We start from the raw sequence: 227,465 nt of genomic DNA, 5'->3' as shown, positions 1-227,465 counted from the left end.
CCGCCGGGGCCGGGCCGCCGGACGGCCGGGGGCGCAGGGCGCGATGGGCGCGGACGGCCTCGGCGGGCAGCCGGGTGAGGGGCATCCGGGCGGTCAGCTCGCGGGTGGCGGACAGCAGCCGGGGCCGGGAGCGCCGGGCGGTGCGCAGCACCCGGACGGGCGCGCGGGCTCCGGAGCGCTGCGGGAAGAGGTCGGGGAAGCGCAGGATGCCGTTCACGTCCGCGCCGCGGAAGGCGTAGATCGACTGGTCGGGGTCGCCGAACGCCACCAGGGTGCGGGCCCCGCCGCCCGCCAGGGCCTGCAACAGCCGCACCTGGGAGGGGTCGGTGTCCTGGAACTCGTCGACGTAGATCGCGTCGTACGCGTCGTGCAGCCGGGCGGCCACCTCCGGGCGCTCGGTGAGCAGGACGGCGCGGTGCACGAGCTCGGCGTAGTCGAGCACGCCCTGCATGTCCAGTACGTCCAGATACTCGGCGAAGAACCCGGCCGCGGCGCTCCAGTCGGGGCGCCGGGCGCGGCGCGCGAAGGCGTCGAGCGCGGCCGGGCCCAGTCCCAGCTCGCGTCCGCGCGCCAGCACGGCCCGGACCTCGTCGGCGAAGCCCCGGGTCGTCAGGCAGGCGCGCAGTTCGTCGGGCCAGCGCACCGTCGCACGCCCGCGCGCCGCCAGCGCGAGCTGGCCCTCCAGCAGTTCGCGGATGTGCAGATCCTGCTCCGGACCGGTCAGCAGGCGCAGCGGCTCCGCGAACAGGTCGGCGTCCTGATGCGCGCGCACCAGCGCGTAGCAGTACGAGTGGAACGTCGTCGCGGCGGGAGCGCGCAGGGCGCCCCTCGGGGAGTCCCCGCCGCCCTGCGGCGCCGGCCCGCTCGGCGCGCCCGGCGCCGTGGGCTGCCGGGGCAGCCGGGCGGAAGCCGATCCCGCATCCGCGGCGAGCCGGTCCGCCATCCGGTCGCGCAGGTCGACGGCGGCCCGGCGGCTGAAGGTCAGCACCAGGACGCGCTCCGGATCCACGCCCTCCCGCACCCGGGCCGCGACCGCCTCGACCAGGGTGGTCGTCTTGCCCGTGCCCGGTCCGGCCAGGACGAGCAGCGGGCCGCCGCGGTGGTCAACCACAGCACGCTGGGCCGCGTCAGAGGCAGGGAGATCGACTGGTCCCGCGGCGGTGCGCACCAGTCGGTACGCACCGGGCTCACGGGACCGCTGACGCGTGTCGGCAGCAAGGGAGGTACTCACGTGGATCGCCTAGGGAGAAGTCTGTGCGGAGCGGTACAGACGCTACGCCTGCGGACACACGTGGCGCAGCGCCTCGCTCCCGTGCCCCGTACGGCTGCTGTACCCCGTACGGACTGCCCAGCGCATCGGGCCGGGCGGCATGGCGGAAGCTGGGAACTGTGAGGAGCCGCAGCGCGGGGTCACCCGGCCATCCCGTCCCAGCGGGCCCGGCGCATGTCGAGACGCGGGACCTCGCCCCGGCGGCGGGACGCGGCGGCCGGCTCGCGCAGCGGAGTGCCCTCCGCGTGGTAGTGCGCCAGGGCCCGCTGCTCCTGGCCCGGCAGCGGGAGCCCGTCCGCGCGCACCACGCGCCACCAGGGGACGGCACCTCCGTAGAGCGCCATGGCTCTGCCCACCTGGCGGGGGCCGCCCTCCTCCAGCCACTCGGCGATGTCCCCGTACGTCAGCACCCGGCCGGCCGGGATCAGCTCGGCGACCTCGAGTACGCGCTCCGCGTACTCGGGCAGCGCGGGCACGTCGGTGTCCCGGGGTGCGGCAGCGGCGGCCTCGTCCGGTTCCGCCTCTCGGGGATTTCCAGCCATGCGGGCCATGGTGCCGCATGCCACCGACAGCGGCGCCGCCCCGGCCGGGGGCGGCCCGGCCCGGATGCCGATTCGTCCCCCGCGCCACCGGAATGCACCCTCGTGCTCCCGGCGGCCCGCCCCTCGTGCCACCATCTTCCGGGCGGTGACGAGTGATACGGGACCACGACGAGACGGCAGCGGCAGGACAGCGGCACGGTGACGGACCCTCCGAGGAGGGCGCACCCGCCGCCGGAAGTGCTGCCCGGCCCGGCGCGGGTACCGGTCGGGAGACCCCCCGGCAGGGTCCCCCCGAGCCCGAGTCGAAGCCCGGGACCGACCCCGAGAACGAGCCGGAGCCGGCGCCCCGGCCCGGGCGGGAGCCGGGGTCGGGGGCAGGCGGCTCGCCGGCTCCGGCGGAACCGCCGGAGAAGCCGGCGGTCGTCGCGGAGGGGGACCGGGTCGAGATCGAGAGCGACGAACCGCTGCTCTCGGCGCGGGTGCACCGCCCCTCCGATCTGCTGCGGATGGTGCTCGGGCTGCTGGGCATCGCGCTGGTGCTGGTCATCGCGAACTTCGCACACGGCACCACTGCGGGACTCGAACAGGACATCGACAAGGGCACCGCGGAAGCTCCCGATCTGCTCATCAGTCTGACCGGCCTGGCGTCCAGCATCGCCGTACTGCTGGTGCCCGTCGCGTTCGCGATCGAACGGCTGATCAAGCGGGACGGGCTGCGGATCGCGGACGGCGTGCTGGCCGCCGTCCTGGCGCACGGCGCCTCGCTCGCCGTGGACCTGTGGGTCGCCCAGGCGGCGCCCGACTCGATCCGGGACGCGCTGACCAAGGCGATCACCCCGCAGGACGCCACCACCCCGGTGCACAGCTATCTCGCGCCGGTCATCGCGTACATGACCGCGGTCGGGATGGCGCGCCGTCCACGCTGGCGGGTGGTGCTGTGGGGCGTGCTGCTGCTGAACGCGACCGCGGTGCTGGTGCCCGGGTACACAACGGCCTTCTCCATCGTGGTGACGGTGCTGATCGGCTGGACCACGGCCTACGGCACGCTGTACGCCGTCGGCACCCCGAACGTCCGGCCCACCGGCCAGACGCTGCTGGCGGGACTGCGCCGGGTGGGCTTCACCCCGGTCAGCGCGGTGCGGGTGGAGGACGCCGGGGAGGCCGACCGGCGCGACCACAACGACCGGGGGCGCCGCTACCGGGTGACGCTGGAGGACGGGCCGCCGCTCGACGTCACCGTCGTCGACCGCGAGCAGCAGGCCCAGGGCTTCTTCTACCGCGTCTGGCGGCGGCTGGCACTGCGCGGCATCACCCAGCGCCGCAGTCTCCAGTCGCTGCGGCAGGCCCTGGAGCAGGAGGCGCTGCTCGCCTACGCGGCCATCTCCGCGGGCGCCAACGCGCCCCGGCTGATCGCCACCTCGGAACTCGGCCCGGACGCGGTGATGCTGGTCTACGAGCACATCGGGGGCCGCAGCCTGGACGCGCTGCCGGACGAGGAGGTCACCGACGAGCTGATGCGCACGACCTGGCGCCAGGTCCAGGCACTGCAGTCGCGGCGCATCGCCCACCGCAGGCTGGTGGGCGACGCGCTGCTGGTGGACCACTCCGGCGCCGTCTACCTGACGGACCTGCGCGGCGGGGAGATCGCGGCCGGGGACCTGATCCTGCGGATGGACATCGCCCAGTTGCTGACCGTGCTGGGGCTGCGGGTGGGCGCCGAGCGCGCCGCCTCGACCGCGGTGGACGTGCTGGGGCCCGACGCCGTCGCGGACAGCCTGCCGCTGCTGCAGCCCATCGCGCTCAGCCGCAGCACCCGCACGACGCTGCGGCGGCTGGCCAAGGAGCGTGCCGAACGCGAGCGCGAGGCCGTCATCGAGGCGTCCCGCAGCGGCAGGGCTGCCAGGGCCCGGGACGGGGCCGAACCGCCCGCGACGAGCCGCGCGCACCGCAAGTCGCTGCGCGCGGAGAAGAACGCCGAGAAGAAGGCCATAGACGAGGCGCTGGAGGAGGCCCGCGAGGAGGACCTGCTGGCGCAGATCCGGCAGCAGGTGCTGCGGATCAGACCGCAGGCGCCCATAGAGCCCGCGCGGCTGGAGCGGATCCGGCCGCGCACCCTGGTCAGCTTCATCGCCGGCACCCTGGCCGCCTACTTCCTGCTGACCCAGCTCTCCCAGGTTCCGCTGGACAAGGTGCTCAGCGCGAACTGGGCCTGGGTCGGCGGCGCGGTGGCCTTCTCCGCGGTGACCTATCTGTTCGCCGCCATGTCGCTGCTGGGCTTCGTCCCGGAGAAGGTCTCCTGGTGGCGGACGGTGCAGGCGCAGGTGGCCGGCTCCTTCGTGAAGCTCGTGGCCCCCGCGGCGGTCGGCGGGGTGGCGCTGAACGCCCGGTTCCTCCAGCGCTCCGGGGTGCGCCCGGGGCACGCGGTGGCGAGCGTGGGCGCCTCCCAGCTCTTCGGGCTCGGCAGCCACATCACGCTGCTGATGCTGTTCGGCTACATCACCGGGACCGAACACACCCCCACCCTCTCGCCGTCCCGGGCGGTCATCGCCGGGCTGCTGACCGCGGCCGTGCTGGTGCTGATCGTCACGGCGGTGCCCGCGCTGCGCCGGTTCGTCTCGAACCGGGTGCGCTCGCTGTTCGCGGGCGTGGTGCCGCGGATGCTGGACGTGGCGCAGCGGCCGCAGAAGCTGCTCACCGGTGTGCTGGGGATGCTGCTGCTGACGCTGGCGTTCGTGATGTGCCTGGACGCGTGCGTGCGCGCGTTCGGGCACGAGACGAGCTACGCGAACCTCGCCGTCGTCTTCCTGACCGCGAACGCGCTCGGTTCGGCCGCGCCCACTCCGGGCGGGCTGGGTGCCGTCGAGGCGGCCCTGATCGCCGCGCTCATCGCGTTCGGGGTGCCCAAGGAGGTGGCGACCCCGGCGGTGCTGCTGTTCCGGCTGCTGACGCTGTGGATGCCGGTGCTGCCCGGCTGGCTTTCCTTCACCCATCTGACCCGCAGGGGCGCGCTCTGAGGAAGACCACCCGTCCGCCTCACACAGCGCGCCGCCGCGCGGGATCCGTCCGCACGATGAACGTCCCACCCCCTGTCGGGAGGACGTCCCCATGCGCCATGCCCGCTCCCCGCGGCGGCCCGTCGCCGCGCTCGCGGCAGCGCTGCTGGTGACCGCCGTCGTGACCAGCGGCTGCGGCAGCGAGGAACCGGACCGTGCCCGGAAGACCGAGGCCAGGCCGAGCGGCCGGAGTTCGGCCGCCGACGAGGCTGCCTTGGACTCCCCCGCGCCCTCCGGGAGCACCTCGGCGGGGCAGCCGCTCCCCGACGCGCTCACCCGGCAGCAGCCGCGCTGGTCGCCGTGTCCGGCGCCGAACGCCGCGCAGGGCACCGACACCGGCTCGCCTGCGCCGTTGCCGGGAGGCGACCGGTGGGAGTGCGCGAAGCTGAAGGTGCCCCTGGACTACAGCGAGCCCGCGGGCAGGACGCTGGGCATCGAGATGATCCGCGCCGCGGAGCGCCCGGGCGGCGGCAGGCGGATCGGCTCGCTGGTGTTCAACTTCGGCGGCCCGGGCGGCTCCGGGGTCGCCGCGCTGCCCGCCTTCGCGGACGAGTACGAGACCCTGCGCGGCCGCTACGACCTGGTCAGCTTCGACCCGCGCGGGGTGGGCCGCAGCGAGGGGGTGCGCTGTCTGAGCGACGAGCGGCTGGACTCCTACTTCGCCGCCGACTGGACGCCCGACACCGACGCGGAGGAGCGCAGCCTCTTCGCCCGGCAGGAGTCCTTCGCCGACGGCTGCGAGAAGCGGGCCGGGGACCTGCTGCCGCATCTGACGACCGAGAACACGGCCCGCGACATGGACCTGATGCGGCAGGTCCTCGGCGACCGGAAGCTGCACTACTTCGGCATCTCCTACGGCACCGAACTGGGCGGCGTCTACGCGCACCTGTATCCGGAGCGGGTGGGCCGCGCCGTCTTCGACGCGGTGGTCGATCCCGCCTCGAACCCGGCGCAGGGCTCGCTGAGCCAGGCCGGCGGCTTCCAGCAGGCGCTCGACAACTACCTGGACCGCTGCACGTCGGGCGAGGAGGAATGCCCGGTCGGCAACGACCCCGCGGAGGGGAGGGAGCGGATCACCGAGCTGCTGGCCGACCTGGACGCCGAGCCGATGCCCACCGACAGCGGCCGCAAGCTGACCGAGTCGCTGGCCGAGGGCGGGATCGCGCAGGCGCTGTACTCCGAGGAGACCTGGGATCTGCTCACCCAGGGGCTGGAGGAGGCGGTGGCGGACAGCAACGGCTCCACGCTGCTGCTGTTGGCGGACGCGCTCAACGGACGCAACCAGGACGGCACCTACAGCACGCTGCAGTCGTCGCTGACGGCGATCAGCTGCGCGGACAACGAGCAGCGATACGGGACAGGAGCGATCAGGAACAGGCTGCCGGACTTCGCCGAGGCGTCCCCGGTCTTCGGGCCGATGTCCGCGTGGGGGCTGGCCTCCTGCCACGACTGGCCGGTGCACGGCAGGTGGCGGACGCCTCCGGTGAGCGCCGCCGGGTCGGACCCGATCCTCCTGGTCGGCACGACCGGGGACCCCGCCACCCCGTACGGGGGGACGCGGGCGATGCAGCGGGAGCTGGGCGACGGCGTCGGGGTGGAGGTCACCTACCGCGGTGAGGGGCACGGCGCGTACGACAGCCGGAACTCCTGCGTGCGCAAGGCGGTCGACGGCTATCTGCTGCGCGGCCGGGTGCCGCGGAACGGCACCGACTGCACCTGACGTGGGCACGATCAGGGGCACACGGTGGGTGTCCGCCGTGCGCCCCTGGTGTGTCCCGACAGTTCTAGTAGACGGGCTTGTCCGGTTCGATCTGGTTGACCCAGCCGATGACGCCGCCGCCGACGTGCACGGCATCGGAGAATCCCGCGTTCTTGAGCACCGCCAGGACTTCCGCGGAGCGGACACCCGTCTTGCAATGCAGGACGATCTTCTTGTCCTGCGGCAGGTCCTGCAGCGCGGTGCCCATCAGGAACTCGTTCTTGGGGATCAGCCGGGCGCCGGGGATCGAGACGATCTCGTACTCGTTCGGCTCCCGCACGTCGATGACGTCGACGCTCTCACCCTCGTCCAGCCACTCCTTGAGCTGCTTGGGGGTGATGGTGGAGCCCGCGGCCGCCTCCTGCGCCTCGTCGGAGACGACACCGCAGAACGCCTCGTAGTCGATCAGTTCGGTGACCGTGGCGTTCGGTCCGCAGACCGCGCAGTCGGGGTCCTTGCGGACCTTGACCTGGCGGTAGCTCATCTCCAGTGCGTCGTAGATCATCAGGCGGCCGACCAGCGGGTCACCGATGCCCGCCAGCACCTTGATGGCCTCGGTCACCTGGATCGACCCGACGGAGGCGCACAGCACCCCCAGCACGCCGCCCTCGGCGCAGCTCGGCACCATGCCGGGCGGCGGGGGCTCCGGGTACAGGCAGCGGTAGCAGGGGCCGTGCTCGCTCCAGAACACACTGGCCTGGCCGTCGAAGCGGTAGATCGAGCCCCACACGTACGGCTTGTTCAGCAGCACGCAGGCGTCGTTGACCAGGTAGCGGGTGGCGAAGTTGTCCGTGCCGTCCACGATCAGGTCGTACTGCGCGAACAGCTCCATCACGTTCGACGAGTCGAGCCGCTCCACGTGCAGGTTGACCTGCGCGTGCGGGTTGATCCCGAGCACCGTGTCCTTGGCCGACTCCGCCTTGGGCCGGCCGATGTCCGCCTGGCTGTGGATGATCTGCCGCTGCAGGTTGGACTCGTCGACCTCGTCGAACTCGACGATGCCGAGGGTGCCGACACCGGCGGCCGCGAGATACATCAGGGCCGGCGAACCGAGGCCGCCCGCGCCCACACAGAGGACCTTCGCGTTCTTGAGCCGCTTCTGCCCTTCCATCCCGACATCCGGGATGATCAGGTGACGTGAGTACCTGCGGACCTCGTCGACGGTGAGCTCGTCGGCTGGCTCGACCAGGGGTGGCAGTGACACGGAGACTCCGATGGTCGGTGGAACGTGCGGGAAGTCACCCGCCCGAGGGGCGAGCTTTTCCTTCCGTAACACTGCCACGCCCTATCTCATTCCGAGACACCTGGTCCAAGACACGAGACGATCTCGTCCCAGTAGCCGGGCAGCCCCGCCCACGGGTCCTGCCCCCGGTCGCGGGTGCGGTCCGTGAAGCAGACGGTGCCCGCGCCCTGCCAGCGGGCGATCCGCAGCGCCTCCTCCAGGTGCGTACGCGGCAGTGCGTGCACCAGATGGCAGAACCGTTCGGCCGGATAGGTCGCCGTCCACTCCGCCGCCTGCGACCAGCGGTAGTCTCCCCAGCTTCCGGCATAGGTGACCAGCTGGTCGGCGCACCCCAGATGGTCGGGGTGCGGATGGCCGCCCGTCTCCAGCACCAGGAATCCGCCGGGCCCGGTGGCGTTCTCGGCATGCGCGCCGGCCGCGCCGCACAGCGCGCGCAGGGTGGCGCTGAGCCGCTGGACGTGCCCCAGCAGGGCCGGAGCGTCCGGGCAGTGCGCGAGATAGAAGCCGTCGACCCGGTACCAGTCCAGGAACCGGTGGGCTTCGGAGACCAGTTCCCCGAATGTCCGCGTACCCTCCCGCATGTCGAGACGGCCGAGCACGGCGACGCCCGCCGAGCCCAGCGCGGCGGCCGCGGGGGCGCAGAACGGGTCGGGCCGCGCGCCCGGGCCGTCGGCGACGTCCAACACCGCCCAGTGCAGCGGACCCGCGGCCCGGTCCGGGCCGGGGCAGGCGCCGAGCCCCGGCCGGGCGAGCTCCGCCCACTCCATGGGCGCCAGCATCGGGTGCGCACACCCCGGTACGCCGAGCCCCGGCCGCCTGCTGGCCGCGCCGCTGCCGCCGCCGGTCGCCCGGAGCCGGCCCGGAGGTGTGGTCAGATACGGCACGCCGCCTCCATCCAGATGTCGGCCAACGACTCCTCCAGACCGATCCGGGGCCGCCAGCCGAGCCGGTCGCGCGCCGTGCGGACGTCGGCCTGCTGCCAGCCTCCGCAGCCGTCCGGGTACGGGTAGGCGGCGGGCGGTGCCGGCTGCGCACCGTGCTGCTGCGCGGGGATGGCGGGGACGCCGCCGACCTGCCCGCCCGGCGCTCCGGGTCCGGCACCGGCCGGATGGCCCTCGCCCGGCCCCTGCCCGGCCGGGCCGCCGCCCTGGTCGTGCACCGCGCCCGCGTACCCGGCGACGCGGGCCAGCAGCGAGGCGGCGTCCCGCAGCCGCACCGCCCTGCCGGTCCCGATGTTGACGATGCCCTGCGCCGCGGACAGGGACGCGGCGTGCACGGCCCGCGCGATGTCGCGGACGTCCACGAAGTCGCGCTGCACGCTCAGCCCGGCCAGCTTCAGTTCACTGTCGCCCTGCTGCATCGCACGCCGCATCGCCTCCGCGATCCGCCCGAGCGGCGAACCGGCCGGGGTGCCGGGCCCGATGGGTGAGAAGACCCGGAGCACGACGGCGTCCAGCCCGGAGGCCAGCACCAGTTCGGTGCCCGCCAGCTTGCTCACCCCGTACGGCCCCCCGGGACGCGGAACGGCGTCCTCACCGGTGGAGGAACCGGCCTGCGCCGACCCGTACTCGGCGGCGCACCCCACGTGCACCAGCCGGGCGCCGCAGCCGCTGCGGCGCAGCGACTCGCAGACAGCGGCCGTGGCGACCACGTTGTGCCGGATCAGCTCGCGCCCGTTGCCCCGGGTGGTACCGGCGCAGTTGACGACGACGCCCGGGTGGACCGCGTCCAGGAAGCGGGTGAGGGCACCGGGGCTTCCGGTGGACAGGTCGAAGCGGACGTCGGCCTCGTCGCTCCTGCCGAGCGCGGTCAGTTGCACCGCGGGGTCGGCCAGCAGGCGGTCGGCGACGAAGCGGCCCAGGTATCCGCTGGCGCCCAGCAGCAGCACCCTCATTGTGCGGCCCCCTCGCACGAGTGCGGGGCCCGGCACTGCCGCACGCCCGGGTGCGGTCGCCTCCCAGGGGTGCCGGGATGTGCCAACTGCGCGTGGATCATCGGGTCTTGCTCCTTGTCGGTGTCGCACGGGCGGGTCCGTAAGCCCGTGCCGGAGAGAGGGATCGGGGGCGGCCCGGCGGTCATACCGGCGCCGCCCCCCGGTGGTGCGCCGAGGCGTTGGCCAGCGCCACCGCCGCGTACGCCAGCAGGACGAGTGCCGCGCAGCCGCAGGCGGCGACCGGCACAGCCGCCGTCCCCAGGTGCGCGACCAGCGCCTCCGGAGGACGGCCCAGTGCCCCGAGGCCGGGCAGCCGCGCCACGGGGACGGCGAGCAGCGCCGCGGCCTCCACGGCGCAGGCGGCGGCGAGTCCGGCCGAGGCCGCCCGCAGGAAGCCGTGCGCGGCCAGCAGCAGCGCGGCGAAGAACAGCAGTCCGAGGGCTCCGGTGGACGCGGCGGTGGCGGGCCAGGGGGTCCGTAGGCCGGGAGCGGGGCCGGGTGCCGCGACGGCCAGCGGGCCCTCGGTGAGCGCGCGGGCCGCCAGGTGGAGCACCGGCAGCCCCACCGCGACGGTGCAGACGGCCGCCACCAGCAGCGGGCGCACCGCGGCGGTGAAGTCCTCCAGGCTGCGGCTGCCAGCCAGTTTGCGCCGGGCGGCCGAGGCGAACCCGCGCGCGCCCCATACGACGGGCGCGACAGCCAGCGCGAGGGCCAGCGGGAGAGCGGGCGACGGCGTCCGGGGTGCGCCGCTGGAGGCGTCGGGCCCGCCGCCGAGCAATTGGGCCAGCAGCCAGTCGCCGTACAGCGCGTAGCCCACCAGCCAGCAGACGCACAGCGCGGCGAACGCCGGAGACGCCGGGAACACAGCGGCGCCGGCCGCACGCGGGACGCGGGGGACGGCCCGCAGCGCCGCGACCGCGCTGCCCGGCACGGCGAGGGCGCCCAGGACGCACAGGGCGGCCCGTACCGCGGCGGGGCCGCCCCGCAGCAGCACCCACCAGGCGAGGGTGCCCGCGCACAGCAGGCCGGGCAGCAGCGGCAGCGCCAGCAGCGCGCACCCTGCGAGCAGTCGCCGGCGCGCGGCGCCCGGCGGGCGCGGGGGCCCGGTGCCGACCGAGGGCGCACGGCGCGTGCGCGCCCCGCGGGCGCCCTCCCCCGTGTGCGGGGAGCGCGCGCCAGGGTACGGAGTGCGCGCGTACAGCTCCTCGGCCAGCGAGAAGATGTCGCGGTGGCGGCATCGGGCGACCGTCTCGTCGGTGATCCCGTCGGCTTCCAGTCCGGCGGCGATCTCCAGCGGGTCGACGGCGCGCTCGCACAGGGTGCGGTGCTGGTACAGCAGGACGCGTACCGGGTCGCCGGGTGCGGAACGGGTCGTCACGGGGTCCTCCCCTCCCCCGGCTCGGCACCGACCGCGGCCCGCTCGACGGGGTGCGGCCCGCCGCCGCTCTCCCGCGGGCCGCGGTCCGGCCGGGCCCAGCTCGGCACGTGGGGGGAGTTGCCACCGGTGGGCCGCACCCCGGCCGCGCGCCGGCCGGAGCGGCCGACCGGACGGCGCCCGTCGGCACCGGGGACCGCCGGGCCGCCGGCCGCGGTGTCCGCCGCCGTGTCGCCGGGCACCCGGGTAACGGTCGCCGCGCGGCCCCTCAGTCGGCGGCTTTCGGGAGTGCGGGCGGACGGGACCGCGTCCTCGGAGGTGTCCTCGGCGTCCCCGGCCGCGGGCTGCCGGAGGCCGTCCCCGGGCTGCTGGGCGAGCTCGCGGTAGATACCGCGGAACGCCTCGACGTTCTGCCGCACCGTGAACAGCTCCAGCGCCCGCGCCCGCGCGGCGGCGCCCAGCCGTGCCGCGCGCGCCGGGTCGCGCAGCAGCGCGACGCAGGTGTCCGCCAGCGCCCGTGGGTCGCGCGCGGGGACGAGGCAGCCGGTGCCGCCGATCACCTCCGGGGCGGCCCCCACGTCGGTGGAGACGGGGACTCTGCCGCAGAACATCGCCTCCACCAGCGGAACCGGGAAGCCCTCGACCGTGCTGGAGAGCACGGCGACGCCACCCAGCGCGTAGGCGTCCGCCAGGGTGGGTGCGGCGGAACCGCCCAGTTCCTCGAAGGCGACCGCGCTCTCGACACCCGGGGGTGCCCCGGGGAAGAGCCGCCCGGCGAGCGCCCGGCAGTGCGCCCGGTAGCCCCCGGCGCCCTCCCGGGGCCCGCCGGGCCGGTCCGCGCCGCACTCCGCGGGGGCGCTGCCGCCGTCCGCCGAAGCGCCGGGGGTGCGGTCCGCCGTCCGGGCGCCGCGCGGATCAGCCCGCTCGACGATGCGCAGTCGGGCGGTCGGCACCGTCTCGCGCACCCGGGCGAAGGCGTACAGCAGGGTGTCCAGGTCCTTGGCCGGGCCGGGGGTGCCCACCCATACCAGCGTGGGTGCGCCGGTGGAGCGGGGGCCGCCGGGCGGCGGCAGATGCGCGGCCTGTTCCCCGACGGCGTCGAAGGGTGCCGGGTCCATACCGGGATAGACCGTGCGCAGCCGCGCGCCGTCGGCACCGCAGCGCTCCTGCCAGCGGCGCGCGTGCGTGTTCCCGGGGGTGATCAGGTGGGCCTGCGCGTACGCCTCGCGCGCCAGGCGCCGCTGGAAGGAGGCGAGCAGGGCGCGTACGGGGGCGCCCACGACTCCGCGGGCGACGGCGCCGGCGGCGCTCGCCAGGTAGTGCTCACGCAGCCGCACGCCGTACTCGGTGATCAGCAGCGGCACCCCGAACGTCCGCTTGGCCCACAGGCCGGGCAGGGCCGCGGGCCCGGCGCCGACCGCGTGGCACAGGTCGGCCTCCGACAGCCCCGCCTCCCCTCCCCGCTGCCCGTACCAGTCCAAAGAGAGCGGACGCAGCGCGCGCTCCAGCTTGTCGGTGACGGCAAGCAGGTCACAGACCTGGGCGGCATGCGCGGCGGGCATCGCGCCGGGCGCACGGCAGGCCGATTCCAGGATGCGCACAGCGCTCTCGGAGCGCAGCGCGGCGGCCAGCCCGCCGCGCTCGGCCGCCAGTTCGGCGAGCCCGTAGAGCCCGGCGGCGAAACGGTCCGCCTGAGCGGCGGCCGGGGGGCGTGCGGAGCTGATCCCGCCCCCGGGGGCACCGGCCGTCGCGGTCCATCCGGCAGCGGACCGGTCGGGGCCGGGCCGGTCGGGATCCGTGCCGCAGACGGCCTCGGCGAGGACCTCGAAGCACTCGCGGAAGCGCTGCTTCTCACGCCGCCCGTAGGAGCCCCACGTCAGCCCGCGTACGCCCGCGTACGCCGCGGCGGGTTCGGGGCCCCACAGCGGTGCGGTGCGCACCCGCACGACGTTGGGCGGCACCTCACGGCAGCCGGTCAGCTCCTGCCGGGCGCTGCGGCTGAGGGCGTACACCGCGAACTCGTGGCCGTCCAAGCCGCGCACCAGGCGGTCGCACCACAGCGCGGACTCACCCCGCACATAGGGGTAACCACCCTCCGTAAGCAGCGCGATGCGCACGTGCGCACCCCCGATCCCTCTCGTGGCGTGCCGCGCGCCCGGGCGGCTCGGCACGGGCGCGGCGGCGGAATGTCGAAGACGCAGCAGACGCTATGCGGGCGTCCCCGGCACGCGGCGGACGGTTGTCCGCGACGCCACCAGAAGGGGTGAAGACCCGTGACTTTCGGGAGACTCGTGCGTTAACCAGCGCTCAACGTCAGCCGGTCGGCGGCCCGGGCGGGCTCACCGCACACTGCTCAACCGCGCGGATGCGGCCAGGCGTTGATGCGGCAGGTCTTGCCCTGCGTGGTGAGGTACTTGGTCTGCTGCATCATCACCGGCGCCGGCTTGCCGTCTCCGGGACAGCCCACATGTCCGTGGCCCAACCGGTGGCCCACCTCGTGGTTGATGAGCATCTCCCGGTAGGCGCGCATGTGGTCGGGACCGAACGTCTCGGCGCCGCGTGCCCACCGCCATGCGTTGATCATGACGCGGTCGGTGGCGGCCGAGTCGCAGGAGACCTTCTCCTGGCTGGTGTCCAGCCCGGACTTGGCACACCACACATCGGTGGTGCGCGGACTGGCCAGCGTGATCACGAACCGCGCCTTGCCGGAGGAGACCCGCTCGAAGCTGCGCTTGCCGTCGTGCGCCCAGCTCCGCTCGTCGTTGAGGGTCTTGTGCACCGCCCGCGCGAACAGCTCGCCGTCCAGCGGCACCCCGCCCTCCACCTCGACGCGGTAGCGCACCACCTCGCCCTTGCCCGGTCCCTTCTGGTGGCCGGGCACGGCACTGAACTTGCCCGAACCCTCCAGGTCGTCGGCCAGCGGGTACTGCCGGGCCATCTTCTCGCCGTAGGAGGCGGGTGAGCTGCCGGGGGTGGGACGCGCGCCGCGGTCGGCACGCTCGGGACCGGAGGCGCCGTCCGGATCGTCGGGCGCCCGCTCCCCCGTCTTCAGCCCGCGCCCGGAGTCCCCGCTGCTGTGCTCGCCGCCGGCCACCTGCGCGGCCACGATGAAGGCCAGCACCGTCGTGACGGCCGCGGCGACGATCCCGGTGGCCGTACGGGCGCGGCTGGTCGGCTTCCTGGTCAGCGGCGCGGGCTCCGGCTCGGGCTCGGGCTCCGGCGGCTCCGGACGCGCACCGCTCCCGGCACGACCGGCCGCGGCGTCGGGCGACTGCGCCCCGCCGGGCGCAGCGGCGGCGTCCGGCCGGCGTCCGCCGGTCCGGGCCGCGCCGGGCGCTTCCGAGGCGAAGGCGCCCTTGTCGAAAGCGTCCAGATACTCCTGCCGCGGCCCGCCGGACCGCTGGCCGCCGGGCGCCGCACGGCCCGCGCTCCCGACGGGAGCGGCGCCCCGGCCGCCCCTGCGCGGCGGCGCCGGCGCGCTCTCCGGGTGCTGCGGATGGCCGCCGCGGGCGGCCTGCCCCTCCGCGTACGCGGGCACGCCGTGCGCGGGGGTGCCCTGCGGACCGGGGCCTGCCGGTCGGCCACCGCCCCCCGGCGGTACGGAAGGTGACGGCCTGCCAGCTGCGCCGGGGACGCGGACGCCGGGTTCGGGCACGCCGGAGCCGCCGGTCCCGCCCGGGGCGTCACCGGGGCGGGGCCGGGCTGCGGCGTCGGGGCCCGGGCCGGGGCGCTCGGATATCCGGGCGCGCTCCTCTCTGCGCCCGAAACCGGCCTTGCCCTTGCGGCTATGGCGTCCCACTAGTCACCTTCCGGGGTTGCCGGGGCCTGGGTGAGGGCACCGGCGGAGAAGTTGTTCAGCCGCTGTGTCGCCCCGCCCGCCTCCTGGAGCAGGTCGCGGACCGCGCCCGCGACGATCTCGGGGTACTCCATCATGGCGACGTGGCCCGCTTCCGGGAGGGCGAGCAGCCGGGAGTCGCGGAAAGCGGCCGAGGCACGCCGCGCCACCCGGAAGGCGACCAGTTGGTCGCGCCCACCGTAGACCAGAAGCGTGGGTGCCAGCACCCGCTCGGCCTGCCGCCACAGCGCGTGCTGCCCGCCCAGCGTGTACGCGTCGACGATGCCCCTGGTCGAGCGGACCATGGCGTCCCAGAAGTAGGGCAGTTGCAGTCTGCGCGCGTACTCCTGGGAGGCCGCGGCGAATTCCTCGGCCGAGACCCGTGCCGGATCGCCGTAGCAGAGCCCGAGCACACCGCCGGTGCGGCGCTCGGCTGACCAGTCCCTGGTCAGCCGGTCGAACAGGGTGGCGATCCCGGGCACCGCCAGCAGCGCCGTCGGCCAGGCGGTGCGCTGCGGAGGGATCTCCGGCAGCGCGGGCGAGACGAGCGTCAGCGTCCGCACCAGATCGGGGCGCACGGCGGCCACCCGGATCGCCACTGCGCCGCCGAGCGAGTTGCCCAGCAGATGCACGGGGGCACGCGCGCCGGCGTCCAGGTACCGGATGACGGCACGCGCGTGCCCGGAGACCGAGTAGTCGCCGCTGTCCGGCGGCGGGGAGTCGCCGAAGCCGGGCAGGTCGAGGGCCTCGCCGCGCACGTCGGGCGCGAGCTCGGCCATCAGCGCGGACCAGTTGAGCGAGGAGCCGCCCAGTCCGTGCACGTACAGCGCGGTCGGCCGGGTGTCCGCGGCGGCGTCCGCCGCGTCCTCGTGCCGTCCCCGTACGGCCAGCGTCAGCCCGGGCAGGGAGAGGGTCCGCAGCGTCTCCCGCTCCCCGACGCGGGACCGCGAGGGGTTCGGGGCAGCACTGCGGGCCGTGGAGGCGGGGGCTCCCGGCTGCTCGGTCGAGGACATGGAGCAATGTTACGAGACGATCACACTCCCCCTCACGTGTTCACCGTCACAAGAAGAAGCACACTGGTTGTACGGGGGAGCACGGGCTTCCGCCGACCGCGGCAGCGCCCGGAACGGATCCGGGAGCACCCGCGGGAATGCGGGAGGCATGCACCGTGCGCCCCCGGTGACCCGCTCCTAGTCTCGTAAGAAGGGCCCGCCCCGTCGGGCCCCGCCTGGAAAGGAAGGCCGGCATGGCAGTCGATCCGACCGACCCGGAGACCTTCGACGTCCACGAGGACCGCGACGACTACGAGGAGGAGCCGGAGGAAGCGGAAAGCCCGGAGGCCCCCGAGGCCGACACCGCGGAGCAGCGCACCGCTCTGCTGGCGGACCGCGACGACCCGCTGACCGGCCGCGGCTCCGACGAGGTGAACGCGGCGGACGCGGCGGAGCAGGCCCGCGTGGTGGAGCTGAACGAGGACGAGTACCGGTAGCGGAGCACCGGTGCGACGGACGAGTACCGGTCCAGGCCACCGGAAGCGCAGACTGACAAGTGGAAGATGACGAGAGCCGCCGGAGCGCCGTCGGCGGGTGGCGCCGGAGGGAAGGTCCGGAACACCGGAGCGAAAATTCGTGGGCCGGGAACCTTTCACCCCCGTTACCGAAAAGTACGATGGCGGCGCAGCGCAGCTCGCGCTCAGGAACTTCAGGGAGGCGGCGTGACAGCCATCGAGCAGACCGAGGCGCGCCCGCGCGGTACGCGTCTGCCGCGCCGGGCGCGACGTAACCAGCTACTGGGCGCAGCTCAGGAGGTCTTCGTCGCGCAGGGCTACCACGCGGCAGCGATGGACGACATCGCCGACCGTGCCGGGGTCAGCAAACCGGTGCTCTACCAGCATTTCCCGGGAAAGCTCGACCTGTACCTCGCGCTCCTGGACCAGCACTGCGAGGCGCTGCTCCAGGCGGTGCGCGCGGCACTGGAGTCCACCACGGACAACAAGCAGCGGGTCGCGGCGACGATGGACGCCTACTTCGCCTTCGTGGAGAACGAGGGCGGTGCCTTCCGGCTGGTCTTCGAGTCCGACCTGACCAACGAGCCCGCGGTCCGCGAGCGCGTGGACAAGGTGAGCCTGGACTGCGCCGAGGCGGTCAGCGAGGTCATCTCCGAGGACACCAAGCTGCCCTCGGAGCAGGCGATGCTGCTGGCCGTGGGACTGTGCGGGATGGCCCAGATCACCGCGCGCTACTGGCTGAGCGCGGGGCAGCAGATCCCGCGGGACGCCGCGGCGAAGCTGATCTCCTCGCTTTCCTGGCGGGGCATCGCGGGCTTCCCGATGCAGTGAGGGGGCGCGGCGGAGGGCGGTTGTTCGCTGCCGGCGTGCGACCGCGCGCCCTCCGCTTCCCTGCTGAGAGCTAGGGTTGCTCCGTACGGCGCGGTTCGCCGCGCATCGCATCCCGGGCGAGGCCACGGGATACCAGGACCGTCGGAGGGACATAGCCGTGGAGGTCAAGATCGGCGTGCAGTACGCGCCTCGCGAGATCGTCATGGAGAGCAAGCAGACTCCTGACGAGGTCGAGAGCGCGGTGGCGGCGGCACTGGAGAAGGGCTCCGGGCTGCTCGGCCTGGAGGACGAGCACGGCCGGAAGATCCTCGTCCCGGCGGAGCGCATCGCCTACGTCGAGATCGGTGAGGCGTCGGGCCGCAAGGTGGGCTTCGGCGCGATCTGACCGGGCGGCGCCCCCGGGCGCACGGTAGGACGCGCACGCGGCAAAGACGCACAGATGTACGCAGCTGACGGCGGTCGCGGGATTCCTCCCGCGACCGCCGTTTCAGCGTCCGTGCCCCGGGGGAGGACCGGAGCGACCGCGGTCGGCCACGGCGCGGTCCCCTGACCGGCCCCACCCGAGGAGGTCCTCATGATCTGGGAGGCTCTCGGCTCCGCAGCCCTGGGAGGCGCCCTCGCGCTCGCCGCGACCAGGCGGTTCCCCCAGCGGCTTCCCGACCGGCGGCTGGTGCTCGCGACGGGCCCCGTCGCCGCTCTGGCCGGCGGTCTCATCAGCCGCACCGTGCTCGGCTCCGGCCATCTGGCGGTGGTGTGGTGCCTCGCACTGGGCTTCAGCGCGGCCCTGCTGTCCCTGCTGCTGCGGGACGAGTCGCCCGGGCGCCGGCAGTGGCGCCAGGACGCGCTGCGCACCGCCCCGGCACCCGCGGGCGCGAGCGCCGGGTTCGGGCAGTCGGCCGACTTCAGGCAGCAAGCCCCAGCGCTGCCATCCGCTTCGTATGGGCCTCGGTGATCCGGGAGAACATCTTGCCGACCTCCGCGAGGTCGAAGCCGTCGGCGAGGCCGCCGACCAGCATGGTGGAGAGCGCGTCCCGGTCGGCGACCACCCGCTGCGCCTGGGAGAGCGCCTCCCCCATCAGCCGCCGCGCCCACAGCGCGAGCCGGCCGCCCACCCGGGGTTCGGCCTCGATGGCGGCACGGACCTTCTCCACGGCGAAGCTGGAGTGCCCCGTGTCGTCCAGCACGCTCAGTACCAGGGCGCGGGTGTCGGCGTCGAGCCGGGTGGCGACCTCGCGGTAGAAGTCGGAGGCGATGGAATCGCCGACGTACGCCTTGATCAGCCCCTCCAGCCAGTCGGAGGGCGCGGTGAGCCGGTGGAACTCGTCCAGCGCGGCGGCGAACGGCTCCATGGCGGCGGTGGGGTCCTCGTCGATGCGGGCCAGCCGCTCGCGCAGTTTCCCGAAGTGGTGGAACTCGGCCGACGCCATCGAGGCCAGCTCGGCCTTGTCCGCGAGCGACGGCGCCAGCTTGGCGTCCTCGGCGAGCCGCTCGAAGGCCGCCAGCTCCCCGTAGGCCAGCGCTCCCAGCAGATCGACGACCGCGGCGCGATAGGTCGGGTCCGCCGACGCCTGCTCCCAGCTCTGGGTGGCGATGGTGGCGGCGGGGGCGGGCTCGGTTCCGGCGGCTTCGGGCTCGGCGGCCCCGGCTTCGGCGGCGGTCTTGTCAGGCGTCTCCATACCTCGCACGATAGCCCGCGACGACAGGCCGGGACGGACCCGTCCGGCCCCCCATCGGCCCCACGAGAGCCCAGGTGAACTCGTACACAACGATTGCCCCGGTACAGATGCGCGGATCCGGGGTACAGTGATATTGGGTCCACCGGATGGCGTGGACTCGCTGCATGCATGAAATGCGGATGCCCGGTCGGTGGCCCGATCGGCTCCGACCCGACAGCCTTCCGTCGGTCCGCTCCTGTGGGCCGCACTGAGAGGGACCGCTCGCGCGAGTGAGGCGCTTGAGCGGGAGACAGTGGTCCCGCACCGCTCGGCGGGCCGCAACGACGGCCGCCGAGTCGCGGTAGATCCTCTCCTCGCTCCGTCGGCACACCCAGAGGACTGGGTCGGCCGGACGCCGCAGCCGTACTCGCGCGTCACACAGAAGAGGCAAGCATCCTGTCCACGACGTTCAGAGATCTCGGGATCCTCCCCGAGACCGCCGAGGCCCTCGAAGCCGTCGGCATCACATCCCCCTTCCCGATCCAGGAGATGACGCTCCCGGTGGCCCTCGCCGGCACCGACGTCATCGGCCAGGCCAAGACCGGTACCGGCAAGACGCTCGGCTTCGGGCTGCCGCTGCTGGAGTCGGTCACCGTTCCCGCCGATGTCGAGCTGGGCCGCGCCCGGCCCGAGGAGCTCTCCGAGGCCCCGCAGGCGCTCGTCGTCGTGCCCACCCGCGAGCTGTGCCAGCAGGTGACCAACGACCTGCTCACCGCCGGCAAGGTGCGCAACGTCCGGGTCCTGTCGATCTACGGCGGGCGCGCCTACGAACCCCAGGTCGAGGCCCTGAAGAAGGGTGTCGACGTGGTCGTCGGCACCCCCGGGCGGCTGCTGGACCTGGCCGGCCAGAAGAAGCTCCGGCTCTCGGAGATCCGGGCCCTCGTCCTGGACGAGGCCGACGAGATGCTCGACCTGGGCTTCCTCCCCGACGTCGAGAAGATCATCGAGATGCTGCCGGCCCGGCGCCAGACGATGCTCTTCTCGGCGACCATGCCCGGCCAGGTCATCTCGCTCGCCCGGCGCTACATGAGCCAGCCCACGCACATCCGCGCCACCGCGCCGGACGACGAGGGCCAGACGGTGGCGAACACCACACAGCACATCTTCCGCGCCCACTCCATGGACAAGCAGGAGATGGTCGCCCGGATCCTGCAGGCCGAGGGCCGCGAGCTGGCGATGGTCTTCTGCCGCACGAAGCGCACGGCGGCCGACGTCGCCGAGCAGCTCTCGCGGCGCGGCTTCGCGGCCGGCGCGGTCCACGGCGACCTGGGGCAGGGCGCCCGCGAGCAGGCACTGCGCGCGTTCCGCAACGGCAAGGTCGATGTGCTGGTGTGCACGGATGTCGCCGCCCGCGGTATCGACGTCGACAACGTCACCCACGTGATCAACTACCAGACGCCCGAGGACGAGAAGACCTATCTGCACCGCATCGGCCGCACCGGCCGCGCGGGCGCGTACGGCACCGCGGTCACGCTGTGCGACTGGGACGACATCCCGCGCTGGCAGCTGATCAACAAGGCGCTGGACCTGGACTTCAACGACCCGGAGGAGACCTACTCCACCTCGCCGCACCTGTACGAGGCGCTGAAGATCCCCGCCGGGGCCAAGGGCATCCTGCCGCGTGGCGAGCGCACCCGGGCGGGGCTCGCCGCCGAGGAGATCGAGGACCTGGGCGAGCCCGGCGGGCGTGCACAGGGCCGCTCCGGCCGGTCCGGCGGCAGCACCGAGCGCACGCGTCCGGAGCGCAAGCCGCGCCAGCGCAGGCGCACCCGCGGCGCGCTGCGGACCGGTGAGTCCGGCTCCGGCCAGGACGCCGCTCCCGCCGGGTCGGAGCCCGCGGCGGACGGCGCCGCAGCCTCCGCCGAGGGCGGGGCGGCACATAAGCCGCGCCGCCGCCGGCGTACCCGCTCGACCGCCGGGGAGGCGGGAGCGCAGGCTTCCGCCGCCAAGGAGGGCGGCGAGGCGGGCCGGACCGCGGCCGGCACGGAGGAGACCCCCCGCAAGCCGCGCCGTCGTCGGACCCGCTCCGGCTCCGCGAGCCGCTCCGGCTCCGCGGCGCAGCAGTCCGCGGAGGGCTGACGCCCTCGGCGAGGAGTGCACGGCCCGGCGTCCCGCTGCGGGACACCGGGCCGCTTGCTGTCCCGGGCACTCCCGCGGGTAGCGTCCTGGCATGAGCAAGCCCCCCTTCCTCGCGCTCCCGTCCGGTGTGCGGGCGTACCGGATGGCCACCGCACGCGGGGAGTTCGCGGTGCACGACACCGCGGATGCGAGCCGTCCGGGTCCCGCCGTGCTGTTGCTGCCGGGGTTCACGGGCAGCAAGGAGGACTTCATCGGGCTGCTGGAGCCGCTGGCGCGGGCGGGGTTCCGGGCCGTCGCGGTCGACGGCCGGGGGCAGTACGAGACGGGCGGCCCCCGGGAGGCGGCCGCCTACGCGCAGTCCGAGCTGGCCCGGGACGTGCACGCGGTCGCGGCGGTGCTCGGCCGCGGGGGGCCCGGGGCCGTGCATCTGCTCGGGCATTCCCTGGGCGGTCTGATCGCGCGCGCCGCTGTGCTGCGGGATGCGGCTCCCTTCGCCTCGCTGACGCTGCTGAGCAGCGGCCCGGGCGCCGTCGCGGCCGCGCAGCAGGAGCGGGTGCGGATGCTGCTGAGCGCGCTGGGGACGATGAGCATGGCGGCGATCTGGGAGGTCATGCGAGAGCTCGACCAGTCGGTCGGCTCCGCCGGTGAGGCGCCGTACTCGCAGCGGGAGGTGGCGGAGACCTCGGTGGCGCTGGAGGAGTTCCTGCGGCGCCGCTGGCTGGCCCACGTGCCCGCGCAGCTCGCGGCCACCGGGGAGCAGTTGCTCACCGAGCCGGACCGGGTGGGCGAACTGGCGGCGCTGAGGCTGCCGTTCCATGTCGTCTCCGGCGCGGTGGACGACGCCTGGCCGGTGCCGCTGCTGGACGGGATGGCCGAGCGGCTGGGAGCCCGCCGCTCGGTGATCGCGGGTACCGGCCACTCCCCCAACGCGGAGCGGCCCACGGAGACCGCGCGGGCCCTCGCCGGTTTCTGGCTCAGCCCTTCCCCTCGATGAACTGGGTGATGCCGCCGGCGATCTGCTGGACGGCGATGGCAGAGAGCAGCATGCCGGACAGCCGGGTGACGAGGACGACTCCGCCGTCCTTGATGACCCGGATGATCAGCAGCGAATAGCGCATCGCGAGTCCCAGCACCAGGTGCATGGCCACGATCGCCGCCCAGACGGAGAGCTGTCCGCCCCAGCCGTCCGCGTGCTGCACCGCCAGGATGACGGAGACGATCGCGCCCGGTCCCGCCAGCAGCGGCATGCCGAGCGGGACGAGCGCCACGTTGACGTCCTTGGTCTGGGTGGGCTCGTCGGACTTGCCGGTCAGCAGGTCGAGGGCGACGAGGAGCAGCAGCAGCCCGCCCGCGACCATCAGCGCCGGGATGGAGACGTGCACGTAGTCGAGGATCTGCTTGCCGCAGATCCCGAACAGGGTGATCACTCCGAAGGCGACGGAGGCCGCCTGCCAGGCCATCCGGCGCTGGACCTTCGCCGGCCGGCCGGAGGTCAGCCCGAGGAAGATGGGGGTGATGCCGGGCGGGTCCATGATGACGAAGAGGGTGAGGAAGACGGAGCCGAAGAGAGCGAAATCGAACACGGTGGTGCCTGCGCCTTGCTGAGGAGAGCGGGTGAAAGAACGGGGGAAGAAGGGGGTACAGGGACGGAGAAGCGGGCGCGCGGCGGTGCGGCGTGCCCCGGAGGAGCCGCGCTGGGCGCGATGGGCGCGCGCAGCGGCCCGGAACCCTCTCGCGAGGGCGGGCCGGGCGGGCAGGGCGTTCCGGTGCTCCTCAGCCCGTGACGGGCGTCGCGCCTGAGCCGCGGGCGGCGATCTCGGCGTAGACGTCGGGCTCGGTGGTGAACTCTCCGAGCCGGAGGGGTTTGCGGGTGCCGTGGTAGTCACTGGAGCCGGTGGCCAGCAGCCCGAGATCGGCGGCGAGGGCGTGCACCCGCTTGCGGGTGTCGGGGTCGTGGTCCGCGTGGTCGGCTTCGAGTCCGTCGAGTCCGGCCTCCGCCAGGTCGGCGAGCGCGCTCTCCGGGACGCAGCGGCCCCGCTTCCCGGCCAGCGGGTGGGCGAGCACGGCGACCCCTCCGGCGGCCTTGATGAGCCGCAGCGCCTCGAACGGGTCCAGTTCGTGCTTGCTCGCGTAGGCCCGCCCGTCGTCGGCGAGCCACTCCGCGGTGAAGGCGTCGGAGACGGTCTCGACGACGCCCTGCTCCACCATGGCGGCGGCGATGTGCGGGCGGCCGACCGAGCCGTCCCCCGCGATCCGGCTCACCTGCTCCCAGGTGACGGGCACGCCCAGCTCGCGCAGCTTGGCCACCATGGCCCGGGCCCGCGGCACCCGGTCGTCGCGGACGAGTTCGCGCTCGCGGGCGAGTGCGGGCTCGGCCGGATCGAAGAGGTAGCCGAGCATGTGGATACCGACGCCGTCGAGCCGGCAGGAGAGTTCGGCGCCGGTCACGAGGGTGAGCCCGGCGGGCAGCGCGGCGGCGGCCTCGTCGTGCCCGGCGACCGTGTCGTGGTCGGTGAGCGCCACCACGTCCAGCCCGGCGGCCGCGGCGTTGCGCACCAGCTCGGCGGGGGTGTCGGTGCCGTCCGAAGCGGTGGAGTGGGCGTGCAGGTCGATGCGCACTTCGACGGGCTCCGATGGCTGGACGGCGGGGTGTGACGGGCTCATGGCGAGCAGCACCCAGGATAGCCGTACCGGCCGGCTCCGCTTCCGGCTCCTGGTACGGGGCCGCCCGGACGGGTCCGCGGGGCCACCCGGCCCGACGGCGGAGGACTCGTGCTCCGCGGGCCGTCCCGGCCGCCGCGGGGCGCGCAGGCCCGGGGCCGTCAGCGCTGCGCGGCGGGCCGGGAGATCAGCCGAGGGGAGAGCGCTCCGCAGGGCACCAGTTCCACCTCGGCGCCCGCGTCTCGCAGGTCGGTCAGCACCAGTTCGTCGTAGAGCAGCAGTCCGGACTCCTGCGGCCAGACGATGGCCCACAGCCAGAGCCCGCACGCCTCTCCGGCGAAGACGGCACGGTCCGCCGGCGCTCCGCCGACCTGCCACAGCGGAGCGGGGTGTCCCGCGGCGTGCACCTTGGCCTGGGGCGGCTTGCCCGCGCAGATGGCCGGGCCGGGGTCGGGCCCGTCGATCCCGGCGTAGCGGGCGCCGAGGCCGACGCCGAGCTCCTCGGCGATCAGCAGCAGTTCGCCGGGGCCGCCGAGCGGCGCGGGCCCCGAGCAGGCGACGGCGGTGGCCCGGCCCCCGCTCCGGTCGTCGCCCGCGCAGGCGACGCCGGTGAACAGCCAGCCCACGGGGAGCGGCCAGGGCATCCAGACGGGCACCCGGGTGCGGCCCACCACGACGGCGAGTGCGTCGACGCTGGGCGGTAGGACCGGCTGGAGCGGGTGCACGGCACCGTGCACGCCGCACTGCCAGGTGTCGGCGAAGAGTCCGGGCGCCCTGATGCGGCCACCGCACTTCGGGCAACTGGGTTCGCCCCTCATGGGCCCTTACGGTCCTACCGGGCCGCCGTCCCGTCAAGGACGATCACCCACCCGGACTCCACCCCTGAACAGCACGGCGTGTAACCACCCCTGCCGAGACAGCCGATGACCTGCCGATCACATAGATGCCATTTGCATTAATTAGACTCGCTAATTTATTGTGTGTACACACCAACCACATCGTCGCGCGGGAGATCCTCGACCACCGGCCCGCGGGAGCACTCGCGGCGGCAGAACCCGAGGAGGAGCGGCAAGCATGAGTGGTGATCCGTTCGACAAGGGCGGAGGGAACCTCCTCCGCCAGCCGAAGGCCGTTTGGGCCACGGCGGGCGCGTCCGTCGTGGCCTTCATGGGCATCGGACTGGTCGACCCGATCCTGCCTTCGATCGCGAAGGGCCTGGAGGCCACCCCGAGCCAGGTCTCCCTGCTGTTCACCTCCTACTTCCTGATCACCGCCGTGGCGATGCTGGTCACCGGCTTCGTCTCCAGCCGGATCGGCGGCCGCAGGACCCTGCTGCTGGGACTGGCCCTGGTGGTGGTCTTCGCCGGACTCTCCGGCACCTCGCACTCCGTCGGCGAACTCGTCGGCTTCCGCGCCGGCTGGGGCCTGGGCAACGCCCTCTTCGTCTCGACGGCACTCGCGGTGATCGTCGGCGCCGCGGCGGGCGGCAGCGCCGCGGCCATCCTGCTGTACGAGTCGGCCCTGGGCCTGGGCATGGCCTGCGGCCCGCTGCTGGGTGCCGTGCTGGGCGACGCGAGCTGGCGTTTCCCGTTCTTCGGCACGGCCGTGCTGATGGCGATCGGCTTCCTCGCCATCACCGCGTTCCTCAAGGACCAGCCCAGGCCCGCACGCAAGACGTCCCTGCTCGACCCGGTCAAGGCGCTCGGCCACGGCGGACTCGCCTCGGTGGCCGCCTCGGCGTTCTTCTACAACTACGCCTTCTTCACCGTGCTGGCGTTCACCCCGTTCGTCCTGGACATGTCCCCCTACCGCTCGGGCGCGGTGTTCTTCGCCTGGGGCGTGCTGCTGGCGGTCTTCTCGGTGCTGGTCGCGCCCCGCCTCCAGGAGCGTTTCGGCTCGCTGCGGGTGCTGGGCGCCTCGCTGGTCCTGATGGCCGCCGACCTGCTGGTGCTGGGCTACGGCAACCACACCGCGGCCATCGCCGGCACCGTGGTCTCCGGTGCCTTCATCGGCCTCAACAACACCGTCTACACCGAACTCGCGCTCGGGGTCTCGGACGCGCCCCGGCCGGTGGCCAGCGCCGGCTACAACTTCGTCCGCTGGTTCGCGGCCGCCGCGGCGCCCTTCCTGGCGCCGAAGATCGAGGAGTGGGCGGACATCCACCTGCCCTTCGTGGTCGCGGCACTCGCCGCGCTCGTCGGCGCCGCCGTGGTGGCCGTCCGGCGCAAGGCCCTCACCACCGAGGCCGAGGAACTGCTCCCGGCCACCGCCGATCCCGAACCGGTCGGCGCCTGACGTCCGCGGCGCGCGGCCCGCAGCCCCGCGCCGGTCGCCGCGCGGTCACTCCCCCAGCGGGACGGCCGCGCGGAACGGATCGCGCAGGTCCGTGCCGTGCCGCAGCCAGCGCTCCTGGAGCGCCTCGGCGCCGTGCACCCGCTTCCAGGCGGCCTCAGCGGGGGTCATGGGCAGCAGCGGCAGGAACCGGACCGGCTCGCGCGGCGGTTCGAGGGCCACGTCCTCGACCAGTCCGCCGGGTTCGGCCACCAGCACGGAGGTGAAGGGCGCCCCCGGCCACAGCGGCCCGCCGGTGTCCAAGGAGGCGCCCGGGGCCACGACGACGCCCTCCACCTGGGGCGAGGCGGCCAGCACGGCCAACGGGCGCAGGACCTTGTCGGTCTCAGCGCCCGTCTCCCCGCTCCCGGGCCCCACGGTCAGCAGCAGTTCGGCGCGCGGCCCCACTTCGGGGTCGGCCAGCGCCTGCGCCGGGTCGGTCATGGGTCCGGCCGACATGCCGAGGGTGGCGTATCGCACGGTGCCCGCCGCGGCGTCCAGGAACCGCAGCACCTCGATGCGCTCGGCCCCCAGGAAGGTGACCGAGGCGCGGGCGTCGGGCTCGCCGAGGGCCTCGCGCAGCCGGGCGTCGACCAGAGTCAGCACGTCGTCCATCCGGCGAGCATAGAGCGGACGGCGAGCGCCCCGCGGAGCGGCACCGGGGTGAGCGCGCGGGTGCGGGGCGGGGGGAATCCGGGGGCCGGCGAGGAGCCCGGCCGACGGCGGGTAAGGAACGGGCAAAGGCCGCCGGGAGCGGTCACGCCGGGCACGCGGAGGGTTCGCGCAGTGCTACCGTTGGCTGCCGGTCAAGGTGTGTACAGATCGTCCCCCACAGGGGACCGGCCGGAGGAGGTGGGACTGACATGGATCCGAGTCGACCGTGCAGTACCGGCCGTTCTTCCTGTCCGGCAGTGACCGCACCACCAGGGACCTAGTCCCCCGCGGCCACAGCGCGCACACCTTTCCCCGAGGACCGATGGGGTTCCTCCCGGGGTGCGCACGGCGGAAGAGCGTCCGCGTCTCGCAGTTTCGCATTGTTCCGTCAGTCAGCGATCGCCGTCTCCCACGGCCTGCGTGTGGTGCCCGCTTTGCGGACCTCCGGGTGGTGGCCCGTAGGCCCCCGTTCCGGGCAGCACGACGCCTCGGCCCGGTTCGCGACGGCATGGCACGGCACCGTGGAGGGCCCACATGTCGATGATCCGAGAGCTGCGCGCCGTCGTGCGCCCGGCGCTGCGCAAGGACAACCGGCCGGGATACGGCTTCGGATACGAGCGCGTCGGCGCGGCCACCAGCAGCGCCGTCGTGGACTGCGGCGTCTACCTGGACGGCCGCCGCGACACCGAGCAGCTCACCCCGGCCCAGGCACTGCGCAAGGTGCGGTCCCCCGAGGGGCAGGGCCGCCGCGGCTTCGTGTGGATCGGTCTGCACGAGCCGACCGAGGAGGAGTTCTCCGGTATCGCCCAGGAGTACGGCCTGCACCCGCTGGCCGTCGAGGACGCGGTGCACGCGCACCAGCGGCCGAAGCTGGAGCGGTACGACGAGAGCCTGTTCACCGTCTTCAAGACGGTGCACTACGTGGAGCACGCCGAACTGACCGCCAGCAGCGAGGTGGTGGAGACCGGCGAGGTGATGTGCTTCACCGGCCGGGACTACATCATCACCGTCCGGCACGGCGGCCAGGGCTCGCTGCGCGCCCTGCGGCACCGGCTGGAGGACGACCCGGAGCTGCTGGGCAAGGGCCCCTCCGCGGTGCTGCACGCCATCGCCGACCAGACCGTGGACGGGTATCTGGCGGTCGCGGACGCGGTGCAGGACGACATCGACGAGGTGGAGATCGACGTCTTCTCCGACCGCTCCGGCAACGGCAAGCGGGGCGGCGACGCGGGCCGGATCTACCAGCTCAAGCGCGAGGTGCTGGAGTTCAAGCGCGCCGTCTCACCGCTGATGCGGCCGCTGCAGACGCTCAGCGAGCGGCCGGTTCGGCTGGTCGACCCGGACATCCAGAAGTATTTCCGCGACGTGGCCGACCACCTGACCCGGGTCAACGAGCAGGTGCTGGGCTTCGACGACCTGCTCAACTCGATCCTCCAGGCGAACCTCGCCCAGGCGACGGTCGCGCAGAACGAGGACATGCGGAAGATCACCGCGTGGGCCGCCATCTTCGCGGTGCCGACGATGATCGCCGGGATCTACGGCATGAACTTCGACTACATGCCCGAGACGGACTGGAAGTACGGCTACCCGGCGGTGCTGCTGCTGATCGTCGCCATCTGCTACGGCATCCACCGGGGCTTCAAGCGCAACGGGTGGCTGTAGCCTGCGGGCTATGAGCCTGACGCCGCAGCAGCCCGACAGCCGCCCGGAGAGCCGTGCGGACCGCGCGCTGATCGAGGAGACGGCCAAGAAGTCGGGGCTGGTCTGGGTCCGCGGCCCCGAGGGCCCGGCGCGCGGGCTGTGGCATGTGTGGCACGAGGGAGCCGTCTGCCTGGTCGGGGACGGCCCGCTCGAACAGCCGCTCGACGACCTCGGGCTGACGGACGGCGGCAGCGCCACCGTCACGGTACGCGGCAAGGACAAGGGCGCGCGGCTGGTCGTGTGGCCGGCCCGGGTACGTGAACTCGCCCCGCACGGCCCGGAGTGGGAGGCGGCGGTCGGCGAACTGAAGGGCAAACGGCTCAACGCGCCGGACGCCGAGACCATGCCCGAACGCTGGGCCGGACACAGCCGGGTGCTGCGGCTGGAGCCGGCCGGGGATTCGCTGGAGCGCCCCGGCGCGATGCCACGCGGCTCCCAGGCGGCGCCGCCGCTGACCACCTCCGCCACCACGCGCCGCTCCCGGCCCGCCGGGCTGCCGCGGCTGCTCTTCCGCCGCCGGAGCCGCTCCCGCGGCTGAACCGGTGCGGAGCCCCGGCGGCGGCGCGGCAGCCGGCAGCGGGTCAGCTTCCGTGCTGCCCGGAGGAGATCTTCTTGCCGTAGTCGACGGTCTCGTCCTTCTCCGGGGCGTGCAGCGGGAAGCCGTCGTTCCAGTCGCTCAGCCGCACGGTCCCGGCGCCCCCCGCGCGGCGCAGCCGCAGCGGGTAGGGCATGCCCTCCAGTGAGACGTCCACCGTGCCGCCGCTGCCCTTGCCCGCCGTGACGCGGATCGTCCTGGTGTCGTCCACCGTGCCACGCTCGCCCGTCTCGCGCTTGCCGTCCATGGCCAGCAGCCCCTCCAGGAGCGTCTCCATGTCGGTGAAGACACTCAACTGCTTGTAGGCCGGGTCCTGTTCGGGGACCTTCACATACTTGCCCTTGAGCTTGCCCGCGGCCGCGACATCGCTCTTGCTGGGCTCCTTGCCGCCCTCCTGGCGGGCCCAGAAGTCGGTGCCCGCCTTGAGGTAGAGGTCGCGGCCGGTGCGCAGCAGCTGGAAGGTGGTGCCTCCCTCGGCGGAGACCTCGCCGACGCCGCCGCTCTCCTTCAGCCGCATCTTGAGGCGGTAGGTGCGGCCTTTGCTGACGACCTTGCCGGAGACCCGCACGGCCTCGGCACCCTTGGCCGCCGCCTTCGCCTTCCGCTCGATCTTCGCCGCCGAGAGCTTGCCGACGCCATTGGTGCCCGCGTCCGGATCCTCACTCCCGCAGCCGCTCAGTGCCGTACTCGCTCCGACGCAGAAGAGAGCGAGCAGCGCTGCACTCCGGGGTGCGCGGGCGCGTCCAGTCACGAGGGGTTCCTCCTGTGGTCGGCGGCGGCAAGAGGGCACCCTACCCGGACGGAGGCGGCTCCCCGGAAGGGAGCCGTCCGGACCACTCGGCTGCGGCGGCTGTGGCGCCCGTCACGCTAGCCTGAATCTGTCATATACCTGTATGAGTGAGGTAAAGGTACAAAGCGCACGAAAGGTCTGATACCTCGGCGAGCGGTCCGCGGGACCGAGAAGGGAGGCGGCTCATGGCGGCGAGCGCCCCCCGGGTCTTCGTCTCGCACCTGGCCGGTACCGCGGTCTTCGACCCGAACGGCGACCAGGTCGGCAGGGTCCGCGACGTGGTGGCGCTGCTCGGTGGCCGGCGCAGGCTGCCCAGCGTCCTCGGGCTGGTGGTGGAGGTCGTCAGCAGGCGCCGGGTCTTCCTGCCCATGACCCGGGTGACGGGTGTGGAATCCGGCCAGGTCATCACCACGGGCGTGCTCAACATCCGGCGCTTCGAGCGGCGGCCCAACGAGCGGCTGGTCCTCGGCGAGCTGCTGGACCGCCAGGTGACGCTGGTGGAGACCGGCGAGGAGGTCACCGTCCTGGACGTCGGCCTCCAGCGGCTGCCCGCACGCCGCGACTGGGAGATCGACCGGCTCTTCGTCCGCAAGGGCCGCAAGGGCGGCGGGCTGCGGGCCCGGCGCGGCGAGGCACTCACCGTCGAGTGGGACGCGGTGACCGGCTTCAATCTGGAGGAGCCCGAGCAGGGCACCGCCAACCTGCTGGCCACCTTCGAGCAGCTGCGCCCGGCGGACCTGGCCAACGTCCTGCACCACCTCTCCGAGAAGCGCCGGGCCGAGGTGGCCGCGGCGCTCCACGACGACCGCCTCGCCGACGTGCTGGAGGAGCTGCCGGACGACGACCAGGTGGAGATCATCAACAAGCTCGCCGACGAGCGGGCGGCGCTCGTGCTGGAGGCGATGGACCCCGACGACGCGGCCGACCTGCTCGGCGAGCTCCCGGAGGAGGACAAGGAGCGCCTGCTGGACCTGATGCAGCCCCAGGAGGCGGCACCGGTGCGGCGACTGCTGTCCTACGAGGAGGGCACGGCGGGCAGCCTGATGACAACCGAGCCGATCGTGCTGCGCCCGGACGCGAGCGTCGCCGAGGCGCTGGCCCGGGTGCGCGTCGAGGACCTCCCGGCGCCGCTGGCCTCCCAGGTCTACGTCTGCCGGCCGCCGGACGAGACCCCCACCGGCAAGTATCTGGGCGTCGTGCACTTCCAACGGCTGCTGCGCGAACCGCCGTTCGCCCTGGTCGGCGCACTCGTCGACGCCGACCTGCGACCGCTGCCGCCGACCGCCTCGGTGCCCGCGCTGACGAGCTATCTGGCGGCGTACAACATCGTCTCGGCGCCCGTGGTGGACGAGGGCGGCCATCTGCTGGGCGCCGTCACGGTCGACGACGTGCTGGACGACCTGCTGCCGGAGGGCTGGCGCGAGGCGGCGGCCGAGGGCGGGCTGCCCGGCTTCGCGCCGGGACCCCACGAGCGGCCCGAGGCGCCCGCCGCACCGGCCGGCGCGGCGCGCGGACCCGACGGGAGGGAGCCGGAGGATGGCTGAGCGGGAGGGACCACGGCTGGACGTACCGCGTGCGCCCCGGCGCACGCTGCTGCCGGCCTACGATCCGGACACCTTCGGACGGGCCTCGGAGCGGATCGCGCGGTTCCTGGGCACCGGCCGCTTCCTGGTGTGGATGACGGTCGTGATCATCGTCTGGATGGGCTGGAACATCGTCGCCCCGGACGGTCTGAAGTTCGACGAGTACCCGTTCATCTTCCTGACGCTGGCCCTGTCCCTCCAGGCGTCCTACGCGGCCCCGCTCATCCTGCTCGCGCAGAACCGCCAGGACGACCGGGACCGGGTCAACCTGGAGCAGGACCGCAAGCGCAACGAGCGCAGCATCGCCGACACCGAGTTCCTGGCGCGCGAGATCGCCGCGTTGCGGATGGGCCTGGGCGAGGTGGCCACCCGGGACTGGATCCGCTCGGAACTGGCGGAGCTGGTCAAGGACCTGGAACAGCAGGACCGGCCGGGAGCAGCCGCCGGCCGCGGACCGGCCGGGTCCGGCGAGCGTGACCAAGACCGCTGACCGGTCGCTTAGCTCACGCACCCTACCCGGCCGTACCATGCATGCATGGCTACCGAGACCCAGGAATCCACCCCCACCGAAGACGCGGTGCGCGCTGCGCTCGCGACGGTGAACGACCCGGAGATCCACCGGCCGATCACCGACCTGGGGATGGTCAAATCCATCGGCATCGCGCCCGGTGGCGCGGTCGACGTCGGGGTCTATCTGACGGTCTCCGGCTGTCCGCTGCGCGAGACCATCACCGCGAACGTGACCGAGGCCGTGCAGCGGGTGCCGGGGGTCACCTCCGTCAGCGTCGAACTGGACGTGATGAGCGACGAGCAGCGCCGCGAGCTGGCGGCCTCCCTGCGGGGCGGCACCGCCGAGCGGGAGGTCCCCTTCGCCCAGCCCGGCTCACTGACCCGGGTGTACTGCGTGGCCTCCGGCAAGGGCGGGGTCGGCAAGTCCTCGGTGACGGTGAACCTGGCCGCGGCGCTGGCCGCCGACGGGATGAAGGTCGGCGTGGTGGACGCCGACATCTACGGCCACTCGGTCCCCCGGATGCTGGGCGCGGACGGGCGTCCGACCCAGGTCGAGGACATGATCATGCCGCCGTCCGCACACGGCGTGAAGGTGATCTCGATCGGGATGTTCACCCCGGGCAACGCGCCGGTTGTGTGGCGCGGACCGATGCTGCACCGCGCGCTCCAGCAGTTCCTGGCCGATGTCTACTGGGGCGATCTGGACGTGCTGCTGCTGGACCTGCCGCCCGGCACCGGGGACATCGCGATCTCGGTGGCCCAGCTCGTGCCGAACGCGGAGATCCTGGTGGTGACGACCCCGCAGCAGGCGGCGGCCGAGGTCGCCGAGCGCGCCGGATCCATCGCCGTGCAGACCCACCAGAAGATCGTCGGCGTGATCGAGAACATGTCCGGCATGCCGTGCCCGCACTGCGACGAGATGGTCGACGTCTTCGGCACCGGCGGCGGCCAGAAGGTGGCCGAGGGGCTGACCCGCACCACCGGCGCCGAGGTGCCGGTGCTCGGCGGCATCCCGATCGACCTGCGGCTGCGCGAGGGCGGGGACGAGGGCAAGCCGGTGGTCCTCAGCGACCCGGACTCCCCTGCCGGGAAGGCGCTGCGCACCGTCGCCGACAAGCTCAGCTCGCGCCAGCGCGGCCTGTCGGGCATGTCCCTGGGCCTCACCCCGAGCAACAAGTTCTGAGGCCGCGAGGCGCCCGTACGGCGCCGCGCGACCCCCGTGCGGTGAGCACCGGGCGGGGGTCGGCGCGCCGGCCCGCCCTGCCGGGCGGTCAGCCCCGCTCGTATTCCGTGATGTCCTTCACCACGGCGAAGCCGAGTCCGTAGGCGCTCATCCCGCGCCCGTAGGCACCCAGGTGGACGCCTTCCTGGGCCGAGCCGGCGAGCACCCAGCCGTACGCGGACTCGCGGTAGTGGAAGTCGGTGGGGATGCCGTCCACCGGCAGCGAGAGGCTGCTCCAGCCGGAGCCGTCCAGGTCGTCTGCGAGTTCCCAGGCGACGCCGGTCTGCTGGTCGAGCCAGTCCTGCCGCAGGCTGCGGTCCATCTCCATCGGGAAGCTGCACGAGAGCAGCCCCGAGCCCGCCAGCCAGGCGGCGGTGGAGACGGAGGTGGCCTCCAGTGTGCCGGTGCCGTCACCGCTGCGCCGCACGGGGCGGCTGGCGAGGGTGACGACGACGGCGAAGCTCTCGTCCTCGGGGGTGGTCTCGACACGGAGGGAGGGCTCTTCGCCGTGGCCGGTGGAACCGTGCTCGACCGTGCCGTCGGCCGCCGTGCCGACCTGCATCAGCCAGCGCGGTCCGGTGAAGGCGGCATCCAGGCCGTACCACGGAAAGGCAGCCATCAGGTAGTCGTCCACAGCCCGCCGCGCGCCGGGTACCCCCTGTGCGGCGGGCCCGGATTCACCGGCCGGCCGACTCGTCGTCTCCATCTGTGCGACGCCTCCTCATTGCCCTGTTGCCCGGGCAGCCGAGCTCCTCGGACGGCGACCCCCGACACTGGGAGGATAGCCACACCGGTCCGCCGTGTCGGTCATGCCCGGTGGATCAGGACGTGGTGCGGGTGGCGAGATGGACGGCAAACGCCGTAGATGTCCCGGTGGTGTGAATGCCGAGGTGACGGGATCGTTGCCTGATGAGGCGTCAGATGAGGGTCAGGTGGCGTCCGCGTCGAACGGCGGCGGGTCGCCCTTGCGGAGCACGTCTCCTTGCACCGGTCGGCCGTTCACCCCGTCGGAGGTGCGCTTGGTCAGATCCGGTGCCTGCTGTCCGCCGCCCCGGAGGCTCTTGCCGGACCGCTCGGACCCGCCGGAACCGCCACCGCGGGAGGAGCCGGCGCCCCCGCTGTCGGTGCCGTTGACCGCGTCCGTGACTTCGGCCAGATCCTTGCGCAGGTCGAAGCTGTTGCTGATCTCCTTGATACCCAGGTCGTCGTTGTCCAGCAGGTGCTTGCGCGCGAAGTTCTTCGGATTCAGGTCCTCGAATTCGAAGTCCTTGAATTCCGGTCCCAGCTCGCTCCTGATGTCCTCCTTCGCGCTGTCGGAGAACTGGCGCACCTTGCGGATGAAGGCGGAGACGTCCTGGATCACCTTGGGGAGTTTCTCGGGGCCGAACACGAGCACCGCCAGCACGATGAGCGCGACCAGCTCCAGTGGTCCTATATCGAAGAACACCGCGCAGCTCCCTCACTCCGTCCACGGCTCCTGCAGCCAGATGTCACGGTACCCGCCCGCGGCCCGCGAACGGGAGCCCGCCCTGGCACCCGGCGTCAGCCGGCGGCGGAACCGAGCGTCAGCCGCACCGTCCGCCGCGCGCCCGCCACGCCCCCGTCCAGGACGGTCAGTCCCAGCTCATCACCCGGACGGTGGCTGCGGATCCGGACGATCAGCTCCTCGCCCCCGGCCACGGGCTTACCGCCGACCTCGGTGATCACATCACCCGCCGCCAGCCCGGCCCGGTCGGCCGGACCGCCCGGCACGACCGCGCCGCGGCCGCCGGCACCGCCGATCCGCGCGCCCTCGCCCTCGTACCGCATGTCGAGCGAGACCCCGATGACCGGATGGGTGGCGCGGCCCTCGTTGATGAGCTCCTCGGCGACCCGGCGGGCCTGGTTGACCGGGATGGCGAAGCCCAGCCCGACGCTGCCGCCGCCCTCGCCGCCGGGCAGGCCCGGAGCTCCCCCCGCACCTCTGATCGCGCTGTTCACCCCCACGACCCGGCCCCCGGCGTCCACCAGCGGGCCGCCGGAGTTGCCGGGGTTCATGGGCGCGTCCGTCTGCAGCGCGTTCACATAGCTCAGCTCGCCGCCCGGCTCCCCGCCCCCTGCCGTGATGGGCCGCTCGGTCGCGCTGACGATGCCGGTGGTGACCGTGCCGTCCAGGTCGAAGGGGGCACCGAAGGCGATGACGGGGTCGCCGACCCGGACGCCGTCGGAGTCGCCGAGCGGCAGCGGCGTGAGCCCGGAGACGTGCGAGACCTGGACGACGGCCAGGTCGTACCCGGCGTCGCCGCCGACCACCTCGCCGGTCACGGTCCGGCCGCTGTCGAAGGTGACCCGGACCCCGTCGGCGGACTCGGCGCCCTCGACCACATGCTGGTTGGTGAGGATGTGGCCGCGCCGGTCCAGCACGAAACCGGTGCCCGTGGCCTCGGCGCCGCCGCCGCGCGCGTGCAGCGTGACGACGCCGGGCAGCGTCTGCCGCGCGATCCCCGCGATGCTGCCCTCCGGCCGCGCACCCCCCTCCGCCGCCGCGGTACGGGGCAGCTCGACGTCGCTCACGGAGCCGTTCCGCTCGACATAGGCGCCGATGAGCCCGCCCGCGCCACCGGCCACCAGCGCCAGCGCCAGGGCGCCGAGCGCGATCCGGCGCCCGCGGCGCGGGGGCCGCACGGGGGGCCGCGGCGGGAGCGGCGGCACGGCGGGCGGCGGAACCGGCAGCGGCTCGGGCTCCCCGGCCGGCCGGCCGGGGTCCTGCGCTCCGGCGCTCCGGTGGTCCGCCGGGGGCACCTCCCCGCCGGATCCCTCGACCGGCACCCCGTGGGGCGGCGTCGTGCTGCCGGGCGGCAGGGCGACACCGTGCGGCGGGGTGGCCGCGGGACGCTGGACGGGCGGTGCGGGGGCCCAGGGGCCGGGTCCGCCGTAGGGAGGGGTGGAGTACGGATCCACGCCGTGCAGCGGCTCGGGGCACGCGGCGGGCTCCGGAGCCGGCTCCCCGGCCTCGGCCGCCCCCGGCTCCTCGGGACCGGCGGTGCCCGGCGCGGCCGGCTCCCCGGCGGGTGCCTGGGCGGTCCGCTCGGTCCGCTCCCGCGCGGGCCCGGTCACCGCCGGATCGGTCACCGCCGGCCGGAGCCGACTGTCCGGGATCCGGCGTGGGCGGCTCCACCACTTCGGCTGCTGCCTGGTGGCGTTCGGCTCGTCCATGCACTCTCCAGCTGGTCACCCGCGACTCACGCCCTCCCCGGACCGCGGCCGGGGGCAGGGCGTCGGAAGGATTCAACCAGGAACGCGGCGCGCCGCCCAGCGCGCGTCAACCCGGCGCCGTGTCAGCGCCCGGCCGGGCCCCGCGCGGTGGCCGGGAGCGAACTCGTCACCGCCGGAGCGCGGCCGGGGAACGAGCGCAGCACGGAGGGGTCGTGCCGGACGGCCGGCCGCCGGGCCAGCCGCATCTCGGTGGCGGGCTCCTGCTTCGGCCCGCCGGACAGCAGCGCGGCAGAACCGCGCAGCGCGCTCAGGGTGCCGGCCGTGCCGCTCCCCCCGTACCAGCCGGAGGCGTTGGTGGCGGGCGAGAGCCGGGCGGGTGCCGAGCGCCGCAGCATGCTCACGGGAGCGTTCGGCTGCGCGGTGGGGGCCGCCGCACCATAGGAGGCCACCGGCGCGAAGGTGGGGCCGGAGTCCGCACCGCGGGTGCTCTGCGTACCCCCGCGCTGGTCGCCGCCGCGCCGTCTGCCGTCCCGGGAGGCCCCGGAGCCGGAGGCCGGGCTGCGTACCGCGTTGGCGGAGGGGTTGTCGCCGCCCGTCCCACCGGACGTGCTCGCCGCGCCGGAGGCCAGAGTGCCGCCGAAGGCGAGGGCCGCCAGCGAGAAGGCACCCGCCGCGGCGAACGCGAACCGGCGTCCGCGGGAGGCCGAGCGCTCCCGCTCGGCGCGTTCGGACCGCTCGACGCTGTCGGGCGGCGGAACCTCATGTATCCGGAAGCCGCGGGGCGGGGTGAGTGGGCTGCGCCCGCCGGTCCGGCCGCCGGGAAAGTGGTCGAACGCCCAGGACGAGCGGCCGGAGCCGCCCGGCAGCACGTGCGCGGCGAACGCGCCGCCGCCCGGCCCGCCCGGACCGGGGGCTGCACCGCCCCCGGGGCGCAGGCCGCCGTCCGCGGGCAGGCCCTGCAGCCGGGCGAGGAGCCCGTCCGAGGGCGGTGGCGGCGCGGCGTCCGCGAAGACGTTCTTGAGCCGGCGCTGCGCATCGGCCTCCGCCTTGCACCCCGGGCAGGTGGCCAGATGCGCGAGCACCCGCTCGCGGGCGTCGTGCCCCAGCTCCCCGTCGACCAGTGCGGCGAGGCGGTCTCCGAGATGGTGTTCGGCGGAGGTCACCCGGCGCTCACCTCGCCCGCCCGGGCCGACGGCACCACCGCGCTCAGGGTGCGCCGCTGCTCGGTGCGAGCGGCGGGCGAGCGGTGCTGGAGCGCCTTGCGCAGGTGGGAGCGGCCGCGGTGGATACGGCTGCGGACGGTGCCGAGCTTGACACCGAGCGTCGCGGCGATCTCCTCGTAGGAGAGCCCCTCGATGTCGCAGAGCACCACGGCGGCACGGAACTCGGGGGCGAGGGTGTCCAGGGCCTGCTGGACGTCCGCGTCGAAGTGGGTGTCGTTGAAGTGCTGCTGCGGGGTGGGCTCGCGACTGGGCAGCCGCTCCGCGGCGTCGTCGGCGAGCGCGTCGAAGCGGATGCGCTGCTTGCGCCGGACCATGTCCAGGAAGAGGTTCGTGGTGATCCGGTGCAGCCAGCCCTCGAAGGTACCGGGGGTGTAGGTCGACAGCGACCGGAAGACCCGGACGAAGACCTCCTGGGTGAGGTCCTCCGCGTCGTGCTGGTTACCGGTCAGGCGGTAGGCGAGGCGGTAGACCCGGGCACTGTGGTTGCTGACGATCTCCTCCCAGGAAGGAGGGGTCCACGCCTGCGCGTCCGCATCGGTCGCGAAAGTCGCCGTGGTCGCGGAATCGGCGGTGCGGGACTGGTCAGCGGTGTCGGTCACGGATTTCGGCTGTCCCGTCGACCTGCGGAATCTGGAGAAGACGCCGCGGTCCCGGCTTGCAGCCGCACCTCCCCTGTCGGCTCTGGTGGTGTCCACTGGAGCCCCTACCATAGCCACATCTCCCGTTAGCTCCGGATAAGAAACTTTGCCCGGCTTTGCCGACCGCTCCCCGGCGGTCCCTGCTTCCTCAACGCCCGGCCCCAACTGCGGGTTCCCGGGGCAACGGATACAGTCACGATTGCGTGGAGGACGGGGACAGGAGAGGGCCATTACCGGCAACCGGCAGACGAGCTGGGAGTTCGCCGACGCGTACGGCGCCGAGCTCGTCGAGAACGCCGAGAGCGAAGCACTGCGCTGGGCCCGCGACCGGGCCCAGGAGGCTGGGCTGCGCACGGTCTCCCCCGCCACCGGAGCGGCACTGCGGCTGCTGGCGGCGGCCGCCGAGGCCAAGGCGGTCGCGGAGATCGGTACGGGCACCGGTGTCTCCGGACTGCACCTGTTGCACGGGATGCGATCCGACGGGGTGCTCACCACGGTCGACACCGAACCGGAGCGGCAGCAGTTCGCCCGCGAGGCGTTCCGCGCCGCCGGGTTCGTCGGCAGCGGGGGCAACAGGGTGCGGTTCATCCCCGGCCGGGCCCTGGACGTGCTGCCGCGGCTGGCGGACGGCGGATACGACCTCGTCTTCTGCGACGGCGACCGGACGGAGTGCCTGGACTACCTCGCCGAATCGTTGCGGCTGCTGCGGGACGGCGGGCTGATCTGCTTCGCCGGGGTCTTCGCCGACGGGCGGACGGGCGAGGCCACGGACCAGTCCCAGGAAGTGCTGCGGCTGCGGGAGCTGTTGCGCACAGTCCGGGAGAGCACACTGCTGGTGCCTTCGCTGCTGCCGGTGGGCGACGGACTGCTGTGCGCGGTCAAACGCGGGGAGTGACGGAGTCGTTGCGCGACGCGTTCGCTCTGCCGCCGGGCCTCCGGGACCGGCGCGGCCCGGGTTCGGGACCCGGCCGGCACGGGGCCGTCCGCGCGGCCGCGCCGGAGGCTGCACCCGGAGAGACGGAACCGCCCCGGTGCACGCGTGGCGTGCCTCCCGGGGCGGCGGTCCGCGGAGCGCTCAGCCGCAGACCTTCTTCAGCTCCTCGCCGAGCGCTGTCGCCTCATCCGGTGTCAGCTCGACGACGAGTCGCCCACCGCCTTCGAGCGGAACGCGCATGACGATGCCCCGCCCCTCTTTGGTCACCTCGAGCGGGCCGTCACCCGTCCGCGGCTTCATGGCCGCCATGCTCGTTCCCCTTCCTGAAACCAGCCGATCGCGCCGGGGGTCCCGTAAGCGGGCACAGTTTCACCGGCATCGAACACATTGCTTCTTCGCCATTATCCCGCATGGCAGGACCCGATGACCAACATCGGTCGACATCTCTTCTTCCTCGACCACGCACAAACCCACCCAATGCGGCGGCCGCCCCGCGGTACGGCCCGGAATTCCCCTCCGTCACCGGTGTCCCTCGGTTTGACGCAGGTCACATCCGCCGGGGCCGCGGAGCGTGCGCGGTGCTCTGTCAGCGCCCGATGATCCGGGTCATGCTGAAGGCATGTCCGACACCGTGCGCTACGAAGTGACCGAGGGGCTCGCGAAGGTCGTGCTCGACCGCCCCGACGCGATGAACGCCCTCGACAACGAGACCAAGACCGCCCTGCGCGACACCCTGCGGCGGGCCGCCGACGACGACGGGGTACGCGCGGTGCTGCTCACCGGCAGCGGCCGCGCCTTCTGCGTGGGCCAGGACCTCAAGGAGCACACCAGCTCGCTCGAACAGAGCGGCGGAAGCGCCCTGAACACCGTCGAGGAGCACTACAACCCGATCACCCTGGCCCTCGCCGGGATGCCGAAGCCGGTGGTGGCGGGCGTCAACGGGGTGGCCGCCGGGGCCGGCGCGGGCTTCGCCCTCGCCTGCGACTACCGGATCCTGGCGGACACCGCGGCGTTCAACACCTCCTTCGCGGGAGTGGCACTGACCGCGGACTCCGGCGTCTCCTGGACGCTGCCGCGCCTGGTGGGCCCGGGCCGGGCCGCCGACCTGCTGCTCTTCCCGCGCAGCGTCAAGGCCGACGAGGCGCTGGAGCTGGGGCTGGCCAACCGGGTGGTACCCGCAGCCGAGCTCGCCGCGGAGGCCGAGGCCGTCGCCCGGCAGCTCGCGCAGGGGCCGACCGCAGCCTATGCGGCGCTCAAGGAGTCCCTGGCCTACGGCGCCTCGCACTCGCTGGCCGAGACGCTCGGCAAGGAGTCCGAGCTCCAACTGCGGCTGGGCGGCTCCGCCGACCACCGGATCGCCGTGGAGGCCTTCGTGCACAAGCAGCAGCCCCGCTTCACCGGGCGCTGACCGCGGCCGCGCCGCTGCCGCCCGCCGGCCGCCGCACCGGGTGCGCCCCGCGATGTGTCAGCCGACGGCGGAGCCGCGGCACCAGCACTCCGCCAGGTGGTCGTCGACCAGCCCGCACGCCTGCATCAGCGCGTAGACGGTGGTGGGGCCCACGAAGCGGAAGCCGCGCCGCTTGAGCTCCTTGGCCAGGGCCGCGGACTCGGGGGTGCTGCCGGGCACCTCCGCCGTGGTGCGGGGCACGGGCCGGGCGGCCGGATCGGGGGCGTAGGACCACACCAGCCGGTCCAGCTCACCCGGCTCCCAGGCGGCCGCGACCCGCGCGTTGCCGAGGGCCGCGCCGATCTTGGCCCGGTTGCGCACGATGCCGCTGTCGGCGAGCAGCCGCCGCTCGTCGTCCTCGGTGAACCGGGCGACGGCGGCGATGCGGAAGTCCGCGAACGCGGCGCGGAACGCCTCGCGCTTGCGCAGGATCGTCAGCCACGAGAGACCGGACTGGAAGCCCTCCAGGCACAGCCGCTCGTAGAGCGCGTCGTCGCCGTGCACCGGTCGGCCCCACTCGGTGTCGTGGTAGGCCGCATAGTCCTCCGCGGTCGTGCCCCAGGGGCAGCGGGCGCGACCGTCGGGGCCGGGCACCGCGGCGCCGACCGGGGGCTCGGGGGCGGCGGCTTCGGGTCCGGTTGTCATCGTCCCTCCTCCTCGGGGTGCGTCCGGGAACCGCTCCGGGGGCCGGCCTGCTCCCCCCGCGCCTCCGGGCCCACGTCCTGCGCCGGGTCCGGAACCGGGCCCGGCTCCGGACGCCCCTCCCCGGCCCGGCCCATCGCGACGGCCTGGGCACCGGCCAGCGCGGACTCCAGCTCGGCGATCCGGGCGTCACGCTCCGCGAGCTCCGCCCCGAGCCGGTCGAGGACGTCGTCGACCTGCTCCATCCGGTATCCGCGCACACCGACGGCCAGCCGCAGCCCCGCCACGTCCCCGTGGGAGACGGGGCGCTCCGGTGGCAGCGGCTCGTCCAGCAGGTCGGGCGGCGCGTCGGCGAGCCCGCCCACCGCGCCGCGGGCCTCCTCGCCGGGCCGGGCGCCGCTGCCGACCACGGCGAGCGTCACCGCGGCGACCACCACGACCAGCGAGAGCAGCAGGAACACGAACACGGATGGACTCCCCGATTGGTTGCCGATTGCGGGCAGACCCTGATCGTGCCATGGCCCGGTGACAGCTATGGTCGGCGGCGGAGACCGGTGCACGGGCCACGCGGGTGCGGGCAGCAGGCGGGCACCGTCGAGAGGAAGAGGATGGCTGATGCTGCGCCTGGGCACGCGCGAGTTCGGTGAACACGAGCCGGTGATCATGGCGATCGTGAACCGGACGCCGGATTCCTTCTACGACCGCGGCGCCACCTTCCGGGACGAACCCGCGCTCGACCGGGTCGAGCAGTCCGTCGCCGAGGGCGCCGCCGTCATCGACATAGGAGGGGTGAAGGCGGGGCCCGGCGACGAGGTCACGGCCGAGGAGGAGGCCCGGCGCACGGTGGGCTTCGTCGCGGAGGTACGGCGGCGCTGGCCCGACGTGGTGATCAGCGTCGACACCTGGCGGCACGAGGTGGGCGAGGCCGTGTGCGAGGCCGGGGCCGACCTGCTCAACGACGCATGGGGCGGGGTCGACCCCCGGCTGGCGGAGGTCGCGGCGCGGTACGGCGCCGGCCTGGTGTGCACCCACGCGGGCGGTGCCCGCCCGCGGACCCGCCCGCACCGCGCCGCCTACGAGCCGGACCCGGCGGGTGCGGGGGCCGGCAGCGGGGTCGTCGACGACATCCTGCGGGTGACGCTCGGGCTGGCCGAACGCGCGGCGCAGCTGGGAGTGCGCCGGGACGGGATCCTCATCGACCCCGGGCACGACTTCGGCAAGTCCACCCGGCACTCGCTGGAGGCGACCCGGGAGCTGGGCCGGATGACCGCGACGGGCTGGCCGGTGCTGGTCTCGCTGTCCAACAAGGACTTCGTGGGCGAGACCCTGGACCGCCCCGTCAAGGAGCGGCTGACCGGCACCCTGGCCACCACCGCGGTCTCCGCCTGGCTGGGCGCGCGGGTCTACCGGGTGCACGAGGTGGCCGAGACCAAGCAGGTCCTCGACATGGTGTCCGCGATCGCGGGCCACCGTCAGCCCGCGGTGGCCCGCCGGGGGCTGGCCTAGGGGAGTGTCTCCGAAGGAGCGTCGTCCGCCCGGCGGGCAGCCGGAGCTCCGGGAGGGCGAGCTACCGGCGGCCGGGCGGTCCGGGGCGCTGGGCGGCCGGGACCTGGCCACCTACCTCCTTGGTGACCAGCGCGACCGCCTCGTCGATGTCGTCGGTGACGTGGAAGAGCTCCAGGTCCCGCTCGGACGCCTTGCCGCCGCCGACGACGGAGTGCCGCAGCCAGTCGGCCAGCCCCTGCCAGTAGTCCGTGCCGAAGAGCACGATCGGGAAGCGCGTGACCTTCCCGGTCTGCACCAGGGTCAGCGCCTCGAACAGTTCGTCCAGCGTGCCGAGCCCGCCGGGCAGCACGACGAACCCGCTCGCGTACTTCACGAACATCGTCTTGCGGACGAAGAAATAGCGGAAGTTCACGCCGATGTCGACGTACTTGTTCATGCCCTGCTCGAAGGGGAGCTCGATACCGAGCCCGACCGAGGTGCCGTCCGCCTCCAGCGCCCCCTTGTTGGCCGCCTCCATCGCCCCGGGTCCGCCGCCGGTGATGACGGCGAAGCCGGCCTCGGCCAGCGCCCGGCCGATCCGCACGCCCTGGTCGTATTCGGGTGCCTCCGCGGGGGTACGCGCCGAGCCGAAGACGCTGATGGCGGGGCCCAGTTCGGCCAGGGCTCCGAAGCCCTCGACGAACTCGGACTGGATGCGCATCACCCGCCAGGGGTCCTGGTGGATGAAATCGGAGGGGCCCGCGGTGTCCAGCAGGCGCTGGTCGGTGGTCCCCGACTGCACCTGGTCGCGGCGGCGCACGACAGGCCCCAGTCGCTGCTCCTTGGGCCCTCCGCCGGTCTCGTCGGTCATCTACGGCACTCCTTCCGCCTGCGATCTTTCCGCTTCAGGGTATGCGGACGCCGACGGGTGCCGTCGGGAATCCGGGCGGCCGGCAGCCGTCGATCGGCTTACCGGCAGGTGGCCCGGGAGCGCCGGCGGACCCGGCTCAGGCCGTCAGCCAGCGCCGCAGCCGCTCCTCGCACCGGGTGATGAGCGCGGTCTCGACCCGCTCGTCCCGCTTGTGGGCGAGGTTGGGATCGCCGGGACCGTAGTTGACGGCCGGCACCCCCAGGGCGCTGAACCGGGAGACGTCCGTCCAGCCGTACTTGGGCCGCGGCTCGCCGCCCACCGCGGCGAGGAAGGCGCGGGCCGCCGGATGCGAGAGGCCGGGCAGCGCGCCGGGGGAGCTGTCGTCCACTTCGAACTCCTCGACCCCGCATCCGGCGAACACCTCGCGCACATGGTCCAGCGCGTCCTGCTCGCCGCGGTCGGGCGCGTAGCGGAAGTTGACCGTGACGGTGCACAGGTCCGGGATGACGTTGCCGGCGACGCCGCCCTCGATGCCGACGGCGTTCAGGCCCTCCCGGTACTCCAGCCCGTCGATCACCGGCCACCGCGGCCGGTATCCGGCCAGCCGGTCGAGCACCGGCCCGGCCGCGTGGATCGCGTTGGCGCCCATCCAGCCGCGGGCCGAATGCGCCCGGGTGCCGCGCAGGTGCAGCCGCACCCGCAGGGTGCCCTGGCAGCCGCCCTCGACCTGCCCCTCGGAGGGTTCGAGCAGCACGGCGAAGTCGCCGGCCAGCCACTCGGGACGGGCCTCGGCGACCTTGCCGAGGCCGTTGAGGTGGGCGGCGACCTCCTCGTTGTCGTAGAAGACGAACGTCAGGTCGCGGTTGGGCTCGGGGACCGTGGCGGCGATCCGCAGCTGCACGGCGACCCCTGCCTTCATGTCGCTGGTGCCGCAGCCCCACAGCAGCCCGTCCTCGTCGAGCCGGGAGGGCAGGTTCCCGGCGATCGGCACGGTGTCGAGATGCCCCGCGAGGACGACCCGCTCGGCCCGGCCCAGCCGGGTGCGGGCCACCACGTTGTTGCCGTACCGGTCGACGCCCAGGTGGGGCAGCGCGCGCAGCGCCTCCTCGACGGCGTCGGCGAGCGCCGCCTCGTCCCCGCTCTCCGAGGGGAGGTCCACCAGTTGCGCGGTGAGCCGGGCGGCGTCCTGCTGCAGGTCGAGTGCGCTGTGAGGCATGGCCACAGCCTACGGCGGGTGCCCCCCGCGGCCCGGCGCGCCCCGGGGCTCGGGCGCTGTCGCCCCCAGCGGCTACCTTGGTGCGCGTGCGCCTCTCACGACCGGCCCGCTCGCCCCACGGGCCCGAGCGTCCGTCCCGGACCGAGGGCCGCGGCAGACCCTTCAGGATCGCCGTGGCCTGCGCCGTGCTGCTCGCCGTCGCCGCGTATGTCGCGGTGCGCGGGCTGTCGGGCCAGGACGGCGCGATGTGCACCGTCCGCGCGGCGGACGGCGCGGACGGCAAGAACGCGTCCGCGGCGGCGGACGGCTCCGGCACTCCGCACGACTACGAACTCACCCCCGTGCAGGCCCGGAACGCGGCGACCATCGCCGCGGTCGCCGCGCGCCGCGGACTGCCCGAGCGGGCGGTGACGATAGCCCTGGCCACCGCCATGCAGGAGTCGCAGCTGCGCAACATCGGGCACGGGGACCGGGATTCGGTCGGCCTCTTCCAGCAGCGCCCCTCGCAGGGCTGGGGGACGTTCGAGCAGATCCAGGACCCGGTCTACTCGGCGGGCCGGTTCTACGACCATCTCGCCGAGGTGCCCGGCTACTCCCGGCTCCCGCTGACCGTGGCCGCCCAGCGCGTGCAGCGCAGCGGCTATCCGCAGGCGTACGCCAAGCACGAGACCGACGCGACGCTGCTGACCGGCGCGCTCACCGGCCGCCGGCCCGCCGCGCTGAGCTGCACGACAGGCGGCCGGGCCCCCGGCGGGCCGGGCGATCCCGCGCAGGTGCGCAAGCACCTGGTGCGGGAGTTCGGCCGGGACGTGCTGGCCGACGGCACCGGCACCCTCGCGGCCCCGGTACCGCGGACGGCCGGGTACCCGGAGGCGCGCCCGGCGGCGCGGCCCGGGGCCGCGCCCGTCGTCCCGGTGCCCGCACACGGCCGCCGCCAGGGCTGGGAGCTGGCCCACTGGGCGGTCGCGAACGCGGAGCGGCTGCGCATCGAGCGGATCTCCTACGGCGGCTTCCGGTGGTCGGCGGAGCGCTCGGCGGACGGCTGGCGCAGGACGGAGGACGCCGCGGCGGAGGACGACGGCGGGCCCCGGGACGGCAGCGCGAAGGACGGTGGCGGCGCGAAGGACGGTGGCGAGGGTGCGGCGGGCGGCACGGTGGAGCTCCGGCTGGCCTCCGGTCACTAGTCCGCCTGCTCACCCGGTGGAGCGAACCCGGTCCACCGGGGTGGACGTTTCTTCCCTCGCTCGACGGTCGCCGCCAGGAGTGAACCCGCTCGGCCGGTCGTGCCTGGCCGCAGCCGGTTCGGCTCCTCCGGTACAGGTCAATCGACTGCGAGGAATGCCCAGTTTGAGGGCTCACGCGGCAAACCTGGATTGCCAATCCTTTACCCGGCTTCCCCGCAACCTCCGTGCCGTTCGGGGCGATAGGCACTGCGTCCGACCGGGGGATCCCGGCTGACAGACCAAGAACCCCTTCTCCGTCAAAGGAGCACCATGTCCAACCCCCTCACGCGCCGGATCGCCCGCACCGCGCTGCTGACGGCGGCCGGCGCCGCGACCGTCGTCGGCGCCGCCGGAGCCGCGAGCGCCGTGGAACTGCCCGCGAGCCCGGTGGGCGGGGTCAGCAACCTGGACGGCGAGGGCCTCGGCAACACGCTGGACAGGACCGCCCAGGACACCACCGCCGTCGCCGGGGAGACCGGCGGCAGCGCCGTCAAGAAGGCCGTGCCGACCGCCGGCAAGGCCGTGGGCAAGGCCGGCCGGACCGCGGCGCCCGCCGCACAGAACCTCGCCGGGAACGCGGCGGGCGAGGCCGGCGGCCTGCTGGGCGACACCGCCTCCTCCGCGGCGGACACCGGCCTTCCCTCCGTCGGCAACCTCGGTGGCCTTCCCCTCGGTTGAGGGCTCCCCGGTCACCGCTGCGGGGCGCCCCCACTGTCCGGCCCCGCCTCCCGGAGGCACGCTCCCCGGCCGGACAGCGCTCGGGTACTCCGTTCCTGAGCGCCCGCAGCCGGTGACCCGATCGGGCCGCCCGGACCACACGGTCCGGGCGGCCCTTCGCCGTGTGCGCGCTCGCGGCCCGTCCCCGGGCGCGCGCTCCGAAGGCGGCCAGGCCCGCGCGAGCGGCCCGGCACCCATGGGCCGCTACGCGGACAGTCTGCGCACCGCGGCGGCGATCCGCTCGTCCGTGGCCGTGAGCGCGACCCGGACGTACCGCTCCCCCGCGGGCCCGTAGAACTCGCCGGGCGCCACCAGGACGCCCCGCGCGGCCAGCTCGGCGACGGTGTCCCAGCAGGACTCGTCCCGGGTCGCCCACAGGTACAGCGACGCCTCGCTGTGCTCGATCCGGAAGCCCGCGGCCTCCAGGGCGCCGCGCAGCGCGGTGCGCCGTGCCCGATAGCGCTCCCGCTGCTCGGCCACGTGGGTGTCGTCGGCGAGCGCCGCGACCGTCGCCGCCTGCACCGGCGCGGGCGTCATCATCCCGCCGTGCTTGCGGATCTGCAGCAGTTCGCCCAGCACCTCGCTGTCCCCCGCGATGAACGCGGCCCGGTATCCGGCGAGATTGGAGCGCTTGGAGAGCGAGTGGACGGCCACCAGGCCCGCGGTGGAGCCGCCGCACACGTCCGGGTGCAGCACGGAGACCGGGTCGGCCTCCCAGCCGAGTTCCAGGTAGCACTCGTCGCTGAGGACGAGTACACCGTGCTCGCGCGCCCAGTCGACGACGGCGCGGAGCCGCTCGGCGGGCAGCACCTGACCGGTGGGGTTGGAGGGCGAGTTGAGCCACAGCAGCTTGAGCCCGGCCGGGTCGAGCTCCAGCGGGTCGTCGTAGGCGACGTGGTCGGCACCGGCGAGCCGGGCGCCGACCTCGTAGGTGGGGTAGGCGAGCCGGGGGAAGGCCACCCGGTCGCCCGGGCCGAGGCCGAGCTGGGTCGGCAGCCAGGCCACCAGTTCCTTGGAGCCGACGACGGGCAGCACGTGGTGCTCCGTGATGCCGCGCGCGCCCAGCCGGCGCTCGCACCATCCGGTGAGCGCGTCGCGCAGCTCCCGGGTCCCCCACACGGTGGGGTAGCCGGGGCTGTCGGCCGCCTCGGCGAGCGCCTGCCGCACCTGCGCGGGGACCGGGTCGACGGGGGTGCCGACCGACAGGTCGACGAGGCCGTCGGGGTGCCCGGCGGCGGTGGTCTTGTACGGCTCGAGCCGGTCCCAGGGGAAGGTGGGGAGGCGGTCGGAGACGGAGGGCATGGTGCTCACTTTCTTCGGCTGTCCCGGCGGCCGGCGCGGGCCGCGCGGTCCGCCGCGCCCGGCCGGGGCGGTCGGACGGTCGGACGGTCGGGAAGGGGCGGGAAGAGGGCGCGCCGCGAAGGGGCGGGCTGTACGGCGCGGAAACACCGCAGTCCCGTACGGCAGGACGCTGGGACCGCCGTACGGGACTGTTGCGCAAGCCGCACGGGGCGGCTCACTGCTGGGGTGTCACCCCTGGGTCACTCGTCGTGCTCCTGCGGCGGGAGCGCGGAGATGAGCGGGTGGTCCTTCTCGATCAGACCGAGCTTGCTGGCGCCACCGGGCGAGCCGAGGTCGTCGAAGAACTCGACGTTGGCCTTGTAGTAGTCCTTCCACTCCTCGGGGGTGTCATCCTCGTAGAAGATGGCCTCGACCGGGCAGACGGGCTCGCAGGCACCGCAGTCGACGCACTCGTCCGGGTGGATGTACAAGGACCGCTGGCCCTCGTAGATGCAGTCGACCGGGCACTCCTCGATGCAAGCCTTGTCCTTCAGGTCGACACAAGGCTCCGCGATGACGTAAGTCACGCTGTCGTTCCTCCTCGTTAGGGCTGGCGGGCCGGTGTCCGGCTCCGCCGCGGGCGCGCGGGAGCGCTCTTTCGCTTCGGACGGCGGCGATGCCCACACCTAGTATCTCCGTTCCCGGACACAACACGAACAGGAGGGGCGGTTAGGACTGTGGAATTCACCACGGGCGGACGCTTGGAGGTCCGCATCACCCCTTCCGACGTGGGCAGACGTGTCTCGGTGCGGTCGCTGACGACTGCCGGAGAGCGGCATGGGCGGTTCACGGACACGCTTGGCATTCTCACATCGTGGACCAAGGGCGTGCTCACAGTCACCCGACGCGATGGTGAGCAGGTCGAGATCGAGGAGACGTCGATGGTGGCTGGAAAGACCGTGCCGGCCACGCCCGCGCGCCGCCGAGGGCTGCCGTCCGCCGACGCGGCCGAGCTCGTCGCGGTGGCCGCCAGGGGCTGGCCCCCGGCCGAGTCGCAGGCGCTCGGCGGCTGGAACCTGCGGGCTGCCGGCGGGTTCACCGCCCGCGCGAACTCCGTACTCCCGCAGGGCGACCCCGGGTTGCCGCTGCCCGAGGCGCTGGCGCGGGTCACCGGCTGGTACGCCGAGCGGGACCTCCCCGCGCGGATACAGATCTGCGTGGCCCAGGACGCCATGCTCGACGCGCGGCTGCGGGAGCTGGGCTGGACGACCGAGCGGCACGGGCTGATACAGGTGGGCGCGCTCGCCCCACTGGCCGACCGGGAGCCCGATGCGCGGGTGCTGCTGCACCGCACACCGGACGACCGGTGGGCCTCGCTCTACAACAGGGCGGGCGACGCGGGCCTGTCCGACGCGGCGCGGCAGGTGCTGGCGGGCGGGCCTTCGGTGTGGTTCGCGACGGTGGCGGATCCGGACGGCGCGGCCGTGGCGATCGGGCGGTGTGCGGTGGACGGCCGCTGGGCCGGGTTCGCGGCCATAGAGGTCGCGCCCGAGTGCCGCCGGCGGGGGCTGGCCCGGGCGGTCACGGGCGAACTGGCCAGAGCCGCACTGGCCGAGGGCGCCTCGGCCGCCTACCTCCAGGTGGAGCGGGGCAACACGGCGGCCCGCGCGCTCTACGAGCGGCTCGGCTTCGCCGACCACCACGCGTACCACTACCTGCGCGCCCCGCAGGACTGACATGGGCGGCGGAGACGGTACGGACGAGGAGCGCACCGGCACGGCCCGGCGGCGGTTCGCCGAGGCGGCCCGCGAGGACCGGCCCGATCTGGCGCTGCTGTGCCTGCTGATCGGCGCCGAGGCGGCGACCCGCGGCAGCCTGCGGCGCGAACGGGACACCGGGGGCACCAGCGGCACCGGAATCGCAGCAGGCGCGGCTCTCGGCGCAGGGGCGGACCCGGTGGACGAGGAGGCCGCCGTGGACCGACTGGTGGACGAGGGCCAGGCCGAACTCGACCGGCTGGCGAGGCTGTTGCCGTTCCGGCGCGGACGCGCGCCCGCGGAGTGGGCCGCGGCGCTGGAGCGGACGCTGGGCCGGGAGCTGGGATTCGGCGGCTCGGCGCCGGACTACCGCAGGCTGGAGTCCTCGCTGCTGCCCGAGGTGCTGCGCCGACGGCGGGGACTGCCCATCCTGCTGTCGGTGGTCTGGACGGAGGTGGCCCGCCGGGCGGGCGCGCCGGTCTACGGGGTGGCGCTGCCGGGGCATTTCGTCGTCGGCTTCGGCGACCCGGCGGGCGGGCATGTGCTGGCCGATCCGTTCGGCGGCGGCACCCAGCTGGGCGAGGACGAGCTGGCCGTCATGGTGGCCGGGGCCACCGGGGGTTCCCCGCTGTCAGCCGCCGCGCTGCGGCCCGCCGGTCCGCTGGAGACGGTGCTGCGGATCCTCAACAACATCCGGGCCTGGGCCGCGCCCCGGCCCGAGCGGTCCGGAGTGCGGCTGTGGGCGGTCGAGCTGTCGCTGCTGCTGCCGCACCATCCGGGCAGGCTCCGGTTCGAGCGGGCGCAACTGCTGGTGGAGCGGGGTCATTTCCTGCGGGGCGCGCGGGAGATGGAGGAGTACGCGGATGTCGTCGCGGCGATGGAGCCGAACGCCGCGGAGAACGTACGCAGAGCCGCCCGGGCCGCCCGGGCCCGGCTGAACTGAGCCCCGCCCCGCGTCCGCTCCCGGCCGCGCCGCGGCGGGGCCGGGAGTCGGCGGCCGCCCCCGCGGCACCGGGCCGGGCCGGCGCCGGGCTGGTGCCGGAGCCGGTGCGGCCGGGGAGCCGCGGGCCTACAGCCAGCCCTTGTCCCGGGCGATCCGGACCGCCTCGGCGCGGTTGCGGGCCCCGGTCTTCTGGATGGCGGTCGACAGATAGTTGCGGACCGTGCCGTGCGACAGGTGCAGCGCCCCGGCGATCTCGGCGTTGCCCGCACCCTCGCGGGCCGCGGCGAGAACGTCGCGCTCCCGGTCGGTGAGCGGACTGGCGCCCTCGGCGAGCGCGGCGGCGGCCAGCCCCGGGTCGATGACCCGCTCGCCGGCCCGCACCCGGCGAACCGCGTCCGCGAGCTGGGCCGCCGGTGCGTCCTTGACCAGGAAGGCGTCGGCGCCCGACTCCATGGCCCGGCGCAGATAGCCGGGGCGGCCGAAGGTGGTGAGGATGACGACCTTCAGCGCCGGATGCCGGGCACGCAGCCCCTCCAGGGCGTCGAGGCCGGTCAGCCCGGGCATCTCGATGTCCAGCAGTGCCACGTCCGGCTGGTGCGCGGCGACCGCGTCCAGTACCTCGTCGCCTCTGCCGACCTGGACGGCGATCTCGATGTCCGGTTCCAGCCCCAGCAGCGCGGCGAGCGCCTCGCGGACCATCGCCTGGTCCTCGGCGAGCAGCAGTCTGATCACCGCCTCAGAGTACTGAGGGCACCGTCGCGCACAGCGTGAAGCCCCCGCTCGCCCCCGCCGAGGTCGACAGCGCTCCGCCGACGAGTTCCAGCCGCTCCCGCAGCCCGCTCAGTCCGTTGCCCTCGGCCCCGCCGGAGGGTCCCTTGCCGTCGTCGGCGACGGTGAGCCGCAGCGGCTCACCGCCCGCGTCCGGAGCCTGGAAGCTCACCGTGCAGCGGGCCGCGCCGCTGTGCCGTACGACGTTGGTGACCGCTTCCCGCAGCGCCCACGCCAGGGCGGCCCCCTGCTCGGGTGCCAGCGGCACGGACGGCGGCCGGGGCGGCAACTCGGCCTCGATGCCAGCGGTGTCCAGCGCGGTGCGGGCACCCGCCAGCTCGACGGCGAGGGTGGGGCGGCGGTATCCGCCGATCGCCTCCCGGACGTCGACCAGGGCCTGCCTGCTGACCTGTTCGATGTCGGCGACCTGCGCGGCCGCCTCCTCCGGCCGCGCGGGCAGCATCCGTCCGGCCAGCTCGCTCTTGAGGGTGATGAGGGAGAGCGAGTGCCCCAGCAGGTCGTGCAGATCGCGGGCGAGCCGCAACCGCTCCTCGTTGGCCGCCAGCTGCGCGACCACCGCGCGGGCCTCCCGCAGCTCCCGCAGGGTGCGGATGGTCTTCCGTGCGGATATCAGCGCGAAACCGCCGAGCAGGCAGGGGATGACGAACGAGGTCCACACACCCCACCAGGGCCGCGTGCCGAATCCCGTACCGACCAGTGCGAGTGCGAGGACGCACAGCACCACGCCGGGGACCGCATACCGGGCCGGCAGCACGGCACCGTTGGCCACGGCGACATAGACGAACAGCACCAGCCACTCCGGGCCCATCGTCAGGGAGAGGACGAGGGCCAGGGCGAAGAGGAGCCCGAGACAGGAACGCACCGTCCGGCCGGGGAGCGGCGTCCTGGTGTGGCGGTAGACCAGCGTGACGTAAGCGCCCAGGAAGGCGGCGAGCCCGGCCGCCGCCAGGGCGACGGTGCGGGAGCTGTGGTCGCCGGACCAGAGGTCCCGCACGGCGCCGCCGAGGAAGATCAGCCAGACGGCGACCATGGCCCCCTTGGACCACTTCTGCCACGGAGTCTCGGTACTGTCCCCGACGATCGGGGTCCTCATCTCACGCACCGCAGCATCATGCCGTGCGGGTGTCCTTGCGGTAGAGCCAGGCCGCCGCTCCGGCGAAGAGGACGAGGTAGGCCAGCAGCAGCGCGGCGTCCTCCGGGTGCGGGGCCTCGCCGACCTCCACGGCCCGGCCCAGCGCGGTGTAGGCATGGGTGGGCAGCCACGCACCGATGTCCTGCGCCCAGCCGGGCAGGCTCGACATCGGCAGCCACAGCCCGCCCATGAAGGCCAGCCCGAAATAGCAGAGCATGGTGATCGGCCGCACCGCGTCGCCCGTCGCCAGGTAGCCGATGGCCACACCCAGCGCCGCGAAGACGAAACTGCCCGCCCACGAGCACAGCGCGACAGCGGCCCACTGCCATGCCTGCAACCGTACGCCCATGGCGAGCGCGCCGGTGAGCAGGACCAGCAGGACGGACGGCAGGCTGACGGTGGCGGCCGAGGCGATCTTGGCGGTGACGTAGCCGCGGCCCGGCAGAGCGGTCAGCCGCAACTGCCGCACCCAGCCGGCCTCGCGTTCCTTGGCGATGCGTTCGCTGTTGCCCATCAGCACGGCCGTCATGGCGCCGAACGCGGCCATCGCGACCATGTAGTAGAGCTTCATGTCGACGCGGAGGCCCGGCATGTTCCCCGGGACGTCCCGGCCCGCGATGATCACGTAGAGCACCGGAGGGTAGATCACCGAGAAGAACATGAACTTCTTGTTGCGCAGTGAGCGGGTGATCTCCAGCCTGACGAGGGTCTTCACCGTGCTGCCGCCTTCCGGCCGTGGTTCTGGGAGGTGGAGGCGCGGGCCTGTTCCGCGCGGGAGGTGAGGGTGACGAACGCCTCCTCCAGTCCGAGGCCGGTGACCTCCAGGCCGTGCGGATAGATCCCCAGCGCGTAGAGCGCGTGCACGGTGGCGTCCGCGTCGGTCGAGCGCAGCCGGACGGCGGCCCCGGCCAGCCGGAGTTCGGCGACCCCCGGGAGGGCGCGCAACTGCGCCTCCAGCACCCCGTCGGGCACCGTCTCCAGCGTGAAGCCGACCCGCCGCACGCCGGCCATCGCCTTGATCTCGGCCGCGCTGCCGTCGGCGAGCAGCCGTCCCCGGTGCAGCACCAGCACCCGGTCGGCCACCTCGTCGGCCTCCTCCAGGTAGTGCGTGGCGAACAGCACCGTGCGGCCCCCGGCGGCCCGGTCCCGCATCGCGGACCAGAAGGAGCGGCGCGCGGTGACGTCCATGCCCGTGGTGGGCTCGTCCAGCACGACCAGATCGCTGTCTCCCGCGATCGCCAGTGCGAACCGCACGCGCTGCTCCTGGCCGCCGGAGAGCTTGCCCACCATCCGGTCGGCCAGCTCGGTGATGCCGGCGTCCAGCAGCACCCGCTCGACCGGGTGACCACGCGGATGCAGGTCGCAGGCGAGTGCCACGAGTTCCCTGACCCGTACGCCGTCCATCAGGCCGCCGGACTGGAGCATGGCGCCCACCCGGCCGTCGGTGACCGCCTGCCGGGGTGTCCTCCCGAACAGCCGGACGCGGCCGCCCGGATCCGGGGTGCGCAGCCCCAGGAGCAGATCGAGGGTGGTGGACTTGCCCGCTCCGTTGGGGCCGAGGAGGGCGACGGTCTCGCCGGGGTGCAGGGTCACCTCCAGCCCGTCCAGTGCCCGGACCGAACCGTAGGTCTTGCCTGCGGAGAGGAACTCCACGGCCGGTGCCGTGGCGTGCGTCGATGTCATGCCCCCAGGTTCACCCGGCGCAAGGTACCGCCGGCAGTGTCGACGATCGTGACCTGGGGCTGACAGATGTCATGCCCGCGGGATGATCCCGGTGCCCGGAAGCGGCACCGGCCTCGCGCGGCCCGGACACGGCACGAGGGGTGCCCCGCCGCTGCGGGGCACCCCTCGGGAACGTCCGTGCGCCGCCCGGACGGCGCCGTGCGGAACGCGGACCGGCCGGCCGGACGCGGCTCAGCGCGAGCGGGAGTCGGGGACCGTGGCATAGCGCCGCCCCGGCTCCGGCGGCGCCTTCTTGCGCAGGGCCTCCACCATGGCGACGGCCGCGTGCTTCGGGGTCATCCGCACCGTTCCGGCGCCGCCGTCGATCACCACGTCGTCGAACGCCGACCCGTAGGTCTTCTTGAGCTTCGCCGGGTCGATGGCCGGCTGGAGCTTGCCGCTGCCGCCCGCCCGCATCGTGAGGAACGTGCCCATGGTCTCCTGGCTGAACGGCACCTCGACGTCGCCCGCCCGGAGCCACACCCAGCCGGACATCGCGGTGCGGCCGAAGCCCTTGACCGCCTTGTTCAGCTCGGCCTCGGTCACCTTGGGCCTGCGCACCGTGCCGGGGAGCGCCACCGGCTCGTTCTTGCCGGAGACGGCACGCTCCCGGAACGCCTTCTCCAGCGCGGCCGGGGCCTTGTCGACATCGATGACCTTGTGCGGACTGCCCTTGACGGCCACCGCCTTGCCGCCGGTGAACTTGACCATGCCCTCGGACGGGGACTCCGCCTCCGCCTCGGCCATGACGGGCTTGAGCGCGGCCCGCACCTTGGCCTCGTCCACCTCGATGGCCGGGTCCGCCTGGCGGGTGCCGCCCATGAGGGAGCCGATGACGGAGACCGGGTTGTAGTCGCGCCCGGCCGCGGCGCGCACGGTGGCCTCGGTGTCCAGGGTGACCCCGGCGACGCCGGGCTTCAGCTCGGTCCGGCCGCCGCTCGTCTCGATCTTGAACGGTTCCTTCGTCCGGTCACCCAGCTCGGCGTCCAGCTTGTTGACCGCCTCGTGCTTGCTCAGGCCGCCGATCTGCACGCCGAGCACGGTGGTGCCCTTGGGGACGTCCGCGTGGTCGAGCAGCAGCCCGGTGCCGTAGGCGACCCCGACGATGCCCACCACGGCCGCGCCCGCCAGCACCAGCTTGGAACGGCCGCGCTTCTTGGCCGGTTCGCGGGTTGCTCCACCGCTCTGCGGCCGCGGTGGAGCGGGGGCGTCGTCATCCGGCCCGGGGTAGCCGGCGCCGGGCGCCGGGCCCGCGCCGTCGGACTCATCGCCGGCTGCCCGCGGTGGGCCGCTGACCATGGTGTCGCTCGACAGCCGCGCGTCGCCGCCGCGCGCCCCGGGAGCCGCCGCGCCCGGTCCCGCTCCCGGCGCACCGGCGCGGTCCGCCTCGGCGTCGCCGGGGAACCGGGGCGTGCCCGCGGCGGGTGTGCCTCCGGGGCCGTCGGCGAGGCCCGCGGGGCCGCGGCCGAACGGGTCGGGTCCGGAGCCGGTGTACCCGGGACCACCGGGCACGCCGGGGCCCGCGGGCCGGCCCGCGTCGAAGCCGGGCCCGTCCTCCGGGCCCTGGCCCGCACCCGGCGCGGCCAACGGGCCGGGTCCCGGGCCGGGAACACCGCGGGCGGGCGGCACGGGCATGTCACCGCTGGCGGGCCCGGTGGTGGGCCCGGCCGGCCAGCCCAGGGGGTCCGTACCGAGATGCGGCACCCCGTCGGGAGGCGTGTCCGCCGGACCGGCTCCGCCGGGGAACGGCGACCCCGCACCGGGCGTTCCGGGAACCCAGTGCGAACCCGTCGACTCCGGGATCCCATGCGAACCCGTCGACTCCGGGTCCGGGCCGCCGGTGGGGTAGGGCGACTCGCCGCGGTCCGGGCCACCGGCACCGCCGGGCACACCGACGCCCGGCCCGCCACCGGCCGCCGGGTCGGGCGGCGGGGCGGAGTTCCTGGGCGACTTGCGGGGCGCGAACCAGTCGCTGGTCTCCTGGGTGAACTGCTCCTCGGCGCCCGGCCCGGCCTCGGCACGGCTCCCGGGGCCACCGGGCGTGCCGGAGCTGCCGGGCGGCGACGCCTCCGGCGCGGGCGGAGGAACAGCGGCTCCGGAGCCACCGCCGGTGGCGCGCTGGCCCGCCCCGAGGTCCGGGGCGCCCTTGGCGTCCCGGCCGCCGGCGGCGGGGTCCGCTCTCCCGGCCGTGTCGTCCGCGTTCTCGTCCGTCACCGGGGTCCGCATCACCACGGGCGGAATGGGCCGCGAACCGGGGATGTTGATGCGGATGCGGGTGGTGAGCGTCGTCTCGGTCCGGGGCTCGTCCGGCTTGGACCCGGCCGCAGGTTCGGCACCCCGGTCGTCTTGGTCCGCGCCGGAACCCGAGGTGCCGTACGGCTCGGTCCCCGAGGGGTACGACGAACCGCCGCGCCCCGTGGGCCCGGAGGACGAACTGTCAGTTTCACGACTCAAAGCAGGTACTCCCGGATGGATTCGCCGTCTTCCTGTCGGCCCGAAGGCGGCTCGCCGGCGCGCACCACTGTACTTGGGGCACGGGGCACCGGCCCCGCGACCACCTGATCGCCCCGATGACGGCCCTCTCAGCGGTTCTTGTCGAGCGATACCGGTGGCGCGGGCAGCGCGATGGTGGTACACATCACAGCCACCAGCATGCCGCCGAACAGATAGACATAGCTGCCGACTCCGGCGGCGTACAGGAAATCACCCTCCGGCCGGGAGGACGTCGTCAGGAGTACCGCGAGCACCCACCCGGCCGCCGGAGCCGCGGCTCCGACCTTCGTGCGGCACAGCGTGGCACCGCCCCAGAAGAGCCCGGCCGCCGCGGCGAGCGCGAGCAGCAGCCCCAGCGGGAACCAGCCGCCCTGGACGAGGGTGCCGGCCACTCCGGTCAGCAGGCCGAGGAGCACCAGTGCCGCATAGACCGCGATCCGGGGCCCGTACGCGTGCGGGTACACGCTCCGCTCACCGGGCACGCGCGCGCTCACGCCCGCACCTCGGCGAACAGGTCGTCCGCACCGACCGGGGCCGCGTCGCCGCGGTGGGCGCGCTGGAAGAACTCGGTCCCGGTCAGCGGCTGGGCCAGTCCGTTGGAGAGGGCGAAGAAGGCCCCGCGGGAGGTACGGCGCACCGACACCTGGGTCTCGTGTGCCGCCATCGCCGCCGCCTTCGCCTCCGTGTACGCGCCGGCGTACACGGTGACATCGACCTCGGCCGCGCTCTCCACCACCCCTGGCACGTCGTCCGGCTGCGCGAAGCCCGTTCTGCCCTGGAAGCCGGGGAAGGGGAAGACCTCACCGTCCGCGTCGGCCGCGTGCAGCAGCGCGAAGCCCTCCTCCAGGACCGGCCGGGGCACCACGTTCCAGTAGACGCGCTGCACCTGGTGCGGTTCGCCACCCGTGCGCCCGGCTTCCCGCGCCGCGATTTCGACCGCGCGCATGGCGACGCGGTGGGCCTTGATGTGGTCGGGGTGGCCGTAGCCCCCGTCGGGCCCGTAGGTGACGAGCACCTGGGGGCGCACCTCGCGCAGCACGGCCGCGAGCAGCCGCGCGGCCTCGTCCAGGTCGGCCTGCCAGAAGCAGCCGGGGCGGTCGTTGGTGGCCGCTCCCATCATCCCGGAGTCCCGGTAGCGCCCCGGCCCGCCGAGGAACCGGTGGTCGGTGACGCCCAACGCGCGCATGGCGGCGCCGAGTTCCCCGACGCGGTGCGGGCCGAGGGTGTCCTCCTGGTCCGGCGCGAGGTGGGCCAGCCCGTCCGGGACGACCTCGCCCTCCTCGCCCAGGGTGCAGGTGACGAGGGTGACGTGGGCGCCCTCCGCCGCGTACTTGGCCATGGTGGCGCCCGTGGTGATCGACTCGTCGTCGGGGTGGGCGTGCACCAGCAGCAGCCGGCGCTCGGAGGCGGCCGGAGTGCCGGGGGCCGCCCCCGGGGGAAACGCAGCGGTCATGCCCCGAGCCTACGACGGGCACCGCACCCGGAGCGGGTGCGGGCACCGTCCCGGCCCGGCGGCGTCACAGCACCGGCACCGCAGAGGCCGTTCAGGGCGCGTCACTGCCCGGGGTGCTCCCGCGGGGCAGGCGGCCGGGGTGCCGAGGAGGGTCCGGTCAGAATTTCAGCTCCCCGATCATGCCGGCGACGTTGGAGGTCAGATCGTTGATGGTGGGCGCCATCGAGGAACTTGCCAGATAGAAGCCCAACAGCACGCAGATCACCGCGTGTCCGGCTTTGAGCCCGGATTTCCTGACGAGCAGGATGACGATGATCGCCAGCAGCACCACCGCCGAAATCGAGAGTGCCACGGCGGTTCACCTCCAAGTCGCACGGTCGGTTCGGGGGATCTCGGTACGGGTCGCACGGACACGGCAGCACGCCTCCGGCATGGAGGAGCCACCGGCTTCATACCCAGCCCTCACCATGCGCAACGGATCATAATTATCCGGGTGACCGCACGGCTCGGTGCACAGGTGCAGACGAGGGGCGCATATTCAGTTCCAGCCAACTGCACACCACCGGACGATCGTTCCGGGCCGTACCTCCGGAGCGGACCGCGGCCCGGCGCGTGCGCAGTACGGTCGGCCGCATGGCTACGACTTTCCCGCGGCAGCACGCCCGTACCCACAGGTTCACACTCGGGGCTCCGAGGTCCTTCACTGTCGCCCCGGACGGCTCACGAGTCGTCTTCCTTCGCTCCCGTAACGGCTCTGACCTGGCTCACCTGCTCTGGGTGCGGGATGTGGCGAGCGGCGCCGAGCGGATCGCGGCCGACCCCGAAGCACTGCTCGGCGGCGCGGCCGAAGAACTGTCGGCGGAGGAGCGGGCCCGGCGCGAGCGGAGCCGCGAGGGCACCGCGGGCGTCGTGGGATATGCCACCGACACGTCCGTGAACAGCGCCGCTTTCGCTCTTTCGGGTCGGCTCTTCACCGTGGATCTGCTCTCCGGGCAGGCGCGGGAGCTGCCGGTGCCGACGCCGGTGGTCGACCCGCGCCCCTCCCCCGACGGCCGGCACGTGGCCTATGCCACCGGCGGGGCGCTGCGGGTGGTGACGGCGGCGGGCGCGGACGACCGGGCACTGGCCGAGCCCGAGGGCCCGACCGTCACCTGGGGCCTGGCCGAATTCGTCGCCGCCGAGGAGATGTCGCGGACACGCGGCCACTGGTGGGCGCCGGACTCGGACCGGCTGCTGGTCGCGCGGGCCGACGACGCGCCCGTGCGCCGCTGGACCGTCGCCGACCCGGCGAACCCGCACGAGGAGCCGACGCGAATCGCCTACCCCGCGGCCGGGACCGAGAACGCCGAGGTCACGCTGTATCTGGTGGATCTGGACGGGGCCCGGTGCGAGGTGGTCTGGGACCGCGAGCGCCATCCCTACCTGGCCCGGGTGCACTGGTCGTCCGGCGGGCCGCCGCTGCTGCTCGTGCAGAGCAGGGACCAGCGCGAGGCGGCGTGTCTGAGCGTGGACACCGCGACGGGTGCGACGTCCGTCACACTCACCGAGAATGATCCAATCTGGCTGGAACTCTTCGGCGGGGTCCCGGCCTGGGCGCCGGACGGCAGCCTGGTACGGATCACCGACGACACCGGTCGGCCGGACGGAGCGGCCGGCACCTCGTCGGGCGCACGGGTACTCATGGCGGGCGCACGGCGGCTGACCCCTGCCACCCTGCATGTCCGGGCCGTGCTCGACATCGGCGACGAGGACATCCTCTTCTCCGCCTCCGAGGGCGACGGCGCGCCCCGGTCCCGCCCCGGCGACATCGGGGTCTACCGGGTGCCGCTGGCCGGGGGCGAGCCGGTGCGGATCACCGACGGGGACGAGCCGCACGTGGCGTCCGCGGTGCGCGGCGGCGGGACACTGGTGCTCTCGACCGCGAACCTGTCCCGGCCGGGCTCCCGTGCCGTCCTGCTGCGCGGGGACGGCACCGCGCCCGCGGGCGGCGAGCCCGCCGCCGTCGCGTCGTTCGCCGAGGAGCCGGTGCTCACCACCGCGCCGCGTCTGGTGCACACCGGGCAGCGGCGCATCCCGGCCGCCGTCGTCCTGCCCACCGGATACCGGGCGGCGGACGGACCGCTGCCGGTGCTGATGGACCCTTACGGCGGGCCGCACGGGCAGCGGGTGGTGGCCGCGCACAACGCGCATCTGACGGCCCAGTGGTTCGCCGACCAGGGGTTCGCGGTGGTCACGGCCGACGGCCGCGGCACCCCCGGGCACAGCCCCGGCTGGGAGAAGGCCGTCTCGCGCCGGCTGGCCGCCGTCACGCTGGACGACCAGGTGGCGGCGCTGGAGTCGCTGGCCGAGGAGTATCCGCTGGACACCTCCAGGGTCGGCATCCGCGGCTGGTCCTACGGCGGATATCTCGCGGCGCTCGCGGTGCTGCGGCGGCCCGACGTGTTCCACGCCGCGGTCGCCGGTGCCCCGGTGACCGACTGGCGGCTGTACGACACCCACTACACGGAGCGGTACTGCGGCACCCCGCAGGAGGACCCCGAGGTCTACGCCGAGTCGTCGCTGATCACCGACGCGGGACTGGCCGGGGTGGACCGGGACGCCCCGCACCGGCCGATGATGATCATCCACGGGCTGGCCGACGACAACGTCGTGGTCGCGCACGCGCTGCGGCTCTCCTCCGCCCTGCTGGCCGCCGGGCGAGCGCACGAGGTGCTGCCGCTGTCGGGCGTCACGCACATGGCCGGTGGCGCCGAGGTGGCGGAGAACCTGCTGCTGCTCCAGGTGGACTTCCTGAAGCGGTCGCTGGGGACGGGCGGCTGACCCCCGCCGCCCGGCTGCCGCGGGCGGCTCGGGCCGACCGCGGCGGCCCGCTGCGAGGGCCGCGGACCGGGTGGGAAAGCCACGCGGAGGGTTCCGGGGCCCGCCCGGAACCCTCCCTGCCACCGGGCCTGCCGGACTACCGGCCGGCTTCCACAGCGGCGTCCTGCGCACGGGATGCGGTCGTCGGCTCCTCGGGGAAGTGGCAGGCGGTCAGGTGGCCGCCGGTGTTCCCGGGGATCTGGACCAGCGGCGGCTCGTCCGTGGCGCACTTGTCCTGGGCCTTCCAGCAGCGGGTGCGGAAGCGGCAGCCGGAGGGCGGGTTGACGGGCGACGGCACGTCCCCCACCAGCCGGATGCGCTCCCTGGCCTCGCCTCCTGCCGTGTCCCCGTCGTCCCCGCCGTCCTCGTCGTGCAGCACGGCCTCCGGCACCGCCGAGAGCAGCGCGTGTGTGTAGGGGTGGCGGGGCCGGTTGTAGATGGCCTCGCGCTCGCCCACCTCGACGATCTTGCCGAGGTACATCACCGCGACCCGCTCCGAGAAGTGCCGCACGATCGCCAGGTCGTGGGCGATGAAGACGAAGGCGATCCCCAGGTCCCGCTGGACCTGCTGGAGCAGGTTGACGACCTGAGCCTGGATGGAGACGTCCAGCGCCGAGACCGGCTCGTCGGCCACGATCAGCTTCGGCTCCAGGGCCAGGGCGCGGGCGACGCCGATCCGCTGGCGCTGGCCGCCGGAGAACTCGTGCGGGAACCGGTTGTAGTGCTCGGGGTTGAGGCCGACGGTCTCCAGCAGCTCGCGGATGCGCTTCTCCCGGCCGCCGGGCGGGTTGATGCCGTTGACCTCCATGGGCCCGCCGATGATGGAGCCCACGGTGTGCCGCGGGTTCAGCGACGAGTACGGGTCCTGGAAGATCATCTGGATCTCGGAGCGGACCGGTGCCAGCTGCTTGCGCGTCGCGTGGGTGATGTCCTGCCCGGCGTAGCTGAGGGAACCCGCGGTGGGCTCCAGCAGCCGGGTCAGCAGCCGTCCCGTCGTGGACTTGCCGCAGCCCGACTCGCCGACGAGTCCGAAGCTCTCGCCCGCGTGCACGGCGAGGTCGACCCCGGAGACGGCCTGGACCTCGCCCACTTTCCGCTTGAAGGGGAAGCCGCCCATGATCGGGAAGTGCTTGGCCAGGTTCTCGGCCTTCAGCAGCGGCTCGCCCGTGCGCGCGGGCCGCTGCTCCCGCGGTTCGCCCCCGCCCGGCTCGGTCAGGGTGCCGTCATCGCTCATTGGTCTGGGTCTCCCTCTGCCCGGCCTAGCTCAGCCTGGGCTTGATCTGCTCGACGAAGAACGTCCGCTTCTGCTCCGCCGTCAGGTGGCAGGCGGCGCCCCGGCCGTCCGGAAGCTGCGGCCGGTCGGCGGTGCAGGAGGCACCGGCGACCTCGTCCACGAAGTCGCAGCGGGGGTGGAAGGGACAGCCGGGCGGGGGTGCGAGCAGGCTGGGCGGGGTGCCGAGGATCGGTGAGAGCTCCTCGTTCACATCCCCGGTCAGCCGGGGCATCGAGGTGAGCAGGCCCCAGGTGTAGGGGTGCTGCGGCGCCCGCAGCACCTCCGCGACGGAGCCCCGCTCGACGGCCCGGCCGCCGTACATCACCAGGATGTCGTCCGCGACGTTGGCGATGACGCCGAGGTCGTGGGTGATGAAGATGATCGCGGAGCCGAACTCCTGCTGGAGGTCCTTGAGCAGGTCGAGGATCTGCGCCTGCACGGTGACGTCGAGCGCGGTGGTGGGCTCGTCGGCGATCAGCAGGTCCGGGTTGCACACCAGCGCCATGGCGATCATCGCGCGCTGCCGCATACCGCCGGAGAACTGGTGCGGGTAGTCGTTGACCCGCAGCTTCGCGTTCGGGATGCCGACCTTGTCCAGCATCTCGACGGCGCGCAGCTGGGCCTCCCGCTTGGAGCAGCCCGTGTGCTTGCGGTAGGGCTCGGCGATCTGCCGGCCGATCGTGTAGTAGGGCGAGAGGGCGGTGAGCGCGTCCTGGAAGATCATCGCCATCTTGTTGCCGCGCAGCGACTCCAGGGTCTTCTCCCGCGCGCCCGTCAGCTCCTGGCCGTCCAGCATGATCTCGCCGGAGACCGCGGTGGTGCGGGGGTTGTGCAGTCCGAGGATGGACAGGTTGGTGACCGACTTGCCGGAGCCGGACTCACCCACGATGCCGAGGGTGCGACCGCGTTCCACGGCGAAGGAGAGCCCGTCGACTGCCTTGACGGTGCCGTCCTCGGTGTCGAAGTGCACGTACAGATCGCGCACCGAGAGGAAGGCGTCCCCGTCGCCGGCGCCGCGCGGGCCCGGTACGTCGGCTTCCTTGGTCAGGGTGGTCATGTGCCGGTTCTCCTAGGACAGCCGCACGCGCGGGTCGATGAACGCGTAGGCGGCGTCCACGATGATGTTGAAGAGGATGATGAAGGTGGCCGCGAAGAGCATCACGCCCATCACCATGGGCAGGTCGGTGTTCTGCACCGAGTTCACCGCGAGGGTGCCGAGCCCGGGCAGCGAGAACGTCCACTCCGTGATCATCGCGCCGCCGAACAGCGAGCCCATGTCGACGCCGAAGATGGTGACGATGGGGATGAGCGAGCCGCGCCAGGCGTAGCGGAAGAAGACGTACTTCCCCGACATGCCCTTGGCCCGCGCGGCTTTGACGTGGTCCTCCTGCAGCTGCTCGATCATCGAGGAGCGGGACAGACGGGTGTAGTTCGCGGTGAAGATGATCTGGATGACCAGCCAGGGGAGCAGCAGTCCCAGGAACCAGTCGACCGGATCCTGCGTCAGCGGCACGTACTTGGGCTGGTCGAGCAGCTCCAGGTTGTAGACCACCAGCGCGAGCACGAGCGGACCGATGAAGTAGATCTGCATCGAGGAGAGCAGCAGCGACATCGAGCTGAACGCCTTGTCGATGAGCGTGCCCTTCTGCCAGGCGGCGATCATGCCCGCGCCCAGCCCGATGATCAGGAAGACCACGGCCCCGCCGAGGGTCAGGGAGACGGTGGTGGGGAAGCGGTCCAGGAGGGTCTGCCAGACCGGGTCCTGGTTGGCGAAGGAGTAGCCGAAGCACGGTGCCGGGCAGTCCCCGACGTTGAACTGACGGCCGGCGACGATGCCGACCATGAAGTGCCAGTACTGCATGGGGATCGGTTCGTCGATGCCCATGTTCTTGCGGATGACCTCCAGCGCGTCCGGCGTGCAGTTCTTGCCGCAGGCCAGCATCGCCGGGTCCCGTGGGACGGCGTAGAAGAGGAAGAAGGTGACGGCGCTGATGATCAGCAGGATCACCACGGCGCCGAGCGACCGGCGGATGAGGAATCGCAGCATGACGGAACGCAGCTCTCGTGCGACAGCGGAATCGAGACGTGCGGGACAGCGGAGTCCGGGCGAGCGGACTCCGGGCTCCGCCGCCCGGCCCTGCGGGCCGGGCGGCGGACGTGGCGCCCAGCGGGCGCCGGGCGAGTGCTACTTCTTCACGTACAGCGACGTGGGCTGGATGTCGTGCAGCTGCTCGTCGTAGTACATGCCGCCGATGTTGGACCCGGAGAGCTGGACGGCCTTGTAGTAGTGCATCGGCACGGCGGGCACGTCCTCGGTGAGGATCTTGTCCGCGAGCTTCTGCCACTCCTCGGCCGCCTTGTCCGCGTCGGACAGGGACCGGATGCGGTCCATCTCCTTCTCGAACTTCGGGTTCTTGTGGTGCGAGTAGTTGGCGGAGCCGTCCTGCACCTGGCGCCCGTCGAACAGGTTCGGGATGACGGTCGAGGAGCTCGGCCAGTCGGCACCCCACGAGTTGTGGTAGATGTCGTAGCCGTTCTTGACCTTGCCGATCTGGTCGTAGTACGTGTCCTGGATGATGTCCTTCTTCTGGACGTCGAAGCCGGCCTTCTCCAGGTTCTGCGTCGCGGCGACGGCGAAGTCCTGCCACTCGGGGGAGTTCTGGTAGGCGAAGGTGAGCTTCATGCCCTTCTTGCCGGACTCCTTGAGCAGCTTGGCCGCCTTCTTGACGTCGCCCTGCGGGTTCTTGAGCTTGTCGAAGGGGTCGGTCTTCTTGTGGCCCACCAGGGTCGGGCTGATGTAGTTGCCCGCCATCTCGCCGCCGCCGGCGCCGCCGAAGGCCGAGACGATCGACTGGTTGGGGATCGCGTAGGCGATGGCCTGCCGGACCTTCTTGTTCTTGATCCGGTCCATGTTGATGTTCAGGTAGCTCACGTAGGACTGGTAGCCGGAGACCGAGCGCTTCTTGATCTCCGGGTCGGTGCGCACCTTCTGCAGGCTGGAGGCGTCGACCTGGTTGGTGAAGCTGGTGGCGGTCCGGTTCTCACCGGCGTCCGACATCAGCCGCTTGGTGGAGTCCTCGAAGGAGACACCGAACTGGATGTTGAACGCGTCCGGGTACTGGTGCCGCGCGGGGTCCGTCTTGGGGTCCCACTCCTTGTTGCGGACCAGCTTCATGCTCTTGCCGGACTTGAACGACGCGATCTTGTACGGGCCGCTGCACAGCGGCTTCTTGTCGTACTTCTCCTTGGTGTCCTTCTCCTCGGACACCGCCGCGTAGCCCGCCATGGCCAGCGCGTAGGGCAGCTCGGCCTGCGGCTTCTTGAAGTGGAAGATGATCGTCTTGTCGTCCGGGGTCTCCAGGACGTCATCGGGCAGGTGCTTGCCCTTGTAGGGGCCGTCCTTGAGCATGTCGCGGTACTTAGCGCCGCCGGTGTCGGCCAGCCACTGCTGGATGAAGGTCGGCCCCTCGCTGATGAAGGGGGCGAACGTCCGCTCGATGGTGTGCCGGATGTCCTTCGAGGTGATGGCCGAGCCGTCCTCGAACTTGACCCCGTCCTTGAGCTTGTAGGTCCAGGTCTTGCCGCCGTCGGACTTCTGGCCGCTGTCGGTGGCCAGGTCGCCCACGACCGCGTACTCGTCGCCGCTGACCCGCTTGTAGGTGGTCAGACCGCGGTGGATCAGCGTGGCGAGGGCGCCCTCGTCGCTGACGTAGATCTGCGCGGGGTCGAGGTGGGCGTAGCTGTCGCGCTGCAGCACCTTGATGGTGCCGCCCTTTCGGCCGCCGTCGACCTCCTTCGCCGGGCCCTTGGAACCGGCCGCGTCCGCGAAGGTGTAGGAGACGTCCGAGCCCTGCTGCTTGGCCTTCTCGTCCTTGTCCTTGCTGTCGCCCCCGCCGCCGCTGCTGCAGCCGGTGAGGAACAGCGCCCCGGCGGCGAGCGCCGCGAGGGAGGCACGCGCCGTGCGTATGCTCACTCTGCTCATGGTGGTGTCTGCACCTGCCTGTCGGTTGTCCGTCGCTGCCTGACTGATGCCGTACGGGGTGGCAGCACCCCCCACCACTCGGTCGCGCCTGGCCCTCATCGGCCGGACTTCGGGTCGAACGCGTCCCTGACCGAGTCTCCGAGCAGGTTGAATGCGAGGATGAAGATCACCATCGCGCCGCCCGGGAAGAACATGTAGGTGATGTCGCTCTGGTAGATCTCGGCGCCCGTCGCGAACATCCGGCCCCAGTCCGGGGTGGGTTCCTGCAGGCCGACGCCGAGGAAGGAGAGTCCCGCGATGGCGGTCACGCTGTTCGGCAGCATGTAGGTGGCCTGCACCAGGATCGGCGTGACGAGGTTCGGCAGCAGCTCCTTGCGGACGATGCGGCCGGGCGGGGTCCCGGCGACCCTCGCGGCCTCGATGAACTCCCGCTCCCGCAGGGACAGCGTCTGACCGCGCAGCAGCCGCGCCAGTGTCATCCAGCCCAGCAGCCACATCACGTAGATCAGCACGCAGGCGCGCAGCCAGGTGGGCATCTCGTCCCGGGGGTCCACCAGCAGCGCCGCCACGACCGGGGTGAAGGCCACGAAGAAGAGCTGGTTGGGGAAGGACATCATCAGGTCGGTGAACCGGCCGAGGAAGTAGTCGACCTTGCCGCCGAAGTAGCCGCCCACGACCCCGATCACGATGGCGGTGACCACCGACAGCAGGGTGATGATGACCGCGAGCGAGAGCGAGGTGCGGATCCCGTAGAGGAGCTGGGTGAAGACGTCCCGGCCCAGCCCCGGCTCCAGGCCGAACCAGAACTCGCCGTCCATGCCGCCGTTGGGCTTGACCGGGTAGAAGTTCTCGTTCAGCAGATCGGGCCGCAACTGCCCGTAGCGGGTGTAGGGATTCTTGCCGTACAGCTTGGCGATCACCGGTGCCAGAGCCGCGATCAGGAAGAAGGCGAGCACGATGCACGCCGAGATCACGCCCGTGCGGTCGCGCTTGAAGCGCGTCCACATGAGCCGGCCGGGGGACCGGCCCGCGAGTTCGTCCTTCTTGGCAACTCGCGTAGAACTCAGACCGGCGTCCTCGGGGCCAGGGGTGTCGGCCCCGGCTGCCGCAGCCTGGGAAGTACTCGTCATCGCGTGTGTGCTCCCGCGCTCAAATCTCGCCGAAACCCGAATCGTTGGGCGTGATGCGGGTGGGTTGAGCCGGACTTTGGCAAGTCGGTTACGTGCCAGTCAAGGGGTGTTGGGCAGGCTCGATGCTGTCCACCGCTTTCTTGAGCGAACGTTGCGCAGATCGAGGTGGCAACGTGCTTGACATCACATCGCGCCACCGGGCAAAGCAGTCCAGGCCGCCAGGAATCGCCTTAACGGTTCCGCAACACGGCCGTCTTCTCACCGATATCCGAAGCAGCCGCCCTGAAGTGCGTACGGAATCCAACTCCCCCGAATGGATGATCACTTGGAGTTCCCGCGCGCGAGCGGTGCACATCGTGCGAAGATGGAGAGGCGGTCGGAGTGCCGTGCGGCGCGGCGCCAGGGGGAGCTTGTAGCCGGACGGCGATCACGGGTAGACACGGACGGATCCGGGGACATCGCGACACCGCACACACGGGGGGCCGAGCCATGGGCCAGGACAGGACACTCTCGCGCGGGGCGCGCGCCTTCGGGGCCCTGCTGACGGCCGCGCTCGCGCTGATCAGTCTCGGCTGGATCGCCCGGGACTTCACCGAGGCCCACCAGGTCGTCGACGTCTGGTGGAACTGGGCCGGGCTCCCCGCCCGTGCCGAGGACGGCGTGTGGGTCACCTCGTTCCTCGAACCGACGCTCGTGCTGCTGTACTCCGTCGCCGCCGTGACCGCGTTCCGGTCCTCCTCGTCCGCGGCGATACTCACCTGCACCGGACTGCTGACCGTGGCCGTGCGGGTGCCGGGCCTGTGGTACCTCAACGCCGACTGGATGCAGGGCGTCCCGGACCGGCTGCTGAGCAAGGTGCTCTTCAGCACCATCGCCGCGGTCGTCATCGGGGCCGTCCTGGTCGTCACGGCGACAGCGGGCCGCCGCCCCGCCCACGGCGGCTTCGACGGGTACGGCCCCGGAACGTACGGCCTCGACGGGCGGGACGAACCCGATCCCGCCGACGGTCCCCCGGCGGGGCCCACCCGGAGCGGAGCCGTCGCCGCCTTCCTGCTGCTGGGCACCTGCGGTGTGGTGCTCGCCGCGTGGGAGATACGCACCTGGCAGCAGTACGGCTGGGAGCGCTACGCGCACACGCTCACCGGCGAGCGCGGGATCGTCCGGCTGCTGGACGCACCGACCGGCTGGACGCTGTGGGCCGTCGTCGTGCTCAGCCTGGTGACGGCGACGGCGGCCCTCGGCGGTGCGCCCTTCTCCCGCCCGCTCGGCCTGATCTCCGCCGCCCCGCTGCTCGCCCTCGGGGTCTTCGGGACGGCCTTCAGCCTCAAGCTGGACTTCTTCCGGCACCTCGACGACCTCGGTATCGAGAGTCGGCTCCACGTGCTGACGAACGTGTTCGAGACGGCCGCCGGGCTCGCCGTGCTGCTGGCCCTCACCAAGGGCACGGTCCGCGACTCCCCCGCAGCCGCCGCCACCCCGGACCGGCACCTGACCACTTCCTGACCGGACCGGGAACCGCCCCCTCCGCGCGGCGGCGACGGCACCGCCGCCCGGCCGGCCGCGCACCGGAAGCGGCCGTCCGGAGCGCGCGTGCGCTCAGCGGTTCGACGGCGGGATCACCGCGGTGCGCTCGGCCGCGAAGTGGCACGCGGACGGGTGGTGCACGGGCTGGCCGGGCAGGGTGTCGGCGAAGTTCTCCGGCAGTGCCAGCGCCGGTTCCTCGACGGCGCAGCGCTCCTGGGCCTTCCAGCAGCGGGTGCGGAAGTGGCATCCGGAGGGCGGGTTGGCCGGTGAGGGCACGTCGCCCTCCAGCACGATCCGCTCGCGGGCGTCCTCCGTCTCCGGGTCGGGCACCGGCACGGCCGACAGCAGTGCCTGGGTGTAGGGGTGGGTGGGGTGCTCGTAGATCTCGGTCTCGGTGCCGATCTCCACGATCTTGCCGAGGTACATCACGCCGACGCGGTCGGAGATGTGCCGGACGATGGACAGGTCGTGCGCGATGAACATGTAGGAGAGCCCGAACTCCTGCTGGAGCTGCTCCATCAGGTTGACCACCTGCGCCTGCACCGACACATCCAGCGCCGAGACCGGCTCGTCGGCAACGATGATCTCCGGACGCAGCGCCAGCCCCCGCGCGATCCCGATCCGCTGCCGCTGACCACCACTGAACTGATGCGGATACCGGTTGATGTACTCGGGATTCAACCCGACCACATCCAACAGCTCCTGCACCCGCCGCCCCCGGTCCCCCTTCGGCGCCACCTCGGGATGGATGTCGAACGGCTCCCCGACGATGTCCCCCACCGTCATCCGCGGATTCAACGACGTGTACGGATCCTGGAACACCATCTGAATGTTCCGCCGCACCGCCTTCAAAGCCCGCCCCGACAGCTTCGAGATGTCCTCACCCTTGTACCGGATCGTCCCCGAGGTGGGCTGTTCGAGATGGGTGATCAGCTTCGCCACCGTGGACTTGCCGCAGCCCGACTCCCCCACGATGCCCAGCGTCTCGCCCTTGTGCAGATCGAAGGAGACGCCGTCGACGGCCTTGACCGCACCGATCTGCCGCTTGAAGAGGATGCCCTGCGTCAGCGGGAAGTGCTTGGCCAGATCCCGCACCTCCAGGATCGGCTCGCCCGCCGGGTCTCCGGTGCCCTGGTGGGGTCCCGTCGCCGGATTCCGCGCCTCCCGGGACGAGCCGTGCCCCGAGCGGTCAGCGTCCATCGAACATCTCCCTCCAGAAGTGGCAGGCGCTGTGCCGCTGTGCCGACACCTCGTACAGCGGGGGCTCGTCCGTGCGGCAGACCGCGCGTGCCATCGGGCAGCGCGGGTTGTAGGCGCAGCCGGGCGGGATGTCCAGCAGGCTGGGCGGCATCCCGCGGATGACGTTGAGCTGCTGCCCCTTCTGGTCCAGGCGCGGGATGGAGTCGAGCAGGCCCTTGGTGTAGGGGTGCGCGGGCGCCTGGTAGAGCTCCTTGACCGGCGCCGTCTCCACGATCCGGCCGGCGTACATCACCGCGATCTTGTCGGCCACGTCCGCCACCACGCCCAGGTCGTGGGTGATCAGGATGAGTCCCATCGTGAACTCCCGCTGGAGTTCCGCCAGCAGCTCCATCACCTGGGCCTGCACCGTGACGTCCAGCGCCGTCGTCGGCTCGTCCGCGATGATCAGATCCGGCTCCAGCGCCAGCGCCATCGCGATCATGATCCGCTGCCGCATACCCCCGCTGAACTGATGCGGGAAGTCCCCGACCCGCTGCCGCGCCGCCGGGATGCGGACCCGCTCCATCAGCTCGACGGCCCGCGCTCTGGACTCCTTGCGGCCCAGGCCCTGGTGGACGCGGAACATCTCGGCCAGTTGGAAACCCACGGTCAGCACCGGGTTCAGCGACGAGAGCGCGTCCTGGAAGATCATCGCCATCTTCGAGCCGCGGATCCGCCGCCGCTCCTCCTCGGGCAGGCTCAGCAGGTCCCGCCCCTGGAAGCGGATCTCGCCCCCGGTGATCCGGCCCGGCGGCATGTCGAGGATGCCCATGACCGCCTGCGCGGTCACCGACTTGCCCGAACCGGACTCGCCCAGCACCGCCAGCGTCTCACCGGCCTCGACGGTGTAGCTCACGCCGTTGACGGCCCGCGCCACCCCGTCCCGGGTGCGGAACTCGACGAACAGGTCGCGGACTTCGAGCAGACTCACCGCACTCACCTCAGCTTCGGGTCGAGGGCGTCGCGGACGGCGTCGCCGAGCATGATGAAGGCCAGCACGGTGAGGCTGAGCGCGGCGGCCGGGTACAGCAGGATGTGCGGCGCGTTGCGGAACTGCATGCCCTGGGAGGCCGCGGAGATGTCCGCCCCCCAGGAGACCGTGGGCGGCTGGAGCCCGACGCCGAGGTAGCTGAGCGTGGCCTCCAGCGAGATGTAGGTGCCCAGCGCGATGGTCGCGGTCACGATGACCGGCGCGACGGCGTTGGGCAGGATGTGCCGCACCATCATCCGGGCGTTGCTCGCGCCCAGCGCCCGGGCGGCCTGTACGTAGTCGTTCTGCTTGACGGTGATGACCGAGCCGCGCGCGATCCGGGCGACCTGCGGCCAGCCGAGCAGCACGATGAAGGTGACCACCGTCCACACGGACCGGCTGCCGGTCATCGAGAGGAAGACCAGGCCGCCCAGGACGATGGGGATACCGAAGAAGATGTCGGTGAGGCGGGAGAGCAGCGCGTCCCACACCCCGCCGAAGAACCCGGCGAGTCCGCCCAGCAGGCTGCCCAGCACCGCCACTCCGGCGGTGGCGCAGACACCGACCGTCACGGAGGTGCGGGCGCCGTAGACGACCCTGGTGTAGACGTCGCAGCCCTGGGTGTCGAACCCGAACCAGTGCCCGGCCGAGGACGGGTCCAGCGAGCGGCCGAGCCGGCAGGAGAGCGGATCCCGGGTGGCGATCAGCCCCGGCCACAGCGAGATCAGCACGAGAAAGGCGATGATCAGTCCGGCGATCACGAACACCGGGTTGCGCCGCAGCTCGTGCCAGGCGTCGGACCACATGCTCCGCCCCCGCGCGGGCCGTCCGCGCCCGGACGGGGGCTTGCCCCGGAGTCCGCCTCCCCCTTCCTCGGCCAGCTCCTCCATGGCCCCGCCGGGCCCCTCGATGGCCGGCGTCCCGGTCATGCGCTCCCCTCTCTTCCCGCGGCCGTACCGTCGACTGCCGCGGGTGCCATGGCGCGGGCCGGGCCGTCCCCGGCGGTGTCGGAGGCGTCTGCCCTGCCAAGGCGGGGCGGGTCAGGCATAGCGGATCCTCGGGTCAAGCACCGCGTACAGGAGGTCGACGAGCAGGTTCGCGAGGAGGAAGACGATGACGAGGACGGTCACGAAGCCGACGACGGTGGGCGAGTTCTGCCGGACGATGCCCTGCCACAGCTGGAAGCCGACTCCGTGGATGTTGAAGATCCGCTCGGTGACCAGCGCCCCGGCCATCAGGTTGCCGACGTCCGTACCGAGGAAGGTGACGACGGGGATCAGCGAGTTGCGCAGCAGATGCCGCACGGTCACCCGGCGCCGGGAGAGCCCCTTGGCCACGGCGGTGCGCACATAGTCGGCGCGGGCGTTCTCCGCGATCGAGGTCCGGGTGAGCCGGGTGACGTAGGCCAGTGAGACGAGAGCGAGGACCAGCGCGGGCAGCAGCAGTTCGCGGGCCGGCGCCGCGGGCGAGACGGCCGGGGAGATCCAGCCCCACTTCACGCCGAGCAGGTACTGCGCGAGGCTGCCGGTCACGAACGTGGGGACGGAGATGACGACGAGGGTCAGCATCAGCACCCCGCTGTCGATGGGCCGCCCGCGGCGGAGCCCGGTCAGCACTCCCAGGGTGATGCCGACGAGGATCTCGAAGACGATCGCGAGCACCGCGAGCCGGATCGTGATGGGGAAGGCCGTCGCCATCAGTTCGGTCACCGGCTGGCCGTTGAAGGCGTTTCCGAAGTCACCGGTGAAGATGTTGCCCATGTAGAGCACGTACTGCTGCCAGATGGGCTTGTCGAGGTTGAACTCCTCGCGCAGTTGCTCGGCCGTGGCCGGGTCGGGGGCCCGTTCCCCGAACATCGCGTTGACCGGGTCCCCGACGGCGTACACCATCACGAAGATGAGAAAGGTCGTCCCGATGAACACCGGGATCATCTGGAGCAGTCGTCTGACGACGTAGCGCCCCACGGCGGCTCACTTGACCTTGATGTCGGTGAAGACCGGGACGGAGAACGGGTTGAGTTTGACGTCGCTGACCCGGCTGGAATAGCCGGCGTTCCCGTTCTGGTACCACAGCGGGATCGCGGGGAGGGTGTCCAGGATGCGCTTCTCGGCCTGCTGGAACAGACCGATGGCGGCCTTCTCGTCGGTGGCGGAGTTCGCCTTGTCCATCAGCTTGTCGACCTGGGGGTCGGAGAAGCCCGAGTCGTTGGAGGAGGCGTCGGTGTAGAAGATGGGCTGGAGGAAGTTCTGGATGAGCGGGTAGTCCATCTGCCAGCCGGTCCGGAACATCCCCGTCATCTTCCGGTCGGTGATGTCGGAGCGGAACTCGCTGAAGGTGGGCACCGGGTTGACGGTGCAGGCGCTGTTCCGGCCCAGCGTGCGGTTGATGCTGTTGCAGACGGCTTCCATCCACTGCCGGTGCGAGCCGGTGTCGACGTTGGAGGTCAGGGTGATCTTCCCGCCGGGCAGCCCGCCGCCCTCCTCGATGAGCTTCTTGGCCTGCTTCGGGTCGTACTCGCACACGTTGCCGCAGAGGCCCGGCTTGTAGCCGCCGCCGGCCTTGAGCACGGGCGAGGTGAGGTCAGTCGCCGGCTCCCGGGTGCCGTGGTAGATCTTCTCGGTCACCTGCTTGCGGTTGATCGCCATGGAGAGTCCGCGGCGCACCTTGGCGGCCTTCGCACTCTGCCACGCCTTGTCGTACATGGGGAAGGAGATGGTCTGGATGATGCCCGCGGGCTGGTTGATGTAGCGCCCGTCCAGATCCCGCTTCGCGTTCTTGAGCTGCCCGGCCGGGAGTTCGTCGACGACGTCCAGGTTTCCCGCCTGGAGGTCGGTGTAGCCGGTGTTCTGGTCGGTGTAGACCTTCAGCTCGACGCCCTTGTTGCGGGGTTTGTCGTCCCCGGCATAGTGGGTGTTCCGGGACAGCTTCATCGACTGGCCCTTGGTGTAGGAGTCCACCTTGTACGGACCGTTTCCGACGGGCTTCTCCAGCCAGCCGCTGTGGTCGGTGAAGAAGGACTTCGGCAGCGGCGCGTAGGCGCTGTACCCGAGGGTCTGCGGCCAGAGGGAGAACTTCTGGTTGAGCTTCACGGTGAAGGTGCGGGCGTCCTTCACGTCGAGCCCGGAGAGGGTCTTCGCCGTCGGCTTGCCCTTTTCCGGGTGGACGTCCTGATAGCCCTCGATGTACTGGAAGAAGTACGAGTTGATCTGCTTGTTGGTGACGAGCGCGCCGTAGTTCCAGGCGTCCACGAAGGACTTGGCCGTCACGGCGGTGCCGTCGGAGAACTTCCAGCCCTTCTTCAGCTTGACGGTGAAGTTCTGCTGGTCGTCGCTCTCGATGGACTCGGCCACGGCGTTCTCGGCCGCGCCCGTGGTCGGGTTGTACTTCTTCAGACCCCGGGAAATCATGTCCAGGACCTTGCCGCCCTGCACCTCGTTGGTGTTGGCGGGCTCCACGGGGTGCTGCGGATCGGTCCAGAACGCGCGTACGACCCCGTCCGCAGAACCGCCTCCGCCGCCGTCCGAGCTGCTGGCACACGCTGTCGCCGTCAGAGCGACGGCCCCTGCGGCGGCGAGCGCCCGCCGGATCACGGTGGTGCGGGTGGCTGCACGCATGGTGCCTCCTGGTGCGCTGGGGTCCGAGTACGCCTCAGATCCACATAACACCTTTTGACACCATATGCCTGGCTGCCCTGCCCACGGCGGAACGGGCTGGAACCCGTTCGGAGGACACCGCCGGCCGGTGCCGGCGGTGTCCTCTCCCCTCCGAGCGTGGGGAGAGCGCGGTGTCAGGCGGCGACCACCGCGGCGTCCTCCTTCGCGAAGTGGCAGGCCGAAGGGTGCTCCGCACCGGACCCGGTCCCGTCGAACACCGAGGGCACCGCCAGCAGCGGCACCTCCTCCGCACACCTGTCCGTGGCCTTCCAGCAGCGGGTGCGGAACCGGCATCCGGAGGGCGGGTTGGCCGGTGAGGGCACGTCGCCCTCCAGCACGATCCGCTCGCGCTTCCCCTCCGCCTCCGGGTCGGGCACCGGCACGGCCGACAGCAGTGCCTGGGTGTAGGGGTGGGTGGGGTGCTCGTAGATCTGCTCGTCCGTCCCGATCTCGGCCATCCTGCCGAGGTACATCACGCCGACGCGGTCGGAGATGTGCCGGACGATGGACAGGTCGTGCGCGATGAACATGTAGGAGAGCCCGAACTCCTGCTGGAGCTGCTCCATCAGGTTGACCACCTGCGCCTGCACCGACACATCCAGCGCCGAGACCGGCTCGTCGGCAACGATGATCTCCGGACGCAGCGCCAGCCCCCGCGCGATCCCGATCCGCTGCCGCTGACCACCACTGAACTGATGCGGATACCGGTTGATGTACTCGGGATTCAACCCGACCACATCCAACAGCTCCTGCACCCGCCGCCGCCGGTCCCCCTTCGGGGCCACCTCGGGATGGATGTCGAACGGCTCCCCGACGATGTCCCCCACCGTCATCCGCGGATTCAACGACGTGTACGGATCCTGGAACACCATCTGAATGTTCCGCCGCACCGCCTTCAAAGCCCGCCCCGACAGCTTCGAGATGTCCTCGCCCTTGTACCGGATGCTCCCGGAGGTCGGCCGCTCCAGGTTCATCAGCAGCTTGGCCACTGTCGACTTGCCGCAGCCCGACTCCCCCACGATGCCCAGCGTCTCGCCCGGGTACAGGTCGAAGGAGATACCGTCGACGGCCTTGACCGCGCCGATCTGCCGCTTGAAGAGGATGCCCTGCGTCAGCGGGAAGTGCTTGGCCAGATCCCGCACCTCCAGGATCGGCTCGGAATGCTCGCGCCGCTCAGGCATCGATCGTCTCCTTCCAGAAGTGGCACGCGCTGCCGCGGGCGTCGTCGACCTCGGCGAGCGGGGGGAGCTCGGTGCGGCAGATGTCCCGCGCCGCCGGGCAGCGCGGATGGAAGGCGCAGCCCTCCGGCACCTTGGCCATGTTGGGCGGCAGCCCCTGGATGGCGTACAGCTCCTGGCCCTTGCGGTCGAGCCGCGGGATGGATTCGAGCAGGCCCTTGGTGTAGGGGTGCGCCGGGGCCCGGTAGAGCTCCTTGACCGGCGCCGTCTCCACGATCCGGCCGGCGTACATCACCGCGATCTTGTCGGCCACGTCCGCCACCACGCCCAAGTCGTGCGTGATCAGGATGAGCCCCATGTTGTACTCGCGCTGCAGGTCGGCGAGCAGGGCCATCACCTGGGCCTGCACCGTGACGTCCAGCGCCGTCGTCGGCTCGTCCGCGATGATCAGGTCCGGCTCCAGCGCCAGCGCCATCGCGATCATGATCCGCTGCCGCATACCCCCGGAGAACTGATGCGGATAGTCGTTCACCCGGGCCTTGGCCGCGGGGATCTTCACCCGCTCCATCAGCTCGATCGACCGGGCCTTGGCCTCCTTGCGGCCCAGGCCCTGGTGGACGCGGAACATCTCGGCCAACTGGTAGCCCACGGTCAGCACCGGGTTCAGCGACGAGAGCGCGTCCTGGAAGATCATCGCGATCCGGGCGCCGCGGATCTTGCGCCGCTCCTCCTTGGACATGGTGAGCATGTCCTCGCCGTGGAAGAGGATCTCGCCCTTGGGTATGCGCCCCGGCGGCATGTCGAGGATGCCCATGACCGCCTGCGCGGTCACCGACTTGCCCGAACCGGACTCGCCCAGCACCGCCAGCGTCTCACCGGCCTCGACGCTGTAGTCGACGCCGTTGACGGCCTTGACGACACCGTCCCGGGTCTGGAAATCGACGTGCAGGTCGCGCACTTCGAGGAGGGTCATGTCTTCTCCCGCCTCCCTCAACGGCTCTTCGGATCGAGGGCGTTGCGGACCGCATCGCCGAGCATGATGAACGCCAGCACGGTGAGGGACACCATGACGGCGGGGGAAATCAGAATGTGCGGCGCGGTACGCAGCGCGTCCTTGCCGTTGGAGACGTCCACACCCCAGGAGACCGCGGGTGCGGCCAAGCCGATGCCCAGGTAGGAGAGTGTCGCCTCGGCCGCGATGTAGCCGCCGAGCGCCGTCGTCGCGACGACCACCACAGGAGCGAGCGCGTTGGGAACGATGTGCCGGAACATGATCCGTACCGTGCTCGCGCCCAGTGACTTCGCCGCATGCACGTAGTCGCTCTGCTTGACCGTGATCACCGAACCCCGGGCCACCCTGGCGATCTGCGTCCAGCCCAGGAAGAGCAAGGCGGCGATGACGACCCACAGATTGCTCTTGGTGAAGGTGGTGAGCACGACCATGGCACCGAGCAGGAAGGGAATGCCCTGGAAGATGTCGGTGATCCGGGAGAGCACGCTGTCCAGCCAGCCGCCGAAGTAGCCGGCGACCAGGCCGACGATGCCACCGACCAGCGTCACCGACAGCGTCACCAGCACACCGACGAGCACGGAGGCCCGGGCGCCGTGGACCATGCGAGCCCACACGGAACGACCCTGGGTGTCGTACCCGAACCAGTCCTCGCCGAAGAAGTGGGTGTAGCGGGGCTCGCCCTGGTAGTGGTGCGTCAGGTCGCCCACCGTCGGAGAGGCGGAGGTGAACCAGCCGGGAAAGGCGACCATCGTGAGCAGCAGCACGATCAGCACGGCCGAGATGACGAACATCGGGCTGCGCCGCAGGTCCTGCCAGGCATCTGTCCACAGACTGCGGCCCTTGGCCGGCTTGGCGTCCGCGCCCGAGGGGTCGGGCTGCGGATCCGTGGACGCCGATGCGGGCACGTTCAGGGTCTCAGTCATAACGGATCCTCGGGTCCAGGACCGCGTAAAGCAGGTCGACGAGCAGGCTGGCGACGAGATAGACGATGACGATCAGCGTGGCGATGCCGACGACCGTGGAGCCCTCGCGCCGGTTGAGCGCTTCGAAGATGGTGTTGCCGACGCCGTGCACGTTGAAGATGCCCTCGGTGACGACCGCACCGGCCATCAGCGCGCCGATGTCGGTACCGAGGAAGGTGACCACCGGGATGAGCGAGTTGCGCAGCAGGTGGATTCCGACCACCCGGCGGCGCGGCAGCCCCTTGGCGATGGCGGTGCGTATGTAGTCGGCCCGCAGGTTCTCCGCCACCGAGGTGCGGGTGAGCCGGGTGACATACGCCAGCGAGAGCGCAGCCAGCACGATGGCCGGCAGCAGCAACTGCCCGATGTCCCGGGAGTCCTGCACGGTCGGTGTGAGCCAGTCGAGCTGGAAGGCGAAGAGGTACTGGAAGAGGTATCCGAGCACGAAGCTGGGGATCGAGATCAGCAGCAGCGTGAAGATCAGGACGATCCGGTCGAAGGCCTTGTCGGCGAACAGGCCGGAGACCATGCCGAGCAGCACACCCACCACGACGGTGAAGACGAACGCGAAGAGCGTGAGCCGGATCGTCACCGGGAACGCCTGCTCGATCACCTCGGCCACCGGCCGCTGGGTGGCTATCTGGGTACCGAAGTCCCCCTGGAACAGACCGGTGAGGTAGTTCCAGTACTGGTGCCACAGGGGCAGGTCCATCCCGAGCTGATGCTTGATGGCCGCGATCTGTGCGGGGTCCGGCCGCTTTTCACCGTAGAGCGCCGCCACGGGGTCGCCGGGCAGCGCGTACATCATGCTGAAGATCAGCAGAGTCGACCCGATGAAGACCGGGATCATCTGGAGCAGTCGCCGCGCGACATAGCGCCCCATAGTGCCTCCGTAACGGAAAGAGGATTCAGGCGACGGCCGGGACCGCCCGCGTCCGTGCGGGCAGCCCCGGCGTCAGCGACGTGCTGCTACTTGACGGTGATGTCGGTGATGAGGACGTTGCCGTCGAAGCCGACCTTGACGCCGTCGATGTCCTCGCCGTGCACGATGTTGGCCGCGTAGTCCCACAGCGGGATGGCCGGCATCTTCTTCAGCAGTTCCTTCTCCGCCGCCTGGTAGTCCTTGACGGAGGCGTCGAGGGAGTCGGCGTGGTCGCCCTTGGTGAAGAGCTCGTCGACCTTCTTGTCGGAGAACCGGCCGTAGTTGGTGGAGGCGCCGGTCTTGTACAGGTCCTGCATGAAGTTGATGTTCAGCGGGTAGTCCGCGAGCCAGCCGCCGCGGTAGGTGCCCTTGACCTTGTTGGCCTGGCGCGCCTCGAGGTCGGTCTGGAAGTCCGGCTTGGAGTCACCGACGCACTTGACCCCGGTGGCCTTGGTGATGCTGTTGCAGACCGCGGTCACCCATTCCTTGTGGCCGCCGTCGGCGTTGTACTGGATCCAGATCTTGTTGCCCGGGACGCCGCCGCCGTCCTCGACGTACTGCTTGGCCTTCTTCGGGTTGTAGGACAGCACATCGGTGTCGAGCTTCTGGTAGCCCTTGACCTGGGGCGGGGTGAAGCTCTTGGAGGGTATGCGGGTGCCCTGGAGCACCGTCTTGGTGATCGTCTTGCGGTCGATGGCCATCGACAGGCCCTGGATCACCTTGGGGTCGATGTCCTTGAACGGCTTGGAGTAGAGGGCCGGGACGATGCTCTGGGTGCCGGCGTAGGGCACGTCCAGGGCGCGGTCGCCGAAGTCGGCCTTGCGCTTGGGCAGGTCCTTGGGACCGACGCCGTCGACCAGGTCCAGGTTGCCGGAGAGGGCGTCCTGGTAGGCGGACTCCAGCTTGGAGTAGTTCTTGAACTGGATGCCCTTGTTCTTGGCCTTGTTGGACCCCTTGTAGCTGTCCACGGCCTTGACCTGGATCAGCTTGTTGTGGGTCCACTTCTGGAACTCGTAGGGGCCGTTGCCCACCGGCTTCTGGCCGAAGCCCTTGGGGTCCTTGTAGAACGACTCGGGCAGCGGGGTGAAGGTCTTGTAGCCCAGCTTGTACTCGAAGTACGGGACCGGCTCGGACAGCTCGATGGTGAAGGTCTGGTCGTCGACGACCTTCAGCCCCGACATCTCGTCCTTCTTCGGGTCGCCCTTCTCCGGGTGGACGTCCTCGTAGCCCTTGATGTCGCCGAACCAGTAGCTGTTGGCCTGCTTGTTCTTGACGTTGGCCATCCAGTTCCACGCCTTGACGTAGGACTCGGCGGTCACGTCCGTGCCGTCGTGGAACTTCCAGCCCTTCTTGAGCTTGACGGTCCAGGTCTTGTTGTCCTTGGTGTCGACCGACTCGGCGTTCATGTCGATCAGGCCGCCCTTGGCGTCGTACCCGACCAGCCCGGTGAACAGCGCGTCGATGACGTAGCCGCCGAACTTCTCGTTCGTGTTGGACGGCATCAGCGGGTGCTGGGGCTCGCCGTTGAACATAGAGACGTACCCGGCGGGCTTCCCGGCGGCCGAGCCGCCGCCGTCCGAACCGCCGCAGGCCGTGGCCGCCAGGGCCACCGCCGCCGCGAGAGCGGACCACTGCATCGTCTTCGCGCCGCGCATGGGGCGTCCTCCTCAGAGTTTTCACCAAGAAAAGAGGGGCGGTGCCCGGATCCGACAGTTCTGCCGGATCAACACAACACGCCCCCACGCTCGCGGAGTCGGCGCCCACATGACGGTGCGTGACTCTCTAACCCGAGCTCGATGACTTCACTATCCGCCTTCACCCCCCTGTTGAACCAGAGTCAACGAGTCTCATTTTGGTTACACATGCAACTTCTTATCCGTTATCCGGAGAGTGGTGGCGCATCAATGCGGATCAAACGGACAATCCCCTGTGAGGATTCTCTGCTCAACGGACACGAGTGAAGCGCGGCGCGAAGTCCAGGATGCACGAAGGGGCCCCACCAGAGAGGTGGGGCCCCTGTCCGTGCGATCGGACCGCTACGCAGCGCGACCGGACGCCGAAGCCGAGCGGCGCCGTCGCCGCACCGGAGACGCTCCCGCGGTCAGCGCTTGGCGCGGGCCGCAGCCCGCGCACGCTCCTTCATGTCGAGGTTCACCTTCCGGATCCGCACCGTCTCCGGCGTCACCTCGATGCACTCGTCCTCACGGCAGAACTCCAGCGCCTGCTCCAGCGAGAGCCGCCGCGGGGGCACCAGGTTCTCCGTCGTGTCCGCGGAGGCCGCCCGCATGTTGGTGAGCTTCTTCTCCTTGGTGATGTTGACGTCCATGTCGTCGGACCGGGAGTTCTCCCCGACGAGCATGCCCTCGTACACCTCGGTGCCGGGCTCGATGAAGATCGTGCCGCGCTCCTGCAGGTTCATCATGGCGAACGGCGTCGCCGTCCCGGAGCGGTCGGCGACCAGCGACCCGCTGCGCCGCGTGCGCAGCTCGCCGAACCACGGCTCGTGCCCCTCGAAGATCGAGTGCGCGATACCGGTGCCGCGGGTCTCGGTCAGGAACTCCGTACGGAAACCGATCAGCCCGCGCGAGGGGACCAGCCACTCCATGCGCACCCAGCCGGAGCCGTGGTTGGTCATGGTCTCCATCCGGCCCTTGCGGGTCGCCATGAGCTGGGTGATGGCGCCCAGGTGCTCCTCGGGGGCGTCGATGGTCATCCGCTCGACCGGCTCGTGCAGCTTGCCCTCGATCTCGCGGGTGACGACCTCCGGCTTGCCCACGGTCAGCTCGAAGCCCTCCCGCCGCATCGTCTCCACCAGGATGGCCAGCGCCAGCTCACCGCGGCCCTGCACCTCCCAGGTGTCGGGGCGCTCGGTGGGCAGCACCCGCAGCGAGACATTGCCGATCAGCTCGCGGTCCAGCCGGTCCTTGACCAGCCGCGCCGTGACCTTGTGGCCCTTGCCGCCCTTGCCGACCAGCGGGGAGTTGTTGGTGCCGATCGTCATCGAGATGGCGGGCTCGTCGACGGTGATCAGCGGCAGCGCCACCGGGTTCTCGGCGTCCGCCAGCGTCTCGCCGATCATGATGTCGGGGATGCCGGCGACGGCGCAGATGTCCCCCGGCCCCGCCTCGCTGGCGGGCTTGCGGGTCAGCGCCTCGGTCATCAGCAGCTCGGTGATCCGCACGTTGTGCACCGTGCCGTCCCGCTTCATCCAGGCCACCGTCTGGCCCTTCTTCAGCGACCCCTCCTTGACCCGCAGCAGCGCGATCCGGCCCAGGAAGTTGTCCGCGTCCAGGTTGGTGACGTGCGCCTGCAGCGGCGCGCCCGCCTCGTACACGGGCGCGGGCACCGTCTCCAGCAGGGTGGTGAAGAACGGCTCCAGGTTGCTGCTGTCCTCGGGCACCGCGCCGTCGGCCGGCTGGGTCAGCGAGGCGACACCGTCGCGGGCGCAGGCGTAGACGATGGGGAACTCGATCTGCTCCTCGTCCGCGTCCAGATCCAGGAAGAGGTCGTAGGTCTCGTCCACGATCTCGGAGATCCGGGCGTCGGGGCGGTCCGTCTTGTTCACGCAGAGGATCACGGGGAGCCGCGCCTGGAGCGCCTTGCGAAGCACGAAGCGGGTCTGCGGCAGCGGGCCCTCGGAGGCGTCGACCAGCAGGACGACCGCGTCCACCATCGACAGCCCGCGCTCGACCTCGCCACCGAAGTCGGCGTGACCGGGAGTGTCGATGATGTTGATGGTGACCGGGTCACCGCCGTCCTTGGGGTGGTAGCGGACCGCGGTGTTCTTGGCGAGAATGGTGATCCCCTTCTCGCGCTCCAGGTCGTTCGAGTCCATCACCCGGTCGTCGACGGATTCGAGCTGGTGGGCCGCGAAGGCTCCGGCCTGCTTGAGCATGGCGTCGACCAGGGTTGTCTTGCCGTGGTCGACGTGGGCGACGATAGCGACGTTGCGGATGTCGTGGCGCGTGGGCACTGGGGGGTGTCTCCCGGGTTGACGGATCGGGGCCGCGCTTCCCCGGCCTCCCGGCCGGTGGTGCCCGGCCCTGTGCGGCCGGCCGCGGTCCCTGACGCCGGGCACGGCTCGCCGCGGCCTCGTCAACCATGGTACGGCCCCGTCCGCGGAGTGCCGGACGGGGCCGTGGTAGCGGGCCTCCGGGCCCCTCGCTCAGCTCTTCCGACGACCCATGGCCTGGTACGCGGGAGAGGCGAAACCGGAGGCGCCGACGTTGGCCAGGTCCCGCTTGACCGCCACGAGCTGCGGGCGCTGGTAGAGCGGCAGCGAACCGGCCACCGCCCAGATCCGCCGGTCGGCCTTCTCCATCAGCTCCTTGCGGCGCCCGTCGTCGAGCTCACCCGCCGCCTGCTCGAAGAGCTGGTCGATCCGGTCGGTGCCGACGCGCGCGTAGTTCTGCTCCACCACCAGCGAGCCGTCGGACGCCGCGCGCGGCTTGGCGAAGATCGGCCGCGCCTCGGTGGCGGGGAAGGCCGTCGCGGGCCAGGAGAACAGCGCCAGGTCGTAGTCGCCCGCCGCGATGTGGTCCTTGAAATAGCTGTCGCCGGGCACTTCCTTGATCTGGGTGCGGATGCCGACCTCGTTCAGCATCCGGGCGATGCGCTTGCCGGTGGCCCGCAGCTGCGCCGAGCCCTTGCCGCTCGGCAGCACGAACCGCAGCGCGAGCGGCTTGCCGTCCTTGCTGCGCACCGCGCTGGCCGGGTCGCCCGCCAGCAGCCGCATCTCCCGGGCCGTGGCCTGCACCTTCTCGGCCGTGGCGAGCGCGGCCCTGGCCCGGCTGAGCTTGCGCTCCGAGCCGGCCCGCTCGGCGGAGGCCAGGCTGGAGTGCGCGGCCTGGGCCAGGACGGCGCCGCGCTGGGCGGTGGCCGAGGCCGTCAGACCCAGCGGCCGGTCCACGACCCGGGCGATCTGCGCGGCGGTCAGCCGCACGACGGAGGCCTCGGCCGCGGCGCGGTGCGGCGCGCGACCGCCCGCGTCGGGGGAGCCGGCCGCCGCGGGCGGCTCGGCGGGCCCGCCGTCGGTGCGGTCCTCCTTCTCTCCGCGCTTCTCGCCCTTCTCGCCCTTCTGCTGTTCGCCGTCCGCCTCACCGGCGCTCCCGTCGGCCTTCGGCCCGGCGAGGCCGCCGGTCTTCCAGCCCGCGTCGGCCAGCAGGGACTGCGCGGAGTCGAGATCCGCGCTGCCGAAGGCCCCGCTGTTGTCCCGGTAGCCGTCCTGGTCGGCCATCCGCAGATGGCTGCCGAGCGGATCGTCCGGCAGCCCGGTGCCCGCGAGCGCCTTCTCCGCCAGCTCGTCCCGGTCGATGGCCTGCGCCACCGCGCGGCGCACCCGCTCGTCGGCGAGCGGGCCGCCGGAGGCGTTCAGGGTGAGCTGGGTGTACGCCGGGTCGAGGGCCCGGCGCACCTCGTAGTCGCCCAGGGCCCGCGCGGTGGCGGCGCCCAGCCGCTCTCGGGCCTTGCGCTTGCGTGCCTCGCGCCGCTTCGCCTCCTGCTTGCGGGCCTCCGCCGCGTTCTTGGCCCCCTCGGCCGCGTCGGGGCGCTGCGGGCCGCCCAGCCCGTTCGAGGCGCCGATCCGCTCGGCCGTCGAGGCGCCGATGTCGGCGACGTCCACCTTGCCCTTGGCCAGGGCCGCGGTCCGCTCGTCGCGGGGTACGGCGGTCAGCACGATGCGGTCCAGCTTCGCGCGGTCGCCCCACCAGCGGGGGTTGCGCTTGAGCAGGGTGCGGGAGCGGTCCTTGCCCGCCTTCGCCACCCGGAACGGGCCCGCGGCGGCGGGCAGCGAGGTGCGGAGGCCGTCGTTGAAGACCTTCGGGCTGCGCATGGCCTGCTTCGGGTACAGCGGCGTGAACAGCGACCGCCAGTCCGCGTAGGGCTTGCCGAAGACGACCTTCACCTCGTCGTCCCCGGCACCCTTGGTGATCTTCCGGATCCGGTCGTATCCGGCGTTCCGCGCGGTCCAGTAGGCGTTGTTCTTGCCGCGCAGCGCCTTCCACTGGGCGCGGAAGTCCGCCGCGCCCAGCCGCCGCCCGTCGCTCCAGCGGGCCTTGGGGTTGAGCTTGTAGACGACGGTCTGCCGCGGGTCGGTGTCGGTGACCTCGGCGCTGCGCAGGAAGTCCGGGTCGGCCTGCGGGCGGCCGCGCTTGTCCAGGTCGAACAGCGAGGGCAGGGTGGCCCCGGCCACCCGCTGGGTCGCCTCGGTCGAGTCGGGCTGGAAGACGTTGAACGTGCTGGGCGGCGCGTCCACCGCCCAGCGCAGGGTGCCGCCGGAGGCGATCTGCTGCCGCGCGGCGGCCCGTACATCGCCGCCGGCCCGGGCCGAGCCGACGTTCCCGGCCTCGGCGTCCTGCGAGTCCGACCCCCCGCACGCGGCGAGTGGCAGCGGCAGCAGCACCCCGGCGGCCAGTGCGGCGATCCAGCGCCGGGTGCGGCGCCGGTTCCTGCTCGGCGGAACGGTGGCGTACCGGCCGGGGTTCCTCTCCGACCGGGGCGGCCTCGAGGGCCTTGGTGATTCGGCTGGGACGGCTCGCATGCTGAAACCTCCGGGGCTGACCGCGCCCGCGTACGTCCACTTTCGGCGGCTTTGGCGGTTCATCACATCTTTTCGCCCCGCCGAGGGCGCCCGCACACCCGGGAGGCGGGCAACACGACGTACGGAGTACACACGCCACCCGTGCGGAGCACTCCGGCGCGGCAGGCGGGGAGCGCGCAGCCCGGCCCCCGCGCCCCCACCGGCCACCCGAACGGACTGACCCGCGCGCTGATCCCGTGCGGACATTCGAGCGAGCCCGGGCCGGCGCGCCCCTCGGACACCGTCCCGGAACCAGCGGCCCGGCCGGAGCCACTGGACCGGCGGCCCGACCGGCGCCCGTCGGACACCGCCCCGCAACAGGCGGCCACCGGCCCCGGGAGCCGCCCGGGTGGCCCGTACGGCGGAAAGGCGTACCGCACCCTTCACAAGCGGGAGTGTGACGCGCAACACTCGCCACGCGCATGGACCGCGCCAGCCGCCACCACCGCGGAGGTGGGCAAGTCATGTCTCTGCACGACGAACTGACAGCCGCTCAGCGCTGCCTGGACGATCTCGCGCGCTGCGTGGGCCGACTGGAGAAACACGTCGGCACCGGCCTGGAGATCAGGCGGGTACGCAGCGACGCCGAACACCTCAAGGAGTCGCTCTCCCTGCTGAGAGCCACCGCTCCGCCACCGAGGGCCGAGCCGCCCGCCGAGATGGTGACCATCCCCGACCAGCCCTACGACCCGGGCCTGTGGACGGATGTCGACGACGAGGGGCTCGGAGCGCGCGACCGGCACGCACCGTGACTCGTTGGACAGCGAGTCGTTGAAGGCACGCCCAGCTGCCCGGGCCTGCCCTGACCCCAGCCGTCTCATCCGGAGAAACCGTTGGCCACTGGCACCGAACCCCGACCGAACACCGGGTCCCGCCCTCCCGCGGACCCGGGATCCACCGGCGTGCGCGCCGGCTCCCGCGCCGCCATCGCCGCGCCGCATCTGCGCACGGACCGGTGGTGGCTCGCCCCCGCCGCGACCGCGCTCGGACTGTTCGCGTTCGTCGTCTACTCGACGTGGCGCGCGTTCGCGAACGCCGACTACTACCACGCGCCGTATGTCTCGCCGTTCTACTCACCCTGTCTGGCGGACAACTGCTCGACGATGAAGGGCGGGCCCAACTGGGGCCTGTTCGGCGAGTGGTGGGGGCTCTCCCCCGCACTGCTCATCCTGATCTTCCCGCTGGGCTTCCGGCTGACCTGCTACTACTACCGCAAGGCGTACTACCGCGGCTTCTGGGCCTCTCCTCCGGCCTGCGCCGTCGCCGAACCGCACAAGAAGTACACCGGCGAGACCCGCTTCCCGCTGATCCTGCAGAACGTCCACCGCTACTTCTTCTACGCGGCGCTGCTGGTCGCGGGGATCCTCACCTGGGACACCGTGCTCGGCTTCCGCAACGAGCAGTACGAGTGGGGCCACATGGGCCTGGGCACACTGGTCTTCCTCGTCAACATCCTGCTGATCTGGGCGTACACCCTCTCCTGCCACTCCTGCCGGCACATCATCGGCGGCAGGCTGCGGCACTTCTCCAAGCATCCGGTGCGCTACCGGATGTGGGGCTGGGTCGGAAAGCTCAACGAGCGGCACATGCTGCTCGCCTGGGCCTCGTTGCTCAGCGTGGCGCTGGCGGACTTCTACGTCTACCTGCTCGCCACCGGCACCATCACCGACCCGCGGCTCTTCTGAGGGGGACACCAGCGACATGGCACACGTCGAACGTCAGCAATGGGACGTCGTCATCGTCGGCGCGGGAGGCGCCGGACTGCGGGCCGCGATCGAGGCCCGGGAGCAGGGGCTGCGCACCGCGGTGATCTGCAAATCGCTCTTCGGCAAGGCCCACACCGTGATGGCCGAGGGCGGCATCGCCGCCAGCATGGGCAACGTCAACGAGGGCGACAACTGGCAGGTGCACTTCCGCGACACCATGCGCGGCGGCAAGTTCCTCAACCAGTGGCGGATGGCCGAACTGCACGCCCGCGAGGCACCCGAGAGGGTGTGGGAGCTGGAGACGTGGGGCGCGCTGTTCGACCGCACGCCGGACGGCCGGATCTCGCAGCGCAACTTCGGCGGGCACGAGTACCCGCGGCTGGCCCACGTCGGCGACCGCACGGGCCTGGAGCTGATCCGCACGCTCCAGCAGAAGGTCGTCTCGCTCCAGCAGGAGGACTTCAAGGAGAGCGGCGACTACGAGGCCCGGATCAAGGTCTTCCAGGAGTGCACCGTCACCCAGGTGCTCAAAGAGGACGACCGGGTCTCCGGGGTCTTCTGCTACGAGCGGGAGAGCGGCCGGTTCTTCGTGCTCGAGGCGCCCGCCGTGGTGCTGGCGACCGGGGGAATCGGCAAGTCGTTCAAGGTGACCTCCAACTCCTGGGAGTACACCGGGGACGGGCACGCGCTGGCGCTGCTGGCCGGCGCCTCGCTGATCAACATGGAGTTCGTGCAGTTCCACCCCACGGGGATGGTCTGGCCGCCGTCGGTGAAGGGCATCCTGGTCACCGAGTCGGTGCGCGGCGACGGCGGAGTGCTGCGCAATTCCGAGGGCAAGCGGTTCATGTTCGACTACGTCCCGGACGTCTTCAAGGAGAAGTACGCCGAGTCCGAACAGGAGGCCGACGGCTGGTACGAGGACCCGGACAGCAACCGCCGCCCGCCCGAGCTGCTGCCCCGCGACGAGGTGGCACGGGCCATCAACGCAGAGGTGAAGGCGGGACGCGGTTCGCCGCACGGCGGGGTCTTCCTGGACGTCTCCACCCGGATGCCCGCCGAGACGATCAAGCGACGGCTGCCCTCCATGCACCACCAGTTCCGCGAGCTGGCCGACGTCGACATCACGGCCGAGCCGATGGAGGTCGGCCCGACCTGCCACTACGTGATGGGCGGCGTGGACGTCGACTCGGACACCGCGGCGGCCCGGGGCGTGCCGGGGCTGTTCGCGGCCGGTGAGGTGGCCGGCGGGATGCACGGCTCCAACCGGCTGGGCGGCAACTCCCTCTCCGACCTGCTGGTCTTCGGCCGCCGGGCCGGGCTGCACGCCGCGGAGTACGCGCGCGGCCGCGCCGATGAGCGCCCGCGGGTCGGCGACGCGCAGATCGACGCGGCCGCGGCCGAGGCGCTGCGGCCCTTCGGCGTCGGCTCGGCGTCGGAGGAGGAGCACGCGCAGGAGCCGGCGGCGGCCGAGAACCCGTACACGGTCCACCAGGACCTGCAGCGGTCCATGAACGAGCTGGTCGGCATCATCCGCCGCGAGGAGGAGATGTCCGAGGCGCTGGAGCGGCTGGCCGAACTGCGCGAGCGGGCCCGCCGCGCGAAGGTGGAGGGGCACCGGCAGTTCAACCCGGGCTGGCACCTCGCGCTCGACCTGCGCAACATGCTGCTGGTGAGCGAGTGCGTGGCCCGCGCCGCGCTGAACCGCACCGAGTCGCGCGGCGGGCACACCCGCGACGACCATCCCGAGATGGACCGCGAGTGGCGCCGCGCCAACCTGGTCTGCACCCTCGCCGCCACCGCCCCGGAACCGGCCGGTGCCGAAGCGGGTGCCGAGCCCACCGCCGAGGCGGGGGCGGGCCGCGCGGGCCGGATCGCGCTGCGGCGCCGCGAGATGCCGCCGATCCGCAAGGACCTCCTTGAGCTGTTCGAGAAGGAGGAGTTGATCAAGTACCTGACCGACGAGGAGCTGACGAGCGAGTGACTACCGCACCGGACACGACGAGTTACGACGCGCACTTCAAGGTCTGGCGCGGCGATGTGGACGGCGGCGGCCTGGAGGACTTCACCGTCGAGGTGAACGAGGGCGAGGTCGTCCTCGACATCATCCACCGCCTCCAGGCGACCCAGGCCCCGGATCTCGCGGTCCGCTGGAACTGCAAGGCGGGCAAGTGCGGTTCGTGCAGCGCGGAGATCAACGGGCGGCCCCGGCTGCTGTGCATGACCCGCATGTCGGTCTTCGACCGCGCCGAGACCATCACGGTGACCCCGCTGCGGGCCTTCCCGGTGGTGCGGGACCTGGTGACGGACGTCGGCTTCAACTACGAGAAGGCGCGGCAGGTGCCTTCCTTCGTGCCGCCGCAGGACCTGGGTCCGGGCGAGTACCGGATGCAGCAGGAGGACGTCGGGCGCTCGCAGGAGTTCCGCAAGTGCATCGAGTGCTTCCTGTGCCAGGACACCTGCCATGTGGTGCGCGACCATGAGGAGAACAAGCCGGCCTTCGCCGGGCCGCGGTTCCTGATGCGGGTCGCCGAGCTGGACATGCACCCGCTGGACGCCGCCGAGGAGACCGGCCTGGACCGCAAGTCCACCGCGCAGGAGGACCACGGGCTCGGCTACTGCAACATCACCAAGTGCTGCACCGAGGTCTGCCCCGAGCACATCAAGATCACGGACAATGCGCTGATCCCGCTCAAGGAGCGCGCCGCCGACCGCAAGTACGACCCGCTGGTCTGGCTGGGCAACAAGATCCGCCGCCGGACGAACTGACGGGCCGGGCGCTTCGAGACGTCCGGTGCGCGGCGGGATCCCGCCGCGCACCGGACGTCTCGCGCGTTCGGGCTCCAGCCGTCCGCAGACGGTTCGGGCCCCGCCGTCCGAAGGCGGACGCCGCCCCGCTCGCGGGTGGCGGGCGGGGGTCGGAGGGGCTCAGAACAGGTTCAGCAGCGCCTCGGTCGGGTCCGGTACCGCCGCCCCTTCCTCCGGGCGGGGCAACTGGAACCAGACGGCCTTGCCCGAGGGCACCCGGCGGCTTCCCCAGCCGGTGGAGAGCAGGTCGACCAGTTGCAGTCCCCTGCCGCCCTCGTCGGTGTCCCGGGCCCGGCGCCTGCGCGGCTGGACCTGTCCCGCGTCCCACACCTCGCACACCAGTGTCCGCTCCAGCAGCAGCCGGAGCCGGATATTCCCCTCGCCGTACCGCAGCGCGTTGGTGACCAGTTCGCTGACCAGCAGCTCGGCGGTGTCGCTCAGCGCCTCCAGGTCCCAGGCGGCGAGCTGCTCGCACATCAGCTCGCGGGCCCGCGCGACCGACCGCGGCTCGGGCGGCAGCGTCCAGTCGCCGACGTGGCCGGGATCCAGCCCCTGCACCCGGGCGACGAGGAGCGCGATGTCGTCCTCGCCGTGGTGCACGTTGAGGGTGCGCAGCACCCGGTCCGCGGTGTCCTCCAGCGGCTCGGCGGCGTCGGTGAGCGCCGAGCGGAACCGGTCCAGCCCCTCGTCCAGCGGGTGGTCCCGGGACTCGACCAGGCCGTCGGTGTAGAGGGAGAGCATCGCCCCCTCCGGCAGTTCGATCTCGATCTCCTCGAAGGGCTCGCCGCCCACCCCGAGCGGCACGCCCTTGGGCACCTCCAGCAGCAGCGCGGGCTCGCCGGGCTCGACCATGATGGGAGGCAGATGCCCCGCGTTGGCGAAGGTGCAGCGCCGGGAGACCGGGTCGTAGACGGCGTAGATGCAGGTGGCCAGGTAGACCTCGGACAGGTCGGTGTCGCTGCCCCGCTGGCCGCGCTGGGACTGCTGCTTGCGCGGATCGCCCAGACCGCGCGCGATCTCGTCCAGCGCGCCGAGCACCTCGGCGGGTTCCATGTCGGTGAGGGCGAGGGTGCGTACGGCGGTGCGGAGTTCGCCCATGGCCACCGCGGCCCGCAGCCCGCGCCCCATCACGTCGCCGACGACGATGGCGGTGCGGTGGCCGGGCAGTTCGATGACGTCGAACCAGTCGCCGCCGACCTCGGTGGCCGGATTGCCCGGCAGATAGCGGCAGGCGATCTCCAGTCCGGCGGCCTCCGGGTCGCCCGGCGGCAGCAGGCTGCGCTGCAGGATGAGGGCGCGCTCGTGCTCCCGGCGGTAGAGGCGGGCGTTGTCGATGCAGACGGCGGCGCGGGCCGCCAACTCGGCCGCGAGGGCGCCGTCGCGCTCGCCGAACGGCTCGCTGCCCTTGGCCCGGGAGAACTGCGCGAGGCCGAGCACCCGGTCCCGGGCGACCATGGGCACGGCGAGCGTCGACTGCACGACGGCGCCGAACTGCGCCGGTACGGTGCCGTCCTGGCCGGGGATGTTCTGCACCCGGCCGGTGCGCAGCGCGGTGGCGAACGGGGAGTGCTCGGCGTAGCAGTGCGTGGAGCCCACCTCCGCGGGCTGCCCCGGCTGCGCGGCTGCCTGTGCCGTGCCGTTGGCCCGGACGCGGGCCGCATCCTCCGCCGGCTCCGCGCCGTCCGGTGCGGTGCCGCGCTGGCGGACCACGGCTTCGCCGGACCGCGCCTCCTCGTCGGGAAGCACGTATCCGTAGGGGGTGTGGGCGACGGCGCTGGCGAAGGCGACCCGGCGCAGCTCTGCGCGCGGTGAGCCGACCGGCCCCCGGCGGCGCCGGGGCAGCCCTCCTGCGAAGGGGCCCTGGGCCGCCTCGCACCGGCCGGACTCCGGTCCGCCGAAGCCTTCGGCACCGTCGGCGACCTCGGGAGGCGTCGGTCCGACGGGGCGGGGTTCGTCCCCGGCCAGCACGCTCTCGTAGAGGTCGACGGAGGCCAGATCGCAGAACTGGGGCACCGCCACGTCCAGCAGTTCGCGGGCGGTGGTCTCCAGGTCCAGCGAGTTGCCGATCCGCGCGCCCGCGGCGTTCAGCAGGGCCAGGGCACGACGTACGTCGTCCTGCTTACCGGCCGCCTCCACCGGGATATCGCTCAATGCCGCCCCTTCCACTGCCGGTGCTCGCCTCCGGTCCGAGAAGTGTGGCAGGCCGGAGAGCCATCCGGAGCCCGCTCTTCCCGATCGCCACAAGTCTTCCTTGTCACGACGAGGCAATACGCGCACACCCCCGCTGTTCACGGGAGTCACCCCTGACTCCTAACCAGGGAATGCCGGGTCGAACCCCAGGAGTGCGCACCGGCCACGGACCAAGCCGGGCCGGGGTTTCGCGCCACCCCGCGCCACCCGAGCCGCATCCGGTGCTGCTGTTGCGGACGGGGCGACCGCCACCGTCCCGGTCCGCTCAGGGCAGCGCCAGTTCGAACCACACCGTCTTGCCTTCGGGGCCGTGCCGGGTGCCCCAGCGGCGGGCCTCGCTGGCCACCATCTGGATCCCCCGGCCGCCCTCCTGCTCCTCGGTGACGACACGCTCGCGGGGCGGTTCGGGGAGCAGGTCGGAAACTTCCACGATCAGCACTCCGGCCGGTCCGGCCGGATCGCGGCCGGTGTCGCGTACCACCCGTACTCCGACGGGACCGTGCGCGTACCGCAAGGCGTTGGTGACCAGTTCGCTCACCAACAGCACACAGGTGTCCTCCAGATCGCTGAGCCGCCACTCGCGCAGTGTCTTCCGTACGGCTTCGCGCGCCCTGCGCACGGCGTAGCTGCCGGGGGTGAAGGACCAGGAGGCGGCGGTGTGCCCGGGCAGTCCGCCGAGCCTGGCCATCAGCAGCGCGACGTCGTCCCCCGTGCCGGGCCGGCGCGGGGTCCCGGGGCGCTGCCCGCGCAGCGAGTCGATGAGCAGGTCGCAGGAGTTCTCCAGTCCACCGCAGCCGGTGGCACCGACGGGTCCTGTCGAGACGTGGGCGGCGGCACCGTTCCAGGTGCACCCGTCCTCGGGAGCCGACCTGCGGGAGCCGGGACCGGCGAGCAGCGCGCAGACCCGGTCGATGCCCTCGGTGATGTCCTCACCTCTGCTCTCGACCAGGCCGTCGGTGTACAGCACCAGGATGCTCCCCTCCTCGACCTCGGTCTCGGTCAGCGGGTACTCCTGGTCCGGTTCGGGTCCGACGACGCCGAGCGGGACGCCCGAGGGCACATCGACGGGCCGGACCCGGCACCCGCTCTCACCCTCGCGGGTGACCAGCAGCGGCGGCACATGACCCGCGCTCGCCATGGTCAGCACCCCGCAGCGGGAGCCCGCCGCGGTGGGAGCCGGTTCGTAGACGGCGTACAGACAGGTGGCCATCAGGGGGTCGTCAGGCCCGTGGGAGAGGTCGTCCCCCACCGTGCTGACCCGGGCGAGCAGTTCGTCCGGCGGCAGATCGAGGCCCGCCAGCGTGCGGACGGCGGTACGCAGCCGTCCCATCGTGACCGCGGCGTGCAGTCCGTGCCCCATCACGTCACCGACGACGAAGGCGACCCGGCCGCCCGGCAGCGGGATGACGTCGAACCAGTCGCCGCCCACCTCCGTACCGCTGCTGCCCGGGACGTAGCGGTAGGCGAGGTCGACTCCCGGCGGCTCGGGGATGCGCTGCGGCAGCAGGCTGCGCTGGAGCATCAGCGCGCCCTCCCGCTCGCGCGCGTACAGCCGGGCGTTGTCCAGGAAGGTGCCGGAGCGGTCGGCCACCTCCGTGGCGAGCGCGCGGTCGTCGTCCCCGTACGGCTCGTCCCCCTGCCCCCGGCTCACCAGCAGCAGTCCGAGCACGGTGCCGCGCGCTCGCAGCGGCACCGCCATCAGCGAGTGCACCCCCAGCTCGAAGGTGGCCTCGACCCGGGGGTCGCCGGACCGGGTGGCGCGCAGGATCTCCTCGGGCGTACCGGCGAGTTGGGGCATGCCGCTGTCCAGCGCCCGGCCGAGCAGCGACTCCCGTTCGTAGCGGATCTCGCTGCCCAGCCGCAGCAGCCGCTCCACGCGCTCACCGCTCTCCCGGGCGGCGAACCCGAAGAGGCGCAGCGGCGTGCCGAAGGGAATCACCGGTTCGGGCAGCTCTCCCCCGACGGCTACCTCGTCGCGCAGCATGATCCCGGCGTAGCCGGCGAACCGCGGCACCAGCACCTCGGCGAGCGCCTGCGCGATGGCGTGGACGTCCAGCAGGTTGCCGAGCGCCACGCCGACCTCGTCGAGCAGGGCGAGCCGCTGCCGGGCCGCTTCCGCCTTGTTGAGCGCTTCCAGCCGCTCGGTGATGTCCATGACCGTGCAGCTCACCCCGCGCACCGTGCCGCTGCGGTCGGTGATCCGGGCGTAGGAGACGGAGCGGGCTCCGTTGCCGTCGGGGGCGGTGGTCACCAGGTCCACGACCGAGCGCCCCGTCTCCAGCACCTTGGACTGGATCTGCAGCACCTCCTCGGCCATGGCGGCCGGGAGGAGGTCGGTGACGGTGTGGCCGACGAGCTCGGCACGGGTGGCGTTGTTCAGCCGTACGAGGGCGTCGTTGAAGCGGACGAAGCGCCGCTCGGTGTCGAAGACCGCGATGCCCAGCGGCGAGGAGGCGAACAGGGCGTCAAGCACGGCCAGATCGTGCTCGACGGCGCGCAGCCGGCTGGTCTCCATGATGCTGGCCAGGACGAACGGGTGCTGCTCGGTGTCCCGCAGCAGTGAGCCGCGGCCCTCGACCTCGACCACGTTCCCCGCTCGGTGGCGGATGTGCAGGATGCCCTGCCAGCTTCCGGTGCGCCCGAGGCTGTTGCGGCGGGTGCGGCGCTCGGCCTCGTCGCTCTCGACGAAGTCCTCGATCGAGCGGCCGACGGTGTCCTCGGCCGACCAGCCCAGGATCTCCTGGGTGGTCGGGCTCCAGACCAGGACGGTGCCGTGCCCGTCCAGCATGACGACCCCGACGCGGAGGGTGTCCAGGAGCGAGGTCGCCTCGTCGGCGGGTTCGGTGCTCACACGGCCCACGCCCCTGGTCGGGAACTGGATACCTACGACGTGGGCTCATTATCCATATATCGGACACAGGGGGCGAAGGGGCGCACGCGGAGCGCCGCACCGACGCCAGGGCGGAGCGGCGGAGGGGCGGAGGGGAAGTGGCGCGGGGGTGCGCGTGCGGCGTCAGCCGCGACCGCCGTCCGCGGGTTCCGGGTGGGCAGTCAGCCGGTCCCGGTGCTCCACCAGGTACCCCTCGGCCTGTTCGCTCAGTCGTTCGGCGAGATGCTGCGCCTCGGCCCGGGTGGCATAGCTGCCGACGCGGTAGCGGTTGCCGTGGCAGTCCTGGCGGATGAGCTGCCAGGGCAGCACCGCGTCACTGTCGCCGCTCGCACTTCGCATATGCCGGAGCTTACGCCCGGCCCTCACTCACCGCATTCGGCTTTGCACATTGCGGTCAACATTTCGGCCAGGCGTTCGCCCGCCCGGCGGCGGCACCCTGGCGCACCTCGGAAGCAGAACCGCACCGCAGGCGCCGGGTCGGTCACTTCACCGGCAGGTGGTACGCCAGCTTGAATCGGTCGGCGGGCACCACCACGTCCGCCGTCTCCACCGGGCGCTTCCCCGCGTAATAGGTCCGCGCGATCACCAGCACCGCGTGCCCCGGGACGCCGCCCAGTGCCGTCATCTCCCCCGCCCGCCCGGGGCGGCTCGCGACCTCCTCGGTGACGTTGTCCACCACCAGGTCGATGGCGGCCATCCGCTCCACCACGCCCCGGCCGCCCAGCGGCCCCTCCTCGGGCAGCATCACCGGCGTCCGGCCCGTCACCGCCAGCGGCTCCCAGGAGACGGAGAGCATCACCGGGTCGCCGCCGACACGGAAGACGTAGCGGGTGCGCATCACCCGTTCACCGCGCTCGATGAACAGCCGCTCGGCGATGTCGGCCGAGGCGTCCTCCTGCTCGCTCTGCGACTCCCAGGTGCCCCGCACCCGCTCGTCGGACTGCTCCTGGCGGAAGGGCGTGCACTCCCCCAGGGAGCGGTAACCGGTACGGGAGACCCGGCGGGCGGCCGGCAGCTCCCGCACATAGGTTCCGGAGCCGGAACGGCCCTCGACCAGCCCCTCCGCCATCAGCACCTTGCGCGCCTCCAGCGCGACCGTGTCCGAGACGCCGTACTCCTCGCGGATGCGGGCCTGCGAGGGGAGGCGGGTGTGCGGCGGAAGGGATCCATCCGCGATCTTGCTGCGCAGATCCGAGGCCACGCGCAGATACGCGGGTTGCTCACCGAATGGCACGTGTGCCCTCCCCGTTTCGGCCAGATGCTGAGTGAAGCTGACTGGTGCCGGGCGATACTGACGGTCAGCAACAGCTTGGCAACAGAGTGTTGTTGGCCGCAACGGTCGGCCAAAGTTTCACCCGATGTGATGAGCGCCTGCTCAGGCCCGCCCGACCCGCCCTCGACAGCGTTCCGCGGGCGGGCCGTCCGCGGGCACCGAGAACGGGAACAGCGCCGGGGCGGGGGGACGGCACGGTACGCGGAGCCGATAATCTGCCGCACCACCGGCCACTCGGGCCGCGCTCCCAGGCCGAGGCCGCCCGTGCCGCCCGAGTCGCTCCGCAGCGACGACGACTCACCCCACCCCGGCACCGGAGAGCACCCGATGACGTTCCGGCAGCACATGAGGCAGCAGACGGTCAGCACCCTGGGGCAGCTGACCGACGGGCCCGCCTCCGCCGTCTACGCCGTCACGTTCCGCGTCGACAGCGTCGACCAGGACCCGCGCTTCCCCTACCTGGCGGTCGGCTGCCCCACGGAGGACGAGCCGGCCCGACTGCTCGCACGGCCGGACGCACCGGACCCCTGGGAAGCCCGCTGGCACTACGCCTGCTTTCCCCCGTCGGGCCTGGAAGGCATCCGCATCCTCGGGAACGACGCGGAACACGACCCGCACGGCGCCGCGCTGCACCGCCGGGAGGCCGAAGCGGACGGCCTCTGGTACGAGGACGACGCCCCCCCCGACCAGGTGCAGGACGAGCGCGGAGCGCTCCTCGACACCCGGTTCCGCGAACTCTGCGTCGAGCCGGCCCGGCTGCTCCACACCGAAGGCGACCTGGTGCGCGCGCTCGGACGGCCGGTACCCGTCCTCCTCTACGACATGTTCGCCCCCGAGGCGATGTTCACCCTCGCCCGCGCCGCCAACCCACCCGGACCGGTGGCGGACTTCCTGGCCGGGGACTAGCCACCGCCTGGGCCCGAAGGGTCGTTCACGGCGGTGCGATCCGGCAGGGCCGCGTGCACGACGGGCTGCGGTACAGAGCGCGGGGCTCCGCCACCCGCCGGCGGAGCCCCGACCCCGGAAAGGTCCGGGCATGTCACATGACCGCCTCCGCGGACTCGTCTCCTCGACATGCCGCGCACAGCGCCTCGGCAATGAAGTGCCCATGCAGACCTGGCAAATCGGGCTTGTCCGGGGCATGATCTTCTCCGGACGACCCGACGGGCTCGCCACTCGGGAAACCTGTGAACGAGGAGAGTGGGGGGCGTATGTCCCGTATGAAGCGTGCTCTGAGCGTGGCTGTCGGCGCCGCCGCCTGTGTCGCCCTGGCGCAGGCCCCGGCGAACGCCGTCGGGTCCTGGCACATCGCGGACGCGTCGAACGGCCGCGGCACCGGGGCGTTCAACAGCGGCGACAACAACAAGTACCGGATCGCGGACACCAAGGCGGACGGCTACAGCATGGTGCTCCGCATCAAGCTCCCCGGCCGCTCCGAGATCACGTCGTGCGACGACCGGAACGGCGCGAACAACGGGTATGAGTACTGCCGGATCAGCAACATCCCGCACAACACCGAGGTCCGGATCAAGGCCTGTGCCAAGGACTTCACCGGCGGCCTTCCGGGGTGGATCGACTGCTCCTACTGGATCAAGGACTACACCAGCTGAGAGGCGGGGCGGGTGGCGGTACCGAACGCGAGGATCCCCGCCACCCGCCCGCGGAACGCCCGCGTCCGCGCGCCGCAGCCTCGTCCGCGGCGGCCGCACATGACCGGCCCGACGAGACCTAGCCGGCCGGCTCGGCGGGCGGGGCGCTCTCCGCCGCTCGCATGGCGAACAGGACCATCGTCGCGCTCACCCGTACCGCACCGTCCGTCCCGGGCGGGAGCGCGCAGCGGTGCAGTTCGTCCCCCACCTCCCTGGCACGCTCGCGCACCCCGGCCCACACCTCCGGCTCCAGCCAGACCTCCGCGTCGGTCATCTCTCCCCGCACCCCGGTGTCCCGCTGGGCCGTACGCCGCCGCAGCTCCTCGCCCAGTGCGCCGGCCAGGGCAAGGTACGCGTCGACGCCCTGCGGCACGCCGCGGCCGAGGCGGTCGCCGCTGTCCGGATCGTGGCGGTAGCGCTTGGCCGTGCCGCCGCGTACGGACACCTCACCCACCGCCTCCACGAGCCCGGCCTTGTGCAGCCTGCGCAGGTGGTAACTGACGTTCGCCTGCGACTGGTCCAGGATCCGGGCCGCCTCCGCCGCGCTGTAGGCCTCGCCGGTCAGCAGGGAGAGCAGCCGCAGCCGCAGCGGATGGGCCAGCACCCGCAGATCCGCCACGGAGGCTTCCGGGGTCGCGGAACCGGCGGCAGCGTACGGCGCGGCAGGGGCACCGGAGGTGCCGGGGTCGGTCGGGCCGGGCGAGTCGGTCGGGCCGGAGCGGGAGTGCGGCATCCGGCCAGTCTCCCTCACACCGCCGCGCGCTCCGGAGCGCCCTCGTCCGGCACCGGTCCGCCCGCCGTCAGCCCCCGCACCTGGCTGCTGCCCAGTGCGCCCGCCGTCACCAGCAGGACGAGTCCGACCCCGCACAGCAGCGTCGGACGCACGCCGAAGCGTTCCGCCAGCGGACCGGCGGCCATTTCGCCCAGCGGGAGCGCGAGGGTGGACCCCAGGGCGTCGTAGGAGTAGACGCGGGCCAACGTGTCCTGCGGGACGTTCTCCTGGAGCGAGAGGTCCCAGGCCACGCTGAACTGCTCCAGCGCGATGCCGTTCACGAACATCGCCATCAGCAGCAGGGCCAGATCGGCCGACTCCGCGAGGGCGACGAGCGGCAGCGCGTCCAGGGCCACCACGGCCACCCCGATCCGCAACGCGTGCCGCGAGCGGGACCGCGCCACGAGCAGCCCGCCGACCAGCGCCCCGGCCATCTGGGTGGCCAGGACGAAGCCCCACGCGGTCCGGCCGAAGGTCGTGTCGGCGACGGCCGGCCCCAGCACCTGGATCCCGCCCGCCGAGACCGCGTTCACCACGAAGAACTGCAGCACCACCACCCACACCCAGGTGCGGGAGGCGAACTCGTGCCAGCCCTGCCGCAGGTCCTGCCAGGGCCGCGCCCGCTCGGCGGGCTCGGCGGGCTCGGCGGGCTCGGCCGACTCGGCGGGCTCGGCCGACTCGGCGGCCGTAGCGGGAAGGAGCACCTCGGCGGGCGACGCGGGCGGCGTGGCCGCACCGCGCCCGGCGAGCACGCGCCCGGCGAGGCGGTAGGCGGCCGCGGCGCCCAGGAAGGCCGCGCCGTCGAGCACCATGCCCCAGCCCGGGCCCGCGACGGCTGCCAGCATGCCGCCGAACGAGGTCCCCGCGATCATGCCCATGTTGATCCCCATCCGGGAGAGCGCGTTGGCGGGCCGCAGCTCGCGCGGCGGCACGGTGCGGGGCAGCAGCGCGGCGGACGCCGGTATGGAGACGGCCGCCACGGCGCCCTGCACCACGCTGAGGACCAGCAGTGCTCCGATCGGCGCCCGGTCGGCCAGTACGGCGAGCCCCACCCCGGTCTGCACCAGCGCGGCGGACGCGGCAGCACCCTGGAGCACCAGCGCCCGGGGCAGCCGGTCGGCCAGCAGCCCGCCGAAGAGCAGCAGCACGCTGCTGACGGACCGGGCGCCGACGACGAATCCCACGTCGACCGCGGAACCGCCGAGGTCCAGCACCGCGAAGGCGAGGACGACGGGCGCCATGGAGTTGCCGAAGAAGGTCAGGGACCGGCCCAGCGTGAGCGCGCGGAAGGCGCGGTGACGCAGGACTCCGCGGAGCACGTCGCGGTCGGGGCGGGAGGAGGAGAGGGCCACGCGGTGAGTCTGCGGCACGCGGAGCCAACCGTCAAATACTTCTTTGGGGGTAGTCGGCGCAGCGGCGCCCGCGCACGGACGGGAGCGCATGGCCCGTCGAGAGTGCCGGACACCCAGGCATCCGGGGCCGAGGAAGGGACGCGGCCGCGGAAGCCGGGCCACGCACGGCAACCGGGGGGCGAGAACACCGCACCGGGACCGAAGCCGGTCGGCTCCGGTCCCGGTGTCCGTCCTGCGTCACTTCAGCAGCAGCGGCACTCCGGCAGCCGAGGGGGTGAACTGGCGGGAGCGGGTGGGAGCGAAGCCCTTGTCGGAGCCGGCGATCTGCAGGATCGCGCCCTTGCGCTTGTTGAACAGGGGAGCGAGGACGACAGCTTCGTCGTGCCCGTCGCCGTCCGTGTCCAGCAACGGAGGCTGGAAGTTGAAGAGGTTCCAGGGGGCGCGGTTGGGGGCGCCCGGCAGCCCCTCGGTCCTGGCGTGGACCTCCTGCGAACCTTCGGCCGACGGACCGTCGGCGCCTCCCGGGAGCAGCGTGACCAGCCCGTCGTTGCCCCGGAAGTCGGGCGTGTTGACGACGAGGTCCGGGTGGTCGTCGCCGTTGACCTCGCCGACCGCCGGAGATGCCCCGAAACTCTCATTCCGTCCCGCGAAGATCCGGCGGGCGGGCTTTCCGGCGCCCAGGCCGGAGCGTGCACCGTGCAGCACGCCGACCCCGCCGCCCTTGCCCTCCCGCGGTTCCGTGTCCGATGCCGAACGGCGGAGCGGCAGCAGCAGGTCGTCGGTCCCGTCCGCGTCCACGTCGCCGACGGACAAGCCGTCGTGACGGCCGCCCATCGCCTTCAACACCTTCTGTTCGGTGTCGCGGTCGCGGGTCAGGCCGTGCTCGGCACCTCGGTAGTGGGCGAGCGGGGTGAGATCGTCGGGGGCGCCGTCGTCCTGCTCGGCGTCGTAGCCGTAGGTGAGGAAGAGGTCCGTGCGGCCGTCGGCGTCGAAGTCGCCCGCCACGGCGCCGTTCGGGGACGAGTAGCCGTGCTGGCCGACATCGACCGTGACCGGCTCGCGCGGACTCTTGCCGGACGGGGCACCGTCGCCGCCGAACGGACCGTAGAGGATACGCGCGGGCACATCGCCCCGGGGCCCGTCGGGATTGCGCGAGGGGTCGCCCTTGCCGCCGCCGCCGGGGTCGAACAGGTCGGCGCGTCCGTCCCCGTCGAAGTCGCCGACCGCCATCGGGCCGAAGTTACGCGGAGCCTCGACTTTCCGCGCCTTCCCGAGCCCGCGGGGGCCTCCGAAGAGTACGTACGGCTGGACCTTGTCGTCGTGCGTCCGCGCGGCCACCAGGTCGGTGAAGCCGTCCGAGTCGAGATCCGTACGCAGCAAGGAGGAACCGAAGCGCCCATCGAGCCGCCTCGTCCACGAGGGGTTCAGCCCCTTCTCGGAGCCGTAGACCACCAGCAGCGTGTCCTTCGTGCGCTTCCGGTCCTCGCTCGCGGAGTGGACGGGCGTGACGTAGTCGTCGTAGCCGTCGCCGTTGAAGTCCCCCCGGTCCGGGCCGCCTTCGGAGTCGTCGGCCTTGCCCGCGGGCGGGCGCGCCTTCTTCGCGGTACCGGACCCGTCGTCCGATGATCCGCCGCACCCGGCCAGCACCAGCAACAGCGCGCAGGACGCGGAAGCCGCCGCGACAGCAGCCGTCCGCGCCCGGCGCCGCGGCCGCTCGCCTCTGCCCCGCCGCCTCATGACATCGGTCATCACCACAGGGCCCCCTTCCCTTTCGAAGGGAGAGAGAGTAACCCAAGTCCGTTCGAATACAGCGACGTTGGGTACCGCGAGGCGCGGTTCAGCCGCGTGCCGCACACCTTTGCGACCGACGGCTCCGAGGGCACCGCGGCACCTTCCGCACCGGAGGTCTCCGCCCCGATGTGCGACGCCTCGTCCCCGCACACCACCGGTGCGCGGGGACGAGGACGAGCCGTCGGCTACTCTCCGCCGCCGTCCGAGTCGCTTCCGCTGGAGGAGCCGCCGTCGTCACCGGACTGTGAACGCCTGTTCCTGTCATCTCCTGTCATGGGCCAAGCATTCCTGCCGGAACGCCCGGACAACCGCGGCCCCGGGCACGGCTTGCGGAACGAGACGCACCGGCCGCCAGGGCGCAGCGCCTCGGGACGACCGGCCGGTACGCGCCCTCGGTCCGTGCCGTCTGCCGAAGCCGCACGGAAACACCCGGAACACGCCCGTGCCGCCGGTCCGCCCGCGCACGGACTCCCCGTGCGGAAGTGAACCGGACGGCCACCGCGCCCGATTCCGGAACCGGTGCCGGCAGAACCGGCATCGAGCCGCGACAACGACGGTCCGGTGCGGCTCCCACATCTCCTGGGTGAACGCATCGCACCTTCCGGCCCGGCATCATCGATCGCGACGAGTGCCGGCATCCCCCCGGGCTCCCTCGCGGAAGGACACCCACGATGACGGCAGCGATTCCCCCGTCCCCGGCCCGCCTCGCGCTGGTGGTCGTCTACACCGGTCGCCTCGAAGAGTGCCGCGCGTTCTACGCCGGGCTGGGGCTCACCTTCGTGCGGGAGCAGCACGGCACCGGGCCGGTGCACCACGCGGCTGCGCTGCCCGACGGCAGCGTGCTGGAGTTGTATCCCGCGACCGCCCGGCGCCCGGCCTCCAGTGTGCGGCTGGGCTTCCGGGTGAGGGGAGGAGAGCTGACACCGCCGCTGCCTCCGGGCCGGCACACCGTCACGGACCCCGATGGCCGAGCAGTCGAACTGTACGCGGAGTGACCCCGGGCTGCCGTCCCGGGCGCGGGCGCCCTGGTCGATGCCCCGGACCACGCCGCGGTACCGCAGCCCCGCCCCGGCGGCTCACCCCGCGGTGTGGGCCGCGCGGTCGAGGAGGCGGCGCCAGACGCCGTAGGAGAGGGCCTCGTCGGAGGGACGCAGGCCCATCCGGTTGCAGTGCATGTGCAGCAGGGACAGCACGATGTCGCCGCGGTCCGCCTGGAGTCCGCCGGCGCGCTCCAGCTCGGTCATCCGCCGGGTGAACCGCTCCGCGGCCGGGCGCCACACGGTGTCGGCCGCGTCGAGCAGTTCGCGGGTCGGGCCCTCGCCCGCGCGGGCGTTCCACAGGCCGCGGCCGGCCGTGCGGTAGAGGTCGCCGCCGGCGTTGCGCCGCGCCGCGAGGCGGGCGAGGGCGTGCCGCTCCTCGGGGTCGGGGACGAGGGAGCCGCACAGCCGGTCGAGGGTGAGGGCGGCCAGCGCGGCGCGTTCCTGGGACGTTTCCAGGCCCCGGGGCGGCAGCCCCGGCAGACCGGTTCCGGCGGCGCGCAGCTTTCGGAGGAGCTGGACGACGGCCGCGCTGTCCTGCCGGAACCATTCCTCGGCGTCGGCGATCAGTTCGGGGCCGCCGTAGCGCTCGACCTCCCGCCGGTAGCTGACGAACGTGTGGTCGGCGAGGTGTCCGCCCCGGGCGAGTTCGTAGGCCCAGGCGGTCACCTCGCGCAGCACGTCCGCGCGCGCGGATTCGTCGGGTACGTGGAATCGCACCCGCAGGTGGGGCGCCGGGTCGCCGTAGCGCAGGAAGAACGGGGAGGGCACGCCGTACTGTTCGGCCAGCCTCGCGGTGAGGCCGGCCAGGCCCACGCCCAGCAGGGTGTCGTGCGCGTCCGGTTCGGCGTAGAGCTTCACGGCCAGCCAGTCGCTGCCGATCCGCTTGCTGCGTGCCCCGGGGTCCTCGGCGGCCTCGGGGACGGTCCGGGGCCGGATGTGCCGGGCCACGGGGCCCGGGTCCTTGCCGGCCCGGACGAGGGGCACGACGATCTCGGAGGCGTACGGTTCGCCGGCGGTGTCCCGCAGGAAGCCCTCATCCGGAGCGGGCAGGACCTCCTCCAGGGTGATTCCGTCCTCGGTGGCCCGGTCCAGGCTGTCGCGCAACTCGCGCAGCGAGGCGACGCTGGTGAGGTCGAGCAGCAGGGCGTTGTCGTTGTCGGTGAGGTTGACCAGGCGGGGCACCATCCACGTCTCCGCCCAGGCTCGGACGGCTTCGGCGAACGCGGCCGGCGCGGCCCCCTCCCCGCCGTCGCGACCGCCGGCGGAGGCCGGTGCGAGGTCGCCGGGGCGCAGCCGCCACCGTGCCCGGCGCAGCACCAGGTCGCCCCGTTCGACGCGGGGCAGGAACGGCATGGTCCAGGTCAGGCTCTCCCAGCTGAACCACGAGACCGTGCCGGAGAGGCCCTGGGAGACCTCCAGCATGAACCGGCAGGGGTCGGGCGCGCCCGCCCAGTTGAGCATCGCGCGGTCGGTGACGTGCAGTCGGCGGCCCAGCGAGCGGCTGCGCAGATAGAGCTTCCCGTCGGCCACCCCGACCAGGACGTCGTCCAGCCGGATCACCCGGTCCTCGTCCCGGCCGGGTGTGACGTTGACCGGCAGCTCCCAGGTGTGGACGGTGGGCCGGATCGTGACGTTGACGGAACGGGCGTGCTGGGGCAGCGATGACAGTTCGGCGCAGACGGCGTCGCCCTGGCGCTGTTCCTCGGCGGCGGCCAGCTCCCGCAGCGACTCCCGGGTCTCCTCGTCGAAGAGGTCGTGGAAGCGGGAGAACGTCCTCCCGCCCATCACCACTCCGGCCGTGCCGCAGACGGCGCGCCAGCGTTCACGGTCCGGCCCCGGGGGCAGCAGGCCGAGGTACATGTCGAGGACCGGCATCGGCGGCCGGTGCTCGTCCTCGGCTGCCGAGACCTCGGTGAGTTCGTCGAGCAGCCGGTCGTCGAGCTGGACGCTCAGCTCCCGGCGGGCCAGGGCCCCGGTGACCATCCGGTTCAGCACGGCCTCCCGGGGCCGCTCGTCCGGCCGGTCCGCTCCGTCGACGGCCCGCTGGACGACGCCCGGCAGCGGGTACGCCTGTCCCGGGGAGCGGTAGCGGCGCGGCGGGCCGAGGCCGGTCTCCGGGGTCAGCGCCTCCAGCAGGGGGATCTCGGAGCGGTGGCCGTAGCGTTCGGAGAACGCGTCGGCGTACTCCGAGAGGTGCGGCGGGTAGCGGTCCTCGGCGCCGACGCGCCGGAAGACGTGGGCGGCCTCTTCCGCCAGGCCGGCGACGGCCCGGGGGAGGACGAGAGGCCCGTCGAGGTTCAGCGTCGAGTCGATCTGGAGCGTCGGGCCCGAGTGGCCCCCGACGGCCTCGGGCAGCGGCGCGCTCGCCGCCTCCAGCAGTTCGGACACCGGGATCTCACCCTGGTTGAACGCGCCGATCGCGGCCTCCACCCCGTCGATCGCCCCGGCGACGGCCGGGTCGGTGACGGGGGGCAGCATCGAGCGCAGCAGCGAGGCGTCGCGGCCCGTGCGGCCGGTCGGGGGGACCAGCAGCCGGGGGCGCTCGGCGGTGATGAGGATGTCGCTGTCGAGGAGACCGTCCAGCAGGGTCGCGATCCGCTCGGCGCCCGCCGTCGGGAAGTCCTCGGCGAGCCGGGCGGTGAGGTCGCCGAGTGTCATGGGCGTGCGGGTGTGGTCGAGCACGGACCGGATCGGCGCGGTGAGTCGTACGCTGACGGAGCGTCGGCCCCTGGGCGCGCTCCGGCCTCCGTCGCCGGGTGCGCCGGTGCGGGCGGGCTCGGCTCCGGCGTCGAGCCCATAGCCCTCGGCGGTGGACAGCCACACCCGGCCGCGGGACACGTGGACCAGGTCGTTGCGCCGCACCCGCAGTTCGCCGGGCGGCTGCGCACCGAAGGCGAGCCGCTTGACCAGGTGCATGACCCATCCGGAGTCCGCGCGTGCGCGGGCCGCTCCGATGGCGGTGTCGCCGAGCCGGGTGCGCTGCTCCTCGCCGAACACGCCGGTGGTGACGCCCGCGAAGAGGCCGAACGGCGTCGCGCGGAAGCTCATCCGGTTCAGATAGCGGCCCAGGCCGCGGACGGCCTTGCGCCGGTCCTTTCCGCCGAGGCTGTCCAACCGCTCGACGGCGTCGGCCAGATGGGGCGAGGCGGCCCGCACGGCCTCCGGTACACCCGGGGTGGACCACAGCTTGCGGAGCTGGTTCGCGTAGGCGTCGTGGCTGTCGGGGTCGTCCCGTCCGGCGTCGGAGCGCGCGGCCTCGCCGGCCGCGGCGGGCAGCGACCCGAGCAGTTCGAGCATCGGGCGTGCGGGCAGAGCCGGCGCCCTGAGCATGAAGAACCCGCAGGCCCGGTAGGTGTCGGCACGCTCTTCGGTCACGTCTCCCCCATGCCTCGGTCCGGTCCTTGCTCGTCCCCGCTCCCGCCCGGCCGGCGCGCGGGGCCGGGTCCCGGGGTCAGGAACAGCAGCTCGTCCCACTGGGCCGCCGTGTCGGAGACGGCACCGAGGAGGGCGAGCATGACGCCGGCCGCACCGGTGAGCAGGCCGGGGTTGTGTTCGTGCCCGCCCCACGGGTCGTAGTCGGGGAAGAGGTAGGGGTGGTCCGGGTCCGCGTACGAGCACATCCGGGACAGGAACGCATCGTGCATGCGCCGCAGGTCCGGCAGGCCGGTCTGGGCGGCGGCCCGGCCGTAGACGGTCACCAGCCCCGCCAGCCCGTGGCAGAGCGTGGGCGAGTTGATGCGCTGCTGCTCGGCCGGGGTGCGTTCGACGCCGAGGAGCGTGGCCACCGCGAGGTCGGTGGGCTCCGGCTCGCCGCAGGCCGCCGAGGCCGGCAGCAGGGACGCGGCGACCCCGGGCGGCCCGTAGCACCAGGCGCTCCTGGCCGGTATCTGCTCGGCGCCGGTGTCGGGTCGTCCGGAGTCCGGGTGGGGCAGCAGGAGGTTGGCCCAGGCCGGATGGTCGAGACCGTCGATGCGCAGCGCTTCGAGTGTCCGGGCGAGCTCGCGGACGCCCTGGCGCACCCGGTGCGAGCGGGCCTCCTGGTCCGCGGTGCCGGTCGCGTGGGCGGCGTCGGGGCGGCAGAGGGCCGCGAGGATGCCGGGCGGCCCGTGGGCGAATCCCAGGTTGTACACGCCGTCGGGAAACTGCTTCACATATCCCGGCAGGGGCGTCGGCTCTCCGTCGGGGCCCAGGATGGTGGGGAAGTGCGAGGGCGCGCAGAACCATCTGAGCGGGCCGCCGTCGTCCCGGGTCAGCTCCACCAGATAGTCGACGAGGCGGTCCGCGGCCTGCCGGGTGGCGTCCGTCGCCCGCCCGCCGAGCACGTCCGCGGCCTTGAGCAGCGCGGCGAGCCAGCCGGCCGCGCCGCCGATGACGTCGTAGTCGTGCGAGGCGACGCTTCCCGCGGCGGGGTTCAGCGTGATCGCCTGGGTCTGCCGGGCGAGTTGGTCTGTCATCGTGGCCAGCGTGGGGAGGTAGCGCGGCTCCAGCCGCGCGTACTCGGTCACCGCCCAGACGACACCCGCGGTGCCGAGGTACAGACCGGGCGCCTGCAAGGGTGTGGCGGCACTCACCTCGGCTGTGTGCCGTAGATGGAGCTGTCCGGCTTTGAAGTAGCGGTCCTCGTCGAAGACTTCGGCCGCGTACCGGAGTGCGAGCGCGATGCCGGGGGCGCCGTCGGCGAGGTCCGCCTTCTCCGCGGCGCCGCCGGCCGATTCCATGAGCCGGTCGGCCACCTCGCGGGCCAGCCGCAGGGCCTCGTCGTCGGTCGCTCTCCCCGCCGGCCCGGACTCCATGGCGCCCTCCCTCAGCCTCTTCGGTGCATCTCGGCCTTCGTGGCGAACAACCAGACGGAGGGCTCTGAGACCCCCTGTGCACGGACCGCGGGGCCCTCCGCGTGGCTCACCGTGGATGTGCGTCACCCCGGTTGCGGCGGGTCAGCACATCGGATGTGGCGGCTCAGCAGCAGGTGCTGAGCGTGTCGGTGCAGAGCGAGGTGCGCGAGGTCTCGCAACCGCCGTTGTTCGTCGCGGCGGCGGAGCTGGTGGAGACCGCGGTGTGCCCCACACGCAGGTCGAGGGCGAACTCGTCGTCGAGCAGTTCTTCGTTCATTTCGTTCCCTCCGGACAGAGGTCGGCAATGATTTCTCCGCGAGATCGACGCTCGTACACGCCGGGCCTCCCGGAGCCTCGTGGAACGTAATGGAGCAACATCAGCAGCGTCAACACACCAGCCACATCCGCCACTTGAGAATTCCACGGTGCGGCTGCGGGCTCCGGTGGCGTTCGGTCGGGAGACATCAGACCGGCGCAACCGCCAGTTCGGCGACCTCTGGCGACTGGCGACAGCACCGGCAACGGAAATCCACGATTCCGCTTGTCGGCGTTGTGTGAATCCCCATGTGAAGTGCGCGGAATTCCGGCCGGGCCACCTTCAGTCGGCTGCCCCCGCGCCCTGTTGCGGCCGGGCAGTCGTACCGCCGGAGGGAGCAGCCGTGCCGCTGCGGGGCGCGGGGACGGTCGCCTCCGGGAGCGAGGTGAGCCCGTATTGCGCGGCCTGCGCTTCGAACATGCCCCGGTACAGCCCGTCCTCCCGGCCCATCAGCCCCTCGTGGGTGCCGTGTTCGGCGACGTGCCCGCGGTCCAGGACATAGATGTGGTCCGCGGAGGAGGTCGCGGCGAGCCGGTGGGTGACCAGTACGACCGCGACACCGCTGTCGGCCAGGGTCCGCAGCCGGTCGAACGCCTCGATCTCGGCATGCGGATCGAGCGCCGAGGTCGGCTCGTCGACCAGCAGGAAAGGCGCGTCCCGGTAGAGGCTGCGGGCCGTACCCAGCTTCTGCCACTGGCCGCCCGAGAGCTGCACGCCGCGTTCGTACCCCTTGAGGACGATGGAGTCCCAGCCGTACGGCAGCCCCTCGATAAGGCCGGCCACATCGGCGCCGCGCGCCGCCTCCCGGACCCGGGCCATGTCGCGCGGACGGTCCCCGGCTCCGACGGCGATGTTCGCTGCGGCCGTCATCTGCCAGTTGGGGAAGTCCTGGGTCAGCATCCCCACCGACCGGAAGACGTCGGCGCGGGCCGCCTCGCGCACCTCCACCCGCTCCCCCTCCGGGCCCACCCACCACACGTCACCGCTGTCCGGCAGCAGCAGTCCGCCGAGGATCTTGGCCAGCGTGGACTTGCCGGAACCGTTCGCGCCCACCAGCGCGGTCACCGCACCCCGCCGCACGGACACGTCCACCCGGTGCAGCGCGGAAACCGTGGCCCCGGGATAGGTGAAGGAGACGTCCCGCACCCGGATCTCCCGCACCGGCGAGGGCAGCGGCCTCCCGGTGGCGGGGATGGCGTGTCCGGCAGCCAGCCGGATGGCCTCCTCGGTGTCGCCGAGCCGGAGCATCTCCTCGTACATGCGGTTCACCTGCTGCACCAGCGACGTGAGCCGCGCGGTGGAGGTGCGGATGGCGACCACCGCGGTACCGCCCACCGCGATCGGGAGACCGCCGCTGGTCAGCAGCCACCACAGCACGCCGTAGCAGCCCAGGGACGCCAGTCCGGAGAACGCCGCGGCGACCAGGTCGGTCCGGGCCTGGGCGCGGGCCAGGCGCCGCTGCTCGGTCTCCATCAGCCCGGACATCTCCTCGTACCCGCGCAGCAGCAGCGAGCCCGCCGCGTGTGCCCGGATCTCCCCGGCGGCGTGCGGCATCGTCAGGTACTGGAGCAGGGTGGCGACCGCCCGGCGGTGGTCCACCCAGTGCCGCCGCGAGGTGTACTCCCGGCGTGCCGAGCGCACCGCCCCCCAGGCCTTGGGCAGCGCGATGGCCAGCAGCATCGGCAGCAGCGCCCAGTGCAGCGAGGCCAGCACGACGGCGGCGGCCACCATGCCGATCACGACGTTGGAGGCCCCCACGGACAGGCTGAGCATGCGCCGGGCCGACTCCGTGCCGAACTTGCCCGCCTCCAGGTGACGTTGGACCTCGGGCTGCTCCGTCGCCGCGACCTCCACCCGGGTGACCGCCCGGTAGTAGCGGAGTGAGACGGCCCGCTCGACCTGCGGCTCCAGCCGGCCGGACAGCGCCGTCGACCAGGCCGCCATCAGTGCCATGCCCACGGAGACGAGGGCCAGCAGCACCAGCGCCGGAACCGACTCCCGCAGCTTGTCGTCCGTCGGCCCGTTCGCGAACAGACTGCCGAGCACGCCGTTGATCGCCACCAGCCCGAACGCGGTGGTCAGGCCCTGGCCGGCCTGCGCCACCACCACCCCGGCCAGCGCGCGCGGGTCGGTCTCCCAGCCGGCCCGCAGGACCACACCCATCATGCGCGGCAGCGCGGCCGCCATCTGCCCGAAGCGCAGCCGTGACACCGAGCCCTCGTGCTCGACGAACGCGTCGTCCCAGCGCAGCCGCCCTCCGAACAGCTCGCGCTCCGCCGCCGAGACGCCGTTCTCGGCCGCGGCTCCCGAGGGCTCGGGGCCGCCCCCGCCGGCCGTCCCGCTCACTTCGCCCTCCCGGGCTCCGGCGCGCGGCGTGCGGAGCTGTCCGCCCGGAGTCGTCGGCGTACGGCCAGGCCGTTCTCGGGGGTGCGGCTCGGGGTCACGTGGCCTCCAGTTCGGGCGCGTCGGGGGACGAGGGCGGCATTCCCCGCGTGAAGCGGGCCCGGCGGACACGTGAAGCAGTGCCGGCCCCCGAGCCCGCGCTCCGGCCGCTCTCAGCAACCCGGGGCTCAGGCAGGTGACTGCCGCCAGCGGGGACCTTCCGGCCGGTGGACCGCAGGGGATCACCGTACTGTCGCACAGGCGCAAATCCGAGAGAGAGGCGCGCAGTTCGACCGCACAACCCGTCCGGAGACGCCTGTGGACGACCTGTTGCCGCGGCCGGTGACTCGCGGTGCGGCTCCGGAATTCAACCCCGGTGCCGGCTCCCGCGCCGCACCGGCCCGCGAGTCCGCTTTCGAGCCGCTGCTCGAACCGTCCGCCGCCTCGCAGAGCCGCACCGACAGCCGGCCCTGACACCGCGTGCGGACCGGCCGCGGCCTCCGGGAAGGCCGGAAGAGGGCTGGGAACGCTGCGGCTCGGGCACTGCACTGCTGCGCTACGAGCTGCGCGGGCTGAGGCGTACGAAGGGCAGTTTCCGCCCGACGGCCCGGTAGTCCTCCTGGGTGCCGTCGACGGAGAAGCCCATGAAGCGCACGAGCTTGCGGGCGGTCCGCGGGTGGCGGGGTGCGTAGCGCGCCATGAACTCGCCGCCTTCCTCGGTGTCGAGCGGGTGCGCGGTGACGGGGCGGGTCCGCACCCCCACCTGGATGCTCGCCGCGGGTGTGGCGAGGAGGTTCCGGTACCAGGCGGCCTCGGGCCCGAACCCGGAACAGACCACGTAACTGCCGTCCGCCCGGTCGTGTTCGACGACCTCGATGACGACTTGGCGGGGTTTGCCCGAGACACGTCCCGTGTGGTTCAGCAGCAGCAACCGGCCGCCGAAGACCCAGCCCAGGCGCAGCCGGTAGAAGTGGATGGGTGCGCGGAAGAGCAGCCGGCGGATGCCGGTGGGCGGGGCCGGACGCTTGACGATCTCCATGACGGTGTCCTTCAGATGCGGTGTGTGCGGTCGAGAATGCTGGTGGTGTCGCCGTAGCCGCGGCGCAGCAGCCCGGTGAACAGGTCGCGCAGGACGAGCCGGCTGATGAGGTGCTGGGCGGCGATGCCTGTGCGGGTCGCGGGCACGAGAGAACGGGCGAGGGCCCGGGCGCGCTGCTGACGCTGCTGGACGGCGGGGCGCAGCCGGTTCTGGTAGGCGAGGAAGGCGGCTCGGTGATCGTCGTGCCGGTGCAGGGCCCGGGCCAGCAGGTAGCCGCCGGCCATCGCCATGGAAGCCCCCTGCGCGGAGGTCAAGGTCATGGCCGAGCAGGCGTCGCCGGTCAGTGCGACGCGGCCGGTGTGCCAGGACGGCATGGTGATCTGCGTGAGCGTGTCCATGAACAGGCCCTCTTCGGGTGCCGCGTCGAGCAGTCGTGCGGTGAGCGGGCCCGCGTCGGCGAAGGCGCTGCGCAGCGCCGTTCGCCGTTGTGCGCGCGGCGGGGACCGGCGCTCCTGCGTGCGACAGAGGAAGAGCGCGATCGACTGCCCCGGCACGTCACTGGGGTAAAGGATGGTCTGTCTGCCGGGCTCGCTGTAGTGGATGCGATGCGGTCCGAGCCCGTGGGTGTCGGGTACCGGGTAGCAGGCCATGGTGTAGCCGAGGTGGTGGGCGAAGTCGGCTTCGGGCCCGAAGACGAGCTCTCGGGTCTGGGAGTGCACGCCGTCCGCGCCCAGGACCAGGTCGAAGTCCTCGCACTCACCGTCGGCGAAGGTGACGCCGACGCCGCCGGGTGACTGCTCGATGGCTGCGATGCTGCGGCCGTACCGAATGTCGGCCTTGCCGCGCACGGCATCGCCCAGCGCCTCTTCGAGGGTGGTGTGCATCAGGGCGAGATACGGCCCGCGGATCACCTGCTCCAGCAGTCGTCGCTCCAGGCGCGCCCTGACACTTCCCGCCCCGTCGACGTAGCAGATGCTTTCGGTGGGGAGTTGCTGGGCCGCCAGCCGGTCGGTGATGCCCATGCGGGCGGCGACGTCGTATCCGGTACCGAAGAAATCGATGCCGTAGCCGCCGAGTCGGCCGTGTGGTGCGCGCTCGACCACGACGGGAGTGTGCCCGTAGCGGTGCAGCCAGTAGGCGAGTGTCAGACCCGCGATCCCGCCGCCGGATATCAGGATCCTCATGACGAGGCCCCGATCAGCTCGCCGAGCGCGGTGAGCGCGGCTTCCACGGGCACGTCCTCGTCCAGCAGCCGGTGCAGCATCATCCCGTCGATCAACGCCGTGACGAGTGCGGCCGCCCCCAGCCTCTGCTCGGCCGACAGCCGCGGGTCGAGGGTGGCGAGCCAGTCGGCGATCCGGACCCGCGCCTCGCGCAGCCCCTGTCGCAGGGCCGCACCGATCTCCGGGTTGCGCAGCGCCCCGGCGGTCAGTTCCACGGCCAGCCGGAGGGTCCGCTCGTCCGCTGTGATGCGGGGGACGGCATCGCGCAGGACGTCGAGGGCGGAGTGGGCGTCGGGCGAGGAGAGCAGTTCCCCGACCAGGGGCATCATCACGTCGTCGCCCGCCTGTCGGGCGATCGCCAGGTGCAGGGCGGGCAGGCCGCCGAAGTGGTAATGGATCAGCCCCACATTGGCGTCACCCCGCGCGGCCACGGCGCGGGTGGTGACGGCGGGCCAGCCGCCCTCGACGAGCAGCGCGAGCCCTGCCTCGACGAGCTCTTCGCGGCGGCGGCGCCCACGAGGGGAATTTGGTCGACCGACCAAGTTAGTCATATGTGCAACTTAACGCCGCGGCGCGACGCCCGCAAGGCGCACCTCCAGCACCGGCACGGCGTCGCACCGGGAGGCACCCCGAGCCCGGCGGACCCGCGCCCGCCCTCGACAGCACCGCACCCGTGGACCGGCGCACCGGGTCCGCCGCACGCACACCTCCCCCGGCTCTTGACTTTCCTACTGGGAAAGTGGTGTGCTCACTTTCCCGCCAGGAAAGTGAGCACACCATGGAGAACACCACCGCAGAGCAGGCCGGCGAGGCGATCGCCGCCGTGGACAGAGCGCAGCGCCAGGTGGCCGCCGAAGTCGGCCTGCCCCGGATCTACTGGTGGGGCATGGCGGCCGGCTGGCTCGCCCTGGGGCTGATCGACCAGTTCGGACCCGCCTGGCTGACCGTGGTGGGGACCCTGGGCTTCGGCATGGGGCACTCCGCGTTCGCCGCACGCCTGCTCGGCGGACGCCGACGCACGGACCGGCTGCAGGTCAGCGCGGCGGTCGCCGGCCGCCGGGTCCCGTTCGTCGTCGTCGGCATGCTCCTCGGGCTCGTCGGGGTCACGATCCTCGCGGCGATGACGCTCAAGGCGGACGGCGCCGGCCATCCGACCCTCTGGGCGGCGGCGCTGACAGCTGCCGTCACCGGGTTCGGCGGCCCCGAGATCCTGCGGGCACTGCTCCGATGGTCGCGCGCATGACAGAAGCGCACTTCGACGAACTGATCCACCCCAGCACCCGGCTGTCGCTGGTCGCGACACTGGCCGCTGCCGACTGGGCAGAGTTCGCCTTCCTCAAGGAACGGCTCGGACTGTCCGACTCGGCCCTCTCGAAACAGCTCGCCACACTCGAAGAAGCCGGGTACATCGTCACCGAACGCCGCCTCGAGGGCAGACGGCGCAGGGTGTACGCGCGGCTGACATCCACGGGCCGGGACGCCTTCAACGGCCACGTCGCGGCGCTGAGAACGATCGTCGCGGGGGCCGCCGAGCCGGCCGACAGCCCGGCGAAGCCATGACGCGGCCGCACCGGACCCGTCGGCCGGCAGCCTGACCGGATTCCGTCGCCGCGGCGGAACCGCTCCAGGCGGCAGCAGCGGCCAAGGGCACCTCGGAACCGGGTTCCGGAGCCTCCCACGGAGGCGTAGCCGACCGGGAGCGCGGGCCCGGGAGTCCCGGCACGGCCGGACCGCCGGCCTCCGGCGCCGCGGCGCCACGGGGGCGGGCCCACACCCGGGCTCCGGCCCACACCCGGGCGCGGGCCCTACCCGAGCACGGAGCCGGGGTGCGAGCCGGGGCCCGCGGCGGCCCACCCGGAAGATCCGGAGGCGGCCGACCCCTGATACCCGAACGGAGAGAGGTGTTCATGTCCGACGCGGTCGTCGTGGAAGGACTGCGCAAGAGCTACAGCGCTGTGGAGGCCGTGGCGGGGCTGAGCTTCACCGTCGGGCGCGGGCAGATCTTCGCGCTGCTCGGGCCGAACGGCGCCGGCAAGTCCACCACCCTGGAAATCCTGGAGGGGTTCCGCACCCGGGACGACGGGCACGCGGAAGTGCTCGGCATCGACCCCGGTGACCGGTCCCGCGCCAGGGAACTGCGCGAATGGATCGGCCTGGTGCTGCAGGACATCGCGGTCGAGCCGTATCTGACGGTCCGCGAGACGCTCGCCCGCAGCGCCGGCTACTACCGGAACCCGCGCGACATCGGCGAACTGATCGCACTCGTCGACCTCTCCGGGCTGGAGCGGCGCAAAGTGCGCTCACTCTCCGGCGGCCAGAAACGCCGGCTGGACCTGGCCCTCGGCATGATCGGCAACCCCGGCCTGCTCTTTCTCGACGAGCCGACCACCGGATTCGACCCGAGCGCACGCCGCAGCGCGTGGCAGGTCGTCCGCAACCTCCGCGAGGCCGGCACCACCGTCCTGCTCACCACGCACCACATGGAGGAGGCGCAGGAGTTGGCCGACCGCGTGGCGATCCTCTCCGCCGGCCGGATCGTGTGCGAGGGAACGCCGGAAAGCCTCGGCGGACGCGACACGGCACGGGTGCGCATCGGCTTCGCCCTGCCCGCCGGATGCACCGCGGCCGACCTTCCGGTGCGCACGGTGCCGGACGGCGCGGGACGGGTCACCGCCGAGACCGACGAACCGACCGCGACCCTGCACCAGCTCACCGACTGGGCGCTGCGCCGGCGCACGGTCCTGGAGCAGCTCTCGATCGACCGGCCGAGCCTGGAGGACATCTACCTCGGCCTGACCGACCGCGGCACCCCGCAACCCGCGATGAGGAGACCTTCACCGTGAGCACTCTCGCCGTCCAGCACGGACCCCGCCGCGACCTCACAGTGGTCCTGCACCAGATCCGCTACGAGCAACTGTCCTTCTGGCGCAACCCGCAGAGCGCGTTCTTCACCTTCGTCCTGCCGGTGGTGGTCATCGCGGTCTTCGGCATGATGTTCGACGATGTCGCCGCCAGCCCGTACTTCGGCGGCCTCTCGGCCCTCCAGTACTACGTGACGACCCTCGCCGCCATGTCCGTGCTGGGCTCCTGCTACAGCCAGTTGGCCATCGTCCTGTCGACGCGGCGCCAGAACGGGGTACTCAAAAGAGTCCGGGCCACCCCGCTGCCCCCGTGGATGTACTTCGTCGGCCTGCTGGCCCACTGCGTGATGGTGAGCATCGTCGATGTCCTGCTCATCGTCGGCGTCGGCCGCCTCTACAGCGTGCCGATACCGGACGCCACAGCCTGGCTGCCCCTCGTCATCGCTCTCGTGCTCGGCGCCGCGAGCTTCTGCGCGCTGGGCGTCGCGGTCGCCTCACTGGTCAGGAACGCGGAGGCCGCTCCCGCTGTCGTGCAGTTCATCCTCTTCCCGCTCGTGTTCCTGTCCGGCACCTACATGCCCATCCACAACGAGATCGTGGAGAACGTCACCGCGCTGCTGCCGGTCCGGCCGTTCAACCAGGCCCTGCTCCGCGCGGTGCAGGACGGCGGCTTCGCTTGGCAGCACCTCCTCACCCTGCTGATCTGGGGTGCTGCAGGAGCGGTCGTGGCCGTCCGCCGCTTCCGCTGGGACCCGCGGCCCGAATGACCGGGCGAACGGCCCGTTCGCCCGCCGAAGACGCAACAGCGAAACCGCAGCGACCTGGAAGAGAAACGAGGTGATCGACATGGCAGGCCGAGGACGCCGCTACAAGGGGCCGTGGCTGGCGCAGGTCGGACCGCACGACCTGTCCTGCGCACTGTGCCGGGGCACACTGTTCTGGAACCGGGAGGTTCAGCTCAACACCGCCGGCATGAGCCTGCTGAACCTGGACTGGGCCAACGCCTCGGCCCTGGGCCTCCAGTGCGCCGACTGCTCACGTCTGGAACTGTTCGCCGACAGCAACCAGGTCCGGCTCAGCGCCCCGGAGGAACAGCCCTGAGCATCCCTGCCGGACCTGCGGACGCATACCGTCAGAGGGTCTGATGATTCAGCTTTGGAGCAGGCAGGTTGTGGGTGGAGCCCGCGCTCTTGGTCACTCACCTCCACCTTCCTGCGCAGTGCGCTTTCCGGTAGCGGGTGGCGGTGCGGCGCAATCCAAACGTGAGCATGACGGGGCCGATCGGAGTGACGTATAACGGCGTGGGCGTCTTCGGTCGTAGGGCGCTGTGCATGACGGTTCGGCAGCGGTCCCAGGAGCCGGGGATGAGGTGACCGTAGACGTCGACGGTGGTTTTGACGGATCTGTGGCCGAGCCACCGTGAGACCTCGTGGTTGGGGATGCCGACGGCCATGGCGGTGGAGGCGAAGAAGGGCTCCAATCACCGCACCACGCAGCGGCTGAGATTCGGTCGTGACAGACGGCCCCAAGAAGCCCACCCCGCCATCACCGCCGCACGCGGCGCCGGGGTGGGCAGCAACCATGCCCACCGGACGTGGCACCTACCACGAACAAGGTCAGTCCCCATCGCGCGCTCCCGGCGCCGTCACCGAGGACTACCTCAGCGATCAGTTCAGCAACCACGTCAGCCGACAGGCTCCTGATCCTCCGGCCCTTGGCGCTCGCCGCACGGGACACGTCCCCACCACACGGTCAGGATCGACGATCTGAGAACTCGCAGCCTCTCTGCCTACTGTGCACGAGCTGGTGAGTCCCAATCCACTCCATCGATCTCCGGCATATCATAATTCTCGCAGAGGGCGCTGATCGCCTCGACCGTGCCCTTTCCTACGTGCAGGAGTGTTGCGTCGAAAGCAGCGTATACGGCTCCTGTTGCGGAGATCATGAGAGTCATCGTTTCGCCGAATGCGAAACCAATAGGGGTGAGGCGCCCCCTGATTGCTGCTTCGTACCGCTGGATGTTGTGCGCCGGCAGAGAGGAAGCGCCGATGGCGTCGAAATCGAAGGAGCCGACGATGGCGCCGGACACGAGGGCTCTGGTCCTCATTCGCAGGCCTGCGTACTGCGCGAGAAAGTCTTCTGCTGCTGGCGTGAGGGTATGTCCTTCCAGCTTCAGCTCCCGGCGGATGTCGGCAAGGGGAACCCTTCGGCCGGGGTGCCAGCCGGAGCGGATGAGTTCCTCACGCACCGGCTGAGGGAGTTGGGTCACCTTCCGAGCACCTCCTGCACATACGCCTCGCCCGCAGGCATCCGGGCCAGGGAGATGAGGTCCAGCCGGGCGAGCCGGGGGCCCAGGGACAGCGGTCGTGCGCGGTGCGAGAGCGTAGCGGAGCCCACCGGAATCTGCACGGAGAAGCGGGAGACCAGTGAGGTTTTGCCACCCGTAATCAAACGAGTATTCATTTAGGCCAGGTCTAGTCGCACACCGGACTCTGCCGCCCCGCAAGCAAACGGCAACATGCCACGGAAGAGGAGCCGCACTCTTCCCTGCGGCTTTCCCTTTCTATCCGCTGAGTACCATCCATGTCACACCTACACCCGACGTCACAATGCAGAGCGCAAGGGAGACATCAGCAACCTTACACTTCGCCCAATAGACCTGCGATGACTCTTTATCATCCGATACGGTGACGCCTGATCGAAGCCAATGGTTGACTCTTCGCCCAGCCTCACGACTTGACCCTACAAAATGATCTACGAGGGAGCCCCCGAATGCAAAAACAGAAATGATGTCGCCTGAGTGCATTCCCACTTCTAGCGACCCATCCTCGCCAACCGATACGGTGTTGACGGCCGACCTCGGAACAACGTAGGCACGCAGAGGGTTGATTACCACGAGTGTATGCTCACGCAGAATAATTTTACAATGTGCGATCCTCCCCCAAACCCCCACAAATGCGAGGTACACCGGTATTCCCTGCCAGCCGACCTGGAACCCGTTTACCGATGTGACTCTGCACACCGCCGCAATCATTCCGATACCGATACCCAGGGTGGCCATCCAGCTGAGCACGAGCCAAGAATTACGCCTCAATACAACAACCTTCAACGTAGCCAACTCCCGGTCTCCATTGACAATCTCTCCGCACGCGCGCATCCAAGATGACCTACGAGTTCTTCAATACACCCCTACTTCACTTCCTGAATTTCTGGAACCTGCTCGAATACATTCAATAGACCCGCATTGGTTTTCAGGTTTCCCTAAACGAAAACCACACCTCCCGCAAAGCGCATACCGCGCGGCCCTGTGCCGCCAAACATCCTACTCAGCAGCTCCTCGGAACGAATGTACAGCGAATCCGTGATCCCGCGAATACAGAAGGCAACTAAAAATCCGGCTACCGCCAGAAAGAACGGGAACCCAAACATGCAAAGCGAGTCGGATGATTGCATTTACCCCACTTCGGTGTAAACCACCGGACAGGTCGGAGAAGATGGACGGGCTATTGCCCCCGTACTGGTCAGGGTTGTCACGGTGATCGTCGGCGGCCAAGAAAGGGGCAACGGACAGCACGGTCACGGAGGTTATTGGTGCCTCTGGGCCCTTTGCGCAATCGACGAAGCCGCGAGTGCCCGGCCGGGCGGTGCCGCCGGATGCGACTCCGTTGCGGGGGTTATCGAAGGGGACCTGGTGCGGCAGGTAAAATCCTGATTGGGGTCGAAACCAACCGCAATCAAGCAGGTGCCCTGCTGGTCGGCGAACAGGTGGTGGATTCCCTGCCCGGTGACGCAGATGGCGTCAGCTACGGGACAGCACCTACATAACGACGGTAACTCGAGTGCGAACGATCCAGTCCAGAAGGAATGAAATTCGCATACTCTTCTCCATCCCTACTCGCTGAGCGCCATCCAGATCGCACTGACACCTGACGTCACAGTGCAGAGGGCAAACGACAAGTCCGCAAGCGCGCATCGCGTCCAGCAGACCCGTTGGGTAGCCTTGTCGACACTTACCGCAGGACTTGAACGCAGCCATTCACTAATCTTCCGCTCCGCCTTACTGCTTGTCCTTCTAAAGTGGTCTATGAGGGATCCACCGAAGGCATAAGCCGAAAAATTGCGGCCCTCTCCAAGATGCACCATCAGCGTACCGTCGTCGGCGGTCGAGACGCCGTGAATCGCACGCTTCGGCAATATGTGCGTTCTTAGCGGGTTGATCACAAGAAGAGCGTCACCACGCAGTACTATTTTGCAGTTAGCGATTCTTCCGATTACTCCGGCAAAGAATAGATAGATTGGTATAGCCTGCCAAATCGTTCTGAAGCCATCCGTCGAAGCAAGCTTGCACACCACCACAACTACGCTGATTCCGGAGCCTAGAAGAACGGCTCCGAAAAGCACCGGCCAAGAGGTTCGCCTCAGCACGACTAGTTCCGCTGCCACTTGCTCACCGTCTTCGTCACTCACCAAACCTCATTCGCTTCTCTCGCAAAGCTTGTCCACGCCTATCGATCATACAGGCCACTATGGGAAAAGACCTATGAGAGGAACGCAAAACTGAAATAGTGCGACCTGAGCCTGTGAACACAAGGATATCCGTGACCACGAGGAAATCGAGGGCTGTAAACACCCCGTCTTCCGCCGTCACGCTCGGGGAGACCGAGCCGGCGCTGACACGCTGTCGACGGCGTGCAAGGGCGTGGCTCGAGCTGAGGGGCTGCGCGGTGGAGCGGGCGAAATTCTCGACGGTGCAGCAGACACCGGGGTCACTCTCCTGGCGGATGTGTACCGCCTCGAATCTCTGATGGCCCGTCAGGTCGAGTCAGTCCAATCCAGCAACCGTCGACGGTCAACACGCATTTGAACCTCGAACTGAGGGCCTGCACGGCGGGCCGGACGAAGATCTCGGCTTGTGCAGCAGGCACCGGAGCCGGCTCCCTGGTGGCCGAGTACCACCACATCCCCTGACTGGACGTCAGGTCGAGTCAGCGCAAATCCAGCAACCGGAAACCCCGACCAGCTTCAACTACCCCGACGCATGGCGTTGACCTGCACAAACACAAGTCTCGCAACCCTGACCATCCCCGCTTGACGTTCCGGCAGAACTCCACCACATCCACCCGCGAGAAGCCCCTGACCTGCATCAACGCAAGTGAGAGGGGTCCGCTCGAAAGACGCACACGTTGAAGCGGAACGTCGACGACATCGCGGTCACCTGCGGAAACGCGTCGCTACGGGACAGCGACCAGCGCACAACCAGCAACCGTCGACGGTTGTTCCCGCATCCCCACGGTCCACCCAGCACTGCACTCGGAGCCATCTGACCATTCGACGACAACGGATCGGCGCAAATGGGGCAAGCAACCGTCGAGCCGTTCCCTCACGGAGTTGAGTGCCGACCCAAAGCTCGGCCTTCGGATCGAAACTCTCCGGACAGCCGATTCCCTCGATCGCGGCCTCGGATCACCCTGCCCGGCATTCGATACGGCGGATCACATCATGGCGGCATCACGCTTTGAAAATCAAAAAACACAAAGAAGGCCCGGACGAGGCCGCCGGTCCCGGCGGTCGGGCTTACAACAGTGCTCATCAAATCGAACCCGCCGTACCGGCGCATCTTGCGCTGGAACACTCGGCCACGATTAAACGAGAGAAGTTATCTCCACAATGCGTGCGGTCAGACAAGCGCCTGAGGCTGTTCGGGCTGCGCCGATGGCAACTTTTAGTATTCGTTTTCACCGGCGACACGGCCTCATCTTCCGAGGTGGCCGAGGTGCCGGAGGTGGCGCTTCATCTCCTGTCCCCTTCCGCAACTCCCAGGCAGGCTGACCTCAAAACGTCGGCGATTTCATCTGCTCGCGTTTGACGACCCAACCAGCTTGAGATATTAGATTTCTGCGAAGCCAACGCGATCCAGGTTCTACCGGGTGAGTAGAATATCATGGTCCCATAGTAACCAGGACGCACCGAAGTGACGCGTTCCAGCGGGATGCGCCGCCAGCCGATAAGATTCCGGACAAGAATCGCGTCAACCGTAAGAGCAATTGCGGCTCTGACTGTGAAACACAGAAATACTACTCCGCCGATGAAGGTGCAGCAAGGAATCGCAATCGCGAGATAATCCGCATCAACCGAGTGAGTGAGGAGCGCCATGAAGCCAGTCAAAGACAGAGCGAATGATATAGCCGCAGTTCCACCATAGGCAACGCGGTCCCATGCTCCGAGCTTCCACTCTCGAAGGACTCCTACTCCTGCCCCATTTTTCATCAGGTCTACCACGCATTCAGAATATCGGGCATGCTTCGCCACCCGTCTTCTCCTGGATCAACAGTAACTCGGAGCGTGAAATGTGGTACCGCAGCCCATTTGCCCGAGAGCTACATTGCCACCGGTAACCAAACGAGTACTCATCGCATCAGGTCTGACTGCATGCCGGGCTCTGCCACCCCTCACGTAGCTGGCTGCATGCCGAGCAAGGGGAGCTGCACCCTTACCCGTGGCCCTGTAATAGCCCTTCCATGCCATTTTCATGCCAGCACCGCCAGCGCCACCCATCGCAATCCCAATCACCGCTCCCTTTGCATTTACAGAGAACCGGTCATTAGCGCGCTCCCATCCTCCGCTGTACGCATCGGCGCCATATTTAGCCGCGACCAGCGCTGCACTGGCAACTACACACCCTCCCAGTGAGGCTACGCACACCAGAAATACACCGGTCTCGGCGAGGCCCCTCCAGTGATCTTTCAGGAAGCGTCCCGTCGCTCTCCCTGCGGACGCCAGGCCGGATACGGTCTTGTTCCAGCCCTTCTTGATGCCTCCGAATATTTTGCCCAAAGTATTCTGGTGATGCTGGCGTTTCTTGGCATCCTTGCGTTCAGCCGCATGGCTCGGCACGTGATGGCCAACCGCCTTTCGATAGGCGGATGAGTTACGGTACCTGTTCCAGGTGCGCCGGTTCTCTGCCTGCAGTGCGCGGTATTTCTTGGTGGCGCGGCCTCGTTTGTTGAGGTAGCCGAGGTGCTGGAGGTGGTGCTTCATGACCTTGGCGTTGCCGTAGCCCTTCTTGGTGGCATCGTCCCAGAGCATCTCACCGGACGGGTCGGAGAAGGTGGACGGGTTGTTGCCGCCGTACTGGTAGGGATTGTGCTGGCGCTGGTCGTCTGCGGCCAGCATGGGGTCGACCGAGAGGAAGCGGCCCAGTGCGGGGTCGTATTCGCGGGCGCCGAGGTGGGTGGTGCCGGTCGGGTCCTGGGTGCCGTCGACGAAGCCGCGGGTGCCGGGCCAGGCGGTTCCGCCGGACGCGGCGCCGTTGCGGGCGCCGCCGAAGGGGAGCTGTTTGCGGCGGGTGACGATCTGGCTGGAGCCGAAGGCGACGGCGATCAGGGCTGTGCCCTGCTGGTCGGGGAAAAGGTAGTGGATTCCCTGGCCGGTTGCCCGGGTGGCGACCGTGCGGCCGTTGAAGGCGTAGTAGCGGGTGCCTGTCACCTCGCCGTCGGAGGTGGTGGTCAGTTCGTTGCCCTCGGGCAGGTAGAGGGTGGCGGATCCGTCGGGGTTGTGCGCCAGGAGGCGGTCTCCGTCGGGTGTGTAGAGGTACCGGGTGGTGGTGTCGTCTTCCTTGACCGATGCGAGGTGGCCTTCGCTGTCCCAGGTGAGGTTCTGGGCGTGGGTTCCACCGCTGCGGGAGGTGGTGTTGCCGGCCGCGTCGAAGTCGAAGGCTTCGGTGCCGTCACCGTCCGCTGCGCTGGAACCGGTGGTGGTCACCGAGTGCAGGGTGTTGGCGCCGGTTTCGCCAGGGGTGCCGTAGGTGTAGGAGCGGACCTGGTCGGTGTCCGAGTCGTTCCCGCCCGCTTGCGTGCCCAGGCTGTGGCGGACCTCGCGAGTGCGGTTGCCGGCCTTGTCGTAGCCGAAGGTCTGCCAGTAGGGGTCGGAGCCGCCGATGTTCTGCTTGTCCGGTGGTGTGGTGCAGGACTGGTCGGGGTCGGCGGTGGTCCAGGCGGCGGTGAGGCGTTGCAGCGGGTCGGTGGTGAAGCACTGGACATCGCGGGTGGCGGCTTCGTCCTGGCTCGCGGTGGCGGCGATGCGCGTGGTGTTGCCGGCCTTGTCGTAGCTGTAGCGGGTGTCCTCGATACGGAGGGCGACCTGCCCGTCGACGGTGTCGCGGGTGAGTCGGCCGGTGTGCTCGTCCCAGTCCCGGGTTTCGTACAGCTTCCGTCCCCGCAGTCCGTGCTCCGTGCGGACCGGATGTGCCAGGGGGTCGTAGGCGGTGTCGTTGACGAGGGGGACACCACCGGCGGACAGGGACGTGGGCAGGCCGTCGGCGGTGAAGCCGGTGGCCATCCGCTCGGACGGCAGACCGCCGGCCGAGGGCTGGTCGAAGCCGGTGCGAGCGCCGGTCTCGGCGTTGTAGAAGTACCGCCAGGAGTAGCTGCCCGCCAGAGATCCTTCGGCGCCGGGAATGGTGACGGTGGTACCGCTGGGCTGATAGCGGTCGGTGTATCCGGTGACGGTGGAGGTGTAGGCGTCGCCGTCGACGTGGCGGACCGTGGAGTCCAACTGGCCCTTGGCTTCCTTGTCGTAGCTCCAGGCCGCCCGGACGGTGTCGCCTTCCTTGCGGGCGGTCTTGCGGCCGAGGGCATCGTAGGTGGTCGTCAGGGTGATGCCGCGGGCGTCGGTGGTCTTGACCGGCTGGTCGAGCGTGTCGTAGTCGATGGTGCCTTTGCCCTTGTCGGGGTCATCGGCACCGGTCTGCCGGCCGCGAGCGTCGTAGGTCCACTTCCAGGTGTTGCCTGCCGCGTCCGTGAAGCGGGTGGGCTTTCCGTGGATGCCGTAGTGGGTGGTCGCCTTCACCGATTCGGTACGGTCGGTGTCGGTGTAGGAGAGGCGCTCGGTCACGCGGTCCTGGATGTCGGTGACCTCGGTGGTGGCGGTGCCGCCCTTGGGCGGGACGACAGTGGTGCGCTCGCCATCGTGCTCGGTGGTGGTGCGGCGGGTCTCGTCCCCGTATTTCTGGTGGATCTCGGCCGTGGTGCGGCCGGCTCCGTCGCGGCGGGTGAGGACGGAGGCAGGGATCTTGGCGTCGTCGCCGGTGACCAGAGTGGTATCCGGCTTGCCCTCCGCGTAGTAGGGGCTGTAGGTCTTCCACTCCTGGCCGAGTGTGTCGTACATCGTCTCGGTCACCACCCGCCCCGTGACGCTGCCGGCAGCCGGCTTCTGGGTTTCCCGCTCACGCAGCAGGCCGTCGTAGAAGGTGTACGACGTGCCGTAGGTGCCGTCACGGCGTAGTTGTTCGGTGGTGACGACGACGGGCTCGTCCTTGCTGACGCGGTAGGCGAACTCGGCCGAGGGCTTGCTGGCGTGCTCGGCCTTGGGCCAGCCCGGATCCCATGCACGGATCGTGCGGCCCAGCGCGTCGTACTCGATATCGGTGCGCTTGCCGTTGGCGTCGACGACGGCGGTGGTGTTGCCTCGCTGCTGGTCCAGGTAGGTGGTCTCGCTGTGTCCCAGGGGGTTGGTGGTGACCGTCTTGCGCGGGGCCTCACCGGCCGTCGGTGTGTAGGCCGTGGTCGACTTGTTGTCCTGGGCGTCGGTGGTGGAGAGTTCACGGCCGTACTGGTCGTGGGTGGCGGTCTTCGTGGTGATGTATCCGGTGCCCTCGCCGTCGTTCTCGTCGGTGCGGGTGACATCCCCCTTGGTCGGTGCGGCATCCAGCGTGTCAGCACCGTCGTAGTAGCTGCGCTCGGTCGATATCAGATCGGCCGGAAGGTCGGCTTCGGTGTCGCACGCGGCGGCTACGGTCTTCTCTTGTGCCACCAGGCCGAGGATGTTCTTGTCCGTGTTGCGTACGTATGTGGTCGTGGTGCACTTCTCGTCGCCGTCCACCGCTGTGTCGCCGGTCTCCGACTCGCTGGTGACCATCCCGTACGAGTCGAAGCTGCGCGAGGTCTCACTCCGGCGGCTCTCACCGCTGCTCAGCAGCTGCCGGGTGGTTTCCTTCCGTACGCCCGTGTGCCGAGCCTCCAATGCCGGCAGTCCGGAACGGTCCTCGCTGGCCGTGGGAGCCGAGCGCCAGGGGATGTAGGAGGTGGCCTCCAGGAGCTTGCCGCCCACGCCGTCGAAGGTGGCCTCCTCCCGGGGCATCCCCGCGAACTCACGCCGGTCGGTGACCTTCGTGCCTTCCGAGTCGGCGACCTCGGCACCGTCGACGCCCCGGAAGTAGCGGGCCTCGGTCCGGGTGGGGACATCGTCGGTGGTGCCGGTGACCGTGCGGACACGTGCGTAGCCGCGCCGGTCACTGTAGGTGCGGTACTTGGCCTTGGTGAACTCGTCCTCGTCCTTCGCCCAGGCCATACCGCCCAGATAGGTGTAGGTCGTCTGTTCGGCAGGGGCGTCGGCGGTGTTGTCCGTCTCGATCACCTGCTCGGCCACATAGGCGTGGAACCAGTCCTGGTAGGGCTCCCAGTCCGCCGCCGGCGCATCGGGCGGTGACCAGATGACCGGGTAGCAGCGCTTGGTGTTCGACGCCGGTTCGGGGAGGGAGCCCGCCTTGCACTCGGGATCGGAGTAGGTGACTCCGACGGTGCCGCCGGTCTCGGTGTCGATGGCGTGCACGCGGTAGCGGTTGTAGGGCGGGATCGGGTCTACGGCACCCTCGACACGGTTGGGCAATTGCTGTCCGCGGAAGGTGACCGCAGGCAGGGTGACCGGTTCGCTGCCGGTGTGCCCGGTACGGGTGATCGACTTCAGCCACAGTGGCGGCGCCGTGCCGTCCCCGGTGGAGGGGAAGGACTGGGCCAGCTTCCAGCTGTCGACCTTCTCGTAGGCGCCGTCCACCAGTGTGGAGGCCGTGATCCCGGTCAGCCGCTTCCGGGACCAGAAGGACGGGGTGGCCTTCCCCGCGCAGTCATCCCCCTTCTTGCAGTACCGGTCGAAGGGCACGTCCGGCCACTTGTCGGCGTTGGACTTGGTGAACTTGCCCGCCGCGCAGTCGAAGGAGTCGGTCTTCAGACAGCGCTCGGAGACGGTGAAGTCCACCTTCGCCGCGGCCTTGGTGCCATAGACGGAGCCGGAGCGCAGGCCGTACTCGACACGCTTGAGGTGGCCGCCGCGTATGTAGCTGGTCGGGGTGCCCTTGCCCGTCGAGTCGTCGACGTTGCGGGCGTAGTAGTTGCTCTCCTTGGCCCAGTAGTAGGCCATCGCGTTCGCGTGCGGGTCGACGACGTAGTCCAGGTTCCACCGCCAGCCCTGCTGGCACCAGGAGTCTTTGAAACCGGAGGCATGGCACGGCTCGCCGGAGTGATTGCCGAACACCGGGGCGGTGAAGACGGAGTCGGTCTCCTGCTTGCCAGTGGACCAGCCCGGAAGGCGGTTGTAGCCGAAGTAGTAGCGCACCCCGTCCGGCGTCGTCACACGCCAGTACTCGCCGTTGTTGTCGCCGTTGTGCCGCTCGGAGGACGCCAACTGTGCGATCCGGGTGCCGTCGTCGTCCTTCTTGCGCCACTCACTTCCGGGCCCGTCTCCCTTGAGTTTGACCAGTTCGGTGGACGAGCCGCCCAGTGACAGGGTGGCGTTGTCCTTCTTCCAGCACCGGTCGCCCACCTTCGAGGAGGGGTTGTTGCCGTCCTTCTTGTCCTCCTCGCACGCGACGTAGCGCCGCTCGACGTATCCGGGGGACAGGCTCCAGCCGTCTCCTGCCCAGTTGGCCTGGTTGTTGGTGGCCGCGGTACGGCCGTCGACAGACTGCGAGGAGTACTCCATCGCAAGGCCAGGCTCCAGACCACCGGGCACCTCAGGGGTTTCCAGGTCGTAGCTCCAGCCGAAGCCGCCGCCCGACTCCCCCGCGGTCCACTTGCCCGAGGGCGACAGCTTCGTCGCCGAGAAGTCGCCGGCCGAACCGGAGGTGTCGGCGGAGACGGCCAGCAGCACCGCACCGCTCTGCGGCATCATGCGTGGCGACGACTTGCCGGACACGCTCTTGGGAGCGGTGGACGCCACCACCGGGTCCGGGGATCTCTCCTCAGCAGCAGTCGCTTCTCCCGCGGCAGCCGCAGGCACCTGCAGCGTCGCGGACAGCGTGGAGTCGTCAGGGTTGTTCACAGCCTTGAGGACCTGGCCGGGTGCGCAACCGTCCGCCCTGGGGGTGGTCAACGCACAGGCCGGCACCCGGCGCAGGTCCAGTCGGGACGCCCAGCCACCGCCGTAGAGATCGCGGAAGCCGGAGTAGTCCAGTTCCAGGCCGATGGTGCGCTTCCCGTGGCTGCCTACACCGGACTTGGGTTCCGCCGTCTTGGGGCTGTCCTTGTGGTCAGGCTCGGTGACGAGGCCACGCACGGCCAGCAGCGGGCCGTCGATGTCGGCGGCCTGGGCCGTCGAACGCGGCAGCACCTGCACCTGCACGCGATCAGGTGCCTTCTCGCTGCGCTTGCCGTCCTTTGACGGACGGGTGAGTGTGACGGGTACCGAACCGGCTTTCAGCCGACGGGGCTTCGAGCTGGTGGAAGGAGTGTCTCCTTCCGTCGTACCCGGGCGGGGCCACGTGCTGTGGTGCGGCTTCCAGGCGTGCTTGGCGGTCTCGTCGGGTTTCGCGGGCTCCTTGCCGTTCACCTGCCGGGTCGGCACCGGATCCACCTCCTGGGGCTTGCGCAGCTCCAGCGACGCGGCGGCCGCGACCGGTCCCCCCAGCAGCCCGGCGCCGAGAGCTGCGGCAAGACCCACGCACACGCTGCGGATTCTGCGTCTGCCACGACCGTGCCTCATCCCGCCCCACCCCTTCACAGGTCCCCCGCATGCCTTCACAAGCACAAAACAGAGGAGACCGTAGCCATGGAGAATTCTTTGTCCAGGGGCAGGGACCGCACTTTATTCATTCGTTATCCGATGGAATCGGAAGGCAACATTCCGCAAGGCTAAATGTCGACGGCATATCCCATATGCCCGCTTGTTCGGTTCGTCGACCTACTCCGACGGTGTTTGAAGTGCACAAACGCAGGGCAGCGCCCTGCGGGGGCTCCTCGCGCTTCGGGGGTCGGGGGGATCAGCGACTCTTGTTTTCATGTCGAATCTCTTGGTGTGGCCGGTTCTCCACGGCCCGACGGGCACATCTGATTTGCGTGAAGACAAGGAAAAGGAAAAGTGATGAGAGAAAGTCACAGACGCCGCCGCAGACCACGCTCCAGACACTCCGGCGGCCTGGGCGCGGTACTCACCGTCACCCTGTTGGCAGCACTGATGGGCACCTCACCACCAGGCGCCTCATCCGCATCCGCCTCGGATGTATCGGACAGGAAGGCGCCGGCCTCCCGGCATACGCCTGAGGAGACGCGGGCACTGACCCAGGCGGCCGACAGCGGTGAGCCGGTCGAGCTGCGCTCGAAGCGCACCGAGTACACCAAGCTCTTCGCCAACCCTGAGGGCGACTTCACCCAGGACACCTACGCCCTCCCCCAAGCAGTCCAGCGTGGCGGTGCCCTGGTCGATATCGACACCGGCCTGAAGAAGAACGAGGACGGCACCTACTCCCCCTCAGCCACCGAGACAAGCATGAAGTTCTCCGGCGGTGGAGACGCCCCGCTGGCAACCGTGACCCGGGACGGCCGCTCCCTGTCGCTGACCTGGCCCTCAGGCAAGCTGCCCACCCCCCAGGTACGCGGCGATTCAGTGACTTATCCAGAGGTCCTCGAGGGCGTCGATCTCACACTCCGGGCCCACAGCACCGGCTTCGGTCAACTGCTGAAGGTCAAGAACAAAGAGGCCGCCCAGAGCACCGAGCTGCAACAGCTCGACTTCAAGCTGTCGACCCAGGGGCTGAAAGTCGACGCAGACGAACACGGCAACCTGCGCGCCCGCAACCCGGTCGGTCAGGAGATCTTCACCGCCCCCACGCCGCGCATGTGGGACAGCAGTACCGACGAAACCGAGGCAACCCCGAAGGTCGCCCGCAGTGCGGGACCGACGACCGAGAGCACCACCGGCGACAGCAGCGGCCTCTCAGGCGACGGCATCGAGCCCAAACCCGGGGCACGCGACGCCACGATGGACGTAGCCCTCAAAGGGGACATTCTCTCCCTGACCCGGACAGCGACGTCCTGACCGGCAAGGAGACGACGTATCCCGTCTACCTCGATCCCAGCGTCTCGGGATCGCGATACTCCTGGACCATCGCCTACAAGAAGTACCCCAACTCCTCCTACTACAACGGCTCCGGCTTCAACGGCGGCACCACCACCGCCCGCGCCGGATACGAGAACTACACCAACGGACTCGGGCGCTCCTACTTCCGCATGAACACCAAGAACCTGTGGAGCACAGACAAGATCGTCTCCAAGTCCACCTTCCGTATCAAGAACACCTGGTCCTGGTCCTGCTCGAAACGGAAGATCGAACTGTGGCGTACCGCCCCCATCGGGCCGGGCACCACCTGGAACAAGCAGCCGACCAAACGCGAGACTCTCGACAGCGTCACCGACGCCAAGGGCTGGGGCAGCGACTGCCCCGCCGGGAACCTCGCCTTCGACACGACCAAAGCCGCCAAGGACGCCGCGGCCAACCACTGGAAGACGGTCACCCTCGGTCTCAAGGCCACCAACGAGTCATCTGTCTACGGATGGAAGAAGTTCGCCGCCAAGTCCGCCGTGCTCTCCACCACCTACAACACCCGTCCCAACACCCCCTCCGGGCTGGACACCTCCCCCGTGAGTACCCGCAACAGCGACGGGTGCGGCGACACTGCTCCCCACGGCGCCATCGGCAACACCGACTTCTTCCTGGGCGCCAAGGTCAAGGACCGCGACGGCGGAACGGTCAAAGCCATCTTCCATCTGTGGCCCACCGGTCACCGCTATGAGGACGACGGCGGCCTGATCATCGACAAGACCGTCTCCATACCATCCGGAACCGTCGCCCGCGCCAAAGTCACCCGCGCCGATCTGAAGCCCTACCTCGATGTCGCGAACGGCAACTTCTCCTGGAAGGTCCGCGCCTACGACGGCAGAGCCTACTCCGGCTGGAACACGCCCAAGGGCGATCCGGGCTGCCGATTCGTCCTCGACCCCGACCGTCCCAGCACCCCGCCCGGGGTGAGCTCATCGACGTTCCCGGACGGCTCAGACGGATGGCCGGCCACGACGGGCGAAGTGCGAACCGAAGGCCCCTTCACCCTCTCGGCAGGCGGCGTCGATGACGTAACCGCCTACGAGCACTGGACCGACTCCAAACCCGACCCCGTCAAGGTGGACGCCCCCTCTGCCGGAGCCGACGCCACCGTCGAACTCACCCCCACCTGGGCCGGGCCCCAGCACCTGTACGTCCGCAGCATCGACAAGGCAGGCAACCGCTCCGACACCCGCACCTACCTCTACTACGCCAACGGCCTGGCCGAACCCGACAAACCCGGCGACATCAACGGCGACGGCAACGCAGACCTGTGGGGCATCGACAAGGACGGCACCCTCCACCGCTGGCAGGGCCAAGGCGACGGCACCCTCAAAGACCACGCACGCGCCGCCTCCGACACCACCTGGAACGACGCCCGGATCACCCACCGCGGCGACTGGACAGGCGACGGCTACGAAGACCTCATCGCCCTCCGTCCCGACGGCCCCGACGGCGAACACCGGCTGTGGCTCCACCCCAACAACGGATTCGGCTTCGCCTGCACCGCCTGCCGCACCGGCGACTACCAGCGCAGCGAGATGACCGTCCAGGACCCCGCCAACAACCACTGGGAGGAAGGCGCCAAACAGATCCTCGCCATCGGCGACATGGACGGTGCCCTCGACCTGGACGGCGACGGCGAACCCGACACCGACAGCAATCCCGATCTGATCGTCAACGACGGAACCAACATCTGGCTCTACTACGGCAGCAGCGACGGCTACCTCGACACCGTGCGAGAGCCCGTGCTCATCGGAGACACCGGAGCCGACAACGTCACCCTCGCCGCCCCCGGCGACTTCAACGACGACGGCCGCGTCGACCTCCTGGCCAGATTCGAGAACTCAGGCGGCAACCTCTACATCTACGACGGCGGCCAACCCGACGGCATCGGCATCGGAAACCCCGACCACCGCACCCGCATCGGATGGAACTGGGGCACCGACACCGTCCCCAAATTCACCGCCGCACCCGACGCCGACAACAACGGCAAACTCGACCTCTGGACCACCACACCCGGCAACGGCCAACTGCGCCTCTTCGCCAACCACACCGCAGACGGCCCCGAGAACATCACCACCATCTCCGACGCCTTCGCCGGATACCGCTCACTGGGCTGACCAGCTCGGCAGAGGCCCCCGAGACCGGAGGCAGGTACGGCCCTCCGGCTTCCGGAAAGCGCCGCTGTCCTGAAGGGGGCGGCCCGAGAAGGGCCGCCCCTGCGAACCAGGCAGCTTGCGCCGGGGCACCAAACGTGCCACCTACAGCAATTCCGACGGCACGTTGCAAGAAATGCTGTGGAATCACACCGTCAACGTGCCTGTGAGCACCTGGACATGCGTGATCACGAGGGGACCGAAAGCCGTGCCGACTCCCCGTCTTCCACAGTCACGCTCGGGAAAGCCGAAGCGGCTCCGAAACGGTACCGCCGGCGACCACAGGCACGGCTCGAACTGAGGGCCTGCACGACGGGACGGGCAAAAATCTCGACCTGTGCAGCAGGCACCGGAGCCGGCTCCCTGGTGGCCGAGTACCACCACATTCCCTGACTGGACGTCAGGTCGAGTCAGCGCAAATCCAGCAACCGGAAACCCTGACCAGCTTCAACTACCCCGACACATGGCGTTGACCTGCACAAACACAAGTCTCGCAACCCTGACCATCCCCGCTTGACGTTCCGGCAGAACTCCACCACATCCACCCGCGAGAAGCCCCTGACCTGCATCAACGCAAGTGAGAGGGGTCCGCTCGAAAGACTCACACGTTGAAGCGGAACTCCACCACGTCGCCGTCGCGCATGATGTAGTCCTTGCCCTCCATGCGGGCCTTACCGGCGGAGCGGGCTTCGGCGACGGAGCCGGTCTCCAGGAGGTCCTCGTAGGAGATGACCTCGGCCTTGATGAAGCCCTTCTGGAAGTCGGTGTGGATCACGCCGGCGGCCTCGGGGGCGGTGGCGTTCTGCTTGATGGTCCAGGCGCGGGCTTCCTTCGGGCCGGCCGTGAGGTAGGTCTGCAGGCCGAGGGTGCGGAAGCCGACGTGGGCGAGGGTGGCGAGGCCGGGCTCTTCCTGACCGACGGTCTGGAGCAGCTCCAGTGCCTCCTCCTCGTCCAGCTCGGCGAGGTCGGCCTCCAGCTTGGCGTTCAGGAAGACGGCCTCGGCGGGGGCGATGAGGGCGCGCTGCTCGTCCTTGAAGGACTCGTCGGTCAGTTCGTCCTCGTCGACGTTGAAGACGTAGATGAACGGCTTGGTGGTGAGCAGGTGCAGCTCGTGCAGCGGCTCGGCGCGCTCGGTGCCCTGGGCGATGCCCGCGGAGAAGAGGGTGCGGCCCTCCTCCAGGATGGCCTGCGCCTCCTGGACGGCCTTGACCTGCGGCTGCTTGTCCTTCTTGACCCGGGCTTCCTTCTCCAGGCGGGGCAGCACCTTCTCGATCGTCTGGAGGTCGGCCAGGATCAGCTCGGTGTTGATCGTCTCGATGTCGTTCTTGGGCGAGATCTTGCCGTCGACGTGGACGACGTTGTCGTCCTTGAACACGCGGATGACCTGGCAGATCGCGTCGGACTCACGGATGTTGGCGAGGAACTTGTTCCCCAGCCCCTCCCCCTCGCTCGCGCCCCGCACGATGCCCGCGATGTCGACGAAGTCGACGGTGGCGGGCAGGACGCGCTGGGAGTTGAAGATCTCCGCGAGCTTGCCGAGCCGGGGATCGGGGACGCCCACGACGCCGACGTTCGGCTCGATGGTGGCGAACGGGTAGTTGGCCGCCAGCACCTCGTTCTTGGTCAGAGCGTTGAAAAGGGTCGACTTGCCGACGTTCGGCAGGCCGACGATTCCGATCGTGAGCGACACGTGGCGACTACTTCCCGTTGCCCCTGGCGGGGGTTCTCCATAGAGGGGTCTCTTGGCGGACAGGCGGCCCGGAGGCCGACCACCCAGTCTACGGGCGCCCCGGACCGCGCTTTCCCGGTGGCGGCCGTACGGGACCGGAGCGGAACCCGGGCGGGATCGGGGCCGGGCCGGTGCGGGGCGCGGCCGAGGGGTTCTGGTGTGGCGGCGGCTGGGGTGCTGTCCGGCGCCGACCGACCGGACCGCGGGGTCGCGCCCCGCGCGGGGTGGGCGATCCGGCGCCGGTACGGCCATCAGGCTGCCGGGCCGCAGGACCCGCCGGGCGGCGCCCCGAACAGCGCGTACGTCGGCACCTGTGGTCGCTTCCGGCGGACCGGGTGGTCATGGTGTGCCGGACCGGCGCCTTTGGCGGAATCCGCGTGTTCATGACGGCCACCGCGGGGCCGGACCGCCTACCGTGGCCCGGTGGAGCAACGCAGCGCGCGCACGACCCAGCACGATCCGTACGGGGCCCCTCCCCCGGGCAGCCGTGCCGAAGGCGGCGGTGCCGCCACCCGGCAGAGCCCGCGGCTTCCGCATCCGGCGGCGCCCGCCCCCGCACCCGCGTCTCCGGGCCGCCGGAAGCGGGCGCAGGCACGGCCCTCCGCTCCGCCGAGAGGCACCTCCCGGCGGGGTGCGGGCAAGCAGGCGGGCGGGCGGCAGCGGGCGGCTCGCAGCGGGGCGGCCCGGCGTGGTGCGGCCCCCTCGGCGCCGCGCCTGACCGGGCTCGGCGTCGGGGTCTTCGCCACGCTGCTGATGGTGCTGATCGGGGGCCTGGTGGCCCTGCTGCCCGGCGGGGCGCCCGCCTTCTACGGCATCGGGTTCGTCCTCGTCTCGATGGCCGCCGCCGTGTGGGTACGGCCGACGGAGCTGTTCACCGCTCCGGTCGCGGTGCCGCTCGCCTACACCGCGGGGCTCTTCTTCGCCGGGGGCGCCGGGGACGGCGTGACGGGAGTGCTCCAGAACGTCTTCACCGGGCTGGCCGTGCATGCGGGGTGGCTGTACGCGGGCACCCTGGCGGCGGCACTGATCGCGCTCGTCCGGAGGACGGCTCTCGCGCTGGAGCAGCGCCGCACCCGGCGGCGTGCCACGGCGGGGTGAGGGCCGCCGGTCGGTGAGTGGGCGGGGGGCCGGGGCCGTACTGCGCCGGCGATGACTCCCCGGTGGGGCCGGTCTGTGCCGTCTCGGCCGACGCGGCGGTACGGCGCACCGCCCGTCTCCCGGCCCGGTCGGCCCGCGGGCCGGATCCGGGCCGGGCGGATCCGGCCCGGGTCTGCGTCGGCTCGGCCCCGCCTCGCCCCGCTTCCGGTCGGCCCGAGGGTCCGGCCGGGCCCGCGGGCGGAGGCCCGTGTCAGGCCCGGGCGCGGTCCGCGGCCTCGGAGCGCAGATCGCGGCGGAGTTCCTTCGGGAGCGAGAACTGCATGTGCTCGTCCACGGGCTTGACGATCTCGACCTCGTCCCAGCCGCGCTGCGCCAGCCACTCCAGGACGCCGTCGACCAGGACCTCGGGGACCGAGGCGCCGGAGGAGAGGCCGATCGTCTCGACGCCTTCCAGCCACGCTTCGTCGAGTTCTTCCGCGTTGTCGACCAGGTGGCCGTCCTCGGCGCCGTGCGTCAGGGCCGTCTCCACCAGGCGTACCGAGTTGGAGGAGTTCTTGGAGCCGACCACGAGGACCAGGTCGGCCTCCGCGGCGACCTGCTTGATCGCGGTCTGGCGGTTCTGGGTGGCGTAGCAGATGTCGTCGCTGGGCGGCGAGAGCAGATTGGGGTAGCGGCCCTTGAGCGCGTCGACCGTCTCCATGGTCTCGTCCACCGAAAGGGTGGTCTGGGAGAGCCACACCACCTTCTCCGGGTCGCGGACCTCGACGTTCCCCACGTCCTCCGGGCCGTCGACGAGCGTGATGTGGTCCGGCGCCTCGCCGCTGGTGCCGATGACCTCTTCGTGGCCCTCGTGTCCGATCAGGAGGATGTCGTAGTCCTCCTTGGCGTACCGCACGGCCTCCTTGTGCACCTTGGTGACCAGGGGGCAGGTGGCGTCGATGGTGGCGAGCTTGCCGCGCTCGGCCTCCTCGTGGACGGTGGGCGCGACACCGTGCGCGGAGAAGATGACGATCTCGCCCTCGGGCACCTCGTCCGTCTCCTCGACGAACACGGCGCCCTTCTTCTCCAGGGTCTGGACCACGTACTTGTTGTGCACGATCTCGTGCCGCACGTAGATCGGAGCGCCGTACTGCTCCAGCGCCTTCTCCACGGCGATCACCGCGCGGTCCACGCCAGCGCAGTAGCCGCGGGGCGCGGCCAGCAGGACGCGGCGGCGGCCCGGAGCGGCGGATTGCGGTGCGGTGGTTTCCGGTGCGTCGTCGGGCCTGCGGGCGGGCGTACCAGTCATGGCTCCATCGTAAAGGCCGTGCTCGCGTCGTTCCGGGGGCCGCCCGCGGTGGCGCGGGCGGCGGAGGCACCCGGCGGGCGTGGGAGTGTCCGAAGGCGGCGCCGGTGTGCGCCGGGGGTGCGGGGGTGCGGGGGTGCGTATGGACGACGGGGGGCGCGACGCGGCCGGGGCGCGTTTGTCCGCTGCCGACGGGGGCGTTCTGCGGCAAGCTGGGCCCATGCCTGGAGCCCGCTCGCGAACGGCCGACATCCTGGGGGACAGCCCGGACGGGGCGCTGCGGCGCAGTCTGACGCTGCGCGATCTGATCGTCTACGGTCTGCTGTTCATCGCGCCGATGGCGCCCGTGGGCATCTACGGTGCGCTGGACGCGCGCAGCCATGGTGTGGTGCCGCTGGTGTACGTGGTCGCGACGGTGGCGATGTCGTTCACGGCCTTCTCCTACGCCCGGATGATCCATACGGTGCCGCAGGCGGGCTCCGTGTACGCGTACGCGCGCGCCGGCCTCGGGTCCGGCGCCGGCTTCGTGGCCGGCTGGATGATGATGCTGGACTACCTGCTCATCCCGGCCGTCGCCTATCTGTTCTCCGGCATCGCCATGGCACAACTGGTGCCCGAGGTGGACCAGTGGATCTGGACTGCCCTCGCGGTGGTGGTGACGACAGCGCTCAATCTCTCGGGGGTGCGCCGCGCGGCAGTGGTCGGATTCCTGGTGCTGGCCATGGAGATCCTGGTGCTGCTGGTGTTCGTGGCGGCCGCGCTGGTGGTGCTGGTGCAGGACGGTCCCGCGCGGGGCTGGCTCTCGCCGGTCACCGGGGACCGCGTCTTCTCGCTGACGGCCCTGCTGAGCGCGGTCTCCGTGGCGGTGCTCTCCTTCCTCGGCTTCGACGCCATCGCGAACTTCGCCGAGGAGGCACGGGCCGGCAAGGGCGACCGCGGCACCCCGGTGGCCCGTGCCCTGGTGTGGTGCCTGCTGGTGACCGGGGTGCTCTTCGTCGTCCAGACCTATCTGGCCGCGCTGCTCTCGCAGGACTCCTCGCAGCGGCTCGCCGACGATCCGGCCTCCCAGGGTGCTGCCTTCTACACCGCGACGAAGGCGGCGGTGGGCGGCTGGCTGGAGACGACGGTGGCGGTGAGCAAGGCGATCGGTGCGGCGTTCGCGGCACTGGCCGGGCAGGCGGCGGCCGCGCGGCTGCTGTACGCCATGGCGCGCGACCGGCGGCTGCCGCGGGTGCTGGCCGAGGTCGGCAACCGCACCGGGGTTCCGGGGCGGGCGCTGCTGCTGAGCGCGGTGCTGACACTGTGCGCGGCGGTGTGGGCCGCGCGGGCCGCCGACGGTCTGGACCGCCTCGTCTCCGTCGTGGACATCGGAGCCCTCTTCGGTTTCGGCATGCTGCACCTGTCGGTCATGGGCTACTACGGGCTCGGCCGACGGGAGGGGCGGCGCCCGGTGGGCGGGACCGCGGCGCCGGGGGGCTCGTCCCCCGGGGGTCCGGCGCCGGAGGGCGGCGCACCCGGCGGCGCGGGGCGGCGGGCGCACCTGCTGTGGAACTGGGTGGTGCCGCTGGTCGGGCTCGGGATCATCGTCGCGGTGGTCGTCACCGCCAACCGCGAGGCGCACTGGGTGGGCCTGGTGTGGCTGGCGCTCGCCCTGCTGGCGCTGGCGGTGCTGCGGCGGCGGGACCGGCGGGAAGCCGCAGCCGCGCGGGATTCCGCGGCCGACTGACCGTCCCGGGCCGTCCCGGGGCGGGCAAACGGTCGGACGAACGGGCGGACAGGCGGAAGCGCGGAACGGCAGGGAGAAAGGGGCCGGGCTGTCGGTGGCAGGGCCTAGCCTTCTGGCATGGCTCTCACCACGTCCGCCGAATCCCCGATCCCCGTCAGCGAGGTCTCGCGGCTGATCCGTGGCTGGATCGACCGGCTGGGCGCGGTCTGGGTGGAGGGGCAGATCGTGCAGCTCTCGCCGCGGCCGGGTGCCGGCATCGTCTTCATGACGCTCCGCGACCCCTCCCGCGAGGTCTCACTCAGCGTCACCTGCTTCCGTCAGGTGTACGAGCAGGTCAAGGACGTCATCGGCGAGGGCGCCCGGGTGGTCGTGCACGCGAAGCCGGAGTGGTACGAGAAGACGGGCCGTCTCTCGCTGCGCGCCGCGGAGATCCGGCCGGTGGGGATGGGCGAGCTGCTGGCGCGGCTGGAGCGGCTGCGGAAGACGCTGGCGGCCGAGGGGTTGTTCGCGGCGGAGCGCAAGCGGCCGCTGCCGTTCCTGCCGCAGCGGATAGGACTGATCACGGGCCGGGCCTCGGACGCCGAGCGGGATGTACTGCACACCGCGCGGGAGCGCTGGCCGGCGGTGCGCTTCGAGGTGCGGAACACGGCGGTCCAGGGGGTCTACGCGGTTCCACAGATCATCGAGGCGCTGAACGAGCTGGACGCCCGGGCGGACGTGGACGTGATCATCGTGACGCGGGGCGGCGGCGGTATGGAGGATCTGCTGCCGTTCTCCGACGAGCGTCTGGTGCGTGCCGTCGCGGCGGTGCGGACTCCGGTGGTGTCGGCGATCGGGCACGAGGCGGACGCGCCGCTGCTGGACCTGGTCGCCGACCTGCGCTCGCGCACGCCCACGCACGCGGCGAAGGACACCGTGCCGGATGTCGGCGAGGAGCACGAGCGGGTGCGGGCGCTGCGGGAGCGAGCCTGGCGGGTGATCAACGGGCAGCTGGAGCGCGAGGAGCGCGGCCTCGCGGAGGTGATGAGCCGCCCCGCCATGGCCGATCCGCACGCCATGGTGGCGGACCGCGAGGAGGGGATCACGGCGTTGCTGGACCGCTCCCGGCGGGTGCTCGACCACCGGCTGGCCCGCGCCGAGGACGCCCTGGAACACACCCTCGCCCGCGTCGTCGCGCTCTCCCCGGCCGCCACGCTGGAGCGGGGCTACGCGGTGCTGCAACGGGAGGACGGCGCCGTGGTCCGGGACGCCGCGGAGGTCGCGGAGGGCGACCGGCTGCGGGCCCGGGTGGCCGGCGGGGAGTTCGGCGTCGCTGTCGGACCGCACGCATAGGCTGGCCGTATGACGACGGATACGGAAGGTCAGGCCGCAGCGAGCGGCCCGGCGGGTGCCGCGGCGGACGCTGCGGCAGGCGCGTCCCAGGTGGAGCTGGCCTCGGCCGATGCGCTCAGCTACGAGCAGGCGCGGGCCGAGCTGGTCGAGGTCGTGCAGCGGCTGGAATCCGGCGGCTCGACCCTGGAGGAGTCGCTGGCGCTGTGGGAGCGCGGCGAGGAGCTCGCGGGTATCTGCCGCGCCTGGCTGGAAGGGGCGCGGGCCCGGCTGGACGCGGTGCTGGAAGAAGAAGAGGAGGAAGAGGAAGAAGACGGGGACGCGGAGGAGGACGAGCGGTGAGCCCCCGGCGGTGAAAGGGGCCACAGAGCGCTCGGCAGGGGCGCGGCCCGGAAGCAGAACCGACGCCGAGGGCCGGACCTGACCGGCACCCGAGGCGGCCCCGCACCCGCCGACGGCCCACCGACAGGAGCCCATCGGCGGCAGCCCACCGGCAGTATTGTTCAAGCTTTAACTAGTGTTGGTTACACTTGTCTCTGCACCCCGAACGTCGTACGCAAAGGCAAGGCACCACCCCATGGCACTCGCCCTCGACCCCGCAGCCCAGGACCTCCTCTTCCGTGAGGCCCGCACCGCCAACACCTTCACGGACGAACCGGTCACCGAGGAGGAGGTCCAGGCGATCTACGACCTGGTGAAGTACGGCCCCACGGCCTTCAACCAGTCGCCGCTGCGCCTCACCCTGCTGCGCTCCTCCGAGTCCCGCGAGCGGCTGCTGGCGCACATGGCCGAGGGCAACGTGCCCAAGACCCGCAAGGCGCCGCTGACCGTTGTCCTCTCCTACGACCTGGACTTCCACGAGCGGCTGCCCGAGCTCTTCCCGCACGCCCCGCACATCAAGGACGCGGTGTTCGCGGAGGAGAGCACGCGGGAGAGCGCGGGTGCCCTCAATGCCGCGCTCCAGGCCGGATACTTCATCCTCGGCGTGCGTTCCGCGGGGCTGGCCGTCGGCCCGATGACCGGCTTCGACCACGACGGCGTCGAGAAGGAGTTCTTCGGCGACGGCCGGCAGCGCGTCCTGCTGGTCGCCAACATCGGGAAGCCGGGCCCCGACGCGTTCGCGCCGCGCTCGCCCCGGCTCTCCTACGACGACGTGGTGACCTCTCTTTGAGCCACCGTCCCGTGCGGCGCCGCCCTGTGCGGCACCGCGTCCGGCGCTGAGCACCGCTCCGTGCTCGGCGTCCCCTGAACCGCCCCCCGCGCATACCCCCCCTCGCGCGGGGGGCTTCCCTTTCCCGCCGCGCCGGGGCGACGCCGGCGGTCCGCCGGGCAGCCGGACGACGCGGGCCCACCAGGCGCACCGCGCCTGGTGCTATCCGGCCTGCTCGGCGGAGGACGCCGGGGACGGGCTGTCGGCGGGTCTGTGCGACTCGGCGCGGAGCGCCCCGGCCAGCTCGCCCAGCTGCTGGAAGCTCGCCGTACCCGTGACCACCGTCACCGACGTGCCGTCCTCGGCGGTACGCACCAGCGCGTCGTACTTGGGGCCGCGGTAGCGGGTCCACTCCGCGCCCGCGACGCGCTGCTTCTTCGCCGTCTTCTCCGCGCCCTGGGTGACGTCCTCGACGAACCGCGCGGACCGCTCCTCGTCGCTCTGCTCGACGGCGGCGTACTCGTTGTCCGGCGTCATGAAGCCCAGGTGCCAGGCCGACCCCAGCGGGCTGTCCGCCTTGTAGCGGACAGAGGTGGCGCGCCACTGGTCGGACAGTCCGTGCGGCGCGGCGACCGGGTACGGCGCCGCGCGCCGTGCGGACGCCAGCTCGACCCGGTAGCCGATGGCCTTGACCGGGTCCTTCTTGTCGTCGTGCGGAACGAACAGGTAGACGACCCCGGCGGCGAGAATGATCACAACCAGCGAGATGACCATGTCGCGCACGGCCTGTGCGCCGCGTTTCTTGTCTGCTGCCACGCCCCCATCGTCCCTTATGCCGGTCGGCGGCCCGCGCGAGGGTGCACGCAGCGAACGCACCGGGCGGAGCACCCGGCCGACGGCCGCGAGCACACCCCATCCCGGCCGCTCATCCGTGGGCGCCCCTGCTCAGTCTGTGGCGTACGGGTAAAATCCTGCCCACCCTCGCCGAATCGGCACAGCTCACGTCGCCGCAGTGGCCGTCCAGAGTCGCCGTACAGAAAGGTGTGTTCCGATGACCGAACACCACCACCTGCCCTCCCCGCTCGAAGTCAGCCCGGAGGCACCTGACCGCAACCTGGCACTGGAGTTGGTGCGGGTCACCGAGGCGGGGGCGATGGCGTCGGGTCGCTGGGTCGGCAAGGGCGACAAGAACGGTGCGGACGGTGCGGCCGTCAAGGCGATGCGCACGCTCGTCTCCACGGTCTCCATGAACGGCGTGGTGGTGATCGGTGAGGGCGAGAAGGACGAGGCCCCGATGCTCTACAACGGGGAGCGCGTCGGCGACGGCACCGGCGCCGAGTGCGATGTGGCCGTCGACCCGGTCGACGGCACGACGCTCACCGCCAAGGGCATGGGCAACGCGGTCTCGGTGCTGGCCGTGGCCGAGCGGGGCTCGATGTTCGACCCGAGCGCGGTCTTCTACATGGACAAGCTGGTCACCGGGCCCGAGGCGGCGGAGTTCGTGGACATCACCGCGCCGCCCGCGGTGAACATCCGCCGGATCGCCAAGGCCAAGGGCTGCGGCGTGGAGGACGTGACCGTCGTCGTGCTCGACCGGCCGCGGCACGAGGGCCTGGTCAAGGAGATCCGCGAGGCGGGCGCCCGGATCAAGTTCATCTCGGACGGCGACGTGGCGGGTGCCGTGATGACGGTGCGCGAGGAGACCGGCGTCGACCTGCTGCTCGGGGTCGGCGGCACCCCGGAGGGCATCATCGCGGCCTGCGCGATCAAGTGCCTCGGCGGGACGATACAGGGCAAACTGTGGCCCAAGGACGACGAGGAGCGGCAGCGCGCTCTCGACGCGGGGCACGATCTGGACCAGGTGCTGCTCACCGACGACCTGGTCAGCGGTGAGAACGTGTTCTTCGTCGCCACCGGTATCACCGACGGCGACCTGCTGCGGGGTGTGCACTACCGGGGCGAGCGCGCCTACACCCAGTCGCTGGTGATGCGGTCGAAGTCGGGCACCATCCGCCAGATCGACTCCGTGCACCGGCTCTCGAAGCTGCGCGCCTACAGCGCCGTCGACTTCGACCGCGCCCGCTGAGGACTGCCCCGGGCCCGGACCGCCGACGTGGCGCGGCGCGGGGAACACGGGTCACCGGGTGACGCGCCCGCGCCTGTGCCCGCTCGCAGGAAGCCGGGAGCGGGCGCCCGGGGAACCGCACCCGCGGACGACCGGACGGCGGCCGGCCCTCCACCCGGCGCCGGACAGCGGCAGGCACCTGCCGCGGCACCCGGAACCGGCAGCCCCGCCCAGGGTCAGCCTCCGGAAGGAACCCCTCTCCAGCAGCGGAGAGGGGCAACGGGGCGAGACTCGGGGTCGGCGTCGGGGTCGGTCGGGGTCGTGGCCGGATCGGTGCAGCTAGGCGATGCGGGACGCCGGCTGCCCCGTGGCGGCGGGCTTCGTCGCGCGGCGGCGGCGGGAGAGGACGACGCGGCGCTCCGCGGCGGTGAGGCCGCCCCAGACGCCGTACGGCTCGGGCATCACCAGGGCGTGCTCGCGGCACTCGACCAGGACGGGGCAGCCCGAGCAGACGCGCTTGGCGGCCTGTTCACGCGAGAGCCGGGCGGCGGTGGGCTCCTTGGAGGGGGCGAAGAAGAGACCCGCCTCGTCCCGGCGGCAGACGGCGTCAGCGTGCCAGGGGCCCGCTTGGTCGTCTCGCTCAGGCGTTCGCTGTGCGGGGACGGTGGCGGCGGCCTGCAGGGACTGATGCGGCGTGTGCAGCACGGTCTGCTCCTGACGCGACGACGGAGGTTTGTTTCCCCTTCACCCGTCTTGCGGCGTACGGCAGTCCGCGGCTCCCCCGCGGGCCCCTCGGGACCGGCTCGCAAACTCTCGCCGTACGCAAGACGATGCCCGAGCCCTACCCGCTGTACGTGCCGGTATGCATTGCGTGTCGTCTGATACGCGCCCCAGCGTGCGCTCCCCGGCGCACGTTGGCCGCCCCATGCGCCCCGTCCGTTCAGAGCTCCTTGCGCAGCCGGTCGCGCAGGTTCTGGATGAGGCGGCCGCGCTTCGGCTTGGCGTCCACGCCGCCGAAAATCGCCACTCCCTCGACCAGTACGGTCGGCGCGTCCGGATCCGCGGAGTCGTTGACGCGGACGTCGAAACCGCCGAAGATCCCGGCCCCCTTCTGCTGAAGGGTGACGTTCTCCGGGACCCGGATCTCGATTCCCCCGAAGATCGCAGTGGCGTTGATCTGCACGTGCGGGTGCTCGAACAGCGCCTCGGTGAGGTCGATCTCGATCCCGCCGAAGCAGGCGAAGGCGTTGATCTTCCGCGGGACCCGCCAGCGCCCCTTGCGCCCGGCGCCGCTGAAGACGGCGACCAGGTTCTCCTTGGAGCAGTTGCCGGGCGCGGACGGGATGGAGGTGTGGGAGGCCGAGAAGTTCGCGAACGCGGTGCCGTAGGACCGCTGGCCGCCCCCGTGCGTCCCCGCGCCGCCGGGCTCCCCACCGGAGGCGCCCGAGTGGCCCGCGGGGAGATCGCGCACGAGAGGCTCCAGTTCGCCCATCGTCTTGGCCCCGTAGACCGCCTCGATCCGCTCGCCGTGCTCCTCCGCGTCCAGCCGGCCCTCCGCGAGGGCCTCGCGGAGGATGTCCGCGACCCGGTCCCGGTCGGCGTCCGAGGCGCGCACCCCGCCGGGCTCCACAGCGGGGGCCGGCGCCGGGGCCGCCGCCGCGGCGGGCTCCGGGGAGCGCGCGGCCGACTGCTGCTTCTGGAGCGAGGTGCGGGAAGAGTCTTCAGTCACAGGGGCAGCGTACCCAGACGCGATAGATCGCGACTACCCCCGCAGCGACTCCTTGCACCCGGGTTCTACGCTGTGAGACGCGCTCCCATCGTCGAGAGCCGTAAGTGTGAGAGGAAGAGTCCCCGTATGTCTGCCAGCTCCCGACCGGCCAGCCCGGAGTTCTCCTACACGGATCTGCTCCCCGCCGGCGCGGACCCCACGCCGTACCGCCTGATCACCAGCGAGGGCGTGAGCACTTTCGAAGCGGACGGGCGGACCTTCCTCAAGGTGGAGCCGGAGGCGCTGCGCGAGCTGGCGGCCGAGGCCGTCCACGACATCCAGCACTACCTGCGCCCCGAGCACCTCGCGCAGCTCCGCCGCATCCTGGACGACCCCGAGGCCAGCGCCAACGACCGGTTCGTCGCGCTGGACCTGCTCAAGAACGCCAACATCGCGGCGGCCGGGGTGCTGCCCATGTGCCAGGACACCGGCACGGCGATCGTGATGGGCAAGCGCGGCCAGCAGGTGCTGACGGCGGGCGGCGACGAGGAGGCCCTCTCGCGCGGCATCCACGACGCCTACACCCGGCTCAACCTGCGCTACTCGCAGATGGCTCCGCTCACCATGTGGGAGGAGAAGAACACCGGCACCAACCTCCCGGCCCAGATCGAGCTGTACGCGACGGACGGCGACGCCTACAAGTTCCTGTTCATGGCCAAGGGCGGCGGCAGCGCCAACAAGTCCTTCCTCTACCAGGAGACGAAGGCCGTGCTCAACGAGGCGAGCATGATGAAGTTCCTGGAGGAGAAGATCCGTTCGCTGGGCACGGCCGCCTGCCCGCCGTACCATCTGGCGATCGTCGTCGGCGGCACCAGCGCCGAGTACGCGCTCAAGACCGCCAAGTACGCCTCCGCGCACTACCTGGACGAGCTTCCGGACGCCGGTTCGCCCGCCGGGCACGGCTTCCGGGACAAGGAGCTGGAGGAGAAGGTCTTCGAGCTCACGCAGCAGATCGGCATCGGCGCGCAGTTCGGCGGCAAGTACTTCTGCCACGACGTGCGCGTGGTGCGGCTGCCCCGGCACGGCGCCTCCTGCCCGGTCGCCATCGCGGTCTCCTGCTCGGCCGACCGCCAGGCCAAGGCGAAGATCACCCCCGAGGGCGTGTTCCTGGAGCAGCTGGAGACCGACCCGGCGCGCTTCCTGCCGGAGACGACGGACTCCGAGCTGACCGAGGGCGCGGGCGCCGACCTCGACGCGGTGCGGATCGACCTGGCGCGCCCCATGGACGAGATCCTGGCCGAGCTGACCAAGCACCCGGTCCGCACCCGGCTGTCGCTGACCGGCACGCTGGTCGTCGCCCGCGACATCGCGCACGCGAAGATCAAGGAGCGGCTGGACGCGGGCGAGGAGATGCCGCAGTACCTCAAGGACCACCCCGTCTACTACGCGGGCCCGGCCAAGACCCCCGAGGGCTACGCCTCCGGTTCCTTCGGCCCCACCACGGCCGGACGGATGGACGCCTACGTCGAGCAGTTCCAGGCCGCGGGCGGCTCGAGGGTGATGCTGGCCAAGGGCAACCGCAGCAAGCAGGTCACCGACGCGTGCGCGGAGCACGGCGGCTTCTACCTCGGCTCCATCGGCGGTCCGGCCGCCCGGCTCGCCCAGGACTGCATCAAGAAGGTCGAGGTCCTGGAGTACGAGGAGCTGGGCATGGAGGCGGTCTGGCGGATCGAGGTGGAGAACTTCCCGGCGTTCATCGTCGTCGACGACAAGGGGAACGACTTCTTCGCCGATCCCGCACCCGAGCAGCCGTTCGTCACCTCCATCCCGGTGCGCTCCGGGTCCTGAGACCTCGTCCGGGGCGCGGCGACACCCGGCCGCGCCCCGGGCCCGGCACCCGGCAGGGCCCGGGGTCAGCGCCTCACAGCTCCTGGACCGTCCGCCCCAGCAGGCAGAACTCGTTGCCCTCCGGGTCGGCGAGCACCGTCCAGGTGACGTCCGGTGACTGGCCGACGTCCACCCGGGTGGCGCCCAGCTCCAGCAGGCGCCCCAGCTCCTCCTCGGTGGTGCTGCCGTCGGCCCGCAGGTCCAGGTGGAGGCGGTTCTTGAGCGTCTTGCGCTCCGGGACGGGGAAGATGTCGATGCCCGGCGCAGCCGGGTCCGCCGGGCCGATGGTAATACCGCCCTCGGCCTCCTCCCTGATCCGCCAGTCCAGCACCCGGCACCAGAAGTCGGCCACGACCCGGGGTTCCAGAGCGTCGATGCACAGCACCGAGATACGACTCGTCATGCCCGGACCCTAGCCAGGAATGCGGCCGGGATGCGAGATGCTGAGGAGTGCTGAGGACCAGGGAGGTGTGCACACGATGACCGACAGCACAGACAGCGCCGAGTACCGCGTCGAGCACGACTCGATGGGAGAGGTGCGGGTCCCCGCGGACGCCAAGTGGCGTGCGCAGACGCAGCGCGCCGTGGAGAACTTCCCCGTCAGCGGGCAGCGGCTGGAGCGGGCTCACATCCAGGCCCTGGCCCGCGTCAAGGCGGCGGCCGCGGTGGTCAACGCCCGGCTCGGGGTGCTGGACGAGGAGCGGGCCGAGGCGGTACGGGCCGCGGCCGAGGAGGTCGCCGGGGGCCGCTGGGACGACCACTTCCCGGTCGACGTGTTCCAGACCGGTTCGGGCACCTCCTCGAACATGAACATGAACGAGGTACTGGCGACCCTGGCGACCGAGCGGCTGGCCGCCGCGGGTTCCCAGGCCGCCTCCGTGCATCCGAACGACCATGTCAACGCCAGCCAGTCGTCGAACGACGTGTTCCCCTCGTCCATCCACATCGCCGCGACCGCGGCGGTGACGGCCGATCTGGTCCCGGCGCTGGAGCATCTGGCAGGCTCGCTGGAGGGGAAGGCAGGGGAGTTCGCCGACGTGGTCAAGTCGGGGCGCACCCACCTGATGGACGCCACCCCGGTGACGCTGGGCCAGGAGTTCGGCGGCTACGCGGCACAGCTGCGGTACGGCGTCGAACGGTTGCGGGCCGCACTCCCCCGACTGGCCGAACTCCCGCTCGGCGGCACGGCCGTGGGGACCGGGATCAACACCCCGCCGGGCTTCGCGGCCGCCGTCATCGAGGAGGTGGCCGGGGCCACCGGGCTGCCGCTGACCGAGGCACGGAACCACTTCGAGGCGCAGGGCGCGCGGGACGCGCTGGTGGAGACCTCCGGGCAGCTACGGACGGTCGCCGTGGGGCTGACCAAGATCTGCAACGATCTGCGCTGGATGGCCTCGGGACCGCGCACCGGCCTGGCCGAGATCGCGCTGCCCGACCTGCAGCCCGGCTCGTCGATCATGCCGGGCAAGGTCAACCCGGTCGTGCCGGAGGCGGTGCTGATGGTGGCGGCTCAGGTCACGGGGAACGACGCGACGGTGGCGACGGCCGGGGCCGCGGGCAATTTCGAGCTGAACGTGATGCTGCCCGTGATGGCCAAGAACCTGCTGGAGTCGATCCGGCTGCTGTCCAACGCCGCACGGCTGCTGGCCGACCGCACGGTGGACGGCATCACCGCGAACACCCGCCGTGCGCGGGAGTTCGCCGAGTCCTCGCCCTCGGTCGTCACCCCGCTGAACCGGTACATCGGCTACGAGAACGCGGCGGCGGTGGCCAAGCGGGCCCTGGCCGAGGAGTGCACCATCCGCGAGGCGGTGCTGGCCGCCGGCCATGTGGAGCGCGGGGAGCTGACGCTGGAGCAACTGGACGCCGCGCTGGACGTGCTGGAGATGACGCACCCCTGAGCCGGGGCGGGCCGGCCCGGAACAGCGCCCGGCGCGCTGCGGCACAGCTCACGGCGGTCCGACGGGCCGCACATCTAAGATCCCGTCATGACAGCGGAACAGACGGCGCACCGGCAGCGGTGGCCCACGGGCACTCGGATCCTGTGGCGGTACCGCGCCAACGGCGCCACGCACCCCCACATCTGCCGTCCTGTCACCGTCGTCCGGGACACGGCGGAGCTGCTGGCGGTCTGGCTGGCACCCGGCACGCGGTGCGTACGGCCCGAGATGGCGGACGGCACGCCCGTGCACCACGAGCCGCTGGCCACTCGCTACACCAAGCCGCGCAGGGCCGCCTTCACCCCCTGGTTCGGTACGGGGGTGCTGAAGCTGGCGCGTCCGGGTGAGCCGTGGTCGGTGTGGCTCTTCTGGGCGGACGGCTGGCGGTTCAAGAACTTCTACGTCAACCTCGAGGAGCCGCTGCTGCGCTGGCCGGGCGGGGTGGACTCCGAGGACCACTTCCTGGACCTGGAGGTGAGCCCGGACGGCAGCTGGGAGTGGCGGGACGAGGACGAGTTCGCCGAGGCGCAGCGCGCCGGGCTGCTGGACGCGGCGCAGGCCGGGCGGATCCGCGCGGCGGGGCGGCGCGCGGTCGAGGCGGTGCGATCCTGGGGCTCGCCGTTCGCGGACGGCTGGGAGCACTGGCGGCCCGATCCGGCCTGGCCGGTGCCGCAGCTGCCGGAGGACTGGGACCGGCCGCCGCGGGGCGCGTCCGGGTACCGGGCTCCCGGTGCCCCTTGATGCGCCCCCATACTGCAAACGTAGGATCAACGTCCGTAAACAGTACCGCTGCACAACAACTCCTCTCACCCCCCGGGGACTTGACCGGCAGCCAGGAAGGAGCCCAGCCGTGAGCAGCTCTGCGGGTTTCGGGGCCGGCGGGACCTCCGGGGAAGACTTCGGGGCATATGACGGATTCGCCCGGATGAGCATCGACAGATCCGGGCAGCCCGAGGCGTTCGACGCCATAGGGGACCGCTACGACGAGGCCTTTCCGCACAAGGACGGCCAGCTCGACAGCGGGGCCTGGCTGGCGGACCAGTTGCCGCCCGCCTCCCGGGTGCTGGACGTGGGCTGCGGCACCGGTCTGCCGACGGCACGCCAGCTCACCGACGCGGGACACTCGGTCGTCGGGATCGATCTGTCGTCCTCGATGCTGAAGCTGTGCCGGGACAACGTGCCCGAGAGCGAGTGCCACAAGCTGGACGTGGCAGCGCTGGAGTCCTCGGGCCTGGGCCCGTTCGACGGCGTCGCCGCCTTCTTCTCGCTGCTGATGCTGCCCCGCGAGGAGATCCCGTTCGCGCTGCGCGCCCTGCACCGGCAACTGCGCGGCGAGGGCCCGCTGGTGCTGGGGATGGTGGAGGCGGACGTGAACGATTTCGCCATCCCGTTCCTGGGCAACTCGATCCGGGTATCCGGCTATCTGCGGGACGAACTGCGCCGGGTGGTCCAGGACGCGGGATTCGATGTCGTGGGAGAGGACGCACGCGCGTACGCTCCTGCGAGCACGGACGTACCTCCCGAGATTCAGCTTTTCTTGCAGTGCCGACGACGCCCATAGACCGCGAGCACCCAGCGCAGGGCGTGCGCCGACGCGCAGCCCCGGATGGATGGAAACCGAACGCGTGACGGAGCACGAGAAACCTGCGGTGAACAGCACCACCGATCCGACGCACCCCGCACCGTCGGGGGACGCCCCCACCGGCGGGGGAAAGCCGGCGCGGCGGGAGCGCGAGGGCGCCCCGCCGGGACCGCGACCGCACCCGCCGCAGCCCGGCGACGCCGCCGAACGGGCCGTCACCGAGCCTGCTGCGGAGGACGACGCGCTCAGCGAACGGTCCGAGCGGGAGCGCCGCGGCGGCGACCGGCTGCGGTTCGTCGGCGCGGCGACGCGGCGCATCGCGCGCGGGGTGGACCTGGACGAGACGGTGCTGGGCCTGTGCCGCGCCAGTGTGCCGGCGTACTCGGACGCGATCCTCGTCTATCTGCGCGATCCGCTGCCGGTCGGCGACGAGCGGCCCACCGGCCCGTTCGTGCTGCGGCTGCGGCGCAGCGACCGGATCCCGGAGGACCCGCTGTCGGCGCAGGCGCTGCAGGCCGCACAGGTGTCGGCGGGCCTGACGGCACCCGAGGCCGCCGGGCATCCGGCCGACGTCGGATACCAGGGCCGGGCCGCGGCGGAGGCGTCCGGCCTGTCCCTGGGCATGGCGGCGGGCATGGCGGCGGGCGCGGCGGGCACCGCGGCGGCGCAGCTCGCCGAGGTCCGTGCGGGCGGCCCGCTGGCCGAGGTGCTGCGCGGGGTGCGGCCGGTCTTCGCCGACTCCCCCGCGGCGAGCGCCGCGCTGCCCGAACTGCTCGGCCCGGAGCGCGAGGTGCCCGGCGGGCACCGGGCGATCCTGGCACCGCTGCGGGGCCGCCGCCGGGTGATCGGCGCCGCGGTCTTCCTGCGCCGCCCGGACCGGCCCGCCTTCGAGCCGGACGATCTGCTGATCGCCGCGCAGCTGGCCACCCATACGGCGCTCGGCGTGGACAAGGCGGTGCTCTACGGGCGGGAGGCGTACATCGCCGACGAGCTCCAGCGCACCATGCTGCCGGACGAGCTCCCGCAGCCGACCGGGGTGACCCTGGCCAGCCGTTATCTGCCCGCCGCGGAGACGGCGCGGGTGGGCGGCGACTGGTACGACGCCATTCCGCTTCCCGGCTCGCGGGTGGCGCTGGTGGTCGGTGACGTGATGGGCCACTCGATGACCTCCGCGGCGATCATGGGCCAGTTGCGGACGACGGCGCAGACCCTGGCCGGGCTCGACCTGCCGCCCCAGGAGGTGCTGCACCATCTGGACGAGCAGGCCCAGCGGCTCGGCAGCGACCGCATGGCGACCTGCCTGTACGCCGTCTACGACCCGGTCGCGCACCGCATCGTGGTCGCCAACGCGGGCCATCCGCCGCCGGTGCTGCTGCACCGCAGCGGACGGGCCGAGGTGCTGCGGATACCGGCGGGCGCGCCGATCGGCGTGGGCGGCGTCGACTTCGAGGCCGTGGAGCTGGACGCGCCGGCGGGCGCCACGCTGCTCTTCTACACCGACGGGCTCGTCGAGTCGCGGCAGCGCGACGTGTGGACCGGCATCGAGCACCTGCGCGAGAAGCTGGCCGCGACCGCCCGGCTGACCCGGCCCGGCGCCTCGGCCCCGCTGGAGCCGCTGTGCGACGAGGTGCTGGACATCGTCGGCCCGGGCGACCGGGACGACGACATCGCCCTGCTGGCCGCCCGGTTCGACGGCATCGCGCCGAGCGACGTGGCGTACTGGTTCCTCGACCCGCGCGCCCAGACCGCGCGGCAGGCCCGACGGCTGGCCCGCAGGGCGCTGACCCGCTGGGGCCTGGAGGAGCTGTCGGACTCGGTCGAGCTGCTGGTGAGCGAGATCGTCACGAACGCGGTGCGCTACGCCGAACGCCCCATCACGCTGCGGCTGCTGCGCACCGACGTACTGCGCTGCGAGGTGGGCGACGACGTACCGCAGTTGCCCCGGCTGCGGCAGGCCCGCGCCACCGACGAGGGCGGACGCGGCCTGTATCTGGTCAACCGGCTGGCCCGGCGGTGGGGCGCCACCCGGCTGTCCACCGGCAAGGTGGTCTGGTTCGAACTCCCGGTCCCGGACGCCGGACCGGACCCTGAACCGGAGCTGTGAGGTACGGCGGCCGGGTCCTCGGAGTGCCGGTGGCCCTGACATGGCGCGGCCCCGGGTGCGCCGCCGGGCGGGCGGGCGCATCCGGGGCCGGACGCGGGTGTCACCGCGAGAGCGCGGGGCTCAGCCCGCGAGCTGCTCCTCGGCGTCCAGGGTGGCGCCGACCGCCTGGAGGACGGCCGCGATCTTGAAGGCTTCCTGGATCGTCTCGCGGTCCACGCCGGCCTTGCGCAGCACCTGCTCGTGCGAGTCGAGGCACTGGCCGCAGCCGTTGATCGCGGAGACGGCGAGCGACCACAGCTCGAAGTCCGCCTTCTCGACACCGGGGTTGCCGATGACGTTCATCCGCAGCCCGGCACGGAGCGTGCCGTACTCCGGGTCCGACAGCAGGTGCCGGGTGCGGTAGAAGACGTTGTTCATCGCCATGACGGCGGCGGCCGACTTGGCGGCGGTGTACGCCTCCTCGCTCAGGTTCTCCCTGGCCTCCGGCTCCAGCGCGCGCAGCACGATCCCGGAGCGGGACGCGATGGCGCAGGAGAGGACGGTGCCCCAGAGCTGCTGCTTGGGCAGCTCCGAGTTGCCTATGACGGAGCCGAGGTTGAGCTTGAGGTCCTTCGCGTAACCGGGAAGGGCCGACTTCAGGTCGTCGAGAGCCATGGCTTGTCACTCACCGGCCAGCAGCGCGACCGGGTCGAGGGTGTCCTCGCCCTGGGTCCAGTTGCAGGGGCACAGCTCGTCGGTCTGCAGCGCGTCGAGGACCCGCAGGACCTCCTTGGGGTTGCGGCCGACGGAGCCCGCGGTCACCATCGTGAACTGGATCTCGTTGTTCTGGTCCACGATGAAGACGGCGCGCTGCGCGAAGCCGTCCTCGCCCTCGATGCCGAGCGCGCGCATCAGCTCGTGCTTGGAGTCGGCCATCATCGGGAACGGCAGGTCGGTCAGGTCCGGGTGGTCCTTGCGCCAGGCGTGGTGGACGAACTCCGAGTCACCGGAGAAGCCGAGGACCTGCGCGTCCCGGTCGGCGAACTCCTCGTTCAGCTTGCCGAAGGCGGCGATCTCCGTCGGGCAGACGAAGGTGAAGTCCTTCGGCCAAGCGAAGACGACCTTCCACTTGCCCTCGTAGGTCTTGTGGTTGATGTCCTCGAACTCCTTGCCCTTCTCCAGGGAGACGCAGGCAGTCAGCTCGAACTCAGGAAACTTGTCACCGACGGTGAGCACGTACACACTCCTTGTACTTGCGACCAGGATGCCCGGATTACGAGCATTCCTGGAGGTTGGTCGCAACCACCTAACCACACCCGCCATTGATCGCGGAAATCGGCATGTGCGTGCCCGTTGATCGCCTCTGCCTATCAGAGTCCGGCTGCCCCGAGAGCCGGCCGCCCGCACGACGGCGGCGCACCGAGCGAGTGCCCTGGAGGCGGTGCCCGGGAGGCGGTCCCCGCCCGTCGGGTGTCCGGCCGGACGGGGGCGCGCACCACGCGTGCGGCGTCAGCGCTCGGCGTGCTTGAGCTCACTGACGAACGCGGACCAGGCGGCGGTCGGGAAGCTCAACGGCGCCCGGCTGGTGTCCTTGCTGTCCCGGACGGGAACGTTCCCGGCGGTGGCGAGCTGCGGCGCCCACTCGACGCACTGCCCGCCGTTCCCGCTGCTGTAGGTGCTCTTGACCCACTGAATGTCAGCCATTTCGATGGTCCTCGCTGATCTCTTGGATGAATGAGACCGACTCGTCCGGCCCCAACGCACGTGCCCGGATGAGGTCGAACAGATCCATGCACTCCGTTACGAAGTCCTGAGCATCGTACGACCGGCCACCGACCGGGAACTCTGAGTAGGCGGACCAACCGCCGCTGCGGAGCAGCGTGAACGGTGTGGTGCACGGATACGCGCCTGCCCTGTACGGAAGCGCTTGAAGTGTGACGCGAGGGTGCTCTGCCAACCGTGCCAGGTACCCGAGCTGCTCCTGCATGAGAGCCGGCCCTCCCACCGGCGTCCGGAGACAGCTCTCGGTCAGGACCACCCACAGCAGCGGAGGCGTCGGACGATCGAGGAGCGCCTTGCGGTCCAGCCTGGCCGCCAGGGACGGAGTGGTGTCCTCGCCCTTCGCCGCCAGTGGTCCGGCGCGGAAGACGGCTCGGGCATACGCCTCGGTCTGGAGGATGCCCATCGGGAAGACGGGGCTGTAGTCCAGGATCCTGTCGGCCTTCGCCTCCAGTTCCACGTACGGCGCGAACCACTCGGGCACGCGCTCGCCGTACAGGATGCGGCGAAGCTGTTCGGAGAACAGATCACCGGTACCGAACGCGAGATCGCATCCGGCGGCGAATTTCTCCGAAGGTGACTTCTTACCGGCCTCCACTCTGCTCACATAGCCCTCGCTGTAGCCAGTGGCGTTGCCCAGTTGTTTCTGCGTCAGTCTGCGCGCGAGCCGGACTCTCTTCACGTCTGCGCCGAATCCCTGAGTGGCGATGGCGGCAGGCAAGTCCTCCGCGCGACAATTCTGCTGCCCCACGTCTGATCAGCCCCTTTGTGCGGCGTAACGCCCGTGATACCCACACCCCCGTCTTGCCCTGCGTGGGGCAAGTCGTGCCAGATTAACGCGAGTTGTGTTGTCCTCACCACAGAGTCCGAAGAAAGGACGCAGGTGATGGAGCTACAAGTCGGGATCACCGTCCGGGTCCTCGGCGTGGAGGACGACCGGTTGATGAAACTCATGGCCGTGGAAGACGTGCCGGACTCCGCGGACGGCCCGTATCGGCGGAGATTCGAGCGGACGGCGTTCGTACGCCCGTTGACCGGCGGTGCCGAGCGCGGCTTCCCGGTGGAGGCCGTGGAGGCCGTCTGCGCTCACCCCCGGCTGGACCGGCGCGGGGACGGCACCTACTGCACGGGCTGCGAGGCGCTCATCTACGCCTCCGGCGCTTCGTAGTGGTGTTCGACGTGGGCGACGTTCCGGGAGAGGCGTTTTCTCCCCCTCCGCTCGTCAACGGATGCATGTGGTGCGAGAACGCCTCGTCCACCTACGCGGGGTATGCGCGCATGCCGAACTGCTCCCGACGGGACGAACTGTTGTTCTGGGCGATGCGGCAGTGGCGCTCCCATTTCGAGTACGCACACCCGGATGTGGCCGAATGAAGGAAGGTGACTGGAATTGAAGCGCATTCTTCGGATTCTGATGGCGTATGCCGGACCGATCATGATCGTGACCGTGAGTGGGGCGTGCGGCTTCGTACTGGGGCTGTGTCCGGGACGGATGTGAGCCCCTTGTGACACCACCCCGCGGGAAGCGGGCTCCGGGCCGGATTCCGGGCCGGGGACCGGGGTGCGGAATTGATTACGGGGGTGGATACAGTTGGTCCGGTTGATTGGAGTGAGTTATCAGTGACCGGTCCCAGCGTCCCCGCGCAGCAGCCCCGCATCCCGGCCCGGACCACGGCCCCGAAGCCGGACCGGAGCCCGGCGGCGGCCACGCGCGCGGCGCGCGCCCGCCAGCCCAGCCTGGCGCAGCTTCGGGCCTTCGCCGCCGTCGCGGAGCATCTGCACTTCCGGGAGGCGGCCGCCGCGCTCGGGATGAGCCAGCCGGCACTGTCCGGGGCGGTCGCGGCGCTGGAGGAGACGCTCGGGGTGCAGCTGCTGGAGCGGACCACCCGGAAGGTGCTGCTCTCGCCCGCGGGTGAGCGGATGGCCGCCCGGACCCGGTCGGTGCTGCACGCGGTGGGGGAGCTGATGGAGGAGGCCGAGGCCGCGCAGGCGCCCTTCACCGGGGTGCTGCGGCTGGGGGTGATCCCGACGGTGGCTCCTTACCTGCTGCCCACGGTGCTGGGGCTGGTGCACCGGCGCTATCCGGATCTGGACCTCCAGGTCCACGAGGAGCAGACCGCCTCGCTGCTGGAGGGGCTCGGGCAGGGGCGGCTGGACCTGCTGCTGTGCGCGGTGCCGCTCGGGGCGTCGTGGGTGCGCGAGATACCGCTCTTCGACGAGGACTTCGTACTGGTCACCCCGGACGGGCACCCGGTTGCAGGGCGGACCGATCTGCCGCGCTCGATGCTGCGCGAACTGGATCTGCTGCTGCTCGACGAGGGCCACTGCCTACGGGACCAGGCTCTCGACATCTGCCGTGAGGCGGGCCGCACGGAGGGGGCGAGTGTGACCACCAGCGCGGCGGGGCTCTCCACGCTGGTGCAGCTGGTGGCGGGCGGCATGGGCGTGACGCTGCTGCCGCACACGGCGGTGCGGGTGGAGGCCGGACGGAACCCGTCCCTGGCCACGGCGCACTTCGCCGACCCCGCGCCGGCCCGGCGGATCGCGCTGGCGATGCGGGAGGGCGCCGCCCGCGAGGAGGAGTTCCGCGCGTTCGGCGACGCCCTGCGCGCGGCCCTGCGCTCCCTGCCGGTACGGCTCGCGCTGCCGTAGCGCCCGGGCGCGGCGCCTGCCGGGGCCCCTGCCGTTCGGCCACGGTCGACGCACCGCGGTCAGGACGGCCGGCGCAGCCCGGCGACGAGAATCTCGACCAGTCGGCGGGCGTCGTAGCGGGGGTCGCTCTCGGCGCCGATGCAGAGGTTCCCGATGCCGCGCATCAGGTGGTACGCGTCGAGGTCGGAGCGGATCTCGCCGGACGCGGCGGCGGCGTCGAGGAGTTCGGTGCACACCGGCAGGAGGCGTTCGAGGAAGTAGGCGTGCAGCGTCTCGAAGCCGGCACTGTCCCCCTGCATCGCGGCGGCCAGGCCGTGTTTGGTGACCAGGAAGTCGACGAAGAGGCCGACCCACCGCTCCAGCGCCGCACGGGGTGTCGGGCTGTCGGCCAGCAGCGCCGGTCCGGCCTCGGCGCAGGCGTCGACCTGGTGCCGGTAGACGGCGATGACCAGGTCCGCGCGGGTGGGGAAGTGGCGGTAGACGGTGCCCACCCCGACTCCGGCCTCGGCGGCGATGTCGCGGACCGGTGCATCCACGCCCGAGGCGACGAAGACCGCCGCGGCCGCGTCCAGCAGGGCCCGCTGGTTGCGCCGGACGTCCTTGCGCCTGGCCCCGGCCCCTTCGGCGTCGGTCGGTCCCTGACTGGCGTCGCTCACCGCGCGCTCCTCCCACAACCGGTCTTGCAAAACGGAACAGCGTTCCGTATCGTGTTTCGCGGAACAAAGTTCCGTTTCATTCATCATCGCAGAACCCGGCACCCGCCGACCAGGCCGCCTTCGCGCGCACGCCACCTCCCGGAAGCACCGGGAGCAGGAGCGCACGACCACCGGCCCCCGGAACCGGCACGGCCGCAGCCGAGAACCGCCCCCGCTCCCCCACCGGCACACGCCGCGACGCCACCGTCGCAGGCCCCGCCGGTCCCGAGCGATGCCCCTGAACGGAAGGCACCCCATGTCCGACTCGAACACCCCGACCGACCCGGCGAACACGACACCGCCGACGACGGTGGTCTCCGCCAAGCCGGTGGTCCTGGCAGCGCACGGTGGGCGGGGCGTGGACCTCCAGGTCCGCGTGTCCGCCCCCGCGACCGGCACCGACCTACCCGTCGTCGTCTTCTCGCACGGTTTCGGCTGGTCGATGAACGGCTACGCACCGCTGGCGGACCACTGGGCCGCCCAGGGCTTCGTGGTCGTCCAGCCCACCCACCTGGACTCCCGGACGCTCGGCATCCCCGCCGAGGACCCCCGTACGCCGCGGATCTGGCGGCTGCGCATCGAGGACGTCACCCGGGTGCTGGACGCGCTCGACGTCGTGGCAGCCGCCGTACCGGGCCTCGCCGGACGCGTGGACCGCGAACGGATCGCCGTGGCGGGCCACTCCTGGGGAGCCCAGACGGTCAGCACACTGCTGGGCGCGCGCGTCCTCGACGCGGACGGCGTGCCCGGCGAGGACCTGTCCGACCCCCGGGTCACGGCGGGGGTGCTGCTCGCCCTGACCGGCCTGGGCGACGACCTGACCCCCTTCGCCGTCGAGCACCTGCCCTTCATGAGGCCGTCCTTCGACACCATGACCGCACCGGCCCTGATCGTCGCCGGGGACCGGGACCAGTCCCACCTGTCCACGCGCGGGCCGGACTGGTTCACCGACCCCTACACCTACAGCCCGAGCCCCAAGCACCTGCTCACGCTGTTCGGCGCGGAGCACTCGCTCGGCGGGATCCCCGGGTACGAGGTCGCCGAGACGACCGACGAGAGCCCCGCACGTGTCGCTCTGATCCAGCAGCTCAGCACCGCCTTCCTGCACGACGCCCTCTCCCCCGGCGGCGCCGGTGCCGCGGACTGGAAGAAGGCCGTCGCCGCGCTCGACGGAGCCGCCGAGCCGCTCGGGACGCTGCGAAGCAAGTGAAACCCCGAAACCGTCCGTATCACTCCAGAAGGGACGCGTGATGATTCTCGTCACCGGCGGCCTGGGCTTCATCGGATCGCACACCGTGCGCGCACTGCTCGACCAGGGCGAGGACTGCGTCGTGGTCCGGCGCGGCGCCCGCCCACTCCCGCCCGTACTCGACGCGGCACAGGTGACGGTCGAGCAGGCGGACGTCACCGATCTCGACGCGCTCCTCGCGCTCGGCCGCCGCCACCACATCACCGGCATCGTGCACCTGGCCGGGTCCTACCCCTGGCCGCCCGTCCCCGGAGCGCCCGTCGCAGCGGCCCGCAGCGCGCTCGGCGGGCTGCTGAACGTCTTCCACGCGGCGCACGAGTGGGAGGTGCGGCGGCTGGGCATCGCCAGCACGATCGGCGTCTACTCCGGCCTCGACACCGACGGGCCGCTGCACGAGGACGCGCCGCTGCCGATGAGCGCCGGCGCCGTCCCGATCCCGGCGTTCAAGAAGATCGGCGAACTGCTGGGCGGACACTTCGCCGAGACCACCGGACTCGACGTCGTCGACTACCGCATCTCCGGCACCTGGGGCCCGTTGGGCCACGCCGATCCGTTCTTCGCCGCGCCGGCCCTGGTGCACGCCGCCGCGCGCGGCACAGCACCGGACCTCTCCCACCAACTGGGTCCGGCCTTCGCCGAGCACGGGCTCGACCTCACCTATGTGAAGGACACCGGCCGGGCGATCGCCCTGCTCCAGACCGCGGAGCGGCTCGACCACCGCACGTACAACGTCGGATCGGGCCGGGCCACGACCAACGCGCAGGTGGCCGAAGCGCTCCGGAAAGCCGTCCCCGATGCCCGCCTCGACCTGCCCACCGGCGGCGACCCGCGGCACATGGTCCTCGACATCGGCCGGCTCCGGGCGGACACCGGCTACACGCCCGAGTACGACACCGAACGGGCCGCCGCGGACTATCTCGCGTGGCTGCGCGCGGGCAACCCGCGCTGAGCCCGGGGCACGGCCACACGGGGGGCCGGCCGGACGGTGGCGGGCGGAGCGCCCGACGCGCCGAGTGCTGCTCGCGACGGGCTTCCGGGCCGGCCGGGGCGTTCCTCGGCTCATCCCGAGTTGGGCGGGCGGCCTCGGCGCGGATGGGGGCGGGCCTCCTTGGGCAGGCGGCCCGCCTCCTTGAGGGCGCGGCGCAGCAGATAGTCGATCTGCGCATTGGTGGAGCGCAGTTCGTCGGCCGCCCAGCGGGCGAGCGCGTCGTGCATCACGGGGTCCAGCCGCAGCAGCACCTGCTTGCGCCGCTGCGGCCCGGACCTGCCCTTGGTCCCTTCCGGCGCGGGCGGCTGCTCGGCAGCCGCCCGCTCGGACTCCGGACCGGTGCCCGTGTCCGCCTCGGGGGCGCCGTCGCCGGGGCCCCCGCCGTCGGCCGTCACTGGTAGAGCGAGCCCGCGTTCAGCACCGGCTGCGGGGACCGGTCGCCGCACAGCACCACCAGCAGGTTGCTGACCATGCTGGCCCGGCGCTCCTCGTCCAGTTCGACGAAGTCCTGCGCCGTGATCCGGGCGAGCGCGTCCTCGACCATGCCGCAGGCGCCCTCCACGATCTGCTTGCGGGCCGCGACGACGGCACCCGCCTGCTGCCGCTGGAGCATGGCGGAGGCGATCTCGGGCGCGTAGGCGAGGTGGGTGAAGCGGGACTCGACGACGGACACCCCGGCCGCCCGCACCCGGGCGGTCAGCTCCGCGGCCAGCTTCTCCGTGATCTCCTCGGCGTTGCCGCGCAGGGAGAGGCCGCCCTCCTCCAGGGCGTCGTACGGGTACTCGATGGCGATGTGGCGGACGGCCGCCTCGGTCTGGGTGGAGACGAACTCCGCGTAGTCGTCCACCGAGAGGGTGGCCTGCGCGGTGTCCCGGACCTGCCAGACGACGACCGCGGCGAGTTCGATCGGGTTGCCGTAGGCGTCGTTGACCTTGAGGACCGCCGTCTCGTGGTTGCGGACCCGGGTGGAGATCTTGGTGCGGGTGGTCAGCGGGTTGACCCAGCGCAGTCCGTCGGCGCGGACGGTGCCGGTGTAGCGGCCGAAGAGCTGGACGACGCGGGCCTCGCCGGGCGCCACCATGTTCAGTCCCGCCATGCCGAAGACCGAGCCGATCGTCAGCACCACGCCGAGCACGATCAGCACCCCGCCGCCCGCGGCGCTGTTCCCGGCGGCGAGGCCGCTTCCGACGACGAGTGCGCCGACGCCGAGCAGGAAGCCGATCAGGCCGAGCAGCAGCGCGAGGCCGCCGGACAGGCTGGCCGCCGCCGTCTCCTTCACCTCGGGTGCGGGCATCTCCGGTGTGTCGGCCGGCTGGTCACTGGTCATCGTGCTCCCCCGTTAGGTCGTGCGGGCGGGTGCCGCCATCCACCGCGGCACCCCTATCAAAGTGATAACACATTAACCCCCGGGAGCCAGGGCCGCCAGCCCGGGTCGGCGGCCGAGCGGACCCGGGCACCGACTGCGGGTCAGTCGCACACCTGCGAACGCAGGGCGTCGAGCCGGGCGGCGGCCGTCTCCAGCCAGCGCAGATCGGCCTCCAGATGGAAGAGCGCGTGGTCGCAGATCAGCTGGTCGGCGAGGTCGCCGCCGGTCTTGCGGCGGGTCAGTTCGCGCATCAGCCGCAGATGTTCGGCGCGCTGGGTGTCCAGCAGCGCGGCGCCGTCCCGGCCCGTCAGCAGCGCGAGCACGAGCTTGGTGTAGAGCGTGCTGTGCAGATAGGGCTCCGGCTTCTCCGGCGTGGCCAGCCACTCCTGCACATCGGTGACCCCGGCGTCCGTGATCGCGTAGCGCTTGCGCTCGGGGCCCTCGCCGGGCTCCCTGCCCTCGACCTCCACCAGCCCGTTCTTCAGCAGCCGCGACATGGTCGAGTAGACCTGCCCGTAGTGCAGGGGCTTGTCCTGCCCGAACCTCTCGTCGAAGGCCCGCTTGAGGTCGTATCCGTGGCGGGGTCCGGTTTCCAGCAAGCCGAGCAGCGTGTGACCGATGGACATGGCGGAACTCTACACCACGTGTATACACATCGTGTATACACGCTCCCGCGGCTTTCCGCAGCGCGCCTCCCCGGATCTCCACATTGCGTCCCCCGCCTCTCCCCCGAACCCTCCCGGACTCTCCCCCGGACCCGCCCGACCGCGGGCCGCGCGCGCCCGAGCAACCCGGCGCCCGCCCTTTGCGTCAGCGCATCGGGGCCCCGAAGCCGGGGTCGGGACCGTGGGCGGACAGCGAGCGGGAAGCAGGCGATGGGACAGGCAGCGGACGACCGGATCGCGGAACCACCGCATGCGGACCGGCACACGGCCGACCCGCCCGCCGCGTCCGACACTCCGTCCGGCACCTCGTCCGACGTTCCGTCCGACACCGCCGACGAACGCGCCTCCCGTGCAGGAACCGCCGAGCCGTCGGCGCCGCACCCCGGCACCACCGGGCGGCCCGGCCGCATCCCGCCACCCCGTACCGTGCGCCTGCCACGGCCCCGCTTCGGGCCACCGCGCGGACTCCGGCCCTCCGACGAGGCCACCGAATCGGCCGACGGCGACCGGCCCCCGGAAGCGGACCCACCGCGGCAGCGGGGCGCGCTCCTGCTGCGCACCCTGCGCGGCCCGGCACTCGCCTTCCTCCGGCATCCCTACTGGGAACCCGCCGACCCGGCCTACGTCCTGCGGCGCTGGCCCGGACTGACCGCGCTGTGCTGCGCGACGCTGTTCTTCTGGCTGTCGCTGACGCCCTCCCTGGTACCCCGGCCCTGGCTCTTGCAGGGGGTGATCGGCGGGATCACGGCCGCCATCGGCTACGCGATCGGCGGCCTGCTGGAGTGGCTGCTGCGGCTCGCGCTGGGGCCGCTGTACCGCCGCCACCGCAGCCGGCTGCACCGCCTGCTGCCGGGGCAACCGGGGCCGCACTGGCGGGCCCGGGCCTGGCTCGGCTACTACCTGCTCAGCACCGGCCTCACCGTCGCGGCGCTCTCCCTCAGCGCCGACGCACAGCGGGAGCTGCGTCGGCTCCAGGAGATGCCCGCGACACTGACCTGGCACTCCCTGATGATCGCCCTGCTGGCCATGGCGATCTGCGGCACCCTGGTGGCGCTCGGCCGGGCCGTGCGGCTGGGCACCCGCATCCTGATCCGGCTGCTGGGCCGGTTCGTGCCGCGCCCGCTGGCCATCGGCGTGGGACTGCTGGTCAGCGCCACCGTCGTGGTTTTCGGAACCCGCGACGTCGTCTTCGACCGCGGCATCATCGACGTCGCGGCGCGGCTGGCCGAGAAGACCGACAGCAGCACGAAGGACGGCATCGTGCAGCCGGCCGCACCGCAGGTCTCCGGCAGCCCCGGTTCGCTGGTGCGCTGGGACGAGCTGGGCTACGAGGGGCGCAACTTCACCGGCTCCTCGCTCTCGCCGCATCGGATCACGACCGTCACCGGCAAGCCCGCCGTGCAGCCGATCCGGGTCTACATCGGCCAGGAGTCGGCACCGACCTTCACGTCCCGCGCGAAGCTGGCGGTACGGGAGCTGGAGCGCACCGGCGCCTTCGACCGGGAGGTGCTGGCCATCGCCGGCACCACCGGCCGGGGCTGGGTCAACTCCACGGACGCCGAACCGCTGGAGTACATGCACGGCGGGAACACCGCGATCGTCGCCGTGCAGTACTCCTACCTGCCCAGCTGGGCGTCGTTCCTGGTGGACAAAGAGCAGGCGGGACGGGCCACCCGGGCCCTGGTCGAGGCGGTCCGCGCCCGCTGGCTGCGGATACCGGCCCAGGAGCGCCCGAAACTCGTCGTCTTCGGCGAGTCCCTCGGCGCCTACGGCATCGAGGCCTCGTTCGACGGCCCCGACGACATGCTGTCCAAGGTGGACGGCGCGCTGCTGGCCGGTTCCCCCAACTTCTCCCCCATCCGCCGCGAGCTGACCGCGCACCGCGACCCGGGCAGCCCGATCTGGCGGCCCGAGTACGAGCAGGGGCGGCACTTCCGCTTCGCGCAGTGGCCGCGCAAGGACCTCGCACGGCCGGGCCCGGAATCGGAGTGGCAGGGCCCGCGCGTCGTCTATCTGCAGAACGCCTCGGACGCGATCGTGTGGTGGTCGCCCGGTCTCGCGCTCGAACCGCCCCGGTGGCTGCGCGCCCCACTGGGCCCGGACATCACCGACGAGGTCACCTGGTTCCCGCTGGTCACCTTCTGGCAGACGACGGTGGACATGGCCGTCTCCTACGGCGTCGGCGCCCCGCACGGGCACCGCTACGGCAACGGCTCGGTGGAGGGCTGGGCGGCGGTCGCACCCGCCGCGGGCTGGACGGAGCAGGACACCGCGCAACTGCGCCGGTTCATGGACCAGCGGGAAGCCCCCTACTGACCCGGCACCCCGGCACCCCGGCACCCCGGCCACGGGGGCCACGGGCTTCCCGGGCGCACGGCGCCGCCGGCCGCCGGTGAGCACCCGCGGCCGCGGACCGGATGCTCCTCGTCACTCCTGGGTGCCGCCGTTGCCGGACGGCGGCGGCTGCTCCGGGCCGGGAGCGGTGGACCCGCTCCCGGCGGCCTGCGCGGGTTGCGGGGCGGCCTCGCGCAGCCGGCCGAGGGTCTGCTCCTGCGCGTAGCCCTTGAGGTAGCCGACGACGGTGTTGATGACGGCGACCAGCGGAACCGCCACGACGGCGCCGGGGATACCGGCGATCAGGCTGCCGCCGGTCACGCCGAGGACCACCGCCAGCGGGTGGACGCGCACCAGCCGGCCGAGGATGAAGGGCTGCAGGATGTGGCTCTCGATCTGCTGCACGGCCAGCACGACGGCCAGCGCCAGCAGCGCCGTGACGATGCCGTCGGTCACCAGCGCGACGACCACGGCGAGCGCGCCGGAGACCACCGCACCGATGATCGGGATGAAGGCGAAGAGGAAGATGAAGACGGCGAGCGGCACCGCCATCGGGACGTTGAGCAGATACAGCCCGATCCCGATGAAGATCGCGTCGATCAGCGCGACTATCACCGTCCCGCGGACATAGCCGGTGAGCGTGGCCCAGGCGCGCGGACCGGCTCCCGCCACCCCCTCGCGGGCGGCCGCGGGGACGAACTTGAGCGACCACTCCCAGATACGGCGGCCGTCGTAGAGCAGGAAGAGGGTCACGAACATCGCCAGCAGGGCACCGGAGAGGAACTCCAGGATGACGGTGACGCCCTCGATGCCCGCGGAGGTCAGCTCCTTGCTGTTGTCGCCGATCCAGTCGCTGAGGTTCTGCGCGATCTCGTTGATCTGGTCCTCGGAGACATGGAACGGGCCGTTCAGCGCCCAGTTCTTCAGCTCCTGGATACCGTCCTGCACCTTGTCGGTGAGGGTGTCCAGGTTCTCCATCACCTGCCACACCACGAACCAGCCGACCAGGCCCATGACGACGAAGCCGCCGATGAAGGTGATGGCGGTGGCCAGCCCGCGGCCCAGCCCGATCCGCCGCAGCCGGGCGACGGTGGGCTGCAGCAGCGCGGTGATCAGCAGACCGGCGGAGAAGGCGATGATCACCAGGCTTATCGTGCTGACGACCTTCATCAGCACCCAGATGACCCCGGCCAGCACCAGCAGCCGCCAGCCCGCCTCGGCGGCGACCCGCACCCCCCACGGCACGGCGGCGGACGGCTCCGGCTTGGCCGCTATGGCGGGCGCGTACTGCGGGGGCGGCGGCACATAGGCGCTCTCGTTCCCCGCGTCGTCGGCCTCCGCCTCGGCCTGGGCCCGGCCCGCCTCGGTGTTGGAGAGCTCCGGGTCGACGCCGTCGGGCCGGTGCGCGGTACCCGAGCCGCGCTCCGCTTCGGCACGCCGCTCGGCGGCCTTCGCGGCCCAGCGGCCCACGGCCACCCTGAGCCTGTCCATCCTGCTGGTCATTCCGCTTCCTCCGCCCCCGGGGCCAGTGGCTTCGCCGTGTGAGGGACGACGTTACCCGTGCCGATGGTTGCTTCGGGAACCAGATCCCGCCCGGCCGACGGCCCGCCGCGGGGCCACGCGGTGCCGGCGCCCGGTCCCGGCCCCGTCCGGGCCGACCCGCGAAAAAGGGGATGCCCCCCGGGTCGATCTTCACAGATCGCCACGAGGGGCATCCCGTTCCGGACCTCCAGGGGTCCGGTGAGCTGCGCTGGACCGGTTCGGCTCAGTAGTAGTGGTTGGCCTGCCAGAAGTCCCACGCACCACAGGGGCTTCCGTACCGGTCGTTCATGTAGTTCAGGCCCCACTTGATCTGGGTGGCCGGGTTCGTCCGCCAGTCGGCACCCGCCGAGGCCATCTTGGAGCCCGGCAGCGCCTGGACGAGTCCGTAGGCACCCGAGGAGGCGTTGGTCGCGCGGTAGTTCCAGCCGGACTCGCGCGAGACGATCGACGAGAAGCACTGGTACTGGCCGCCGCCGACGATCTGCTTGGCCATCGACTGCACCTCTGCGGTGGAGTACGACGACTTCTGGGCGAAGTTCGCGCGCTCGTTGGACCGGCTCGCGGCCGACTTGACCTCGTCGCGCTCCTCGGCCTTCTTGGCGGCCTTCTCCGCTGCCGCTTCCTTCTCGGCCTTCGCCTTCTTGGCGGCGGCGTCCTCGGCGGCCTGCTTGCGGGCGGCCTCCTCGGCGGACTTCCGCGCCTCGGCATCTGCCGCGGACGAGGCGGCGTCGACCTGCTGGGTCAGGGAGGCACTCTGCGCCCGGGCCTGCGACCCGGCTGGTATGTCCTCCAGGAGCGTCGCCTGGGCGGCGGTGGCCTCGGCGTCACCGGGCGCCGAGCCCTGGTCGGCGCCTGCGGCAACCCCGACGACGGCGCCGACGGTGGTGACCGCGGTGGCGGACGCCACGGCGAATCCCCGGACCGAAATCCGAGCAGTCACACGGTTTCCTTCCAACATGCCCGCTGGGGTGACCTCGCGGACGCAATCGTGCCCCTGACACTGGCCTCCCTCATTCTGGCCACGGGAGACACGGGCCCGGTGGGTCTCCCCCGACGGGAGAGCCCGCGTGGTGCTTCGGGCGGCATACGGCGACTGCTGTTCAGTTCTGTACTGCGTTGCGTTGTCGCACCGTTGGTGGTGCGGATGTGCCGTATGCGGGGCCTGACAGAAACCACACCCTGCCGGAACGGGACGCGCCGAAGCAATTCCGTGCCGAGTGGGAAAGCTCACACGGCGTTTGGGGGACAGGAATCTCGGAAACAGGAGCGCGAGCAGGCCCCGTGCGGCTAAGGTACTGCGCCCTTGCGCACGGGGCCCGGTTCCCGCAGCGGCGGTCAGTGGGCTCCGTCCGGCCCACCGCCGAGATCAGTGCAGGTCAGACGCGACCCTCTTCCAGCATTTCGGTCACCAGTGCGGCAATCGGGGAACGCTCCGAACGCGTCAGGGTGATGTGTGAGAAGAGCGGATGACCCTTCAACCGCTCGACCACGGCGACGACTCCGTCGTACCGCCCCACCCGCAGGTTGTCCCGCTGCGCCACGTCGTGGGTGAGGACCACCCGCGAGTCGGTGCCGATCCTGGAGAGCACCGTCAGCAGCACATTGCGCTCCAGCGACTGGGCCTCGTCGACGATGACGAACGCGTCGTGCAGCGAACGGCCCCGGATGTGGGTGAGCGGCAGCACCTCCAGCATGCCGCGGCCCACCACCTCCTCGATGACCTCCCGGCTGGTGACCGCCGAGAGCGTGTCGAAGACGGCCTGCGCCCAGGGGTTCATCTTCTCCGCCTCGGAGCCCGGCAGATAGCCCAGATCCTGCCCGCCGACCGCGTACAGCGGCCGGAAGACCATCACCTTGCTGTGCTGCCTGCGCTCCAGCACCGCCTCCAGTCCGGCGCACAGCGCCAGCGCGCTCTTGCCGGTGCCCGCACGCCCGCCCATCGACATGATGCCGACCTCCGGGTCGAGCAGCAGATCCAACGCGATCCGCTGCTCGGCGCTGCGGCCCTTGATGCCGAACGCCTCACGATCGCCGCGCACCAGCCGGATCCGGCCGTCCGCCGTCACCCGGCCGAGCGCCTTCCCCTTCTCCGACTGCAGCACCAGTCCGGTGTGCACGGGCAGTTCCGGGGCGTCGTGCGGCAGGGCCGTGCTCTCCTCGGCGAAGAGTTCGTCCACGTCCTCGCCCGGGAGGGTGAGTTCGGCCATCCCCGTCCAGCCGGAATCGGTGACGGCCAGCTCGGCCCGGTACTCCTCGGCCAGCAGCCCGACGGACGACGCCTTGATCCGCAGCGGCAGATCCTTGGAGACGACCGTGACGTCGTACCCCTCCGCCTGCAGATTGCGGGCCACGGCGAGGATCCGCCCGTCGTTGTCCTCCAGCCGGCCGTGCGGATTGAGGAACGCGGCCGGCAGCACCGCCGGATCCGAGTGGTTCAGCTCGACCCGGAGCGTGCCGCCCGTGTCGCCGATCGGGATCGGCGCGTCGAGCCGGCCGTGGCGGATGCGGTACTCGTCGAGCCTGCGGAGGGCCTGCCGGGCGAAGTAGCCCAGCTCTGGGTGGTTGCGCTTGGCCTCCAACTCGGTGACGACGACCACGGGGAGCACGATCTCGTGCTCGTCGAACCGGTCCATGGCTGCCGGATCCGCCAGCAGGACGCTCGTGTCGATGACATACGTGCGTCGGCCGGAATCGCTGCGCTTCTTGCTGATCACCACGGTGGGACGAACCCCCTCGGATGAGGTCGGGAGCGACGGCGTCGCGGGGGAAGAGACCGGAGTCGGCCCGCACCACGCGGGCCGGGCTCCGGCCCTCCGCGTCCTGCGCCCGTGCCGCGCGCGTTGCTGCTCCGCGCGGTCCGGGGGCGTCCGTGGTGTCCAAAGGGCCTCCCGGCGACCACACCCCCTGGGAGGGGCACGGTCGTGAGGGATATTCCCTGCCGAGTGGTCAGCCATGCAATCAACCGCCACCTGCGTCGCAGCACGCCCGTGCGGGGCGGCCGGGAGGCCGCGGGAGTGCAGGGGGCCGACGAAGGTGCCGGGGACCGGGCCGGGTCGGCCGTACGGAGTAGCGGAGCCGGGCCGGGCGGCGCCCCGGGGTCCGGGCTCCGGAGGCGGGAGCGGCGTCGGTCGCGGTCCCGGACGCGGGGCGGTGGGGGCGCGGGCGGTGGCGTGGGGGCGTGGGCGTGAGCCGCGGCGGCCGTCAGCCGCCGTACCGGCGGTGGCGCGCGGCGTAGTCGCGCAGGGCGCGCAGGAAATCGACCTTGCGGAAGCCGGGCCAGAGCACCTCGCAGAAGTAGTACTCCGAATGGGCGCTCTGCCAGAGCATGAAGCCGGACAGCCGGGTCTCCCCGCTGGTGCGGATGATCAGGTCGGGGTCGGGCTGCCCCCTGGTGTAGAGGTGCTCCGAGATGTCCTCGACGGTGAGGCTCTCCGCGCACGCGTCGAGGCTTATCCCCCGCGCGGCGCGGTCGCTCAGCAGCGAGCGGACGGCATCGGTGATCTCCTGCCGGCCGCCGTACCCGACGGCGACGTTCACCAGTATCCCGTCGATGTGCCCCGCCTTCTGCTCGGCCTCCTTGAGCACCTTCTGGGTGCCGGCCGGCAGCAGGTCGAGCTGCCCGACGTGGTGCACCCGCCAGCGCCCGTCGGCGGCCAGGTCGCGCACGGTGTCCTCGATGATGCCGACCAGCGGGAGCAGTTCGCTCTCCGGGCGGTTCAGGTTGTCCGTCGACAGCAGCCAGAGCGTGACGACCTCGACGTCCGTCTCGGCGCACCAGCCGAGCAGCTCCTCGATCTTGGAGGCACCCGCCTTGTGCCCCTGCTCGGTCGTCCCGCCGGCGGCGCGTGCCCAGCGCCGGTTGCCGTCCAGGATGACGCCGATGTGCTTGGGGGCCTGATCGTGGTCGAGACGGTCCTCCACCCGGCGCGCGTAGAGCTTGTACACCAGGTCGCGCAGCTTCATGGGAACGGCCAGCCTCTCCGTGCCGAGTCGGGATTCCAGCACCTTACTGCCGTTCGCCCGAGCGTACGAACCGAGCCGGTCACGGTCGCGGCGCCTCCCCCGCGACCTGGAGCGGGTCCGGCACCGGCACGGTGATAGGAAAAGGCGTATGACGCACGGCACGCACCTCACCACATCCCCCGTCCCTGTCCCCACGGCCGTACCGTCCGACACGCTGCACCGTGCGGACCCGGCGCGCTACGACGCCATGGAGTACCGCCGCACCGGCCGCTCCGGGCTGAAGCTGCCCGCGATCTCGCTGGGGCTGTGGCACAACTTCGGCGACGACCGTCCGCTGGCCACCCAGCGGGACATCCTGCGCCGCGCCTTCGACCTGGGGGTGACCCACTTCGACCTGGCCAACAACTACGGTCCCCCGGCCGGGTCCGCCGAGCTGAACTTCGGCCGCCTCTTCGCGCAGGACTTCCGGCCCTACCGCGACGAGCTGGTCGTCTCGACCAAGGCCGGCTATCCGATGCACCCGGGGCCCTACGGGGACTGGGGCTCGCGCAAGTACCTGCTCTCCTCGCTCGACGCGTCGCTGAGCCGGATGGGCCTGGAGTACGTGGACATCTTCTACTCGCACCGCCACGACCCCGAGACCCCGCTCGAGGAGACCATGGGCGCGCTCGCGAGCGCCGTCCGGCAGGGCAAGGCGCTGTACGCGGGCATCTCCTCCTACAGCGCGGCGCGCACTCGCGAGGCCGCCCGGCTGCTGCGCGAGATGGGGGTGCCGGCGCTCATCCACCAGCCCTCCTACTCGATGATCAACCGCTGGACCGAGGACGACGGGCTGCTGGACACGCTGGAGGACGAGGGCATGGGCTGCATCGCCTTCGCGCCGCTCGCCCAGGGGCTGCTCACCGACAAGTACCTCGGCGGTGTCCCCGAGGGGTCCCGGGCCGCCCAGGGCAAGTCCCTGGACCCGGCGCTGCTGACGGACGAGGTCGTGCGGCGGCTGCGCGGCCTGAACGACATCGCCGAGCGGCGCGGGCAGTCCCTCGCCCAGTTGGCGCTCCGCTGGGTGCTGCGCGACCCGCGGATGACCTCGGCGCTGATCGGCGCCAGCTCCGTGGCGCAGCTCGAGGCCAATGTGGCGGCGCTGCGTGCCGGGAGCCTCACCGAAGGTGAGCTGGCCGAGATCGACGAACTCGCCGTCTCGGAGCCCGGCGCCAACATCTGGGCCGCCAGCAGCAACTCCTGACCGCTGCGGCGGAGCCCGAAGGGGCCCGGGGAACATAAAGCGGGCCGGTCCGTGGGGGGATACGGACCGGCCCGAGGGGGGGGTTCCCACCATAGCCCCTCGGGTGCGATCTTCCGCACAGCAACGACCGTGTCGCACAAGCGGATCCGGTCCTTCAGGCCGCCAGCGCGCCCAGCGCGACACCGGCCATCGCCCCGAGCACCATGAAGGGACCGAAGGCCAGGGCGCTGTCCCGGCGGGCGCGGCCGGTCGCCACGAGGGTCAGCCCGTAGCCCGCGGCGGCCAGGAAGCCGAGGAACGCACCGGCGAACAGCACTCCCCAGCCGTACCACCCAAGAGCAACCCCCACCGACAACGCGAGCTTGACGTCGCCGAAGGCCACCGCGCGCGGACTGATCAGGAACAGCACGAAGAAGGCCGCTGCCAGCGCGGGCCCGCCCAGCAGAGCCCGGCTCCAGCTGCCGCCCGCGTCGGGCAGCAGCGCCGCGCCGCCCAGCAGTACGGCGGTGCCGCCCGCCAGCGGCAGGGTCAGCAGGTCCGGCAGCCGCATCACCGCGTGGTCGACCGCCGCCAGCAGCAGGGCCACCGGCACGGCCAGCAGCCACACCGCCAGCTCCGGACGCAGCCCGGCGGCCGCGGCCAGCCCGGCACAGGCGAGCGCGCCGAGCAGCGCGAGAGCGCCCCTTCCACGCCCGTACGCCCACTCGGGCTCCTGGCTCCCGGCGCACGCGGCGCACGCGGCGGGGCCGAGCAGACCCCGCACTCCCCCGCCCAGCGGATGCCCGCGGGGGCAGCTCGCGCGCCACGGCTCCCCGGGTTCCACCGACAGCCGGTAGACGGCCCGGGGCAGCAGGGAGCACGCCGCGGCGCCGTAGACGGCGGCGGCCGGTATCGCGATCCACTCCAGCGGCGGCACACCGCGAGCCTACGCGGGGCCTGCGGCCGAAAGCCCCTACTCGCCCGTACGGAGGGCTTCGGGAGCGATTCATCTCACACCGGCGCGGAGCATCCCGGAGCGGGACAGCGCCGACACCTGCGACGCAGCACCAACCAGCCGTCCTCGGCGCCTCGTTATCCAACTGCCGTTGTCAGTGGGGGGCCGTACTGTAGTGCGTATGACATCGACTTCCACCGGGCCCGGAGAGCCCGGACGGCACCAGGAGACCGCTGCGGGCACTGCGCCCGCCTCGGAGACCTCCGTCACCGCGGCCAACGACGCGATCAGGAACTTCGTCGCGGGCCGCACCCTCTGGTCGAAGGAAGCTCTGGCCGAGCTTGACCGGCTGCGCGGGCAGTGGCAGCGCGCCGTTCGTGCCGAGATGGTCGAGGCGGCGTGAGGGCCGCCGCCTCGACCATCTCCTCCCTCCGGTGAGCCCCGACTCACCCTCCTCTCCGCGCCACTTCGGCGCACTCGCACCGCACCTCCCGCCGAACGGGGTCTCGTCACCCGCCCGTTGATCCGCGACCATGTGGCGGGTCAGCGGCACCCGCGGCACGCGGGCCCCACCGGCGGACGGAGGCGCGGTGCACAAGCGCGGACTGCGGCAGCGGATTCGGCCGCGGGCGGCGGGCGGTCCCGCCGCACCCGAGCACGACACTCCACCCGGGCACGGCGGGCCCGGCCCCGAACACGACCGTCCCGGACCGGGTGACGGCGAGGCCGCCGAGCAGGCGACGTACGAGGCCGCGGAGCGGGCCCGGCGCGGGCGGCGGCGGCTGCTGGTCGCCGGCGCCCTGTTCGCGACACTGATCCTCCCCCGGGTCGTCAGCCCGCCCGGCTCCGCGGGCGGCACCGAAACCGCACCGGCCGTCTCCGACCCCGGCAGCACCACCGCCCCGGCGACCCCGCACCCCGGCACGGGCCGCACCTCCTCCCCCACACCGGCGCCCACCCGCACCGGGCCGGGGCGCAGCGGCGTACCGCTCCCGCCCGGGAGCCCCGCACCCGGCGGCACCGGCCCCGCTGCGGGACCGGGATCCGGCGGCGACGAGGCCGCGTTCCGCTCGGTACGCGCGGGGCAGTGCCTGACCGTGCACGGCAACGGCACGGGCTGGAACCGTCCGGCACCGACCGAGGCCACCCGGATCGGCTGCGGGGACGATCGCGCCTTCACCCGGGTGACGGCCGTGCGCCATACGCCGGCCGACGGCGCCGGCGACCCCGCATGCCCCACCGGGAACGGCCGGGCCACCTGGACGCACGGCACCACGACGCTGTGCCTCACCCGACAGTTCCGGACCGGCCAGTGCCTGCTGGCCGAGGCGGACGACGGCCGGATGCGTGCCGCACTGATGTCCGCACCCGCCTGCTCCACCGTCCCGCCCTCCGGCCAGGGCCGGTACGACCGGCTGCTGCGGGTCACCGGCGTCCGCGAGGACACCGCACCCTGCCGGGAGAACGACCCCGCAGCACACTCCCGCTACTGGCGGTGGCGGATCGACGGCGGCGGCCGGACCCTGTGCACGGCCGACGCGACGGAGTGAGGCACCCGGCCCCGCTCACCCCGCCCGGCTCCGCACCCGCGGAGCGGCGGTGGCCAGCACGACCGCGAGCCCGCCGGCGAGCAGCGCGAACGGCAGCGCCGCACCCGCCAGAGCCAGATACGGCAGCGCGGAGAGCCCGGCGACGAGGCAGTAGCAGGCCCCCGTGAGGGAGAGGAAGCACTGGGTGCGGGGCGGTCCGTCCACGTTGAGGCGGACCACCAGCGCGGCGCACACGGCGGCCCACAGCGCCGCCCGGGGCTCACCGAAACCGAACGCGTCCCGGGCCGCCTCCGCCGCGCGGAACCACCACTGCGCGTCCAGGGCGTCCGCCATGCGCGGGAAGTCGGCCGCATAGCCGGGCAGCCGGGCGCCGTCCGGCACCCGGGCCACGCCGAAGGGTGCCACGTCCTGCCGGACGCACTCGGTGACCAACAGCACGGCCGCGCCGAGCGCCTGGGCCAGGCCGGAGCTCCACCCGACCGTCCAGGCGCGCAGCCGGACCGCGCCGGGAACGCCGGGCGGACCGGCGCCGGGTGCTGCTCCGCTCGGCGTCGTCCTCGCCGCCGCCACACCGCCGGGTCCCGCGCGGTCCACCACGGCCGATGCCCCGCCGGGTTCCCGCCGGGTCTTCGCCACCGGCCCGCCGGGTTCCGGTCCGGCGTCCGCCGCTGCGCCGCCGCCCCGTTCCGCCGCCTGCTGTGCCACGCCCGCACGCCCCCTCGGCCCGTCGTCCGTCCGCGGTCGGCCCGGGCCGTCCGGACCGGCCCCGCCATGATCGGGCGCACCGTCCCGGCCCGCAAGGGGCCGCCGAGGCCGCGGAGCCGGGCGGCGCAGGGTGCGGTCAGCCCTCCTTGGGGAAGGACACCTCCACGCGGCGGTTCTTCGCCCGGCCCTCCTCGGTCCCGTTGTCGGCGACCGGGTAGTCCTCGCTGTAGCCCCGCACGTTGAAGCTGACCTCGGAGCCCAGCTTCCGGGCCAGCGCCGTCTGCACAGCTGCCGCCCGCTTCTTGGAGAGCGTCTTGCCGTGCGCGTAGGAGCCGAGGTCGTCGGTGAAGCCGAAGACGTTGACCTCGGTGCTGCCCTGCTTCTCGATCTCGTCCGCGATGGACTCGATCCGTTCCTTCGCGCCGCTGCCGAGCTTTGCGCTGTTCTTGGCGAACAGCACCTCGGCCTGGAGGGTGAACTTCGTCTTCGCCGAACTGTCCTCGCGGCGCTCCTCGCCCCCGAGGTCCTCGGTCACGAACTTGATGTCCAGCACCTTGGGCTCGGCGAGCTTCGCGCCCGCGGCCAGGCGCAGTCCGTCGGCCTTCGCGTCCACCTGTACGGGCTTCCCGGAGTCCTTGAAGTCGTCCGGCGGCGCGCTGTACCCGGGGTCCCCGGGGCCCTTCTCGCCGGGCAGCGAGGGCGCCTGCCCGGTGGGGATGCCGGTGGGGTCGTCGGTGGGGTAGCGGGTCGCGATGTCCGGGACGGACGGAGTCGGCCCCGGGGCGGGGTCGTCCGCCCGCGCGGCGGGGGCTGCGATCCCCAGCACGAGGGCGGCGGAGGCGGACGAGGCCGCCGCGGCTCTGGCGGCCAACTGCCACCGGGTGAAGGCCATCCCTCACTCCCCTTCGGAGATCGTCACACCGGCCGGCGGCATGTCCGCGATCTGGAACTCGACCTCGTCATTGCCTTCCGGCGGGGCGGGGAACTGCGCGTACCAGGTCTTCGACTTCCCGGCGAGCACCGGCTGGCCGAACGAGGTGCACAGGCACTTGCCCTCGGTGTCCCTGAGGACGAGATAGCGCTTCTTGCCCTTCTTGTCGACGAGTTTGGCACCGGCGACCGACAGCTTGTTGCGCAGCGCCACTTCGGACTCGTCGCCCTCCCAACCGGGTGCCACCCACGCCTTGCCGCCTCCGTTGGTCACCTTGCCGCTGACCGTCACGAAGCCGCCCGACTCACGGCGGGCCGAGGTGATGGTGAGGGTGATGTCCTCGCCGCCCCGCACCTCCGCCAGCGGCTCGCCGTCCGCGGGGGCGCCGGAGCGTCCGCCGTCCGAGCCGCCGCCGCTCCCGTCGGCCTGCTCGGAGGACCGGGGCTGCTTGCCGTCGCCGCCGCCGTCGTCGCCCCCGCCGCACCCGGCGGTGAAGGCCAGTCCGGCCGCAAGGGCCACCGCGGTCATGGTCCTGCGGACCCGCAGGACGCGCCGATGATTCATGGACCACTCGACTCTCGTTCGTCGTTCGCTCGTCATTCGACCAGCACCACCGAGAACAGGTCGGACGGCTTCAGGTCGCGCCCCGCGTGCTCGGGGTCGATCGTCAGGTCCTCGCCGTCGCAGCGCAGCCGGATCTCCTCGGCGCTGTCCCCGTCGGTGTCGTCGCTGCCGTCACTGTCGTCCCCGGTACCGCCGTCGCTGTCGCCGCCACCGGTGCCTGTGCCGTTGTCCTCGCTCTCGCCGCCGTCGGTGCCGCCGTCGGTGCCGTCGTCGCCCGTGCCGTCGTCGTCGGGGCCGTCCGCGACGCAGCGCGGTCGGAGCACCGCGGTGGCGGTGGCCTTGGCCGTCCTGTTGTCCGCGCCGGGCACGATGGTGCGCCCGGTGTCGAACCGCGTCTCGATCCCGACCCGGTAGCCGAGGTCGCCGTCGCGCGTGACCGGATCGCAGGTGAGCAGGTCGGAACGGTTGCGGTCGGCGAAGTGCGCCGCCGCACCGCAGCCGTCGCCGGTCAGCGGGGCCCCGGCGGCCAACCAGTCCTGCCAGCCCCGCGCGGCCTCGACCGCGTCCAGGAATCCGTCGAAGAACTGCCGACGATCGTCCTCGGCGGCACCCAGCGCCGCCGCGTCAGCGGCCGTCTGGCCGCCGTTGCGCACGGTCGCCGCCTGGGCCACGGCGAAGAAGGCGAAGGCGAGGAACAGCAGCCCGGCGATCACCGCTCCGTAGAGCAGGACCGTCTGGCCGCCGTCGCCGCACGGACGGCGCGCGCTCAGCCGCCCAGCACGGCGGTCACCGCGTTGATGATGGCGCCCGAGATCAGCGAGTCCAGCCCCAGCGCCCGGATGGCCAGGATGATGCCCGCGACGAGGATGACGATCCCGGCGTATTCGATCGAGTTGGCGCCCCGGTCCCCGCCCCTGCCCCGCATCAGGGCGAGGCGGGTGCGGATGCGTCCGCGCGTGCCGTTCGGCATCGGGCTCTCCTCCGTAGCTGGCTGACTCGGTACCCCTGGAGGGATACGCCCCCGTGTCGTTCCGGACCTTCGGGCCCACCCGCCCCGCACGGCGGCCGGCGCCGGGGCGGCAGCGGCGTGGTGTCACCTCGGCCCCCTCCTGCCGGTACCCCGCGGTGTAGCTAACAGTCGCTGTCCGAGTGCAGACTGTGCCACAACTCATTGCGACGGCGAAGGGGCGGACGGCAACAGGTGCCGTGACCGCGGCCGCACCGGGCGCGGACGGGCACGTTCCGGCACGCCGGGCGGCGGGGAGGGCGGGGAGTAAACCGGACATGGACCGACGCCGCCTCCTCTCGACGGACCGTGGCGACAGGGCGAGCCGTGCGACACGGGGAACCCCCGTGCTGAGTGCGCGCGTTGAGCAGATGCGGGCTGTGGACGCACCGACCCTCACCATAGCGAGCGAGATGCCCCGCGCACCCCCTTCGCAACCCCGCTTCCCCGCACGACATAAGCCCCGTACGTAACGCAACGGACATACAGCCGACTGCCCCCCACCGCACAGCCAACCCTCCCCCGGGTTCACATACGGAAAGCGGGTGGGCGGTCCGCAGCGCCGTGAGTCGGCTCACGACGGCTCCGGCAACAAGAGTCCTCCTGTTTCCTTCCCGTCGCACAGCACTGTTCCCGACAGCCCGGGTATGCGATCAGGAAATACATTCCTGGCGTGAAACCCGCTGAATCGGGGCTGAGATGGCCCGGCGGTCGTCTTCTTGTGCCCGGAAATGTGCGTGCTTAAGATGCCCGAGCTGTCGCGCCCGGTGTGCGGCAGTTCGTGCCGGACGCCGAATCCCGCCGCTGTCCTGCGAGAAACCACCGTCGACAGGAGCGGGGAATCCAGGTGGGCGCCCTGCGGGACCGATACCCCGAGGGTTTGGGGTGAAGTCGTGACGGTGCCGCCGGAGAGGCGGACGTCGCGGCCGGACTACTGCTCCGGCCCGAATCGGACAGCTCACCTCGCAGGCGCAGGAGAGGGACTCCCCATGTCCGGAAGCATGCCCGGAACCGCCTCCGGCACAGTGCCGTCCTGGCGCTGACCGCAGGAGGCGCCGGTGTCGTGCTGCCGCTGTTCGCGACCGGCAACGCCGACGCCCCTTCCGTCGAGACCTGAGGCAAGGTGGCCCAGTGCGAGTCGAGCGGCAACTGGCAGGCCTACACCGGCAACTGCTACTACGGCGGCCCACAGTCATCCCGGTCGACCGGACCGGGAATCGACCGGACCGACGCTGACCGGCCCGGTCCCTGACCGGCCCGGGAGCTGCCGGACCAAGCACGTCCCGGGCCCGGGGGCCGGTGCGCTCCCCGGCCGTCCGCGCCGGCCGGGCTCAGCCGCCCAGCACCGCGCCGAAGTCCGTGTCGGAGCCCAGGACGAAGGTGGCGACGATGAGGATGAGGGTGCCGGGGAGCAGGAAGGCGATGGTGGTCATGGTGGCCTTGGGCACGGTCTTGGCCGCCTTGCGGCGCGCGTTCTGGGCGTCGGTGCGGCGCATGTCGGTGGCGATCTGGATGAGCGTCTCGGCGATCGGGGCGCCGAGCTCCTCGCCCTGCTGAAGCGCGGTGACGAACTGGTCGACCTCGTCGCTGGCGTTGCGTGCGCGCAGCTCGTCGAAGGCCTGGCGGCGGCTGACGCCCATGTCCATCTGCCGGAGTGTGATGCGCAGTTCGTCGGCCCACGGCCCCCGGTAGCGGTCGGCGACCCGCTCCAGCGCCTGCCGGAAGCCGAGCCCGGCGGAGACCACGACGGCCAGCACGTCCAGGAAGTCGGGCAGGGTGCGCTCGATGACGCGTCGCCGCTCCTTGATCGCCTGCCGGATGGCGAGGTCGGCCGCGAACCAGCCGAAGGCCAGCACGAGCGCGGTGAAGAAGAGGCTGCCCGCCCACAGTCCCACCAGCCCCATGCCGAGGCCGAACGCGCCGTAGACGGCGCGGCGGGCGGCGTACCGCTGGAGCGTGAGACCGCCGGGGTTGCCGGCCTGGTCGATCCGGCGGCGCTTGGCCGCGACCTGCTCGGGGCCCATCAGCCGCAGCACCAGCGGCGCCAGCCGCATGCCGAGCCGGTCGACGGCGGCCTCTCCCGTGGAGGTGCGGGTGGCGCCGACTTCCAGCGCGACGGCCAGGTCGGGCGGGAGCCTGGCCTCCGCGCGGTACATCCGCAGGCCGAGGAAGGCGCCGAGGACGGCGAGCGCGCAGAGCGCGGCGAGTCCGAGAGCGAGCACGCGCTCACACCTCTATCCGGCCGAGGCGGCGGATGACGAGGAACCCGGCGGCGAAGAGCCCGACGGCCACCACCATGGCGACCTGGCCGACCGGGCTGCCGGTCACCCGGGCGAGGGCGCCGGGCATCATCGAGTTCATCATCAGCATGGCGCCCAGGCCCAGCAGCGGGATGGTGAAGGCCGTCGCGTTCACCTCGGCGAGCATGGTGCGCACCTCGCGCCGGGTCTCCTTGCGCTCCTCCAGGGTGGTGGTGAGGTTGCGCAGCGAGGCGACGATGGTGCCTCCGGCCCGGTTGGCGAGGACGAGTGTGGTGACCAGGACGACGAGTTCGCGTGAGGGCAGCCGCTCGGCGAGTTCGTTGAGCGCGTCGTCGATGGAGCGGCCGACGGAGAGCTGGTCGGTGACCAGCCGCAGCTCGTCGCCCGCGGGGGCCTCCAGTTCCTCGGCTGCCATGCCCAGTGCCGTGCGCAGGGCGAGTCCGGCAGAGGTGGCGTTCGCGAGGATGCGGGCGAGTTCGGGGAGCTGGCCGATGAACTGCTCGGTGCGGCGCTGCCGCTGGTGCGCCAGGAAGGCGTTGGCGGCCAGCACCCCGACGAGCCCGGCGATCGGTCCGAAGAACGGCGCGAGCACGGAGGACGCCAGCAGCCACAGCACCACGACCAGTCCGGTCAGGTACACGACGTACTCGCCGGGTGTGAGGTCGAGTCCGGTCGCGGCGAGCTTCGCCTGAAGGCGGCGGCCCGCACCGGTGGCGCGCACCCGCCGGTCCACTCCGGCGAACCGGCGCCGCCCGCCGCCGGTGCCGGGCGGCAGCACCGGTGCGATGCCGCCGTCCCGGTCGAGCCGGGCGAGGAGGGCCCGGCGGCGGGCCCTCCCGGACGCGTAGAGCAGCGCACCGGCGGCGGCCAGCACACAGGCGGCGAGCGCGGCGCCGAGGGCGGTCGCGGCGGCGGCGTCCAGCGCGAGCGCCGTGCCGTGCGGGCGCGAGTCGGGGGTCACTCCGCCTCCCGGGTGGCGAGCTGGTCCTCGGAGTGGGCGACGCCGAAGGCGGCGGGCACCGGTTCCCCGGCCAGATAGAGCCGGTCGGCGACGCGGCGGGGCAGCGGCAGATGGGTGAACGTGCCGTGCACCCGGCCGTCGGGGCCGGTGGGCCGCGCCGCGAACCGGGAGACGGTCGCGATCTGGAAGGCCTCGCGGCCGTGCGAGGCCAGCAGGGCGATCTCCACGATCCGGCGGGAGCCGTCCGGGAGCCGGGCGAGCTGGACGAGCACGTCGACGGCGGAGTTGATCTGGTCCTGGAGGGCGGCGAAGGGGACGTCGACCTCGGACATGGAGGCGAGCGTCTGGAGCCGCATCAGGGCGTCCTCGGCGCTGTTGGCGTGCACGGTGGCCAGGGAGCCGTCGTGGCCGGTGGACATGGCCTGGAGCATGTCGAGGGTCTCGCCGCCGCGCACCTCGCCGACGATGATGCGGTCCGGTCGCATCCGCAGCGAGTTGCGCACCAGGTCGCGTACCGTCACCTGGCCCTTGCCCTCCACGTTGGGCGGCCGGGTCTCCAGCCGGATGACGTGCTGCTGCTGGAGTTGCAGTTCGGCGGCGTCCTCGACGGTGATGATGCGCTCGTGTTCGGGGATGAGCGCGGACTGCGCGTTGAGCAGGGTCGTCTTGCCGCTGCCGGTGCCGCCGGAGACGATCACGTTGAAGCGGGCCCGGATGAAGGCGGACAGCAGCGCGAGCATGTGCTCGTCCAGCGTGCCGAGCCCGATCAGTTCGCCGAGCGAGTAGGCGCGGGGGAAGCGGCGGATGGTGAGGGTGGCGCCGGTCAGCGAGAGCGGCGGGATGATGACGTTCACCCGCTCCCCGGACGGCAGCCGCGCGTCCACCATGGGGTTGGACTCGTCCACCCGGCGGTTGACGGTGGAGACGATGCGCTCGATGGTCTGCAGCAGTTGCTCCTCGGAGGCGAACCGTACGGGCACCTGTTCGACGCGCCCGCCGCGCTCGACGAAAACGTGGTCCGGCCCGTTGACCATGATCTCGGTGATCGAGCCGTCCTCCAGCAGCGGTTCGAGCACCCCCAGGCCGAGGGCCTCGTCCACCACGCGCCGGATCAGCAGCGTGCGGTCGCCGGTCGCCAGGACCGGACCGTCCCGGCTGATGAGGTGGCCGAGCACCCGCTCCAGGCGGGCGCGGCGCTCGGCGGGGCTGAGCGCCGACATCTCGGCGAGGTCGATCTCCTCCAGCAGCTTGGCGCGGTAGGCAGGCACCAGGTGGCCGGTGCTGTCGGCGGCGGAACCCGGCGCTCCGGCGGCGCCGGCCGCCGCGGGGTTCTGGTGCCCGGTGATGCGGGAGCGCAGACTCATGGACCGACCTCGCTCATTCCTGTCCTTCCGTCGCGGCGGTCATCCGGCTCATCAGCGGCGGTCGCTCGGCATGGTCGCGGAGCGGGAAGCGGAGCCCAGGCTGTCCATCCCGGGGAGCAGGGAAGGGATGGACACGGTCGTGGTGACCCGCACCTCGCCCGCGCCGTCCGCGCGCGTGAAGCTGCTGCGGGCCGCCGTCCAGTCGGACATGGCGGCCCGGCCGCCCGCCGCGTACCGGTCGGCCGTCTCCTCGCGGGAGGCCACCCGCGCCGCCGCCCGGGCGCCGGTGCCCGCCTGCTGGACGGTGTAGCCGACGATGCCGAGCTGGATGGCCGCCAGCGCCACGAGCAGCAGCAGCGGCAGCATCCCGGCGAACTCCAGCGCGCTGGAGCCGCGGTCGGCCGCCCGACCTCGAACACCCCGGCACTCCCGCAGACCTCGAAGGCCCCGAAGGCCCTCGCGGCTGAGCAGTTCCCGGCGGGCGCTCCCCGGCATGCCCCCTCACCCCTCCTCCGCCGCGCCCGCCGCACCGCTCACCGTGAACGGCAGACCCGCGCCGCCCGGGAACAGCAGCGGTGTGCGCAGATCGACGTCGGCCTGCCAGACGGTGCCGCCGCGGGTGCAGCTGACCGCCGCGTCGGTACGCCACTTGGCGGGCAGGTGTGCGCGGGCCGCGTCCTCGCAGGCGCTCCGCGGATCCCCGTAGGCAGCGGCCGCGGTGGCGGCGCGGGCTGCCTCGTCGGCGGAGTTGCCCGCGAGCGTGAAGGTGTAGCCGATCAGGACGCACTGCCACAGCAGCACCAGGGTCAGCAGCACGACCGGCGCCATCCCGGCGAACTCCACGGTCAGCGAGCCGCGGTCGCCGCCCCACCGACCGGCGGCTCCCTCCGGTGGCACCCGGCGGCGGGGGATGCCCAGGGCTCCCCGGTCGGAGCCGGGCGAGGGCACGGTGCCGGAGGCCGGCCCGGGCGGCAGCGCCTGCCGCGCCCGCGGGGCGAGCGCGGGTCTGTGTCCGGCTTCCCCGCCCCCGCCCGGGCCGCCGCCGCGGGTCCGGCGCCGGGCCGCGGGGCCGCGCGGCGGCTCCCCGCCCGGCCCCGCGGCCAGTCCGAGCTCGCCCGCCAGTGCCCACAGCGCCTGCCGCACGCTGCCTTTGGGGTCCAGGTCCTGCATCCGCCCGGCGTCCAGCGCGGACTGGAGCTCCTTGAAGTGGGCCGGCACGGTCGTGCGGGCCACCGGGCTGCCGGTGATGCGGGCGACGAGCTGCGGCTGGATCTCGGCCTGCCGCGAGGCCCGGTTGACGACGACGACCGTCTCCTCCACCGTGCGGATCCGCAGCCGGTCCCACATCCGTACCATCCGCTTGGCGCCCCGGACGGCCAGCACGTCGGGGGTGGTCAGCAGCAGGGCGACGTCGGCCGCCTCGACGGCCGCGGCGTTCCCGGCGTGCATCTGGCTGCCGCAGTCCAGCACCACGGTCTCGTAGTGGGACCGCAGCGCGGCGACCAGTTGGCGGGCGGTCCGCTCGTCCACGTCCTCGCCCCGCTCGCCCTCGTCCGGGGCGAGCAGCAGGCCGAGACCGGTCTCGTGCGGATAGACGGCGTCCTGGAGGACGCGCGGGGTCAGATCCTCGATCCCGGCCAGGTCGGCGACGGACCGGCGGAAGCGCACGTCCAGGAAGGAGGCGACGTCCCCGGACTGGAGGTCGAGGTCGGCCAGCACCGTGCTGCGGCCCGCGGCGCGGGCGGCGAGGGCCAGTTGGACGGCCGTCAGGGTGGTGCCGACGCCGCCCTTGGCACCGGAGACGGTGACGACCGTGCCGCCGCCCGGTCCCGCGGCGCCGGGCGGCGCGGCGGCGCCGCCCTCGGGACCGCCCAGGTGGCGGCGGACGCCGGTGGCCCAGGCCGCGGCGGCGCCGACCCGGGCCGCCAGTTCGTCGTGGTTCAGGGGCAGTCCGGCCACGCCGCGGGCCCCGGCGTCCATGGCGGCGGCGTACAGCGCGGGGCTGGTGTCCCGGGTGGCCAGGACGACTGCGACGGCGGGGAACCGGAGGGCGACCTGGCTGATCAGTTTTAGTGCGGGAACCGGGCCGATGAGCTCGTGGACGAGCACCACCTCGGGCAGCTCGGCAGGCGCCTCGCCGGCCTGCTGGGCCAGGGAGTCCAGCAGCTGCCCCGAGTCGACGGCGGGCGGTACCGGCTCGGCGTCGGGGAGCTGGCTGAGCAGGGTGACGAGGGGGCGGGCGGCGTCCGGGTCGCTGACGGCGGGCTGGATGCGGATGACCATCGGGGCCTCACTTGTCTCCGGGGAGCGTGTAGATGCGGTCCTCCTCGGGGACCTCGGTGTCGTCACCCGGTGCGACCAGGGCGAGCCGGACGTGCTCGGCGAAGGATTCGGCGTAGGCGACGCGCTGGGCGTCCTCGGTGGTGAGCGCGAAGGTGATGGGCACGCCGTCGCGGTCGCGGGCGCGTGCGTCGCGGTCCCCGCCGTCCTTGAGCGGGGTGAGCTTGCCGACGTCGATGACCTTGGCGCCGCTGACGATGACCCGGGACTCGGAGGGGGTGCTGCCGCGGCTGTCGCCTCCCGCGCGCTGCTCGCCCTCGAAGGTGGCGTAGATGTTGACCCGGTTGCCGGGACGGATCTTCCCCGCGACACCGGTCTCGGCGTCGATCATGATGGCGATCTCCTGCTCGCCCTCCCCGAGTTCGGGCCGCTCGGCCATCATGTCCGACTGGAGCAGCGAGCCCTTCTTGAGGGGATTGACGGCGATCTTGCGCCGGATGTCGCCCAGGTCGGTGACGGCGGTCGCGGGCAACCACCGCTTCGGCATGGACACCTCGGTGAACTGCGAGCTGTCCAGTGTCCGGTAGGCGGGCACGTCCTCCTTCAGCTCGTAGGCCGTCGTCTCCTCGCCCACCTTGGACTCCACGTTCCGGACGACGGCCAGCACTCCGGCGAAGGCGGCGAGGGCGCACAGGGCCGAGAGGACCAGCAGCAGGACACCGCGGCGCTGGCGTGAGTTCATGGACGGATTCCTCGGGGGTCGGCGACGGCGGGCTCGGGCGGGGCGGGCGCGGACGGAGCCGCGAAGTGGGCGGAGGCCGCCGGGGTGTGGGCGGAGGCCGCGGACGCGTGCGAAGGGGAGGCGGCGGGAGGCGCGGGCGGCAGCGAGGCGGCGCAGAACGCGCAGCGGTCGCCGATCAACTCCAGGCCGCACCCGGGGCACTCGTCCCGCCGTACCGAGGCGACCAGTTGGTAGAGGACCGAGACGTCGGGGATGGCGGCCACGAACTCGGTCAGCCGGGCCGTGCCCCACCAGTCCGCCGAGTCCCGGGGCAGCGGCGCCTGGTGTACGTGCCCGACCCGCCAGCGGGCGGGCAGGGTGTGCAGGGCCCAGTCGGCGGCGAGACCGCCGGGGGCGACGGTCAGCTCCGTGGCGAACTGCGGCGCGGTCAGGCCCGCGTCCGCCTCGGGGGTGCCGAGCCGGACCAGTTCGGGGGTGGGCGCCGCCAGGACGGCGAACCGGCTGCCGGGCAGCCAGGAGCGGGCGTGCGAGGTGACGCCGACGGGGACCCGGTCCAGCTTGGCGACCGATCCGAGGACGGCGCCGGCGTACAGGTAGTGGGTCAGCAGGCGGGCCGCGGCCCCCAGCACTCCGGGGGTGAAGTCGCACAGCGAGAGCTGCCGCAGCTGCCGCACCAGCACGCCGGTTGCCAGCGGCGGCAACTCGACCGGCAGCAGGGCGATCCGGCGGCTCTCCAGCAAGGAGCGGACGGTGTGCAGCCGGTGCCGGTGGCGCAGCGGAAGGGTGGCGGGGAATACGGTGACCAGGTGGCCGTGCCGCTCCAGCAGGCCCTGGGTCTCGGCCAGCGCAGCGTCCAGCGGCTGCTCCCCGGGCGGGGAGAGCACGTGGGCGTGCGGGGTGTGCCGGTCGGAGGCGGCGAGCAGGTGGTCGGGGCAGGTGACCGCTAACGCCGTCGACACATCAGCCTCCCCCGGAGCCCACCACCGGGCTACCACACTAGCCATGGGCCCGCGCACCGGGAACCGTTCCCCGCAACTGGGCGCAGCCGAACCACTACCCGCCCCACCCGGCCCGCCAACCCCGGGGCGGGAAAGTCCGCGGGGCGCCGGCCGGCCGCGTCACCAGGGCAGGTCGCGGACCTGCTGCACGCACAGCACGAGGAAGAGGACGCAGGAGGCCCCCAGCAGGCCGTTGCTGACCGGACCGTTGCGCCATTCGCGGGGCGTGCGCTCGCTGTTGAGCAGCCACAGCAGGGTGGCGGCGAGGAAGGGCATGAAGAACGCGCCCAGCACTCCGTAGGCCACCACCAGGCCGAAGGGCCGGTCCAGCCACAGCAGGATCATCGGGGGGAAGGTCAGCCACAGCAGATAGCCGCGGAAGGGCAGCGAGCGCTCCTGCTCGCCGCGGGCGAGCGGGGCGACGCCCGCCTCGGCCGGACCGCCGCGGGTGGCCCTGATCCGCGCCACGAAGTCGGCGAACATCAGGCTCACTCCGTGCCACACGCCCACCAGGGAGGAGAAGGATGCGGCGAAGAAGCCGATCAGGAAGAGCGTGGCGGTGGAGCTGCCGAAGCGCTCCTCCAGGACGGATTCGAGGTCGAGCAGCCCTTTGTCGCCGGAGGCGAGCGCCAGGTGCGAGGAGTGCAGCAGTTCGGCGCCGATGATCAGCATGGCGACGACGAAGATGCCGGTCGTCAGGTAGGCGACGCGGTTGTCGAGCCGCATCATCCGCATCCAGCTGCTGTCGGCCCAGCCCTTGGCGTTGATCCAGTAGCCGTACGCGGCCATGGTGATGGTGCCGCCGACGCCGCCGATCAGGCCCAGGGTGTAGATCAGCGAGCCGGACGGCAGGACCGGTACGAGTCCGGCGAGCGCGTCGCCCAGGTCGGGGCTGACCCGGATCGCGACGTAGACCACGACCAGGAACATCACGCCGACGAAGGCCATCATGATCTTCTCGACGACGGCGTAGCGGTTGGTCCACACGAACAGCAGGCCGACCAGCCCGGTGAGGATGGCCCAGGCCTTCAGCGGCAGGGCGTCCGGGAAGAGCGCCTGGAGCGGCAGCGCGCTGGAGGACATGGCGGTCGCGCCGTAGACGAAGCCCCAGATCACGACGTACCCGGCGAAGTAGACCGTCGTCCAGGCTCCGAGGCCGCGCCAGCCGTCGAAGATGGTGCGGCCGGTGGCCAGGTGCCAGCGGCCGGTCGCCTCGGCCAGTGCGATCTTGACGATGCAGCCGATGACGGCGGCCCACAGCAGGGTGTAGCCGAACTTGCTGCCGGCCACGAGGGTGGCGACCAGGTCGCCCGCGCCGACTCCGGTCGCCGCGACGACGACACCGGGGCCGATCTTCTTCCAACTGGGCCTGCGCACCGCGGGTGCGGCACCGCCGGCCGTACCGGGTGCGGTGCCGCCGGATGTGCCGGGTGCGGCACTGCCGGACGTACCGGGTGCGGTCTCCTCCGCTGCCATGACGCCTCCGCGGAACGCGCGCTCGTGGGTGGGACGACCGTGCAGGTCGCAGGCGATGAAACCGCCTGCGAACGATCAGCACAAGGGGTTGCGCGCCGTGAGGTGGGCGCGCCGGGGAACGGCGGGGCGCCTCGGGTGCGCGCTGTCCGATGCCTTGACAACCCTATTGGTCTGGACCAGGTTGTACGGCGCATGCGCACCACCCACCTCCCATCCCCCACACCGGAGGCAGTTGTGGCACGTTCCGGAAGACTCCGCTCCCCCCTGCGCCCCCTCGTCGGACTGCTCGCCTCGGCCGCACTGGCCGCGGGCGGCCTGGTCGCCCTCGGACCGGCCGCGGCGCACGCCGGGAGCACCCCCGACGGCCCCGGACCCCGGGTCGGCGCCTCCCAGGTCCCGGCCCACGCGGTCACCGGCTACTGGCAGAACTTCGACAACGGCGCCACCGTCCAGACGCTCGCCGAGGTGCAGGACGAGTACGACATCATCGCCGTCGCCTTCGCCGACGCGACCGGCACGCCCGGCCAGGTCGACTTCGCCCTCGACCCCGATCTGGGCTACTCCGATCAGCAGTTCAAGGACGACATCGCCGCCAAGCAGGCGGCCGGGAAGTCCGTGATCGTCTCCGTCGGCGGCGAGAAGGGCGCCGTCTCGGTGAACAGCGACGCCTCGGCGGACACCTTCGCCGACAGCATCGTCGGGCTGATGGACGAGTACGGCTTCGACGGCGTCGACATCGACCTGGAGAACGGCCTGGACGCCACCTACATGACCAAGGCCCTGGAGTCGATCCACGCCGCCCGCGGCGACGCGGTGGTCACGATGGCACCGCAGACCATCGACATGCAGTCGCCGCAGAACGAGTACTTCAAGACGGCGCTCAACATCAAGAGCTTCCTGACCGTCGTCAACATGCAGTACTACAACAGCGGTTCGATGCTCGGCTGCGACGGCCAGGTCTACTCCTCCGGCACCGTCGACTTCCTCACCGCGCTGGCCTGCGTGCAGATCGAGGGCGGCCTGGATCCCTCGCAGGTCGGCATCGGCACCCCCGCCTCGCCGAGCGCCGCCGGATCGGGCTACGTCGACCCGGGCGTGGTCACCGACGCGCTGGACTGCCTCGCCGAGGGCACCGGCTGCGGCAGCTTCACGCCCGACGAGCAGTGGCCGGGTATCCGCGGCGCGATGACCTGGTCGACCGCGTGGGACGCAAGCGCCGGCAACGCCTGGTCGGGCACCGTGGGCCCGCGCGTGCACGCGCTGCCCTGAACCGGCCCCCGGGCAGCGCCGCGCCCCCGGACCCGCTCGGGTCCGGGGGCGCGGCGGTGTGCGGGCCCCGCGGCCGCCGGCCTGCTACGGCCCTTCGGCGGCCGTCCGTCGACGAGGGGCTACGCGGCCGGCTGCGGCAGGACGCAGCCGCGTGCGTCGAGGTCGAGCTGGTTGCCGCGGCCGAAGCAGCGGTTGATCCAGTAGGTCTGCTGGCCGTAGGCGTTCCGGTAGCGGATGCTGACCTCGCCCTTCCGGTCCACCTCGCACGGGTTGTTGAGCGTGCAGCGCTCCCCGTCCTCGTTGTGGGTGTTGTTGACCCCCACGACCTTGCCGGTGCGGTTGTCGATCACCGGGGAGCCGGAGGTGCCGCCCTTGGTCTGGCAGTCCATGGTGTAGCGGATGGAGTTCTTCCAGGTCCAGTCCGCCTCCTTGAGCCGGTAGGCGAATCCGTCGACCGCGCAGCCGAAGGTCTCCTTCCAGTAGCCGGAGACGACGGTGATGTCCCGACCGGCGCGCGGACGCTTGGCGTCGAGCTTCAGCGCGTCGATGCCGTACTTCTTCTTGATCTGCCGGTACGTGGAGGTGGTCTCGTACAGCGAGATGTCGGTGTCCGTCATCGTCGCGTACGCGATCTTGTCGGAGTGGATCTCCCCCGCGTCGCTGCCGTCCGCGTCCAGCAGGGTGAAGTCGCGGCTGGTGGGCTGGTCGACGACGACCTCGCCCGCGCCGGGCATGCCCTCCTGGAGGCAGTGGCCATTGGAGAGCACGAGCGCCGGGTCGCCGGGCCGGGAGTGCTTGAGCTTGACCACGGAGCCCGAGCAGTTGCTGAGTGCGACCGTGCCCTCGAAGGAGGGGGTGCGGTGGGCAGTGGGCTGGGCGGGGGCTGCGGCGGCGGGGGCTGCGGATATGCCCACCAGCGCGGCGGCGCTCAGCAGCGCCGCCGCGGCCGTGCCGACGAGGGACTTTCTCATGTACTCCTCATTCATCTCGGGTGCGAGAACCGGCCCCGGGGCGGGGACGGTGGTGGCGGTTTCTGCGCCGGGCCCCCGGTCCGCACGGATCAGGTGGCGTCAGGGCTTGGGGAGCGTGCAGCCCGCACGGTCGAGGTCGACCTCGTTCCCCGCGCCCACGCACGGCGCGATGATGTAGGTCTCCTGGCCGTAGCCGATCCCCGGGCGGACGGTGACCTGCCCGGACTCGTCCACCTCGCAGGGGTTGTTGAGGGTGCAGCGCGCGCCGTCCTCGTTCCGGGTGTTGTTGACCCCGACCACCTTGCCGGTGGCGTTGTCGATCACCGGGGAACCGGAGGTGCCGCCCTTGGTCCGGCAGTCGGCGGTGTAGCGCAGGGAGTCCTTCATCGTCCAGCCGGCTTCCTTGAGCCGGTAGGCGAAGCCGTCGAGGGAGCAGCCGTACTTCTCCCGCCAGTAGCCGGAGACGACGGTGATGTCGCGGCCCTGGGTGGGGTGGGCCGCGTCGACGTCGAGCGCCTCGATGCCGTACCGGGACTCGATCTGCCGGTAGGTGGAGCGCACCTGGTACAGCGAGACGTCGGTGTCGGTCATCGTCGCGTAGGCGACCTTGCTGGCGCGGACGGTGCCGGCCCGGCCGCCGCTGGGCGTCAGCAGGGTGAAGGAGCGGCTGGACGCCTGGTCCTTGACGACCTGGCCGGGCGAGGGCATGCCCGTCTCCAGGCAGTGGCCGTTGGAGAGCACGAGCGCCGGGTCGTCGGGCTGCGAGGCGGGCATCTTGACGACCGAGCCGGAGCAGTTGCTGAGTGCGACGGTGCCCTCGAAGGAGGGCGTTGCCGCCACCTTCGCGCCGTGCGCGGCCGTGTCGTGGTCGACGGCGGCGGCCGGTGCCGCGGCGATACCGGTGAGTGCCGCGGCGCCGAAGAGCGCGGCGGAGAGGGAGGTTGCGAGAGGTCTGTTCACGGTGGGGGTTCCTCTCTTGATACCGAAGGTTCGTTCGGTCCGACGCCGTGCATTCTTGGGCCAGATGACAGCCACCACAAGAGCGCCCCCGGAATCGGGAGAAACGATTCCGGGGGCGCACGGGCGACCGGGGGCGTCCGAACGGCGGTTCGGCCGGGCGGCGTTGCCGCGGCCGGGCCGCTGCCGGACACGGGCTAGACGACGATGCTGACCAGCGCCGCCACCACGAACCCGGCGACCGACAGCACCGACTCCAGCACCGTCCACGAGGCGAGGGTGTCCCGCTCGGAGATGCCGAAGTACTTCGAGACCATCCAGAACCCGCCGTCGTTGACGTGCGAGGCGAAGATGGACCCCGCCGAGATCGCCATGATGACCAGCGCCAGGTGCGCCTGCGAGGGGTCGCTCTGCGCCAGCAGCGGTGCCACGATGCCCGCAGTGGTGACGATGGCGACCGTCGCCGAGCCCTGTGCCACCCGCAGCACCAGGGAGATCAGGTAGGCCAGCACGATCACCGGCAGCCCCGCGTCCCCGAACACGTCCGCGAGGGCCTGCGCGACGCCCGACCCCTGCAGGACGGCGCCGAAGACGCCGCCCGCGCCGACCACCAGCAGGATGTTGCCGACCGGCTTGAGCGAGGCGGTGGAGACCGACTCCAGCGACCTGCGGCTCCAGCCACGGCGCAGCCCCAGCAGGTAGTAGGCCATCAGCAGGGCTACGGTCAGCGCCACGAAGGGGTGCCCGACGAACTCGATGACCGAGCGGAGCGTCGAGGGGTCGAGCGCGAGCGAGGAGAAAGTCGCCGCCAGGATGAGGACCAACGGCGTCCCGATGATGGCCAGCACGGTCCCGAGTGCGACGGGCTGCTCCGCTGCCGCCGCTGCCTCCCCGGCCGCAGCGGACCCGGTGCCGCCGGTGCCGGAGCCGGAGCCGGTGCCGGAGGCCCGCTTCTCCGCCGCGACGGCGCGCTTGGCCTCCTCGGCGGCCTCCAGCATGTCCTGCGGTACCGCGACGAAGATCCGGTTGCCGATCCAGGCCGCATACGCCCAGGCGGCGAGCACGGCGGGAACGCCGCAGACGACGCCCATCAGGATGATCCAGCCCAGCTCCACGTCCAGCAGCCCGGCCGCGGCCACCGGGCCGGGGTGCGGCGGCAGGAACGCGTGCGTCATGGACAGCCCGGCGAGCATCGGCATGCAGTAGAGGAGGATCGACTTGCCGCTGCGCTTCGCCGCCGCGTAGACGATGGGCGCCAGCACGAAGATGCCGACGTCGAAGAAGACGGGGATACCGAAGATCAGGCCGGTCAGCCCCATGGCGAGCGGCCCGCGCCGCTCCCCGAACAGGCCCAGCAGCCGCGCCGAGAGCGCTTCGGCGCCACCGCTGACCTCCAGGATCGCCCCCAGCATGGTGCCGAGGCCGATGATGATCGCGACGTGTCCGAGGATGCCGCCCATCCCCGATTCGATCATCGAGACGGCGTCGGACTTCTGGACGGTGCCGAAGAGTTCGGTGACGGACAGGCCCGCACCCAGCCCCACCGCGATGGAGACGGCGAGCAGCGCGACGAACGGCTGGAGGCGGACCTTGATGATCAGTACGAGCAGCAGGACGATGCCGAGGGCCGCCACGGTGAGCAGGCCCCCGGTCCCGGGTATGAGCGCGAGCAGGCCGCCCGTGTGCGGCGCTGCCTCTCCGGCGAGCAGCATGGGAACTCCGTTGTCCGGTACTGGGAGGGGGACTCCGCGCCGGCCCGGACCGCTGCGGTGCGGTCGCGGGGCCCGCTTCCCGTCCCCGCAGGTACGCCGGACCGCCCGCCCGCGGCCCGGAGCTGCCGGGGCGGGGCGGGGGTGACCGGTGGGGTGCGGGACGAGCGGGCGGCGCGGGGGAACCGGAGGCACACGGCCCCCGGAACGGGGAGGAGAAGGGCAAGGGAAGCGGGGAAGAGAGCGGAAGGCGCCGGGGTGGGGGGTGGGGCCCTGCGCGGCGGGGATCAGCCCAGGACGGCGAGGGCGTCGATCTCGACCAGCAGTCCGGCGGGCAGCCCGACGTAGACGGTGGTGCGGGCCGCGGGAGCCTCCTGGAGGGAGGCGAAGTACTCGTTGTAGATCTCGTTGAACTCCGCGAAGTGCGCGGTGTCCGTCAGATAGACGCGGATCATCATCGCGTCCTCCCAACCGGCGCCGCCCTCGGTGAGGACGGCCGCCACGTTGGCGAGGGTCTGCAGGGTCTGCTCGCGCAGCCCCGGGCCGACGGGCGTGGGGGCCGCTCCCTCGGCGGCCGGGCCGAACCCGACCTGTCCGGCGACCTGGAGGATGTTGCCCTTGCGGACGCCGTGCGAGAACTTCGCGGGCGGCGTGGTGTGGGTGGCCGGGGTGAGGGCGGTCTTGGCAAGCTTCTCGCTCATGGTGCGGCTCTCTTGCTGCTCGGTTGCGCGGACGGTTGGTGCTGCGGCTCCGGCTGGGGCCGCAGATGGGGCGACTGGCCCGTGTACTCGGCGCTGACGGCCTCGGCGGTCCGCCGGACGCGGGGCAGCAGGGCGAGGAGTTCGTCGGCGGAGACGACGACGTTCGGCGCGGAGACCGACATGGCCGCCACGACCCGCCCCTCGGCGCCGCGGATGGGTGCCGCGACGCAGTTGATGGACTCCTCGTGGCCACCGAGGTCGGTGGCCCAGCCCTGTTCGCGCACCGCGGCCAGTTCCGCGAGGAACGCGGCGGCGTCGGGTGTCGAACGGGGCGTGTAGCGGGGGTAGTCGAGCCGTTCGGCGACGGCGCGCCGCTCTGGCTCCGGGAGGTCGGCGAGCAGCAGCTTGGCCACGGCGGCCACGGTGGGCGCGACGGGCTTGCCGATGCGCGAGTACATCCGCACCGGGTAGCGGCTCTCGACCTTGTCGATGTAGAGGACCTCGTCCTCCTCGTGGACGGCGAGGTGCACGGTGTGCCCGCAGGCCGCGTTGAGTTCGGCCAGGTAGGGGTGGGCGATCTCGCGGATGTCGAGGTTCTCCATGGCCTGCTGGGCGAGCGCGAACAGCCGCGTGCCGAGGCGGTAGCGCTGGTCGGGCTGGCGGTAGACGATGCCGTGCTCGTGCAGGGTGCGCAGCAGCCGCAGTGCCGTGGACTTGTGCACCTCCAGCCGGGCGGCGACCTGCTCCAGGTTGGCGGGCCCTTCGGCGAGCAGCGGCAGAATGCTCAGTGCCCGGTCGACGGTCTGACTCATGCGGAACGCACCTCCGGCTCCTGTGCGCCGGGGCTGTCGGGCCGTCCGGCGGCGGACTGGGGCCCGCTCGCCGTCCAGCCGGGGCCCAGCCGCAGTCTCCCCCACCGCTCCTCGTCCAGGGCCACCAGCCGGTCCGCGACGGCGGGGTCGGGCGGCGCGGCCAGGTCACCGGCGTCGGTGAGCGCCGCAGCGGCCATCAGGTGCCCGTGCCGGACCCGGTCGCGTACCGGCAGCCCGCGCAGGGTCCCGGCCAGGAAGCCCGCGGCGAAGGCGTCGCCGGCGCCGACCGGGGAGACCACGTCCACCTCCAGCGCGGGCGCGAAGACGCCCGGTTGGTCGCCGACGAACGCGGTGGCCCCGCGTGCGCCCTGCTTGACGACGAGCACGGCGGGCTCGCGCAGCAGTGCGCGTACCGCGCCGGGTCCGCCGGTGACGCCCCATGCGGCGGCCGCCTCGTCCTCGCCGACGAAGACGAGGTCGCTGCGCCGGGCGAGTTCGAGCAGCACCTCGGCGCCGGGCTCGGCGGCGGTGTGCCACAGGCCGACGCGGTAGTTGACGTCGAAGGACACCAGCGGCCGGTGCGCGGCATCCCCGCCGCTCGGGGCTCCCTCCCCGGCCGGGGCAGGCGCTGCCGTCGGGGCGCGGTCCGCGGTCGGGGCTCGGTCCGCGGCCGGGGCTCGGTCCGCGGTCAGGGCGCGCAGCAGGGCCAGGCAGTCGGCGGAGAGGGCCGCGGTGATCCCGGTCAGGTGCAGCACCCGCCCGGCGCGGACGGCCTGCGGCGGGACGGTGGCCGGGGACATGGCGGAGGCGGCGGACCCGGCGCGGTAGTAGAGCACTTCGGACAGCTCGGCGGGGGCGGCGGCGCCGGTCGCGGCGGGGTCGGGGACGCCGGGGTGCGGGGCGGCGGTGGGGCGTTCGCCGTCGGTACGGAAGTAGATGCCGGTGGGCCGCTCGGGATCGCGCTCGACGGCGGAGGTGTCCACCCCGTATCCGGCGATGGTGCGGACCAGATGGTCGCCGAAGCCGTCCGCGCCGACCCGGCTCACCCAGCGGGCGCGGTGCCCGGCGCGGGCGAGGGTGCAGGCGACGTTGGACTCGGCGCCGCCGATCGCGCGGTCGAAGGCGGGCACGTCGGCGAGCGGGCCGGGGCGGGAGGGCAGGAACGTGACCATGGACTCGCCCAGGCAGACGACGTCGATGTCGGCGGTGGTGGTCACGATGGGATCTGCTCCTCGCTGCGGGGTCTCGCCGGGCGGCCGGGCCGGTGCGGGAGGGGCTGTGCGGGAGGGGCTGTGCGACCCTCGGCTCCATTGACCGGCTGTTCGGCGGGATGCTAGACAGCAACAAGCGTCATACGCAATGGTCGTTGCAAGATATGCAACACCGCGAGCACAGGGAGACCGCATGGCAGCCCCCGTCCCCTCCCCCGGATCCACCGCGTCCCGGGCCGTCACCGCGGCCGCCCGCCTCGCCGACGAGCCCGCCGACCACCGCTTCAAGGGGCTGCCCCCGAATGCCGCCGACCGCACCCTCGGCGAGCTGGCCGCCGAACGCCGCTCCCTGTTCACCGGCGGCTTCACCACCCCGGTCCTCGCCCTCTCCGCGGAGCGCCTGGAGCACAACCTCACCGCGCTCGCCGACTACACCGCGCGCCACGGCCTCGCCTTCGCGCCGCACGGCAAGACCTCGATGGCACCGCAGCTCTTCGCCCGCCAGCTCCAGCACGGCGCCTGGGGCATCACACTGGCCGTCCCGCACCAGGTGCGGGTGGCCCGCGCCTACGGAGCACCGCGGATCTTCCTCGCCAACGAACTGGTGGACGCGGCGGCGCTGCGCTGGCTGGCCGCCGAACTGGACGCCGATCCGGACTTCCGCCTCGTCTGCTACGTCGACTCCCCGCAGGGCGTCGCGCTGATGGACGAGGCCCTGCGCTCCGCCGGGGCCCGGCGCCCGGTCGAGGTGGTGGTCGAGCTCGGCGCCGGCGCGGGAGCGCGCACCGGAGCCCGCACCCGGGCCGAGTGCGCCGCGGTCGCCGAGGCGGTGGCCGCGACCGGGACGCTGCGGCTGGTGGGCGTCGCCGGGTACGAGGGCGAGGTGCCCGACGCCGACCTCACCGCCGTCCGCGGCTGGCTGCGGCAGCTGGCCGAGGTCGCCGCGGCACTGGACGCGGCGGGCCACTTCGCGGAGACCGAGGAGATCGTGGTCAGCGCGGGCGGCAGCGCCTGGTTCGACGCGGTCGCCGACGCCTTCGCCGAGCTGCCCGAGCTGTCCGCACCCGTGCTGAAGCTGCTGCGCTCGGGTGCCTACGTCTCCCACGACGACGGCCACTACCACCGGCTGACCCCGTTCAACCGGCATCCCGACGAGGGAGCCCTCCAGGCCGCCTTCACGCTGTGGACCCAGGTCGTCTCCCGGCCCGAGGCCGGGCAGGCGTTCCTCAACGCGGGCAAGCGGGACGCCGCCTACGACCTGGAGCTCCCGCAGCCGCACGCGGTACGCGGCACCGACGGCACGGTGCGCCCCGCCACCGGGCTCGCCGTCACCGGACTCAACGACCAGCACGCACGGGTGCGGGTCGAGGAGGGCACAGCCCTGGAGGTGGGCGAGTGGGTGGGCCTGGGGATGTCCCACCCCTGCACCATCTTCGACAAGTGGCAGGCGATCCCCGTCGTCGACGCCGACGGCACGGTCACCGACCTGATCCGCACCTTCTTCTGAGGCCGGTGACCCCATGGACACGGTCATCCGCGGCGCCCGCGTCATCGACGGCTCCGGCGCCCCCTCCTACCGCGCGGACGTCTCCCTGAGCGAGGGACGCATCGCCCGGATCTCCCCGGAGGGCGGGCCGCGCCCGCACGGCGCCCGCACCCTGGACGCCGACGGACTCGCGCTGGCGCCGGGCTTCATCGACATGCACGCACACTCGGACCTGGCGATCCTGCGCGACCCGGAGCACACCGCGAAGGCCGCCCAGGGGGTCACCCTGGAGGTGCTCGGCCAGGACGGGCTGTCCTACGCGCCCACCGACGACACCACCCTCGCGGCGATCCGGGAGGCGATCACCGGCTGGAACGGCGACGGCAGCGACATCGACTTCGACTGGCGCACGGTCGGCGGCTACCTGGACCGCATCGACCGCCAGGGCACCGCCGTCAACGCGGCGTATCTGATCCCGCAGGGCAGCGTCCGGATGCTGGCCGCCGGCTGGGAGGACCGCCCGGCCACCGCGGACGAACTGGCGGCCATGCGGCGCCTGGTCGCCCAGGGGATGGCGGAGGGCGCGATGGGCATGTCGTCCGGCCTGACCTACACCCCGGGCATGTACGCCTCGGACGCCGAGCTGACCGAGCTGTGCCGGGTGGTGGCGGCCCACGGCGGCTACTACTGCCCGCACCACCGCTCCTACGGCGCCGGCGCGCTGGAGGCGTACGCGGAGATGGTGGCGCTCACCCGCGAGGCCGGATGCGCGCTGCACCTCGCCCACGCCACCATGAACTTCGGCGTCAACCGGGGACGGGCCCCGGAGCTGCTGGCTCTGCTCGACGAAGCGCTCGCGGACGGCGCCGACATCACACTCGACACCTACCCCTACACCCCCGGCTGCACCACGCTGGCCGCGATGCTGCCGAGCTGGGCCAACGAGGGCGGCCCCGAGGCGACGACGGCTCGGCTGGCCGACCCGGCGACGGCGGCCCGCATCCGGCACGTGATGGAGGTGGAGGGCGCCGACGGCTGCCACGGGGTGCCGATCGAGTGGGACACGATCGAGATCTCGGGCGTCGGCAACCCGGCGCTGGCCGACCACGTGGGCCGCACCGTCGCCGAGTCCGCCGCGCTGCACGGCCGGGAGCCGTGGGAGACGGCGCTGCGGCTGCTGGTCGAGGACCGGCTCGGCTCGACGATCCTGCAGCACGTCGGCCACGAGGAGAACGTCCGGGCGATCATGCGGCACCGGGTGCACACCGGCGGCAGCGACGGCATCCTGCAGGGCGCCAAGCCGCATCCTCGGGCTTACGGCACCTTCCCGCACTACCTGGGGCACTACGTGCGCGAGTTGGGCGTCCTCTCGCTGGAGGAGTGCGTCGCCCACCTCACCGGCCGCCCTGCCGCCCGCCTCCGCCTGCCCGACCGCGGGCTGGTGCGGGAGGGCTACCAGGCGGACCTGGTGCTCTTCGACCCGGACACGGTCGCGGCCACGGCGACCTTCGAGGCGCCGCGCTCCCTGCCGGCCGGCATCCCGCACGTCCTCGTCGCCGGGCAGCCGGTCATCGCGGACGGCCGCCGCACGGATGTCCTCGCCGGACGGGCGGTACGGCGGACGGGGTGAGGGTTACGTCCGCACAGGGAAGTCGGAGGTGTCGATCTCGATCCGCTCACCGGTGACAAGTGTCAGCGTGAGGGGCCCTCCGTACGGGACTTCCTTGACTTTGCCGTACCCGGTCGCGAACGGCTCCGTCATCACCGTGCAGAGCTGTTTGAAGGGGTCGGCGATCAGGTAGAGGTCGATCCCGAATCGCGCGTACTTGGCAACGTTGCGGACGTAGTCTTTCCCGTCGTCGGGCCTGGACGGCACTTCGAGAACCGCGAGGACCTCGACGCAGTTGTAGCTGTTGCCCCGACGCTCCGCCCCCTCGGCGAGGATCGTGAGATCGGGCGCCGCGTCGTTCTCGCCGGGAAACCTGACCAAGACATCACTGAAGACACGCTCCCGAGAGATGGCGGCCCTCCGGACAGCCGAACGCACCTCGTCCACGGTCCAGTCCTGCTCCGGACTCTGCGGAGTCATGATCACTTCCCCGTCGAAGATCTCGACCTTGTAGCCCTCGGGGACGGCTCCGCGTTCGAGCAGGTCATCCATGACTGTCACGGCCGCTCACCTCCTGCGCCCATTATGCGTGATCTCCGCCGTCCTCGTGGGGACTACGCGTGCTGGTAGGCGACCAGCGAGATGCCCACGTAGTGGACGATGAAGGCCGCCAGGGTGAAGGAGTGGAAGACCTCGTGGAAGCCGAACCAGCGGGGGGAGGGGTTCGGGCGCTTGATGCCGTAGATGACGCCGCCCGCGCTGTAGAGCAGGCCGCCGACGACGACGCACACCATCACCGCGATGCCGCCCTGCCGCATGAACTCCGGCAGGAAGAAGACCGCGGCCCAGCCCATGGCGATGTAGCAGGGGGTGTAGAGCCACCGGGGTGCGCCGACCCAGAAGACGCGGAAGGCGATCCCGAGGCCGGCCGCTATCCAGATGCCCCACAGCAGCAGGTCGCGCCGCCCGTCGGGCAGCAGCAGGATCGTCAGCGGGGTGTAGGTGCCCGCGATGATCAGGAAGATGTTGGCGTGGTCGAGGCGCCGCAGCACGGCGTTGACCCGGGGGCTCCAGTCGCCGCGGTGGTAGAGCGCGCTGACTCCGAACAGCAGGCAGGCCGACAGCGTGTAGACGGCGCAGGCGACCCGGCCGCGCATGCTGTCGGCGAGGGCGGTCAGGAACATGCCGGAGACCAGCACGGCGGGGAACATGCCCAGGTGCAGCCACCCGCGCAGCTTGGGCTTGATGACCTGAGCCGCCGACTGCGCCGACGCGGACAGCCTGGCGGCGGAGAAGTGCGCGGGGGAGGCAGCGGACGAAGGAGCGGAAGAGGAAGAAGAAGGAGAAGAGGCGGCTGCGGAGGGCGCTTCGGGGGACGACGAGGCGCCGGGAGGCGGGGAGATCACAGCGGCGGGCTCCGGGGACGGGGACGCGGAGTCAGTCATCGGGACATCGTACCCACGACACCTTCACGACCTACGCCTCCGTAGGTCGAGGCCCCCGGACAGCCGGTATGACCCTGTGTGGCAGGAGAGAACCCTACGTGTCGACGGCCACACGCCCCCCGTCTGGACAGACGAAGCCTTCGCACCGCATGATCAGATGAGCACAAGCGGCACCGGATGAGCGAAAGTCATATTGCCACGAAAGCATCCGGGTCGCGGCCCCCAAGGGGCGCGCTGGCAGTCGGTACCCAACCCTCAACGTCTGGAGCGATCGTGGCGCGCAGTTCTGCGGCTCCCCTCACCTCGACCCCGTCCGACCCGTCCGCCCCGGAACCCGGGGACGCCCCCACCCGCCACCAGGAACTGCTCTCCTGGGTCGACGGGATCGCCGAGCTGACCCGACCCGACCGCGTCGTCTGGTGCGACGGCTCCGAGGCCGAGTACGAGCGCCTGTGCGAAGAGCTGGTCGACAAGGGCACGTTCAGGAAACTCGACCCGGTCAAGCGCCCCAACTCCTACTACGCCGCGTCCGACCCGTCGGACGTCGCCCGGGTCGAGGACCGCACCTTCATCTGCTCCGAGAAGGAGGCGGACGCGGGCCCCACGAACCACTGGAAGTCCCCCGCGGAGATGAAGGAGGTCTTCGCCGGGGAGCAGGGCCTCTTCCGCGGTGCGATGCGCGGCCGCACGATGTACGTCGTCCCGTTCTGCATGGGCCCGCTGGGGTCCCCGCTCTCCGCGCTCGGCGTGGAGATCACCGACTCGGCGTACGTCGCCGCCTCCATGCGCACGATGACCCGCATGGGACAGCCCGTGCTGGACGAGCTGGGCGAGGACGGCTTCTTCGTCAAGGCCGTGCACACCGTGGGCGCCCCGCTGGCCCCGGACGAGGCGGACGTGCCGTGGCCGTGCAACACGACCAAGTACATCTCGCACTTCCCGGAGACCCGCGAGATCTGGTCCTACGGCTCCGGCTACGGCGGGAACGCGCTGCTCGGCAAGAAGTGCTACGCGCTGCGCATCGCCTCGGTGATGGCGCGCGACGAGGGCTGGCTGGCCGAGCACATGCTGGTGCTCAAGCTGACGCCGCCGCGCGGCGAGTCGAAGTATGTCGCCGCCGCCTTCCCGTCCGCCTGTGGCAAGACCAACCTGGCCATGCTCCAGCCCACCGTCCCCGGCTGGACCGTGGAGACGATCGGTGACGACATCGCCTGGATGCGGTTCGGCGAGGACGGCCGGCTCTACGCCATCAACCCGGAGGCCGGCTTCTTCGGCGTCGCCCCCGGCACGGGCGAGGACACCAACGCGAACGCCATGAAGACCCTGTGGGGCAACGCGGTCTTCACCAACGTCGCGCTCACCGACGACAACGACGTGTGGTGGGAGGGCATGACCGACGAGCCGCCCGCCCACCTCACCGACTGGAAGGGCAACGACTGGACGCCGGAGTCGGGCACCCCCGCCGCGCACCCCAACGCGCGGTTCACCGTCCCGGCCGGGCAGTGCCCGATCATCGCCCCGGAGTGGGAGGACCCGCGCGGCGTGCCGATCTCGGCGATCCTCTTCGGCGGCCGGCGGGCCACCGCGGTGCCGCTGGTGACCGAGTCCTTCGACTGGCAGCACGGCGTCTTCCTCGGCGCCAACGTCGCCAGCGAGAAGACCGCGGCCGCCGAGGGCAAGGTCGGGGAGCTGCGCCGCGACCCGTTCGCGATGCTGCCCTTCTGCGGCTACAACATGGGCGACTACTTCGCCCACTGGCTGGAGGTCGGGGAGAACGCCGACCCCGCCAAGCTGCCGAAGATCTACTACGTGAACTGGTTCAAGAAGGACGCGGACGGCACGTTCGTCTGGCCCGGCTTCGGCGAGAACAGCCGGGTGCTCAAGTGGATCGTCCAGCGGCTGAACGGCGAGGTCGAGGGGGTCGAGACGCCCATCGGCATCCTGCCGCACAAGGAGGACCTGGACACCGAGGGACTCGGGCTCTCGGACACCGAGCTCGACTTCGTCCTCGCCGTCGACAAGGAGGTCTGGCGGGACGAGGCGGCGCTCGTCCCGGAGCACCTGAACACCTTCGGCGAGCACACCCCCAAGGCGCTCTGGGACGAGTACCGCTCCCTGGTGGAGCGCCTGGGCTGATCCCGCGGGTGGGGCGGCCGGGTGCGGCGCGCCCGGCCGCCCCACCCGGCAGGACCCGTACCGGGAGGCGGGCCCCCCGCCCCCGGGGCGCGGGCTACACCGGGAGGGCCTCCGCGGCGGTGTGGGCCGCGAGGCGTTCGGTCACCAGCGCGGTGACCTCCTCGTCGCCGCGGGAGGTGGCGACGGCGAGGGCGTTCCCCGCCAGGGAGCCGGCCCGGGCGTGCAGGGAGGCCACATGACCGGCCTCGGCCCGCGCGGCGGACGGCGCGGCCCGCAGCGGGGCGCGGCCGCCGGAGAGCCGGGCCGCGTGGGCGGCGAGCTGCGCGGCGGCGGTGTCCAGCGCGGAGGACGGCGTCAGCACCCGCAGCTCGTCCGTCACCGTGAGCAGCGCGGTCAGATGTCCGGCGAGGCGGATGTCCAGCTCCTCCTCGCGGGTGCGTCGCGGCAGGCCGGACCGGGTGCTCTCGTCCGCGGTGTGGACCGATTTGGTGCGGATCGGTTCGTACATGGATGGCCTCCTGATGCTCCAGAAGGCCATCCTAACTTGGACAGCGTCTAAGTTTGTCCTTCGTTCATCGAACTCGCCACGAACGGTCACGCTCGGTCACGGCTGGCTGTATCCGTCCAGGAAGCGACCGATCCTGGTCACGGCATCGCGGAGCTCCGTGACGCTCGGCAGATTGACGATCCGGAAGTGATCGGGCTCGGGCCAGTTGAACCCGGTGCCGTGCACGATCATGATCTTCTCGGCGCGCAGCAGGTCGATCACCATCTGCCGGTCGTCCTTGACCTTATATACCTTGGGGTCGAGCCGCGGGAACGCGTAGATCGCCCCCTTGGGCCGCACACAGCTGACCCCCGGGATGTCGGTCAGCAGCTCGTACGCCGCGTCGCGCTGCTCGCACAGCCGGCCCCCCGGCAGCACCAGGTCCTCGATCGACTGCCGGCCGCCCAGCGCGGCGGCGACCGCGTGCTGCGCGGGCATGTTCGCACACAGCCGCATGTTGGCCAGCACCGTCAGACCCTCGATGTAGCTCGCGGCGTGCGCCTTGGGCCCGCAGACCGCCAGCCAGCCGCTGCGGTACCCGGCGACCCGGTAGGACTTGGACAGACCGTTGAAGGTCAGCGTCATCAGGTCGGGTGCGACCAGGGTCGTCGGGGTGTGGGTGGCGCCGTCGTAGAGGATCTTGTCGTAGATCTCGTCCGAGCACACCACCAGGTTGTGGCGGCGGGCGATGTCGGTGAGGCCGCGCAGGACCTCCTCGTCGTAGACCGCGCCGGTGGGGTTGTTCGGGTTGATGACGACCAGCGCGCGGGTGCGGTCGGTGACCTTGCGCTCGACATCCGCCAGGTCGGGCATCCAGTCGGACTGCTCGTCGCAGCGGTAGTGCACCGCCGTGCCGCCCGCCAGCGAGACCGACGCGGTCCACAGCGGGTAGTCGGGCGCGGGCACCAGCACCTCGTCCCCGTCGTCCAGCAGCGCCTGCATCGACATCTGGATGAGCTCGGAGACCCCGTTGCCCAGGTAGACGTCCTCGACGGACAGCTCTATGCCCTGCGTCTGGTAGTGCTGCGCCACCGCCCGGCGCGCCGAGAGCAGGCCCTTGGCGTCGCCGTAGCCGTGCGCCGTCCCGACGTTGCGCAGCATGTCCTCGAGGATCTCCGGCGGGCAGTCGAAGCCGAAAGCGGCGGGGTTGCCGGTGTTGAGCTTGAGGATCTGGTGCCCTGCCGCCTCCAGCCGCGTCGCCTCCTCCAGGACCGGGCCCCGGATCTCGTAACAGACGTTGGCGAGCTTCGTCGACTGGATGACCTGCATAACGTCAGCCTACGGGCGGTGTTGACCGGGCGCCCTATGTTTTCCCTCACCTCGGGGACCCTCGAACACCCCTTCCCCTCGAACTGACAGTAACTGCCAATCGTCATTCGCTGTCACGACTCGGTTCCGTCGGGGTGGCACGGTGCCGCGCGGACACCGCGGCGCCGGCAGATACCGGCGGGTGCGACACCGCGCGGACAACTGCGTCCTCCGGGACGAAGACACCGGCGGCTTCCGGGAGATGGTCCTGTCAGCGGGCGATGCATGACAATGAGATCCATGGCCCCCGCACCCGCAGAAGCCGACGACGACACCGCCGCGGACCCCTGTGCCCCTCCGGCCAGACCGGGGCTGCGCGAACGCAAGAAGATCCGGACCCGCCAGGCCATCCGGCGGGCCGCCTACCGGCTCTTCGAGGAGCAGGGCTACGACACCACGCCGGTGGACCGGATCGCCGAGGAGGCGGACGTCTCCCCCAGCACCGTCTTCCGCTACTTCCCCACCAAGGAAGACATCGTCCTGACCGACGAGTACGACCCGCTGCTGGAGGAGGCGCTGCGGCAGCGCCCGCCCGGAGAACCGCCCGTCGCCGCCCTGCGCGAAGCCCTGTGCACCTCCCTGACAGGCCTCTACCGGGCCGACGCCGAGGACACCATGCTGCGCATCCGCCTCATCCGCGAGGTGCCCGCACTGCGCGGCCGGATGAGCGAGCACTCCGCCGACACCGCGTGGCTGCTGCGCCGCTCCCTCGCCGAGCGCACCGGACGGGCCGAGGACGACCTCGAACTGCGGATCGTGACCAGCGCCATGCTCGTCGCGCTCACCGAGGCCCTCTACTCCTGGGCCGACACCGGAATGGCGGGCACCCTGGAGGACCTGCGCGCCCTGGTCACCCGCGCCCTCGGCGTGCTGGAGCGCGGGCTGACGCTGTAAGAGGCGGAGCCGGGCCCGACGGGCCGCGCGGCCCGGCCACCGGGCCCCGGCGGCGGGCTGCGGCGGGCGACCCGGCGGCAGGCTAGTCGCAAAGGGCCGCGCCCAGCCCTTCAGGATCCGTCACCGGTGCGGCGCACACGAAGCCGCGGCACACGTAGGCGGCCGGGTTTCCGTCCACAAGCCCCCGGTCCCGCAGCAGCGGAACGTCGGAGGCACCCGGCGTGCCCACCGCCACCACCGCGCCGGGCGCGCCGGACAGCAGGGCGGCCCGGTGCAGCGCGCCGCCCGGCTCCTCCCCCACCACGGCGACCTCGCGTGGTCCGTCCAGCAGCGCCTCGCCCGCGGCCAGCCCCCAGCCCAGGAAGCGGGGCGCCCGCGCGGCGAGTTCGCGTACGACGCCCAGGGCGCGCTCGGCGGCCTCCCGGTAGCGGTGCTCCCCGGTGTAGGCGCCGTAGGTGAGCAGCGCGGCGGCCGCCGCGTTCCAGCCGGAGGGCACGGCGTTGTCGGTGGGGTCCTGGGGGCGCCGGATCAACTGCTCGGCGTCGTCGGCCGTGTCGAAGAGGGCGCCGTCCGCACCGGCGAACCGCTCCAGCACGGTGTCCAGCAGGGCGCCCGCACGGGTCAGCCACTCCGCTTCGCCGGTCACCGCGTACAGCGTCAGATAGCCCTCCGCCGCGTCGCCGTAGTCCTCCAGCACCCCGGCGCTGCTGCCCGGCACCCCGTCCCGCGAGGTGCGCACCAGGCGGCGGCCCGCGTCGGAGGTGTGCACCTCGGCGAGCAGCGCGGCGGCGCCCGCGGCGGCCTCCACCAGGTCGGGCCGGCCGAACCAGGCCCCGGTCTCGGCGAGCGCCGCGACGGCCAGACCGTTCCAGGCCGTGACGACCTTGTCGTCGCGGGCCGGCCGGGGACGTTCCGCCCGCGCCTCGAACAGCCTGCGCCGGACCGACGCGAAACGGTCGGCGTCCAGCAGCGGCCTCTCCCGGTCGGGCAGTTGCAGCACCGAGGCGCCGCCCTCGAAGGTGCCCTCCTCGGTGACGTGGAAGCACTCGGCGGCCAGTTCGCCGTCCGCCTCGCCCAGCACCTCGGTGAGCTGCGCCGGGGTCCACACGTAGTAGGCGCCCTCGGCATGGCCGCCGTGCCCGTCGTCGCTGTCGGCGTCCAGCGCCGAGGCGAACCCGCCCTCGGCGGTGCCCAGCTCACGGACCAGGAAGTCCGCCGTCCGCAGGGCCACGTCGCGGGCCTGCTCCGAACCGGTGGCCCGCCACAGGTGGGCGTAGACTCGGCACAGCAGCGCGTTGTCGTACAGCATCTTCTCGAAGTGCGGGACGACCCACTCGGCGTCCACGGAGTAGCGGGCGAACCCGCCGCCGAGCTGGTCGTGGATGCCGCCCCGGGCCATCGCCTCACACGTCGCCGAGGCCATCTGCAACGCGCCCTCGGAGCCGGTGCGGGCGTGGTGCCGCAGCAGGAACTCCAGCACCATGGGCGGCGGGAACTTCGGCGCGCCGCCGAACCCGCCCCACCGCGCGTCGAAGTCCTTGGTCAGCCCGAGCAGCGCGGCGCCCATCTCCTCGGCGCCCGGGGGCTGCGGCTCCCCGCTCAGCCGGATACTCCGTTCGGCCAGGTCGGCACTGATCCGGGAGGCGACGTCGGCCACCTCGTCGTGCCGGTCCTGCCACGCGGTCCGCACGCCCTCCAGGATCTGCCGGAAGGACGGCATGCCGTGCCGCGGCTCCGGCGGGAAGTACGTCCCGAAGTAGAAGGGTTCGGCGTCCGGCGTCAGGAACACCGTCATCGGCCAGCCGCCCTGCCCGGTCGCCGCCTGGACGGCCTCCATGTAGACCGCGTCCACGTCGGGGCGCTCCTCGCGGTCCACCTTGATGCTGACGAAGCCCTCGTTCATCAGCCGCGCCGTCGCCTCGTCCTCGAAGCTCTCCCGTGCCATCACATGGCACCAGTGGCACGACGCGTATCCGACCGACAGCAGCACGGGCACCTCACGGCGCCGCGCCTCTTCGAAAGCCTCCGTCGACCAGGGCCACCAGTCGACCGGATTGTCCGCGTGCTGGAGCAGATAAGGCGAGGTCACGCCAGCCAACCGGTTCATACGCCCCAGGCTCTCACGCTGCCGCGCCCCGGACGGCTCAGCCCGCGAGCCGACCCGCTGCTCGACCGATTCACACCCGTGCGCCTTCACATGGAGACACCAGTTCGCCTCGGGTCAATCGTGTGGAAGGCGGGCTTCGAGCCCGTCTGTGGATGCGTGGGAACAGTAAGCTGGTACCGAGCGGTACGGAATCGTCGGCCACGTGAGGGAGGTACGCCGTGACCGCGGAGATGATCGCCCCCGACTGGATGCATTCGCAGATCAGCGCGGAGCAGTACGACTCCTGGACCGAGGAGCAGTGCGCCGGCATCGAGATCGTGGACGGGAGCGTCCTCGGGAGCCCGAGCGCGTCCAAGCGGCACAAGGCTGGCCCGGATCCTGGCCAATGCCCTGGACGCCGCCGCAGGCCCGGACTGGAACGCGGACACGGACTTCGACGTCCGCCTGCAGGACGTTCCGCTCACCAACCGCCGCCCGGACGTCATCGTCTACCGGGCGGAGACCATCGACCTCACGCCCACCCGCCCCGAGCATGTGCTCCTGGTCGTCGAGGTCGTGTCGCCCGGTTCGGAGACCACTGACCGGATCGTGAAGGTCGACCAGTACGCCAAGGCCGGCATCCCCTTCTACTGGCGCATTGAACAGGCCGCCACCGGCGTCCCGATCGTCTACACCTACGTCCTCGATCCCGCCACCAGGACCTATCGGGACGGCGAGATGTTCACCGGCGTGATCAAGACCGCCGTGCCGTTCACCGTCACCGCCGATCTCGGCGCCCTCTGAGGGCTCGCCTCCGTCGGGTCACTCGCGCACCACCCGTGGCCAAGAGGTCTCCGGCACGGCCACCGGCGCCTGCCGGCCCCGGCGGCGCACCCTCTCGACCCGCAGGCGGGCGCGACGCGTTCGTCGGGACGGCCCGGCTCCTATTTGCCGGCCCTGTCGGCCTGGCGGCCGAGGTCCGCGAGGCGGACCAGGGCGGGCAGGGCCTCGGCGATCGACTGCTGTTCCTCGGCGGTCAGTTGGGCGATCAGCGGAAGCAGATGGCGGCCGCGGTCCTCGTGCCGTGCCTGGCAGATCTGCCGGCCGCGCTCGGTGAGGTGGACGAGGACGGCGCGGCCGTCCGTGGGATCGCGGCGGCGCTCCACGAGTCCGTCGTGTTCGAGCCGGGTGACCAGTTGGGTCAGCCCGGGCTGGCTGATCTGCTCGGCCCGGGCGAGTTCGGTGAGCCGCCTGGGGCCGCTCTGGACCAGGGTGTCCAGCACGGACAGCGTGGTGAACGGCAGTTTCTGCACCACGGGGAGCCGGATGTAGTAGCGGTTGAAGTGCTCGATCGCCCGGGTGAGGTCGCCGACGGCCAGGTCGGTGCCGTGACCGGAGCGCTGCGTAGAAGTCACCCCGTAAACATATCGCGAACTTATATAAATGCTTGATCGACCGCTTCGCGGTGCTTAGCCTGCTGTGACCAATGGCGAAGAATCCACGGACGATCCCCGCCGACGGACCGGCCCCCGCGCGGTCCTCGCCGGTACGGGCCGCCTCGGCGGCGCCGGGGCTGACCGGTGCCGGCCTCGCGGTGGTGCTCACCGGATACGGCCTGTCCAACATGGACGTCTTCATCGTCAACGTGGCACTGTCCGCGATCGGCGCGGATCTGCACGGCGGCCCTGCCGCGCTGGAACTGGTGGTCTCCGGCTACGGCCTCACCTACGCGCTCGGCCTGGTATTGGGCGGACGGCTGGGGGACGCCTTCGGCCGCAGACGGCTGTACGCCTGGGGGCTCGCGGCGTTCACGGTCACCTCCGGCCTGTGCGGCCTCGCGCCGACGATCGGGTTCCTGGTCGCCGCCCGCATGCTGCAGGGCGCGGCGGCCGCCGTGCTGGTTCCGCAGGTGCTGGCGACGATCCAGGCGGCCACCGAGGGCCGGGCGCGGGCCCGGGCCATCGGGCTGTACGGCGCGACGGCGGGCCTCTCCGCGGTCGCCGGGCAGGTGCTGGGCGGTCTGCTGGTCTCCCTGGACATCCCCGGGCTCGGCTGGCGGGCGGTCTTCGCGATCAACGTGCCGATCGTCTCGGCGGCGCTGCTGGCCGTGCGGCGGGTGCCGGCGACCGCGGCGGACCGCAGGCCGGGCTTCGACCCGCTGGGCACCGTACTGCTCGGGGCCGGCATGATCTGCCTGCTCGTCGTGGTCGTCGAGGGCCGGGAGCTGGGTTGGCCGCTGTGGCTGTGGTCGCTGCTCGCGCTCGCCGCGGGCGCCACGGTGGCACTGGTCCGGGTCGAGCGCTCGCTGGCGGGCCGGGGCGGCTCGCCACTGCTGGCACCGGCGGTGCTGTCCCTGCCGGGGCTGCGCAGGGGACTGGCGGCGCTGGTGCCGTTCTCGGTCGGCTTCGGCAGCTTCCTGTTCTGCTACGCGCTGCTCGCCCAGGGCCGGTTCGGCCTCGGAGGGCTCGCCTCCGGCCTGGTGCTGTCCCCGTTCGCGGTGGCCTTCTTCGCGGCGGCACTGCTCACTCCGCGGATCGCGGCGGCGCTCGGGCGGCGGATCGTCTCCCTGGGCGCGGTCGTCCAAGGCACCGGTCTGCTGCTGATGGCGCTGGTGCTCGGGGTGGGTTGGCCGCGTCCGCCGCTGCTGCCGGTGCTCGCGGTGCTCGCCGTCATCGGCGTCGGGCAGGCACTGGTGGGCCCGACACTGTTCCGGATGATCCTGGCCGACGTGCCGTCGGCGCAGGCCGGTATGGGCAGCGGGGTGCTGGTGACCAGCCAGCAGCTGGCGACGGCGCTGGGCGCGACCGTGGGCGGGACGCTGTATCTGTCGCTGGCGGATGCCCTGTCGCAGCTCTCCGCGGCCGTGCTCGTCCTCGCCCTGCTGACCTGCTTCTCGGCGACCGTTCTGGCGATCAGCCGGAGACTGCCCGATCCCCGGTGACCGGCCGCACCGGGTCCGCCGCCGCCCCTCGGCCGGCGCCGTCGGCCGGCCGGCCCGCCGCCCGGCCGGCCCGCGGCGCCCGCCGTCCCGGCACGGTCCGGAAGCGCCCCGCGCTCAGTGCGGGGTGCGGGCGCCGCCCGCGGCCTCCCAGCCGGCCACCGCGAGGGCACGGTAGGCGGTGTAGGCGGCGGCCGGGTCGCCCTCGTCCACCCACGGGACGGCGCCGACGTGGCCGTCGACGGCGGCGAGGGCCTCCATGGCCTCGCCGTAGCGCTCGGCCCGTACCAGGAACCAGACCAGCAGATGGAGGACGTGCGGGCGTACCGGGTGGTCGTCCTCGACCTGGTCGACGGCGTACTCGGCGGCCTCGATGGCGTTGCCGATCTCCTCGCTCTGGTACAGCCCGCGGACCATGTTCACCTCGGGCAGGTGGTTGTAGACCGCGAACAGCGGCAGCGCCGCCAGCAGTGAGCCCGCCGGCGCCTGCGCGGCGGCGGCCCGAGCGAACGCGTCAGCCTGTTCCTTGGAGCCCGCGCCCCGCGCCGACCAGTAGGGCAGCGCCGCCAGATGAGCGCCCATGTGGTCGGGTGCCAGCCTGCGGACGGTGCCCCACAGGGCCTCGAAGTCGGCCTCGCGGTAGCCGAGATGGCGCGCGAGGGTCAGCTCGGTCAGCTGCGGCGTCGGGTCGGCCGGGGCGAGCTTCGCAGCGTCGCGGGCCACGTTCCGCGCCTCCTCCAGGATGATGCGGCGGCTGTCGGGGTCGTTCTCGGCCAGCGCCTGGAAGACCAGGAACTGCGCGTACACCTGGGCTCCCCCGTGGTCGCGCGGCTGCTGGGCGCGCCACTCGCGCAGCCACCGCGCGTCCGGCAGTCCGGCGGCCGGCTCCTTGCTGAAGGACACCCCGCCGGTGCCGGTGTCCGCACCAGCGGCGGCGCCGTGCTCCCGGGAGCGGGCCAGTTCCATGGCAGCGGCGCCCGCCAGGGACTGCACCCGCTGCCAGCGCAGCTCGTACTCGTCGCCGGTGAAGGCCAGCAGGTGCGCGACCGGCTGCCAGTCCTGGGTGCGCTGCGCCTCCTCCAGCGCCTCGACCAGTTCCCGGTCCGGCCCCGGCAGCCGCACATCCAGCTCGTCGGAGGGGACGAAGCCGTACCCGGCCGTCGGGTCGACCGCCTGGGCCAGGCCCCGGGCTCCGTCCTGCCGCAGCCTCCTGCGGCGCATGGCGGGGTAGACGACCACGCCGAAGACGGCGGCGAGGGCGATCAGGAGGAGCAGGGCTTCCATGGCGTCGGATCTCCACGCTGTGTCGGACGGCTGGGCGGGGCGGCACGCCCCGGGGGCGGTACGGCCCCGGAGCGGTACGTCCCCGGGGAGGAGTGCGCCCCACTCCACCGTACGGCCCACTAGTCTCGCCCCCATGAGTGAGCAGCGCGACAACGGCATCGACAGCGGGGCGGACGGCACCCCGGACACCCCGCGGCAGAGCTTCGAGACCCTCGCCATCCATGCGGGGCAGGCCGCCGACCCGAGGACGGGGGCGGTGGTGCCGCCCATCCACCAGGTCTCCACGTACAAGCAGGACGGCGTCGGGGGGCTGCGCGGCGGCTACGAGTACAGCCGCTCGGCGAACCCGACCCGCAGCGCGCTGGAGGAGAACCTGGCGGCGCTGGAGGGCGGCAGGCGCGGGCTGGCCTTCGCCTCCGGGCTGGCCGCCGAGGACTGCCTGCTGCGCACCCTGCTCACCCCCGGGGACCACGTGGTGATCCCGGACGACGCGTACGGCGGCACCTTCCGGCTCTTCGCCCGGGTCGCCGAGCGGTGGGGGGTGCAGTGGTCGGTGGCCGACTCCTCCGACCCGGCCGCCGTCCGCGCCCAGCTGCGCGAGCGCACCAAGGCGGTCTGGGTGGAGACCCCCTCCAACCCGCTGCTGGGGATCACCGACATCGCGGCGGTCGCCGAGGTGGCGCACGGGGCGGGCGCCCGGCTCGTGGTCGACAACACCTTCGCCAGCCCCTACCTCCAGCAGCCGCTCGCGCTGGGCGCGGACGCGGTCGTGCACTCGACGACGAAGTACATGGGCGGCCACTCGGACGTGGTGGGCGGCGCGCTGGTCGTCGGCGACCCCGCGCTCGGCGACGAACTGGCCTTCCACCAGAACGCGATGGGCGCCATCGCGGGGCCGTTCGACGCCTGGCTGGTGATGCGGGGGATCAAGACGCTCGGCGTGCGCATGGACCGGCACGGGGAGAACGCGGCCCGCGTGGTGCAGCTGCTGAGCGCGCACCCGGAGGTGACGGAGGTCTACTACCCGGGGCTGGCCACGCATCCCGGGCACGAGATCGCGGTCAAGCAGATGCGGGGCTTCGGCGGGATGGTGTCCTTCCGGGTGGCGGGCGGCGAGGAGGCCGCGGTGCGGGTGTGCGACCGGGCGCGGCTCTTCACGCTGGGCGAGTCGCTGGGCGGGGTCGAGTCGCTGATCGAGCACCCGGGGCGGATGACGCACGCCTCGGCGGCGGGCTCCGCGTTGGAGGTGCCGGCCGACCTGGTGCGCCTCTCGGTGGGCATCGAGTCGGCCGACGACCTGCTGGCGGACCTGACGCAGGCGCTGGAGGGGGCCGCCGCGGGCTGAAGCGGCGCGGGGCCGGGGCGCGCGGGGTCACCGGCCCACGGCGCGGGCGGGGACGTCGTCCCGGGCCACCGGCTCCCCGGTGGGCGGGCCGGCGTCGCGGGTCACCAGCCCACTGCCGGCGGGGTCGTCGTCGGGGGCGGGGCCGACCAGGGGTGCGCCACCAGCGCCCAGCAGGCCAGGGCCAGCAGCCCGGCCAGCACCCCGGTCCACAGCACCGCACCGAGCGCCCGGCGGCGCCGCAGCAGCCGGGCGCCCTCCGCCAGGGCCCGCTCCGCCAGGTCGGCGGGGACGGGCTCGGCGGCGCGCTGCTGGAGCAGGCGCCGCACCTCGGCCTCCTTGCGGTCAGGCGGGCTCATGGGCGCTCCCCGCTGCGCTCTGCTCGTCCTGACTGTCCTGCCTGTCCTGCGGGGCGTCCGCCGCTGCGCGGGCCGGACTGCTGAGCACTGCGGCCATGGCGCGGGTGTGCAGGGCCCGCACCCGTTCGACGGCGAGCCCGAGGCCTGCGGCGACCTATTCCTCGGCGATCCCCTCGTGCAGCCGCAGGACGAGCACCAGCCGCTCCCGGGGGCTGAGGACGCCCAGCAGCCCGCCGCGCGTCCGGCGGTGCCGTCGGCCGGTGCGGGCGAAGCGGAGGGCCAGCGCCTGCCGGGTGTGCTCGTAGGGGTCGTCGCCGCGCAGCCGGGCCCAGTCGGCGCGGGTCCGCGCGAGCGCCCGCACCAGCAGCCGCTCCGCTTCGGGGGCGGCGCCGGGGGGTTCCGCGGTCAGCAGGCTGGCGGCATGCAGCAGCCGGCCGCCCGCACCCGCGACGAACACCTCGAACTCCTGGGCGCGGAGGCTCTCCTGCCGTGCCTGACGCTCTCGCACGCCGCCTCCCGTGCCGCCTATAGGACGGCAGGCAGGGAGATCAAATCAAGAGGCGCGACACCACCGCGGCACCACCGCGCCGTCGCTCCGAACCGGCCCCGGGCTGCCGGGTGCCGAACCGCCCCGGCCCGCTGCACCGGAGCGCTCCGCGCCCCCGTGCAGCGGGCCCCGCGGCGGCACTCGGTCCGGCGCCGGGGGTGCGCCCCGCGCGGGTCAGGATCCGGACTCCGGCGGCTGCGAGAGGCTGCTCGGGTTCAGTTCGAGCATCGCCGTGTTGAAGCGGGTCAGCAGCTTGCAGAACGTCCCGCGCTCCTCCTCGGTCCAGTCCTTGGTGATGAGCTGCATCAGGTTGCGGCGGGAGGAGCGGACCTCCTCCAACCGGGCCTCACCGCGCGGCGAGAGCTGGAGGACGACGGCGCGTCCGTCCTCGGGGTGCGAGGTGCGCTTGACCAAGCCGGACTCGACGAGCGGGGCGACCTGCCGGGTCACCGTCGAGGAGTCGATGCCCATGCCGGCGGCGAGCGCCTTGACGCCCATCGGGCCTTCCTGGTCGAGGCGGTTGAGCAGCAGATAGGCGGCGCGGTCCATGGAGTTGCGGGCCTGGCCGAGTCCGCCGAGGCGGGTCTGCTCCGCGCGCCGCGCGTACACCGCGAGTTGGTGCTGCATGGCGTCCAGTGCGGCGGTTCCGGAGGCGGCACCGTCGTCGGCAGGCACCGCGGAGTCGTCCGGCGCGTCGGGGGTGTCTGTCGTCATGTCCGGATGCGTGGGCATGGCAGGTGCGCTCACTTCGTCGATCAGCAGGAGTTTTTGTTGAGTTTTGACAGTTCTGGGGTGGTCTGTTGGGTGTATCGACCTGAGGTGGTGGCCACAGAGTACGCGGAGCGGACCCACGCCGTACCTCCACTGCACGAACCAGTGACGCGGACCACCCCGCGCGGCCGCCCGGCCGGTGGCCCGCCCACCCGCCGTGCGGCTGCCAGACTGGCGGAATGGTCACCAGCGCAGCTCCCTCCACCGCCTCCGGGCACCCCGAACTCCCCGTCTCGCTGGACGCGGTGCGCCTCGCCCGCAAGACGCTCGCGGGGGTCGCCCGCACCACCGCCGTCGAGGGCAGCCGGCACCTCTCCTCGCTGGTCGGCTCGCCGGTGCACCTCAAGTGCGAGAACCTCCAGCGCACCGGATCGTTCAAGCTGCGCGGCGCGTACGTGCGGATCGCGGGGCTGACGCCCGAGGAGCGGCGGCGCGGGGTGGTCGCGGCGAGCGCGGGCAACCACGCGCAGGGTGTGGCGCTGGCGGCGTCGCTGCTGGGGGTGCCCTCGACGGTCTTCATGCCGGTGGGGGCACCGCTGCCCAAGGTGGCGGCCACCCGCGACTACGGAGCGCGGGTGCGGATGCACGGCCAGGTGGTGGACGAGACGCTGACGGCGGCCGAGGAGTACGCACAGGCCACCGGGGCCGTCCTCATCCACCCCTTCGACCACCCGGACGTGGTGGCCGGGCAGGGCACGCTGGCCCTGGAGCTGCTGGAGCAGTGCCCCGAGGTGCGGACCGTCGTGGTGGGCGTCGGTGGCGGCGGGCTGCTCGCGGGCATGGCGGTGGCGATCAAGGCGCTCCGCCCCGATGTCCGCGTGGTGGGGGTGCAGGCGGAGGGCTCGGCCGCGTATCCGCCGTCGCTGCGGGCCGGGCGTCCGGTGGCGCTGGGCTCCGTCTCGACGATGGCGGACGGGATCAAGGTCGGCCGGCCCGGTGACCTGCCGTTCGAGATCATCCGGACGCTGGTCGACGACATCCGCACGGTGTCCGAGGACGCGCTCTCCCGGGCACTGCTGCTCTGCCTGGAGCGGGCCAAGCTGCTGGTGGAGCCCGCGGGGGCGAGTTCGGTCGCGGCGCTGCTGTCGGCCCCGGACAGCTTCGAGGGGCCGGTCGCCGCGGTGCTCTCGGGCGGCAACGTCGACCCGCTGGTCCTGCAGCGGACACTGCGGCACGGAATGGCCGCGGCCGGCCGCTATCTGTCGCTGCGGCTGCGCCTCTCGGACCGGCCGGGGGCACTCGCGGCGCTGCTCGGGGAACTGTCGGTGGCGGACGCCAACGTGCTGGACGTCGGCCATGTGCGCACCGATCCGCGGCTGGGCCTGGACGAGGTGGAGGTGGAGCTGCACATGGAGACGAAGGGCCCGCAGCACTGCGTGGAGGTCGCCTCGGGGCTGCGCGCGGCGGGATACACGGTCATGAGCTGAGCGGGCGCGGGACGCCTGGCTCCCCGGTTCTCACACCCGGGAAGCACAGGACACGGACTATCGCGTATTTCTTGACGCGATACATCGCGTCGCTTCATACTGCTGTGCGACGGACCCCGGTTCGCCGCATCTGCGTACATGCCGGAATTTCCCGGCACCTCTAGCATTTTCGTAGCGTGTCACGCTCCACACTCTGGGAGTCCATCCATGCCAGGTGCCATTTACGCCGAAGGGCTGGTGAAGACCTTCGGCGAGGTGAGGGCTCTGGACGGCGTCGACCTCGACGTCCCCGAATCCACCGTGCTGGGCCTGCTCGGTCCCAACGGCGCGGGCAAGACCACCGCGGTCCGGGTACTGACCACCCTCCTGCGGCCCGACGCGGGCCGCGCCGTCGTCGCCGGTCTCGACGTCCTGAAGAACCCGACCGCCGTACGCCGCTCCATCGGCCTCTCCGGCCAGTTCGCCGCCGTCGACGAGTATCTGACCGGCCGCGAGAACCTGCAGATGGTCGGGCAGCTCTACCAGATGTCCGCACGCGACGCGAAGAAGCGCGCGCGAGAGCTGCTGGAGCGCTTCAACCTCGCCGACGCCGCCGACCGGACGGCCAAGACCTATTCGGGCGGCATGCGCCGCCGCCTCGATCTCGCCGCCGCGCTGGTCGTCAGCCCGCCGGTGATGTTCATGGACGAGCCCACCACCGGCCTCGACCCCCGCAACCGGCAGCAGTTGTGGGAAGTCATCGAGGAACTGGTCGCGGGCGGCACGACGCTGCTGCTGACCACGCAGTACCTGGAGGAGGCCGACCGGCTCGCGCACGACATCGCCGTCGTCGACCACGGCAAGGTCATCGCACGCGGCACCTCCGACCAGCTCAAGGCCCGCACCGGCGGCGAGCGCATCGAGGTCGTCGTCCACGACCGCGCGGACATCCCCGCGGCCCGCTCCATCCTCGACGGCCACGCACTGCCCGGCCCGGCCCACGAAGGCTGCACCGTCGAGCAGCACACCCGCAAACTGACCGTCCCGGTCACCGGCGGCGCCAAACTGCTGGCCGAGGTGATCAGGGAGTTGGACGGCCGCGGCGTCGAGATCGACGACATCGGCCTGCGCCGCCCCACCCTCGACGACGTCTTCATCTCGCTGACCGGCCACGCCGCCGAAGACGCGCGCGGGCCGGGCGCGTCCGGCCAGGACGCACCCCCGAACCCGGGACCGGACGGGGACCGGTCCGCAGCACACCAGCCGGGCGCGCACGCGCCGGAATCCGAGGAGACCACGCCATGACCGCCGCAGCGCAGGCGTCGTCGGCCACGGCCCCCAGGGGCCGCGGCGGCATCGCCCAGTCGATCACCGACTCACTGGTGATGGCCAAGCGCAACCTGATCCGCATGGTGCGCATCCCCGAAGTCGTCATCTTCGGACTGATCCAACCGATCATGTTCGTGGTGCTGTTCAGCTACGTCTTCGGCGGCTCCATCAAAGTCCCCGGCGCCGGCACCGACGCCGGCTCCTACCGCGAGTTCCTGATGGCGGGCATCTTCGCGCAGACCGTCACCTTCGCGACCGCCGGCGCCAGCGCGGGCATCGCCGAGGACATGCACAAGGGGCTCGTCGACCGGTTCCGCTCGCTGCCGATGACCCGCGGGGCCGTACTGACCGGACGCACCCTGGCCGACCTGGTGCAGACGGCGCTGACCCTGGTCGTGCTCGCCGTCGTCGCCGCAGTCGTCGGCTGGGCCCCGCACGACGGCATCCCCGACGCGCTCGCCGGCTTCGGCCTGCTGCTGCTGCTCGGCTACGCGTTCACCTGGATCGGGGCGCTGATCGGACTCTCGGTACGCACCCCGGAGGCCGCCACCTCCGGCGGGCTGATCTGGCTGTTCCCGCTGACCTTCATCTCCGTCGCCTTCGTCCCCTCCCAGAACATGCCCGCCTTCCTGCAGCACATCGCGGAGTGGAACCCCTTCAGCGCCACCGTGGTGGCCTGCCGCGAACTGTTCGGCAACCTGCCCGCCGGCTACCCCGTCCCGGACGCCTGGCCCATGCAGCACCCGGCCGCGGCCTCACTGATGTGGTCCGTGGTCATCATCGCGGTCTTCCGCACCCTGGCGGTCCGCAAGTACCGCTCGGCCACCGGCTGAACTCCGCGGGCCGCACGGCCCGCGGCGCACCGGTACACACGCGGCGGACGGCCCGCGCGATTCCGCGCGGGCCGTCCGCCGCAGGCGTCGGAAGCTCCGCCATCAGCTCCGGTAGGGCTTCGCCTCCATGATGCGGACGGAGGCCATCTTGCCGTTCGGCAGCTCGTACTCGGCGTCCTGGCCGACCTTCTTGCCCATCACACCCGAGCCCAGCGGCGACTGCGGAGAGTAGGTCTCGATCTCGGTGCTGGCGTACTCGCGGGAGGCCAGCAGGAAGGTGATCGTGTCGTCCTCGTCACCGTCGAAGGCGATCTTGACCACCATGCCGGGCTCCACCACACCGTCGTCCGCCGGAGCCTCACCGACCTTGGCGTTCTCCAGGAGCTGCTGGAGCTGCCGGATACGCAGCTCCTGCTTGCCCTGCTCCTCCTTGGCCGCGTGGTACCCGCCGTTCTCGCGGAGGTCGCCCTCCTCGCGAGCCGCCTCGATCTTCTTGGAGATCTCGGTGCGTGCAGGACCCGACAGGTACTCCAGCTCGGCCTTGAGCTGGGAGTACGCCTCCTGGGTCAGCCAGGTGACGTTGTCGCTGGTCTGGGTCACAGGTGCTCCTCGTCGGTACTGGGATATGAAGCTGATGCAGAAAACGCCCTACCAGAAAGGGTGCGCCTGCACTGGTGGGCGAAACCACGAGCTTAACAATTCCGCCGGAAAAGGGAAGAAGACTCCGGCTCCGCCCCAGGCCAGCAGGGTCCGCCGAACGGGCCGGAACGTCGGCCGGACGCCGGGACGGCCGCCCGCCTCAGCGCTCCTGGCAGCCGATCAGCTCGGCACTCGTGGCGCGCGCCGTGGTACGCACGGTCACGACCTCGTCCACCCGGGAGGTGCCCGCGGCGAACTCCGCGTTCTTGCGGCCGACCTCGCTGCCGTCCTCCGCGCGGGTGCGGAGCGTGCACACGCCCTCGGCCCCGGCCTCCTTGCGCACCTCCACGTGGACCTGCACCGCGCTGTCGGAGACCACCTTGAACTTGATCAACTCGCCGCTCACCTGCTGGCCGGAGATGTAGGCGACCCCGAACCAGCCGATCAGCGCGAGCATCAGCACCCCCAGCACACCGCCGGTGGCCTTCAGCCGACGATCCGTGCGCGCCTCCCCGCCCGCGGAACGGCCCGCGGCACGCCCGTACCGCCCCTCGGGGACCTGTTGGCGCAGGTCGACCATGGTCCGTTCCTCCCGGCAGCCGCTCCGACCGTGCTCCGCTGACCCGGCCGGAGCCGGGCGGGCCCGGACCGGGAATACATCACGGTGCTGATTCGGTCACTATAGAAGCCGCTCCCGAATCCGCCGACGGCGGGCGGGGCCGATGGCGGAGCCGCTTTGACCTATGAGGATTGAGTTGTGACTGAGCAACTGCGACTGATGGCCGTGCACGCACACCCCGACGACGAGTCGAGCAAGGGTGCGGCCACCATGGCGAAGTACGTCGACGAGGGGGTGGACGTGCTCGTCGCGACGTGCACGGGGGGCGAGCGGGGCTCCATCCTCAACCCGAAGCTCCAGGGCGACACCTACGTCGAGGAGCACATCCACGAGGTGCGCCGCAAGGAGATGGACGAGGCCCGGGAGATCCTGGGCGTGAAGCAGGCGTGGCTCGGCTTCGTCGACTCGGGCCTCCCCGAGGGCGACCCGCTGCCGCCGCTGCCCGAGGGCTGCTTCGCCCTCCAGGAGGTGGACGAGGCCGCCGGAGCACTGGTGCGGCTCATCCGCGAGTTCCGCCCCCAGGTGATCACCACCTACGACGAGAACGGCGGCTACCCGCACCCCGACCACATCATGACCCACAAGATCTCGATGGTCGCCTTCGAGCACGCGGCGGACACGGAGAAGTACCCCGAGGAGGCGTTCGGCCCGGCGTGGCAGCCGCAGAAGCTCTACTACAACCAGGGCTTCAACCGGCAGCGCACCGAGGCGATGCACCAGGCGATGCTGGACCGCGGCCTGGAGTCGCCCTACACCCAGTGGCTGGAGCGCTGGGAGAAGATGGGGATCAAGGAGCGCGAGATCACCACCTTCGTACCCTGCGGCGACTTCTTCGAGATCCGCGACAAGGCACTGATCGCGCACGCCACCCAGATCGATCCGGACGGCGGCTGGTTCCGCGTCCCGATGGACATCCAGCGGGAGGTCTGGCCGACCGAGGAGTACGAGCTGGCGAAGTCCCGCGTGGAGACCTCGCTCCCCGAGCACGACCTCTTCGCGGGCATCCGCGAGAATTGACGGTATGAGCCCGACGCAGACAACGCTCGCCCAGGTCCTTCCGCTGGCGAAGGACCTGGACGAGAACAAGGTGACCCCCGGCGTGCTCGGCTTCGTCGTCTTCGCCCTCATCGGCGCGGCCGTGTGGATGCTGATGAAGTCGATGAACAAGCACATGCGGCGCGTGGACTTCGAGGAGCCCGCCGGCACCGCGCCCGCGGCGGCGGCCGCCACCGGCGGGACCGCCGACGGGACCGACGCCGGCGACGCGCGCAAGGCCGAGGCCACCGCCCCGGCACCATCCGAGCGAAAGGGCTGAGCGGCCCGCCGGCCGCCCGGCCTCTCGCCGCGACCTCCGTCTGGAGAACGACATGCTGTTCGGCAGGTTCAAGAACCGCGTCCCCACCCCCGAGGAAGCCCTCCAGGGCCGCCCCGAGCCGGAGTACGCGGTACCCGAGCGCCACACCGTGCTCGGCACGGCGCTCCAGGGCCCGTACCCGGAGGGTCTGGAGATCGCCGACTTCGGCATGGGCTGTTTCTGGGGCGCCGAGCGCGTCTTCTGGACGACCGAGGGCGTCTGGACGACCCTCGTCGGCTACCAGGGCGGATCCACCCCGAACCCCACCTACGAAGAGGTCTGCTCGGGCCTGACCGGGCACACCGAGGCGGTACGCGTCGTGTACGACCCGGCGAAGGTCTCCTACGAGACCCTGCTCAAGCGCTTCTGGGAGTCCCACGACCCCACCCAGGGCTTCCGCCAGGGCAACGACACCGGCACCCAGTACCGCTCGGCGATCTACACCCACTCCCCCGCGCAGGCCGCCGCGGCCGAAGCCTCCCGGAACGCCTACCAGCAGGTCCTCACCGGCTCCGGACACGGCGGGATCACCACCGAGATCCTCCCCGCAGAGGGCCGCCCCTTCCACCCCGCCGAGGGCTACCACCAGCAGTACCTCGACAAGAACCCGGCCGGCTACTGCGGCATCGGCGGCACGGGCGTCAGCTGCCCGATCGGCCTGGCTTCGACGGGCGAGTGAGACCCCAAGACGAACGCCCCCGCTCAGGCACGAGCCGGGGGCGTCAGGGGCTCTGAGTGCAGCGACTCCCGGCCTACCCCTGTTGGAGGCCGGTGACGAACGAGGACCATGCGGCGCGCCCGAAGACGAGAGCGGGACCGTCCACGATCTTCGAGTCGCGCACAGGGACGACCGCGGAGTGCCCGTCGCTCACCTCAACGCAGTTGCCGTTGCTTGCGCCGCTGTAGCTGGACTTGCGCCAGGTGGTGAGTGCTGACGCCTTACGGATGTGCTGGCCGCTGTCCATCTTGGTATCCCTCTGCAACAGCCCTGATCAGGGCTAGTGACTCCTGGTGCGACAGGGCGTCGCCTAGGGCGAGATCGTAGGACACGAGGGATTGTTCGACCACCGCTGGCGAATCGAGCACAGTCCCGGTGTTCAGGCCCTCGACGTAGGCAAGCGGCGCCATGTCGGCAAACCGCATGAGCGTCACACCGCTCTCCATCAGTGCATGCGCTCCGACATTGAAGGGCAACACGTCTACGCGAATCCTGTGTTCGCCCAGGTGAACGATGTGCCGCAGCTGTTCAGCCATAGCGCGATGCCCGCCAACGGGGCGGCGTGGGACCGGGAAAGGACGGCCAACTTGCCAAGCTGGGCTTGCGTCAGCCCCGCACGCTCCCGGCGCTCCCTCAGTTCCTCCCCGTACGCGTTCCGCTTCGCCTGCTTCTCCGACAGAGCCATTCCGCGTCCTCCGTGTGCACTCCGCGTCAGCACTCTTCCACCCCTGGTGACGGTACGTCCTCGCGATTCACCGTGGGAGCCAAGTCGGACAGAAGAGGTGAACGCACATGAGCGTGCAAGGCAGTTCGGAACTCCAGAAGATCAAAGAAGTCACGGATGCCCGGGAGGAACTGGCAGCGGCCTTCAAGAGCGCCGGGGTCTCATTCCCCGCGATGGACGTGCGGCTTGAGTCCACGTACGGACTGATCGCCCTGGGCGAGGTCTCCCCTGCGTCCGCGCGGGAGATGGCGTCAGTCATCACGAAGGGAGCGGGCCTGTGATCACGACGCGTCCCCGTGGGAAGCACGCGGCCTATGCGGGCGCAGGTTGCCACCATCCCCGGACACGAGTGGAAGACGGCCGTACCTACTGCGACGCCTGCGGCGCGCTGCTGTACGACCGGCCGTCGGCAACTCGCCGCTCGCGAGCCAGTGTCCCGGGCAGGTTCGTCCGCACTCTGATGCGTGGGGAGGGGGCGGCTGTGCTTCTCCTGCTCATCGGCGCCGGCTTCGGCTTCCTGGGCCTGTTCGCTCCACGAGACGACCGGGCCCTGAGCGCTGCCCAGCGCTGCGGCGGACCGCCACGCTCGCCGCAGTGCCGGGTGACGCGCTGTAGGCACGCGGGACGGCCGGGGCGGCTTTGGGCCTGCCATGGGGGCTGGCCGGGGCGACTGGAGCCGCGTCCGACCACGCGCCGAAGGCGCGCCCTTGAGCAACTGCGGTGAGCCCGTACTGGCGCTGGGAGTACGACCCCTGCCACGAGGGCGTGGCAGGCGGCCTTCGGGCTCACGTGGTGACCGGAGGGGAGCGTCTCCCCAGGTGAACCGGACGAACCGATGGCGCCGAGTGGAGGTCCGCCTCCGCTCCCAGATGTGCAGCGGGTCCGGCGGCCACTGGTTGGCAGACCGGCGACCGGGCTATCGGCGGGCGTGGACGGCCAGGAACGGGGTCACGTACAGCGCGGCTTCGGTGGGGGTGGCTTTGCCGGTGGTGATGAGGACGACGCCTGCGATCAGGGCGGCGATGTGGAGGACGACCGGCGCGCGGGGCGACTGGGATGACTGGGCGCCGAGCTCGGTTCCTGTCCCGTTCATACCTGACGATGCCCCTTCGGTCAGTGATGGATACGAGGAGAGGTCATCCTTCATTTTCCAGCAGAAACGAGGAACTCTCTTCGCATTTCGAAGGCGCAAGCAGCCCGCGAGTTGGGAATCACTCTCACTCATGCGCATCCGCAGGGCAATCCAGCGGACTTGCCGGGTCCGGATCTGCCGCCCACCTGCACCGACACAGTCCAAACACGCCGGGATCGGCGGCAACCTTTGAAATATCATCCCGATACCTCCCGTTAGCTTCCGCGCTCACACGAGGGAATGTGACCAGAATCACGCGCATGCCTTCGTTTCGAAGGTGTCACCGCGGCACGCCCTCGGCCAACCGTGACGAAAGGGCTCTTGACGCCGGCTTCGTCGGGGTCGGCTGCTTGACTGCCTTGGATCCGAAGGGTCGGCGACCATGCTTGCCGGTCTCGCGGCGGATGGTCAGGGCCGGCACCTGGGCTGTCCCCCGGGCGTGCCGTCGGCATCGAGGGCGCGGGTCACCTGCTGTGTCCGGGGCGCCGCGGAGCGCATGCTGGGCGGATGGATTGGTTGGTGTCGCTCCTCGGGGCCGGGCTGGTGCTGGCCGCACTGCGGGATCTGTTCCACACGCTCTGGCATCCGACCCGCAGGGGCGGCGCCAGCCGCCTGGTGATGACGGCGCTGTGGAGGCTGTCGCATCTGTTCCCCGCCCGCAGGGGCATGAACGAGCTGGTCGGGCCGCTGGCGATGGTGACGGTCGTCGGGATGTGGACCTGTCTCGTGGTGCTGGGGTGGGCGCTGGTCTATCTGCCGCACATGCCGGAGGGGTTCGCCTTCGGGGCCGGGCTGGCGCCGCACGAGCACGGGGATCTGCTCGACTCCCTGTACGTGTCGCTGGTCAATCTGGCCACGCTGGGGATCGGGGACATCGCACCGACCGCGGGCTGGCTGCGGCTCGTCGCACCGCTGGAGGCGCTGGTGGGGCTGGCGCTGCTGACCACGACCGTCTCCTGGGTGCTGCAGATCTATCCCGCGCTGGCCCGCCGGAGGAGCCTGGCATTGCGGCTGGCCATGCTGCGGCGTGTCCAGCCGCCCGCCCAGTATCTGCACTCCGCCACGGGAGCGGCGCTCCTGGAGGGCATCGCCGCTGAAGTGGTGCGGATCCGGGTGGACTTCACCCAGTACCCGGACGCCTACTACTTCCACGACGGTGAGGAGGACCTCTCGCTGGCCGCCACGATCGGCTACGCCGTCGATCTCGGCCGCCGCGGGCACACGAGCGAGCGGAGCGAGGTGCGGCTGGCGGCAACCGTCCTCGGGAACGCGCTGGCGGACCTCGCTCTCGCCCTCGACCAGCGGTTCCTGCGGACGGGCGGCACTCCTTCGGAGGTCTTCACGGCGTACGCCCACGACCACGGGCGGCGTCTTCCGCTGCCGTGACGGGGTCGGGCGATCCGCCGCCCGGGGGCCGGTGGCCGGGCGGGTGCGGAGGCGCCCCGAGGACGGTCGGTGGAGGAACCGCGACGCGCCAGCCGGGGTTGTAGGTGTCCGGGACCGGGTGCAGCCGCCAGTCGGCCCGCGCCGCCCAGGCGGGCAGCGGGGCGCCGCGCAGGACGAGGGCGTGGGGGCGTCCCCCCGCCGCCGGGTGGCCCCGCGCGGCAGGGCGGCAGCCGGCGGTGTGGGCGACGGGAATGGTGGAGCTGTTGCCGGCCAGTACGCAGGGTGGGCGCACGCCGTGGGCGCGCAGGACGCGTTCCATGCGCTGCCAGTCCTGGCGGGCCGCTGCCTGGATGCCGGAGTGGAGGTCCAACTGGTGGAGTTGGAAGCCGAGGTGCAGCAGCGCCACGGTCGCCGCGAGCGGGACGAGCAGCCGCAGTTTCCGCGCCGCGCGCGCCCGGCGGAGTGCTCCGCACACGCCCAGCGCGGCCACCGGTGCCAGCAGCGCATAGGTGGGCAGCAGGAAGCGCGGGGCCGCGTAGTCCATGAAGAACAGGTACGGGACGGCCACGGCGGCCGCCGCCGCGGTGGGCAGGATCGCGAGTGCCGTACGGCCCTCCCGGTGCGCCTCGTCGACGCCGAGGGCGAGCAGCGGCGGGATCAGCAGCCACCATGCGGCGGACGCCCATCCGACGGTCACCCCCTCGCAGGGGCGGCAGAGCAGCGGCCCGTCCAGTGCCGCGGCGTGCCGGAACACGGTGTCCAGGGACAGGTGGAGGTGCATTCCGCCCTGGATGTCACCGGCCGCACGCACCCGCTCCAGTACGCCGCCGAAGCGCAGTCGGGCCTCCACGGCCCAGGGGAGCAGCCCGAGCAGCACCCCGGCCGTCGCGGCGAGCGCGACGCCCGGCGCCGGGACCGGTGCCGATGTCGACGCCGGGGCCCGGGAGCGTGGCGGTCGGCCCGGTTTCGATCCACCTGGCCCCGGCTTCCGCCGGGCCGGGCCCAGCCGGGTCCACACCGCGGCCCCGAGCAGCACGGCGAACGGCCAGACGGTGTCGTTGGGCCGTATCAGGGTGGCGACCGCCAGCGCCACCGCCACGGCGGCCCAGGTGCGCGTCCGGCGCCGGACTGGTCCGGGGCCGCCGGTCCCGGTCGCGGTCGCGGTCCCGGGACCGGTCGACGACGCGGACCCCGGCGCGGGTACGCAGCATCCGAAGGCCGCGGTCAGCCCCATGGCGACGTAGTGGTTGGGCATCGCGGCACCGGCGTAGAACAGCGCGAACCACACGCTGCTGTACAGCGCGGCGGCGAGCGGCACCACGCCCCGGCGGGCGACGGCGCGCAGCCATGGCAGGAAGCCGAGGTAGAGGGCGAGTGCGGCGGCGACGGTCAGATAGCAGCGCAGCAGCGGCACGGAGTGGCCGACGGCGGCGACCGGGGCGATCAGCAGCGGCACGCCGCGGGTCCGGGGGGCGCTGAACGGCGTCTCGGGGCCGTAGGGGGCGAAGCGGCTGGCGTAGACGAGTTCGTCCCAGCCGAGCGGCAGGCCGGGGTGCACGACCGCCAGCGAGAGCGCCCCGAAGGCCCCGCAGACACCGGCCAGCCACCAGCGGTCCCGGCGGCCGACCCGCTCGGCATTCCGCGCAGATGTGGGCATGGACGGCATCCTGCCGCCGCGGCGGTGCCGTTCGGCGCAGGCGCCGCCGCGCGCCGGGCCGCGGGCGGGTGGCAGGACGGCACGGCGTACCCTCGCTCGCGTGGTGGACGTGGACGTGGTGGACGTGGACTGGGTGGGGCGGGTCGGCGGACTGCGGCAGTGGGCCTCCGGGCCCGAACGGGCGCCGCACAAGCCGCTGTTGCTGCTGTACGCGCTGGGCCGGTTCCAGGCCGCGCCGGAGAGCGGGCTGCGGTACACGGACGTCGAGGAGGACCTGGCCGGGCTGCTGCGCGAGTACGGTCCGCCCCGCCGCACTTCGCCGGGTTACCCCTTCCACCACCTGGTGAGTGACGGTGTGTGGGAGGTGCGCACGGACTCCGGCGCGGACAGCCCGGGTCCCGGTGTCGGGCGGCTGCGGGAGAGCGGCGCGGTGGGCCGGCTGGTGCCGGAGCTGCGCACGGCGCTGGACTCCGATCCCGCCCTGCTGTCCGTCCTCGCCCGCACTCTTCTCGACCTGCACTTCCCGCCGTCTCTTCAGGAGGACATCGCCGCCGACGCGGGGCTGGATCTGGAGGCGGCGGACCTGGCCCGGATGACCGGCGTGCCCGGCGGGGCGGCCGGGACGCGGGTCGCGGTCCGCCGTTTCGTCCGGGACCCGGGTGCCGCGCGGCGGCTCCGCGCCCGGGTGCTGTCCGCGTACGGCAACCGCTGCGCCTTCTGCGGTTTCGACGGCGCACTGGGCCGCCGCCCGGTGGGGCTGGAGGCGGCGCATGTGCACTGGTGGGCGTACGACGGACCGGACGAGCTGTCGAACGCGCTGTGCCTGTGCTCCCTGCACCACAAGCTGTTCGACAAGGGCGTGCTGGGACTGGACCCGGGGCTGCGGATCACCGTCTCCGCCCGCTTCTCCGGCGCGGGCGCCGCTGCCCGCGCCCAGGTCCGGGAACTGGCCGGCCGCCCGGTGGCGGCACCGGAGGAGGCCGGGGCGGCGCCGGTCGCCGCGCCCTACGCGCGATGGCACACCACGCAGGTCTTCCGGGGTTAGTCGGCGGCCGACGTATTACGCCTGCCGGCCCATCGCCCGGTGGAAGACGGCGGCCTTGGAGGCGGGGTCGTAGTCGTCGCCGACGCCCTCCGCGATGATCACGTCGCCGTCGATGTGCGCCGTGCGCAGCGGGAGCAGTTCCTGGTAGTCCGGGGAGTCGTACCAGGCGCGGGCCGCCTCCCGGTCGGGGAACTCGATGACGGCGACGCCGCCGGCCCAGGAGCCCTCGACCACCTCGGGGGCGCCGCCGTGGACGAGGAAGCGGCCTCGGTGGGGGTCGAGGCTCGTCTGGATGCGCTCGACGTAGGTGACGAGGTCGGGGTGGATCTCGCGGTTGCGCAGCCGGGCTATCGCGTACGCGGTCATGGGGGACCTCCGGAGGTCGAGTGGCGATTCTGGTGCGGAACGTGTGCAGCACGACCAGTTTCGCCACGCGGCGGCCCGGGGGCGATGACCCGGCAGGTAAGGGCGGGCCCGCACACGGCTGCGGGCCCCGCGTTTCGCGGGGCCCGCAGCCGTGTGGCGGGGGTGTCGGCGGATCAGACCGCGGAGCCGGCCTTCCACTCCGACCAGCTCATGTTCCAGCCGTTGAGGCCGTTGTCGGGCTGGATCGTCTTGTCCGGGGAGCCCTTGACCACGACGACGTCGCCGATCATCGAGTTCTCGTAGAACCAGCCGGCGTCGGTGGAGGTGCTGCCCGCGCCGCGGGTGTCCTTGAGGCCGACGCAGCCGTGGCTGGTGTTGCCGGAGCCGAAGGGCGCGCCCCAGTAGTTGCCGTGGATGAAGGTGCCCGAGGTGGACAGCCGCATGGCGTGCGGCACGTCCGGGATGTCGTAGCCCTCGGAGCCCTTGCGGCCGAACCCGACGGTGTTGCCGTCCATCCGGGTCTCCTTGTGCTTCTCGGAGATCACCATCTGTCCGTTGTACGTGGGATTCTTCGCGCTGCCGGCCGAGATCGGGATGGTCTTGACGACCTTGCCGTCGCGCTCGACCTTCATCTTGTAGGACTTCACATCGACCGTGCTGACCTGCTTGCGCCCGATGTTGAAGGTGACCTTCTTGTCCTGGACGCCGACGTTGCCGTTGCCCGCCTTCACGCCGTCGAGGCCGAGGTCGAGGGTGACCTTGGTGTTGGGCTGCCAGTAGTCCTCGGGACGGAAGTCGAGGCGGTCGTTGCCGAACCAGTGACCGACGACCTCCTGACCGCTGCTGGAGCTGACCTTGATCGCGGACTGGACGGCCTTCTTGTTCTGGATCTGCTTGTCGAAGGTGATGGAGACCGGCATGCCGACCCCGACCGTGGAGCCGTCCTGACCGGCATAGGTGCCGATGAAGCTGTGCTCGGGTGCGACGGTGGTGAAGGTGCGGTTCTCGACGGCCTTGCGGCCCTCGCCGTCCTTGGCCGTGGCGCTGATCTCGTACTTGGTGGCCCGCTCCAGCTGCTTGCCGGGCTTCCAGCTCTTGCCGTCGGAGCCGAGGCTGCCCTCTATGGTGGCGCCGCTCTGGACCGCCTTCAGGCTCACCTTGGTGAGCTTGCCGCCGGTGACGGTGACGTTGCCGCCGGTGTTGATGCTGGCGTTGTCGGCCCCGTCCTTGGCGGAGATCTTTATTCGGGCGGACGAGCTGTCCTTCTCGGCGGATATGTCGTTCTTGGTGGCCGACTTCTCGGTGTCGTCGCCGTCGTCACCACCGCCGCAGGCGCTCAGCGTGAGCACCCCACCGAGCAGCGCGGCCGTGACCGCGAGACCCCTGCGGTGCTTCCCACCCGTCATCACTGGCTTCTCCATCTGCCTTCGGAACCCCATGTCTCCCCGGTAAAAAAGCTGCGCAGCCCCCACGGCGCCCGAAATCGGACAGGTGCGCTCCAGCTCTTTGCACAAGAACGCACCGGGGACTATGACCGGTTCCACTTTCTGTCAAACTGTGGTCCAGGACACCTGTCCGCCTGGTATGTGACCTCTCCTGGTTCCCAGGAAAAGCGGAAGTATGGCTTCCCCCTTGCCTCCGCTTCTCAGTAACATCGGTCCGTGTACGGCCAGTTCACCACTGACCCCCAAGCCGTACGCCGTACCCACGCACCCAGGAGGGCGTTCGTGTCCGAGGCCGGACCCTCGAAGCTGTCAGTCCACCGCCGCCCTCTGGCCACTGCCGCGGCGGCCGGCGGAGTCCTGCTCGCTCTCGGGTTCGTGCCCACCGCCAACGCTACCCCCGAAAAACCTGAACATCCCACCCATCACAGCAACTCTGTGACGCGGTTGGAACATGCCGGGGGCGCGGGGGGGGGGGGGGGCCCCCCCCCCCCCCCCCCCCCCCCCCCCCCCCCCCCCCCCCCCCCCCCCCCCCGCCCCCCCCCGC

200 protein-coding genes, 2 pseudogenes and 1 riboswitch (1 of these 203 only partly in view) are annotated in these 227,465 nt (G+C 72.0%); of the genes and pseudogenes, 76 read left to right on the top strand and 126 right to left on the bottom strand.

What is annotated here, in order from left to right; translation table 11 throughout:
- Positions 1–1,237: the beginning of an ATP-dependent helicase gene (locus ACFYMO_RS16260; RefSeq protein WP_388547016.1), read on the bottom strand. The gene continues 2,408 nt to the left of window position 1, outside the view; 1,237 of the gene's 3,645 nt are visible here — the first part of the coding sequence; the start codon lies at positions 1,235–1,237; its stop codon lies off the left edge, out of view.
- A 173-nt stretch (positions 1,238–1,410) separates the two neighbouring features.
- On the bottom strand, positions 1,411–1,812 hold the full coding sequence (locus ACFYMO_RS16255) for an MGMT family protein (protein WP_388546904.1): 402 nt from the start codon (positions 1,810–1,812) through the stop codon (positions 1,411–1,413).
- A gap of 152 nt (positions 1,813–1,964) precedes the next feature.
- On the opposite strand from ACFYMO_RS16255, the gene ACFYMO_RS16250 reads away from it, so the two are divergent.
- Entirely contained in the window at positions 1,965–4,826 is a 2,862-nt protein-coding gene (locus ACFYMO_RS16250; RefSeq protein WP_388546901.1) for a flippase-like domain-containing protein, read from the top strand.
- Positions 4,827–4,917: 91 nt separating this feature from the next.
- A complete protein-coding gene (locus ACFYMO_RS16245; protein WP_366773934.1) occupies positions 4,918–6,585 on the top strand; it encodes an alpha/beta hydrolase in 1,668 nt (555 codons plus the stop codon).
- Positions 6,586–6,649: 64 nt separating this feature from the next.
- Here ACFYMO_RS16245 and moeZ read toward each other — a convergent pair whose 3' ends face one another.
- The 7 genes from moeZ to ACFYMO_RS16210 all read right to left on the bottom strand — a co-directional run bounded on the left by moeZ (position 6,650) and on the right by ACFYMO_RS16210 (position 16,023).
- Positions 6,650–7,828 (bottom strand): adenylyltransferase/sulfurtransferase MoeZ, encoded by a 1,179-nt coding sequence (moeZ, locus tag ACFYMO_RS16240; protein WP_019354395.1) that lies wholly within the window; start codon positions 7,826–7,828, stop codon positions 6,650–6,652.
- A gap of 86 nt (positions 7,829–7,914) precedes the next feature.
- Complete coding sequence (locus ACFYMO_RS16235) at positions 7,915–8,751, bottom strand: phage tail protein (protein ID WP_388546897.1); 837 nt, start codon at positions 8,749–8,751, stop codon at positions 7,915–7,917.
- On the bottom strand, positions 8,739–9,761 hold the full coding sequence (locus tag ACFYMO_RS16230; RefSeq protein ID WP_366773932.1) for an NAD-dependent epimerase/dehydratase family protein: 1,023 nt from the start codon (positions 9,759–9,761) through the stop codon (positions 8,739–8,741). The genes ACFYMO_RS16235 and ACFYMO_RS16230 overlap by 13 nt, the downstream gene beginning before the upstream one ends.
- 181 nt (positions 9,762–9,942) lie before the next feature.
- Positions 9,943–11,178 (bottom strand): hypothetical protein, encoded by a 1,236-nt coding sequence (locus ACFYMO_RS16225; RefSeq protein ID WP_388546894.1) that lies wholly within the window; start codon positions 11,176–11,178, stop codon positions 9,943–9,945.
- A complete protein-coding gene (locus ACFYMO_RS16220) occupies positions 11,175–13,292 on the bottom strand; it encodes a DUF3492 domain-containing protein (protein WP_366773930.1) in 2,118 nt (705 codons plus the stop codon). The genes ACFYMO_RS16225 and ACFYMO_RS16220 overlap by 4 nt, the downstream gene beginning before the upstream one ends.
- Before the next feature lie 236 nt (positions 13,293–13,528).
- A complete protein-coding gene (locus ACFYMO_RS16215) occupies positions 13,529–14,974 on the bottom strand; it encodes a DUF3152 domain-containing protein (RefSeq protein WP_388546891.1) in 1,446 nt (481 codons plus the stop codon).
- Positions 14,974–16,023 (bottom strand): alpha/beta hydrolase, encoded by a 1,050-nt coding sequence (locus ACFYMO_RS16210; protein ID WP_366773928.1) that lies wholly within the window; start codon positions 16,021–16,023, stop codon positions 14,974–14,976. Before ACFYMO_RS16210 ends, ACFYMO_RS16215 begins: the two co-directional genes overlap by 1 nt.
- 233 nt (positions 16,024–16,256) lie before the next feature.
- Between ACFYMO_RS16210 and ACFYMO_RS16205 the strand changes: the two genes are divergently transcribed.
- The 4 genes from ACFYMO_RS16205 to ACFYMO_RS16190 all read left to right on the top strand — a co-directional run bounded on the left by ACFYMO_RS16205 (position 16,257) and on the right by ACFYMO_RS16190 (position 18,300).
- Positions 16,257–16,499 carry a hypothetical protein gene (locus ACFYMO_RS16205; RefSeq protein WP_366773927.1) on the top strand — a complete coding sequence of 81 codons (243 nt, stop codon included), beginning with the start codon at positions 16,257–16,259 and terminating at the stop codon, positions 16,497–16,499.
- Between the two features lie 225 nt (positions 16,500–16,724).
- Entirely contained in the window at positions 16,725–17,348 is a 624-nt protein-coding gene (locus ACFYMO_RS16200) for a TetR/AcrR family transcriptional regulator (RefSeq protein WP_366773926.1), read from the top strand.
- A gap of 157 nt (positions 17,349–17,505) precedes the next feature.
- Positions 17,506–17,733 (top strand): DUF3107 domain-containing protein, encoded by a 228-nt coding sequence (locus tag ACFYMO_RS16195; RefSeq protein ID WP_019354404.1) that lies wholly within the window; start codon positions 17,506–17,508, stop codon positions 17,731–17,733.
- Between the two features lie 189 nt (positions 17,734–17,922).
- Positions 17,923–18,300 (top strand): hypothetical protein, encoded by a 378-nt coding sequence (locus ACFYMO_RS16190; RefSeq protein ID WP_366773925.1) that lies wholly within the window; start codon positions 17,923–17,925, stop codon positions 18,298–18,300.
- On the opposite strand, the gene ACFYMO_RS16185 is transcribed toward ACFYMO_RS16190, so the two are convergent.
- Positions 18,251–19,024, bottom strand: a complete 774-nt coding sequence (locus ACFYMO_RS16185; protein WP_388546887.1) for a ferritin-like fold-containing protein — start codon at positions 19,022–19,024, stop codon at positions 18,251–18,253. The two genes, ACFYMO_RS16190 and ACFYMO_RS16185, sit on opposite strands and share 50 nt — an antisense overlap.
- A gap of 528 nt (positions 19,025–19,552) precedes the next feature.
- Here ACFYMO_RS16185 and ACFYMO_RS16180 point away from each other — a divergent pair.
- Positions 19,553–21,142 (top strand): DEAD/DEAH box helicase, encoded by a 1,590-nt coding sequence (locus tag ACFYMO_RS16180; protein WP_366773923.1) that lies wholly within the window; start codon positions 19,553–19,555, stop codon positions 21,140–21,142.
- 91 nt (positions 21,143–21,233) lie between these two features.
- The gene (locus ACFYMO_RS16175) at positions 21,234–22,136 is read left to right on the top strand and encodes an alpha/beta hydrolase (RefSeq protein WP_366773922.1); all 903 of its coding nucleotides are present in this window, start codon (positions 21,234–21,236) and stop codon (positions 22,134–22,136) included.
- On the opposite strand, the gene ACFYMO_RS16170 is transcribed toward ACFYMO_RS16175, so the two are convergent.
- The 3 genes from ACFYMO_RS16170 to ACFYMO_RS16160 form a co-directional block, all read right to left on the bottom strand.
- Positions 22,117–22,725, bottom strand: coding sequence for a MarC family protein (locus tag ACFYMO_RS16170; protein WP_019354409.1), 609 nt, complete (start codon positions 22,723–22,725; stop codon positions 22,117–22,119). The two genes, ACFYMO_RS16175 and ACFYMO_RS16170, sit on opposite strands and share 20 nt — an antisense overlap.
- A 190-nt stretch (positions 22,726–22,915) precedes the next feature.
- The gene (locus ACFYMO_RS16165) at positions 22,916–23,761 is read right to left on the bottom strand and encodes a PHP domain-containing protein (RefSeq protein ID WP_366773952.1); all 846 of its coding nucleotides are present in this window, start codon (positions 23,759–23,761) and stop codon (positions 22,916–22,918) included.
- A gap of 203 nt (positions 23,762–23,964) precedes the next feature.
- Complete coding sequence (locus ACFYMO_RS16160; RefSeq protein ID WP_019354411.1) at positions 23,965–24,621, bottom strand: DUF6758 family protein; 657 nt, start codon at positions 24,619–24,621, stop codon at positions 23,965–23,967.
- Between the two features lie 256 nt (positions 24,622–24,877).
- Between ACFYMO_RS16160 and ACFYMO_RS16155 the strand changes: the two genes are divergently transcribed.
- Positions 24,878–26,098: an MFS transporter gene (locus tag ACFYMO_RS16155; RefSeq protein ID WP_366773919.1), complete on the top strand. Its 1,221-nt coding sequence runs from the start codon at positions 24,878–24,880 to the stop codon at positions 26,096–26,098.
- Positions 26,099–26,143: 45 nt separating this feature from the next.
- Here the strand turns inward: ACFYMO_RS16155 and ACFYMO_RS16150 are convergent, their stop codons facing one another.
- On the bottom strand, positions 26,144–26,749 hold the full coding sequence (locus ACFYMO_RS16150; protein WP_388546882.1) for a suppressor of fused domain protein: 606 nt from the start codon (positions 26,747–26,749) through the stop codon (positions 26,144–26,146).
- 573 nt (positions 26,750–27,322) lie between these two features.
- On the opposite strand from ACFYMO_RS16150, the gene ACFYMO_RS16145 reads away from it, so the two are divergent.
- The gene (locus ACFYMO_RS16145; RefSeq protein WP_360296579.1) at positions 27,323–28,450 is read left to right on the top strand and encodes a magnesium and cobalt transport protein CorA; all 1,128 of its coding nucleotides are present in this window, start codon (positions 27,323–27,325) and stop codon (positions 28,448–28,450) included.
- 10 nt (positions 28,451–28,460) lie between these two features.
- Complete coding sequence (locus ACFYMO_RS16140) at positions 28,461–29,027, top strand: hypothetical protein (protein ID WP_366773917.1); 567 nt, start codon at positions 28,461–28,463, stop codon at positions 29,025–29,027.
- A gap of 43 nt (positions 29,028–29,070) precedes the next feature.
- On the opposite strand, the gene ACFYMO_RS16135 is transcribed toward ACFYMO_RS16140, so the two are convergent.
- Positions 29,071–29,835: a hypothetical protein gene (locus tag ACFYMO_RS16135; protein WP_388546879.1), complete on the bottom strand. Its 765-nt coding sequence runs from the start codon at positions 29,833–29,835 to the stop codon at positions 29,071–29,073.
- A 224-nt stretch (positions 29,836–30,059) separates the two neighbouring features.
- Between ACFYMO_RS16135 and ACFYMO_RS16130 the strand changes: the two genes are divergently transcribed.
- Genes ACFYMO_RS16130 through ACFYMO_RS16120 form a run of 3 tightly spaced genes read left to right on the top strand, consistent with a single transcriptional unit; the run spans position 30,060 to position 33,150 of the window.
- Complete coding sequence (locus ACFYMO_RS16130; protein ID WP_366773915.1) at positions 30,060–31,418, top strand: magnesium transporter MgtE N-terminal domain-containing protein; 1,359 nt, start codon at positions 30,060–30,062, stop codon at positions 31,416–31,418.
- Positions 31,411–31,947, top strand: a complete 537-nt coding sequence (locus ACFYMO_RS16125; protein ID WP_366773914.1) for a DUF1003 domain-containing protein — start codon at positions 31,411–31,413, stop codon at positions 31,945–31,947. The genes ACFYMO_RS16130 and ACFYMO_RS16125 overlap by 8 nt, the downstream gene beginning before the upstream one ends.
- 45 nt (positions 31,948–31,992) lie before the next feature.
- Complete coding sequence (locus ACFYMO_RS16120; RefSeq protein ID WP_366773913.1) at positions 31,993–33,150, top strand: Mrp/NBP35 family ATP-binding protein; 1,158 nt, start codon at positions 31,993–31,995, stop codon at positions 33,148–33,150.
- Between the two features lie 88 nt (positions 33,151–33,238).
- Here ACFYMO_RS16120 and ACFYMO_RS16115 read toward each other — a convergent pair whose 3' ends face one another.
- The 5 genes from ACFYMO_RS16115 to sigE all read right to left on the bottom strand — a co-directional run bounded on the left by ACFYMO_RS16115 (position 33,239) and on the right by sigE (position 38,317).
- A complete protein-coding gene (locus ACFYMO_RS16115) occupies positions 33,239–33,895 on the bottom strand; it encodes a hypothetical protein (RefSeq protein WP_019354420.1) in 657 nt (218 codons plus the stop codon).
- A 222-nt stretch (positions 33,896–34,117) separates the two neighbouring features.
- Positions 34,118–34,636, bottom strand: a complete 519-nt coding sequence (locus tag ACFYMO_RS16110; RefSeq protein ID WP_366773912.1) for a sec-independent translocase — start codon at positions 34,634–34,636, stop codon at positions 34,118–34,120.
- Positions 34,637–34,731: 95 nt separating this feature from the next.
- Positions 34,732–36,384, bottom strand: a complete 1,653-nt coding sequence (locus tag ACFYMO_RS16105) for a trypsin-like peptidase domain-containing protein (protein WP_366773911.1) — start codon at positions 36,382–36,384, stop codon at positions 34,732–34,734.
- 122 nt (positions 36,385–36,506) lie between these two features.
- Positions 36,507–37,547: a zf-HC2 domain-containing protein gene (locus tag ACFYMO_RS16100; protein WP_366773910.1), complete on the bottom strand. Its 1,041-nt coding sequence runs from the start codon at positions 37,545–37,547 to the stop codon at positions 36,507–36,509.
- A complete protein-coding gene (sigE, locus tag ACFYMO_RS16095) occupies positions 37,544–38,317 on the bottom strand; it encodes an RNA polymerase sigma factor SigE (RefSeq protein WP_360296606.1) in 774 nt (257 codons plus the stop codon). Before sigE ends, ACFYMO_RS16100 begins: the two co-directional genes overlap by 4 nt.
- Positions 38,318–38,444: 127 nt before the next feature.
- Here sigE and ACFYMO_RS16090 point away from each other — a divergent pair, with 127 nt between their 5' ends.
- Positions 38,445–39,140 carry a class I SAM-dependent methyltransferase gene (locus ACFYMO_RS16090; protein ID WP_366773909.1) on the top strand — a complete coding sequence of 232 codons (696 nt, stop codon included), beginning with the start codon at positions 38,445–38,447 and terminating at the stop codon, positions 39,138–39,140.
- A gap of 180 nt (positions 39,141–39,320) precedes the next feature.
- Here the strand turns inward: ACFYMO_RS16090 and ACFYMO_RS16085 are convergent, their stop codons facing one another.
- Positions 39,321–39,488 carry a DUF3117 domain-containing protein gene (locus ACFYMO_RS16085; RefSeq protein ID WP_016469583.1) on the bottom strand — a complete coding sequence of 56 codons (168 nt, stop codon included), beginning with the start codon at positions 39,486–39,488 and terminating at the stop codon, positions 39,321–39,323.
- Positions 39,489–39,798: 310 nt separating this feature from the next.
- Here ACFYMO_RS16085 and ACFYMO_RS16080 point away from each other — a divergent pair, with 310 nt between their 5' ends.
- Complete coding sequence (locus ACFYMO_RS16080) at positions 39,799–40,587, top strand: enoyl-CoA hydratase-related protein (protein ID WP_366773908.1); 789 nt, start codon at positions 39,799–39,801, stop codon at positions 40,585–40,587.
- Positions 40,588–40,644: 57 nt separating this feature from the next.
- Here ACFYMO_RS16080 and ACFYMO_RS16075 read toward each other — a convergent pair whose 3' ends face one another.
- Both ACFYMO_RS16075 and ACFYMO_RS16070 read right to left on the bottom strand, forming a co-directional pair.
- A complete protein-coding gene (locus ACFYMO_RS16075) occupies positions 40,645–41,271 on the bottom strand; it encodes a DNA-3-methyladenine glycosylase I (RefSeq protein ID WP_366773907.1) in 627 nt (208 codons plus the stop codon).
- A complete protein-coding gene (locus ACFYMO_RS16070) occupies positions 41,268–41,735 on the bottom strand; it encodes a DivIVA domain-containing protein (RefSeq protein ID WP_366773906.1) in 468 nt (155 codons plus the stop codon). The genes ACFYMO_RS16075 and ACFYMO_RS16070 overlap by 4 nt, the downstream gene beginning before the upstream one ends.
- A 148-nt stretch (positions 41,736–41,883) precedes the next feature.
- Here ACFYMO_RS16070 and folP point away from each other — a divergent pair, with 148 nt between their 5' ends.
- Entirely contained in the window at positions 41,884–42,774 is an 891-nt protein-coding gene (gene folP, locus ACFYMO_RS16065; RefSeq protein WP_366773905.1) for a dihydropteroate synthase, read from the top strand.
- Between the two features lie 61 nt (positions 42,775–42,835).
- On the opposite strand, the gene ACFYMO_RS16060 is transcribed toward folP, so the two are convergent.
- Both ACFYMO_RS16060 and dapE read right to left on the bottom strand, forming a co-directional pair.
- Positions 42,836–43,624 (bottom strand): TIGR00730 family Rossman fold protein, encoded by a 789-nt coding sequence (locus tag ACFYMO_RS16060; protein WP_366773904.1) that lies wholly within the window; start codon positions 43,622–43,624, stop codon positions 42,836–42,838.
- Between the two features lie 136 nt (positions 43,625–43,760).
- Entirely contained in the window at positions 43,761–44,840 is a 1,080-nt protein-coding gene (gene dapE / locus ACFYMO_RS16055; protein WP_366773903.1) for a succinyl-diaminopimelate desuccinylase, read from the bottom strand.
- Between the two features lie 173 nt (positions 44,841–45,013).
- On the opposite strand from dapE, the gene ACFYMO_RS16050 reads away from it, so the two are divergent.
- Together ACFYMO_RS16050 and ACFYMO_RS16045 are read left to right on the top strand one after the other, a co-directional pair.
- Positions 45,014–46,024 (top strand): heavy metal transporter, encoded by a 1,011-nt coding sequence (locus ACFYMO_RS16050; protein WP_366773951.1) that lies wholly within the window; start codon positions 45,014–45,016, stop codon positions 46,022–46,024.
- Positions 46,025–46,333: 309 nt separating this feature from the next.
- On the top strand, positions 46,334–46,741 hold the full coding sequence (locus ACFYMO_RS16045; RefSeq protein ID WP_075001706.1) for an ATP-binding protein: 408 nt from the start codon (positions 46,334–46,336) through the stop codon (positions 46,739–46,741).
- Between the two features lie 243 nt (positions 46,742–46,984).
- Here ACFYMO_RS16045 and dapC read toward each other — a convergent pair whose 3' ends face one another.
- Entirely contained in the window at positions 46,985–48,082 is a 1,098-nt protein-coding gene (gene dapC, locus ACFYMO_RS16040; RefSeq protein WP_027759080.1) for a succinyldiaminopimelate transaminase, read from the bottom strand.
- A 239-nt stretch (positions 48,083–48,321) separates the two neighbouring features.
- Complete coding sequence (gene fdxA, locus ACFYMO_RS16035; protein ID WP_019354435.1) at positions 48,322–48,648, bottom strand: ferredoxin; 327 nt, start codon at positions 48,646–48,648, stop codon at positions 48,322–48,324.
- Between the two features lie 150 nt (positions 48,649–48,798).
- Between fdxA and ACFYMO_RS16030 the strand changes: the two genes are divergently transcribed.
- Positions 48,799–49,797, top strand: coding sequence for a GNAT family N-acetyltransferase (locus ACFYMO_RS16030; protein WP_366773902.1), 999 nt, complete (start codon positions 48,799–48,801; stop codon positions 49,795–49,797).
- A 1-nt stretch (position 49,798) separates the two neighbouring features.
- A complete protein-coding gene (locus tag ACFYMO_RS16025; protein WP_388546867.1) occupies positions 49,799–50,761 on the top strand; it encodes a transglutaminase-like domain-containing protein in 963 nt (320 codons plus the stop codon).
- A 126-nt stretch (positions 50,762–50,887) separates the two neighbouring features.
- Here the strand turns inward: ACFYMO_RS16025 and ACFYMO_RS16020 are convergent, their stop codons facing one another.
- From ACFYMO_RS16020 to ACFYMO_RS15985, 8 genes are all read right to left on the bottom strand, one after another.
- A complete protein-coding gene (locus ACFYMO_RS16020) occupies positions 50,888–51,460 on the bottom strand; it encodes a response regulator transcription factor (RefSeq protein WP_366773950.1) in 573 nt (190 codons plus the stop codon).
- 37 nt (positions 51,461–51,497) lie between these two features.
- Positions 51,498–52,643: a sensor histidine kinase gene (locus ACFYMO_RS16015; protein ID WP_388547011.1), complete on the bottom strand. Its 1,146-nt coding sequence runs from the start codon at positions 52,641–52,643 to the stop codon at positions 51,498–51,500.
- A 16-nt stretch (positions 52,644–52,659) separates the two neighbouring features.
- Positions 52,660–53,397 (bottom strand): ABC transporter permease, encoded by a 738-nt coding sequence (locus tag ACFYMO_RS16010; protein ID WP_388546864.1) that lies wholly within the window; start codon positions 53,395–53,397, stop codon positions 52,660–52,662.
- Positions 53,394–54,365, bottom strand: a complete 972-nt coding sequence (locus ACFYMO_RS16005) for an ABC transporter ATP-binding protein (protein WP_388546861.1) — start codon at positions 54,363–54,365, stop codon at positions 53,394–53,396. The genes ACFYMO_RS16010 and ACFYMO_RS16005 overlap by 4 nt, the downstream gene beginning before the upstream one ends.
- A gap of 231 nt (positions 54,366–54,596) precedes the next feature.
- Complete coding sequence (locus ACFYMO_RS16000) at positions 54,597–56,858, bottom strand: hypothetical protein (RefSeq protein ID WP_366773898.1); 2,262 nt, start codon at positions 56,856–56,858, stop codon at positions 54,597–54,599.
- 128 nt (positions 56,859–56,986) lie between these two features.
- Entirely contained in the window at positions 56,987–57,391 is a 405-nt protein-coding gene (locus ACFYMO_RS15995) for a DUF6113 family protein (protein ID WP_366773897.1), read from the bottom strand.
- Positions 57,388–58,350, bottom strand: a complete 963-nt coding sequence (gene mshB, locus ACFYMO_RS15990; RefSeq protein ID WP_388546857.1) for an N-acetyl-1-D-myo-inositol-2-amino-2-deoxy-alpha-D-glucopyranoside deacetylase — start codon at positions 58,348–58,350, stop codon at positions 57,388–57,390. Before mshB ends, ACFYMO_RS15995 begins: the two co-directional genes overlap by 4 nt.
- A 157-nt stretch (positions 58,351–58,507) precedes the next feature.
- Positions 58,508–58,702, bottom strand: coding sequence for a hypothetical protein (locus tag ACFYMO_RS15985; protein WP_019354445.1), 195 nt, complete (start codon positions 58,700–58,702; stop codon positions 58,508–58,510).
- Positions 58,703–58,983: 281 nt separating this feature from the next.
- Here ACFYMO_RS15985 and ACFYMO_RS15980 point away from each other — a divergent pair, with 281 nt between their 5' ends.
- Positions 58,984–61,170: a prolyl oligopeptidase family serine peptidase gene (locus ACFYMO_RS15980; RefSeq protein ID WP_366773895.1), complete on the top strand. Its 2,187-nt coding sequence runs from the start codon at positions 58,984–58,986 to the stop codon at positions 61,168–61,170.
- Positions 61,171–61,306: 136 nt separating this feature from the next.
- Here the strand turns inward: ACFYMO_RS15980 and ACFYMO_RS15975 are convergent, their stop codons facing one another.
- The 5 genes from ACFYMO_RS15975 to ACFYMO_RS15955 all read right to left on the bottom strand — a co-directional run bounded on the left by ACFYMO_RS15975 (position 61,307) and on the right by ACFYMO_RS15955 (position 67,594).
- On the bottom strand, positions 61,307–62,443 hold the full coding sequence (locus ACFYMO_RS15975; protein ID WP_388546854.1) for an ABC transporter ATP-binding protein: 1,137 nt from the start codon (positions 62,441–62,443) through the stop codon (positions 61,307–61,309).
- Positions 62,444–62,468: 25 nt separating this feature from the next.
- Positions 62,469–63,539, bottom strand: a complete 1,071-nt coding sequence (locus tag ACFYMO_RS15970; RefSeq protein ID WP_019354448.1) for an ABC transporter ATP-binding protein — start codon at positions 63,537–63,539, stop codon at positions 62,469–62,471.
- A 12-nt stretch (positions 63,540–63,551) separates the two neighbouring features.
- A complete protein-coding gene (locus ACFYMO_RS15965) occupies positions 63,552–64,529 on the bottom strand; it encodes an ABC transporter permease (protein WP_366773893.1) in 978 nt (325 codons plus the stop codon).
- A gap of 138 nt (positions 64,530–64,667) precedes the next feature.
- Positions 64,668–66,464: an ABC transporter substrate-binding protein gene (locus ACFYMO_RS15960; RefSeq protein WP_366773892.1), complete on the bottom strand. Its 1,797-nt coding sequence runs from the start codon at positions 66,462–66,464 to the stop codon at positions 64,668–64,670.
- A 95-nt stretch (positions 66,465–66,559) separates the two neighbouring features.
- Complete coding sequence (locus ACFYMO_RS15955) at positions 66,560–67,594, bottom strand: ABC transporter permease (protein ID WP_366773891.1); 1,035 nt, start codon at positions 67,592–67,594, stop codon at positions 66,560–66,562.
- Between the two features lie 489 nt (positions 67,595–68,083).
- Between ACFYMO_RS15955 and ACFYMO_RS15950 the strand changes: the two genes are divergently transcribed.
- Complete coding sequence (locus tag ACFYMO_RS15950; RefSeq protein ID WP_388546848.1) at positions 68,084–69,097, top strand: hypothetical protein; 1,014 nt, start codon at positions 68,084–68,086, stop codon at positions 69,095–69,097.
- A 93-nt stretch (positions 69,098–69,190) separates the two neighbouring features.
- Here the strand turns inward: ACFYMO_RS15950 and ACFYMO_RS15945 are convergent, their stop codons facing one another.
- From ACFYMO_RS15945 to ACFYMO_RS15890, 12 genes are all read right to left on the bottom strand, one after another.
- The gene (locus ACFYMO_RS15945; RefSeq protein ID WP_388546845.1) at positions 69,191–70,318 is read right to left on the bottom strand and encodes an ABC transporter ATP-binding protein; all 1,128 of its coding nucleotides are present in this window, start codon (positions 70,316–70,318) and stop codon (positions 69,191–69,193) included.
- The gene (locus ACFYMO_RS15940) at positions 70,308–71,288 is read right to left on the bottom strand and encodes an ABC transporter ATP-binding protein (RefSeq protein WP_366774963.1); all 981 of its coding nucleotides are present in this window, start codon (positions 71,286–71,288) and stop codon (positions 70,308–70,310) included. The genes ACFYMO_RS15945 and ACFYMO_RS15940 overlap by 11 nt, the downstream gene beginning before the upstream one ends.
- 5 nt (positions 71,289–71,293) lie before the next feature.
- Positions 71,294–72,256 carry an ABC transporter permease gene (locus ACFYMO_RS15935; RefSeq protein ID WP_388546841.1) on the bottom strand — a complete coding sequence of 321 codons (963 nt, stop codon included), beginning with the start codon at positions 72,254–72,256 and terminating at the stop codon, positions 71,294–71,296.
- Positions 72,257–72,367: 111 nt separating this feature from the next.
- The gene (locus tag ACFYMO_RS15930) at positions 72,368–73,291 is read right to left on the bottom strand and encodes an ABC transporter permease (RefSeq protein ID WP_366774964.1); all 924 of its coding nucleotides are present in this window, start codon (positions 73,289–73,291) and stop codon (positions 72,368–72,370) included.
- A gap of 6 nt (positions 73,292–73,297) precedes the next feature.
- Positions 73,298–74,941, bottom strand: a complete 1,644-nt coding sequence (locus tag ACFYMO_RS15925; RefSeq protein ID WP_366774965.1) for an ABC transporter substrate-binding protein — start codon at positions 74,939–74,941, stop codon at positions 73,298–73,300.
- Positions 74,942–75,114: 173 nt separating this feature from the next.
- Entirely contained in the window at positions 75,115–76,161 is a 1,047-nt protein-coding gene (locus ACFYMO_RS15920; protein ID WP_388546838.1) for an ABC transporter ATP-binding protein, read from the bottom strand.
- Complete coding sequence (locus tag ACFYMO_RS15915; protein ID WP_388546835.1) at positions 76,154–77,131, bottom strand: ABC transporter ATP-binding protein; 978 nt, start codon at positions 77,129–77,131, stop codon at positions 76,154–76,156. The genes ACFYMO_RS15920 and ACFYMO_RS15915 overlap by 8 nt, the downstream gene beginning before the upstream one ends.
- Before the next feature lie 17 nt (positions 77,132–77,148).
- Positions 77,149–78,093 (bottom strand): ABC transporter permease, encoded by a 945-nt coding sequence (locus ACFYMO_RS15910; protein WP_175488541.1) that lies wholly within the window; start codon positions 78,091–78,093, stop codon positions 77,149–77,151.
- Entirely contained in the window at positions 78,086–79,015 is a 930-nt protein-coding gene (locus ACFYMO_RS15905) for an ABC transporter permease (protein ID WP_388546832.1), read from the bottom strand. The genes ACFYMO_RS15910 and ACFYMO_RS15905 overlap by 8 nt, the downstream gene beginning before the upstream one ends.
- 86 nt (positions 79,016–79,101) lie before the next feature.
- On the bottom strand, positions 79,102–80,709 hold the full coding sequence (locus tag ACFYMO_RS15900; RefSeq protein ID WP_366774876.1) for an ABC transporter substrate-binding protein: 1,608 nt from the start codon (positions 80,707–80,709) through the stop codon (positions 79,102–79,104).
- A 446-nt stretch (positions 80,710–81,155) separates the two neighbouring features.
- On the bottom strand, positions 81,156–83,027 hold the full coding sequence (gene typA / locus ACFYMO_RS15895; RefSeq protein WP_366774875.1) for a translational GTPase TypA: 1,872 nt from the start codon (positions 83,025–83,027) through the stop codon (positions 81,156–81,158).
- Positions 83,028–83,219: 192 nt separating this feature from the next.
- The gene (locus ACFYMO_RS15890) at positions 83,220–85,592 is read right to left on the bottom strand and encodes an ABC transporter family substrate-binding protein (protein ID WP_388546829.1); all 2,373 of its coding nucleotides are present in this window, start codon (positions 85,590–85,592) and stop codon (positions 83,220–83,222) included.
- Positions 85,593–86,095: 503 nt separating this feature from the next.
- On the opposite strand from ACFYMO_RS15890, the gene ACFYMO_RS15885 reads away from it, so the two are divergent.
- The 4 genes from ACFYMO_RS15885 (at position 86,096) to ACFYMO_RS15870 (ending at position 90,103) form a co-directional block, all read left to right on the top strand.
- The gene (locus tag ACFYMO_RS15885; RefSeq protein ID WP_027759094.1) at positions 86,096–86,383 is read left to right on the top strand and encodes a hypothetical protein; all 288 of its coding nucleotides are present in this window, start codon (positions 86,096–86,098) and stop codon (positions 86,381–86,383) included.
- Positions 86,384–86,464: 81 nt separating this feature from the next.
- On the top strand, positions 86,465–87,316 hold the full coding sequence (locus ACFYMO_RS15880; protein ID WP_366774873.1) for a hypothetical protein: 852 nt from the start codon (positions 86,465–86,467) through the stop codon (positions 87,314–87,316).
- Positions 87,317–87,332: 16 nt separating this feature from the next.
- Positions 87,333–89,318, top strand: coding sequence for a fumarate reductase/succinate dehydrogenase flavoprotein subunit (locus ACFYMO_RS15875; RefSeq protein WP_366774872.1), 1,986 nt, complete (start codon positions 87,333–87,335; stop codon positions 89,316–89,318).
- The gene (locus ACFYMO_RS15870; protein WP_366774871.1) at positions 89,315–90,103 is read left to right on the top strand and encodes a succinate dehydrogenase/fumarate reductase iron-sulfur subunit; all 789 of its coding nucleotides are present in this window, start codon (positions 89,315–89,317) and stop codon (positions 90,101–90,103) included. The genes ACFYMO_RS15875 and ACFYMO_RS15870 overlap by 4 nt, the downstream gene beginning before the upstream one ends.
- A gap of 159 nt (positions 90,104–90,262) precedes the next feature.
- Here ACFYMO_RS15870 and ACFYMO_RS15865 read toward each other — a convergent pair whose 3' ends face one another.
- The 4 genes from ACFYMO_RS15865 to ACFYMO_RS15850 all read right to left on the bottom strand — a co-directional run bounded on the left by ACFYMO_RS15865 (position 90,263) and on the right by ACFYMO_RS15850 (position 96,456).
- A complete protein-coding gene (locus ACFYMO_RS15865) occupies positions 90,263–92,293 on the bottom strand; it encodes a SpoIIE family protein phosphatase (RefSeq protein WP_366773058.1) in 2,031 nt (676 codons plus the stop codon).
- Positions 92,294–92,597: 304 nt separating this feature from the next.
- Positions 92,598–95,183, bottom strand: coding sequence for a SpoIIE family protein phosphatase (locus ACFYMO_RS15860; protein WP_366773059.1), 2,586 nt, complete (start codon positions 95,181–95,183; stop codon positions 92,598–92,600).
- 162 nt (positions 95,184–95,345) lie between these two features.
- Entirely contained in the window at positions 95,346–95,561 is a 216-nt protein-coding gene (locus tag ACFYMO_RS15855) for an SPOR domain-containing protein (protein WP_366773060.1), read from the bottom strand.
- Between the two features lie 142 nt (positions 95,562–95,703).
- Entirely contained in the window at positions 95,704–96,456 is a 753-nt protein-coding gene (locus ACFYMO_RS15850) for a GntR family transcriptional regulator (RefSeq protein WP_366773061.1), read from the bottom strand.
- A 366-nt stretch (positions 96,457–96,822) separates the two neighbouring features.
- Between ACFYMO_RS15850 and ACFYMO_RS15845 the strand changes: the two genes are divergently transcribed.
- Positions 96,823–97,401, top strand: a complete 579-nt coding sequence (locus ACFYMO_RS15845; protein ID WP_388546825.1) for a hypothetical protein — start codon at positions 96,823–96,825, stop codon at positions 97,399–97,401.
- Positions 97,402–97,706: 305 nt separating this feature from the next.
- Positions 97,707–98,105 (top strand): hypothetical protein, encoded by a 399-nt coding sequence (locus ACFYMO_RS15840; protein WP_366773063.1) that lies wholly within the window; start codon positions 97,707–97,709, stop codon positions 98,103–98,105.
- 118 nt (positions 98,106–98,223) lie between these two features.
- Here the strand turns inward: ACFYMO_RS15840 and ACFYMO_RS15835 are convergent, their stop codons facing one another.
- The 3 genes from ACFYMO_RS15835 to ACFYMO_RS15825 all read right to left on the bottom strand — a co-directional run bounded on the left by ACFYMO_RS15835 (position 98,224) and on the right by ACFYMO_RS15825 (position 102,017).
- Complete coding sequence (locus ACFYMO_RS15835) at positions 98,224–98,877, bottom strand: ArsR/SmtB family transcription factor (protein WP_388546823.1); 654 nt, start codon at positions 98,875–98,877, stop codon at positions 98,224–98,226.
- Between the two features lie 14 nt (positions 98,878–98,891).
- Positions 98,892–100,268: an MFS transporter gene (locus tag ACFYMO_RS15830; RefSeq protein WP_388546820.1), complete on the bottom strand. Its 1,377-nt coding sequence runs from the start codon at positions 100,266–100,268 to the stop codon at positions 98,892–98,894.
- 237 nt (positions 100,269–100,505) lie between these two features.
- Positions 100,506–102,017: an FG-GAP and VCBS repeat-containing protein gene (locus tag ACFYMO_RS15825; protein WP_366773066.1), complete on the bottom strand. Its 1,512-nt coding sequence runs from the start codon at positions 102,015–102,017 to the stop codon at positions 100,506–100,508.
- 713 nt (positions 102,018–102,730) lie between these two features.
- On the opposite strand from ACFYMO_RS15825, the gene ACFYMO_RS15820 reads away from it, so the two are divergent.
- Positions 102,731–103,054 (top strand): glyoxalase/bleomycin resistance/dioxygenase family protein, encoded by a 324-nt coding sequence (locus ACFYMO_RS15820; RefSeq protein ID WP_366773067.1) that lies wholly within the window; start codon positions 102,731–102,733, stop codon positions 103,052–103,054.
- Between the two features lie 81 nt (positions 103,055–103,135).
- Here the strand turns inward: ACFYMO_RS15820 and ACFYMO_RS15815 are convergent, their stop codons facing one another.
- The 4 genes from ACFYMO_RS15815 to ACFYMO_RS15800 form a co-directional block, all read right to left on the bottom strand.
- Positions 103,136–106,474, bottom strand: coding sequence for a lantibiotic dehydratase (locus ACFYMO_RS15815; protein ID WP_388546816.1), 3,339 nt, complete (start codon positions 106,472–106,474; stop codon positions 103,136–103,138).
- Positions 106,471–107,892: a lanthionine synthetase C family protein gene (locus ACFYMO_RS15810; protein ID WP_388546813.1), complete on the bottom strand. Its 1,422-nt coding sequence runs from the start codon at positions 107,890–107,892 to the stop codon at positions 106,471–106,473. The genes ACFYMO_RS15815 and ACFYMO_RS15810 overlap by 4 nt, the downstream gene beginning before the upstream one ends.
- Before the next feature lie 163 nt (positions 107,893–108,055).
- Entirely contained in the window at positions 108,056–108,208 is a 153-nt protein-coding gene (locus tag ACFYMO_RS15805) for a hypothetical protein (protein ID WP_019357929.1), read from the bottom strand.
- 321 nt (positions 108,209–108,529) lie between these two features.
- Positions 108,530–110,593, bottom strand: coding sequence for an ABC transporter ATP-binding protein (locus ACFYMO_RS15800; protein WP_388546810.1), 2,064 nt, complete (start codon positions 110,591–110,593; stop codon positions 108,530–108,532).
- A gap of 354 nt (positions 110,594–110,947) precedes the next feature.
- Here ACFYMO_RS15800 and ACFYMO_RS15795 point away from each other — a divergent pair, with 354 nt between their 5' ends.
- On the top strand, positions 110,948–111,103 hold the full coding sequence (locus ACFYMO_RS15795) for a hypothetical protein (RefSeq protein WP_366773071.1): 156 nt from the start codon (positions 110,948–110,950) through the stop codon (positions 111,101–111,103).
- An 82-nt stretch (positions 111,104–111,185) separates the two neighbouring features.
- Here ACFYMO_RS15795 and ACFYMO_RS15790 read toward each other — a convergent pair whose 3' ends face one another.
- Genes ACFYMO_RS15790 through ACFYMO_RS15780 form a run of 3 tightly spaced genes read right to left on the bottom strand, consistent with a single transcriptional unit; the run spans position 111,186 to position 113,442 of the window.
- Positions 111,186–111,668, bottom strand: coding sequence for a nitroreductase family deazaflavin-dependent oxidoreductase (locus ACFYMO_RS15790; protein WP_366773072.1), 483 nt, complete (start codon positions 111,666–111,668; stop codon positions 111,186–111,188).
- Between the two features lie 11 nt (positions 111,669–111,679).
- Complete coding sequence (locus ACFYMO_RS15785) at positions 111,680–112,852, bottom strand: FAD-dependent monooxygenase (protein WP_388546806.1); 1,173 nt, start codon at positions 112,850–112,852, stop codon at positions 111,680–111,682.
- Positions 112,849–113,442 carry a TetR/AcrR family transcriptional regulator gene (locus tag ACFYMO_RS15780; RefSeq protein ID WP_388546803.1) on the bottom strand — a complete coding sequence of 198 codons (594 nt, stop codon included), beginning with the start codon at positions 113,440–113,442 and terminating at the stop codon, positions 112,849–112,851. The genes ACFYMO_RS15785 and ACFYMO_RS15780 overlap by 4 nt, the downstream gene beginning before the upstream one ends.
- A 227-nt stretch (positions 113,443–113,669) precedes the next feature.
- Between ACFYMO_RS15780 and ACFYMO_RS15775 the strand changes: the two genes are divergently transcribed.
- The 5 genes from ACFYMO_RS15775 to ACFYMO_RS15755 all read left to right on the top strand — a co-directional run bounded on the left by ACFYMO_RS15775 (position 113,670) and on the right by ACFYMO_RS15755 (position 116,853).
- Positions 113,670–114,134 carry a hypothetical protein gene (locus tag ACFYMO_RS15775; protein WP_019357923.1) on the top strand — a complete coding sequence of 155 codons (465 nt, stop codon included), beginning with the start codon at positions 113,670–113,672 and terminating at the stop codon, positions 114,132–114,134.
- The gene (locus tag ACFYMO_RS15770; RefSeq protein ID WP_026004872.1) at positions 114,131–114,451 is read left to right on the top strand and encodes a transcriptional regulator; all 321 of its coding nucleotides are present in this window, start codon (positions 114,131–114,133) and stop codon (positions 114,449–114,451) included. Before ACFYMO_RS15775 ends, ACFYMO_RS15770 begins: the two co-directional genes overlap by 4 nt.
- Before the next feature lie 347 nt (positions 114,452–114,798).
- The gene (locus ACFYMO_RS15765; RefSeq protein WP_388546799.1) at positions 114,799–115,734 is read left to right on the top strand and encodes an ABC transporter ATP-binding protein; all 936 of its coding nucleotides are present in this window, start codon (positions 114,799–114,801) and stop codon (positions 115,732–115,734) included.
- A complete protein-coding gene (locus tag ACFYMO_RS15760) occupies positions 115,731–116,519 on the top strand; it encodes an ABC transporter permease (protein ID WP_388546797.1) in 789 nt (262 codons plus the stop codon). Before ACFYMO_RS15765 ends, ACFYMO_RS15760 begins: the two co-directional genes overlap by 4 nt.
- A gap of 79 nt (positions 116,520–116,598) precedes the next feature.
- The gene (locus ACFYMO_RS15755) at positions 116,599–116,853 is read left to right on the top strand and encodes a hypothetical protein (RefSeq protein WP_366773079.1); all 255 of its coding nucleotides are present in this window, start codon (positions 116,599–116,601) and stop codon (positions 116,851–116,853) included.
- 688 nt (positions 116,854–117,541) lie between these two features.
- Here the strand turns inward: ACFYMO_RS15755 and ACFYMO_RS15750 are convergent.
- The 3 genes from ACFYMO_RS15750 to ACFYMO_RS15740 form a co-directional block, all read right to left on the bottom strand.
- Positions 117,542–118,021 (bottom strand): SUKH-3 domain-containing protein, encoded by a 480-nt coding sequence (locus ACFYMO_RS15750; RefSeq protein ID WP_366773080.1) that lies wholly within the window; start codon positions 118,019–118,021, stop codon positions 117,542–117,544.
- Complete coding sequence (locus ACFYMO_RS15745) at positions 118,018–118,215, bottom strand: hypothetical protein (protein WP_366773081.1); 198 nt, start codon at positions 118,213–118,215, stop codon at positions 118,018–118,020. The genes ACFYMO_RS15750 and ACFYMO_RS15745 overlap by 4 nt, the downstream gene beginning before the upstream one ends.
- Before the next feature lie 1,428 nt (positions 118,216–119,643).
- Positions 119,644–120,219, bottom strand: coding sequence for a hypothetical protein (locus ACFYMO_RS15740; protein ID WP_388546793.1), 576 nt, complete (start codon positions 120,217–120,219; stop codon positions 119,644–119,646).
- Between the two features lie 925 nt (positions 120,220–121,144).
- On the opposite strand from ACFYMO_RS15740, the gene ACFYMO_RS15735 reads away from it, so the two are divergent.
- Positions 121,145–121,618: a hypothetical protein gene (locus ACFYMO_RS15735; RefSeq protein WP_366773083.1), complete on the top strand. Its 474-nt coding sequence runs from the start codon at positions 121,145–121,147 to the stop codon at positions 121,616–121,618.
- Between the two features lie 458 nt (positions 121,619–122,076).
- Here the strand turns inward: ACFYMO_RS15735 and ACFYMO_RS15730 are convergent, their stop codons facing one another.
- Positions 122,077–128,469 carry an RHS repeat-associated core domain-containing protein gene (locus ACFYMO_RS15730; protein WP_388546790.1) on the bottom strand — a complete coding sequence of 2,131 codons (6,393 nt, stop codon included), beginning with the start codon at positions 128,467–128,469 and terminating at the stop codon, positions 122,077–122,079.
- A 495-nt stretch (positions 128,470–128,964) separates the two neighbouring features.
- Between ACFYMO_RS15730 and ACFYMO_RS15725 the strand changes: the two genes are divergently transcribed.
- Both ACFYMO_RS15725 and ACFYMO_RS15720 read left to right on the top strand, forming a co-directional pair.
- Positions 128,965–129,837, top strand: a complete 873-nt coding sequence (locus tag ACFYMO_RS15725; protein ID WP_388546788.1) for a hypothetical protein — start codon at positions 128,965–128,967, stop codon at positions 129,835–129,837.
- A 191-nt stretch (positions 129,838–130,028) separates the two neighbouring features.
- Positions 130,029–132,020 carry an FG-GAP repeat domain-containing protein gene (locus ACFYMO_RS15720; protein WP_388546785.1) on the top strand — a complete coding sequence of 664 codons (1,992 nt, stop codon included), beginning with the start codon at positions 130,029–130,031 and terminating at the stop codon, positions 132,018–132,020.
- Positions 132,021–132,657: 637 nt separating this feature from the next.
- On the opposite strand, the gene ychF is transcribed toward ACFYMO_RS15720, so the two are convergent.
- On the bottom strand, positions 132,658–133,746 hold the full coding sequence (gene ychF / locus ACFYMO_RS15715; RefSeq protein WP_388546783.1) for a redox-regulated ATPase YchF: 1,089 nt from the start codon (positions 133,744–133,746) through the stop codon (positions 132,658–132,660).
- 462 nt (positions 133,747–134,208) lie between these two features.
- Between ychF and ACFYMO_RS15710 the strand changes: the two genes are divergently transcribed.
- Complete coding sequence (locus tag ACFYMO_RS15710) at positions 134,209–134,883, top strand: DUF6542 domain-containing protein (protein WP_019355310.1); 675 nt, start codon at positions 134,209–134,211, stop codon at positions 134,881–134,883.
- Positions 134,884–135,133: 250 nt separating this feature from the next.
- Here ACFYMO_RS15710 and ACFYMO_RS15705 read toward each other — a convergent pair whose 3' ends face one another.
- A complete protein-coding gene (locus ACFYMO_RS15705) occupies positions 135,134–136,171 on the bottom strand; it encodes a 4-hydroxy-3-methylbut-2-enyl diphosphate reductase (RefSeq protein WP_366773088.1) in 1,038 nt (345 codons plus the stop codon).
- A 217-nt stretch (positions 136,172–136,388) separates the two neighbouring features.
- Between ACFYMO_RS15705 and ACFYMO_RS15700 the strand changes: the two genes are divergently transcribed.
- The 4 genes from ACFYMO_RS15700 to ACFYMO_RS15685 all read left to right on the top strand — a co-directional run bounded on the left by ACFYMO_RS15700 (position 136,389) and on the right by ACFYMO_RS15685 (position 140,394).
- Positions 136,389–137,894 (top strand): APC family permease, encoded by a 1,506-nt coding sequence (locus ACFYMO_RS15700; RefSeq protein WP_388546778.1) that lies wholly within the window; start codon positions 136,389–136,391, stop codon positions 137,892–137,894.
- A 117-nt stretch (positions 137,895–138,011) separates the two neighbouring features.
- The gene (xseA, locus tag ACFYMO_RS15695; protein ID WP_388546776.1) at positions 138,012–139,226 is read left to right on the top strand and encodes an exodeoxyribonuclease VII large subunit; all 1,215 of its coding nucleotides are present in this window, start codon (positions 138,012–138,014) and stop codon (positions 139,224–139,226) included.
- A 9-nt stretch (positions 139,227–139,235) separates the two neighbouring features.
- A complete protein-coding gene (locus ACFYMO_RS15690) occupies positions 139,236–139,565 on the top strand; it encodes an exodeoxyribonuclease VII small subunit (protein WP_366773091.1) in 330 nt (109 codons plus the stop codon).
- Between the two features lie 235 nt (positions 139,566–139,800).
- Positions 139,801–140,394: a malonic semialdehyde reductase gene (locus ACFYMO_RS15685; RefSeq protein ID WP_388546772.1), complete on the top strand. Its 594-nt coding sequence runs from the start codon at positions 139,801–139,803 to the stop codon at positions 140,392–140,394.
- Between the two features lie 201 nt (positions 140,395–140,595).
- Here ACFYMO_RS15685 and ACFYMO_RS15680 read toward each other — a convergent pair whose 3' ends face one another.
- Positions 140,596–141,189 carry a DUF4245 domain-containing protein gene (locus ACFYMO_RS15680; RefSeq protein ID WP_388546769.1) on the bottom strand — a complete coding sequence of 198 codons (594 nt, stop codon included), beginning with the start codon at positions 141,187–141,189 and terminating at the stop codon, positions 140,596–140,598.
- A 235-nt stretch (positions 141,190–141,424) separates the two neighbouring features.
- Here ACFYMO_RS15680 and glpX point away from each other — a divergent pair, with 235 nt between their 5' ends.
- Positions 141,425–142,459, top strand: a complete 1,035-nt coding sequence (gene glpX, locus ACFYMO_RS15675; RefSeq protein ID WP_019355303.1) for a class II fructose-bisphosphatase — start codon at positions 141,425–141,427, stop codon at positions 142,457–142,459.
- A gap of 318 nt (positions 142,460–142,777) precedes the next feature.
- Here glpX and ACFYMO_RS15670 read toward each other — a convergent pair whose 3' ends face one another.
- Positions 142,778–143,143 carry a WhiB family transcriptional regulator gene (locus ACFYMO_RS15670; RefSeq protein WP_366773094.1) on the bottom strand — a complete coding sequence of 122 codons (366 nt, stop codon included), beginning with the start codon at positions 143,141–143,143 and terminating at the stop codon, positions 142,778–142,780.
- 235 nt (positions 143,144–143,378) lie between these two features.
- Positions 143,379–144,167 carry a DUF1707 domain-containing protein gene (locus ACFYMO_RS15665; protein ID WP_388546766.1) on the bottom strand — a complete coding sequence of 263 codons (789 nt, stop codon included), beginning with the start codon at positions 144,165–144,167 and terminating at the stop codon, positions 143,379–143,381.
- Between the two features lie 126 nt (positions 144,168–144,293).
- Here ACFYMO_RS15665 and ACFYMO_RS15660 point away from each other — a divergent pair, with 126 nt between their 5' ends.
- The gene (locus tag ACFYMO_RS15660) at positions 144,294–145,994 is read left to right on the top strand and encodes a fumarate hydratase (RefSeq protein ID WP_366773096.1); all 1,701 of its coding nucleotides are present in this window, start codon (positions 144,294–144,296) and stop codon (positions 145,992–145,994) included.
- 73 nt (positions 145,995–146,067) lie between these two features.
- Here the strand turns inward: ACFYMO_RS15660 and ACFYMO_RS15655 are convergent, their stop codons facing one another.
- Positions 146,068–146,436 (bottom strand): VOC family protein, encoded by a 369-nt coding sequence (locus ACFYMO_RS15655; RefSeq protein ID WP_366773097.1) that lies wholly within the window; start codon positions 146,434–146,436, stop codon positions 146,068–146,070.
- Positions 146,437–146,512: 76 nt separating this feature from the next.
- Between ACFYMO_RS15655 and ACFYMO_RS15650 the strand changes: the two genes are divergently transcribed.
- From ACFYMO_RS15650 to ACFYMO_RS15635, 4 genes are all read left to right on the top strand, one after another.
- On the top strand, positions 146,513–147,934 hold the full coding sequence (locus ACFYMO_RS15650; RefSeq protein ID WP_366773098.1) for a class II fumarate hydratase: 1,422 nt from the start codon (positions 146,513–146,515) through the stop codon (positions 147,932–147,934).
- Positions 147,935–148,021: 87 nt separating this feature from the next.
- Positions 148,022–148,714 carry a DUF402 domain-containing protein gene (locus tag ACFYMO_RS15645; RefSeq protein ID WP_366773099.1) on the top strand — a complete coding sequence of 231 codons (693 nt, stop codon included), beginning with the start codon at positions 148,022–148,024 and terminating at the stop codon, positions 148,712–148,714.
- Positions 148,715–148,898: 184 nt separating this feature from the next.
- Positions 148,899–149,534, top strand: a complete 636-nt coding sequence (locus ACFYMO_RS15640) for a class I SAM-dependent DNA methyltransferase (RefSeq protein ID WP_388546761.1) — start codon at positions 148,899–148,901, stop codon at positions 149,532–149,534.
- Between the two features lie 49 nt (positions 149,535–149,583).
- Entirely contained in the window at positions 149,584–151,659 is a 2,076-nt protein-coding gene (locus ACFYMO_RS15635) for a SpoIIE family protein phosphatase (RefSeq protein ID WP_366773101.1), read from the top strand.
- A gap of 120 nt (positions 151,660–151,779) precedes the next feature.
- Here the strand turns inward: ACFYMO_RS15635 and ACFYMO_RS15630 are convergent, their stop codons facing one another.
- The 4 genes from ACFYMO_RS15630 to ACFYMO_RS15615 all read right to left on the bottom strand — a co-directional run bounded on the left by ACFYMO_RS15630 (position 151,780) and on the right by ACFYMO_RS15615 (position 154,168).
- The gene (locus tag ACFYMO_RS15630) at positions 151,780–152,313 is read right to left on the bottom strand and encodes an alkyl hydroperoxide reductase (RefSeq protein ID WP_069992918.1); all 534 of its coding nucleotides are present in this window, start codon (positions 152,311–152,313) and stop codon (positions 151,780–151,782) included.
- A gap of 6 nt (positions 152,314–152,319) precedes the next feature.
- Positions 152,320–152,874 carry a peroxiredoxin gene (locus ACFYMO_RS15625; protein ID WP_366773102.1) on the bottom strand — a complete coding sequence of 185 codons (555 nt, stop codon included), beginning with the start codon at positions 152,872–152,874 and terminating at the stop codon, positions 152,320–152,322.
- A gap of 273 nt (positions 152,875–153,147) precedes the next feature.
- Positions 153,148–153,342: a DUF397 domain-containing protein gene (locus ACFYMO_RS15620; RefSeq protein ID WP_019357619.1), complete on the bottom strand. Its 195-nt coding sequence runs from the start codon at positions 153,340–153,342 to the stop codon at positions 153,148–153,150.
- The gene (locus ACFYMO_RS15615; RefSeq protein WP_366773103.1) at positions 153,335–154,168 is read right to left on the bottom strand and encodes a helix-turn-helix transcriptional regulator; all 834 of its coding nucleotides are present in this window, start codon (positions 154,166–154,168) and stop codon (positions 153,335–153,337) included. The genes ACFYMO_RS15620 and ACFYMO_RS15615 overlap by 8 nt, the downstream gene beginning before the upstream one ends.
- 135 nt (positions 154,169–154,303) lie before the next feature.
- Here ACFYMO_RS15615 and ACFYMO_RS15610 point away from each other — a divergent pair, with 135 nt between their 5' ends.
- Complete coding sequence (locus ACFYMO_RS15610) at positions 154,304–154,585, top strand: hypothetical protein (protein ID WP_366773104.1); 282 nt, start codon at positions 154,304–154,306, stop codon at positions 154,583–154,585.
- Between the two features lie 452 nt (positions 154,586–155,037).
- Positions 155,038–156,069, top strand: coding sequence for a LysR substrate-binding domain-containing protein (locus ACFYMO_RS15605; RefSeq protein WP_388546755.1), 1,032 nt, complete (start codon positions 155,038–155,040; stop codon positions 156,067–156,069).
- A 59-nt stretch (positions 156,070–156,128) separates the two neighbouring features.
- Here ACFYMO_RS15605 and ACFYMO_RS15600 read toward each other — a convergent pair whose 3' ends face one another.
- On the bottom strand, positions 156,129–156,725 hold the full coding sequence (locus ACFYMO_RS15600; RefSeq protein WP_366773106.1) for a TetR/AcrR family transcriptional regulator: 597 nt from the start codon (positions 156,723–156,725) through the stop codon (positions 156,129–156,131).
- A gap of 295 nt (positions 156,726–157,020) precedes the next feature.
- Between ACFYMO_RS15600 and ACFYMO_RS15595 the strand changes: the two genes are divergently transcribed.
- On the top strand, positions 157,021–157,974 hold the full coding sequence (locus ACFYMO_RS15595; RefSeq protein WP_366773107.1) for a chlorophyllase: 954 nt from the start codon (positions 157,021–157,023) through the stop codon (positions 157,972–157,974).
- Positions 157,975–158,014: 40 nt separating this feature from the next.
- Entirely contained in the window at positions 158,015–158,962 is a 948-nt protein-coding gene (locus ACFYMO_RS15590; RefSeq protein WP_388546751.1) for an NAD-dependent epimerase/dehydratase family protein, read from the top strand.
- A 110-nt stretch (positions 158,963–159,072) separates the two neighbouring features.
- Here the strand turns inward: ACFYMO_RS15590 and ACFYMO_RS15585 are convergent, their stop codons facing one another.
- The 3 genes from ACFYMO_RS15585 to ACFYMO_RS15575 form a co-directional block, all read right to left on the bottom strand.
- Positions 159,073–159,252, bottom strand: a complete 180-nt coding sequence (locus tag ACFYMO_RS15585; RefSeq protein ID WP_388547008.1) for a hypothetical protein — start codon at positions 159,250–159,252, stop codon at positions 159,073–159,075.
- Positions 159,253–159,392: 140 nt separating this feature from the next.
- Positions 159,393–160,328 carry an SPFH domain-containing protein gene (locus ACFYMO_RS15580; protein ID WP_388546748.1) on the bottom strand — a complete coding sequence of 312 codons (936 nt, stop codon included), beginning with the start codon at positions 160,326–160,328 and terminating at the stop codon, positions 159,393–159,395.
- Between the two features lie 140 nt (positions 160,329–160,468).
- Positions 160,469–160,993 carry a PadR family transcriptional regulator gene (locus ACFYMO_RS15575; protein ID WP_019357629.1) on the bottom strand — a complete coding sequence of 175 codons (525 nt, stop codon included), beginning with the start codon at positions 160,991–160,993 and terminating at the stop codon, positions 160,469–160,471.
- Between the two features lie 249 nt (positions 160,994–161,242).
- Here ACFYMO_RS15575 and ACFYMO_RS15570 point away from each other — a divergent pair, with 249 nt between their 5' ends.
- A complete protein-coding gene (locus ACFYMO_RS15570) occupies positions 161,243–163,348 on the top strand; it encodes an alpha/beta-hydrolase family protein (protein WP_388546744.1) in 2,106 nt (701 codons plus the stop codon).
- Between the two features lie 111 nt (positions 163,349–163,459).
- Here the strand turns inward: ACFYMO_RS15570 and ACFYMO_RS15565 are convergent, their stop codons facing one another.
- From ACFYMO_RS15565 to ACFYMO_RS15550, 4 genes are all read right to left on the bottom strand, one after another.
- The gene (locus ACFYMO_RS15565; protein ID WP_366773113.1) at positions 163,460–164,869 is read right to left on the bottom strand and encodes an AI-2E family transporter; all 1,410 of its coding nucleotides are present in this window, start codon (positions 164,867–164,869) and stop codon (positions 163,460–163,462) included.
- A 262-nt stretch (positions 164,870–165,131) separates the two neighbouring features.
- Complete coding sequence (locus ACFYMO_RS15560; protein WP_175488543.1) at positions 165,132–165,866, bottom strand: transglycosylase SLT domain-containing protein; 735 nt, start codon at positions 165,864–165,866, stop codon at positions 165,132–165,134.
- A 418-nt stretch (positions 165,867–166,284) separates the two neighbouring features.
- Positions 166,285–167,625 (bottom strand): PhoH family protein, encoded by a 1,341-nt coding sequence (locus tag ACFYMO_RS15555; protein WP_019357633.1) that lies wholly within the window; start codon positions 167,623–167,625, stop codon positions 166,285–166,287.
- A 484-nt stretch (positions 167,626–168,109) separates the two neighbouring features.
- Positions 168,110–168,871: an isoprenyl transferase gene (locus ACFYMO_RS15550; protein ID WP_366773155.1), complete on the bottom strand. Its 762-nt coding sequence runs from the start codon at positions 168,869–168,871 to the stop codon at positions 168,110–168,112.
- A gap of 148 nt (positions 168,872–169,019) precedes the next feature.
- Here ACFYMO_RS15550 and mgrA point away from each other — a divergent pair, with 148 nt between their 5' ends.
- Entirely contained in the window at positions 169,020–170,114 is a 1,095-nt protein-coding gene (mgrA, locus tag ACFYMO_RS15545; protein WP_388546740.1) for an L-glyceraldehyde 3-phosphate reductase, read from the top strand.
- Between the two features lie 154 nt (positions 170,115–170,268).
- On the opposite strand, the gene ACFYMO_RS15540 is transcribed toward mgrA, so the two are convergent.
- Positions 170,269–171,030, bottom strand: coding sequence for an A24 family peptidase (locus tag ACFYMO_RS15540; RefSeq protein ID WP_366773115.1), 762 nt, complete (start codon positions 171,028–171,030; stop codon positions 170,269–170,271).
- A 199-nt stretch (positions 171,031–171,229) separates the two neighbouring features.
- On the opposite strand from ACFYMO_RS15540, the gene ACFYMO_RS15535 reads away from it, so the two are divergent.
- The gene (locus tag ACFYMO_RS15535; protein WP_366773116.1) at positions 171,230–171,451 is read left to right on the top strand and encodes a hypothetical protein; all 222 of its coding nucleotides are present in this window, start codon (positions 171,230–171,232) and stop codon (positions 171,449–171,451) included.
- Between the two features lie 187 nt (positions 171,452–171,638).
- Entirely contained in the window at positions 171,639–172,598 is a 960-nt protein-coding gene (locus tag ACFYMO_RS15530; protein ID WP_366773117.1) for a hypothetical protein, read from the top strand.
- A gap of 15 nt (positions 172,599–172,613) precedes the next feature.
- Here the strand turns inward: ACFYMO_RS15530 and ACFYMO_RS15525 are convergent, their stop codons facing one another.
- The 5 genes from ACFYMO_RS15525 to ACFYMO_RS15505 form a co-directional block, all read right to left on the bottom strand.
- Positions 172,614–173,303 carry a hypothetical protein gene (locus ACFYMO_RS15525; RefSeq protein ID WP_388546736.1) on the bottom strand — a complete coding sequence of 230 codons (690 nt, stop codon included), beginning with the start codon at positions 173,301–173,303 and terminating at the stop codon, positions 172,614–172,616.
- A gap of 136 nt (positions 173,304–173,439) precedes the next feature.
- On the bottom strand, positions 173,440–174,195 hold the full coding sequence (locus ACFYMO_RS15520) for an OmpA family protein (RefSeq protein WP_366773119.1): 756 nt from the start codon (positions 174,193–174,195) through the stop codon (positions 173,440–173,442).
- Between the two features lie 3 nt (positions 174,196–174,198).
- Positions 174,199–174,798 (bottom strand): hypothetical protein, encoded by a 600-nt coding sequence (locus tag ACFYMO_RS15515; RefSeq protein WP_366773120.1) that lies wholly within the window; start codon positions 174,796–174,798, stop codon positions 174,199–174,201.
- Positions 174,799–174,830: 32 nt separating this feature from the next.
- Positions 174,831–175,511: a hypothetical protein gene (locus tag ACFYMO_RS15510; protein ID WP_388546732.1), complete on the bottom strand. Its 681-nt coding sequence runs from the start codon at positions 175,509–175,511 to the stop codon at positions 174,831–174,833.
- Positions 175,512–175,564: 53 nt separating this feature from the next.
- Positions 175,565–175,768, bottom strand: coding sequence for a hypothetical protein (locus ACFYMO_RS15505; protein WP_019357641.1), 204 nt, complete (start codon positions 175,766–175,768; stop codon positions 175,565–175,567).
- Between the two features lie 815 nt (positions 175,769–176,583).
- A riboswitch (cyclic di-AMP (ydaO/yuaA leader) is annotated at positions 176,584–176,791 on the top strand.
- Positions 176,792–176,927: 136 nt separating this feature from the next.
- Between ACFYMO_RS15505 and ACFYMO_RS15500 the strand changes: the two genes are divergently transcribed.
- The gene (locus ACFYMO_RS15500; RefSeq protein ID WP_366773122.1) at positions 176,928–177,056 is read left to right on the top strand and encodes a transglycosylase family protein; all 129 of its coding nucleotides are present in this window, start codon (positions 176,928–176,930) and stop codon (positions 177,054–177,056) included.
- 79 nt (positions 177,057–177,135) lie between these two features.
- Here the strand turns inward: ACFYMO_RS15500 and ACFYMO_RS15495 are convergent, their stop codons facing one another.
- The 8 genes from ACFYMO_RS15495 to ACFYMO_RS15460 form a co-directional block, all read right to left on the bottom strand.
- The gene (locus ACFYMO_RS15495) at positions 177,136–178,026 is read right to left on the bottom strand and encodes a DUF5936 domain-containing protein (RefSeq protein WP_366773123.1); all 891 of its coding nucleotides are present in this window, start codon (positions 178,024–178,026) and stop codon (positions 177,136–177,138) included.
- A 4-nt stretch (positions 178,027–178,030) separates the two neighbouring features.
- Positions 178,031–178,987: a type II secretion system F family protein gene (locus tag ACFYMO_RS15490; protein WP_388547005.1), complete on the bottom strand. Its 957-nt coding sequence runs from the start codon at positions 178,985–178,987 to the stop codon at positions 178,031–178,033.
- Between the two features lie 35 nt (positions 178,988–179,022).
- Entirely contained in the window at positions 179,023–180,390 is a 1,368-nt protein-coding gene (locus tag ACFYMO_RS15485; protein ID WP_366773125.1) for a CpaF family protein, read from the bottom strand.
- Positions 180,391–180,441: 51 nt separating this feature from the next.
- Positions 180,442–180,885 (bottom strand): TadE/TadG family type IV pilus assembly protein, encoded by a 444-nt coding sequence (locus ACFYMO_RS15480; protein WP_366773126.1) that lies wholly within the window; start codon positions 180,883–180,885, stop codon positions 180,442–180,444.
- A 6-nt stretch (positions 180,886–180,891) separates the two neighbouring features.
- Positions 180,892–182,673 (bottom strand): CpaE family protein, encoded by a 1,782-nt coding sequence (locus ACFYMO_RS15475; RefSeq protein ID WP_388546727.1) that lies wholly within the window; start codon positions 182,671–182,673, stop codon positions 180,892–180,894.
- A gap of 7 nt (positions 182,674–182,680) precedes the next feature.
- Complete coding sequence (gene cpaB, locus ACFYMO_RS15470; protein ID WP_366773128.1) at positions 182,681–183,412, bottom strand: Flp pilus assembly protein CpaB; 732 nt, start codon at positions 183,410–183,412, stop codon at positions 182,681–182,683.
- The gene (locus ACFYMO_RS15465; protein ID WP_388546723.1) at positions 183,409–184,371 is read right to left on the bottom strand and encodes a hypothetical protein; all 963 of its coding nucleotides are present in this window, start codon (positions 184,369–184,371) and stop codon (positions 183,409–183,411) included. Before ACFYMO_RS15465 ends, cpaB begins: the two co-directional genes overlap by 4 nt.
- A 159-nt stretch (positions 184,372–184,530) precedes the next feature.
- A complete protein-coding gene (locus ACFYMO_RS15460; protein ID WP_366773130.1) occupies positions 184,531–185,886 on the bottom strand; it encodes an Nramp family divalent metal transporter in 1,356 nt (451 codons plus the stop codon).
- Between the two features lie 234 nt (positions 185,887–186,120).
- On the opposite strand from ACFYMO_RS15460, the gene ACFYMO_RS15455 reads away from it, so the two are divergent.
- On the top strand, positions 186,121–187,155 hold the full coding sequence (locus tag ACFYMO_RS15455; RefSeq protein ID WP_388546720.1) for a chitinase: 1,035 nt from the start codon (positions 186,121–186,123) through the stop codon (positions 187,153–187,155).
- Positions 187,156–187,274: 119 nt separating this feature from the next.
- Here the strand turns inward: ACFYMO_RS15455 and ACFYMO_RS15450 are convergent, their stop codons facing one another.
- The 6 genes from ACFYMO_RS15450 to ACFYMO_RS15425 all read right to left on the bottom strand — a co-directional run bounded on the left by ACFYMO_RS15450 (position 187,275) and on the right by ACFYMO_RS15425 (position 193,477).
- Complete coding sequence (locus ACFYMO_RS15450) at positions 187,275–188,126, bottom strand: serine protease (protein WP_388546717.1); 852 nt, start codon at positions 188,124–188,126, stop codon at positions 187,275–187,277.
- 99 nt (positions 188,127–188,225) lie between these two features.
- Positions 188,226–189,086: a serine protease gene (locus ACFYMO_RS15445; RefSeq protein ID WP_366773133.1), complete on the bottom strand. Its 861-nt coding sequence runs from the start codon at positions 189,084–189,086 to the stop codon at positions 188,226–188,228.
- Positions 189,087–189,280: 194 nt separating this feature from the next.
- On the bottom strand, positions 189,281–190,795 hold the full coding sequence (locus ACFYMO_RS15440) for an SLC13 family permease (protein WP_366773134.1): 1,515 nt from the start codon (positions 190,793–190,795) through the stop codon (positions 189,281–189,283).
- Between the two features lie 284 nt (positions 190,796–191,079).
- Entirely contained in the window at positions 191,080–191,493 is a 414-nt protein-coding gene (locus tag ACFYMO_RS15435; RefSeq protein ID WP_360685191.1) for a RidA family protein, read from the bottom strand.
- Positions 191,490–192,305: an IclR family transcriptional regulator gene (locus ACFYMO_RS15430; protein WP_366773135.1), complete on the bottom strand. Its 816-nt coding sequence runs from the start codon at positions 192,303–192,305 to the stop codon at positions 191,490–191,492. The genes ACFYMO_RS15435 and ACFYMO_RS15430 overlap by 4 nt, the downstream gene beginning before the upstream one ends.
- On the bottom strand, positions 192,302–193,477 hold the full coding sequence (locus ACFYMO_RS15425; protein WP_388547002.1) for a sugar kinase: 1,176 nt from the start codon (positions 193,475–193,477) through the stop codon (positions 192,302–192,304). The genes ACFYMO_RS15430 and ACFYMO_RS15425 overlap by 4 nt, the downstream gene beginning before the upstream one ends.
- Positions 193,478–193,709: 232 nt before the next feature.
- Here ACFYMO_RS15425 and ACFYMO_RS15420 point away from each other — a divergent pair, with 232 nt between their 5' ends.
- Both ACFYMO_RS15420 and ACFYMO_RS15415 read left to right on the top strand, forming a co-directional pair.
- Positions 193,710–195,023 carry an alanine racemase gene (locus ACFYMO_RS15420; protein ID WP_366773137.1) on the top strand — a complete coding sequence of 438 codons (1,314 nt, stop codon included), beginning with the start codon at positions 193,710–193,712 and terminating at the stop codon, positions 195,021–195,023.
- A 13-nt stretch (positions 195,024–195,036) separates the two neighbouring features.
- Entirely contained in the window at positions 195,037–196,632 is a 1,596-nt protein-coding gene (locus ACFYMO_RS15415) for an amidohydrolase family protein (RefSeq protein WP_388546711.1), read from the top strand.
- Between the two features lie 3 nt (positions 196,633–196,635).
- Here ACFYMO_RS15415 and ACFYMO_RS15410 read toward each other — a convergent pair whose 3' ends face one another.
- Positions 196,636–197,163, bottom strand: coding sequence for a Uma2 family endonuclease (locus ACFYMO_RS15410; protein ID WP_366773157.1), 528 nt, complete (start codon positions 197,161–197,163; stop codon positions 196,636–196,638).
- Positions 197,164–197,225: 62 nt separating this feature from the next.
- Complete coding sequence (locus tag ACFYMO_RS15405) at positions 197,226–198,056, bottom strand: hemolysin III family protein (protein ID WP_366773139.1); 831 nt, start codon at positions 198,054–198,056, stop codon at positions 197,226–197,228.
- Between the two features lie 273 nt (positions 198,057–198,329).
- Here ACFYMO_RS15405 and ACFYMO_RS15400 point away from each other — a divergent pair, with 273 nt between their 5' ends.
- Entirely contained in the window at positions 198,330–200,192 is a 1,863-nt protein-coding gene (locus ACFYMO_RS15400; protein WP_388546708.1) for a phosphoenolpyruvate carboxykinase (GTP), read from the top strand.
- A gap of 94 nt (positions 200,193–200,286) precedes the next feature.
- On the opposite strand, the gene ACFYMO_RS15395 is transcribed toward ACFYMO_RS15400, so the two are convergent.
- Entirely contained in the window at positions 200,287–200,700 is a 414-nt protein-coding gene (locus tag ACFYMO_RS15395) for a hypothetical protein (RefSeq protein ID WP_366773141.1), read from the bottom strand.
- 96 nt (positions 200,701–200,796) lie between these two features.
- Positions 200,797–202,008, bottom strand: coding sequence for a pyridoxal phosphate-dependent aminotransferase (locus ACFYMO_RS15390; RefSeq protein WP_366773142.1), 1,212 nt, complete (start codon positions 202,006–202,008; stop codon positions 200,797–200,799).
- Positions 202,009–202,287: 279 nt separating this feature from the next.
- Here ACFYMO_RS15390 and ACFYMO_RS15385 point away from each other — a divergent pair, with 279 nt between their 5' ends.
- Entirely contained in the window at positions 202,288–202,941 is a 654-nt protein-coding gene (locus ACFYMO_RS15385; protein WP_366773143.1) for a TetR family transcriptional regulator, read from the top strand.
- 82 nt (positions 202,942–203,023) lie between these two features.
- Here the strand turns inward: ACFYMO_RS15385 and ACFYMO_RS15380 are convergent, their stop codons facing one another.
- Positions 203,024–205,048 carry a thioredoxin domain-containing protein gene (locus ACFYMO_RS15380; protein ID WP_366773144.1) on the bottom strand — a complete coding sequence of 675 codons (2,025 nt, stop codon included), beginning with the start codon at positions 205,046–205,048 and terminating at the stop codon, positions 203,024–203,026.
- A gap of 218 nt (positions 205,049–205,266) precedes the next feature.
- Here ACFYMO_RS15380 and ACFYMO_RS15375 point away from each other — a divergent pair.
- Positions 205,267–205,831 (top strand): annotated as a pseudogene (locus tag ACFYMO_RS15375) (Uma2 family endonuclease).
- Between the two features lie 140 nt (positions 205,832–205,971).
- On the opposite strand, the gene ACFYMO_RS15370 reads toward ACFYMO_RS15375, so the two are convergent.
- Positions 205,972–206,442, bottom strand: a complete 471-nt coding sequence (locus ACFYMO_RS15370) for a MarR family transcriptional regulator (protein ID WP_366773145.1) — start codon at positions 206,440–206,442, stop codon at positions 205,972–205,974.
- A 71-nt stretch (positions 206,443–206,513) separates the two neighbouring features.
- Here ACFYMO_RS15370 and ACFYMO_RS15365 point away from each other — a divergent pair, with 71 nt between their 5' ends.
- Positions 206,514–207,968 carry an MFS transporter gene (locus ACFYMO_RS15365; protein WP_388546703.1) on the top strand — a complete coding sequence of 485 codons (1,455 nt, stop codon included), beginning with the start codon at positions 206,514–206,516 and terminating at the stop codon, positions 207,966–207,968.
- Positions 207,969–208,082: 114 nt separating this feature from the next.
- On the opposite strand, the gene ACFYMO_RS15360 is transcribed toward ACFYMO_RS15365, so the two are convergent.
- Positions 208,083–209,249 (bottom strand): hypothetical protein, encoded by a 1,167-nt coding sequence (locus ACFYMO_RS15360; RefSeq protein ID WP_366773147.1) that lies wholly within the window; start codon positions 209,247–209,249, stop codon positions 208,083–208,085.
- Between the two features lie 133 nt (positions 209,250–209,382).
- Here ACFYMO_RS15360 and ACFYMO_RS15355 point away from each other — a divergent pair, with 133 nt between their 5' ends.
- Positions 209,383–210,594: a cystathionine gamma-synthase gene (locus ACFYMO_RS15355; protein ID WP_366773148.1), complete on the top strand. Its 1,212-nt coding sequence runs from the start codon at positions 209,383–209,385 to the stop codon at positions 210,592–210,594.
- Between the two features lie 101 nt (positions 210,595–210,695).
- Here ACFYMO_RS15355 and ACFYMO_RS15350 read toward each other — a convergent pair whose 3' ends face one another.
- The 3 genes and pseudogenes from ACFYMO_RS15350 to ACFYMO_RS15340 form a co-directional block, all read right to left on the bottom strand.
- On the bottom strand, positions 210,696–210,950 hold the full coding sequence (locus tag ACFYMO_RS15350) for a hypothetical protein (protein WP_366773149.1): 255 nt from the start codon (positions 210,948–210,950) through the stop codon (positions 210,696–210,698).
- Positions 210,937–211,458: pseudogene (locus tag ACFYMO_RS15345) on the bottom strand (sigma factor-like helix-turn-helix DNA-binding protein). Before ACFYMO_RS15345 ends, ACFYMO_RS15350 begins: the two are co-directional and overlap by 14 nt.
- 213 nt (positions 211,459–211,671) lie before the next feature.
- On the bottom strand, positions 211,672–212,229 hold the full coding sequence (locus ACFYMO_RS15340) for a MarR family winged helix-turn-helix transcriptional regulator (protein ID WP_019357701.1): 558 nt from the start codon (positions 212,227–212,229) through the stop codon (positions 211,672–211,674).
- Positions 212,230–212,447: 218 nt separating this feature from the next.
- Between ACFYMO_RS15340 and ilvA the strand changes: the two genes are divergently transcribed.
- From ilvA to ACFYMO_RS15325, 3 genes are all read left to right on the top strand, one after another.
- Positions 212,448–213,695: a threonine ammonia-lyase gene (gene ilvA / locus ACFYMO_RS15335; RefSeq protein WP_388546698.1), complete on the top strand. Its 1,248-nt coding sequence runs from the start codon at positions 212,448–212,450 to the stop codon at positions 213,693–213,695.
- Positions 213,696–213,902: 207 nt separating this feature from the next.
- The gene (locus tag ACFYMO_RS15330; RefSeq protein WP_388546695.1) at positions 213,903–214,979 is read left to right on the top strand and encodes an ATP-binding cassette domain-containing protein; all 1,077 of its coding nucleotides are present in this window, start codon (positions 213,903–213,905) and stop codon (positions 214,977–214,979) included.
- A complete protein-coding gene (locus ACFYMO_RS15325) occupies positions 214,976–215,836 on the top strand; it encodes an ABC transporter permease (protein ID WP_366773153.1) in 861 nt (286 codons plus the stop codon). The genes ACFYMO_RS15330 and ACFYMO_RS15325 overlap by 4 nt, the downstream gene beginning before the upstream one ends.
- 102 nt (positions 215,837–215,938) lie before the next feature.
- On the opposite strand, the gene greA is transcribed toward ACFYMO_RS15325, so the two are convergent.
- Both greA and ACFYMO_RS15315 read right to left on the bottom strand, forming a co-directional pair.
- A complete protein-coding gene (greA, locus tag ACFYMO_RS15320; protein ID WP_366774445.1) occupies positions 215,939–216,436 on the bottom strand; it encodes a transcription elongation factor GreA in 498 nt (165 codons plus the stop codon).
- 199 nt (positions 216,437–216,635) lie between these two features.
- On the bottom strand, positions 216,636–217,055 hold the full coding sequence (locus ACFYMO_RS15315; RefSeq protein ID WP_366774446.1) for a DUF4307 domain-containing protein: 420 nt from the start codon (positions 217,053–217,055) through the stop codon (positions 216,636–216,638).
- 177 nt (positions 217,056–217,232) lie between these two features.
- Here ACFYMO_RS15315 and mca point away from each other — a divergent pair, with 177 nt between their 5' ends.
- Genes mca through msrA form a run of 3 tightly spaced genes read left to right on the top strand, consistent with a single transcriptional unit; the run spans position 217,233 to position 219,127 of the window.
- Positions 217,233–218,111, top strand: a complete 879-nt coding sequence (gene mca, locus ACFYMO_RS15310; RefSeq protein WP_112494235.1) for a mycothiol conjugate amidase Mca — start codon at positions 217,233–217,235, stop codon at positions 218,109–218,111.
- 4 nt (positions 218,112–218,115) lie between these two features.
- A complete protein-coding gene (locus ACFYMO_RS15305; RefSeq protein WP_366774447.1) occupies positions 218,116–218,409 on the top strand; it encodes a hypothetical protein in 294 nt (97 codons plus the stop codon).
- A gap of 52 nt (positions 218,410–218,461) precedes the next feature.
- Positions 218,462–219,127 (top strand): peptide-methionine (S)-S-oxide reductase MsrA, encoded by a 666-nt coding sequence (msrA, locus tag ACFYMO_RS15300; protein WP_366774448.1) that lies wholly within the window; start codon positions 218,462–218,464, stop codon positions 219,125–219,127.
- A gap of 73 nt (positions 219,128–219,200) precedes the next feature.
- On the opposite strand, the gene ACFYMO_RS15295 is transcribed toward msrA, so the two are convergent.
- Both ACFYMO_RS15295 and ACFYMO_RS15290 read right to left on the bottom strand, forming a co-directional pair.
- Positions 219,201–219,413, bottom strand: a complete 213-nt coding sequence (locus ACFYMO_RS15295) for a DUF397 domain-containing protein (RefSeq protein WP_366774449.1) — start codon at positions 219,411–219,413, stop codon at positions 219,201–219,203.
- The gene (locus tag ACFYMO_RS15290; RefSeq protein WP_366774450.1) at positions 219,388–219,702 is read right to left on the bottom strand and encodes a Scr1 family TA system antitoxin-like transcriptional regulator; all 315 of its coding nucleotides are present in this window, start codon (positions 219,700–219,702) and stop codon (positions 219,388–219,390) included. The genes ACFYMO_RS15295 and ACFYMO_RS15290 overlap by 26 nt, the downstream gene beginning before the upstream one ends.
- A gap of 256 nt (positions 219,703–219,958) precedes the next feature.
- Here ACFYMO_RS15290 and ACFYMO_RS15285 point away from each other — a divergent pair, with 256 nt between their 5' ends.
- Positions 219,959–220,171, top strand: a complete 213-nt coding sequence (locus tag ACFYMO_RS15285) for a hypothetical protein (RefSeq protein ID WP_366774451.1) — start codon at positions 219,959–219,961, stop codon at positions 220,169–220,171.
- A gap of 635 nt (positions 220,172–220,806) precedes the next feature.
- On the opposite strand, the gene ACFYMO_RS15280 is transcribed toward ACFYMO_RS15285, so the two are convergent.
- Positions 220,807–220,983 (bottom strand): hypothetical protein, encoded by a 177-nt coding sequence (locus ACFYMO_RS15280; protein ID WP_366774452.1) that lies wholly within the window; start codon positions 220,981–220,983, stop codon positions 220,807–220,809.
- Positions 220,984–221,529: 546 nt separating this feature from the next.
- Here ACFYMO_RS15280 and ACFYMO_RS15275 point away from each other — a divergent pair.
- Positions 221,530–222,408 carry a potassium channel family protein gene (locus ACFYMO_RS15275; RefSeq protein ID WP_388546685.1) on the top strand — a complete coding sequence of 293 codons (879 nt, stop codon included), beginning with the start codon at positions 221,530–221,532 and terminating at the stop codon, positions 222,406–222,408.
- Here ACFYMO_RS15275 and ACFYMO_RS15270 read toward each other — a convergent pair.
- Complete coding sequence (locus tag ACFYMO_RS15270; protein ID WP_388546683.1) at positions 222,362–224,065, bottom strand: hypothetical protein; 1,704 nt, start codon at positions 224,063–224,065, stop codon at positions 222,362–222,364. The genes ACFYMO_RS15275 and ACFYMO_RS15270 overlap by 47 nt on opposite strands.
- 124 nt (positions 224,066–224,189) lie before the next feature.
- Here ACFYMO_RS15270 and ACFYMO_RS15265 point away from each other — a divergent pair, with 124 nt between their 5' ends.
- Positions 224,190–225,110 carry a phosphorothioated DNA-binding restriction endonuclease gene (locus tag ACFYMO_RS15265; protein WP_388546995.1) on the top strand — a complete coding sequence of 307 codons (921 nt, stop codon included), beginning with the start codon at positions 224,190–224,192 and terminating at the stop codon, positions 225,108–225,110.
- 15 nt (positions 225,111–225,125) lie between these two features.
- Here ACFYMO_RS15265 and ACFYMO_RS15260 read toward each other — a convergent pair whose 3' ends face one another.
- A complete protein-coding gene (locus ACFYMO_RS15260) occupies positions 225,126–225,476 on the bottom strand; it encodes a DUF1330 domain-containing protein (RefSeq protein ID WP_366774455.1) in 351 nt (116 codons plus the stop codon).
- A gap of 173 nt (positions 225,477–225,649) precedes the next feature.
- Positions 225,650–226,882, bottom strand: coding sequence for an Ig-like domain-containing protein (locus ACFYMO_RS15255; RefSeq protein ID WP_366774456.1), 1,233 nt, complete (start codon positions 226,880–226,882; stop codon positions 225,650–225,652).
- Positions 226,883–227,465: the final 583 nt, after the last annotated feature.

The organism is Streptomyces sp. NPDC007025 (genome assembly GCF_042869455.1).
Classification (GTDB): domain Bacteria; phylum Actinomycetota; class Actinomycetes; order Streptomycetales; family Streptomycetaceae; genus Streptomyces.
This window is presented reverse-complemented; position numbering and strand designations above follow the sequence as displayed.

Coding starts and splice junctions, on each gene's coding strand:
- ACFYMO_RS16255 (WP_388546904.1), bottom strand. CDS start 1,812: ATGGCTGGAAATCCCCGAGAGGCGGAACCGGACGAGGCCGCCGCTGCC.
- ACFYMO_RS16245 (WP_366773934.1), top strand. CDS start 4,918: ATGCGCCATGCCCGCTCCCCGCGGCGGCCCGTCGCCGCGCTCGCGGCA.
- ACFYMO_RS16230 (WP_366773932.1), bottom strand. CDS start 9,761: ATGAGGGTGCTGCTGCTGGGCGCCAGCGGATACCTGGGCCGCTTCGTC.
- ACFYMO_RS16210 (WP_366773928.1), bottom strand. CDS start 16,023: ATGTCCTCGACCGAGCAGCCGGGAGCCCCCGCCTCCACGGCCCGCAGT.
- ACFYMO_RS16205 (WP_366773927.1), top strand. CDS start 16,257: ATGGCAGTCGATCCGACCGACCCGGAGACCTTCGACGTCCACGAGGAC.
- ACFYMO_RS16190 (WP_366773925.1), top strand. CDS start 17,923: ATGATCTGGGAGGCTCTCGGCTCCGCAGCCCTGGGAGGCGCCCTCGCG.
- ACFYMO_RS16185 (WP_388546887.1), bottom strand. CDS start 19,024: ATGGAGACGCCTGACAAGACCGCCGCCGAAGCCGGGGCCGCCGAGCCC.
- ACFYMO_RS16180 (WP_366773923.1), top strand. CDS start 19,553: ATGACGCTCCCGGTGGCCCTCGCCGGCACCGACGTCATCGGCCAGGCC.
- ACFYMO_RS16175 (WP_366773922.1), top strand. CDS start 21,234: ATGAGCAAGCCCCCCTTCCTCGCGCTCCCGTCCGGTGTGCGGGCGTAC.
- ACFYMO_RS16160 (WP_019354411.1), bottom strand. CDS start 24,621: ATGAGGGGCGAACCCAGTTGCCCGAAGTGCGGTGGCCGCATCAGGGCG.
- ACFYMO_RS16155 (WP_366773919.1), top strand. CDS start 24,878: ATGAGTGGTGATCCGTTCGACAAGGGCGGAGGGAACCTCCTCCGCCAG.
- ACFYMO_RS16150 (WP_388546882.1), bottom strand. CDS start 26,749: ATGGACGACGTGCTGACTCTGGTCGACGCCCGGCTGCGCGAGGCCCTC.
- ACFYMO_RS16145 (WP_360296579.1), top strand. CDS start 27,323: ATGTCGATGATCCGAGAGCTGCGCGCCGTCGTGCGCCCGGCGCTGCGC.
- ACFYMO_RS16140 (WP_366773917.1), top strand. CDS start 28,461: ATGAGCCTGACGCCGCAGCAGCCCGACAGCCGCCCGGAGAGCCGTGCG.
- ACFYMO_RS16130 (WP_366773915.1), top strand. CDS start 30,060: ATGGCGGCGAGCGCCCCCCGGGTCTTCGTCTCGCACCTGGCCGGTACC.
- ACFYMO_RS16125 (WP_366773914.1), top strand. CDS start 31,411: ATGGCTGAGCGGGAGGGACCACGGCTGGACGTACCGCGTGCGCCCCGG.
- ACFYMO_RS16120 (WP_366773913.1), top strand. CDS start 31,993: ATGGCTACCGAGACCCAGGAATCCACCCCCACCGAAGACGCGGTGCGC.
- ACFYMO_RS16115 (WP_019354420.1), bottom strand. CDS start 33,895: ATGGAGACGACGAGTCGGCCGGCCGGTGAATCCGGGCCCGCCGCACAG.
- ACFYMO_RS16105 (WP_366773911.1), bottom strand. CDS start 36,384: ATGGACGAGCCGAACGCCACCAGGCAGCAGCCGAAGTGGTGGAGCCGC.
- sigE (WP_360296606.1), bottom strand. CDS start 38,317: ATGGTAGGGGCTCCAGTGGACACCACCAGAGCCGACAGGGGAGGTGCG.
- ACFYMO_RS16085 (WP_016469583.1), bottom strand. CDS start 39,488: ATGGCGGCCATGAAGCCGCGGACGGGTGACGGCCCGCTCGAGGTGACC.
- ACFYMO_RS16080 (WP_366773908.1), top strand. CDS start 39,799: ATGTCCGACACCGTGCGCTACGAAGTGACCGAGGGGCTCGCGAAGGTC.
- ACFYMO_RS16075 (WP_366773907.1), bottom strand. CDS start 41,271: ATGACAACCGGACCCGAAGCCGCCGCCCCCGAGCCCCCGGTCGGCGCC.
- folP (WP_366773905.1), top strand. CDS start 41,884: ATGCTGCGCCTGGGCACGCGCGAGTTCGGTGAACACGAGCCGGTGATC.
- ACFYMO_RS16060 (WP_366773904.1), bottom strand. CDS start 43,624: ATGACCGACGAGACCGGCGGAGGGCCCAAGGAGCAGCGACTGGGGCCT.
- dapE (WP_366773903.1), bottom strand. CDS start 44,840: ATGCCTCACAGCGCACTCGACCTGCAGCAGGACGCCGCCCGGCTCACC.
- ACFYMO_RS16045 (WP_075001706.1), top strand. CDS start 46,334: ATGTCCAACCCCCTCACGCGCCGGATCGCCCGCACCGCGCTGCTGACG.
- dapC (WP_027759080.1), bottom strand. CDS start 48,082: ATGCCCTCCGTCTCCGACCGCCTCCCCACCTTCCCCTGGGACCGGCTC.
- ACFYMO_RS16025 (WP_388546867.1), top strand. CDS start 49,799: ATGGGCGGCGGAGACGGTACGGACGAGGAGCGCACCGGCACGGCCCGG.
- ACFYMO_RS16020 (WP_366773950.1), bottom strand. CDS start 51,460: ATGGTCCGCGAGGCGCTCGCCGCGCTGCTGGGGCTGGAACCGGACATC.
- ACFYMO_RS16015 (WP_388547011.1), bottom strand. CDS start 52,643: ATGAGGACCCCGATCGTCGGGGACAGTACCGAGACTCCGTGGCAGAAG.
- ACFYMO_RS16005 (WP_388546861.1), bottom strand. CDS start 54,365: ATGACATCGACGCACGCCACGGCACCGGCCGTGGAGTTCCTCTCCGCA.
- mshB (WP_388546857.1), bottom strand. CDS start 58,350: ATGACCGCTGCGTTTCCCCCGGGGGCGGCCCCCGGCACTCCGGCCGCC.
- ACFYMO_RS15980 (WP_366773895.1), top strand. CDS start 58,984: ATGGCTACGACTTTCCCGCGGCAGCACGCCCGTACCCACAGGTTCACA.
- ACFYMO_RS15975 (WP_388546854.1), bottom strand. CDS start 62,443: ATGAGCGATGACGGCACCCTGACCGAGCCGGGCGGGGGCGAACCGCGG.
- ACFYMO_RS15970 (WP_019354448.1), bottom strand. CDS start 63,539: ATGACCACCCTGACCAAGGAAGCCGACGTACCGGGCCCGCGCGGCGCC.
- ACFYMO_RS15965 (WP_366773893.1), bottom strand. CDS start 64,529: ATGCTGCGATTCCTCATCCGCCGGTCGCTCGGCGCCGTGGTGATCCTG.
- ACFYMO_RS15960 (WP_366773892.1), bottom strand. CDS start 66,464: ATGAGCAGAGTGAGCATACGCACGGCGCGTGCCTCCCTCGCGGCGCTC.
- ACFYMO_RS15955 (WP_366773891.1), bottom strand. CDS start 67,594: ATGACGAGTACTTCCCAGGCTGCGGCAGCCGGGGCCGACACCCCTGGC.
- ACFYMO_RS15950 (WP_388546848.1), top strand. CDS start 68,084: ATGGGCCAGGACAGGACACTCTCGCGCGGGGCGCGCGCCTTCGGGGCC.
- ACFYMO_RS15945 (WP_388546845.1), bottom strand. CDS start 70,318: ATGGACGCTGACCGCTCGGGGCACGGCTCGTCCCGGGAGGCGCGGAAT.
- ACFYMO_RS15935 (WP_388546841.1), bottom strand. CDS start 72,256: ATGACCGGGACGCCGGCCATCGAGGGGCCCGGCGGGGCCATGGAGGAG.
- ACFYMO_RS15925 (WP_366774965.1), bottom strand. CDS start 74,941: ATGCGTGCAGCCACCCGCACCACCGTGATCCGGCGGGCGCTCGCCGCC.
- ACFYMO_RS15920 (WP_388546838.1), bottom strand. CDS start 76,161: ATGCCTGAGCGGCGCGAGCATTCCGAGCCGATCCTGGAGGTGCGGGAT.
- ACFYMO_RS15915 (WP_388546835.1), bottom strand. CDS start 77,131: ATGACCCTCCTCGAAGTGCGCGACCTGCACGTCGATTTCCAGACCCGG.
- ACFYMO_RS15910 (WP_175488541.1), bottom strand. CDS start 78,093: ATGACTGAGACCCTGAACGTGCCCGCATCGGCGTCCACGGATCCGCAG.
- ACFYMO_RS15905 (WP_388546832.1), bottom strand. CDS start 79,015: ATGGGGCGCTATGTCGCGCGGCGACTGCTCCAGATGATCCCGGTCTTC.
- ACFYMO_RS15900 (WP_366774876.1), bottom strand. CDS start 80,709: ATGCGCGGCGCGAAGACGATGCAGTGGTCCGCTCTCGCGGCGGCGGTG.
- ACFYMO_RS15890 (WP_388546829.1), bottom strand. CDS start 85,592: ATGCGAGCCGTCCCAGCCGAATCACCAAGGCCCTCGAGGCCGCCCCGG.
- ACFYMO_RS15885 (WP_027759094.1), top strand. CDS start 86,096: ATGTCTCTGCACGACGAACTGACAGCCGCTCAGCGCTGCCTGGACGAT.
- ACFYMO_RS15875 (WP_366774872.1), top strand. CDS start 87,333: ATGGCACACGTCGAACGTCAGCAATGGGACGTCGTCATCGTCGGCGCG.
- ACFYMO_RS15855 (WP_366773060.1), bottom strand. CDS start 95,561: ATGCGAAGTGCGAGCGGCGACAGTGACGCGGTGCTGCCCTGGCAGCTC.
- ACFYMO_RS15845 (WP_388546825.1), top strand. CDS start 96,823: ATGACGTTCCGGCAGCACATGAGGCAGCAGACGGTCAGCACCCTGGGG.
- ACFYMO_RS15840 (WP_366773063.1), top strand. CDS start 97,707: ATGTCCCGTATGAAGCGTGCTCTGAGCGTGGCTGTCGGCGCCGCCGCC.
- ACFYMO_RS15835 (WP_388546823.1), bottom strand. CDS start 98,877: ATGCCGCACTCCCGCTCCGGCCCGACCGACTCGCCCGGCCCGACCGAC.
- ACFYMO_RS15825 (WP_366773066.1), bottom strand. CDS start 102,017: ATGACCGATGTCATGAGGCGGCGGGGCAGAGGCGAGCGGCCGCGGCGC.
- ACFYMO_RS15820 (WP_366773067.1), top strand. CDS start 102,731: ATGACGGCAGCGATTCCCCCGTCCCCGGCCCGCCTCGCGCTGGTGGTC.
- ACFYMO_RS15810 (WP_388546813.1), bottom strand. CDS start 107,892: ATGGAGTCCGGGCCGGCGGGGAGAGCGACCGACGACGAGGCCCTGCGG.
- ACFYMO_RS15805 (WP_019357929.1), bottom strand. CDS start 108,208: ATGAACGAAGAACTGCTCGACGACGAGTTCGCCCTCGACCTGCGTGTG.
- ACFYMO_RS15790 (WP_366773072.1), bottom strand. CDS start 111,668: ATGGAGATCGTCAAGCGTCCGGCCCCGCCCACCGGCATCCGCCGGCTG.
- ACFYMO_RS15785 (WP_388546806.1), bottom strand. CDS start 112,852: ATGAGGATCCTGATATCCGGCGGCGGGATCGCGGGTCTGACACTCGCC.
- ACFYMO_RS15780 (WP_388546803.1), bottom strand. CDS start 113,442: ATGACTAACTTGGTCGGTCGACCAAATTCCCCTCGTGGGCGCCGCCGC.
- ACFYMO_RS15775 (WP_019357923.1), top strand. CDS start 113,670: ATGGAGAACACCACCGCAGAGCAGGCCGGCGAGGCGATCGCCGCCGTG.
- ACFYMO_RS15770 (WP_026004872.1), top strand. CDS start 114,131: ATGACAGAAGCGCACTTCGACGAACTGATCCACCCCAGCACCCGGCTG.
- ACFYMO_RS15765 (WP_388546799.1), top strand. CDS start 114,799: ATGTCCGACGCGGTCGTCGTGGAAGGACTGCGCAAGAGCTACAGCGCT.
- ACFYMO_RS15755 (WP_366773079.1), top strand. CDS start 116,599: ATGGCAGGCCGAGGACGCCGCTACAAGGGGCCGTGGCTGGCGCAGGTC.
- ACFYMO_RS15745 (WP_366773081.1), bottom strand. CDS start 118,215: ATGAATACTCGTTTGATTACGGGTGGCAAAACCTCACTGGTCTCCCGC.
- ACFYMO_RS15720 (WP_388546785.1), top strand. CDS start 130,029: ATGAACACCAAGAACCTGTGGAGCACAGACAAGATCGTCTCCAAGTCC.
- ACFYMO_RS15705 (WP_366773088.1), bottom strand. CDS start 136,171: ATGACTGGTACGCCCGCCCGCAGGCCCGACGACGCACCGGAAACCACC.
- ACFYMO_RS15700 (WP_388546778.1), top strand. CDS start 136,389: ATGCCTGGAGCCCGCTCGCGAACGGCCGACATCCTGGGGGACAGCCCG.
- xseA (WP_388546776.1), top strand. CDS start 138,012: ATGGCTCTCACCACGTCCGCCGAATCCCCGATCCCCGTCAGCGAGGTC.
- ACFYMO_RS15690 (WP_366773091.1), top strand. CDS start 139,236: ATGACGACGGATACGGAAGGTCAGGCCGCAGCGAGCGGCCCGGCGGGT.
- ACFYMO_RS15685 (WP_388546772.1), top strand. CDS start 139,801: ATGGCACTCGCCCTCGACCCCGCAGCCCAGGACCTCCTCTTCCGTGAG.
- glpX (WP_019355303.1), top strand. CDS start 141,425: ATGACCGAACACCACCACCTGCCCTCCCCGCTCGAAGTCAGCCCGGAG.
- ACFYMO_RS15660 (WP_366773096.1), top strand. CDS start 144,294: ATGTCTGCCAGCTCCCGACCGGCCAGCCCGGAGTTCTCCTACACGGAT.
- ACFYMO_RS15655 (WP_366773097.1), bottom strand. CDS start 146,436: ATGACGAGTCGTATCTCGGTGCTGTGCATCGACGCTCTGGAACCCCGG.
- ACFYMO_RS15650 (WP_366773098.1), top strand. CDS start 146,513: ATGACCGACAGCACAGACAGCGCCGAGTACCGCGTCGAGCACGACTCG.
- ACFYMO_RS15645 (WP_366773099.1), top strand. CDS start 148,022: ATGACAGCGGAACAGACGGCGCACCGGCAGCGGTGGCCCACGGGCACT.
- ACFYMO_RS15640 (WP_388546761.1), top strand. CDS start 148,899: ATGAGCATCGACAGATCCGGGCAGCCCGAGGCGTTCGACGCCATAGGG.
- ACFYMO_RS15635 (WP_366773101.1), top strand. CDS start 149,584: ATGGAAACCGAACGCGTGACGGAGCACGAGAAACCTGCGGTGAACAGC.
- ACFYMO_RS15630 (WP_069992918.1), bottom strand. CDS start 152,313: ATGGCTCTCGACGACCTGAAGTCGGCCCTTCCCGGTTACGCGAAGGAC.
- ACFYMO_RS15620 (WP_019357619.1), bottom strand. CDS start 153,342: ATGGCTGACATTCAGTGGGTCAAGAGCACCTACAGCAGCGGGAACGGC.
- ACFYMO_RS15610 (WP_366773104.1), top strand. CDS start 154,304: ATGGAGCTACAAGTCGGGATCACCGTCCGGGTCCTCGGCGTGGAGGAC.
- ACFYMO_RS15595 (WP_366773107.1), top strand. CDS start 157,021: ATGTCCGACTCGAACACCCCGACCGACCCGGCGAACACGACACCGCCG.
- ACFYMO_RS15590 (WP_388546751.1), top strand. CDS start 158,015: ATGATTCTCGTCACCGGCGGCCTGGGCTTCATCGGATCGCACACCGTG.
- ACFYMO_RS15580 (WP_388546748.1), bottom strand. CDS start 160,328: ATGACCAGTGACCAGCCGGCCGACACACCGGAGATGCCCGCACCCGAG.
- ACFYMO_RS15575 (WP_019357629.1), bottom strand. CDS start 160,993: ATGTCCATCGGTCACACGCTGCTCGGCTTGCTGGAAACCGGACCCCGC.
- ACFYMO_RS15570 (WP_388546744.1), top strand. CDS start 161,243: ATGGGACAGGCAGCGGACGACCGGATCGCGGAACCACCGCATGCGGAC.
- ACFYMO_RS15565 (WP_366773113.1), bottom strand. CDS start 164,869: ATGACCAGCAGGATGGACAGGCTCAGGGTGGCCGTGGGCCGCTGGGCC.
- ACFYMO_RS15560 (WP_175488543.1), bottom strand. CDS start 165,866: ATGTTGGAAGGAAACCGTGTGACTGCTCGGATTTCGGTCCGGGGATTC.
- ACFYMO_RS15550 (WP_366773155.1), bottom strand. CDS start 168,871: ATGAAGCTGCGCGACCTGGTGTACAAGCTCTACGCGCGCCGGGTGGAG.
- mgrA (WP_388546740.1), top strand. CDS start 169,020: ATGACGCACGGCACGCACCTCACCACATCCCCCGTCCCTGTCCCCACG.
- ACFYMO_RS15535 (WP_366773116.1), top strand. CDS start 171,230: ATGACATCGACTTCCACCGGGCCCGGAGAGCCCGGACGGCACCAGGAG.
- ACFYMO_RS15520 (WP_366773119.1), bottom strand. CDS start 174,195: ATGGCCTTCACCCGGTGGCAGTTGGCCGCCAGAGCCGCGGCGGCCTCG.
- ACFYMO_RS15515 (WP_366773120.1), bottom strand. CDS start 174,798: ATGAATCATCGGCGCGTCCTGCGGGTCCGCAGGACCATGACCGCGGTG.
- ACFYMO_RS15505 (WP_019357641.1), bottom strand. CDS start 175,768: ATGCCGAACGGCACGCGCGGACGCATCCGCACCCGCCTCGCCCTGATG.
- ACFYMO_RS15485 (WP_366773125.1), bottom strand. CDS start 180,390: ATGAGTCTGCGCTCCCGCATCACCGGGCACCAGAACCCCGCGGCGGCC.
- ACFYMO_RS15480 (WP_366773126.1), bottom strand. CDS start 180,885: ATGCCGGGGAGCGCCCGCCGGGAACTGCTCAGCCGCGAGGGCCTTCGG.
- ACFYMO_RS15475 (WP_388546727.1), bottom strand. CDS start 182,673: ATGGTCATCCGCATCCAGCCCGCCGTCAGCGACCCGGACGCCGCCCGC.
- cpaB (WP_366773128.1), bottom strand. CDS start 183,412: ATGAACTCACGCCAGCGCCGCGGTGTCCTGCTGCTGGTCCTCTCGGCC.
- ACFYMO_RS15460 (WP_366773130.1), bottom strand. CDS start 185,886: ATGGCAGCGGAGGAGACCGCACCCGGTACGTCCGGCAGTGCCGCACCC.
- ACFYMO_RS15450 (WP_388546717.1), bottom strand. CDS start 188,126: ATGAGAAAGTCCCTCGTCGGCACGGCCGCGGCGGCGCTGCTGAGCGCC.
- ACFYMO_RS15440 (WP_366773134.1), bottom strand. CDS start 190,795: ATGCTGCTCGCCGGAGAGGCAGCGCCGCACACGGGCGGCCTGCTCGCG.
- ACFYMO_RS15435 (WP_360685191.1), bottom strand. CDS start 191,493: ATGAGCGAGAAGCTTGCCAAGACCGCCCTCACCCCGGCCACCCACACC.
- ACFYMO_RS15430 (WP_366773135.1), bottom strand. CDS start 192,305: ATGAGTCAGACCGTCGACCGGGCACTGAGCATTCTGCCGCTGCTCGCC.
- ACFYMO_RS15425 (WP_388547002.1), bottom strand. CDS start 193,477: ATGGTCACGTTCCTGCCCTCCCGCCCCGGCCCGCTCGCCGACGTGCCC.
- ACFYMO_RS15420 (WP_366773137.1), top strand. CDS start 193,710: ATGGCAGCCCCCGTCCCCTCCCCCGGATCCACCGCGTCCCGGGCCGTC.
- ACFYMO_RS15415 (WP_388546711.1), top strand. CDS start 195,037: ATGGACACGGTCATCCGCGGCGCCCGCGTCATCGACGGCTCCGGCGCC.
- ACFYMO_RS15410 (WP_366773157.1), bottom strand. CDS start 197,163: ATGGATGACCTGCTCGAACGCGGAGCCGTCCCCGAGGGCTACAAGGTC.
- ACFYMO_RS15405 (WP_366773139.1), bottom strand. CDS start 198,056: ATGACTGACTCCGCGTCCCCGTCCCCGGAGCCCGCCGCTGTGATCTCC.
- ACFYMO_RS15395 (WP_366773141.1), bottom strand. CDS start 200,700: ATGTACGAACCGATCCGCACCAAATCGGTCCACACCGCGGACGAGAGC.
- ACFYMO_RS15390 (WP_366773142.1), bottom strand. CDS start 202,008: ATGCAGGTCATCCAGTCGACGAAGCTCGCCAACGTCTGTTACGAGATC.
- ACFYMO_RS15385 (WP_366773143.1), top strand. CDS start 202,288: ATGGCCCCCGCACCCGCAGAAGCCGACGACGACACCGCCGCGGACCCC.
- ACFYMO_RS15380 (WP_366773144.1), bottom strand. CDS start 205,048: ATGAACCGGTTGGCTGGCGTGACCTCGCCTTATCTGCTCCAGCACGCG.
- ACFYMO_RS15365 (WP_388546703.1), top strand. CDS start 206,514: ATGGCGAAGAATCCACGGACGATCCCCGCCGACGGACCGGCCCCCGCG.
- ACFYMO_RS15360 (WP_366773147.1), bottom strand. CDS start 209,249: ATGGAAGCCCTGCTCCTCCTGATCGCCCTCGCCGCCGTCTTCGGCGTG.
- ACFYMO_RS15355 (WP_366773148.1), top strand. CDS start 209,383: ATGAGTGAGCAGCGCGACAACGGCATCGACAGCGGGGCGGACGGCACC.
- ACFYMO_RS15350 (WP_366773149.1), bottom strand. CDS start 210,950: ATGAGCCCGCCTGACCGCAAGGAGGCCGAGGTGCGGCGCCTGCTCCAG.
- ACFYMO_RS15340 (WP_019357701.1), bottom strand. CDS start 212,229: ATGCCCACGCATCCGGACATGACGACAGACACCCCCGACGCGCCGGAC.
- ilvA (WP_388546698.1), top strand. CDS start 212,448: ATGGTCACCAGCGCAGCTCCCTCCACCGCCTCCGGGCACCCCGAACTC.
- ACFYMO_RS15330 (WP_388546695.1), top strand. CDS start 213,903: ATGCCAGGTGCCATTTACGCCGAAGGGCTGGTGAAGACCTTCGGCGAG.
- ACFYMO_RS15325 (WP_366773153.1), top strand. CDS start 214,976: ATGACCGCCGCAGCGCAGGCGTCGTCGGCCACGGCCCCCAGGGGCCGC.
- ACFYMO_RS15315 (WP_366774446.1), bottom strand. CDS start 217,055: ATGGTCGACCTGCGCCAACAGGTCCCCGAGGGGCGGTACGGGCGTGCC.
- ACFYMO_RS15305 (WP_366774447.1), top strand. CDS start 218,116: ATGAGCCCGACGCAGACAACGCTCGCCCAGGTCCTTCCGCTGGCGAAG.
- msrA (WP_366774448.1), top strand. CDS start 218,462: ATGCTGTTCGGCAGGTTCAAGAACCGCGTCCCCACCCCCGAGGAAGCC.
- ACFYMO_RS15295 (WP_366774449.1), bottom strand. CDS start 219,413: ATGGACAGCGGCCAGCACATCCGTAAGGCGTCAGCACTCACCACCTGG.
- ACFYMO_RS15290 (WP_366774450.1), bottom strand. CDS start 219,702: ATGGCTGAACAGCTGCGGCACATCGTTCACCTGGGCGAACACAGGATT.
- ACFYMO_RS15285 (WP_366774451.1), top strand. CDS start 219,959: ATGAGCGTGCAAGGCAGTTCGGAACTCCAGAAGATCAAAGAAGTCACG.
- ACFYMO_RS15280 (WP_366774452.1), bottom strand. CDS start 220,983: ATGAACGGGACAGGAACCGAGCTCGGCGCCCAGTCATCCCAGTCGCCC.
- ACFYMO_RS15275 (WP_388546685.1), top strand. CDS start 221,530: ATGGATTGGTTGGTGTCGCTCCTCGGGGCCGGGCTGGTGCTGGCCGCA.
- ACFYMO_RS15270 (WP_388546683.1), bottom strand. CDS start 224,065: ATGCCCACATCTGCGCGGAATGCCGAGCGGGTCGGCCGCCGGGACCGC.
- ACFYMO_RS15260 (WP_366774455.1), bottom strand. CDS start 225,476: ATGACCGCGTACGCGATAGCCCGGCTGCGCAACCGCGAGATCCACCCC.
- ACFYMO_RS15255 (WP_366774456.1), bottom strand. CDS start 226,882: ATGACGGGTGGGAAGCACCGCAGGGGTCTCGCGGTCACGGCCGCGCTG.